General features: G+C 44.4%; 183 protein-coding genes, 1 tRNA gene and 4 pseudogenes. 108 read left to right on the top strand and 80 right to left on the bottom strand.

Features of this window, described 5'->3' with window-relative positions; genetic code table 11:
• Positions 1–571: 571 nt before the first annotated feature.
• From gltB to V7R55_RS00880, 12 genes are all read left to right on the top strand, one after another.
• On the top strand, positions 572–5,038 hold the full coding sequence (gene gltB, locus V7R55_RS00935; protein WP_334056560.1) for a glutamate synthase large subunit: 4,467 nt from the start codon (positions 572–574) through the stop codon (positions 5,036–5,038).
• 13 nt (positions 5,039–5,051) lie between these two features.
• On the top strand, positions 5,052–6,467 hold the full coding sequence (locus V7R55_RS00930; protein WP_334056559.1) for an FAD-dependent oxidoreductase: 1,416 nt from the start codon (positions 5,052–5,054) through the stop codon (positions 6,465–6,467).
• Between the two features lie 315 nt (positions 6,468–6,782).
• Positions 6,783–7,205: a hypothetical protein gene (locus V7R55_RS00925; RefSeq protein ID WP_334056557.1), complete on the top strand. Its 423-nt coding sequence runs from the start codon at positions 6,783–6,785 to the stop codon at positions 7,203–7,205.
• Between the two features lie 208 nt (positions 7,206–7,413).
• Positions 7,414–8,001 carry a DUF2726 domain-containing protein gene (locus V7R55_RS00920; RefSeq protein ID WP_334056555.1) on the top strand — a complete coding sequence of 196 codons (588 nt, stop codon included), beginning with the start codon at positions 7,414–7,416 and terminating at the stop codon, positions 7,999–8,001.
• 167 nt (positions 8,002–8,168) lie between these two features.
• On the top strand, positions 8,169–8,870 hold the full coding sequence (locus V7R55_RS00915; RefSeq protein ID WP_334056553.1) for a 5'-methylthioadenosine/adenosylhomocysteine nucleosidase: 702 nt from the start codon (positions 8,169–8,171) through the stop codon (positions 8,868–8,870).
• 1 nt (position 8,871) lies between these two features.
• Positions 8,872–9,819, top strand: a complete 948-nt coding sequence (locus V7R55_RS00910; RefSeq protein ID WP_334056551.1) for a cobalamin biosynthesis protein CobD/CbiB — start codon at positions 8,872–8,874, stop codon at positions 9,817–9,819.
• Positions 9,816–10,724 carry a cobalamin-binding protein gene (locus V7R55_RS00905; RefSeq protein ID WP_334056549.1) on the top strand — a complete coding sequence of 303 codons (909 nt, stop codon included), beginning with the start codon at positions 9,816–9,818 and terminating at the stop codon, positions 10,722–10,724. The genes V7R55_RS00910 and V7R55_RS00905 overlap by 4 nt, the downstream gene beginning before the upstream one ends.
• A 58-nt stretch (positions 10,725–10,782) precedes the next feature.
• Positions 10,783–11,187 carry a rhodanese-like domain-containing protein gene (locus V7R55_RS00900; RefSeq protein ID WP_334056548.1) on the top strand — a complete coding sequence of 135 codons (405 nt, stop codon included), beginning with the start codon at positions 10,783–10,785 and terminating at the stop codon, positions 11,185–11,187.
• Between the two features lie 120 nt (positions 11,188–11,307).
• The gene (locus V7R55_RS00895) at positions 11,308–11,709 is read left to right on the top strand and encodes a DUF2721 domain-containing protein (protein WP_334056546.1); all 402 of its coding nucleotides are present in this window, start codon (positions 11,308–11,310) and stop codon (positions 11,707–11,709) included.
• Positions 11,706–12,302, top strand: coding sequence for a GNAT family N-acetyltransferase (locus tag V7R55_RS00890; protein ID WP_334056544.1), 597 nt, complete (start codon positions 11,706–11,708; stop codon positions 12,300–12,302). Before V7R55_RS00895 ends, V7R55_RS00890 begins: the two co-directional genes overlap by 4 nt.
• 39 nt (positions 12,303–12,341) lie before the next feature.
• A complete protein-coding gene (locus V7R55_RS00885; RefSeq protein WP_334056543.1) occupies positions 12,342–13,700 on the top strand; it encodes an NAD(P)/FAD-dependent oxidoreductase in 1,359 nt (452 codons plus the stop codon).
• Between the two features lie 98 nt (positions 13,701–13,798).
• A complete protein-coding gene (locus tag V7R55_RS00880) occupies positions 13,799–14,152 on the top strand; it encodes a DUF1428 domain-containing protein (protein WP_334056541.1) in 354 nt (117 codons plus the stop codon).
• Positions 14,153–14,173: 21 nt separating this feature from the next.
• Here V7R55_RS00880 and V7R55_RS00875 read toward each other — a convergent pair whose 3' ends face one another.
• From V7R55_RS00875 to tyrS, 4 genes are all read right to left on the bottom strand, one after another.
• On the bottom strand, positions 14,174–14,737 hold the full coding sequence (locus V7R55_RS00875; RefSeq protein ID WP_334056539.1) for a hypothetical protein: 564 nt from the start codon (positions 14,735–14,737) through the stop codon (positions 14,174–14,176).
• Positions 14,738–14,810: 73 nt separating this feature from the next.
• The gene (locus tag V7R55_RS00870; protein ID WP_334056538.1) at positions 14,811–15,338 is read right to left on the bottom strand and encodes an RNA polymerase sigma factor; all 528 of its coding nucleotides are present in this window, start codon (positions 15,336–15,338) and stop codon (positions 14,811–14,813) included.
• Between the two features lie 69 nt (positions 15,339–15,407).
• Positions 15,408–16,115 (bottom strand): hypothetical protein, encoded by a 708-nt coding sequence (locus V7R55_RS00865; RefSeq protein WP_334056536.1) that lies wholly within the window; start codon positions 16,113–16,115, stop codon positions 15,408–15,410.
• Positions 16,116–16,476: 361 nt separating this feature from the next.
• Entirely contained in the window at positions 16,477–17,676 is a 1,200-nt protein-coding gene (gene tyrS / locus V7R55_RS00860; protein ID WP_334056535.1) for a tyrosine--tRNA ligase, read from the bottom strand.
• A gap of 293 nt (positions 17,677–17,969) precedes the next feature.
• Between tyrS and V7R55_RS00855 the strand changes: the two genes are divergently transcribed.
• Both V7R55_RS00855 and V7R55_RS00850 read left to right on the top strand, forming a co-directional pair.
• Complete coding sequence (locus V7R55_RS00855; RefSeq protein ID WP_334056533.1) at positions 17,970–19,295, top strand: OapA family protein; 1,326 nt, start codon at positions 17,970–17,972, stop codon at positions 19,293–19,295.
• Between the two features lie 7 nt (positions 19,296–19,302).
• Positions 19,303–20,505: an anhydro-N-acetylmuramic acid kinase gene (locus tag V7R55_RS00850; RefSeq protein WP_334056531.1), complete on the top strand. Its 1,203-nt coding sequence runs from the start codon at positions 19,303–19,305 to the stop codon at positions 20,503–20,505.
• Positions 20,506–20,558: 53 nt separating this feature from the next.
• On the opposite strand, the gene fucP is transcribed toward V7R55_RS00850, so the two are convergent.
• Positions 20,559–21,896, bottom strand: a complete 1,338-nt coding sequence (gene fucP, locus V7R55_RS00845) for an L-fucose:H+ symporter permease (protein WP_334056529.1) — start codon at positions 21,894–21,896, stop codon at positions 20,559–20,561.
• A 502-nt stretch (positions 21,897–22,398) separates the two neighbouring features.
• Between fucP and V7R55_RS00840 the strand changes: the two genes are divergently transcribed.
• Together V7R55_RS00840 and V7R55_RS00835 are read left to right on the top strand one after the other, a co-directional pair.
• Positions 22,399–23,718 carry a carbohydrate porin gene (locus V7R55_RS00840; RefSeq protein WP_334056527.1) on the top strand — a complete coding sequence of 440 codons (1,320 nt, stop codon included), beginning with the start codon at positions 22,399–22,401 and terminating at the stop codon, positions 23,716–23,718.
• 215 nt (positions 23,719–23,933) lie between these two features.
• Positions 23,934–25,055 carry an alkene reductase gene (locus tag V7R55_RS00835; RefSeq protein ID WP_334056525.1) on the top strand — a complete coding sequence of 374 codons (1,122 nt, stop codon included), beginning with the start codon at positions 23,934–23,936 and terminating at the stop codon, positions 25,053–25,055.
• Positions 25,056–25,192: 137 nt separating this feature from the next.
• Here the strand turns inward: V7R55_RS00835 and V7R55_RS00830 are convergent, their stop codons facing one another.
• Entirely contained in the window at positions 25,193–25,639 is a 447-nt protein-coding gene (locus V7R55_RS00830; RefSeq protein WP_334056523.1) for an SRPBCC family protein, read from the bottom strand.
• Between the two features lie 198 nt (positions 25,640–25,837).
• Positions 25,838–27,649 carry a trans-sulfuration enzyme family protein gene (locus tag V7R55_RS00825; protein ID WP_334056521.1) on the bottom strand — a complete coding sequence of 604 codons (1,812 nt, stop codon included), beginning with the start codon at positions 27,647–27,649 and terminating at the stop codon, positions 25,838–25,840.
• A gap of 155 nt (positions 27,650–27,804) precedes the next feature.
• Between V7R55_RS00825 and V7R55_RS00820 the strand changes: the two genes are divergently transcribed.
• Positions 27,805–28,797: a D-2-hydroxyacid dehydrogenase gene (locus V7R55_RS00820; protein WP_334056519.1), complete on the top strand. Its 993-nt coding sequence runs from the start codon at positions 27,805–27,807 to the stop codon at positions 28,795–28,797.
• A gap of 46 nt (positions 28,798–28,843) precedes the next feature.
• On the opposite strand, the gene V7R55_RS00815 is transcribed toward V7R55_RS00820, so the two are convergent.
• Entirely contained in the window at positions 28,844–29,416 is a 573-nt protein-coding gene (locus V7R55_RS00815; RefSeq protein WP_334056518.1) for a glutathione S-transferase family protein, read from the bottom strand.
• Positions 29,417–29,614: 198 nt separating this feature from the next.
• The gene (gene erpA / locus V7R55_RS00810; RefSeq protein ID WP_025256292.1) at positions 29,615–29,959 is read right to left on the bottom strand and encodes an iron-sulfur cluster insertion protein ErpA; all 345 of its coding nucleotides are present in this window, start codon (positions 29,957–29,959) and stop codon (positions 29,615–29,617) included.
• Positions 29,960–30,286: 327 nt separating this feature from the next.
• On the opposite strand from erpA, the gene V7R55_RS00805 reads away from it, so the two are divergent.
• Positions 30,287–31,120 (top strand): polyphosphate kinase 2 family protein, encoded by an 834-nt coding sequence (locus V7R55_RS00805; RefSeq protein ID WP_334056515.1) that lies wholly within the window; start codon positions 30,287–30,289, stop codon positions 31,118–31,120.
• A gap of 31 nt (positions 31,121–31,151) precedes the next feature.
• On the opposite strand, the gene minE is transcribed toward V7R55_RS00805, so the two are convergent.
• From minE to V7R55_RS00780, 5 genes are all read right to left on the bottom strand, one after another.
• Complete coding sequence (gene minE, locus V7R55_RS00800) at positions 31,152–31,406, bottom strand: cell division topological specificity factor MinE (RefSeq protein WP_118492536.1); 255 nt, start codon at positions 31,404–31,406, stop codon at positions 31,152–31,154.
• Positions 31,406–32,215 (bottom strand): septum site-determining protein MinD, encoded by an 810-nt coding sequence (gene minD / locus V7R55_RS00795; RefSeq protein WP_269916709.1) that lies wholly within the window; start codon positions 32,213–32,215, stop codon positions 31,406–31,408. The genes minE and minD overlap by 1 nt, the downstream gene beginning before the upstream one ends.
• A 30-nt stretch (positions 32,216–32,245) precedes the next feature.
• The gene (gene minC / locus V7R55_RS00790; RefSeq protein WP_334057127.1) at positions 32,246–33,040 is read right to left on the bottom strand and encodes a septum site-determining protein MinC; all 795 of its coding nucleotides are present in this window, start codon (positions 33,038–33,040) and stop codon (positions 32,246–32,248) included.
• A gap of 372 nt (positions 33,041–33,412) precedes the next feature.
• On the bottom strand, positions 33,413–34,780 hold the full coding sequence (locus V7R55_RS00785; protein WP_334056512.1) for a class II fumarate hydratase: 1,368 nt from the start codon (positions 34,778–34,780) through the stop codon (positions 33,413–33,415).
• A 124-nt stretch (positions 34,781–34,904) separates the two neighbouring features.
• Complete coding sequence (locus V7R55_RS00780; RefSeq protein ID WP_334056510.1) at positions 34,905–35,237, bottom strand: hypothetical protein; 333 nt, start codon at positions 35,235–35,237, stop codon at positions 34,905–34,907.
• Positions 35,238–35,439: 202 nt separating this feature from the next.
• On the opposite strand from V7R55_RS00780, the gene azu reads away from it, so the two are divergent.
• A complete protein-coding gene (gene azu, locus V7R55_RS00775) occupies positions 35,440–35,889 on the top strand; it encodes an azurin (RefSeq protein ID WP_334056508.1) in 450 nt (149 codons plus the stop codon).
• 91 nt (positions 35,890–35,980) lie between these two features.
• Positions 35,981–37,228 carry a putative manganese transporter gene (locus V7R55_RS00770; protein WP_334056506.1) on the top strand — a complete coding sequence of 416 codons (1,248 nt, stop codon included), beginning with the start codon at positions 35,981–35,983 and terminating at the stop codon, positions 37,226–37,228.
• Between the two features lie 72 nt (positions 37,229–37,300).
• Here the strand turns inward: V7R55_RS00770 and V7R55_RS00765 are convergent, their stop codons facing one another.
• On the bottom strand, positions 37,301–38,017 hold the full coding sequence (locus V7R55_RS00765; protein ID WP_334056505.1) for a DUF6776 family protein: 717 nt from the start codon (positions 38,015–38,017) through the stop codon (positions 37,301–37,303).
• A 104-nt stretch (positions 38,018–38,121) separates the two neighbouring features.
• On the opposite strand from V7R55_RS00765, the gene V7R55_RS00760 reads away from it, so the two are divergent.
• The 3 genes from V7R55_RS00760 to V7R55_RS00750 all read left to right on the top strand — a co-directional run bounded on the left by V7R55_RS00760 (position 38,122) and on the right by V7R55_RS00750 (position 40,602).
• Positions 38,122–39,798: a chloride channel protein gene (locus V7R55_RS00760; protein WP_334056503.1), complete on the top strand. Its 1,677-nt coding sequence runs from the start codon at positions 38,122–38,124 to the stop codon at positions 39,796–39,798.
• 1 nt (position 39,799) lies between these two features.
• Positions 39,800–40,228, top strand: coding sequence for a CopD family protein (locus tag V7R55_RS00755; protein WP_334056502.1), 429 nt, complete (start codon positions 39,800–39,802; stop codon positions 40,226–40,228).
• A gap of 182 nt (positions 40,229–40,410) precedes the next feature.
• On the top strand, positions 40,411–40,602 hold the full coding sequence (locus V7R55_RS00750; RefSeq protein WP_334056501.1) for a hypothetical protein: 192 nt from the start codon (positions 40,411–40,413) through the stop codon (positions 40,600–40,602).
• A 31-nt stretch (positions 40,603–40,633) separates the two neighbouring features.
• On the opposite strand, the gene V7R55_RS00745 is transcribed toward V7R55_RS00750, so the two are convergent.
• Positions 40,634–41,332, bottom strand: a complete 699-nt coding sequence (locus tag V7R55_RS00745) for a UPF0149 family protein (protein WP_334056499.1) — start codon at positions 41,330–41,332, stop codon at positions 40,634–40,636.
• A 252-nt stretch (positions 41,333–41,584) separates the two neighbouring features.
• Here V7R55_RS00745 and V7R55_RS00740 point away from each other — a divergent pair, with 252 nt between their 5' ends.
• A complete protein-coding gene (locus V7R55_RS00740) occupies positions 41,585–42,781 on the top strand; it encodes an Nramp family divalent metal transporter (RefSeq protein ID WP_334056497.1) in 1,197 nt (398 codons plus the stop codon).
• 39 nt (positions 42,782–42,820) lie between these two features.
• Here the strand turns inward: V7R55_RS00740 and V7R55_RS00735 are convergent, their stop codons facing one another.
• The 3 genes from V7R55_RS00735 to typA all read right to left on the bottom strand — a co-directional run bounded on the left by V7R55_RS00735 (position 42,821) and on the right by typA (position 46,665).
• Positions 42,821–43,996, bottom strand: a complete 1,176-nt coding sequence (locus V7R55_RS00735; protein ID WP_334056494.1) for a MalY/PatB family protein — start codon at positions 43,994–43,996, stop codon at positions 42,821–42,823.
• A gap of 161 nt (positions 43,997–44,157) precedes the next feature.
• The gene (locus V7R55_RS00730) at positions 44,158–44,535 is read right to left on the bottom strand and encodes a response regulator (RefSeq protein WP_334056493.1); all 378 of its coding nucleotides are present in this window, start codon (positions 44,533–44,535) and stop codon (positions 44,158–44,160) included.
• Positions 44,536–44,832: 297 nt separating this feature from the next.
• A complete protein-coding gene (gene typA / locus V7R55_RS00725; protein WP_118492505.1) occupies positions 44,833–46,665 on the bottom strand; it encodes a translational GTPase TypA in 1,833 nt (610 codons plus the stop codon).
• Between the two features lie 459 nt (positions 46,666–47,124).
• Between typA and glnA the strand changes: the two genes are divergently transcribed.
• The 4 genes from glnA to glnG all read left to right on the top strand — a co-directional run bounded on the left by glnA (position 47,125) and on the right by glnG (position 52,021).
• The gene (gene glnA / locus V7R55_RS00720) at positions 47,125–48,534 is read left to right on the top strand and encodes a glutamate--ammonia ligase (RefSeq protein ID WP_020746516.1); all 1,410 of its coding nucleotides are present in this window, start codon (positions 47,125–47,127) and stop codon (positions 48,532–48,534) included.
• A 248-nt stretch (positions 48,535–48,782) separates the two neighbouring features.
• The gene (locus tag V7R55_RS00715) at positions 48,783–49,406 is read left to right on the top strand and encodes a DUF4124 domain-containing protein (protein ID WP_438823566.1); all 624 of its coding nucleotides are present in this window, start codon (positions 48,783–48,785) and stop codon (positions 49,404–49,406) included.
• Between the two features lie 130 nt (positions 49,407–49,536).
• Positions 49,537–50,622, top strand: a complete 1,086-nt coding sequence (gene glnL, locus V7R55_RS00710; RefSeq protein ID WP_334056490.1) for a nitrogen regulation protein NR(II) — start codon at positions 49,537–49,539, stop codon at positions 50,620–50,622.
• Positions 50,612–52,021 (top strand): nitrogen regulation protein NR(I), encoded by a 1,410-nt coding sequence (gene glnG, locus V7R55_RS00705; RefSeq protein ID WP_269916696.1) that lies wholly within the window; start codon positions 50,612–50,614, stop codon positions 52,019–52,021. The genes glnL and glnG overlap by 11 nt, the downstream gene beginning before the upstream one ends.
• A 47-nt stretch (positions 52,022–52,068) precedes the next feature.
• Here the strand turns inward: glnG and V7R55_RS00700 are convergent, their stop codons facing one another.
• Both V7R55_RS00700 and V7R55_RS00695 read right to left on the bottom strand, forming a co-directional pair.
• On the bottom strand, positions 52,069–52,275 hold the full coding sequence (locus tag V7R55_RS00700) for a helix-turn-helix domain-containing protein (RefSeq protein ID WP_334057124.1): 207 nt from the start codon (positions 52,273–52,275) through the stop codon (positions 52,069–52,071).
• Positions 52,275–52,781, bottom strand: coding sequence for a hypothetical protein (locus tag V7R55_RS00695; protein ID WP_334056486.1), 507 nt, complete (start codon positions 52,779–52,781; stop codon positions 52,275–52,277). The genes V7R55_RS00700 and V7R55_RS00695 overlap by 1 nt, the downstream gene beginning before the upstream one ends.
• Before the next feature lie 162 nt (positions 52,782–52,943).
• Between V7R55_RS00695 and V7R55_RS00690 the strand changes: the two genes are divergently transcribed.
• Positions 52,944–54,263, top strand: coding sequence for a retroviral-like aspartic protease family protein (locus V7R55_RS00690; RefSeq protein ID WP_334056484.1), 1,320 nt, complete (start codon positions 52,944–52,946; stop codon positions 54,261–54,263).
• Between the two features lie 82 nt (positions 54,264–54,345).
• Here V7R55_RS00690 and V7R55_RS00685 read toward each other — a convergent pair whose 3' ends face one another.
• Positions 54,346–55,485: an HD-GYP domain-containing protein gene (locus V7R55_RS00685; RefSeq protein WP_334056483.1), complete on the bottom strand. Its 1,140-nt coding sequence runs from the start codon at positions 55,483–55,485 to the stop codon at positions 54,346–54,348.
• Positions 55,486–55,686: 201 nt separating this feature from the next.
• On the opposite strand from V7R55_RS00685, the gene V7R55_RS00680 reads away from it, so the two are divergent.
• The 5 genes from V7R55_RS00680 (at position 55,687) to V7R55_RS00660 (ending at position 62,007) form a co-directional block, all read left to right on the top strand.
• On the top strand, positions 55,687–56,412 hold the full coding sequence (locus V7R55_RS00680) for a 1-acylglycerol-3-phosphate O-acyltransferase (RefSeq protein WP_334056481.1): 726 nt from the start codon (positions 55,687–55,689) through the stop codon (positions 56,410–56,412).
• Positions 56,413–56,444: 32 nt separating this feature from the next.
• A complete protein-coding gene (rraB, locus tag V7R55_RS00675; protein WP_334056479.1) occupies positions 56,445–56,843 on the top strand; it encodes a ribonuclease E inhibitor RraB in 399 nt (132 codons plus the stop codon).
• Between the two features lie 111 nt (positions 56,844–56,954).
• Complete coding sequence (locus tag V7R55_RS00670) at positions 56,955–57,770, top strand: choice-of-anchor H family protein (RefSeq protein ID WP_334056477.1); 816 nt, start codon at positions 56,955–56,957, stop codon at positions 57,768–57,770.
• 226 nt (positions 57,771–57,996) lie between these two features.
• The gene (locus V7R55_RS00665; protein ID WP_334056475.1) at positions 57,997–59,280 is read left to right on the top strand and encodes an ABC transporter substrate-binding protein; all 1,284 of its coding nucleotides are present in this window, start codon (positions 57,997–57,999) and stop codon (positions 59,278–59,280) included.
• Between the two features lie 48 nt (positions 59,281–59,328).
• A complete protein-coding gene (locus V7R55_RS00660; RefSeq protein ID WP_334056473.1) occupies positions 59,329–62,007 on the top strand; it encodes an ATP-binding protein in 2,679 nt (892 codons plus the stop codon).
• 74 nt (positions 62,008–62,081) lie between these two features.
• Here the strand turns inward: V7R55_RS00660 and V7R55_RS00655 are convergent, their stop codons facing one another.
• Genes V7R55_RS00655 through pepA form a run of 3 tightly spaced genes read right to left on the bottom strand, consistent with a single transcriptional unit; the run spans position 62,082 to position 66,826 of the window.
• The gene (locus V7R55_RS00655) at positions 62,082–64,856 is read right to left on the bottom strand and encodes a valine--tRNA ligase (RefSeq protein ID WP_334056470.1); all 2,775 of its coding nucleotides are present in this window, start codon (positions 64,854–64,856) and stop codon (positions 62,082–62,084) included.
• A 35-nt stretch (positions 64,857–64,891) separates the two neighbouring features.
• Complete coding sequence (locus V7R55_RS00650) at positions 64,892–65,314, bottom strand: DNA polymerase III subunit chi (protein WP_334056468.1); 423 nt, start codon at positions 65,312–65,314, stop codon at positions 64,892–64,894.
• Between the two features lie 6 nt (positions 65,315–65,320).
• Entirely contained in the window at positions 65,321–66,826 is a 1,506-nt protein-coding gene (pepA, locus tag V7R55_RS00645) for a leucyl aminopeptidase (RefSeq protein ID WP_071817605.1), read from the bottom strand.
• 263 nt (positions 66,827–67,089) lie between these two features.
• Here pepA and lptF point away from each other — a divergent pair, with 263 nt between their 5' ends.
• On the top strand, positions 67,090–68,190 hold the full coding sequence (gene lptF, locus V7R55_RS00640) for an LPS export ABC transporter permease LptF (protein ID WP_334056464.1): 1,101 nt from the start codon (positions 67,090–67,092) through the stop codon (positions 68,188–68,190).
• Positions 68,191–69,252, top strand: coding sequence for an LPS export ABC transporter permease LptG (gene lptG / locus V7R55_RS00635; RefSeq protein ID WP_334056462.1), 1,062 nt, complete (start codon positions 68,191–68,193; stop codon positions 69,250–69,252).
• Positions 69,253–69,354: 102 nt separating this feature from the next.
• On the opposite strand, the gene V7R55_RS00630 is transcribed toward lptG, so the two are convergent.
• Entirely contained in the window at positions 69,355–69,939 is a 585-nt protein-coding gene (locus V7R55_RS00630; protein WP_334056461.1) for an RDD family protein, read from the bottom strand.
• Positions 69,940–70,124: 185 nt separating this feature from the next.
• Between V7R55_RS00630 and V7R55_RS00625 the strand changes: the two genes are divergently transcribed.
• The 8 genes from V7R55_RS00625 to V7R55_RS00590 all read left to right on the top strand — a co-directional run bounded on the left by V7R55_RS00625 (position 70,125) and on the right by V7R55_RS00590 (position 78,580).
• Complete coding sequence (locus V7R55_RS00625) at positions 70,125–72,200, top strand: TonB-dependent receptor (RefSeq protein WP_334057122.1); 2,076 nt, start codon at positions 70,125–70,127, stop codon at positions 72,198–72,200.
• A 139-nt stretch (positions 72,201–72,339) separates the two neighbouring features.
• On the top strand, positions 72,340–72,873 hold the full coding sequence (locus V7R55_RS00620; RefSeq protein WP_334056459.1) for an RNA polymerase sigma factor: 534 nt from the start codon (positions 72,340–72,342) through the stop codon (positions 72,871–72,873).
• On the top strand, positions 72,870–73,607 hold the full coding sequence (locus tag V7R55_RS00615; RefSeq protein WP_334056458.1) for an anti-sigma factor: 738 nt from the start codon (positions 72,870–72,872) through the stop codon (positions 73,605–73,607). Before V7R55_RS00620 ends, V7R55_RS00615 begins: the two co-directional genes overlap by 4 nt.
• Before the next feature lie 262 nt (positions 73,608–73,869).
• A complete protein-coding gene (locus V7R55_RS00610; protein WP_334056456.1) occupies positions 73,870–75,462 on the top strand; it encodes a DUF4331 domain-containing protein in 1,593 nt (530 codons plus the stop codon).
• An 11-nt stretch (positions 75,463–75,473) separates the two neighbouring features.
• Positions 75,474–76,052, top strand: a complete 579-nt coding sequence (locus tag V7R55_RS00605) for an Ig-like domain-containing protein (protein WP_334056454.1) — start codon at positions 75,474–75,476, stop codon at positions 76,050–76,052.
• A gap of 83 nt (positions 76,053–76,135) precedes the next feature.
• Entirely contained in the window at positions 76,136–77,206 is a 1,071-nt protein-coding gene (locus V7R55_RS00600) for a hypothetical protein (protein ID WP_334056452.1), read from the top strand.
• Positions 77,207–77,234: 28 nt separating this feature from the next.
• A complete protein-coding gene (locus tag V7R55_RS00595) occupies positions 77,235–78,332 on the top strand; it encodes a HupE/UreJ family protein (protein ID WP_334056450.1) in 1,098 nt (365 codons plus the stop codon).
• A gap of 161 nt (positions 78,333–78,493) precedes the next feature.
• Positions 78,494–78,580, top strand: a tRNA-Leu gene (locus V7R55_RS00590).
• Between the two features lie 60 nt (positions 78,581–78,640).
• Here the strand turns inward: V7R55_RS00590 and V7R55_RS00585 are convergent.
• Entirely contained in the window at positions 78,641–78,814 is a 174-nt protein-coding gene (locus V7R55_RS00585) for a hypothetical protein (RefSeq protein WP_334056449.1), read from the bottom strand.
• 603 nt (positions 78,815–79,417) lie between these two features.
• On the opposite strand from V7R55_RS00585, the gene V7R55_RS00580 reads away from it, so the two are divergent.
• The 3 genes from V7R55_RS00580 to V7R55_RS00570 are packed head-to-tail and all read left to right on the top strand — an operon-like array spanning position 79,418 to position 82,707.
• On the top strand, positions 79,418–80,395 hold the full coding sequence (locus tag V7R55_RS00580; RefSeq protein WP_334056447.1) for an HlyD family secretion protein: 978 nt from the start codon (positions 79,418–79,420) through the stop codon (positions 80,393–80,395).
• A 3-nt stretch (positions 80,396–80,398) separates the two neighbouring features.
• Positions 80,399–81,601, top strand: coding sequence for an ABC transporter permease (locus tag V7R55_RS00575; protein WP_334056445.1), 1,203 nt, complete (start codon positions 80,399–80,401; stop codon positions 81,599–81,601).
• Positions 81,598–82,707 (top strand): ABC transporter permease, encoded by a 1,110-nt coding sequence (locus tag V7R55_RS00570; RefSeq protein WP_334056443.1) that lies wholly within the window; start codon positions 81,598–81,600, stop codon positions 82,705–82,707. Before V7R55_RS00575 ends, V7R55_RS00570 begins: the two co-directional genes overlap by 4 nt.
• A 126-nt stretch (positions 82,708–82,833) precedes the next feature.
• Here the strand turns inward: V7R55_RS00570 and V7R55_RS00565 are convergent, their stop codons facing one another.
• Positions 82,834–83,751, bottom strand: coding sequence for a LysR family transcriptional regulator (locus V7R55_RS00565; RefSeq protein ID WP_334056441.1), 918 nt, complete (start codon positions 83,749–83,751; stop codon positions 82,834–82,836).
• Positions 83,752–83,822: 71 nt separating this feature from the next.
• On the opposite strand from V7R55_RS00565, the gene V7R55_RS00560 reads away from it, so the two are divergent.
• Genes V7R55_RS00560 through V7R55_RS00550 form a run of 3 tightly spaced genes read left to right on the top strand, consistent with a single transcriptional unit; the run spans position 83,823 to position 86,737 of the window.
• Positions 83,823–84,623 (top strand): CmcJ/NvfI family oxidoreductase, encoded by an 801-nt coding sequence (locus tag V7R55_RS00560; protein WP_334056439.1) that lies wholly within the window; start codon positions 83,823–83,825, stop codon positions 84,621–84,623.
• Positions 84,616–85,953 (top strand): aldehyde dehydrogenase family protein, encoded by a 1,338-nt coding sequence (locus V7R55_RS00555; protein ID WP_334056437.1) that lies wholly within the window; start codon positions 84,616–84,618, stop codon positions 85,951–85,953. Before V7R55_RS00560 ends, V7R55_RS00555 begins: the two co-directional genes overlap by 8 nt.
• 10 nt (positions 85,954–85,963) lie before the next feature.
• Positions 85,964–86,737, top strand: coding sequence for an oxidoreductase (locus tag V7R55_RS00550; RefSeq protein ID WP_334056435.1), 774 nt, complete (start codon positions 85,964–85,966; stop codon positions 86,735–86,737).
• Between the two features lie 168 nt (positions 86,738–86,905).
• Here the strand turns inward: V7R55_RS00550 and V7R55_RS00545 are convergent, their stop codons facing one another.
• The 5 genes from V7R55_RS00545 to V7R55_RS00525 form a co-directional block, all read right to left on the bottom strand.
• Positions 86,906–88,048, bottom strand: coding sequence for an acyl-CoA dehydrogenase family protein (locus V7R55_RS00545; RefSeq protein WP_071815872.1), 1,143 nt, complete (start codon positions 88,046–88,048; stop codon positions 86,906–86,908).
• 97 nt (positions 88,049–88,145) lie between these two features.
• Positions 88,146–89,147, bottom strand: coding sequence for a helix-turn-helix domain-containing protein (locus V7R55_RS00540; protein ID WP_334056432.1), 1,002 nt, complete (start codon positions 89,145–89,147; stop codon positions 88,146–88,148).
• Between the two features lie 79 nt (positions 89,148–89,226).
• A complete protein-coding gene (locus V7R55_RS00535) occupies positions 89,227–90,870 on the bottom strand; it encodes an AMP-binding protein (protein ID WP_334056430.1) in 1,644 nt (547 codons plus the stop codon).
• A 64-nt stretch (positions 90,871–90,934) separates the two neighbouring features.
• Positions 90,935–93,085, bottom strand: coding sequence for a 3-hydroxyacyl-CoA dehydrogenase NAD-binding domain-containing protein (locus V7R55_RS00530; RefSeq protein ID WP_334056428.1), 2,151 nt, complete (start codon positions 93,083–93,085; stop codon positions 90,935–90,937).
• 22 nt (positions 93,086–93,107) lie between these two features.
• Positions 93,108–94,316 carry an acetyl-CoA C-acetyltransferase gene (locus V7R55_RS00525; protein ID WP_334056426.1) on the bottom strand — a complete coding sequence of 403 codons (1,209 nt, stop codon included), beginning with the start codon at positions 94,314–94,316 and terminating at the stop codon, positions 93,108–93,110.
• 397 nt (positions 94,317–94,713) lie between these two features.
• Here V7R55_RS00525 and V7R55_RS00520 point away from each other — a divergent pair, with 397 nt between their 5' ends.
• Positions 94,714–95,802, top strand: a complete 1,089-nt coding sequence (locus tag V7R55_RS00520; RefSeq protein ID WP_334056424.1) for a CaiB/BaiF CoA transferase family protein — start codon at positions 94,714–94,716, stop codon at positions 95,800–95,802.
• A gap of 110 nt (positions 95,803–95,912) precedes the next feature.
• On the opposite strand, the pseudogene V7R55_RS00515 reads toward V7R55_RS00520, so the two are convergent.
• Positions 95,913–96,273: pseudogene (locus V7R55_RS00515) on the bottom strand (winged helix-turn-helix transcriptional regulator).
• A gap of 136 nt (positions 96,274–96,409) precedes the next feature.
• Between V7R55_RS00515 and V7R55_RS00510 the strand changes: the two are divergent.
• From V7R55_RS00510 to V7R55_RS00485, 6 genes are all read left to right on the top strand, one after another.
• Positions 96,410–97,006, top strand: a complete 597-nt coding sequence (locus V7R55_RS00510) for an NAD(P)H-dependent oxidoreductase (RefSeq protein ID WP_334056422.1) — start codon at positions 96,410–96,412, stop codon at positions 97,004–97,006.
• 9 nt (positions 97,007–97,015) lie between these two features.
• Entirely contained in the window at positions 97,016–97,558 is a 543-nt protein-coding gene (locus V7R55_RS00505; protein ID WP_334056420.1) for a redoxin domain-containing protein, read from the top strand.
• Between the two features lie 8 nt (positions 97,559–97,566).
• Positions 97,567–97,941: a hypothetical protein gene (locus V7R55_RS00500; RefSeq protein ID WP_156086905.1), complete on the top strand. Its 375-nt coding sequence runs from the start codon at positions 97,567–97,569 to the stop codon at positions 97,939–97,941.
• A 327-nt stretch (positions 97,942–98,268) separates the two neighbouring features.
• Positions 98,269–98,625, top strand: a complete 357-nt coding sequence (locus tag V7R55_RS00495) for a RidA family protein (protein WP_334056419.1) — start codon at positions 98,269–98,271, stop codon at positions 98,623–98,625.
• 197 nt (positions 98,626–98,822) lie between these two features.
• A complete protein-coding gene (locus tag V7R55_RS00490; protein WP_334056417.1) occupies positions 98,823–99,611 on the top strand; it encodes a lipase family protein in 789 nt (262 codons plus the stop codon).
• An 89-nt stretch (positions 99,612–99,700) separates the two neighbouring features.
• Entirely contained in the window at positions 99,701–100,774 is a 1,074-nt protein-coding gene (locus V7R55_RS00485) for an ADP-ribosylglycohydrolase family protein (RefSeq protein WP_334056415.1), read from the top strand.
• A 118-nt stretch (positions 100,775–100,892) separates the two neighbouring features.
• Here the strand turns inward: V7R55_RS00485 and V7R55_RS00480 are convergent, their stop codons facing one another.
• Together V7R55_RS00480 and V7R55_RS00475 are read right to left on the bottom strand one after the other, a co-directional pair.
• Complete coding sequence (locus V7R55_RS00480) at positions 100,893–101,981, bottom strand: Gfo/Idh/MocA family protein (protein ID WP_334056414.1); 1,089 nt, start codon at positions 101,979–101,981, stop codon at positions 100,893–100,895.
• Between the two features lie 630 nt (positions 101,982–102,611).
• A complete protein-coding gene (locus tag V7R55_RS00475) occupies positions 102,612–103,124 on the bottom strand; it encodes a hypothetical protein (protein ID WP_334056412.1) in 513 nt (170 codons plus the stop codon).
• A gap of 108 nt (positions 103,125–103,232) precedes the next feature.
• Here V7R55_RS00475 and V7R55_RS00470 point away from each other — a divergent pair, with 108 nt between their 5' ends.
• On the top strand, positions 103,233–104,102 hold the full coding sequence (locus tag V7R55_RS00470) for a LysR family transcriptional regulator (protein WP_334056410.1): 870 nt from the start codon (positions 103,233–103,235) through the stop codon (positions 104,100–104,102).
• Between the two features lie 161 nt (positions 104,103–104,263).
• On the opposite strand, the gene V7R55_RS00465 is transcribed toward V7R55_RS00470, so the two are convergent.
• The 6 genes from V7R55_RS00465 to V7R55_RS00440 form a co-directional block, all read right to left on the bottom strand.
• A complete protein-coding gene (locus V7R55_RS00465) occupies positions 104,264–104,995 on the bottom strand; it encodes a HugZ family pyridoxamine 5'-phosphate oxidase (protein ID WP_334056409.1) in 732 nt (243 codons plus the stop codon).
• Between the two features lie 37 nt (positions 104,996–105,032).
• On the bottom strand, positions 105,033–105,863 hold the full coding sequence (locus V7R55_RS00460) for an ABC transporter ATP-binding protein (protein WP_334056407.1): 831 nt from the start codon (positions 105,861–105,863) through the stop codon (positions 105,033–105,035).
• A gap of 5 nt (positions 105,864–105,868) precedes the next feature.
• Entirely contained in the window at positions 105,869–107,041 is a 1,173-nt protein-coding gene (locus tag V7R55_RS00455; RefSeq protein WP_334056405.1) for a FecCD family ABC transporter permease, read from the bottom strand.
• On the bottom strand, positions 107,041–108,000 hold the full coding sequence (locus V7R55_RS00450) for a heme/hemin ABC transporter substrate-binding protein (RefSeq protein WP_334056403.1): 960 nt from the start codon (positions 107,998–108,000) through the stop codon (positions 107,041–107,043). Before V7R55_RS00450 ends, V7R55_RS00455 begins: the two co-directional genes overlap by 1 nt.
• Entirely contained in the window at positions 108,001–109,143 is a 1,143-nt protein-coding gene (locus tag V7R55_RS00445; RefSeq protein WP_334056401.1) for an HmuY family protein, read from the bottom strand.
• Between the two features lie 132 nt (positions 109,144–109,275).
• Positions 109,276–111,219: a TonB-dependent receptor plug domain-containing protein gene (locus V7R55_RS00440; protein WP_334056400.1), complete on the bottom strand. Its 1,944-nt coding sequence runs from the start codon at positions 111,217–111,219 to the stop codon at positions 109,276–109,278.
• Positions 111,220–111,760: 541 nt separating this feature from the next.
• Between V7R55_RS00440 and V7R55_RS00435 the strand changes: the two genes are divergently transcribed.
• The 3 genes from V7R55_RS00435 to V7R55_RS00425 all read left to right on the top strand — a co-directional run bounded on the left by V7R55_RS00435 (position 111,761) and on the right by V7R55_RS00425 (position 114,053).
• Positions 111,761–111,952, top strand: a complete 192-nt coding sequence (locus V7R55_RS00435; RefSeq protein WP_039223445.1) for a hypothetical protein — start codon at positions 111,761–111,763, stop codon at positions 111,950–111,952.
• A gap of 296 nt (positions 111,953–112,248) precedes the next feature.
• Positions 112,249–113,118: an MIP/aquaporin family protein gene (locus tag V7R55_RS00430; RefSeq protein ID WP_334056398.1), complete on the top strand. Its 870-nt coding sequence runs from the start codon at positions 112,249–112,251 to the stop codon at positions 113,116–113,118.
• A 71-nt stretch (positions 113,119–113,189) separates the two neighbouring features.
• The gene (locus V7R55_RS00425; RefSeq protein WP_334056396.1) at positions 113,190–114,053 is read left to right on the top strand and encodes a DMT family transporter; all 864 of its coding nucleotides are present in this window, start codon (positions 113,190–113,192) and stop codon (positions 114,051–114,053) included.
• A gap of 18 nt (positions 114,054–114,071) precedes the next feature.
• Here V7R55_RS00425 and V7R55_RS00420 read toward each other — a convergent pair whose 3' ends face one another.
• Entirely contained in the window at positions 114,072–114,515 is a 444-nt protein-coding gene (locus V7R55_RS00420) for a DUF6314 family protein (protein WP_334056395.1), read from the bottom strand.
• Between the two features lie 10 nt (positions 114,516–114,525).
• Positions 114,526–116,407, bottom strand: a pseudogene (locus V7R55_RS00415) (TonB-dependent receptor domain-containing protein).
• Between the two features lie 297 nt (positions 116,408–116,704).
• Here V7R55_RS00415 and V7R55_RS00410 point away from each other — a divergent pair.
• Positions 116,705–118,827: pseudogene (locus tag V7R55_RS00410) on the top strand (TonB-dependent siderophore receptor).
• Between the two features lie 125 nt (positions 118,828–118,952).
• Here V7R55_RS00410 and V7R55_RS00405 read toward each other — a convergent pair.
• Positions 118,953–122,108, bottom strand: a complete 3,156-nt coding sequence (locus V7R55_RS00405) for a WD40/YVTN/BNR-like repeat-containing protein (protein ID WP_334056394.1) — start codon at positions 122,106–122,108, stop codon at positions 118,953–118,955.
• Positions 122,109–122,350: 242 nt separating this feature from the next.
• Between V7R55_RS00405 and V7R55_RS00400 the strand changes: the two genes are divergently transcribed.
• Positions 122,351–122,908, top strand: a complete 558-nt coding sequence (locus tag V7R55_RS00400; RefSeq protein ID WP_039223459.1) for a DUF1439 domain-containing protein — start codon at positions 122,351–122,353, stop codon at positions 122,906–122,908.
• Positions 122,909–122,934: 26 nt separating this feature from the next.
• Here the strand turns inward: V7R55_RS00400 and V7R55_RS00395 are convergent, their stop codons facing one another.
• Complete coding sequence (locus V7R55_RS00395) at positions 122,935–124,350, bottom strand: MBL fold metallo-hydrolase (RefSeq protein WP_334056393.1); 1,416 nt, start codon at positions 124,348–124,350, stop codon at positions 122,935–122,937.
• A gap of 1 nt (position 124,351) precedes the next feature.
• Positions 124,352–126,025: a Na/Pi cotransporter family protein gene (locus V7R55_RS00390; protein ID WP_334056392.1), complete on the bottom strand. Its 1,674-nt coding sequence runs from the start codon at positions 126,023–126,025 to the stop codon at positions 124,352–124,354.
• Positions 126,026–126,295: 270 nt separating this feature from the next.
• On the opposite strand from V7R55_RS00390, the gene V7R55_RS00385 reads away from it, so the two are divergent.
• Positions 126,296–128,005, top strand: coding sequence for a protein adenylyltransferase SelO (locus tag V7R55_RS00385; RefSeq protein WP_438823562.1), 1,710 nt, complete (start codon positions 126,296–126,298; stop codon positions 128,003–128,005).
• Positions 128,006–128,031: 26 nt separating this feature from the next.
• Here V7R55_RS00385 and V7R55_RS00380 read toward each other — a convergent pair whose 3' ends face one another.
• The 3 genes from V7R55_RS00380 to V7R55_RS00370 all read right to left on the bottom strand — a co-directional run bounded on the left by V7R55_RS00380 (position 128,032) and on the right by V7R55_RS00370 (position 132,397).
• Complete coding sequence (locus tag V7R55_RS00380; protein ID WP_334057120.1) at positions 128,032–129,237, bottom strand: M24 family metallopeptidase; 1,206 nt, start codon at positions 129,235–129,237, stop codon at positions 128,032–128,034.
• A gap of 166 nt (positions 129,238–129,403) precedes the next feature.
• The gene (locus tag V7R55_RS00375) at positions 129,404–130,522 is read right to left on the bottom strand and encodes an adenosylhomocysteinase (protein ID WP_334056390.1); all 1,119 of its coding nucleotides are present in this window, start codon (positions 130,520–130,522) and stop codon (positions 129,404–129,406) included.
• Positions 130,523–130,648: 126 nt separating this feature from the next.
• Positions 130,649–132,397 carry a sensor domain-containing diguanylate cyclase gene (locus tag V7R55_RS00370; protein ID WP_334056389.1) on the bottom strand — a complete coding sequence of 583 codons (1,749 nt, stop codon included), beginning with the start codon at positions 132,395–132,397 and terminating at the stop codon, positions 130,649–130,651.
• Positions 132,398–132,672: 275 nt separating this feature from the next.
• Between V7R55_RS00370 and V7R55_RS00365 the strand changes: the two genes are divergently transcribed.
• The 3 genes from V7R55_RS00365 to V7R55_RS00355 all read left to right on the top strand — a co-directional run bounded on the left by V7R55_RS00365 (position 132,673) and on the right by V7R55_RS00355 (position 139,684).
• Positions 132,673–133,605 (top strand): AEC family transporter, encoded by a 933-nt coding sequence (locus V7R55_RS00365; protein ID WP_334056388.1) that lies wholly within the window; start codon positions 132,673–132,675, stop codon positions 133,603–133,605.
• A 290-nt stretch (positions 133,606–133,895) separates the two neighbouring features.
• Positions 133,896–136,136, top strand: coding sequence for an alginate lyase family protein (locus V7R55_RS00360; protein WP_334056387.1), 2,241 nt, complete (start codon positions 133,896–133,898; stop codon positions 136,134–136,136).
• A 380-nt stretch (positions 136,137–136,516) separates the two neighbouring features.
• On the top strand, positions 136,517–139,684 hold the full coding sequence (locus V7R55_RS00355; protein WP_334056386.1) for a bifunctional diguanylate cyclase/phosphodiesterase: 3,168 nt from the start codon (positions 136,517–136,519) through the stop codon (positions 139,682–139,684).
• 1 nt (position 139,685) lies between these two features.
• Here the strand turns inward: V7R55_RS00355 and V7R55_RS00350 are convergent.
• From V7R55_RS00350 to V7R55_RS00330, 5 genes and pseudogenes are all read right to left on the bottom strand, one after another.
• A pseudogene (locus V7R55_RS00350) lies at positions 139,686–139,934 on the bottom strand (ATP-binding cassette domain-containing protein); the annotation flags it as partial.
• A gap of 51 nt (positions 139,935–139,985) precedes the next feature.
• Positions 139,986–140,483, bottom strand: a complete 498-nt coding sequence (gene pedF, locus V7R55_RS00345) for a cytochrome c-550 PedF (protein WP_334056385.1) — start codon at positions 140,481–140,483, stop codon at positions 139,986–139,988.
• Between the two features lie 61 nt (positions 140,484–140,544).
• Positions 140,545–140,757, bottom strand: coding sequence for a hypothetical protein (locus V7R55_RS00340; protein WP_334056384.1), 213 nt, complete (start codon positions 140,755–140,757; stop codon positions 140,545–140,547).
• Positions 140,758–140,777: 20 nt separating this feature from the next.
• On the bottom strand, positions 140,778–142,565 hold the full coding sequence (locus V7R55_RS00335; RefSeq protein WP_334056383.1) for a PQQ-dependent methanol/ethanol family dehydrogenase: 1,788 nt from the start codon (positions 142,563–142,565) through the stop codon (positions 140,778–140,780).
• Between the two features lie 294 nt (positions 142,566–142,859).
• Positions 142,860–143,768: a substrate-binding periplasmic protein gene (locus tag V7R55_RS00330; protein ID WP_334056382.1), complete on the bottom strand. Its 909-nt coding sequence runs from the start codon at positions 143,766–143,768 to the stop codon at positions 142,860–142,862.
• Between the two features lie 183 nt (positions 143,769–143,951).
• Here V7R55_RS00330 and V7R55_RS00325 point away from each other — a divergent pair, with 183 nt between their 5' ends.
• From V7R55_RS00325 to V7R55_RS00260, 15 genes are all read left to right on the top strand, one after another.
• A complete protein-coding gene (locus tag V7R55_RS00325; RefSeq protein WP_334056381.1) occupies positions 143,952–145,301 on the top strand; it encodes a hypothetical protein in 1,350 nt (449 codons plus the stop codon).
• Entirely contained in the window at positions 145,298–146,281 is a 984-nt protein-coding gene (locus V7R55_RS00320; protein WP_334056380.1) for a PQQ-dependent catabolism-associated beta-propeller protein, read from the top strand. Before V7R55_RS00325 ends, V7R55_RS00320 begins: the two co-directional genes overlap by 4 nt.
• Entirely contained in the window at positions 146,272–146,994 is a 723-nt protein-coding gene (locus V7R55_RS00315) for an ATP-binding cassette domain-containing protein (RefSeq protein ID WP_334056379.1), read from the top strand. Before V7R55_RS00320 ends, V7R55_RS00315 begins: the two co-directional genes overlap by 10 nt.
• Positions 146,994–147,776 (top strand): ABC transporter permease, encoded by a 783-nt coding sequence (locus tag V7R55_RS00310; protein ID WP_334057119.1) that lies wholly within the window; start codon positions 146,994–146,996, stop codon positions 147,774–147,776. Before V7R55_RS00315 ends, V7R55_RS00310 begins: the two co-directional genes overlap by 1 nt.
• Positions 147,773–149,632, top strand: a complete 1,860-nt coding sequence (locus V7R55_RS00305) for a leucyl aminopeptidase (RefSeq protein WP_334056378.1) — start codon at positions 147,773–147,775, stop codon at positions 149,630–149,632. The genes V7R55_RS00310 and V7R55_RS00305 overlap by 4 nt, the downstream gene beginning before the upstream one ends.
• A gap of 104 nt (positions 149,633–149,736) precedes the next feature.
• Positions 149,737–149,808, top strand: coding sequence for a pyrroloquinoline quinone precursor peptide PqqA (gene pqqA, locus V7R55_RS19510; RefSeq protein ID WP_071953288.1), 72 nt, complete (start codon positions 149,737–149,739; stop codon positions 149,806–149,808).
• A gap of 72 nt (positions 149,809–149,880) precedes the next feature.
• Positions 149,881–150,801, top strand: coding sequence for a pyrroloquinoline quinone biosynthesis protein PqqB (gene pqqB, locus V7R55_RS00300; protein WP_334056377.1), 921 nt, complete (start codon positions 149,881–149,883; stop codon positions 150,799–150,801).
• Between the two features lie 2 nt (positions 150,802–150,803).
• Positions 150,804–151,559, top strand: coding sequence for a pyrroloquinoline-quinone synthase PqqC (gene pqqC, locus V7R55_RS00295; protein ID WP_334056376.1), 756 nt, complete (start codon positions 150,804–150,806; stop codon positions 151,557–151,559).
• Positions 151,559–151,963 carry a pyrroloquinoline quinone biosynthesis peptide chaperone PqqD gene (gene pqqD / locus V7R55_RS00290; RefSeq protein WP_334056375.1) on the top strand — a complete coding sequence of 135 codons (405 nt, stop codon included), beginning with the start codon at positions 151,559–151,561 and terminating at the stop codon, positions 151,961–151,963. The genes pqqC and pqqD overlap by 1 nt, the downstream gene beginning before the upstream one ends.
• Positions 151,953–153,113, top strand: a complete 1,161-nt coding sequence (gene pqqE, locus V7R55_RS00285) for a pyrroloquinoline quinone biosynthesis protein PqqE (protein ID WP_334056373.1) — start codon at positions 151,953–151,955, stop codon at positions 153,111–153,113. The genes pqqD and pqqE overlap by 11 nt, the downstream gene beginning before the upstream one ends.
• A 116-nt stretch (positions 153,114–153,229) precedes the next feature.
• Entirely contained in the window at positions 153,230–155,050 is a 1,821-nt protein-coding gene (locus V7R55_RS00280; protein ID WP_334056372.1) for an insulinase family protein, read from the top strand.
• Positions 155,051–155,170: 120 nt separating this feature from the next.
• Positions 155,171–157,699: a TonB-dependent receptor gene (locus V7R55_RS00275; RefSeq protein ID WP_334056370.1), complete on the top strand. Its 2,529-nt coding sequence runs from the start codon at positions 155,171–155,173 to the stop codon at positions 157,697–157,699.
• Positions 157,700–157,979: 280 nt separating this feature from the next.
• Positions 157,980–159,209, top strand: a complete 1,230-nt coding sequence (locus V7R55_RS00270) for a porin (RefSeq protein WP_334056369.1) — start codon at positions 157,980–157,982, stop codon at positions 159,207–159,209.
• 199 nt (positions 159,210–159,408) lie between these two features.
• On the top strand, positions 159,409–160,269 hold the full coding sequence (locus V7R55_RS00265; RefSeq protein WP_015068014.1) for a hypothetical protein: 861 nt from the start codon (positions 159,409–159,411) through the stop codon (positions 160,267–160,269).
• Between the two features lie 272 nt (positions 160,270–160,541).
• Positions 160,542–161,201 (top strand): response regulator, encoded by a 660-nt coding sequence (locus V7R55_RS00260; protein WP_014950680.1) that lies wholly within the window; start codon positions 160,542–160,544, stop codon positions 161,199–161,201.
• Between the two features lie 56 nt (positions 161,202–161,257).
• Here the strand turns inward: V7R55_RS00260 and V7R55_RS00255 are convergent, their stop codons facing one another.
• The 8 genes from V7R55_RS00255 to V7R55_RS00220 all read right to left on the bottom strand — a co-directional run bounded on the left by V7R55_RS00255 (position 161,258) and on the right by V7R55_RS00220 (position 173,302).
• On the bottom strand, positions 161,258–163,771 hold the full coding sequence (locus V7R55_RS00255) for an ATP-binding protein (protein WP_334056368.1): 2,514 nt from the start codon (positions 163,769–163,771) through the stop codon (positions 161,258–161,260).
• Positions 163,758–164,948 carry a nitric oxide-sensing protein NosP gene (gene nosP, locus V7R55_RS00250; protein WP_334056366.1) on the bottom strand — a complete coding sequence of 397 codons (1,191 nt, stop codon included), beginning with the start codon at positions 164,946–164,948 and terminating at the stop codon, positions 163,758–163,760. The genes V7R55_RS00255 and nosP overlap by 14 nt, the downstream gene beginning before the upstream one ends.
• Entirely contained in the window at positions 164,917–167,013 is a 2,097-nt protein-coding gene (locus V7R55_RS00245; RefSeq protein WP_334056364.1) for a 4Fe-4S binding protein, read from the bottom strand. Before V7R55_RS00245 ends, nosP begins: the two co-directional genes overlap by 32 nt.
• A gap of 40 nt (positions 167,014–167,053) precedes the next feature.
• On the bottom strand, positions 167,054–168,571 hold the full coding sequence (gene exaC, locus V7R55_RS00240; RefSeq protein ID WP_334056362.1) for an acetaldehyde dehydrogenase ExaC: 1,518 nt from the start codon (positions 168,569–168,571) through the stop codon (positions 167,054–167,056).
• A gap of 142 nt (positions 168,572–168,713) precedes the next feature.
• On the bottom strand, positions 168,714–169,391 hold the full coding sequence (locus tag V7R55_RS00235; RefSeq protein WP_334056360.1) for a response regulator transcription factor: 678 nt from the start codon (positions 169,389–169,391) through the stop codon (positions 168,714–168,716).
• Positions 169,388–170,647: a sensor histidine kinase gene (locus tag V7R55_RS00230; protein ID WP_334056358.1), complete on the bottom strand. Its 1,260-nt coding sequence runs from the start codon at positions 170,645–170,647 to the stop codon at positions 169,388–169,390. Before V7R55_RS00230 ends, V7R55_RS00235 begins: the two co-directional genes overlap by 4 nt.
• A 180-nt stretch (positions 170,648–170,827) precedes the next feature.
• Positions 170,828–172,144, bottom strand: coding sequence for a methyl-accepting chemotaxis protein (locus V7R55_RS00225; RefSeq protein ID WP_334056356.1), 1,317 nt, complete (start codon positions 172,142–172,144; stop codon positions 170,828–170,830).
• A 273-nt stretch (positions 172,145–172,417) separates the two neighbouring features.
• Positions 172,418–173,302 carry a LysR family transcriptional regulator gene (locus V7R55_RS00220; RefSeq protein WP_334056355.1) on the bottom strand — a complete coding sequence of 295 codons (885 nt, stop codon included), beginning with the start codon at positions 173,300–173,302 and terminating at the stop codon, positions 172,418–172,420.
• A 98-nt stretch (positions 173,303–173,400) separates the two neighbouring features.
• Here V7R55_RS00220 and V7R55_RS00215 point away from each other — a divergent pair, with 98 nt between their 5' ends.
• The 4 genes from V7R55_RS00215 (at position 173,401) to V7R55_RS00200 (ending at position 177,878) form a co-directional block, all read left to right on the top strand.
• Positions 173,401–174,900 carry a CoA-acylating methylmalonate-semialdehyde dehydrogenase gene (locus V7R55_RS00215; RefSeq protein ID WP_334056353.1) on the top strand — a complete coding sequence of 500 codons (1,500 nt, stop codon included), beginning with the start codon at positions 173,401–173,403 and terminating at the stop codon, positions 174,898–174,900.
• 14 nt (positions 174,901–174,914) lie between these two features.
• On the top strand, positions 174,915–175,790 hold the full coding sequence (gene mmsB, locus V7R55_RS00210; protein ID WP_334056352.1) for a 3-hydroxyisobutyrate dehydrogenase: 876 nt from the start codon (positions 174,915–174,917) through the stop codon (positions 175,788–175,790).
• A gap of 530 nt (positions 175,791–176,320) precedes the next feature.
• Positions 176,321–177,043, top strand: coding sequence for a hypothetical protein (locus tag V7R55_RS00205; protein WP_334056350.1), 723 nt, complete (start codon positions 176,321–176,323; stop codon positions 177,041–177,043).
• A gap of 70 nt (positions 177,044–177,113) precedes the next feature.
• On the top strand, positions 177,114–177,878 hold the full coding sequence (locus tag V7R55_RS00200) for a zinc-dependent metalloprotease family protein (RefSeq protein ID WP_014950692.1): 765 nt from the start codon (positions 177,114–177,116) through the stop codon (positions 177,876–177,878).
• Positions 177,879–177,961: 83 nt separating this feature from the next.
• Here V7R55_RS00200 and V7R55_RS00195 read toward each other — a convergent pair whose 3' ends face one another.
• Complete coding sequence (locus tag V7R55_RS00195; protein ID WP_334056348.1) at positions 177,962–179,992, bottom strand: BCCT family transporter; 2,031 nt, start codon at positions 179,990–179,992, stop codon at positions 177,962–177,964.
• A gap of 245 nt (positions 179,993–180,237) precedes the next feature.
• Positions 180,238–181,971, bottom strand: a complete 1,734-nt coding sequence (dld, locus tag V7R55_RS00190) for a D-lactate dehydrogenase (protein ID WP_334056346.1) — start codon at positions 181,969–181,971, stop codon at positions 180,238–180,240.
• A 273-nt stretch (positions 181,972–182,244) separates the two neighbouring features.
• Here dld and V7R55_RS00185 point away from each other — a divergent pair, with 273 nt between their 5' ends.
• Complete coding sequence (locus tag V7R55_RS00185; protein ID WP_334056344.1) at positions 182,245–182,922, top strand: helix-turn-helix transcriptional regulator; 678 nt, start codon at positions 182,245–182,247, stop codon at positions 182,920–182,922.
• 37 nt (positions 182,923–182,959) lie between these two features.
• On the opposite strand, the gene V7R55_RS00180 is transcribed toward V7R55_RS00185, so the two are convergent.
• The 5 genes from V7R55_RS00180 to V7R55_RS00160 form a co-directional block, all read right to left on the bottom strand.
• Entirely contained in the window at positions 182,960–183,721 is a 762-nt protein-coding gene (locus V7R55_RS00180) for a CsgG/HfaB family protein (protein ID WP_334056342.1), read from the bottom strand.
• Positions 183,722–183,729: 8 nt separating this feature from the next.
• Positions 183,730–184,179 (bottom strand): curli assembly protein CsgF, encoded by a 450-nt coding sequence (locus V7R55_RS00175; protein WP_334056340.1) that lies wholly within the window; start codon positions 184,177–184,179, stop codon positions 183,730–183,732.
• The gene (locus tag V7R55_RS00170; protein WP_334056338.1) at positions 184,179–184,526 is read right to left on the bottom strand and encodes a CsgE family curli-type amyloid fiber assembly protein; all 348 of its coding nucleotides are present in this window, start codon (positions 184,524–184,526) and stop codon (positions 184,179–184,181) included. Before V7R55_RS00170 ends, V7R55_RS00175 begins: the two co-directional genes overlap by 1 nt.
• A gap of 100 nt (positions 184,527–184,626) precedes the next feature.
• On the bottom strand, positions 184,627–186,072 hold the full coding sequence (locus V7R55_RS00165; RefSeq protein ID WP_334056336.1) for a curlin: 1,446 nt from the start codon (positions 186,070–186,072) through the stop codon (positions 184,627–184,629).
• A 30-nt stretch (positions 186,073–186,102) separates the two neighbouring features.
• Positions 186,103–186,615, bottom strand: a complete 513-nt coding sequence (locus V7R55_RS00160; RefSeq protein ID WP_334056334.1) for a curlin subunit CsgB — start codon at positions 186,613–186,615, stop codon at positions 186,103–186,105.
• A 440-nt stretch (positions 186,616–187,055) separates the two neighbouring features.
• Between V7R55_RS00160 and V7R55_RS00155 the strand changes: the two genes are divergently transcribed.
• The 6 genes from V7R55_RS00155 (at position 187,056) to V7R55_RS00130 (ending at position 194,805) form a co-directional block, all read left to right on the top strand.
• Positions 187,056–189,575, top strand: a complete 2,520-nt coding sequence (locus V7R55_RS00155) for a S8 family serine peptidase (RefSeq protein WP_334056333.1) — start codon at positions 187,056–187,058, stop codon at positions 189,573–189,575.
• A gap of 203 nt (positions 189,576–189,778) precedes the next feature.
• Positions 189,779–190,435: a response regulator transcription factor gene (locus V7R55_RS00150; RefSeq protein ID WP_334056331.1), complete on the top strand. Its 657-nt coding sequence runs from the start codon at positions 189,779–189,781 to the stop codon at positions 190,433–190,435.
• The gene (locus V7R55_RS00145; RefSeq protein ID WP_334056329.1) at positions 190,435–192,006 is read left to right on the top strand and encodes a sensor histidine kinase; all 1,572 of its coding nucleotides are present in this window, start codon (positions 190,435–190,437) and stop codon (positions 192,004–192,006) included. The genes V7R55_RS00150 and V7R55_RS00145 overlap by 1 nt, the downstream gene beginning before the upstream one ends.
• Positions 192,007–192,296: 290 nt before the next feature.
• Entirely contained in the window at positions 192,297–193,052 is a 756-nt protein-coding gene (locus V7R55_RS00140) for an SDR family NAD(P)-dependent oxidoreductase (protein WP_334056327.1), read from the top strand.
• An 8-nt stretch (positions 193,053–193,060) separates the two neighbouring features.
• Positions 193,061–193,885, top strand: coding sequence for a 2-keto-4-pentenoate hydratase (locus tag V7R55_RS00135; RefSeq protein ID WP_334056325.1), 825 nt, complete (start codon positions 193,061–193,063; stop codon positions 193,883–193,885).
• Positions 193,886–193,986: 101 nt separating this feature from the next.
• Complete coding sequence (locus V7R55_RS00130) at positions 193,987–194,805, top strand: thioredoxin family protein (protein WP_334056323.1); 819 nt, start codon at positions 193,987–193,989, stop codon at positions 194,803–194,805.
• Positions 194,806–194,897: 92 nt separating this feature from the next.
• On the opposite strand, the gene V7R55_RS00125 is transcribed toward V7R55_RS00130, so the two are convergent.
• A complete protein-coding gene (locus V7R55_RS00125; protein WP_334056321.1) occupies positions 194,898–196,346 on the bottom strand; it encodes a DEAD/DEAH box helicase in 1,449 nt (482 codons plus the stop codon).
• Between the two features lie 339 nt (positions 196,347–196,685).
• Between V7R55_RS00125 and V7R55_RS00120 the strand changes: the two genes are divergently transcribed.
• Positions 196,686–198,842 (top strand): EAL domain-containing protein, encoded by a 2,157-nt coding sequence (locus V7R55_RS00120; RefSeq protein ID WP_334056320.1) that lies wholly within the window; start codon positions 196,686–196,688, stop codon positions 198,840–198,842.
• Positions 198,843–198,864: 22 nt separating this feature from the next.
• Here the strand turns inward: V7R55_RS00120 and V7R55_RS00115 are convergent, their stop codons facing one another.
• The 5 genes from V7R55_RS00115 to V7R55_RS00095 form a co-directional block, all read right to left on the bottom strand.
• Positions 198,865–199,281 carry a hypothetical protein gene (locus V7R55_RS00115; protein WP_334056318.1) on the bottom strand — a complete coding sequence of 139 codons (417 nt, stop codon included), beginning with the start codon at positions 199,279–199,281 and terminating at the stop codon, positions 198,865–198,867.
• Positions 199,281–200,537, bottom strand: a complete 1,257-nt coding sequence (locus V7R55_RS00110; protein WP_334056317.1) for a hypothetical protein — start codon at positions 200,535–200,537, stop codon at positions 199,281–199,283. The genes V7R55_RS00115 and V7R55_RS00110 overlap by 1 nt, the downstream gene beginning before the upstream one ends.
• 109 nt (positions 200,538–200,646) lie before the next feature.
• Positions 200,647–201,258 carry a bifunctional 4-hydroxy-2-oxoglutarate aldolase/2-dehydro-3-deoxy-phosphogluconate aldolase gene (gene eda / locus V7R55_RS00105; protein ID WP_334056316.1) on the bottom strand — a complete coding sequence of 204 codons (612 nt, stop codon included), beginning with the start codon at positions 201,256–201,258 and terminating at the stop codon, positions 200,647–200,649.
• A 90-nt stretch (positions 201,259–201,348) separates the two neighbouring features.
• Entirely contained in the window at positions 201,349–202,275 is a 927-nt protein-coding gene (locus V7R55_RS00100; RefSeq protein WP_334056314.1) for a sugar kinase, read from the bottom strand.
• A gap of 84 nt (positions 202,276–202,359) precedes the next feature.
• The gene (locus tag V7R55_RS00095; RefSeq protein ID WP_334056312.1) at positions 202,360–204,588 is read right to left on the bottom strand and encodes a polysaccharide lyase 6 family protein; all 2,229 of its coding nucleotides are present in this window, start codon (positions 204,586–204,588) and stop codon (positions 202,360–202,362) included.
• 370 nt (positions 204,589–204,958) lie between these two features.
• Between V7R55_RS00095 and V7R55_RS00090 the strand changes: the two genes are divergently transcribed.
• Both V7R55_RS00090 and V7R55_RS00085 read left to right on the top strand, forming a co-directional pair.
• Complete coding sequence (locus V7R55_RS00090) at positions 204,959–205,690, top strand: FadR/GntR family transcriptional regulator (RefSeq protein WP_334056310.1); 732 nt, start codon at positions 204,959–204,961, stop codon at positions 205,688–205,690.
• 642 nt (positions 205,691–206,332) lie between these two features.
• Entirely contained in the window at positions 206,333–207,658 is a 1,326-nt protein-coding gene (locus V7R55_RS00085; RefSeq protein ID WP_334056308.1) for a mechanosensitive ion channel family protein, read from the top strand.
• A 52-nt stretch (positions 207,659–207,710) separates the two neighbouring features.
• Here the strand turns inward: V7R55_RS00085 and V7R55_RS00080 are convergent, their stop codons facing one another.
• Together V7R55_RS00080 and katG are read right to left on the bottom strand one after the other, a co-directional pair.
• On the bottom strand, positions 207,711–208,277 hold the full coding sequence (locus V7R55_RS00080) for a hypothetical protein (protein ID WP_334056306.1): 567 nt from the start codon (positions 208,275–208,277) through the stop codon (positions 207,711–207,713).
• A gap of 128 nt (positions 208,278–208,405) precedes the next feature.
• Positions 208,406–210,706, bottom strand: coding sequence for a catalase/peroxidase HPI (gene katG / locus V7R55_RS00075; RefSeq protein WP_334056304.1), 2,301 nt, complete (start codon positions 210,704–210,706; stop codon positions 208,406–208,408).
• Between the two features lie 509 nt (positions 210,707–211,215).
• Here katG and V7R55_RS00070 point away from each other — a divergent pair.
• The 3 genes from V7R55_RS00070 to V7R55_RS00060 all read left to right on the top strand — a co-directional run bounded on the left by V7R55_RS00070 (position 211,216) and on the right by V7R55_RS00060 (position 215,166).
• The gene (locus V7R55_RS00070) at positions 211,216–211,812 is read left to right on the top strand and encodes a porin family protein (RefSeq protein WP_334056302.1); all 597 of its coding nucleotides are present in this window, start codon (positions 211,216–211,218) and stop codon (positions 211,810–211,812) included.
• 442 nt (positions 211,813–212,254) lie between these two features.
• Entirely contained in the window at positions 212,255–214,471 is a 2,217-nt protein-coding gene (locus V7R55_RS00065) for a VTT domain-containing protein (RefSeq protein WP_334056300.1), read from the top strand.
• On the top strand, positions 214,459–215,166 hold the full coding sequence (locus V7R55_RS00060) for an endonuclease/exonuclease/phosphatase family protein (protein WP_334056298.1): 708 nt from the start codon (positions 214,459–214,461) through the stop codon (positions 215,164–215,166). Before V7R55_RS00065 ends, V7R55_RS00060 begins: the two co-directional genes overlap by 13 nt.
• A gap of 44 nt (positions 215,167–215,210) precedes the next feature.
• On the opposite strand, the gene V7R55_RS00055 is transcribed toward V7R55_RS00060, so the two are convergent.
• Positions 215,211–216,191 carry a LysR family transcriptional regulator gene (locus tag V7R55_RS00055; RefSeq protein ID WP_334056296.1) on the bottom strand — a complete coding sequence of 327 codons (981 nt, stop codon included), beginning with the start codon at positions 216,189–216,191 and terminating at the stop codon, positions 215,211–215,213.
• Between the two features lie 397 nt (positions 216,192–216,588).
• Between V7R55_RS00055 and V7R55_RS00050 the strand changes: the two genes are divergently transcribed.
• From V7R55_RS00050 to V7R55_RS00025, 6 genes are all read left to right on the top strand, one after another.
• Positions 216,589–219,189: a TonB-dependent receptor plug domain-containing protein gene (locus V7R55_RS00050; protein WP_334056294.1), complete on the top strand. Its 2,601-nt coding sequence runs from the start codon at positions 216,589–216,591 to the stop codon at positions 219,187–219,189.
• 113 nt (positions 219,190–219,302) lie between these two features.
• Positions 219,303–220,124, top strand: a complete 822-nt coding sequence (locus tag V7R55_RS00045; protein ID WP_334056292.1) for a sulfite exporter TauE/SafE family protein — start codon at positions 219,303–219,305, stop codon at positions 220,122–220,124.
• A gap of 19 nt (positions 220,125–220,143) precedes the next feature.
• Positions 220,144–221,322, top strand: coding sequence for a pyridoxal phosphate-dependent aminotransferase (locus tag V7R55_RS00040; protein WP_334056290.1), 1,179 nt, complete (start codon positions 220,144–220,146; stop codon positions 221,320–221,322).
• A 249-nt stretch (positions 221,323–221,571) separates the two neighbouring features.
• Complete coding sequence (locus tag V7R55_RS00035) at positions 221,572–221,937, top strand: response regulator (RefSeq protein ID WP_179984543.1); 366 nt, start codon at positions 221,572–221,574, stop codon at positions 221,935–221,937.
• Positions 221,934–222,518 carry a chemotaxis protein CheX gene (locus V7R55_RS00030; RefSeq protein WP_334056286.1) on the top strand — a complete coding sequence of 195 codons (585 nt, stop codon included), beginning with the start codon at positions 221,934–221,936 and terminating at the stop codon, positions 222,516–222,518. The genes V7R55_RS00035 and V7R55_RS00030 overlap by 4 nt, the downstream gene beginning before the upstream one ends.
• Positions 222,518–223,828 carry a sensor histidine kinase gene (locus V7R55_RS00025; protein WP_334056284.1) on the top strand — a complete coding sequence of 437 codons (1,311 nt, stop codon included), beginning with the start codon at positions 222,518–222,520 and terminating at the stop codon, positions 223,826–223,828. Before V7R55_RS00030 ends, V7R55_RS00025 begins: the two co-directional genes overlap by 1 nt.
• A gap of 65 nt (positions 223,829–223,893) precedes the next feature.
• On the opposite strand, the gene V7R55_RS00020 is transcribed toward V7R55_RS00025, so the two are convergent.
• Complete coding sequence (locus V7R55_RS00020; RefSeq protein WP_334057117.1) at positions 223,894–224,925, bottom strand: MBL fold metallo-hydrolase; 1,032 nt, start codon at positions 224,923–224,925, stop codon at positions 223,894–223,896.
• 436 nt (positions 224,926–225,361) lie between these two features.
• Between V7R55_RS00020 and V7R55_RS00015 the strand changes: the two genes are divergently transcribed.
• The 3 genes from V7R55_RS00015 (at position 225,362) to V7R55_RS00005 (ending at position 230,660) form a co-directional block, all read left to right on the top strand.
• Complete coding sequence (locus V7R55_RS00015; protein WP_334056283.1) at positions 225,362–227,731, top strand: DNA polymerase II; 2,370 nt, start codon at positions 225,362–225,364, stop codon at positions 227,729–227,731.
• Between the two features lie 256 nt (positions 227,732–227,987).
• Positions 227,988–228,566, top strand: coding sequence for an EF-hand domain-containing protein (locus V7R55_RS00010; protein WP_334056281.1), 579 nt, complete (start codon positions 227,988–227,990; stop codon positions 228,564–228,566).
• Positions 228,567–228,923: 357 nt separating this feature from the next.
• Positions 228,924–230,660: an AMP-binding protein gene (locus V7R55_RS00005; RefSeq protein WP_334056280.1), complete on the top strand. Its 1,737-nt coding sequence runs from the start codon at positions 228,924–228,926 to the stop codon at positions 230,658–230,660.
• The last annotated feature ends 26 nt before the right edge of the window (positions 230,661–230,686 follow it).

The following is a 230,686-nucleotide window of genomic DNA, read 5'->3' as shown; positions in this document are numbered from 1 at the left end:
ATGTACTATCAAGTATCACAGCATAAAGCTCCAACCTTACATTCGGGTGATTTTTAACCAATACAGCAAACTACTTATATAAGTGGAACCATAGCTTTACATTTTCATAAAAATACAAACAAACAGCCATTGACAACATAAAACCGCAAGCATAAAGCATAATTATTCATTAGCAAAAAATAAATGAGAACCAATATCATTTAACGATTGAAAAGTATTCATTTTTATTAACTGATAACATTTTTGTTACAAACCTAAAATACAACCAACAAGCCCATGATTTTAAAAGATTTTATTGAAATTATACTAATTCACTATAAAGCTTACACTTTTAGCGTTTGATTTTAGTTTTTAATGTGGGTATTTTGTACGGCCCGCATCGCAATAATGCATAAAAATGCGGAAACGACTGGAATCCTCTAATAATAAAATAACGACAAGAAAGGCGCACGCCGTAAGCAATACCGCTCGCAGGCATAAAAGACGTCTAATAATGTTGTGATACGCAAACCTAGGCGCATCTACACGCAACGCATACCTTGCCCAGTCAAAAGGTTGAAGGAGTTAAGAGATGAGTTTATATAATCCCAATGATTCCCGGGACAACTGTGGGTTTGGCTTAATCGCTCACACTCATGGGGAAGCCAGTCATGAATTGGTAACTACTGCAATACACGGCCTTGACCGTATGCAGCATCGTGGCGGTATCGCCGCCGACGGGAAAACCGGTGACGGCTGTGGTTTATTACTACAGAAACCGGATGCGTTCTTCCATGCAATCGCCGAAGAAAATGGCTGGAAACTCAGCAAAAAATACGGCGTGGGCATGATTTTCTTAAGTCAGGACCCGGTACTTGCGCAAGCCGCGCGTGAAGTACTTAATGAAGAACTAGAAAAAGAAACACTTTCAGTAGTGGGTTGGCGCGAAGTGCCTGTCGACCACTCAGTACTGGGTGAATTAGCGCTTACGGGTGTTCCACAAATTGAACAGGTATTTGTGAACGCGCCAGCAGGTTGGAGAAAACGCGACCTTGAGCGTCGTTTGTATATGATCCGCCGCCGCGCTGAAAAACGCCTTGAAAAAGATCCTGATTTTTACGTAGCTTGTTTATCAGGCTTGGTAACGATCTACAAAGGCTTGGTAATGCCAAAAGATTTACCCGCCTTTTATCACGATCTTGCCGATGAGCGTATGCAAAGCGCTATCTGCGTTTTCCACCAACGCTTTTCAACAAATACGCTACCACGCTGGCCGCTTGCTCAGCCTTTCCGTTTCCTTGCGCATAATGGTGAAATTAACACCATTAAAGGAAACCGCGACTGGGCCATGGCACGTGCCGCTAAGTTTTCAACGCCACTTATCCCCGACCTTAAAGATGCTGCGCCTTTTGTAAATACTGAAGGTTCAGACTCATCGTCGCTGGATAACATGCTGGAGCTATTCCTAGCCGGTGGTATGGATTTATTCCGTGCCATGCGTTTGCTTGTTCCGCCTGCGTATCAAAATAATAAAACCATGGATGACGACCTTCGTGCATTTTACGAGTTTAACTCGATGCACATGGAACCATGGGATGGCCCTGCTGGCATCGTTTTAACAAACGGCCGCCATGTAGCCTGTAACCTAGATAGAAATGGTCTACGCCCAGCTCGCTATGTGATAACCAAAAATGGTTTTATTACTCTAGCCTCAGAAGTAGGTATTTGGGATTATGAGCAGGCTGACGTTATCGAAAAAGGCCGCGTAGGCCCAGGTGAAATGCTTGCTGTAGATACTTACACCGGCAAAATCTGGCGTTCTACGGAAATTGACGACGACTTAAAAGCGCGTCATCCATATAAAGAGTGGCTAGAAAAACATATTCGTCGTTTGACCCCTATCGAGCAGCTCGATGCCTCGCTTATTGGCAAACGCGTGTTTGACGATGATGCCATGGCGGTGTACCACAAGCTGCACGCCTACAGCTATGAAGAAATTCAACAAGTTGTAAAAGTACTTGCGAAAGACGGTCAAGAAGCCGTTGGTTCAATGGGTGATGACACGCCAATGGCGGTTATGTCATCGCGTCAGCGTACCGTTTACGATTACTTCCGCCAGCAGTTTGCACAAGTTACTAACCCGCCTATCGACCCGCTACGTGAAAACCACGTTATGTCGTTGGCAACCTGCATTGGCCGCGAGCAAAACGTATTTAGCGAAACCTCAGGTTACGCCGACCGCGTATTGTTCGACTCGCCTATATTGATGTATACCGACCTTAAACAACTGCGCGAGTTTAACCCTGACAACTATTATTCAGAAGTCGTCGAGCTTCAATATGCACCGCAAGAAGGTTTGAAAAAAGCCATCGAGCGCGTGTGTAACGAAGTAGAAATGCTGGTTAAGAACAAGCGCGCTGCATTTGTTATTCTGTCTGACAGAAACATTAAGCAAAACCGCTTGGTTATCCCTGCAGCAATGGCAGTTGGTGCGGTTCAGCGTCGACTGGTTGAGAAGTCATTGCGCTGTGACGCGAACGTTGTTGTTGAAACAGCAAGTGCCCGCGACCCGCATCACTTTGCCGTACTTATTGGCTTAGGTGCCACTGCGGTTTACCCATTCTTAGCATATGAAACTATCGAGCAGCTTTGTGAAAAAGGCGAGCTGGATATTTCTCCTATGCAGGCCACGTTGAACTACCGTAAGGGTATCAACAAAGGCTTGTATAAGATTATGTCTAAGATGGGTATTAGCACCGTTGCTAGCTACCGTAGCTCTAAACTGTTTGAAGCGGTTGGCGTTAACAACGAAGTGATGAAGTTATGCTTTAATGGTGTGACCTCACGCATACAAGGTGCGGGCTTCGATGATTTCCATCAAGATCTTATCAACCTAAACCGTATTGCTTGGCTTAAGCGTAAATCGGTCGACCACGGCGGCTTGCTTAAATACGTTCACGGTGGCGAATATCACGCCTATAACCCAGACGTAGTCAGTACGCTTCAAAAGGCTGTGGTGTCAGGTAATTACGACGACTACCAGCAATACGCCAAGCTTGTTAACGAACGTGCGCCATCGCATATTCGCGACTTGCTAGCTATAAATCCTGATTGCGACCCTATTGATATTGACGATGTTGAAGGGCCTGAAAATTTATTCCCGCGTTTCGATACGGCGGCTATGTCAATTGGTGCACTAAGCCCTGAAGCGCACGAAGCGCTGGCGATTGCCATGAACCGCTTAGGCGGTCAGTCTAATTCGGGTGAAGGTGGCGAACACCCTTCTCGCTTTGGTACTGAAAAGAACTCTAAAATTAAGCAGGTCGCGTCAGGTCGCTTTGGTGTCACACCTCACTATTTGGTTAACGCAAACGTTATTCAAATTAAAGTGGCGCAAGGTGCTAAGCCGGGTGAAGGTGGTCAGCTGCCTGGTGATAAAGTGAACAAGTACATTGCACAGCTTCGTTTCTCTGTGCCGGGTGTAACCCTTATTTCACCACCACCGCACCACGATATCTATTCAATTGAAGATTTGGCTCAGCTAATTTTTGATCTGAAGCAGGTTAACCCGACGGCACTTATATCCGTTAAGTTGGTATCTGAGCCGGGTGTAGGTACTATCGCAACAGGCGTAGCGAAAGCTTATGCCGACCTTATTACCGTCTCAGGTTACGACGGTGGTACAGGTGCAAGTCCATTAACGTCTGTTAAGTACGCGGGTAGTCCGTTCGAACTAGGCTTATCTGAAACACAACAAGCCCTAATTGAAAACGGCTTGCGTCATAAAGTACGCGTTCAAACCGACGGTGGTTTGAAAACAGGACTAGACGTAGTAAAAGCTGGTATTTTAGGTGCTGAAAGCTTTGGTTTTGGTACGGGCCCAATGGTTGCGTTAGGCTGTAAATACTTGCGTATTTGCCACCTAAACAACTGTGCGACCGGTGTTGCAACGCAGGATCAAAAGCTGCGTGACGATCACTTTATTGGCTTACCTGACATGGTGATGAACTACTTCAAGTTTATCGCTCAGGAAGTACGTGAAATCATGGCGTCTATGGGTGTTGCTAAGTTCGACGACCTTGTTGGCCGTACAGAGCTACTAAAAGTTTTAGATGGCATTACCGCTAAGCAAAACCGCTTAGATCTGTCGCCACTGTTAGCGCAGCCTAAAGCGGGCGATCACACTCGCCTATTCTGCTCACAAACCACTAACGCGCCTATCGATAAAGGCGAGTTAAATGCTCAGATGCTTAAAGATGCTCAGCAAGCTGTGGTAGATGGTGAGTCAATTACGCTTAAATACCCTGTACGCAACACAGACCGCTCTGTAGGCGCTTTGCTATCAGGTGAAATTGCTAAACATCACGGTAATCACGACTTTGAAGACACGCCTGTTAAAGTTGAACTTACCGGTACAGCAGGTCAGAGCTTCGGCGTTTGGAACGCTGGCGGCCTGCACATGCACCTTGAAGGCGATGCTAACGATTACGTGGGCAAAGGTATGACTGGCGGTAAGCTTGTTATTCACCCGCCGCGCAATATCTCATATGACGCCCACGATAGCGCCATTATGGGTAACACCTGCCTATACGGTGCGACAGGCGGCAAGCTATTTGCTGCTGGCCGCGCTGGCGAGCGCTTTGGCGTGCGTAACTCTGGTGCTATTGCGGTAGTTGAAGGCATTGGCGATAACGGCTGTGAATACATGACAGGCGGTATCGTGGCTGTACTTGGTCCGGTTGGCGTTAACTTCGGTGCCGGTATGACAGGTGGTTTTGCTTATCTTATGGATGACGGCGACGACCTTGATAACCGTGTAAATGCCGAACTGGTCGATGTAATGCCAATTGAAGATAAAGCGATTCTTGCTGAGCACTTACGTGGCTTAATTAATCAGCATTACGAAGAAACAGGAAGCGAGCACTCGTTGTCGTTGCTTACTGATTTCGCCGCAACGCTGAAACGCTTTAAGCTTATTAAGCCAAAGACCAGTGATGTGAAAAACTTGCTTGGTCACATCAGTCGCTCAAGTGCTGAATTACGCATTCAGGCTCAGTAGGAGGATTTAGTTTATGGCAAAGAACGTATATCAATTTGTCGATGTTGAACGTATCGATCCGCCGAAAAAGCCGATCATGGTACGTAAACAAGAGTTCGCGGAAATTTATCAACCGCTGAGCCAATCTCAAACCGAAGGCCAAGCAGATCGCTGCTTGGACTGCGGAAACCCATACTGTGAATGGAAGTGTCCTGTACACAACTATATTCCACAATGGTTAAGCTTGGCGAACGAAGGCCGTATTTTAGAAGCTGCGGAACTCTCTCATAAAACCAACAGCTTGCCGGAAGTATGTGGTCGCGTATGTCCACAGGACAGACTGTGCGAAGGTGCATGTACGCTGAATGACGATTTTGGTGCGGTAACTATTGGTAGTATTGAAAAGTACATTACCGATACGGCATTCAAAATGGGCTGGCGCCCAGATATGTCTGACGTTGTATGGACCGACAAAAAAGTGGCAATTGTAGGTGCAGGTCCTGCAGGTCTTGCATGTGCTGATATTCTAGTTCGTAACGGCGTTAAACCTGTTGTTTACGATAAATACGAAGAAATTGGTGGCCTGTTAACGTTTGGGATCCCGTCTTTCAAGTTAGAGAAAGATGTTATCAAGCTACGCCGCCAAATCTTTACCGAAATGGGTGTTGAGTTTGTACTTAACACTGAAATTGGTAAAGACATACAGTTCCAGGACTTAATCGATAAGTACGACGCAGTTTTCCTAGGCATGGGTACGTACAAGTCAATGCAAGGTGGCTTTGACAACGAACACGTCGAAGGCGTATATGATGCACTTCCTTTCCTTATAGCCAACACTAACCGCGTAATGGGTCTTGAAAAAGATCCTGCTGATTTTGTTGACATGAAAGGCAAGCGTGTTGTTGTGCTAGGTGGTGGTGATACCACCATGGACTGTGTACGCACCTCTATTCGTCAAGACGCTGCGCAAGTAACCTGTGCGTATCGTCGTGACGAAGAAAGTATGCCTGGTTCACGCCGCGAAGTGGTTAACGCTAAAGAAGAGGGTGTTGAGTTTAAATTCAACCTACAGCCTCTTGATATAGCCGTTGATGAAAACGGAAAAGCCTGTGGCGTGAAGTTCGTTAAAACCGAAATGGGGCCGCCAGATGTAAACGGTCGCCGCCGTCCTGTTGAAGTGGAAGGTTCTGAACACGTACTTGAAGCAGATGCAGTTATTATCGCATTTGGTTTCCAACCGAGTCCTGCACCATGGTTTGCCGATTTCGGCATTATGCTTGATGAGAAAGGTCGCGTGCGCGCGCCTTCGGCAGGTAAGTTTGCTTTCCAAACTTCACACCCACAAGTATTTGCTGGTGGTGATATGGTGCGTGGTAGTGACCTGGTTGTTACCGCTATCGATGAAGGCCGCAAAGCCGCAGAAGGAATTATGGACTACATCGGCGTGTAACCATCGCTAACAAGTCCTTTAACTAAAAGCTCGATAATTCTGCTATCGAGCTTTTTTTATTTAAAACTAAAAAGAAGCGATCACCGCAGAGAACATCATGAAATGGCGTATTAGCAACTTTTAACCGGCACACAGATTTGATACCAGCTGTCGACTACGCCTTATCTCAATTGAATACCGGTAGTAAAAGTTGTAAGCAACATACTAGAAACGTTGAAAGCATACGTTAATAGACCAAGGTTTAGTTGATGTACAAGAGCAACAGCTCTAGTATTTTAAACTCAAATAAAAACCAAATTGATCAAGAGCCTATATATGAAGAACTGGGATGTTAAAAGACTCGCTATGTATCTGACTTTATTTTCAGGCATCAGTGGCTTATCTCATGCTACCTATGCTGATAGCCTTTCGGTAGAGGCAACCTCAAAAGAAGGTCTTTCCGATAAACCCAGCATAGTGTCTTGCCCTTCAGAGTTTCAGCAGGTGAAAATTGCACAAGATGCCCGTCAATGCCAAGCCTTTGACGAACCATTAACGTCTGTCATGGTGTATCACTCACCCGCCACTCCCGAAGCCATGGTCAATCTCTATCAAGAGGCACACCCTGCGTTAAAAACCCACACACCGGTCAACGGTCGTACCCTATTGTCCTCTCAAGACAAAGCCGTAAGGGTTATCGTAAGCCCCGATAAGGCAGGTTCTCAAGTCGATATTTTGGTTACGTCAAACGCTAATTAAGCTCTATTTTTCAAAGCCAGTGTAAAACATACTCATGTTGGCATCTGGCTTGCAAATTCTTAGTAAACAACACGATGACAATGTCTGGCGTCATTTTTCTGACACCAACAAAGATATAGTTAGCAGGCTAGCTTACCTAAAACAAACTGGCACGACCTGATAACTCTACTGTCATTGGCTTTTATTTTTGATATTTGCGAGGGTTACGATGGAATTGGCAATTATTCTAATGATGTTACTTATTGTCGTTGCACTAGGTGCCATAAAATTGTCAGACGGTGGCGTCGCCTTTCCATTCAGGCGAAAGCCACAGTTATTTACGCCGGTGGAGCATACCTTTTTAAACCTTATCGAACAGGCCATGGGGCGTGAGTTTAGAATAGTGTGCCGCGTACGTCTTAATGACTTAGTATCAGTGCGTCAATCTGCCAAGAAAAAGACAGCGAGCCAAGCGCTTAGCAGAGCATCTAGCAGACAACTCGACTTTGTTCTGGTTGATAAACAAAATATGAGCCCTGTAATGGCTATCGATTTAGTTCACAGCCAAGGTAAAGAGGGATACAAAACACAAAAAGACTGGTTTGTTACGGGCGCCTTAGATGCTGCAGGACTTCCTCACGCTAGAATAAAAGTGAAATCTGGCTACACAGTTGATGATATCCGCGAGTGCTTGGAAAACAAACTTATTCCGTATCGCCGCTTACAGAATAAGATGGCACAATTACCAACGCACAACCCAGAGCCACCTAAGCGCCCTACTCGCCCGGTGCGTTCAAGCAGACCAGCGGCCGCCTGATAAGGTTAATACGAGCTTCCCCTAGCCTTTGTTACTTTGCTGTTTTCTTACTCTCAAATAGCAGTAACAAAGGCATTTTTCTGTCAGTTTCTCTATTTTCCTTATACAATTAGTGCATTCAACAGCGTATTCACGCGTTAAATTCCCTCAACACCGTCGGTAGAGTTATGAAAAAAATTGGTATTTTAGGTGCAATGGATGAAGAAGTTGCGCTACTTAAAGCATCGCTTTGGAACGTAAAAGAAACAAAGTGGAAACACCTTACTTTTTATGAAGGCACACTTAACGACATGGAAGTGGTGTTGGTTAAGTGCGGCATTGGTAAAGTGGCTGCTGCAATCGCTACGACTGTATTGATTGAGCAGTACGCTCCTGATGCAGTGGTCAATACGGGTTCTGCCGGTGGTTTCGATAAAAATCTGAATATTGGTGACTTAGTAATAGCAAGCCACGTTATTCACCACGATGCCGATCTAACCCATTTTGGTTACAAGCTTGGCCAATGTGCGGGGATGCCTGAAGATTTTCGCTGTGACACAACATTAATGGAAACAGCAAGCACCGCGGCGGCAGAAATTACCTCATTACAATCGACAACAGGTTTAATTTGCACTGGCGATGCATTTATCGGTAGCGATGAAGCGGTAGCGGAATTACGTGAAAACTTCCCAGACATGAAAGCAGTAGAAATGGAAGGTGCGGCTATTGGTCAAACCTGCCATATGCTCGACACACCGTTTCTAGTTATCCGCTCATTATCAGATATAGCGGGTAAGACATCATCAGTCAGCTTCAAAGAATATTTAGATACGGCTGCTAAGCATTCTGCACAGCTCGTTATGGCAATGATTCAGGCCCTCGCAAAATAAAATGACAGAGGTAATTAGCGACCCGCAATATCAGTCGCTATTGGTACTTTGGCTGGCTATTGCCGTAGATGCCTTGTGGCGCTGGCCCCAAAGTACTCACCCCCTAACACTTATGCGTTACCTTGTTTTGCAAATGGGGCGTAAAGTAGTGCCATCTCGCGATTTCGGTCCATCTCAGCACTACATTTCGGGTTCGTTAGCTGCATTGGTTCTACTTGCGCCTTTGGTAATTTGTGTTGCCATCTTAGTTTACATGGCGCAATACCCCGTTTTCTTTGAAGCGATTATTCTTGTCGCCCTGCTCGATTTTGGCTATCAGCGCCAGCAGTATAAAAAAGTGCTAGCAAGTGTAGGTAGAAACAAAAAGTCTCTTGCCCGAGAAATGGTCCAAACCATTACCGCAAGACAGTGTAACTCTCTGACAGACATTGGCATTGCTAAAGCTGCAATTGAGTCGCTTTGGCTTAAATTTCTTTACTTGTATTGCGGCGTTATTTTTTACTTTGTGGTGGCAGGGCCAATAGGCGCCTTAATCTACCGCTTACTTCTACTTACATCGTGGCAATGGCACTACCGTAACCCTTCTATGTCACTCTTTGCGAAGCCGGTTCGCAAATTGGTTTATTTGCTTACCCTTCCACCCGCTGCTATTGGCGGCCTTGTTACTTTGCTAGTTAGTCATCCTATAAAAGCGCTTCGTGCTATAAAACGTTCTCCTGAAAAAGATAAAACGTCGCTACTGCTAGCACTTTTGGGTGGTGTGTTAGATGTAAAGCTGGGGGGCCCAGCAATTTATGCAAACAGGAAAATTCGATATGCCCGCGTAGGAGGCGTAAATGAAGTCAAGTATTCCCACATGTTAAAAGCTAAAAGCACAGTTACTATGGCTATGGTGGCCACAAGCGCATTTGCATCATTAGCCTTGTTAATCATGGCCGTTGCTTTATGAGAGCATTACGCGTTCTAAGCGCTTTTTCTTTCATACTGCTTTGCTCAACATCGCTTTTTACACATGCTAATTTGGAGGGAGACGACACGGCCGGATTAAGGCTAATTACCAACGAAAATAAGCTTCCTTCTGCTGGTTTACCTGCGCAATCGGTGGCGGGCTCTTCTGGACTAAAAATAGTAAGCCTAGCACCACACCTTACAGAGTGGGCATTTAGTTTAGGCTTGGGTTCAAACCTTGTTGGTGTAAGCGACTACAGTGACTATCCAAAAGCTGCCAAGAATATTCAACGTATAGCCGACTTTCAAGGTGCTGACATTGCCGCCATAGTGGCGTTAGAACCTGATTTAATACTCGCTTGGGATGGAGGCAACAAACCTCAGGATATACATAAACTTTCTTCAATGGGGCTTGATGTATTTACCAGTAGGGTTGCAAATATCACAGATATTGCTAGTGAAATAAAAAGACTTGGTGCACTCACGAACACACAAAAAAAAGCCACTCAACTCACTAATAACTTTCTCGACGAGCTGAAGACGCTAAGATATAAATACGATAGTGAGCCTCGTAAACCGGTTTTTTACTATTCATGGACGGCGCCACTTATGACTATTGGCCCCAATGCATGGGGAAATCAACTATTAAATGTTTGTGGGGCGCAAACGCTATTTTACGATAGTCCGGTAGACTATCCTCAAGTTGCCGTTAAAGACGTGCTAGTTCGACAACCCCATGCACTCATTGCCGCCTCTAAGAGTTCACATGAAGAACTAGAAGTATTCTGGCGCACTCATCGCAGGTTTATTGATGCACCACTTATTGTTGTCGACCCAGATGTCACTAGCCGTTTTTCACTGCGATTAATAAATGAACTAAAATCGCTATGTGAAGGTATTAAATAAAACGCATAAGCGTTATACTTAAGTCTAAATATCAGTAAGAAGGTAAGAGCATCTATTCATGCGGATTGTTGTTGCAGGTTTTCTAGTTGTTGTTAGCGTTGCATTATTTGTGTCGCTTCAGTGCACAGCGAAAGCGACTGCACAAGCCTCCGTTGCCGCTTCACCTTATCTAATTGAACGTGTCGCTAATAACGATTGGTTGCTTATTGATGTTCGCTCTCCTGAAGAGTTTGCCGATGGTCACATTCCAGGCGCAGTGAATATGCCCCATGAAAATATCAACGATTATCTCAGCGAATTAGAAGGCCATAAAAACAAGCCTATTATCATTTATTGCCGTTCAGGCAGAAGAGCGCAACTCGCCATGAAAGTGTTGGAAGAACTGGATTTTTCTGAAGTCATGCATTTAGAGGGCGACATGCTAGGTTGGAGCGCTGCAGGCATGACAGTAGACAGAATGTAGTCTAGTTGTTAGGCAACTATGACGGTCTTATATTGTTATAAATCCTTCCAAGCTGATGAATGTGTTTAAGCGATCCCCCTGTGATACACTCTTTTTATTCGATGAAAGCATGAAACTACTATGAAAATAGATATTGCTACTCCGGCTATGTTGTTTCCAGCAATTTCTTTATTGCTTCTAGCCTATACCAATCGCTTTCTAACCCTTGCGACCATCATCCGAAACTTTTCAAACGAAGAGAGAGATGACAATACCCAAGCGCAAATAAAAAACCTTAGATTGCGCATTCAGCTTATAAAGCGTATGCAAATAGCAGGGGTAGGAAGCTTTTTTCTATGCGTGGTGTCCATGTTGGCCATTTACCTTACCTATCAACAAATAGGAAACTGGGTTTTTGCCGCTAGTCTAGTGTCATTGCTTTATTCACTGTGGATGTCAGTCAGAGAAATTTTGATTTCCGTAGAAGCATTGGATGTACACCTTGATGGGATGAAAAATGGCCCAAGCAAAAAGAACGTATGACGCCAACCAGTTACATGCAACACATAGCTCAAAAAAATATAAGCTACGAGCAGTTAGCCCCTGAGTTTTTTGCGGGCGTGATTTCTCTTGGTAATGACGTACATGGTGACAACTACCTCACTAACAAGTTGCTAGCTGACTACTATGCTAAAAGTTTTATTGGCGACCTTAATGCTAGCTGGGTAGCGCTATATAAAGATAAGGTAGTGGGTTTCAGGCTGACCTTCGCACATACTCAATGGAAAGCAGATGAATGGTGCAGCCCTTCCCTGTGGCCGGTAGATTCAAACACGGTGTGCTATTTCAAATGCAATACTGTAGACCCCGCTATGCAGGGCTGTGGAATTGGCAGTACGCTATTAAGCAAGTCAATAGAATGTGCGAGAGCGCAAGGTGCAGAAGCGGGTTTAGCACATATTTGGTTGGCAAGCCCGGGCAATAGTGCATTTAAGTACTTCACCAAAAATGGTGGCCAATTGATAAAAAAACACGCTAACAAATGGCGCTATGCATCTATTCACGAGGGCTATGACTGCCCTGTTTGCGAGGGCTACTGTGAATGTGAAGGTGCAGAAATGCTACTACAATTCTAATACCCAACATGACGTAAACGCTCACAGCCATTTTATTCTATGACCTACGACCCTCTTATCTCCCGCGGCGTTTCATCAATGCTTCCCGCGCCTAAAAGCTACTGGCATGCTACACATAAAGTGCCATCAGTGCCGCCTTTGAACAAGAAGATAAATACCGAGTATCTCGTTATCGGTGGTGGCTATACGGGTCTGTCCGCTGCCATTACGCTTGCTCAAGCTAAGCAGGACGTTACGCTACTTGATGCAAACTCACTTGGATTTGGCTGTGCAGGTCGCAATGGAGGCTTTATCCTCTCTGGAAGCGGTAGACTGTCGTTAAGCGCCATAGAAGAAAAGTGGAGTCATAAAGTCGCTATGGGCATGCAGGGCGAATTTGACGGTGCCGTGGATTTGCTTAAAAAGCGTATTACAGACTTTAATATGCAAGTCGATTTAGTAGACGGGCCTTATTTAAAACTGGCCCATAACGTCAAGCAAGCCGAGCAACTATGCGCCAGTGCTAATCGTCTTGCATCAAATTTCAATGTACCAAGCACTCCCCTCTCTTCAAAAGACCTCACTACCCGTTTTGGTATAAAAGGGGTTTATGGTGGCGTTGAGCTTGAAGGCGCATGTTTACATCCTTTAAAACTGGCAAGCGAATATGCAAGAGCGGCTAAAGAACTCGGTGCCGCGCTTTTCTACGACTCGCCAGCCATTTGCATTGAAAAGCAAAAATCAGGGTTCCTTGTCACCACCCCAAACGGCTCAGTATCCGCTAAGCATATACTCGTTGCCACTAACGCCTATACCCCTAAACGCTTTCACGACAGTGTAGATAATAAGCAATTCCCCGTACAGTCGAGTATCTTTGTTACCGCCCCTTTAAATGACGAACAACGCGCTTTGACCGGGTTAACCACACCTGTGAGTTTTATGGATACGCGGATGATGAAATATTACTATAGAGTATTACCAGACGGTCGATTGTTATTTGGTGGTCGTGGGGCAGTAAAAGGCAAAGATGCGAATAACGCTACAGAAAAGCAGCGACTTTATAACGCCATGATAAAAAGCTTTCCAGCACTTAAAGGTATCGCCATGGACTATTTCTGGAGTGGTTGGGTGAGCGTGTCGCTAGATAGCATGCCACGTATTTTTGTCGAGAGTGAGACTAGCGGGAACAGCGTAAAGCGTGATGCGAATTCTATCGGTTATGCTATGGGCTATTGCGGTTCAGGGGTTTCCTTTGCTGCTTTTGCTGGGCAACGCCTCGCACAACGAATGATGGGCACAAGCGAGGTCGATTTATCTCTTCCTATTTATCAATCGCCACTTAAAACATACCCGTTTTCCAAGGCAAGAAGACTAGCGCTGCACGGTTTATATCAGTGGGCGAAAATTGCTGAGCGTTAGTTTTAGTAAGTTTTTACGGTAAGTCTGCCGTATTCACCATTGAGCACTGTACATTATTTAGGCTATGTTAGTATTCTAATCACTGACGGAGCCACCTCATGTCATATATCGATGCCTTCGCTGTAGCTGTGCCCACAGAAAATAAAGCCTTATACATTGAACACGCCAAACTCGCTGGCGATATTTTTAAAGAGTATGGTGCCACTAAAATTCTTGAAGCTTGGGGTGATGATGTACCCGATGGTGAGATAACGTCTTTCCCTTTAGCGGTAAAAGCTAAAGAAAATGAAACCGTGGTATTTTCTATTGCGTTCTGGCCATCAAAAGAAGTGCGTGACACCGCATGGAAAAAAGTGATGGAAGACCCCAGAATGCAGGAAAGCGAAAACCCCATGCCCTTCGACGGAAAGCGTCTTATTTATGGGGGCTTCGTTCCTATGTTGGAGTTGTAAGGCTGTAATCAAAGGTTTTAGCTACTTCATATTGTCAATTTCAGCGAGCGCCGATGGCAAATCGGCGGCTAGCTTTTTGTATCGACGGTATACGACAAAAACGACTACGCTGTTTATAAGTAACTGTATTATCCATAGCGTATAGGCGCTGAACATCAGTACGTTGAAAACAGCGAGTACCAGCAATCCACACCAGAGTGTTACGCATCCATACAGACTAACTTTCCAATAGTGTAATTGCTGCTTTAGCTGAGTTTGTTTAAAAGACAGCATCGACTGCACATCTAAAGCTTGGGTTTGCCACTGCTTTTGTCTTACCCAATATCCCCAAGCTCCGAAAGCAACAGGGATAGGCGTCAGTATTGAAAAAAGTAAAAATTGATACGTAGTCAGCGGCTCGAATATCACCAAGGTTAAACACCACACTGAAACCGCTAGTCCGAGAACTAAATCGAGAGCCCCTTTAGCTTTCAGCTTAAATCTAGCCTTCTTGGTTTCTTTTATCAGTGCGTTTGTATCTACTGATGGCGTTGCCTCTTGATACGCACTTTGCCACTGTGCGAGCTGCTTATCGAATTCATTCATATTACTGTACTCTCGGGTGACTTGTTATCGCTCACGGCTGATTTTTTGTCGCTCACGGCTGAGTTTTTGTCGCTCACGGCTGCTGCTCCATTATCTGGGTTAACTGCTGGCGGGCGCGACTGATACGCTTGGCGACAGCGTTCTCTTTGATTCCTAACATGTCGGCTATTTCGAGCTGGCTGAACCCCTCAAGAAGCAGAGCCAGTACTTGTCTGTATTTTACTTCAAGCTGACGCAACCCTGTCATAAGATCCATTGCACGCTCTTGTGACATTGCATCTTGCGATGAATGGGCATTTAATCTGTTAGGAGGATCGGGTTCTTCATCGTGGGTAAATTCTTGACGCCGTTGTTCTTTAATCACGTGGTCAACCGCTTTGTTATGCGCCACTTTTGCAACAAAGGTTTTAATGCTGGCATCACCGCGAAATCCGCTACCACTATCTTTTGAGGATCCTTCAAAAGCGCGCCAAACGGCCAGAGACATTTCTTGTATCAGTTCGTCTTGAAGTGCTTTATTGGCTTCAAACGTTGCAGCAATACGCGCCATAAGGGGCGCGTATTCGCTTAGCAGTTTTTCTACTTGAATGGTTTCTTTCACTGCAATTCCATTTTTATTATTCTTAATTCCACGCTTCAAACGTGTAGCTAACGTCTTCTAAATTAATAATTATTGAAACAAACGCTGGTACGCGGCGAAGCAAGCACATGAAACTATAGGGCCAAGCACCAATCCCGACAGCGCAAATGTGTAGGGTGCAAGTGCAACCGTTAAGAATATGATGGCACCTATTATGAGCATCGGCTTATAAGCACCCACTACTGCAGCAATACTATTTGTAAAAGACGCTGAAATTGAGCGCCCCTTTAATATAAGCAACATAGGTACAAATAATAGCAACAGGTTGATGGGGGTTGCCGAGCCCATCATTAAGCCAACTTTCCACGCCGGGACATCTACTATATGGCCACTCGCTAACGCCGCTATTGGCTCCGCTCCCATTAACATAGCGCCAATTTGAAATTGAATCCACGCAATGAGCGGCCCAGTTAAACTCCACAGCGCAATATTTACCCATCCGCGCGTTGTGCTACCAGAAAAGGTTACTTTGCCGTTCATCGCTAAGTTTGCTATGGCCAACCACATCAAGGTCGCAAGAAGTGGACTTATCCATTTTGATATACCCATGCCTACAGGGCCTGCCAACGCTTGGATAAGAGCAGCGGTGAATAGCGTCACAAAAGAAAGCCCAAGCAGTTTGAACGGCGCTCTTTTAAAGAGCTGCCAACCTTCTTTAAGCCATGTGAACGCTTCCTTTGCCGGAAGACTTTTATCAGCCTGTTGGTACATTGCGCGAGTTGAAGTTACGGTTGTCATTACATTATCCCTTTTCATTGCGTAAGCGTTAATATGAAGTACTACTGGTTTTCCCCAGGCTGCAACGCGTAAACTGCTTATCGTACAGTCGGGTTTGTTGTTTAACTTTTCCCCTATAGACGATGGCGATGATTAAAACCTGACAAACTTTTTTCAAAAAAATAAAAAAAGATACAATTTAATTTAATATCAGTTAGTTAGAACTTTAAATAATGAAGTCTGCTTGTATTTAGCTGTGAACCAGTGGTGTATGGGCGCTATAAAAGAGAAATGGACACGAATTTAATCTTCAACACTGACTTTTAGGCAAAAAAAAGCCCGCTTAAAAAAGCGGGCTTTCAAACACTAGTTAAGTGAAGCTTTAAGCTAGCGTGATCCGGGCAAATTTGCGTTTACCTACCTGATAAACGTTTTCCCCTTTTTCGGTAATCACTAAACGAGTGTCTTCTACCTTCTCGCCGTTAATTTTAACTGCGCCTTGTTTGATCATACGCATGGCATCTGACGTTGAACCAACAAGTTTCGCTTCTTTTAACAAATTACCAATAGCGATACCTTCTTCGCCTAGCGCTATTTCAAGCTCTGGCATGTCATCAGGGATAGCATTTTTCTGGAAGCGTTGAATGAAGTCTTGGTGTGCGCCTTCAGCAGCAGCATCGTCATGGAAACGAGCGATGATTTCTTTTGCCAGCATGATTTTTATATCACGTGGGTTTTCACCGCCTTCAACGCGGGCCTTAAGCTCTGCAATCTCTTCTAACGGACGGAAGCTAATGAGGTCATAGTAACGCCACATCAAGTCATCAGAAATAGACATAACTTTACCAAACATATCGTTTGGCGCGTCTGTGATACCAATGTAGTTGTTCAAAGACTTTGACATCTTTTGAACGCCGTCTAAACCTTCAAGTAGCGGAACCATTACAATTGACTGCTGCTTTTGTCCCTGCTCTTTTTGAAGTTCACGGCCCATTAGCAAGTTGAAACGCTGGTCGGTACCGCCTAGTTCAACGTCTGACTCAAGGGCTACCGAGTCCCAACCTTGTACCAACGGATATAAAAATTCGTGAATAGCGATAGGCTGCCCGTTGTTATAGCGCTTTTTAAAATCATCACGCTCTAGCATACGAGCCACGGTTTGGCTTGCAGCTAGTTTAATCATGCCCGCCGCACCAAGCCCGTCCATCCATTCAGAGTTAAAACGAATTTCCGTTTTATCTTCATCTAGGATCTTGAACACTTGTTCTTGATACGTTTTAGCGTTTTCTAATACCTGCTCTTTACTTAAAGGCTTGCGTGTGACATTTTTACCTGTAGGATCGCCAATTAGGCCAGTAAAATCACCAATAAGAAAAACAACTTTGTGGCCTAGTTGCTGGAATGTACGCAACTTGTTGATCAATACAGTATGACCAAGATGTAGATCAGGCGCAGTTGGATCAAAACCCGCTTTAATAGTTAAGGTTTTGCCGGATTTTAGTTTTTCAATTAAATCCTCTTCGGGGAGTATTTCATCAACGCCCCGTTTAATCTCAGCTAGCGCTGTTTGCCAATCTTTCATTTGTTAATCACACTCTACATAACTGTATATTCAATATTGGCGGGCATTTTACGCGTACAACGGAACCATTAAAAGGTTTGCGCGTCAAAAAACGGATTACAAACAGTCATGTTGTTAAACCCAACAGCTTTGAACGCGAAATTAGCGTATTAAATAACGCACAATATAATCGCGAGTTTAAGAGCTATTGGGTGTAACAATTTGCGCTAACAAAAAAATGAGAAAAGTTGCATTTTTAAGCAACGTATGTGAAATAGTGCTGTGCACATAACATTTCTCAGGTGGGCTGTAGTATGAGAAAGAAATTAGACGCTTCTAAAGCGCTACATTTATATAAAAATTTACCTAAGCAACATAGAACCGGTATTGCTATCGCAAGCTTGTTTCTTGGTGGGCTTATCCTTTTGCCGTCGGAGCCTGTGGAGGCTAGCCGTCATCAAGAGGCACATATTTTAGATGCAGGCGTTCGCTACCCTGTAGATCTTAACATCACACCGTCAACCGACGTTTTTTCGAATGAAGAAGAGTCTACTTGGCAAGCTTACAAGGTTCGCAGCGGCGATACCCTAGCAAAGCTATTTAAGCGTGCAGGGTTTACAGCACGCGACGTATACAATGTGACCCAGGCAGGTGAACTGACAAAAACGCTCGTCACTTTGTTACCTGGCGATGAACTATCGTTTAAAGCGAACAAAGATGGTAGCTTTGGCGAGCTGAAGTACAAGCTATCTTCAACGGAAACTCTCTTCGTGCGCCCGGATTCGACTGAAGAGAACAGCAGTCTTGTCGCTGAATTAGAAAAGCGCGATGTAGATATTCGCTACAACTTTGCGCAAGGTGAAATCCACTCAAGCTTTTGGAATGCAGCGAGAGATGCAGGGCTTACCAGTAACCAAATTATGAATTTGGCAGGTATTTTCGGCTGGGATATTGATTTCGCGATGGAGATTCGTTCAGGCGATACGTTCAATGTTGTTTTTGAAGAGCAATATATTGACGGCGAGTTTGTTGGCTACGGCGATATTGTCGCGGCTGAGTTTACCAACCAAGGCGAACAGTTTAGCGCGATCCTTCACGAGGACGGCACATACTACACTCCGGAAGGGCGTAGCATGCGTAAAAGTTTTTTACGTGCGCCAGTTAATTTCAGATACGTCAGCTCTAACTTCACCAAAGCGCGCTTCCACCCGGTCCAAAAACGCTGGAAAGCACACCGCGGTACCGATTATGTAGCAGCCGTTGGCACGCCCATCATGGCTGCAGGCGATGGAAAAGTTATCAAAGCAAGCTACGATAAATACAACGGCCATCATGTATTTATTCAGCACGGCGAGAAATACACCACTAAGTACCTGCACTTTAAAAAGCGTGCAGTGAAAGTTGGAGATACGGTTAAGCAAGGACAAACCGTGGGTTACTTGGGTAGTTCAGGTATGGTTACTGGCGCGCATCTTCATTATGAATTCTTAGTAGATGGTGTGCATAGAAACCCACGCACCGTAGAGCTGCCAAAAGCTTTACCCATAGCAAAGGAAGAGCGAGAAAGATTTATGGAAATAGCAAAACTTCGTCAACAGCAACTCAATAATAACAAACGTATTATGCTCGCGATGAAATAGTTACGCTATGGCAAAATATATTGGCTTGATGTCAGGCACAAGCATGGACGGCGTTGACGCCGTCCTATGCGACATCACAGCAACGACGTGCAAAACGCTTTCAGCACATACAATCCCCTATCCTAGCGAACTACTCCACGCTCTTAACGATTTGTGTAATGAAGGCCCTGACGAGCTCAACACGCTTGGCATTGCAGATAGACTCGTTGCAGAAGCCTTTTCACAAGTTACTCTAGCGTTACTTGATAAAAACAATCTTAAAGCGTCAGATATCACTGCCATTGGCTCCCATGGTCAAACAGTGCGTCACTACCCCAACTCTGATGTGATGTCCGCCCATTTTTCTAGCCCTTCTATTCGGGGCTTCACTTGTCAGATTGGCGACCCTAACACTATCGCTGTGCTAACTGGCATTAATGTAATCGCCGATTTTAGGCGTAAAGATATTGCGCTTGGCGGACAAGGTGCGCCGCTGGTACCCGCTTTTCACAATACGGTCTTCGCCAGTGAAAATAAATATCGAGCGCTGGTAAATATTGGCGGCATCGCAAACATTTCACTACTTGCGCCAAAGCGAGATAACACACCGCCAAAAGGGTTTGATACTGGGCCAGGTAACACTTTAATGGACCAATGGATAAGCCTTCATTTAAACGAAAGTTTTGATAAAGACGGTGCATGGGCTGCGTCAGGGCAATGCCATACCAGCTTATTAGACAGGCTTTTATTAGATGATTACTTCACTTTATCTGCGCCTAAAAGCACAGGCAGAGAGCATTTTAATATTGATTGGTTAAGCAACGCCCTTGCTGATTACTTTCCCTCCAGTGCAGACCTGCAAAGCGAAGAAGAAAACAACAATCTAGCCCCAAAAGATGTGCAAGCCACTTTGCTTGCACTTACCGGCAGCACAATCGCTCAGGAGATCATTAAACATCTACCTAAAGCAAGTAATGCGAACATGCAAAGCGAAGTAATTGTGTGCGGCGGTGGCGCATTTAATAAAGCGTTAATGTCTTATTTGAACAACGCTTTGAGCGATTATGCCGTAGCAGACAGTTATGTGCTGGGAATTCATCCACAGCATGTAGAGGGTGCCGCGTTTGCTTGGTTAGCGCATGCATTTATAAATGATATTCCGAGTAATGTGCCTGAGGTTACGGGTGCAGCCAGATCTACAGTACTTGGGGCGCTATTTAAAAAAGCATGAAACAGGGCCACTGATGCAATCAAGGGCCCTCTAATATCGTTTCCTCAGAAGTATTACTTAGCGATTTCCATTTCCATATCTTTTAATGCACTTGCATCAATATCGTCCTGAGGTTTAACACTGCGCTTTTTAGCGCGCATGTCGAAATAACCATACCCCCCCACAAGCAGGAAGCAAATAGCTGGAACAACATAAGATACAACCACTCCTGCGCTATCAATAATGGCGGCTTGGAAAAGTGGCATAATGGCTCCACCAAGGATAGCCATCACAAGGCCTGCTGCGCCTAGCTTGGTGTCTTCCCCCAATCCTTCGAGCGCAATACCATAAATAGTCGGGAACATTAGCGACAAACACGCAGAAATTGAAACCAGTGCAATTGCGCCTGCTAAATTAGGAGACTGCGTCATGAAGATACAAAGTGCCATGGCAATCAACGACATAACCATTAATAGCTTAGCAGGATAGAGATACTGCATTGCCCAGGTCATCACAAAGCGAGAAATTAAGAATACGATCATGCTGTATTGTAATATTTCACCACCACTTACTTCGTTGCCACCCGTCGCTTTCATTGCATATTGGATAGTAAAGGTCCACACACAAGTTTGTGCGCCAACATTGAAAAACTGAGCCAATACACCAAAACGGTAGTGTCTGTTGGCCACTAAGCGCTTCAGCGATGCGCCCAATTTGACGTCTTCCACACTAGATTCAACCGATTCTTGAACTGGCGTCTTAATTAGGAAAATAGCGACCCAAACCAACACTAATACACATGCCATACCTACGTAAGGAAGCATTACAGCATCAAGTTCAGCCCCTATTACGCTTTTAAGTTCGCTTACCGACATGGCTGCACGCTCTTGCGCAGATGCTTGATTCAAGTTTGGCAATATAAGCGTTGCAGCTAAAAACACACCTAAATTAGTACCAACGGGGTTAAATGCTTGAGCTAAATTTAAACGGCGTGTCGCACTCTTTTGATGTCCCATCGCCATAACGTACGGGTTAGCTGACGTTTCTAGAATAGATAATCCTCCCGCCAGTACAAAAAGTGCGGCTAAGAAAAACCCGTAAGTCATGGTTTGGCTAGCAGGATAGAAGAGGAATGCCCCAGCAGCGGCACACCCCAAACCAGTCAATACACCTGTTTTATAAGAGAAGCGCTTGTTAATAAAAGCAGCAGGAATGGCTAAGCAAAAATAAGCTCCATAATAGGCAAATTGAACCAATGCCGATTGCAAAGACGACATAGTGAATATTTTACTAAATACCTTTACCAAAGGGTCTGTCATATTCGCAGCCACACCCCATGAAGCAAAGCAAATCGTTAACAATACAAAGGGAATTAATGTGTCTTTGGAAACCAAAGGGGCGTTGTTTTTCATAAGAACAGCCTTTCGCTTGTAAAATATTAGTTAACCAATTTAAGCATTGCTATTAGAACCTGTCAATAAATCAATTTAATTTACTTATTTGAAATTGCGTCAATAATTAGACTTTATGTGTAGAAGCCCGTTAACAACCGCTGCGAGGCTATTTTTAAGATGACTAAACGCAACCAAAAAAAGATATATAAATCAAAACACTAAAAAAAACCCCAAGCCATCGCAAAAGATTACTGCACGCTTTGAAATACTACAGTTCCACCTTCCTTACATTAACAAAAAATACACACACTTTAAAAACCACATAAATAAACAAGGTTGATTTAATTGAAAAACTTAGTTAAGTTTCTTTAAAAATAAACATATGTTAACGCGGTGTAACGTCATTTACGTCCGATTTATCTAACGCTGACAATGAGTTACCAAATAATGCGTAGATATCATCAGTCACACATTCGTAACAAGCTGCGGTTGATAAACATTTTTAACTGAGAGAATAACGATGAAAAAACCTACAGCTACCCGTCGCCTTACCGGATATATGACAGGTTTGCATACTGCCCTCTTCGCAAGCGCTGCCATTGTTAACGCCACTGCGACAGCATCACCAAGTAAACTTGAAGACGCGTTTGAATTCCAAGCAAGTTATACGGGTGAGTCAGCCACCAATATTGACGGTGGTGAACGCAGAGGCAGCGCCTATGCTGGTCAGCTTTTTGTAGGTGGAGAATTAGACTTAAATACATTAGCAGGCTGGGAAGACACTAAAATCCACGTTGCCATAACGAACCGACACGGCAAAAACTTAGCCGAGCACTACATTGGAAACAGCACGTCTGTGCAAGAAATCTTTGGCGGTCAAAACACCCGACTTGCACGGTTTACTATTTCTTCCACATTCTTAGATGGCGATTTAGAACTAGAAGGTGGCCGTACAGTAGCGAATATTAGCTTTTTAGGCTCTGAACTTTGTCAGTATTTTCAAACCAATGCAGCTTGTGGGAACCCAACCTTTGTATTTAGAACCAGTAATTTTACATGGTGGCCGGTTTCAAGTTGGGGTGGCCATGCGAAATACTGGCTTACGCCAAAAACATACTTTCATACCGGCATCTACGAAGATAATACCAGTCATCAAGATTTAGGTGATCACGGCTTCGATTGGGCGACTAATGAGGCTACTGGCGTTGTCGTCCCCTTTACGCTGGGATATCAAACCACGTGGGACAATGACGAACTACCAAGACGCTATGAAATTGGGGGTTGGTACGATGGCGCAGACTATACCGACCCTGTCTTTGATGAAGAGGGCAACTATGCGGCGCAGTCAGGCAATGATTACGCTGTTAGAAACGGTCGCTCGGGTATATTCGCACGTTTTGAACAAACCGTTTCTCGTCCTAACCCACTAACGAAAGAAGGGTTAACCTTTTTCGGAGCAGTGCTAACCGGTACATCGGGCGAACTAATTGAGGACTACTTTATAAAAGCGGGCTTTGTAATAAGAGGCACCCTCGCCACACGCCCTGATGATACCATTGGCTTCGTATTTACTCGTCAACAGTACAGTGACGAAGCGCTAGAGGATCAGCGTATATTAAGAAGCATAAACGGCGGGGTTGGTACACCAGCAAGCAGCCAAACCATGGTAGAGCTCAGCTATGGTTATCAACTCAACGATCACGTAAGAATTCAGCCGAACGTTCACTACATCATCAACCCTGACCAATTCGCGGAGCGTGACAGAGTTATGGCACTTGATGATGCGATTGTCTTGGGCTTAAGGTTCGACGTAAACCTAGCGGCTTTGATGCTTAACTAAAGGTTTTCTCTTGTTATACACTTCACAGCGCCTTCGGGCGCTTTTTTTCAAATCGATGCTATTCCCTGGCATTGCGCTTAATTAGTTTCAAGGGCAACCTTCTACAAATCCAACTTCTCGTTATTCCTGTATTCACTACTATCTTACGGCGTTAATAGCGCTAATAAGCGTAACGCTTCATCAACAAACTCTTCTTCGTTAAATAAGGAATACGAATGACAGACTCAGTACTTTTCAGCTCGTTCGATTGGGCGGGTGACACATTGCAAAATCGAATGGTATTGGCACCAATGACAAGAGGTCGAGCGGGCGCCGATCGCATACCGAATAAAATTATGGGCGATCACTATGTTCAGCGTGCCGATGCAGGACTCATTATTACTGAAGCAACCACCATTTCAGAAGAAGGCATTGGTTGGGTTGACACGCCTGGAATTTATACTGAAGAGATGGTTGAGGGCTGGCGCTCTATTGTAAACCGCGTTCATGAAGCAGGTGGAAAGATTGTACTTCAACTTTGGCACACTGGGCGCGCATCTCACAGCGACTTTCACAACGGTAATTTGCCTCTTTCTGCATCCGCTATCAAAATTGAAGGCGATGAGATTCACACGCCTAAGGGCAAAAAGCCTTACGAAGTACCGAAAGCCATGACCTTTGACGATATTAAGCGCACCGTAGAGGACTTCAAAAAAGCCGCGATAAACGCTAAGGCAGCAGGTTTTGACGGTGTGGAAGTACATGCGGCAAACGGCTACCTTATCAACCAATTCTTAGATAGCCGTAGCAACCAGCGTGACGATAATTACGGTGGTAGTGTGAACAACCGGTACCGCTTCTTAAGCGAGGTGATGGACGCAGTATTAAGCGTATGGGAAAAAGAGCATGTTGGTGTAAGACTTTCCCCAAACGGCGCATTCAACGACATGGGGGCCGATGATTTTCGTGAAACCTTTACCTATGTAGCCCAACAGCTAAATAAACTGGAGATAGGCTACTTACACGTAATGGACGGCTTAGCATTCGGGTTTCATGAGCGTGGTGAAGCCATGACGTTAGCGGAATTTAGGGCCCTTTTTGACGGTATGCTGATGGGCAACTGCGGCTATACGAAAGAAGAAGCGGAAAAGCGCTTATCTGACGGTGATGGTGACATGATTGCGTTCGGAAGACCTTGGATCACAAACCCAGATCTACCTACTCGCTTCAAGCACGGCTATCCATTGGCATCATTTGACGATCCATCTTCATGGTACGGAGGCAGCGAGGAAGGCTATAACGACTTTGACACGTACCGAGAAAAAACCGGAAAAGACGCGATGACATCGTTGACCTAATTTGCTCTGGGCAGAGCAAACCACTCTGCCCCTACCTGACGCCTTGTCACTTGGTGTCAAACCCTGTAACTCTTGTATGGGCGTTGCGCTTAGCACTTTGCATCACAGTCGGACGCTGTTGAAGACAAAAAACGAGTTTAATTAAAGGATTTTGTCCTAGTTGCTAAAACAGCAAGTTTTTCCAAGCACGACATCCACGCAAAGTTGTGCTGATCGCATTCTTGCTTGTTTAAAAAGCCCTGTTGCATAAGAACTAGCCTTACATTGTCGTCTTCAGTTTCTTCAAAGTGTATGTCTACGGATGTCATCACCGACTCTTCCATGTCATCTTCCCATGCCCAAGAAAACGACAATTGTTCGTTGGCTAAAATCTTCACGTATTCACCGGTTAATGACATTTCTACGCCACTTGGATCCGCCATTTTTATGCGATAACGCCCGCCCTCCCTGAAGTCACTCATGATTTGTGTAACTGAACAATCACCAGGCGCAAACCACTCACTGAGATATTCAGGCTCGTGAAATGCTGCAAAAACAAAGGGCAATGATGCATCTAGCGTTACATCAATTTTAAACTCGTGCATAAAGCCGCCTTAGTTGTTTTATAAAGATAAGAGTCTTAATGTTTTTACTTTATACCAAAGAAAAGCGCTTATTATCGCTAATAATCTTTGCCACAAATAAAAAATCCCGAGCCCGCGTAAGGAAAGGCCCGGGAGAAGGAGAACATCCTCATTTGTTGTATCGACAGCTCAAGGCAACTCCTTGAACTAAAAATTCACCTATGACCCTTTCATCAGTGAGTCCATACTGGCCTTGCTGCCAAAATGCTGTGAGCTTACTCTCTCACTTACTGATAAATACAAGTTATCTATGTCGGCGTTTGCCATAAACTTCTCGCAAAAACCAGGCGCATGGGGCTCTATAAAATGCTTGGCGGCCAGCATAAAGTGAGCGATAAGCTGCTTAACGTTATCTGTACCCATTGCAATACGCATGGTCGTCAACTCTATTCCGGCTTTTTTCTGTTCGTCGCTACTGAGTTCTGAATGAGACGTCAATGCGGGGCACAAAATTATCGTATTATTCTGCCCTATACTTACTTGGTGGCTAAATGCTGGCTCTAGGGCGTCAAAGAAGCGCACAAACACGTCGCGAGGTAAGTTTGCCGGTGCTATATCAACGGTGAATAAGGTGCAAGGCCAGCCGTGCGTATGCTGCTTTTCTCGTAAACCTGCATTACTGTGTTCAGCCAACGCATGGCAGTTAACGCGAATTTGTTCGTGGGCATTTAGAAATGAGGTGAAGACTTCCGTGTTGATCACCTTTGTCATCATGCGTTGCTCAAGAGTTTTCATGCCGTTAAGCACGTCAAACGCCTTTTCAGAATCTAGGAATGCACCTTTAATGTAATACACATCCCAGAACATGGTTTCGGACCAGTCCACGCCGTTTGCTGAGCTGCCTTTTGGCTGGAACATACGGTGCCCCTCCCCTATCACAACACCTGCTGTGGTTGCACCACTACCACACAAGTCTTTGGTGTAGCTGTGGATCACGTAGTCAGGTCGTGCAGCTTTGTTTTTGTGCTGCAGCGGTTGATGCAACACGGGCGTGGCAAGCGTAGAGTCCAACATTACTAACGCATTTTGTGCGTGTGCTAACTCACATATTCCGGGTACATCCAATACATAACCATGTGGGTTGCATGGCGATTCCAAATACACATGCATTTTTGCGCCATCGCTTAAGCGTGAGGCATGTTCAGCCTTTGTTTGTTGCATAAACGTAGCAAAGCTTTCTGCGTCGTAACCATCAAACCATGCAATTTGAATATCCATACGGTTGCTGCGGGCGAAATAATCATGAAGCAGTTGATATACCCCGCCGTATACATTTCTAGAAACAATGAGCACATCGCCATGACTTAGAACATTTGATAAACAGGCATCAATAGCCGCCATACCCGAATTAAAATTCCAGGCTAGATATTCGGCAGCATAAGGTCCCGCTTCCATGTCTACAATGGCGTTAGCAAGGGAGATATTGGTCGGGTTTAATAATCGCGAGTAAATTTGGTGGGTAAACTCTTTACCTTGGAAAGCATCGTCAACCCACTCAGTACAGGCGTACACATAAGTCGCGGTTCTTACGACCACGGGCGTTGCGGAAAAGAGTGCAGTTACATTGTCGAATAACGGATAATGCCCTTGTGAACCATTGCCGCTCGACAAGCTCTGGTATGTAGCTCGAAACGGGTTTTGCAGTGTGTCTAATATTTTCGCAATTTGAAAAGACAAAAACTTTTTAACATTGAAATACGCTAACCTGTCTTCTTTATCAAGTCCTTGTAACGTATTGTTGGTAATATCCCAAAGCTGCATAACGCTAGCCTGAGCCCCATATAAGTGATGAGCCGTATTAGCGAGTGCCTTGCCATAGTCGCTTTGTGCACTTATACCGAAATGTGAAAGTTGCTCCTCAACTAAAGCCTGCGTTGTTTCCGCTTGGGTCGTGTTACGCTTAGGAGATAGCACTTTCGCGTGCGTTACATCAACATCTATTGAATTTTGGAAATTATTTTCTGACTGCATAGCGATTCCGTTGCAATTTAACTTCAGGTGCAAATACATTACACCGACACTGTTTACAAAAATGTAAAACTTAAATCACATTTTTAGAACAACCCGCTTTACGATAGTGCGTTCATGCAGAGGAAAGAAAAGTTTACTTTAGGAGTGTTAGGCCAATGACAGCAAGAAGTTCGAAGGTGATTGAACTTACTATTTTAAGCGATGAAGCGAATGATATTGCAGATGCACTTCAAGAAAAAATAGCAGAAAACGATAGCTTTATCGGGGCGGATGGTCGCCCACTTATAACGCTTAAGCAAATAAGTACGCGACTAGAAGATGTTAATGCCCAGGCTGTTACTGTAATGCTTGCAGACCCTGATCTCGCTTCTCGTATTATCAACAACTGTACTGCGCTTACTTGGTGTCAATCGACGTGGGCAGGTAACGCACCACTGCTTAGCGAGAACAAAAATGACTACACACTTACTGGCTTAAAAGGAATTTTCGGTAAGTTAATGCGGGAATACGTTTTTGCCTACTTACTTGGGCACGCCAGAAATACAAGAGCATTCGAAAAAAATCAGCGAGCCGCTCAGCCAAAGTGGGAGGCATCAAAACGGGTACCGTTAAACGGCCAAACGCTCGGCATTGCCGGACTTGGCAGTATCGGGCAAGCACTTATTCCAGTTGCGCACGCCTTCGGTATGCAGGTTGTGGGTTTAACGAAAAATGGGAAAGAAGTAGAAGGGGCTAATGCTGTTTATACTCCTGACAATATCGAAGGGTTTGCCAGTGCATGTGACCACGTAGTGAATTTAATGCCAGATACCCCCACAACACAAAACATGCTGTCTCATCGCTTTTTCAACGCACTTAAACCTCATAGTGTATTCATTAACGCCGGTCGAGGTAGTGCTGTTGACGATGATGCTCTTTTACAGGCTTTAAACAGCGGTGAATTGGCTCATGCGGTTTTAGATGTATTTCGACACGAGCCACTCGACCCCGATCACCCGTTTTGGAAGCATCCCAATATTTCAGTGACAGCTCACACAGCGGCAGAATCTCAACCAAGCGATGTAGCAGATGTGTTTTTAGAAAATGCGCTACGCTACATAAAAGGTGAGCCGCTCAAATATCAGTTTGATTTTGAAAAGGGCTACTAATTGTTTAATAGCTTTTTATATAGCGCGTTCTGGAAATTGACTGGATCTAACCGCGCGGGTCTGTTGCGGTTACTTCAATTCTGTCATGGTGCTTTTCATGAAACGCTAACAATTGAGGGTAGTCTTTCATACTGTGTAATTCGCGGAAAAGCACCCAATCAATCATGCTATATAAACAGATTTCTGGGTATGTCCATCCACTAAACCCACCCGCGTCAAGTTGCCCCGATAACGCGTCTAATACAGCTTCAATCCGCTCATTTTGAAGTCGGTAATACATTTTATCTTCGCTGATATCAAAATCTGAACGCTTTAGAAGCATAAGCTGAACAAATGAATCATTGGCTGCGTCAATTAACGTTAGCTGGTTCTCTTCTTCCCAGCTTAAGCCATCGTGATCAAGCTTGTCGGCAAGGTAGTTATAGATAATGCGAGAATCGAAAACCATTTGTCCCTCGTCTTCAAGGCAAGGTACTTTTAATGTTGGGTTACGAGAAGCAAGCAGTTCGCGATCTTCACCTGAAAAGATCTGAAGATTTAAAAACTCGTGTTCTGTAGACGCTAATACGATGCGAATACGGCGTACATAGGGAGAAGTGGTTGAGCCATATAATTTCATAAACGCTGTCCTTAACTATGGTCGTTTAATGAAATCAGTGTAGCCAGAATTTGAAAAGAAAAGGAGATATTGTGAAAAAACAACCGACAGGCATACAAAAGAATGCGATGTATGCCTATCGCTTTAACTACAAATAATTACAGATAAAGGGGTTTGCGTTTAAAGCGCACAGCGTGTGCTGCCCCTAAAAGAATTCATTTAAACGCTAAAGCTTGCGCCACAGCCACAAGTAGTGGTGGCGTTAGGATTTTGAACTAAAAACCTTGAGCCTTCTAAGCCATCAACGTAATCAACAATTCCACCTACTAAATACTGTAGGCTCATTGGGTCAACGACCATGGTTACTGTGTCTTTTTCAATAGTCATATCGCCTTCGTTCACCTTCTCATCGAATGTGAAACCATATTGAAAGCCCGAACAACCACCACCTGTTACGTAGACACGTAATTTTAAATCAGGATTTTCTTCTTCTGAAACAAGGGCTTTCACTTTCGCTGCTGCAGCGTCTGAAAACTCAATTGGCAACGCCGTTTCTACAGACATACCCACCTCTACAATAATCTCGTGCTAACGCACTTTCTGCTTGAACGCAATTATCTAATACTTGCGGATAGTTAGCAATTATTGGGGCAAAACTTAACGAATCAACCACAAATGTGAAGACCGTTTTCACCCCACGTTACACAACGGGTATTAAAAGGAAGGTTGCCCTCATGACCACGAACGAATAAACGTTGAACTGCAAGCTCATATCCTGTTAGCGTAATTCGCTAGTTAAGTGTTGACGCTTTTTTAATTCTGCATGTGATTTATTTAAAATTCACAAATTTTAGGTAACACTCTGATATATATGAAATATAGGTTATTTATATGAGCTCTTCGCATAAAAGAACTAACGTTGCCTTGTTCGACGATTTCGGTCTTTCTCGATTTGATAACAAGGAGGAATACAAAAAGCAGATGAGCGCATGCCAAGAATCTCTTTTTCACGTTCAGCAGTCCTACTATCACCAGAAAAGACGCGCGCTTATCATTTTTGAGGGTTGGGACGCATCAGGCAAAGGTGGAGCCATACGACGTATCACAGAGAAATTAGATCCCCGCTCTGTGAACGTGTTTCCAGTGGCAGCGCCGACAAAAGAAGAACGTGAGAAACACTTTCTTTATCGTTTTTGGAAACAGATCCCTTCACCTGGTAAGCTCACAATTTTTGACCGCTCCCACTATGGACGGGTGCTGGTTGAGCGGGTTGACGGACTGACCCCAGCCACAGACTGGCAGCGTAGTTATAAAGAGATAAACGAATTTGAAAAAACGCTTAACGATAATGGCGTCCGCATCATAAAGTTGTTTATGCATATCTCTGCCGACGAGCAGCGCGAAAGGTTTGAAGAGCGCTTACACAACCCTTTTAAGCGTTGGAAGCTCACCGAAGAGGATTTACACAATCGTCGCATGCGCGAACATTACGTTGAAGCTATCAATGATATGTTCGAGAAGACTCATACCGATTACGCCCCATGGCATATTATAAATGGAGAGTACAAGTGGCAGGCGAGAGTTGACGTACTTGAGACCCTCGTTCAAGCATTAAGTGAAGGGGTAGATATTACCCCTCCCCCTTTAGATGAGAAGCTCATTGCTATGGCTTCAAAACAACTAGACGTTAATGAGGAAAAACTTAGAAACACTGATAAAAAATAATGTGTCACTATTTTTTATCGGCAATTACCAACTAGTTTTCCGGAAGCGTTACGTTTAGTTCTAGTACGCTGCATTCGTCATTATTATCAAGCTGAACTGACACTTGATCATCCGCGATAGAAACGTACTTTCTAATCACTTGAATGATTTCTTGTTGCATCATTGGCAAGTAATCAGGCTCGGTACGCTTTTTACGTTCATGCGCAACAATAATTTGTAACCGCTCTTTAGCTACAGCGGCAGTGCTCGGCTTTTGCTTCTTTTTGAGCAGGTCGAAAATTCCCATCACTTCCCTCCTAGAAGACGCTTAAAGAACCCTTTCTTTTCTGCTTCAAGGAAACGATGTGGAACAGTTTCGCCTAGCAGACGTTTGACAGCATCAGCATAAGCTTGTCCTGCATTTGCCTCTTCGTCAAGAATAACTGGCTGGCCTTGGTTCGACGCTTTAAGCACTGATTCTGATTCTGGTATTACCCCTAAAAGTGGAATCGCCAAAATTTCTTCCACATCGGCAACACTCAACATTTCCGCACTTTCTACACGCATCGGGTTGTAGCGGGTAAGAAGCAGGTGCTCTTTAACTGGCTCGCCTTTTTCTGCGCGCATCGATTTGCTTTGTAGGATACCTAAAATACGATCTGAGTCACGTACCGACGACACTTCCGGGTTGGTTACTACAATGGCTTCATCAGCAAAATAAAGCGCCATTTGAGCACCTTGTTCGATACCTGCTGGTGAATCACAAATGATGTACTCGAAGTCTTTCTTAAGCTCGTCCAATACTGCTTGCACGCCCTCTACAGTGAGTGCATCTTTATCGCGGGTTTGAGAAGCTGGAAGAATGAAAAGATTTTCCGTTCTCTTATCTTTAATTAGCGCTTGTTTTAGTGACGCTTCCTTGTTGATAACGTTAACAAAATCGTAAACAACGCGGCGCTCACAACCCATGATAAGGTCAAGGTTTCGCAAGCCTACATCGAAATCTATCACTACCGTTTTATGACCTGCCAACGCAAGCCCCGTACTTATTGCTGCACTCGATGTAGTTTTACCTACACCACCTTTTCCTGAGGTTACTACGATAATCTTTGCCATCTATTCTTTCCTATTAGTGCGTACAAAGCATTAAGCTAACGGCTCTATACGCAATGTTTCTTCTTCTAAATACACGTGTGCTGGCTTCTTCCAGCATTCACCCTTTACGGTGTCGTGCATAATGAATTGCCCAGCAATTGAAATGAGTTCTGCGTCTAATGACTGACAAAATACACGAGCGCCGGTATTGCCTTTAACGCCAGCTAACGCGCGCCCGCGCAACGTACCGTAAACATGAATGTTGCCATCAGCCAAAAGCTCAGCACCTTCGCTCACTGACGCGGTTACTACTAAGTCACTGCCTTCAGCATAAACTTGCTGACCTGAACGTACAGGGCGATTGATGACTTTAGCTGGCTTAAGTGCAGGGGCTGCTGTAGGGGCAGGCTCGGTTTTGGGAGGCTCAGCAACCGTTGGCTGTTGTGCTATCTGCGCGCGCTCGCTGCCATCGATTTTGTTGATGCCGCATCCAGTGCCGTTATTAGCGCTCTCTTTTTGTGAACGAAGCGCGCTATCTGTAAATTTACTTTGGCTGACATCAGCTAGTCCCAAGTCATTGATGGTGGGTTTTAGCTCTGCCACTTCACCTTTTACCGCCATAGGCTGCAACTGCAACCGACGGCAAAGTGCCACCAGCAATTCAAACTCGGTAGCAGATAAGGGCTTAATCAAATGCAAAATCAGTGAGGAACGGGTAAAGAACTGCGGCGCGCTCGCAACTTTCTTAGATAATTGGGCTTCGAAGTTATCTGGCTCAAAATCTATTACTTCTAACACAATACTGGTGAGCGTAGTGCCCTTCATGCGAAAGCAAGTTTCTGTCATTTTTTCATCCCGAAAAGGCGTTACTTTTTTCATAGCGATTCGCTATCAAAATAAGCAAAACCTATTAGCGCTAATGCTTGACGCTGTCTTACGCAGCGATACAAATAATTTATATCATTACTGTACCAAAATTCCTGTTCACATACAGCAACTGTATATCGGTTAAAAGAGGCTTCACTCTACTTATTAGCCAAGAATGTAGCTAGGAACGTGCCAACCATCGAATAGTTTTTAGACAAGCAGGTGCTCTGCGATTTTTTTCACCCAGTTTCATTACAACTAACTATCACTTCCGCCACAAAAAAGTGCGATGTTAAATCGCACTTCTTTCACTCCACATCTGTTTCTAGACTTTGTTTAAGCGTTTTACAGCTAAGTGAGTTTTCTGGGGTCTAGTAGGGCTTCCAGCTCATTCCGAGAGATATCTGTCATTGCTTCAGCCACATCGATAACAGGCTTATTCTCCTTATACGCTGCTTTGGCAATTTCCGCGGCTTTTGCATAGCCAATGACAGGGTTAAGCGCGGTGACGAGAACAGGGTTTCTGTAAAGTGGCGCTTCAATGTTATCTTGGTTGACCGTGAATCCTTCAATTGCTTGTTCGCCAATAAGCGTCGCACTGTTGGTCATTAGCGACAAGCTTGATAACAAATTGCTGGCAATCATAGGCAGCATGACGTTGAGCTCAAAGTTTCCAGACTGCCCGCCTACGGTAATTGCCGCATCGTTACCTATCACCTGTGCACAAGCCATTGCCACCGCTTCAGGAATAACTGGGTTAACCTTACCTGGCATTATCGACGAGCCGGGCTGTAATGCTGGCAAAGCTATTTCTCCCAAGCCTGCTAGCGGGCCGGAATTCATCCAGCGCAGGTCGTTGGCAATTTTCATTAAGGTTACTGCCAAGCTTTTCGTCACACCTGAAAGTGTTACTGCGGTGTCCTGAGAGCCAATGAGCGCAAAGAAATTATCTGCGGGTTTAAACGCGATATCGGTCAGTTCTCCTAGCGTATCTGAAAACGTTGTTGCGAAGTCAGCATGGGCGTTTACGCCCGTACCCACTGCCGTACCTCCCTGAGCAAGGGTTTGGATAGCAGGTTGCACAGCACGAAGGTTTTTTAACTGCTGCTTAAGCTGAGATGCCCAAGCTAGTAGGCTTTGATCCATTCTTACTGGCATCGCATCCATTAGGTGTGTGCGCCCCGTTTTACAGTATTGCGAAACAGACTTTGCTTTTGCTTCAATAAGGCTAACCAGACCTTCCACAGCAGGCAATAGCTCATTTGACAAGGTATTAGCTGCACTTACGTGAATAGTTGTTGGTATCACATCATTTGAACTTTGCCCGTAATTTACATGGTCGTTCGGGTGAACCTTTTCACTTGAATAACGAGACGCCAAACGGGCTACTACTTCGTTGGCATTCATGTTTGTACTGGTACCGGACCCCGTCTGAAAGACATCTACCGGAAAGTGCTGCATAACATCGTCAAGGGCCAATAGCTCATCGCAGGCTTTAACTATCGCCAACCCCCGGTCGCTATCTAGTGTTTTCAGCTTCATATTTGCCTGCGCTGCGGCTTTTTTTACAGTGAGCAACGCGCGTATAAAAGCTTCGGGCATGCGCTGCCCACTGACCGGAAAATTTTGAATAGCACGTTGAGTTTGTGCGCCGTAAAGTGCATTTTCAGGCACTTCTAACTCACCCATGCTGTCGCGTTCTGTGCGTGTTGCTGTCATAACTCGTATCCTTGTGTTGATGTAACTGGCTTTTTGGCGTGTTTATCACGCTGTCATCAAAGCTCTACTCGGGCTACTAAGTGCAAACTAAGAGTACTCAGTAGGTATTCCCCTCGTTAGCCGCTCATAAAAAATGTGGGACTAGCACATGCATATCTATTTTTAATCTTGCAAGCGTAATTCGATCACTCTCGGAACAGGCATAGCGCTCAGCGTTAAGTAAAGGCTTGTATAAGTGGTCTAAACAGGTATAGCGCCACTGTCTGCTAACTAGCGGGTCGCAAATAACTTCATACAGCAATTCAACTGCATTGTTATAAATCGCAAACTTGTCGCTTTTTTGTGGTAGTAAATTAGCGATGCAGGTAACGCCATCTAAATAGTTAACCAATACATCCAGTTCACCACCGTTGTGCTCAAAACGAATTTGTTTACGTGTATTTCGCATCGATGACATTAGCTTTGTTCGTTTATCAAGAGTGCATCAAAAAATAGTGCAGTGAATAGGCAAGAACTATTGATAGCAAACTCACCACAAAAACTCAAATGATAATTATTAGCATTTGATTTGATCCAGTGCTATGCTTTTTCGTATTGAAAATGGAATCTTCTAATTCCACCGAAAGGTGCGATTAATCTATATTCAAAGGACATTATTCATGATCAAGAAACTACTTGGCGGCACAGCCCTTTTCTTTTTAGCTTCCAGCGCATTCGCTAACGAATGTGAGACAACTGTGGAATCAAATGACGCTATGCAGTTCAACACAAAAAACGTAACGATTCCTGCAAGTTGCAGCGAATTTACCGTTACGCTTAAGCATACTGGTCAACTACCAAAGCAATCTATGGGTCATAACTGGGTTATGACAACCAAAACCAATGGGCAAGCGGTAGCAACAGATGGCATGAGTGCTGGGCTCGATAATGACTACATTAAGCCTGATGATGAGCGTGTAATTGGTGCTACAGAGATAATCGGTGGTGGTGAACAAACCTCTACTACATTTTCTGTTGAAGGTCTAAGTAAAGACGAAGAATACATGTTCTTCTGCTCATTCCCTGGCCATATCGGAATCATGCAAGGAACCGTTACCCTTTCTAGCTAAGCGTACGCAATTTTCCGATAGGAATACGGAAGGCGCACTTTTAATTGTGCGCCTTCATAACAGTGTTCAGTAATTTGAGAGTGAAGTTGTAATGGATACGGCGTCCCACACATCGAGAAGTGCAAAAGCGTTGGAGCACGATAAGTATCGCCCACGTATTCTTGGTGGATCTCCTCTAAGTTCCATTCGAAACCCTCTTTACCAGCTGTTAGCTAACAAGCGACTGCTGATGCCACTCTTAATTGTAGCCCTACTCGCTTATAGCAGTACCCGCTCTGTTACACTCTCAGTTTTATCAGACGCATACTTCCAAGTAGCTGCATTTGTTTATGCATCGCTTGCACTTTATTACTTGGCCACATTGCGGATCTCAGCCGATACTATTGGCAATTACATGAAAGCGCACCCCGTTCACGAGGTAGGCCTTTCGGCGCTGCTTGGTGCTTTACCCGGCTGTGGTGGTGCAATTATTGTGGTGACACAGTACACCCGAGGTGTCACCAGTTTTGGCGCTGTGGTAGCGGTATTAACCAGCACCATGGGAGATGCAGCCTTTTTGTTGCTAGCTCAGGCGCCATTGGATGCGTTAACCGTTATGATAGTCAGTGTCACGGTAGGCGCCGCGACGGGCTTAGTAGTCAATAAATTCCATAATTATCGAGCACCGCAAACCCTTGATTCGAATGAAAATCACCAGAACATTGATAAACCGAAAGCGCTAAACCATAAAGCCGTGTCACTATCTAAAGTATTCTGGATGATTGTGAGCTTACCGTCGCTAGTAATTGCCCTCGCTCTGGCGTTTCAACTCCCCGCTCACAGTTACTTGGCTATTAGTGAGAATACACTAACACTAATTGGCGCCTCTTTGTGTATAGCAAGTTTAGTGCTTTGGTCACTATGCGGTTCGGGAAGCGGATATGCCTCAGTCGCCAAAGAAGACGTCATTCCGCCCCCGTCGAAGTGGCAGGAAAAAGCCGCGTTAGATACACAATTTGTATTGGCATGGGTGATACTCGCATTCTTGATTTTCGAGCTTTCTGTTGTCTTTTTTGGGCTAGACGTAGCTGGAATGCTTGAGGCTATGGGCCCCGGCTTGGTCGGCTTGGCTATTGTTGTTGGTTTTTTACCAGGGTGCGGCCCTCAGATATTGGTCACCAGTTTGTATTTAAATGGCGCAGTTCCTTTTTCAGCGCAGTTAGGCAACGCGATTAGCAACGATGGAGATGCTTTATTTCCCGCTATCGCACTGTCACCAAAGGCAGCACTAATCGCCACTGTGTACTCTGCCATTCCAGCCTTTCTTGTGGGCTATGGCTACTGGTATTTGTTTGAATGAGATAATAAAACTATGCTATAAAAATTAGTAAGGTTTTACTTAGCAAAACCATGGGTGTGGCTAAGCCACATTTTAAGGAGATTGTTCTACGTCGACAGAAAGCGCTTCGCTCCACGGAACGCTGATCTCATACTTGCCTTTGGAGGTTTTATATTGATAGACCCGTGTAGTAAAAGCGATAGACTCTACATCTATGTCTTCTTCGATAGTAAGCATTACGTTAACCGCTTGGAAAAAACGAAAACGATACTTAACGTCTTCAGCAAGTAAGCTTGAATTGCCAGATTCTAGCCTAATAGGCTTTCCATCTCTCTTACCCACAATGGCAATATCTAAGTTGCCATTTAATACAGCTTTTCTCTGTTTTGACTGCAGTAAAACTAGCCTAAGCTGATACGATGTATTGCTTAATTGAAAGACCTCTACCCCTTCAATAGCAAAGCCGTCATCAGTTTTCTCGGGTGCCATAACACGTTCATAAAAGCTTAGCTGCTCTTGTTGTGCTTCTAGCGCTTTCTTCTGCTCACTTAACGTTTTTGCGATATTTTCTGACTCGAGTGTGGCAAGCTCCAAAGCAACTTCAAGCTGGTTAACTTTGGTCGTTAGCGTGTTGTTTTCTTCAGACAAAATGGCAATAGTTTCTTTTTGAGCCTTTACTTTTTTTGCGTCACCTTCGTCGATGATTCGCGCCAGCTTATAGCCAAACCCGACCATGACCAACATGATGAACGCTACCATCAAGGTCCACTTATAGCTGCCTAATATTTCTTTTAATTGGTCTGTCGTCATAATTTCTTCATTAAAAAACTGCAAAACGCTAACGCGCTCTAAACATTATGAATTTTAAGTGTTTATGGTAAGCTGCTAACTACGTTAATCTACTGTACCACAACATGCGCTTGCAGGCTTTAAGAGAGGAAGTAGCTCATCCACGCACTACCATTCAGTTGTGCATGCTGGGCATTGTAGGGGGAACCTGCGCGGCGCTTATTATCATACTGTTTCGGCTATGCGTTGAATGGCTTCAAGAAACAGGGGTATCGTCGCTTAAGTCAGTCCTTGCTTACGACTGGTTAGTATGGCTAATCATGCCGCTTATAAGTGTTGGCCTAATACTATTCATTGCTTTTCTCACTGGCTTCAAACATTACCGCTTGGGTATTCCTTTTGTTATTCACCGAGTAAAATACTATTACGGCTACGTGCCTTTCAGGACAACCATAAACCAATTTTTTGGTGGCATGCTCGCGTTAGCAGGCGGTTTTGTCGTAGGACGTGAAGGCCCTTCTGTGCATATGGGAGCATCGGGCAGTAGTTTTATTGGGCAATGGCTTCGCTTGCCCTACAACAGCATTCGAATTCTCGCTGGCTGTGGCATTGCTGCGGGTATTTCTGCATCGTTTAATACCCCGTTCGCTGCCGTCATATTCGTAATGGAAGTGGTGCTGCGAGAATATAAAATCCATATATTTGTTCCTATCATGCTGGCCGCTGCCTGTGGCTCTGTGCTCACTCGTATTGTATTTGGAGAGGTCAATGAACTTTCCTTCTTATCGTTTAATGCGTTTAGCCAGTGGATGTATTTCTATCTAGTGCTATTAGGCATTTTACTAGGTATGTTGGCCGTGCTTTTTAATAGCCAGCTAATGCGTGTTATGACTTGGTTCCGGCCGGTTTCTATGGTGTGGCGCTTAATACTTGCGGCGCTGATTACCGGTACTATAGGTATGTTTATACCTGAGGCACTTGGGGCGAACTTTATTGATGTAGAGCATTTATTCGATAGTTCACCTGGCGCCCTTTTGCTGGTATCTACTCTTGTGTTTAAGGTTATCTTGGCGGTATTTGCAATTGGTCTTGGTATTCCTGGAGGGATTATAGGCCCGGTGATGGTTATCGGTATGCTTGCGGGTGCAGTGCTTTTATTGCCCTTGTCATATTTCATCAACGTGCCTGAATTTACTAACAGCTTTGCACTGCTAGGTATTGCGGGAATGCTGACGGCGGTGTTACACGCACCTCTTGCTGCACTTTCTGCGGTTATGGAGCTTTCTTATAGCCCTCAAATTATTCTGCCAGCCATGCTGGTGATAGTGCCTGCTTACGTAACTTCAACGCAGTTTTTCGGCAACCGCTCTATTTTTATACGTCAGCTTGACTATCAAAATCTTCCATACGCTATTTCATCTATCCGAGAAGCCCTTGAAAAGACCGGTGTACTGGCAGCGATGAATAGAGATTATAAGCTTTTTCACGATGCCCCAGAGCAGGCGTTAATTAACTATCTAGAAGGCAATCCGACAAAAATTGTCATTCAGAAATCAAAATTTGAAATAGATGTGCAGTATAAGCTGGTCCAATACAATGTAAGTTTAGAACACGATGCAGCAGCATTAAACTATTACGAAATGGAAGGCATCAGCGCGCAGTCTACGCTGCACGAAGTATACGAACATCTTAAAAATTCGCGCTCTGGCGCAGTTTATATTTACGATCAGGAGCTTAACGATATTATTGGCGTAGTTACGTGGAATATCTTACAAAGCTTCTTACAGAAGGCACACTACTAATATGTACATTTTATGGTTTAAAGCACTGCACATCTTTTTCATGCTGGCGTGGATGGCAGGCCTTTTCTATTTACCGCGACTTTTCGTTTATCACGCTTCGACTAAGTCTCAAATAGTCAAAGATGAATTTAAGGTTATGGAGCGCCGATTGTGGTTCTTCGTTACTCCATTCGCCTTATTAACTCTGGTGTTCGGCGTAGCGCTTATTGTCAGCTATGGTGGTACATGGTTTAAAATGTCAGGGTGGCTTCACATAAAATTTCTGCTGTTGCTTGCTATTTACGGTTACCACTTCTATTTGTTTAAGTTAATGAAGCAGTTCGCACGAGATGAAAATAGGCACACTCCCCGCTTCTATCGCTTTTTGAATGAGGCGCCAGTGTTAATTATTCTCGCCATTGTATGTTTGGCTGTGGTTAAACCCTTCTAGGGCTTGGCCACACGCAGACATTCAAAGGCAGCAAGGAAGTCAGTACTCAAGGAATCAGTACTAATGTGTGATGTAAAAGGTTTTTGAAACTTAAAGTAGAGCGTGTTGTAGACATCACACACGGCCGCCCGAAGCGAGTCTTGTATCGGGTTTATTGAATTGTTTTTATCGGAATGTTTACCATGGATGATAGTAATCAACACCTCAAACACCTACTAACAAAAACAGATGTGGCGTTTAAAGCACTGATGAGGGAACCTGCCTCAAGGCTTCTAAATGAACAATATGAGAAAGCGAAGCTTGAACTAGATAGCTACACGGCTTCACTTAAACATACGTTGAACCAACGTCACCAACAGCAAAGACAGCGCTAGTGAGAGGCCTTTAATTCTATTAATTAAAGGCCTAAGTAATCTGGCTAAAGGTCTCGAATTGATTGGGTAACGCTTGTGCGAGCTCTCCGGATAATCTTGTGTAATCTGCAAGTACAGACGGTAACTGCTTAACAAGCATGCGTATATTACTTTCAAGCTGGGCAACTTGCGTATCGTTTCTGTAGGACAAAGCCAATTCTATATTGGCAAGCGTTGAAAAAAGTTTTAAACAACGTGACAACCTCGCCTCGGCGGGTTCTGTAACTTTGTCCTCATCTAGTTTATTCTCGCCGTCACTTTTATTCTTTGCTGAGCGCTTCTCAAGATGGTTCCAAGCATTTTGCCACACTGGCTCTAATTGCTTATGTACTTGTAAAAGCCCGTTCAGCCAGCTTTCTAATTCCTTTGAAGGTCTCATCACTCCTTTTACTTCTATCGCTTCAGTGAGTTGACTAGACAATGGTGATTTACTCTTGCGCATAAAGTCTAAATGAGCGCGCAAGCCGTTCATCAAGGTGTCTGCCAGCTCATCGACATCTTTGTCTACTAGCTTGCTGTCACTTGATTGAATAAGCCAAGGCATCCACTGCTCGGGCATGGGGATTTCTGGTGCGGCAGCAACCGCGAAAATCATCCCATCAACGTGATAGGCATTCGGAAGTACGTTTTTGAAATTGGGATGCGAAACAATATCGCTGATGATGTTTACTGGAAACCCGTCTTTCACCATTACTTTCCTTTTTTAATTTGCGTTCTCTTTCTCGAAACGGTAGTCTGCGCGGCCACTTTGCAGAGGGCGTGTTTTCTGACGTCAAATCTATTCCAAAAAAATTGGGATTAGAGACACAGAAAAACGAAAGCTTTGCACTGGGTACGCGACAATAGGTTCAAAACCAATCTGTTACTGTATTGGTTTAGCGGTACTGTTGCGTGCTCGCCTACCTATTGTCATGATAGCAAAACTTAACTAAGAGTCGTTGCAATGGCAAAAGATAAATCAGGATATATCATCGCGGCCGCCTTCATTGGCCCAGGAACAGTAACTACAGCAAGTCTGGCAGGTGCAAACTTTGGTTTTCATTTGGTATGGGCGCTACTTTTTTCCATATTCGCAACCATAGTCTTGCAAGATATGGCAGCGCGCCTTGGTGTGGCCAGCGGCCAAGGCCTTGCCAGTGCCATGAAAAATATGGCTTACAAGCCATGGCTAAAGAATCTTTTTATCGTGCTTATCGTCAGTGCTATCGGCATTGGTAACGCAGCCTATGAGTCGGGCAACCTAACCGGCGCAGCAATTGGCCTAGACGCGTTTATCAACATAGGCATTGGCCCGTGGGCCAGCATATTAGGTACCATCGCAATTGTTTTGCTATGGTCAGGCAGCTACAAGTGGATAGAGACAGTATTGGTTTACCTTGTCTTTATCATGGCGGGTGTATTTTTAGTGACGTTGCTCGTAGCCAAGCCTGATATTGCTGCTATGTTTAGCCAGTTTACTTCACCGCGACTAGACGCAGATGCTATTACCACTGTGCTAGCCCTTATAGGTACAACCATTGTGCCATACAACTTATTCCTTCACGCCAGCCTAGTTGCCAAATCGTCAAAAGGACAGGATAAAAACGACGCCGTAATAGCCTGTCGAAACCAGTCGGCTAGAGCAATTAGCATGGGTGGACTTATTACGCTAATTGTTATGGCCACAGCTATGATGGCGTTTTTCAACCAAGCAGCCACTATGGACGCGTCTAATATGGGCGAGCAGCTTAAACCGGTTTTAGGTGACAAAGCGCAGTGGTTCTTTGCATTAGGATTGTTCGCAGCCGGTTTAACCAGCGCCATTACCGCGCCTTTAGCAGCCGCTTATGCTGTAACTGGGGCGCTTGGGCTACCTGATGATATGCAAAGTAAAAGTTTTAAAGCTGTGTGGTTCATTATCATTGTTGTTGGTGTAAGTGTTGCGGCACTTGGCTTTAAGCCCCTACCCGCTATTTTGTTTGCCCAAGCAACTAATGCCCTACTGCTACCTATTATCGCGATATTTTTACTGGTCGTTATGAACAAAAGCACAGCGCTAGGTGAGTTTAGAAACACATGGAAAAGTAACCTAGCAGGCTTTTTAGTAGTGGGCACTGTAATTGGACTTGGTTTGTATAAACTAATCGGCGTATTTAGCTAGCTTCAAAAATGGGGCTGAAAAATACTCTGCCCCCAATTTTTAGCTGGCGAGACGCTGGAGTATGTCTTGAAGCATGGACTTACTGCAGCCAAAGTTGATTCTGAAATGATCCGCCTTGTGGAAATCTATACCCGGAGATGGGCCTACGCCCTTCTCTTCCGCCCATTGTTGAACGTTTTCTACGCCTAGCCCGCTAGCATCCACCCATGCAAGAAAAGTCGCATCGGCTTTTAGCATCTTAAGACCGTCAATACTGTTGATAGTGTTAAACACCATGTCTCTGTTCTCATGTAAGTAGCTAAGCTGCTGCTGATGCCAATCGTCACACTGAGTGAATGCTGCTTCTGTAGCCGCTAAACCTAGTACGGTTACCCACGGCACTATGCCCGCTGCGGCATTGGTAAATGCCTGACGCAGTTTACGATTAGGAATAATGGCAAAAGACGTACCTAAACCAGCAATATTGAACGTTTTGCTGGCAGCCATAAGTGTTACGCTATTTTCAGCAAGATTAGCCTCGCGACCCGCCGGGATGTGCTGTTTGCCTTCCTCAAGAATAAGGTCGCAGTGAATTTCATCAGAGCAAAGCTTAACGTTGTTCGCGTTACAGATTTCAGCAATGCGATCCAGCTCCGCTTTAGAAAGTACCGAACCTACCGGGTTCATGGGGTTACAAAGAATAAACAGTTTACATTTAGGGTCGGCGGCTTCTCTTTCTAACGCCTCAAAATCTAGCGTGTAGCGCGCACCTTCGACATCTGAAATATTATCAGAACTCGTGCCGTCAGCATTTTGCACTACCGTACCTATGTCTACTCGCTCTAGGCCATTAAGCTTTGGGGCTGCTAGCAATGGCGGGTAATTAGGCGTTTGAATAAGCACTTTATCGCCAGGTTCACAGTATGCTTTGCATGCTACGTTAAACGCAGGTACAACGCCTGGCGTCCACACTAGCCATTCGGGCTGAATTTCCCAATTGTGCTTATCTTTAAGCCATCGCACTACGGCCTGAATAGCGCCGTCGTGATGGGCAGGCAGTATATACCCCATATTTCCATGTTCAACCTGGCTAGAAATGGCATCTAAGATTGGCTGAGCACAACGAAACTCGGTATCAGCCACCCACGCAGGAATGATGTCTCTTCCTTTGTATTTTTGCCATTTGAACGAAAACGTATCTTTTCTAGAAGGGGTATTATCGAATAAGGCGCTCACATTACATCCTGTTGCATAAAAACTTATACCAACAGTGTAGAATTTTAGCGCCTCTTAAACTAGGGGCGTAAGATGAATTAACCCGAATTTGCTATATCGAAATGTACTTTTATAGAGATAAAGCAAAGGCGTTATAAACGCCTAGGTCTGACCTTTAAGGCTTAATTAGCGTTTGTGACCGCTTCTTTAGATTTTTGAACCAGCTCTTCCATACTAAGCGGTTTAGCTAGGAAACCAGTGACTTGAAGCTTTCGCGCTTCAATAACGAGTTCTTTATTGGGGTCAGCTGTTATGAGCAAAAAAGGAACGTCTAAACCCGATGACTGACAGGTTTTTAAAAGACTAAGCCCGTCATAATCGGGCATGACTTGGTCACTAATGATTAAGCTTAACGAATCAGAACTTTGTTGCAGCAAAAAATCTCTAGCAAACTTACTACGCGTAAATGGAAAAACGGTAGCGTCTAACTGCGTTTCTAACGCGTCAGTAATTAGGTCTAACGTGATGGGATCATCTTCAACTACGGCTACAGAAAACACTACCCTTCCCCTTTCATAGGTTCATTAGCCGCTGATATTACAACGACTTAGCTTACGAATTAAAGCGTAAGCCCACTTATCTACAAGCATAGAATCTCAAAACCCATTTGACCACTAACCTTTGGTCGATATTTACGCTTTTTTCAACATAAGACTGTTTGTTTGAAACAACTAATTTTTCACACAAGAACGTAAGTGTGAGTTGGTGAAAAAAGGCAGGCTTGAAAATATCAATTGAGAAAATAAAAAATGCCAGCAAAAGCTGGCATTTTTAAACTGATGTAGTCTTAGAAGCTATTAAGACTTCGGTGCACGCGATGCGCGCTTACGCTCGTTTTCAGTAAGAAGCTTCTTACGAATACGGATAGACTCTGGCGTTACTTCTACTAGTTCATCATCATCGATAAACTCAAGCGCTTGCTCAAGAGACATTTTGATTGGTGGAACTAGGGTTTGCGCTTCGTCAGTACCAGAGGCACGTACGTTTGTAAGCTGCTTACCTTTAAGCGCGTTTACTGTTAGGTCGTTGTCACGGCTGTGAATACCAATAACCATCCCTTCGTAAACTTCAACACCGTGACCGATAAATAGGCGGCCACGCTCTTGTAGGTTAAACAGGGCGTTAGTTAGTGCTTTACCGTTTGCGTTCGCAATTAGTACACCGTTTTTACGCTTACCGATAATTCCGCCTTTGTAAGGGCCGTAGTGATCGAACGTATGATACAGAAGACCAGAACCCGACGTCATTGTCATGAAGTCTGTTTGGAAACCAATTAGACCGCGGCTTGGAATAACGAAATCGATACGTACACGACCTTTGCCATCTGGAGACATATCAGTCATTTCGGCTTTACGAAGACCTAGCTGCTCCATAATAGAGCCTTGGTGTTGCTCTTCACAGTCGATAGTTAGCGTTTCGTAAGGTTCTTGTGTTTCGCCATCTACTTCTTTCAGAATTACTTCTGGACGAGATACAGCAAGCTCGTAACCTTCACGACGCATGTTTTCAATAAGAATGCCTAGGTGAAGTTCACCACGACCTGATACGCGGAACTTATCAGGGTCTTGAGTTTCTTCAACGCGAAGCGCCACGTTGTGTACTAGTTCGTCGTTAAGACGCTCTAGGATGTTACGTGACGTTACGTACTTACCTTCTTTACCCGCAAACGGAGACGTGTTTACCTGGAAGGTCATAGTTACAGTAGGCTCATCAACCGTAAGCGGAGGAAGCGCTTCAACTGTATTTTGGTCACAGATTGTGTCAGAGATCTTAAGTTCGCCAAGACCAGTGATAGCAATGATGTCGCCAGCATGCGCTGATTCAACTTCATGACGTGCAAGACCAAGATAGCCGTAGACTAAGCCAACTTTACCGTTGCGCTTTTCGCCATCAGCAGTAACAACCGTCACTTGTTGGTTTGGCTTAACCGAACCGCGCTTAACACGACCCACACCAATTACGCCCACGTATGAGTTGTAATCAAGCTGAGAGATCTGCATTTGGAAAGGACCGTCTACGTCTGCATCAGGTGCAGAAACTTGCTCAACGATAGTTTCAAACAGCGCATTCATGTCTTCTTGCGGCTCGTCAGCGTCGTGTGATGCCCAGCCATTTAGTGCAGAAGCGTAAACAACTTGGAAATCAAGCTGCTCATCAGTTGCACCTAAGTTGTCGAAAAGGTCAAACACTTGGTCCATTACCCAATCTGGGCGTGCGCCAGGCTTGTCGATTTTATTGATAACAACAATTGGCTTAAGGCCTTGGGCAAATGCTTTTTGCGTTACAAAACGCGTTTGTGGCATTGGACCTTCCTGTGCATCTACAAGTAGAAGTACAGAGTCAGCCATTGACATTACACGTTCTACTTCACCACCGAAGTCAGCGTGTCCTGGAGTGTCTACGATATTGATTCGGTAGTCGTTCCAGTTGATCGCTGTGTTTTTAGCTAGGATGGTAATGCCACGTTCTTTCTCGATGTCGTTCGAGTCCATTACGCGTTCTTCTTGCTCGCCTCGAGATTCAAGGGTGCCAGACTGCTGTAACAGTTTGTCTACCAGGGTGGTTTTACCGTGGTCAACGTGGGCGATGATTGCGATATTACGCAATTTACTAATATCAGTGGTATTCATGCTTAATATAGAGCCTGTGTAAATCGATGCCAACTTAATTCGGGAATCGAATAAGTCTGCATTAGATTTGTTGCAAAAAAATGCAGATAGAGAAATTTGCGCGGATTGTACAGAAAAACCACGACGTTTGCGCACCTTTTTTTGCTTAGAAGTCACTTTTATTAGAATTCCCTCTTTAGTTCAAAAAACAACCATCCCAATTGCACCGAATTGAACATATACAGTGGTGATGTGATACAAAGTGATCTAGGCTAGATGACATAAAAGTAAGAATTAAGCACCACAATAGAGCACTGTCGCACATTTATGGTGCAAACCTATTCAAATGGAAGTGATAGATGCCTGTCTATGCCGCAAAAATCGGCATGCTTGTAAATGGCATGATAATCGCTTTCACTTTTGCCACTGTTGGGGTGAAGCTGATCATTCCGCATTTTTACATTAAACCTGGAGGACACGATGTCAGTAGATAAGGCATTAGAGCTGATTAAAGAAAGTGAAGCGAAGTTTGTAGATTTACGTTTTACCGACACCAAAGGTAAAGAACAACACGTATCAATTCCTGCAAGTGTTGTTGATGAAGAATTCTTCGAAGAAGGTAAAATGTTCGACGGTTCTTCAATTGCTGGTTGGAAAGGCATCAACGAATCAGATATGGTTCTTCTTCCAGACGCAGACAGCTGCGTAGTAGACCCTTTCGCAGAAGAAACACAAGTAAACATCCGTTGTGACATTGTTGAGCCTTCAACAATGGAAGGTTACGAGCGTGACCCACGTTCTGTTGCACGTCGCGCAGAAGAGTACTTGAAATCTACAGGTATCGGCGACACATGTTTCTTCGGCCCAGAGCCAGAGTTCTTCCTTTTCGACGACGTGCGTTTCCACACAGATATGGCAGGCTCGTTCTACAAAATTGATTCTTCAGAAGCAAAGTGGAACTCAGGTGAAGAATTCGAAGGCGGCAACATGGCTCACCGCCCTGGTGTTAAAGGCGGCTACTTCCCAGTACCTCCGGTAGATTCTGCTCACGACATTCGTGCTGCTATGTGTATGGTTATGGAAGAAATGGGCCTTGTTATTGAAGCTCACCACCACGAAGTAGCGACAGCGGGTCAAAACGAGATCGCTTGTGAATTCAACACGCTAGTTAAGAAAGCGGATGAAATTCAAGTTTACAAGTATGTGGTACACAACGTTGCACATGCATACGGTCAAACTGCTACCTTTATGCCTAAGCCACTTGTTGGCGATAACGGTTCTGGTATGCACTGTCACCAGTCTATCTCTAAAGACGGCGTTAACATCTTCGCAGGTGACAAATACGCAGGTCTGTCTGAAGAAGCACTTTACTACATTGGTGGTATCATTAAGCACGCGCGTGCAATCAACGCTTTCGCCAACGCTTCTACAAACTCTTACAAGCGTCTAGTTCCTGGCTTCGAAGCGCCGGTAATGCTTGCATACTCTGCGCGTAACCGTTCTGCATCAATTCGTATTCCGCACGTAACCAGCGATAAAGCGCGTCGTATTGAAGTACGTTTCCCTGACCCAACAGCTAACCCTTACCTTGCATTCTCTGCAATGCTAATGGCTGGCCTTGACGGTATCAAAAACAAGATCCACCCTGGCGATGCTATGGATAAAGACTTGTACGATCTACCTGCAGAAGAAGCGGCTGAAATTCCAACTGTTGCAAGCTCGCTTGAAATGGCACTTGAAGCACTTGATAACGACCGTGACTTCCTTAAAGCAGGTGGCGTTATGACTGACGACATGATTGATGCATACATCGACCTTAAGTCAGAAGAAGTAACTAAACTTAACATGACAACTCACCCAGTTGAGTTCGACATGTACTACAGCGTGTAATAACACTCTGTATAGCGATATATACTAAAGCCCGCTCTGCGGGCTTTTTTTATGGGTGCTAATTAACTACTATGTCATTAGGGTGACGTTAAAAAATAATATCTATGTTTGCGGCATTAGAGCAGCCAGCCAAACGCAAACCTTTTTTAACTATCACTTGATAGACTCAAAGACAGAGCCAGTCTAACAATGTAGTAAGCTAGCATTTTCAAAATATATAGATTAGGTAACGACACGTGCGAAACAAAATGCGATACATTTGCTTATTCACACTACTATTGAGTAGCAGTAATGGATTGTTACCTCTGCAAGCCGCTACGCTGAGCGAAGTGCAAGGCAATAATTTGCAGCAAGAAGCACAAACAAACGAGACAGAGCAAGGCGCCGAGGCATCGACTGCTCCATCATCTTCGACTACAACAATCTATAAGGTGGTAGGAAAAGACGGCTCTATTACTTTCACCGATAAGCCTCAACAAAATGCTGAGCCACTGGCATTCGATGATAAAACCCAAAATGTCGTCACAGCTACTAAAGTGCCTCCCCCACCACCGCTTAAGCCTGATGCCCCAAAACCAAGTTATCGCGTAGTTATTAAATCTCCTGCACCAGAAGCAACAATCCGAAATAACCTAGGTGAGCTTACCATTTCTGCGGCACAAACTGGTGCCCCCAAAGCCCCCATCTATCGTTTAATTTTCGATAACGCCCCATTTGCAAGCAATAGTTCGGGCGTATTTAAACTGTCAGGTGTCCATCGTGGAGCACATACTTACAAAGTTGAGCTAACAAACAATACGGGCAAGACTCTTGCATCGTCTCCAGAACAAACGCTTTACCTACATCAGGCATCGGCGTTAATTAATAACTAAAAGCGTGCAACCATTGTTCTGTAAGCGCACCACCGAGGTTCAGTCAGCTATGTTTGCTTAGCCTCTTATTCGCGCATCGCATTATTGCAAGCTACAATGCACAATTATGGTGCAAAGGAGACGGGCTCGGATGCATTCCACCGAGTTAGAAACACAACAGCTTATAAATAGCTTAAACACTGCATTGGTGATGGTAGATAACAGACTGACCATTGTTTACGCCAACCATGCAGGCGAAGCTTTGTTCGAGACGGGTCTAAAGCAACTTACCGGCCACCCGCTTCAAGACTTTTTCTTACCGGGCACAATTGAGACAACCCGACTTAAAGCGGCGATTAGAAAAGGTGAAGACTTTACCGAGAACGAAATTAAGTTAGCGTTCAGAGATAATCGCTATGTTTCTGCGGATTTAACCGTTACTAATTTACACTTTGAAGATGGCCCTAGGCTGTTGTTCGAAGTAAAAAAGATTGACCAGCAAAAGCGTATTTCTCGAGAGAATTTACAAAATGCACAGCATTATGCGGCTCGAGAGCTAGTACGTGGTCTGGCGCACGAAATAAAAAACCCGCTAGGTGGCATTCGAGGCGCAGCGCAGCTTTTAGAAAAAGAGCTGTTGGAAGAGCACAAAGAATTCACCCGTATGATCATTGAGCAATCTGATCGTCTGCGCAACCTGGTGGATCGTTTGCTAGGCCCTAACTCACTGCCTCGATTCGAAGAAAGTAATGTGCATCAGGCTCTTGAAAAAATACGTAGCCTTATGCGTTTTGATTCAGATAATCCTATAGCTATAGTCCGCGATTATGACCCCAGTATACCGCCGCTTTTATTAGATCCTGATATGATTCAGCAAGCGGTGCTTAATATAGTCAGAAATAGCATTCAGGCCTTAACCGAAAGCCAAACTCCTAACCCTGAAATTAGGTTGGTGACGCGAATTGAGCGCCAAATGACGATTCAAACGAAGCGTCATGCACTGGTTGCCAAAATAAAGATTATAGATAACGGCCCGGGTATTCCTCCTGAAATTAAAGACACACTTTTCTATCCCATGGTCACAAGCAAAAAGAATGGCTCTGGGCTGGGTTTATCCATTTCGCAAACCCTTATTAACCACCACGGCGGCAAAATAGATGTAGACAGCTACCCTGGTCACACTGAGTTCGTAATTTATCTACCAATAGATCGTAAGGAGACAGACGATGACGAATGAGTCTGTGTGGATTGTCGACGATGACAGTTCTATTCGTTGGGTGCTGCAAAAGGCCTTACAAGCCGCTGATATCAGCTGTTTAAGTTTTGAAAACCCTGAAGATTTATTGCTTCAACTTCAAAGCGGCCAAGCCCCCGAAGTCATCATTTCAGATATAAGAATGCCACAAATGGACGGCATGACATTACTGAACGAAGTACACGCTTCCCATCCATTGCTTCCCGTTATCATTATGACGGCGCATTCGGATTTAGACAGCGCGGTAAACGCTTATCAAAAAGGGGCATTTGAATACTTGCCAAAACCTTTTGATATCGACGAAGCGGTAACCTTAACCCAACGCGCCCTTGCTCATGCAAGAGAGCAGTCGACGGTGTCCAAGTCACAAGTTGAAGACGTTGTGACTGAGATAATTGGTGAAGCACCTGCAATGCAGGAAGTCTTCCGTGCTATAGGTCGACTTTCACGTTCTTCGATTAGCGTGCTCATTAACGGCCAATCGGGTACGGGTAAAGAGCTGGTGGCGCACGCACTTCATAGACACAGCCCCAGAGCGAGCAAGCCTTTTATTGCGCTTAATATGGCTGCAATCCCCGCTGACTTGGTTGAGTCTGAGCTATTTGGTCATGAAAAAGGCGCCTTTACTGGTGCACAAGCAGCACGCCAAGGGCGTTTTGAACAAGCTGACGGCGGCACACTTTTCTTAGATGAAATAGGCGATATGCCGTTAGACGTGCAAACCCGCCTTTTACGAGTACTCGCAGACGGTCAGTTTTATCGCGTAGGTGGCCATCAATCGGTAAGCGTTGATGTACGCATTATCGCAGCCACCCACCAAAACCTAGAGCAGCGCGTCGCTGAAGGAAAATTCAGGGAAGATTTATTTCACCGCTTGAACGTTATTCGTGTGCACCTTCCATCGCTGAATGAACGCCGCGAAGATATTCCATTGTTAACGCGCCATTTCCTTCGCCGAGCAGCAAAAGAGCTGGATGTAGAGGCTAAGAGTATTTCTAAAGAAGCTGAACGCGTTATGTCTCAGCTGCCCTGGCCCGGTAATGTAAGGCAGTTAGAAAACGTATGCCGCTGGCTAACTGTCATGGCAAGTGGGCAAGAAGTCTTACCGAGCGATCTGCCGCCAGAAATTCACAGCGATAGCAGTATTGAAAAGCCTAGTGCCGAATCGGGTGATTGGCCAGATTTACTAGCCAGCTGGACCGACAAACAACTACGCGATGGTCATCATAATATCCTTAACGACGCTATGCTGACTTTCGAGCGCGTTATGCTCGAACGGGCACTTCAGCACACCCACGGCCACAAGCAAGATGCGGCTAAACGTTTGGGTTGGGGTAGAAACACGCTTACCCGTAAGCTGAAAGAACTCGGTGTGAATTAACGCAAAAATTGCAAAAAAGGGCATGTGCGTGCCCTTTTTAATTTTCTTTACTCATCTTCATACACCAATATATCGCCAGGTTGGCACTGTAGATGGTGACAAATTGCTTCTAATGTTGTGAATCGAATACCTTTAACTTTGCCGCTTTTCAATAGCGACAAATTTGCCTCAGTTATTCCAATCTTTTGTGCCAGATCTTTAGAGCGAATTTTGCGCTTCGCCATCATAACGTCAAGGTTAACAAGAACAGGCATCACACAATCTCTTTGTTTTCTTTGTCTAATTCTGCAGCAGCGCTAAATAAGTGAACTAGCACAGGTAAGCACAATACTATAATTAAAGTCATCGGGTTGAGACTTATATCAATTGAACTATTAGGCACTACTAGATAAGTCGCAAAGGGCGTCATTAACATTTTATAACCAACATAAAAAACCGTGATCCAAGATACGTATTTCAAGTGACGTAAAGTGGTTTTGCCATAAAATAGTCCTCTACTTAGTGCAAGTAGCAAATGCTGAAGGAAATAGAAGCCAAGCAACCAGCAACCAATTAAAGGAGAGAAAATGGTTGCTAATAAAAACCGCGACTCTCTGTACTGAAGCCACAAGGCGTTAAACTGGCTGCCTCCAAAAGTCACCCACCACTGCCCTTGAAATACGAAGCCGTAGAAAGCAATACTTAAAAAAATGCCCACAACAGCAAACAGCACCATTCGAGTGAAGTGACTTACCCGTTTTAAATTTTCTATAGATTGCATTGCGCGCTCTTCTTTTCCCTTTTCGGACAGTGTACGCCACCGCACTAGACAACTCAAAAAGTCATTGCATAACAGAAACATTTTATTACAAAGCATATATTAATTATTGCAAAACAATAATTATTTTCCCTTACACTTAATTAAAATAATAAGGGAATTGTTATGACAAATCACACCAAAAAAGCTACATGTATTCGCTGTAAATGTAATTGTCTGCGTTGGGTACTAGTTACGACTGTACTCATTGGCCTGTCAGGATGTCGTATTTGGGACATGGCCGCCTTTCAGTGGAAAAATGAGAATGCAAAAATCGCTTGGCAGAGCGAAGACAAAAACGTTGACAAAGCATTCGTAGATGAAGCCATTACTCGAACCGTGGTGCCTTTTACTATGCTCAATGACCACATTTTGGTGAATGTGACCGTTAATAAAACCATGCCCCTCACTTTCGTACTAGACTCGGGCGCAGCAGCCACCGTTTTAACCGAAACTAATAAAACCAATGCACTTAAGTTACCTACGAACAAGCCAATTGCGATAGGGGGATCAGGAGGCGGAAAGACGCCAACGGCTTACATCGTGCATGACACCCATATTCAATTAGGCGATTTTTCTATATCTGACTTATCGGTCATTTATGCACCAACATCTGCGATGCCGTTTCGCAGTGTAGATGAAACCTATTTCGACGGTGTACTTGGCGCTGATTTTTTTAATTGTTGTCTTGTAGAGATAAACCAGGACGCTAAGGTACTGATAATTACCAAACCAGATGATAGCAGCAGAGAGCACTATGGCATTGAACAGTGGCAAGAAATTGCGATGACCGTAAAGAGCAATACGCCCTACTTCACCACAACACTTCACGATGGAAAGAGCTCAAAAACGGTAAAACTCATGCTGGATACCGGTTCGACAGGAACATTAAGCTTATTCGCTCAAAATGAACGTTTTGCGTTGCCAGATAAAACCTTTGCAGCAACCAGCACTGGAATTAAAGGGGATTCGGCCAACCTTGTGGGATCACTTTCCCACTTCTCTTTTGGCGACGTCACGTTTGAACATCTACCTACATACTTCAGGTTTGAGGGGAGTAATTCGCAGGACGGAAGCGACGGGGTACTTGGCAATCAAGTTTTAAAACGTTTTAACACTGTGTTTGATTTCTCTGAAGAGCGCATGTGGTATCAACCCAGCAAGCGATTTAGTTCCTTTATTGGCGCAGATCGTTCTGGCCTTCGCCTGCTCCCTCATTCCCAAGGTGCCATTGTCTTAGATGTTGCTAAAGATACCGGCGCTTATGCTGCCAAAATTTTAGTCAACAGTATCATCACGGACTTTGAGGGAGAGCCTGTTACCTATGCAAACTTCGATAAACTGAAAATGGCGCTGAGTCATCCCAAAAGAGAAACAGTGCCACTTTGTTGGGAATTTAAAAACCAGAAGTTCTGCAACGAAATACAGCTTGATTCGAGAATTTGATTTGGCAGCAATTGAAGACAGCCAACTAGTCAATTGGCACCTAATTCAACTAATAGCTAATTTAACAAACAAAGGGCAGCGTTTACTGCCCTTTAGTTAAAAGCGCTGTCATCGCCTGATTAAACAGTCTCACCCACTTCATACTGAACTGGCCTTTGGCACTGCGGTTGATCTCTATCACCGCTTCTTTTTTGGAAAGCACATTATCTTCATTGTGCGCTCTGGGGTGCGTCATTGCGTCGTAGGTATCGACAATGGCAAGTAGCTTCGCGCCTTCACAGATATCGTCTTCTTTTATGCCTAGCGGATAACCGGTCCCATCGGTGCGCTCATGGTGTTGCATCACTATTTTACGTGCCATGTCCCATTGGTCTAGGTGCTCTAACAAACGGGCGCTTTTGTAAACATGAGATCGCATCAGATTAAACTCGATATCCGTCAATTCATCGCCTTTATGCAGCAGCTTTAAAGGCATAAACGCCATGCCAAAATCATGAACGTAACTGGCTACCGCCAGCTGATCTTCGTCAATTGGATTTTCAGCAACATCGTTAATATACATGGCTAATTTAGCAATACGATCACCCCTTCCCCCCCAATAGTTAGAGCGACGTTCGATGGTTTGCATTAGGTCACGGAAAAATAAAATATCTTGCTTCTTTTCACTGCTAATGTCTTTTGGTATGCCCGTTGCTGCTAATGTAGGTGGTTTTATCTGCACGTTTTCAGGGTCGCCGCTGTCAGCAACAATATCTAACGCTGGATTTAACAGTAACACAGCTTCAGTGAGGCGCTTTTCGTGCTCAGCCGTGTTCTCTGGTGTAACACGACCAATTGCTAACACCAGTTGGTTGTGAAGGTTGTCATCATACTCAGCCTTACCGTCAGCCATTACAGCTTCTACAAAGGCCTTCACCCTATCCATCGTCAGTAGCACCAAGTCGCTCATGGTACTGGTATACGCTACCTGCCCTTTACGTAAGTAATCGAGTAAATCTTCGACATGCTGTAAAAGGGGTATCATCGGCGAGAAATTAACTAAGCCTAAATCGCCCTTAATGGTGTGGATTGAACGAAACAGAGCACGCTGTAACTCGTTATCTTCTGGACGAAGCTCTAACTCAATCAAGGTTTGTTCGCTTGATTCATAGAGTTCGTTTATTTCCTCCATAAGGTCAGCAAGAATATCTTCTTCTAGGTCGTCTGGAGTAAATGTCTGCATGTAATGAATACCGAGTTAAATTCGATTAGCCTTGTATTATTGTAATTCGGTATCGGCAAAATTTCCTCATACTAAAGGTGATAAAAAACAACTTTCACAAATGATAACCCTATTAAATCTTGAAGCTGTAAAAACTCATCGGACAAGTGTACGCTGAAACTTCATCTATACTGCGCGCGTTAATTGTATCTAGGAGTTGTTTTGATCGCTTTATTTCGCATACCGGCACTATTTATTGCCTTTTTACTAATCAACATTATTTTGCTGATCATTTGTATCGTACGCCCTTTTCACAAGGATAACGTGCATGCAGCCGGTAGTTTGTATTCGCTTATGGCCAAAATAGTGGGTCTTAAAATTGTTATTCAAAAAGACCCCGCTGTAAAAATAAACGAGCCTTACATTTTCATCGCAAATCACCAAAACAGCTTTGACGTTATAACAATTTGTAAGGCTGCACTTCCTGGCGTAGTCACAATCGGAAAAAAGAGTTTGAAGTGGATCCCTATTTTTGGCCAAATTTATTGGCTGTCGGGGAATATCATGATCGATAGAAAAAATTCAGGAAAAGCGCGAAACACCCTAGATATCGCCGCTAACCGCATAGCCAAAAAGAAAACATCTGTATGGCTATTCCCTGAAGGTACGAGAAGTTACGGCAGAGGCATTTTGCCGTTTAAGCAAGGCGCTTTTCGTTTAGCCAAAACCACTCATGAGCCGATTGTCATGGTAACGGCCAGTAATCTACACAATAAAGTGAAATGGAACCGCTGGGACAATGGAATTGTGCTTATTGATATTTCTGCTCCTGAGGCATTAACAGAAGAGCGTTCAATCAAAGAGTGGATGGCGCATTTCAACGATGAAATGAAACAAAAATTTGATACGCTTAATACACAGGTCGATGAACTGGAAAAAAGCAGGTAAACTTGCGCCTAAATTGCTAACGAGTGTTTATTATGACCCAGTTCGATGAAAGAGAAGAGTGGTACGAGTTTAACCAAGAGACCATTGATGCCCTTCTAGAAGATGGCAGTCAAGCTGATGCCGACTATACCATTGAGCACCATTTCGCCAGCACCGACTTCGACGTATTGGAAAAAGCGGCTGTCGATGCCTTCAAAGCTGGTTTTGAAGTGACTGACGCCGAAGAGTTAATTCTTGACGACGGCGAAACCATTTTTTGCTTCGACGCCGTGGTAGAAAGAAAATTAGATATTGAAAAGCTAAATGCTGATTCCGATGCACTGTTAAAAATCGCCGACAAACACGATGTAACTTACGATGGATGGGGCACATATTTCGAACCACGTGAAGAAGGCGAGTACGAAGAAGAAGACCACCACTTCGACGACTAATTCTTTATAGCCCCTACAAAGCTGAAGACCCATTAAGTTACACTTCAGCTTTTGTTCATCTTTTTTCGTCAACAATGGCTCTGTCATTATCGATTGGAAAAGGATGGACAGATGAAACATTTAGTATCAACACTCACAGCATATTCTGCTATCGCCGCATTACAGCTTGTGTTTTTGTCACCTGTACATGCAAAAACCGATAGAAGTGCAAAAGAAAAACAAGTTACCTCAAGCGAATTCCGTTACGACAAACCATTTGTAGCCGCAAAATCCCTACTGCCAAAAACCACAAGTGAATTGACTAATAACAGTGTTGTCGAGCAGTCTACCGATAAGGTCAAGGCACAACAAAGCACACTCAATAAAACCAATAAGCATCAACAACACCTAGGTGTAAATAAGTCATCAAGCGATATTGTGGTCAGTAGCGTTAATGAATTTTGGATTTATGAAAGCTGGGTGACGCTACAGCAAGATATTGACTACGACGGATATCACTCTGCATTTTCTATTGAGTTTGACGCCGACACGATTTTCACACGAGCGCCCGTATACGCTGTTCTGTATCTAGGTAGAGACGGTGTTTATGACGCTATACATGTTTCTTCGGAGTTCTATATTTATTCAGAAGATTCGACCGATACATTCACCATTGAAAGTACACTAGTATCTGGTTTCTCACCTAGCGATTACGATATCCTGCTAGAACTTTACGATGCGGATACCGAAGAGCTAGTGGCATTTACCGATGCTTATGACGACAACGAACTTGCCTACCTTCCTCTTGAGAGTGAGAACAATGAGTACGTTGTAGAAGATACGGTAGTTATCGTAGAAGAGCATGGCGGTGCCTGGTCGCTACTTCCATTGTTTCTGCTTGGAGGCATTGTACTTAAGAGACGCTCAATCAAACTCTTTCGTCGCTAATTTAATCTTCCACTAACCTTTCACATTCATTCTTGCCAAAAGCTGTTTCAAACACTGCTTTTGGCTATTTTTTAAATTCCCCTTTTAAAAAGTCATCATTCTTTGTCGGTTGAGTTCCCTCAACTTCCACCATCACTTTTTCAAAAATCTGCTTACATTTTTTTGGTAACACTATGAAATAAGTGCCAGAATGTAGCAAAGGACCTTCTTTATACGGACTGCCACAATGTCTACTAAGCCTTTAAAGAAAAATATTTCTTCTGCATCACGTCGAACTCTGCTGAAGGCAGGTCTAGCGTTTGGATTGACGGCGGGCATAACACCTTTTGCTATTGGCAAAACTAAGCCAACGCTTCGGGTTATGGGTACGCACGTTACTTTACAGGAAGCTATTCGTCAGCGTGCAATCGAAGACTTAGGTATTAACATAGAGTTTGAACCCGGCGGAAGTGCCGCTGTTTTGCAAAAAGCCTCTATGAACCCCCACTCTTTTGATTTATACGAACAATGGTCAAATAGCATTAACGTTCTGTGGCGCGCAAAAGCTATTCAACCTATACAAAAAAAGCGACTTCAATACTGGGGTGAAATAAACAATTTAAGTAAAACCGGTAAGCTCACTGAAAATGCTCGCATGGGCGCGGGTGATGCCCCCCATAAGATTCTTAATGTACAGGGCGATGGCTCTTTAGGTGAAAAGCATACCGACGGCATCAGCTTTTTACCCTATGTACATAATGTGGACTCATTTGGTTACGACACTACAAAGCTACCTACCGAACTGCAGGGACAAGAAGAAAGCTGGGGCTGGCTGCTAGACCGTCACTTTTCTGGAAAAGTGGGTATTGTAAACGACCCCACTATCGGGCTATTCGATCTAGCGTTAGCCGCGCAAGCAAAAGGGTTCATCACTTTTAACGATATAGGTGCAATCACCGAATACGAGTTGGACGATCTGTTCAACCTGCTAATTGAGTTAACGCAGTTGAATCACTTTAACGGCTTTTGGACATCGGTACCGGAATCTGTTGAGTTTATGAAAAGCGGCCGAGTCGCTATTGAAAGTATGTTTTCACCAGCTGTTTCAGCGCTAAATGGCCAAAATATTCCCGTTACATTTGCAGCTCCGAAAGAAGGTTATAGAGGATGGCATGGCGTAATGTGCCTTTCTTCAGCTACCCAAGGAAGAATGAAAGATGTAGCTTACGAATATATGAATTGGTGGCTATCAGGTTGGCCCGGTGCATTTATAGCAAGGCAAGGCTATTACATTTCAAATCCTCAACGTTCTGCCGATTATTTATCGCAGGCTGAGTGGGATTATTGGTATAAGGGTAAAGTTGCTTCTGAACCACTAAAGGGCCCAGATGGCAAAGTTAGTGTACAAAAAGGAGCACAGCGAACCGGCGGTAGTTATGAAGAGCGCTTTAGTAACGTTGCAGTTTGGAATACGGTCATGCCAAGCTATGAATATAGCTTACAAAAGTGGTATGAATTTATCACTGCATAATACAATTTAATACCACATCTTAAATGGAATAAGGTCTCCAAAACTCATATGTTATCGTCAATAAGGATACAGCTCATAACAGTGTTAGTTGCTTTAATTGCGCTGATACTGGCTCAAGGTTTTGTGGCGAGAAAAAACCAAGAGGTTTTAAACGACGGGGTTGCGTCTGCGGCGAAAGCCGTTATTGATGTTGGTATAGTTAAAGAGCTAGAACGGGACGTTGTCGACCTTCAGCGCAATGTTTTAATCTTTAAAGAAAATGCAAGTAAGTCGGCCATTACGCGTTTTAGTCGCCTAATGGTAACTATCAACAGTAAACTCGATAAACTTGCGGAGGTGAGCGAAGGTGCTGAACAAAAAGGTAACAGCAATCAAATTCTCAATAGAATGAGAGAGCATTTGCTCGCTTATCAAGAAAACTTTTCTCAGGTTGTTGAGGCTCGCTCAGAAAGAGACAACCTTATCGATCAGGGCACCATGTCCGACATTACATTGCTAGGAAGTGAGCTTGATAAGGCTTTAGAAAAAGGGCAGATTTCCGCTGCTTTCGTAGATGATGCTAAGGTCATTCTTATACGTACAGAAAATGCGATGCTAAAATACTTGATGAAGCCTGACATGAAATTCATCCAGTCTTTTAATGATGCCATAGACGCTTTGAAACGCTTACCTTCCTCTGCCCCTCCTAAACTGCAACAACGCATCGAACGCGTTATGGATAGAATTAAAAACGACTTTTTTAAGCTGACGCAAATCACTCAAGGCAACCTTTTTCTGGTTAACGTTGTTATGGCAGGCTCTGCCAACGAATTTTTGTATTTGAGCGGAGAACTGGCGAAAAAGGTAAGTACCGACTCTGAGGTTATAACGCAGCGCACCTACCAAATAGCCGAAAGTACGCAACGCAATGGCGAGCTATTCTCTCTGTTTGCTATTTTACTTGCTTTGTCGGCGGCACTGTTTTCTACCTTGCGAATTCTTGGCCCTATCCGATCTATCACGGAAGTCTTCAACAAGCTCGCTCAGGGCATACAAATATCTAAAATTCCAGGCAGTAATCGAAAAGATGAAATTGGTAAGCTAGCGAAAGCCGCTCTCGTGTTTAGCGACAAAAACCGTGAGACAGAAAAGCTGCTCAATGAAGCGAGAACAATGAACTCTCAGTTGGAAAACTTAAATAAAGTTATCACTGAATCTAAAGTTAAAGCCGAGCAAGCTACCGCATCGAAAAGTATGTTTTTGGCTAATATGAGCCACGAAATTCGCACGCCTATGAATGGCATTATCGGGTTGATAGAACTAGCACAGCAGCAAGAGCTTTCCTCCACGGTAAGAGGTTATTTAGACAAAGCGGCGTACTCTGGGCAGATACTGTTAAGCGTAATTAACGACATCCTCGACTTTTCAAAAATTGAAGCGGGCAAACTTAAAATAGAAGAAGTGAGCTTTTCATTACACTCTCTTTTTGACAACTTGATTGCTGTAATTGCGTTACGAGCAAAAGAGAAGAATTTGTCGGTTCATTTTACGGTAAACCCTAAGATACCGCCTCAGGTTATTGGCGACCCTCTTCGTATAGCGCAAATTATCATGAACATTGGCAACAACGCTGTAAAATTCACCGAACAGGGCCGTATAGAAATTGAGTTTGACGGTAGCCTCAATGAGAAAGGAAACTTACTTAATCTCTCCATGAGAATAACCGACTCTGGCATCGGTATGAGCCCAGCGCAGCTAGATAGAATATTTAAGCCCTTTACTCAAGCTGACGGTTCAACCAATAGAAAGTACGGTGGTACGGGTTTAGGGCTTGCTATCGTAAGTCAGCTTACCGAACTCATGAACGGACGACTGGATGCAACGTCTACTATAGGTAAAGGAAGTACATTTGCAGTTGAGCTTCCCCTCCGAGCATTTAAAAACCAGCCTGGGGTATTACAAAACTCGCCTCAGCTTCCTAGTAACAGCCTGTATATTACTGAGTCACCATTACTTCCAGAGACTTACTGCACCCAAATTCAGCTCTCGACTATGTCATGCAAGCCAATAGATGAGGCTAAAAATGCCGCATCGCTCCCTGAACACATCATTGTCGATGTTCATGAGTTTAGCTTTTTTAGACAGAATATTAACTGGCTAAACAGTTTATTAGAAAGCGGAAAATCCGTGGGCTTGGTGATGGAAAGCGCAGGCAGTGCTCTGCAATCTAAATATGATTCACTTTGGAAGGGTCCCTTGATTATGCACCCCTTTACCCCGGCCCAATTCGAGCGTTTTGTTATTCAGGTTATATCGAAAGACGTTAGCTTTGAAGGCCAGCACTTTAAAGACGAGTCACTAATTACTTCACTTGAGGGGCACGTGCTGCTAGTTGAAGACAATAATATAAATCAGCTTGTCACTGGCGAGATGCTTACTAACCTTGGGCTAACCTTTGACATAGCAGAAGATGGCAAACAGGCCGTACAAAAAATAGAGAACTCGCCTCAATACGACCTCGTACTAATGGACGTACAAATGCCAGTTATGGACGGGTATGAAGCCACAACCGAGCTTCGAGAAAAGGGGTTTACAGCCTTACCCATTATCGGCCTTTCCGCTAACGCGATGAAAGAAGACAAGCAAAGCGCAATAAAGTCTGGCATGAACGACTATTTAACCAAACCTATAAAGCAAAAGTCCTTGATAGGCATGCTAAGGCAATATTTGGTTAAGATAGGCCATTAAATTGTCAACAAAAAAGGGCTACCTTTCGGTAGCCCTTTAATTTATATCGCTAAGTCCCGCTTAAGAGGCGACAATTAAAGCGCTTTGATTGTCTCGAACTGCTCTTTAAGTTTGGCTAGGGCTTTTTCACCTTCTTCCAACTTACCGCGTTCTTTTTCAATTACCGCTTCTGGCGCATTACTTACGAACTTCTCGTTACCTAACTTACCACGAGTGCGAGATACATCTTTCTCGATTTTCTCCATGGCTTTAGTAATACGCGCAAGCTCTGCGTCTTTGTCGATAAGCCCTGCCATAGGGATAAGAATTTCCATCTCACCCACAAGCGCTGTGGCACTCGCTGGCGCTTCTTCACCGTCTTTTAATATAGTTACGGTTTCAAGCTTAGAAAGCTTATCTAGGAACGCCTTAGCCGCATCAAGACGGCGAGCGTCTTCGTCGCTTACGTTCTTAAGCAGTGCGTTAAGCGGCTTGTTTGGCGAAATATCCATCTCACCACGGATATTACGAATACCCACGATAAACTTCTTCACCCACTCGATATCAGCAAGTACTTTGTCGTCTTGTTTAGCCGCATCAACTTCAGGGAATGCCTGAACCATAATGCTTGCTCCCTCTTCCACTTTAAGTGCACTTAGTGGCACAACGCGCTGCCAGATAGTGTCGGTGATAAACGGCATAAGCGGGTGCAATAAGCGAAGAAGGCTTTCAAGCACGTTGATAAGCGTATGACGGGTACCGCGCTTTTCAGCTTCGGTGCTGGCGTCATTGCTAAGCACAGGCTTAGTAAGCTCTAGATACCAGTCACAGAACTGGTTCCAAGTGAACTCGTAAACGGTTTGCGCAGCAATGTCGAAACGGTAGTCTTCAAGGGCCTTTTCAAACTCAACCAGGGTTTGTTGGAACTTAGCCCAAATCCAGCGATCGGCCATGCTAAGTACCATTTCGCCACCGTCACGACCTGTATCGTGCTCTTCTGTGTTCATCAATACAAAACGCGATGCATTCCAAATTTTATTACAGAAGTTGCGGTATCCTTCAACACGGGCCATATCAAAGTTGATATCGCGGCTGGTTGAGGCCATGGCTGCAAACGTAAAGCGTAGTGCATCTGTACCGTAGGCCTGAATACCATCAGGGAATTGCTTTCGAGTACGCTTAGCAATCTTCTCAGCAAGCTGAGGCTGCATCATGCCAGCAGTGCGTTTAGTGACTAGCGACTCAATATCAATACCGTCAATCAAATCGATTGGGTCAAGCACGTTGCCCTTCGACTTTGACATTTTATCGCCGTTCTCATCGCGGATAAGACCAGTAATGTAGATGTCTTTAAACGGAATTTTGCCAGTGAATTTCTTGGTCATCATGATCATTCTGGCCACCCAGAAGAAAATGATGTCAAAGCCGGTTACTAGCACTGAAGACGGTACAAAGGTTTCTAGATCTGGCGTTTCTTCTGGCCAGCCCATGGTCGCGAACGGCCATAGTGCGCTTGAGAACCAAGTATCTAATACATCGTCGTCTTGTGAAAGCGTTACGTCACTGCCAAGGCCGTGCTTTTCACGCACTTCTTCTTCAGTACGGCCAACAAAAACCTTGCCGTTTTCGTCGTACCACGCCGGAATGCGGTGTCCCCACCACAGCTGACGTGAAATACACCAGTCTTGAATGTTGTGCATCCACTGGTAGTAAGTCTTGTTCCAGTTCTCTGGCACAAAACGAATTTCGCCGCTTTCAACCGCTTCAATAGCAGGCTTAGCAAGAGACTCAACCGCTACATACCACTGGTCAGTAAGGTATGGCTCGATAACCGCGTTGGTTCTATCGCCACGCGGTACTTTAAGCTTATGCGGCTCAATCTTAACCAATGCGCCTTGTGCATCTAAATCAGCAACAATTTGCTTGCGGGCGTCGAAGCGATCTAAACCGCGATACGCTTCTGGCGCATCATCATTAATTTTCGCATCGTCGGTAAGAATGTTGATCATAGGTAGGTTATGACGCTTACCCATATCGTAGTCGTTGAAGTCGTGAGCAGGCGTAATTTTAACGCAACCTGTACCGAATTCTTGATCGACATAGTCATCGGCGATAACCGGAATTAAACGGCCAGTAATCGGCAGCTTAATTTCTTTGCCGATAAAATCTTGATAACGCTCGTCATCTGGGTGTACTGCAACCGCTGTGTCACCTAGCATGGTTTCAGGGCGCGTGGTTGCAACCACTAGCTCACCGCTACCATCCGCTAGCGGATAGCGCATGTGCCACATGTGGCCGTCTTCTTCTTCGTTTAGCACTTCAAGATCAGATACTGCAGTGTGAAGCACTGGATCCCAGTTAACCAAACGCTTACCGCGGTAAATAAGGCCTTCTTCGTGTAGTTTCACGAACACTTCAGTTACGGCTTTAGACAGGTCTTCGTCCATGGTGAACACTTCACGAGACCAGTCAGGAGACGTACCTAAACGGCGCATTTGACCAGTAATAGTACCACCGCTGTGCTCTTTCCATTCCCACACTTTTTTGATGAAGTCTTCGCGACCTAAATCGTGGCGAGTCTTGCCTTCAGCGTTAAGCTTACGCTCTACCACCATTTGGGTAGCAATACCGGCGTGGTCAGTACCCACTTGCCATAGCGTATTATCGCCCTTCATGCGGTGATAGCGAGTTAGGGCATCCATAATGGTTTGCTGGAAACCATGGCCCATGTGAAGGCTACCGGTAACGTTCGGCGGCGGAAGCAGAATACAATATGGGTCGCCGCTGCCTGAAGCTTTAAATAAACCCGCCTCTTCCCATGACTTATAGCATTGCTGCTCGATGGACTGCGGTTCGAAGGTTTTATCCATTACACACTCTCAAATTGAAGCTAAACGCGAATGACTTATGCAGATTTAAACTGCATGTTGCATCCAGCTTGCTGATAGTTTTTGTATCTTACCCGCGCAGCCTGTTTGGCGTTCTCGTTCACGGGTACAAAATCGATGATTTGACGATGCTGATTGGGTGAAGGCACCATACCGGAACCCACATTAACCACCATTTGTCGTCTGGCTACCTGCTCTGGCTGCCAACAAATTTCCACCGGCGTTCCCGACTGCGGCCCTTCACCATAAAGGTTATGGGGCACAAAGCGGTCTGCCGGCAGTTGCCATAACAATTCATCAACTTCTTCAGCTTGTGTCTGTGTATCACACAGCACGCTAATTTTTTGCTTATTAGCAAACGCTGAAGCAATGACTTCACTGGCGCGGCCTGCCACGCCATTGTCACTGCTGGTAAGTTGATAAAAAATCACTTGTGGCATAAATGATTAGTCCTCTAACTTGATATCAGCGCGGTTCATTAAGAACTGAGACAGCATAGGCACTGGACGGCCTGTTGCACCTTTGTTCTTACCACTGCGCCATGCCGTACCGGCAATATCAAGGTGAGCCCAGTTGTACTTCTTAGTGAAGCGAGACAAGAAACAACCCGCGGTGATAGATCCAGCTGGGCGTCCACCAAGGTTTGTCATATCTGCAAACGGGCTTTCAAGCTGCTCTTGGTAATCGTCCCATAGCGGTAAACGCCATGCGCGATCTGAACTTTGCTCTGATGCATTAAGTAGCTCGTGAGCTAGTGGGTTATGCGTGCTCATTACTGCTGTTGCGTGATGACCAAGCGCGATGATAGCCGCCCCCGTTAGGGTAGCTACATCAATCACTAACTCAGGCTCATAACGTTCAACGTAGGTTAGCGCGTCGCACAATACTAAACGCCCTTCAGCATCAGTATTAAGCACTTCTACGGTTTGGCCCGACATGGTCGTAAGAATGTCACCCGGACGGTAAGCTTTACCATCTGGCATGTTTTCACAGCCTGCAAGTACACCAATAACGTTAATGGGCAGGTTAAGCGCCGCGATAGTGTGCATAGTACCCAGTACGCCGGCAGCACCACCCATGTCGTACTTCATTTCATCCATGGCTTCGCCTGGCTTAATTGAAATACCGCCTGAATCGAAAGTAAGGCCTTTACCTACAAGCACAATTGGGGCTTGATCAGCTGGACCACCGCGATGATGCATAATACTCATCATGCTTTCATTTGCAGAACCACGGCCAACGGCAAGGTAAGACTGCATACCCAACTCTGCCATTTGAGTTTCATCTACCACTTCAGCGGTTACGCTGTCGTACTGGCTTGCTAATTCTTGTGCTTGCTGCCATAAATACGCTGGGTTACAGATGTTTGGCGGCATGTTAGCTACGTCTTTGGTTACTTTCGAACCACGAGCTACAGCTAAACCATGCTCAACCGCGCGCTCACCAACAGTAAGCTCGCGACGAGTAGGTACGTTGAATACAATTTTACGTAACGGGCGGCGAGGCTCGCCTTTCTTAGTTTTAAGCTGCATGAAGGTGTAAAGTGTATCTTCTGTCGCTTCTACAGCCTGACGCACTTTCCAATAGGTATCACGACCTTTAACGTGAAGCTCGGTTAAGAAACACACCGCTTCCATTGAGCCGGTTTCATTCAACGTTTGAATGGTTTTGGCGATTATATTTTTGTACTGGCGCTCGTCTAATTCGCGCTCTTTACCACAACCGACAAGAAGCACGCGCTCGCTTAGTACGTTTGGCACGTTGTGTAGCAACAACATTTGGCCCGCTTTACCTTCAAGGTCTCCACGGCGCAACAAGTTGCTGATATAACCTTCACTGATTTCGTCTAGTTGTTCAGCCACTGCCGTTAGGCGGCGCGGCTCGAAGACACCCACAACAATACATGCGCTGCGTTGTTTTTCAGGACTGCCACTTTTTACACTAAACTCCACGATATCACCTCGCTTTTCGTCGTTTATGGTTTGCACGATGACTAAAATCACGTAACGTTTCGCGCTGCTTTATGTTTTAATACGCAGCATAACTTTTTAGTTCGCTGCAATTCACGCTTAAAGACCTATTGAATATAGGTCAAATTTGCGTCAAAACACCATGCAAACGGTTTATGATTGCAGGCAAAACTTGTAAAAACGGTAAGTTTAAACAAAATTGTGCTTTCTTTCACTATAATTCCTAATTTTCCGGAAGGGCTGAGATGCTGATATTCCGCTATTTACTTAAGGAAACGCTGAAATCTCAGTTAGCGATTTTCTTTATCCTAATGGCAATTTTTGTCACCCTTCGATTTGTGCGCGTATTGGGCGACGCATCAGACGGTGATATCCCTGCTGGGCTAGTGCTTGGCTTCTTGGGTTTATACGCCCCTATTCTCTCTTCATTGGTGCTGCCCATAAGTGCTTATCTGGGTATTATGCTGGCACACGGCAGGCTGTATGTAGACAGTGAAATGACCGTTATGCGGGCTTGTGGTATCAGTGAATGGTACGTTACGCGGGTAATGCTGTTCTTGTCTGTACTTATCATGATAGTCACAGGCGCAATTACCCTTTATTTCGCGCCATTAGCTGCAGAGAACGAATACCAATTGCGGGAAAAAGCCCGCAATGAAGCTGGGCTTTCTGCCCTTATGCCAGGTAGATTCCAGCAAACCGGTAACGAGAAAGCGGTTATTTTTGTGCACGATGTAGATAGCAACGATAAGCTACAACGTGTGTTTTTATCGCAAAATCAAACGGATGACAGCGAAGGCGACGTGCGCGTTGTTTATGCGCAAACTGGTGAAGTGGCCAATAACCCTGACGGCACGCGAAACCTTGTATTAAAAGAAGGGGTACAGTACGAAGGTAAGCAATCGGAAAAGGCTTTCCGCAAAGTAGAGTTTGACGAATATCAAATTCAGATTGCCGATAAACCCGCCGACGAAACCCGTCGCAAGGTAAGCGTATTGCCCACCAGCGAGCTTTGGGAAGACGACAGTATTGAGGCCAGAGCCGAGCTTCAGTGGCGTATTGCCATACCGCTATCGATACCCTTTTTGGTGCTGATTGCTGTGCCGCTAAGCGCCGTAGATCCGCGCCAGGGTCGCTTTGGTAAAATGTTCCCGGCTATTCTGCTTTACTTAGGCTACTTCTTGCTACTACTTGCAAGTAGACGCGTACTAGAAGATGGAAAAATGCCGCCACAATTAGGCTTGTGGTGGGTACATACCATCATGTTGATCATTGGTGTCATGTTAATCGTGCGGGACAGAAAGACCGGCACAGAGCTGCGCGCTTGGATATTGGGGAAGAAGTAGATGTTTAAGATCCTCGATTTATATATCGCCCGTACGCTGTTAGGTACCATTACCGTTACGCTCAGTGTACTTATTGGCTTAAGTGCACTCATAAAGTTTGTAGAACAGCTACGTAAAATTGGCGAAGGCGACTACGACATGATGGTCGCCTTTATCTACGTTTTACTGAGTTTACCTCGCGACTTAGAGCAGTTTTTCCCTATGGCTACCCTGCTTGGGGGACTTATAGGCATGGGCGTACTGGCGAGTAACAGCGAACTGGTAGTAATGCAGGCCGCGGGCATGAGCCGCTGGAACATCATCAACTCAGCCATGAAATCCACCCTTGTAATGATTTTATTGGTAATGGCCGTTGGTGAATGGGTTACTCCCTACAGTGAAACCAAGGCAAAGCAAATAAGAACCGAAGCCATTTCAGGCGGTAGTTTATTTTCTTCCGATAAACTGGTGTGGGCAAAAGATGGCGACCGATTTGTAAGCATTGGTCAGGTACTAAGCCAAGACTCACTTAAAGACGTAAGCATTTTTAGCTTCAACCCTGACTTGTCTCTTGAAAGTATTACCTACGCGAAAAACAGTACCTTCGATGGCGATGGCTGGTGGTTGAGCGATGTTGAAGTGACCGAGTTTACTGAAACCAAAGTGTCGGCAGAAGAAAACGAGCGTATGCGATGGAATTCTACGCTAACCCCCGATAAGTTGGGAATTGTAGCGGTTAAGCCAGAAGCTTTATCTATTACTGGGCTGCTAGATTACGTAAATTATTTAGAAAACAACGACCAAGACCCCGCGCGCTACGAACTAGCGCTGTGGCGAAAAATCTTTCAGCCTGTATCAGTAGGTGTCATGCTTTTAATGGCACTGTCGTTCATCTTCGGCCCGCTACGTAGCGTTACTATGGGCGCAAGAGTGATTATGGGCGTGCTTACAGGCTTTGGCTTTTTCATACTTAATGAGGTATTCGGGCCAGTCAGTTTGGTATATCAGCTGCCGCCGTTTCTGTGCGCTTTACTGCCTAGTCTGCTGTTTGCTGCTGTCGCAGGTGTAATGCTTAAACGTTGATAAAACTATCTGTATTCGACTAATTTAACGTTCAAAGCTTATAAAAAAGAGGCATCTTGCAGCCTCTTTTTTAATACTTTTTTAGCGCCCTACTCGCTGTGTTTACCAACTTTTATGGTCGTTCGCTTCTTTGCTCAGCTTCAACACTTCTGTTTGTGCTAAGCGGTCTTGTAGTGATTGTTTATTTTTAAAATCAAACAAAACAAGCAAGGTCCCTAGACCGCCCAACGATGCGACAAGTCGAATAAACAAGCGTGGCCATGTCATAGGCTCTTCAACTGTACTGTAAATTCGTAACCGCCAAGCACGCATACCAAGCGTTTGCCCGCCCCTGCGCCAAAACCACAAGAAGAACCCAGCTATCCACAAGCCTACCCAAGTCTGAATCAGCAGTTTATAGCCAAAAGATGCCTGGATAAGATCTGCAGGTTCGGCATAACCTTGTAAATCAAGGGCACCGTTTTTCAACATAACCACCAGCGTTACGATCATCACCATGGCCGCACACATGCCTACAGCAGTAGCCACTAGCGTATCGTAAATCATTGCCAATAAACGTCTAACGAATCCAGCTCGCTGAAGCTCCGAACTATCAGATTCTGTGTTATTTGTGCTTAACTCATCCTTACTATTTAAGCGGTTAGGTGATGAGGGCTTCTTCTTAGCTTTTTTATCGTGACGCGCCACAAGTTTCTCTTTGCTTCAATAAATAACAATGCGTATTTTGACACAAGCCGCAGATAGCTTAAACAATATAAGTGACACTTACTGGCTTTTAATAAAGTTGTAACTACCCTATTTGTTCTAAAAAAATTTCCTGCCTTTTGCATCTAAGTGCCATAGTTAAGCGTTATTACAATTACAAACGGATGATGGAAGCAATTACGGTGACAAAAGTAACTTTAGTAAAAACACTTATAGCAAGTTCAATTGCGTTTAGCATTTCACCTGCGTTGGCATTAGACGACCCAGAGGGTGACGTAGAGCACATTCGGGTACGTGGTGATTCGTCGGTTAAAGACGGTGAATTTATCTCGGCCTCTCAGGGGTGGGTGTCGGGTGACACGCTAATTGAGCGCCCAATGTTACGAGCTGGTGAAATACTTGAATTTATCCCGGGCATGATGGTGACCCAGCACAGCGGTTCGGGTAAAGCTAACCAGTACTTTCTACGCGGGTTTAACCTTGACCATGGTACTGACTTCACGGTGAGTGTCGACGGCATGCCGGTAAACATGCGAAGTCATGGACACGGCCAAGGCTACAGTGATCTTAACTTCATCATTCCCGAATTTATCGACAACCTTAGCTATTTTAAAGGTACTTATTACGCCAACATTGGCGATTTTTCGAGTGCTGGTGGTGCGTTCTTCAACTTGCGAGACTCCCTTGAACAGAACCAATTGTTCCTAGGCCTAGGTGAATATGGATTCAAGCGCGCTGTGGCACTAAACCATTTTGAGGCAGGAGAAAGCCGTGTCGTTACCGGGCTAGAATATCAAACTTATGACGGCCCGTGGACTGACGTAGACGAAGACGTAAAAAAGAAAAACGCACATATCCGTTATATTACGCCCTTGCTAGACGGCCAACTTACTGTAACTGGAATGGCTTACGACAACAGCTGGAATGGCGCTGATCAAGTTCCAGAGCGCGCTATTCAAAGCGGCTTAATAGACCGTCTTGGCTCTATCGATACTCAAGTTGGCGGTGAATCCTCTCGGTATAGTTTATCTGCAAACTACACCAGTGATACATGGAATGCTTCGCTTTATGTCATAGATACCGAACTTAGTTTGTTCTCTAATTTTACCTATTTCCTTGATAACCCTGTTCGAGGCGATCAGTTCGAACAAGCTGACGACAGAAAAATATACGGTGGCGAAATATTCACTACCCTGCCTTTAGCCATTACCGATGGAAGCAGTATTACCCTTGGCGGCCAGTGGCGTTTTGATGATATCGATAATGTAGGCTTGTATCGCACCCAAAACTTAGCCCGCTTTGGCACTGTCCGAGAAGACGAGATAGACAGCAATAGCTATGCACTTTTTGCTCAGTCAAACATTGTATTAAGTGATGCACTTAGTTTGTCATTAGGTGGTCGATACGATTATTTAGACGTTGATGTAACCAGTAATCTGGATGCAAATTCAGGTAATGAAAGCGATGGCTTGTTTACATTAAAGGCGGGCTTGAAATACAGCTTATCCGAACAACTCACCACGTTTGCCAATATTGGTCAGGGCTTTCACTCTAACGATGCTCGAGGAGCAACCATTAGCATAGACCCGGTAAGCGGTGATGCTACCGAACCAGCGCCTTTACTAGTAAAAAGCCTTGGCTATGAGGCGGGTGTTAATTATACCGATAATAAGACGTACAACGTATCCGCTGCCTTATGGCGCTTAGAGCTTGATAGCGAACTGGTTTACGTGGGCGACGCCGGTTTTACCGAGGCCAGCCGCCCCTCTGAACGACATGGCATTGAAGTGAGTGCCTACTATTGGATTAGCCACCACCTTACAACTGACATAGAAGCTGCATGGACAAAAGCGAGATTCAGCGACCGTGTTGAAGGCGAAGGCCGTCACATTGATGGCACAGTGCCTGGAGTAGTGAGCGCAGGCTTAACCTATTACCAGCAGAGTAATCAATTGGGGTTCAGTTACACATTGAGAGGTCGCTATTTAAGCTCTAGAACCGTTGAAAGCTTCGATGAAATTTCACCACCTTCAACATTTTTGTTGAATGCGCAGGTTGCTTATCGCCAGCCCTCATGGGACGTAACGCTGGAAGTATTAAACGTGCTGGATAGTGACGATCACGATATTGATTATTTCTATGCATCGCGTTTACCGGATGAACCTGAAGAAGGCATTGAAGATTTGCATTACCACCCAGTTGAACCAAGAAACGTGCGCCTTACACTCTCGTTGAAGTACTAATAATGTACGTGGCCCTTTAGCCTAAAGCTTTGAAGCGTTTGCTCAGAAAGCGTGCTACTTTAATAAAGCAGATAAATGGTAAGTTTCTAACAAAAAAAAAGAATATGGCACTGCCAACATTCAAGATGTAGGAGCATCTATGGAACATGAAACCCTGTTCCCTCTGCTGTGTAAAACAGCAGAGGGAAATAAAGAAGCTTTCGCAAAGCTTTACGAACTAACAAGTGGTCAGCTCTACGCCGTTGCTTTAAAACTTTTAAAACGACCTGAGCTTGCTGACGAAGCCACCCAAGATGCTTACATAAAAATTTGGCATAACGCCGGCAACTATCAAAGAGGGAAAGGCACCGTCCTTACTTGGATGGTAAGCATAGCTCGCTATCGCGCACTCGATTTGATTCGCTACCACAATGTACGAAATGAAGTAGAACTAAACGATGACGCGCCAGCAGGGGAAGAAAGCCCCCAAACGATAAAACTAGGGGCCGAACAGGCAAAATTGGCCGCGTGCTTAGATGAGTTAGACGGACCTCAGCGCCAAGCTATTCATCTTGCCTATGTCAACGGTATGTCGCATCAAGAGGTTGTTACTCATTTGGCATCACCACTTGGAACCATAAAAAGCTGGATAAGACGAGGCTTGCAAAGTTTGCAGAGGTGCCTATCACTATGAATTATTTAAAAGAAGAGCGCTTAAACGCACTTGCTGCCGAGTATGTTGTTGGAACGCTTCGAGGCAAAGCACGTACCCGCTATCAAAAGTTAATGATGCAGTACCAAGCTGTGAGCGACGCAACCGCCCAGTGGGAGCAATACCTAACGGGGTTTGCAGAAACCTTGCCTCCAGTAGCACCGCCCGAGGACGTATGGGAAAATATTCAAGTAAAACTAGGTCACAAGGCGGCCAACGATACTGCATTCGCAAATAATGTTACCGATACTGCGCCAGCTCGCGGAAATATCGTCGATTTTGAACATGAGAAACAGAAACGCTGGAAGAGCTTGTCATTCATATCCACTGCTGCTGCAATGGTGTTAGCCGTATTACTCTTTGTTATGCAACCTGTGCCTGCGCCAGACGTTTCGCGTATCGCCGTCGTTAACAATGCTGACAATGCGCCGTTGTGGGTAATTGAGGTTTCTGATACAACCATGGATGTAAAGGTAACCGATGTATTTGTGGCCTTAGCCGATAAGGATTACGAGCTTTGGATGGTACCCGCTAATGGCGAAGCACCCATCTCTCTCGGTTTAATGCCAGAAGCCAACGGCGATACAAGAGCAACACCGGATATATTGCTTGACCAAAGCATCATGGCTTTGGCAGTGAGTTTAGAAGCGCCTGGTGGCTCGGTAACGGGTGCACCGACCGAAGTACTTTACATAGCCCCCATTGTGTCTGTGTAGTTTTAAACGCTAAATTTTCTGTCAAAAGGCCACAATCTGTGGCCTTTTATTTTTCTATCGCTGCTTTCTTAGTTTTCACCAGTAGTCTCTCAGGGCTCTCTTGCTCTTCTAACTGCTAACGCTTTTTCGTTATTCCTTTTCCACCTCTACCTGTTTTTACACTTAACTAAAAAATTATTTTAATTTTTTTAAAAACTTTTGCATCCAACAAGAATTCTCAGTCGTTTAACTTATGAACTCATAAAAAACAGAGAGACTCGACATGATCCAATTCAAACGCAAAACTTTGTCACTGGCAATTGCCGTGACATGTGCAGCCTTAACCGCAGGCGCAATCGCATCAAGCCACCGAGAAGCACCGAACATTACTCGCCACCCAGCCTTAGATAGCACAGACTTTTACGCTTTTAACAGTTATGAAGAAGGCCGAGAAGACTATGTGACTTTCATCGCAAACTACATTCCATTGCAGGATGCGTACGGTGGCCCTAACTACTTTGCAATGGATCCGAACGCGCACTATGCCATTCATATCGACAGCGACGGCGACGCGGTTGAAGACTTAAGCTTTGTTTTCCAATTTAACAATATGCTTGCTGCCGATAACGAAGGCATTGCTTTGCCAATTGGCCCTGAAGGCGAGCAAAAAATGGTGAAAGTGCCGCTTAAAAATGTAGGCGGAATTAGCGCAGATGATTCAAGCGCAGCAAACTTCTCTGAAATGTACAGCCTTACTATGGTAAGTGGCGACATGCAAACGGGCACGCGCACTACGCTTACCCCGGCAATGGGCGATATGTTCAAAAAGCCCCTTGATTACATTGGTAATAAAACTTTTACCAGTGAAACAGAATACGCGCGTTATGCTGAAAGCTTCATTTACTCATTTAGCATCCCTGGCTGCGATGATATGGCCAAAGTATTTGTTGGCCAGCGAAAAGACCCCTTCGTTGTTAACCTAGGCAAAACATTTGACCTAGTAAACTATGTACCTGTCGAAGGCGACAGCGCACCGGGTGCAGGGGATGGCGAGGGCTTCCCTGGCGGCATTACGCAAAGCGCGATGAATGATGACTTAGTCGACAAAAACGTCACTGCCCTATCTATTGAAGTACCCAAGGCGTGCGTTACGGGTGAAGGCAATGGCGTAATTGGTAGCTGGACGACGGCAAGTTTACCTCAGGCTCGCATTCTTAACCCAGATGCCACCTTTGCTAAACCTGAAACTAACGGCGGTGCAATGACGCAAGTATCTCGTTTAGGTAGCCCGCTAGTTAACGAGCTTGTTATCGGTATTGGCGATAAAGACAAATTCTCTAGTTCTCATCCAAGTGCAGACGGTCAATTCGCTGATTATGTAACCCACCCTTCTTTGCCAGAACTACTAAACATTCTGTTTAAAGATGCAGTGAATACTACACTGGGTACGGATATTGAGACCCTAGCGCCGACTAATTTCCCGCGTATGGACTTGGTGACAGCCTTCCTTACTGGTTTCCCAGGCGTTAACCAGCAAGCAACGGTTACAGCGTCTGAAATGCTGCGCCTAAATACTGGGATCCCAGCAACACCAGCAGAATCGCAGTCAGCTTTTGGTGTGGCAGGCGATGACTTAGCGGGTTTCCCTAACGGTCGCCGCCCTGGTGATGATGTGGTTGATATTGCCCTTCGCGTAGTGATGGGCCGTTTGTGCTACCCCATTCCAGTTGCGGGTGAAGATACAGACCTTGGCCTTTGTACTCCAGAGGACGCGAGTGTAGGTAATGTACCATTCACTGACGGCGCGCCTGTAGATGCAAGCATGATTGATTCATCATTTCCGTACCTAAAAACACCACTTGCTGGCTCTGAATAAGGAGACCCATCATGTCTACGAAGATTAGGTTATTAAATAAGCGCAGTGATACCACTGCGCCTAAAAAGCAAACGTCAGTGAAACGTCAACAGCACCGTATGTGGATTGCTTCAGGGTTGGTGTTAGCACTTTCAGGTTGTTTCGATAGTGACGACGATAATGACTATCAAGCCCCAGAAGAAAATGCTGCACCGGTAGCCGTTGATGAAATGTTGACGACGCAAGCGGATATTGCGATTGATGGCACCTTGTCAGCTACCGATGCCGATGGTGATGCGCTTACGTTCGGGCTTGATGAAAATGGTACGTTAGGTAATGCAGAAGTTAATACTGATGGCAGCTTTACCTACACACCTAACGCTCAGGTAACAGGAAGCGATAGCTTTACTTTTACTGTTTCTGACGGTGTCAACCCAGAGGTTACGGCCACCATTAGCGTTACGATTGAGGCACAGCAGGTATCGTTCTCTAGCTATACCCGCGACGCCTTCAATCAAGCGCCAACGGATGAACCGTTACCAATTAATGGACGAGAGTTCACTCAAGATGCTGACGACTCTACATTTGATGACTTGTTAATAGACCAATAATAAACATCAAATGACAGAGACTTGTTAGTACATAACCAGTGTCAACCGTAAAGCCAGGGACGGCTTTTTTTAAGGAAGTAGCAATGAACTTTGTAAAGTACTCTGCTCTGAAGTTCTTTTTAGCGAGTACATCACTTACCCTTTCGACTTTTTCAATATACGCTCAACAACAAATCCCTGATATCAATACTGTCATAGCAAGCTGGGAGCCTGAACAGTTATCAATAACAAGCTTGAATGAAGCAGAAAAAGTGCTTTCATCAAGTCGCTATATTTTCGCAAAAGGAAACGAAAGAGAGCGGGTGGCTCGCTTCGCCAACTCTATGCGAGCAAACTTCACATCGTTAAATACTGGGCAACAAGAACGCCTAGTAATCTTAGAGGCTCGCTTATTACAAGGCACTCATAGGTTCGAAGAAGCCAAGCAACATTTAAAACAAATCTCCCACTTTCACTCGCCGGCCGCTTACTTACTTATGGCTGACATCGCCACGCAACAAGGCGACGTTAAAAACGCAAAGGAAAACTGCGAGAGACTGGTAGGGAAAACGAGTTTTCTGATTGCCTTTACTTGCATGGTAAACGCTGAATTTCCCCAGAACCCTCAGGTGAAGTTGCTTCAAAAACTCAAGGCCTTTGAAACTTATACCAGTAATGCTCGGCCTTCTGAGCGCCAGTGGTTTTACGAAGTACTTGCGGATATGTCACTGCAGCTTGGCTACCCTGAAGCAGCGCTTGAGTATCTATCACAAACAGAGTTTGAAAAACTTCCGATAAGTGCGTTGTTAGTATGGTCAGACGCTAATTTTCAATTAAAAAATTATGAGGCTGTTACCACCACGCTCGCCCGCAATGTACCCGACATCAAAAAAGCAGATGACGGCTTGCTTTTGAAATGGGCTATCGCAGAACGTGCACAGGGTGTCACGTCCTCAACGGTGCAATCTCAACTGTCAAAAAATATGGAAATTAGAGTGTGGCGGGAGGATAGCTCGCACGCGGCACAAGTTGCCATGTACTTTTTAGAGATAGAACAAAATTCCCCGCTGGCCCTCAAATTTGCTGAGATTAATTGGCAGTACGCCCAAGCATTAAGTGACAAAAAGCTTCTAGAGCGTGCCCGCAAAGCTAATGGTGAATCAACCAATGCTTAGGCCTTCCAAACTTTTCAGCGAACGAACCATGATAAGATTTATTGTATTTTTCATAATAGCGGCTTTCAGTTTTACAGCCCTTTCTCACGAGCTAAGCAACGGTTATTTAACCCTTAAAAATGATTCTGGCGAAACACTTTCAGGCGAGCTTTTGCTAAAACCGAAAGACATAGGGCAAGCTGCCGGGCTCGATACCAATAATGACGGCAATCTGACATGGGGTGAAGTTAGAAGAAACCATAATCTAGCGAATGATTACATTCAAAATCACCTGATAATTCGTGGTAGCGAAACACGATGTACAGTAAGTCTTGCACCACCATCCATACGTGACATATCTGCTGAGTCATTATTGGTATATCCACTTTCGGTGAATTGCGCTTTTTTAAACGAAGTGTCTGTACGTTACTCAGGTTTAGTGAGCGATTTTCCTACACATAAATTGCTTACTTCCATCACCCTTAATGAACAAACAAGTGTGCATGTACTAGATAGTGAGCAAACCTTCCTATCTGTATCTCCTAAAAATAGTCACTGGATATCGCAATTTAGCGAAATGGTTTATCAGGGTATCTGGCACATCTTTATTGGGTTAGATCACATACTGTTTTTAGTCGCCACATTACTGACCGTAAATTTACTTAGGAAAAGTAAACGTTGGGTAAAAGAAAAAAGTATTAAACGGATTGTAAAAAGCACGGTGATTTTAGTAAGCACCTTTACTTTAGCGCACTCAATTACGTTGACCCTTACAGCTCTTGATTTTATAACGCTCAATAGTCGTATTGTTGAGCTAGGCATTGCGATTTCGGTGGCCATTACTGCGCTAAATAACGTGTACCCCGTCATCATGCGCTTGGGATTTGTTACTTTTGGATTCGGCCTACTTCACGGGATGGGATTCGCAAGCGTGTTTGGCGATCTCAATGCTCAGTCAGGCAGTTTGGTGATGAACGTGCTTGCATTTAATTTAGGCGTAGAAATAGGTCAACTTGCCATAGTTGCGCTGCTACTACCCATCCTAATTCTACTTAGAAACGTAAGGTTATATTCGAAAGCCATTATGCCAATTGCGTCTTCTATTATTGCGGTTATAGCACTTAATTGGACACTGCAACGGTGGTAAACGTCATTGCATTGTTGATTAATAAAGAAATAGATTTGACTGTACGTGCTTTTGGACAATCTTTCGGCACTTAATCATAAAAAGCGTAAAAAGTTGTTGTATAGGCGCGCCGCATCGCTATAATGCCAAGCATCAACACCACGTTGATATCTATACACAATGCCAGTGTGATGGAATTGGTAGACATGGCGGATTCAAAATCCGCTGCTAGCGATAGCGTGGCGGTTCAAGTCCGCCCACTGGTACCATCTCTTCTTTTAGAAGTAGATACTGAAACCGACCTTTGAGTCGGTTTTTTTGTGCCTGAATTACAGCAAATCGCCACGCAAGCGTGTCGGCCGAAGGTCGGTCCCATCAAGCCCGCCCACTGGTACCATCTCTTCTTTTAGAAGCAGATACAGAAACCGACCTTTGAGTCGGTTTTTTTGTGTCTTAATTTCAGCAAATCGCCACGCAAGCGTGGCGGCCGAGTGTCGGTCCATCGCATGGCGACCAGTCTCTTATAAATAAAGCTCCTCAAATCGATTTAGACGAATCATGTACGTGCGAGAGTTCGTGGTATGCAACTTAATTTATGGCTTGCGATTTAAATTCTACGGTAAATCGTTGAAGTATTTCTTCTCTTTGAAATGGATAGCTATCAAGCAGTTAAATACCTAGAAAATCCAAATTGGATCCATTCATGACACTAAGTCACTAAAAGTAAACTAATTGAAATAGTTTTACAGGTAACTAAAATAAACCACAAGGACTTTAAACTATATATTTATATTGTCTACTGTCTTTCACACTGCTTAGAAGAATGAAAAAGACTTGAGCTTATATGACTAGTGTAGTTTAGGCGTTACTCACCTAATGACGATTCACTAATCAAAGTTATTTTATCCGACAACATTACCATAACTCATTTCATTGTTTTGGTAGGCTTTTCTCGCGAAGAATGCCCCTCGGTTCATCAAGGTGGAAAGTACCGCCTTTAGGCTCGCTCATAAGGTCTTCTAAGGTAGAAATAGTAATTTCTGCATATTCTGAATTAATGCATTTATACCTAGATTTAATGAGTTGTCCGTGAAGGGGAAGAGTCAATGCCAACGCGTAAATTAATAGCAATTAGTGTGATTATTGCAGCAGCTGTGGTTGGCTTTGCTATAAAAACCATGACAAATTCAGACACCCTACTGATTCAAGGAGAAGTTGAGGCAACTAGGATAGATCTCACTCCCCGCGTTTCTGGAAGAGTCTCCGAAGTACTTGTTGATTTTGGTGACAAAGTTGAAAAAGCTCAAGTTGTGGTGCGCTTAGAAAGCCCACAGCTTTCCTCTGCTCTCTCTGCTGCGAAAGCGGCACTAAGCGTCGCAGAAGCCAATAGAGATTTAACTTATTCAACTCGCCCTGAGACAATAGCTGCAAGAAAGGCTCAATTGGAAAAGGCCAATACAGATGTATTGCTTGCCCAAAAAGTTTACGACCGAGTTGCCAACCTGCGTGACTCAGCAATTACCTCTGCTCAAAATCTCGATGAAGCATCTAATTCACTCGACTCAGCTTTAAGGACTAAAGAAGCTGCTGAGGCCAACTTATTGCTAGCCGAGAATGGAAGTAGTAAAGAACAAAAAGCCGTAGCACAGGCTCAAGTTGAGCAAGCAGTAGCTACTGTGAAACAAATTGAAGCAGATATTGCTGAATTAACAATTGAATCGCCGATTGACGGTGAAGTAACTGCTCGAATGGCTGAATTGGGGAAAAATTTCTCAGCAGGATCGCCACTCATTTCAGTAGTCGACGTTAATAATGCCTGGTTTACATTCCATATTAGAGAAGATTATTTAAGTGGTTTGAAGGTTGACGATCAGTTGAATGTTCGGGTTCCAGCATTGAGGGATAAAACGTTTAAAGCAAAAGTTACAGCTATTAATGCACTTGGTAGTTATGCAAATTGGCGAGCAACCAAAGCTACTGGTGATTTCGACTTAAGAACGTTTTCAATTCGACTAACGCCTTTAGAAAGCGATCCTCAGCTAAGACCCGGAATGAGTGCATTGATCAACTTAGAACGGGACTAAGCTATGTTTGGTCACCTCGAACCGGGTTTCTGGCGTATTTTTCGTCGTGAACTTCGCCAAATAAAGAAGCGACCAAGATTGGCGTTCATGTTGCTGCCCTACCCTCTTTTATTGTTCGCGCTGCTGTGCTCGATTTTTTATGAGGGTTTGCCAACAGCTCTCCCAGTAGCGATTGTTGATCAAGACGATAGCAATGTTTCAAGACAAATATCTAGAATGGTTGATGAGACCCCTGAACTGGAGATAGTTGCTCGTTTATCAAATTTAACCGAGGCTAAAAGGGCAATATCTAAAGGACAAGTCTATGGCGTTGTTCTCATTCCCAATCATACAGAACGCGATTTACTATCTGGGCAACGACCAGAGATTGTAACATTTTACAACAATCAAGTGCTTACTATAGGCGGCATTGTTTCACGCGCTGCAAATGCTGCTGTTGGTACATTTTCGGTAGGTGTTTCAATTCAAGTTCGCAAGTCTAAAGGGCAAATTGCTTACGAAGCTATGGCAGCAAAAAACACAATTCCATTGCAGCGCAGTCCTCTTTTCAACCCTGCACTTGACTATACCCAGTTTCTTTTATCTGCTGTTATGCCAGCAGTATTGCAAATCTTTATTTGTGCCAGTGCTGTAATGGCATTTGCTCGTGATCGTCATAGCAAGGGACATATGTCGAGATTGGTGCGCTTAGGGCAAACTCCAATTAAGTCAATGCTAGGAAAGCTCGCGCCATATGCACTGGCTTATTTAACAACATTGCTTTTAGCCGATTCAATTTTATTTGTATTTTTTGAAATTCCTTTTAAAGGAAGTTTACTTTTGCATGTGGGATACACTGTGCTGTTTGTATTTTCTTGCTTATCACTAGGTACCTTTTTAGCACTTTTAGCTAAAGACACGCTTGGTAGCCTTGGACTGGTAGGAATTCTGACGGCACCGGCTTTTGCATTTGCCGGAATTAGTTTTCCAAGAATGATGATGAACGACTTTTCTTTTGTATGGGGAGGCGCCATTCCTCTCACTCCATACCTTCAACTTCGAACCGATCAAGTCGTGCGTGGCGCAGAAACATGGGTATCACTGCCTACTTTAGGTTGGCTATTGCTGTTGCTTTGTCTATTTTGTGGAATGTCATTATTGCTACTTACCAAACAAGCTAAAACAAAGGATGTATCCGATCCAAGTTCTTTGGAGAGAAATTTATGAAAGGCTTGATTAGCAGTATGGCTACGTCAATAAGGCGATTGATTACCGACCCTGCTGCCCGTGCAACCATGATTGTATCGATCATTATCTATGCGGTTATTTATCCTCAACCGTATAAATCTGAAGTAACTCGCGATGTTCCAATTGTCGTTGTTGATCAAGATGGTTCAACTGCAAGTCGCGAGCTTATTAGACGCGTCAACTCTTCTGACAAGGTTCAAATTGTATCTATTGTAAACAACTTTCTAGAAGCAAAAACGTTGTTCTTTGAACGCGATGTTGTTGGGGTGTTGATGATCCCTACACATTTCGAAAGGGACCTAATCGATGGTAAGCCATCACCAGTCGCAGCGTACGGTGATGCAGGTTATTTCTTACTTTATAACGCTATGATGGGAGCAGTAGTTCAAGCAACACGCAGTATTGGCGCAGATGTGGAATATGTGCGATTAACATCATCTGGGATAAATCCAGAAATAGCCAATACAGTGATTAGTCCGATTACGAACACTTCAATAGCATTGTATAACCCGTCGGGCGGGTACGCTACTTATGTTATACCTGCGGCATTTGTGTTGATTGTACAGCAATCATTTTTAATGGGGATTGGGATCTTACATGCTGGTCGCAAGCCTCTTAAAGGGGTCGAATTATTGGCGGCTCCTCTTGCGTACATAGCAATCTACTGTCTATGGATTGCTGTTACCCAGATTCTATTGCCGTTTTTGTATGGTATTCCACGCCTCGGAACTTGGTTAAATCTCTATTGTGTAGCCATACCATTTTTGCTTGCTGTCACCGCATTGGGGTTTGCAATCTCACAAGTGTTTAAAGAACGAGAAGGTGTTGTATTCTTTTTAGTTGTTATGGGGTTACCGCTATTTTTTCTATCTGGCATCTCTTGGCCAATGGAAAGTATTCCTGAACCTATTAGATTGATAGCGCTACTCATTCCTTCGACAACGGCTATATCCGCTTTCGTGCAAGTCGACCAAATGGGGGCTGGGTTCAATGAAGTGGCTGACAAAATTCTCATTGAGCTAGCACTAGCTGTAGGATATACAATTCTCGCATTAATCCTAATGAAATTCGGACAGAAAAAGTAGCTGGCTGTTGAGATTATTAATACCGGCCAGTTTTGGTAATTTCTACCAATAGTCTCAATTTGTGCTTTGCTGACGGGACTTCGATAACCATCGCGGTCATAAATCCTTCATCCGATATTTTACTTGCTAGCCCGGCGTAGAACGGCCCTCAATAGTATTAATCAACAGCTTTCTTATCCATAGAGTAAGTGGATCATTTGATAATCGATGATGCCATGTGCTGATAACATCAAATCCTGGCGGCGTTTCATTTAACTCGATAACACGTAACTTTCTGTTAGGTATAAGCGCACTTGGTACGAAACCACACAAGTCGGTGCTGTGTATTGTTTCAATAGCTGCAGAGAAAGTGGGAAAAGACATAAAAACTTCTCTAGGATGGCCTTTCGCTTCAAACCAATGATGAATAGCCCCACTGAAATCGCCTCGAGAGGGCGAAACCACAACCTGAGGTATTTTTGATATTTGAGCCACCGTCATTTCATTTTTGCTTAGCTTACTTTGCGATGACACAACACATTTATAGCGTTCGCGATAGAACGTTTCACTGGGATAAGTGGAAGGTGCTAACGACGGATTTGTGATAGCTAGATCTACTTCACCGTTTTTAAGGTCATTCGCCAAGCTATCTAGTTCTAACTTTTTTATCGCTATTTTTAACTTCGGCGCAAGTTGTCGAATGTCGGCAAGCGCTCTCGGCAGCAGTGACACTTGCTCGAAGTCAGTGCATGCCAACGTGAAAGTCGTCGATGTCGTTGAAGGTGAGAACGTTTCCGGTGTCAAAAGCGAATCAAAAGCTTCCAGCGTAGCCGTAACTTTGGGCTGTAAAGCGACGGCGAGCGCGGTGGGCTGTACACCATTTCCACTTCGAACAAACAGCCTGTCATTAAACACATTGCGCATTTTTTTTAAATGCTCACTCACGGCCTGTTGCGAAACACCTAACTGCTCCGCCACTCTCGACAAGTTTCTCACTTTTATAAGCGCAACAAACGTGCGCAACTGCTTAATGTCTAGCTGACTTACCATTTTTTCTTGTATCACATACATTATCCACTTGATTTTATTGTAATGGATAAAGGCGTAGGATCAAATCACAAGCTAAGGAACAGGATATGATTATGTTTTCAGTAAACTACGTTTCACCCGACGCCCCTTTGGTTTACGACCAAACGTATAAGGGCCCTGGCGCTTCAGAACTTACATCGTCAGTAGATAAACGAACTATTAGTGTTAGCGATATGCGCGCTGAAAAAAGCACGTTTGCACTGGAAAAAAATGGCTTTGAAGTTGTGTCGTTTTCACCCGACTTTGAAGCGTTTGAAGATGACGAGGCAATACAAAAGCAACTATATCCATATGTAATCGATATGTTAAAGCGCAGAATGAACAGTGATGACGTGATCATTTTTGATCATACTTATCGCTCGACAACCCGTGCGGATAAGTCTATTCATAATAGAGCCCCGGTAAGAACAGTGCACAACGACTACACTGATGTATCGGCTAATCACCGCATGATGGAAGAGACTAAAGGTCAAGAGCATTTACGAAACCGCGATTATACCTTGGTGAACCTGTGGCTTCCTGTAAGAAATAAAGTGGAGTCATCTCCGCTAGCCATGGTCGATATATCTACCGTGCAGCCAACTGATTTTCAGCGACTCAAACTTATCTATCCCGATCGTATCGGTGAACTTGCTGCCATCACTTATAACCCTAATCACAAATGGTTTTATCAGTCGGAAATGACGCCGGGTGAAGGGCTATTGTTCAAAGTGTATGACTCTACATTTGAACAAGGAATGTTTGGGGTACCACACTCAGCTGTGGATGTTTTAAACGATGAAGCTAAAAAACCGCGTACAAGCCTAGAAATACGCGCAATCGTGTTTGGTGGTGAAAGCAATGAATAACATTTTAATATCTCGAAACCCGCTTGATGAACAGGAAGTGGGAAGCGTAAAGGTCGCAAGTAATAACGATGTAGTTACTGCTGTAAATGACGCAAAACAAGCTCAAATTGCATGGGGCAAGCTAACATCAGAGCAGCGAGCACAACTAATTATTGAAGCATTCTCGCGCCTAAACCGTGTTCAAGAGCAGTTAGTAAACCTTATTTCTAAAGAAATGGGTAAGGATCATCGTCGAGCTACCTATGAGGTGATGGGGGTCATACAAAGTGCGTCTTATCTTTGCCGAGAGATCATGCAAGCTATTGCACCAGTAAAGAAGCCAAGCGGCACAAAAATCTACTACCGTCCACTGGGTGTGGTGGGCGTGATTTCGCCGTGGAACTACCCTTTGGCTATGGCAAATAATTTACTGCTACCAGCACTTGTAGCAGGAAATACCGTAGTACTGAAACCCTCAGAAATCACTCCCTTGGTTGCTGACATGTTCGTAAGAACACTCAATGAAGTTTTACCTAATGGCGTGTTGTCAGTTGTTCATGGCGACGGAGAAGTGGGCAAAGCACTTGTTGCCAGCAATATTAATATGGTCGCATTTACTGGTTCAGCGGCAGCCGGAAAACATATTATGGCGAATTCGGCCAACAAACTTCATCGACTTGTGATGGAGTTAGGTGGCAACGACCCTATGATCGTTCTTGCAGACGCTGATATCAATAAGGCTGCTCGCTTTGCCGTGGCGAGTAGTTTCGAAAATGCTGGTCAAATGTGTACATCAACGGAGCGTATCTACGTTGATGAGCGTATTCACAACACGTTTGTAGAACGCGTGGTGGAGATTGCAAAGCAATATATCGTTGGGCCGTGGGACCAACCCAGAGTAAATATTGGACCCATCGTTAATAAAAAGCAGCACCAACAGATAATTCATCATTTAAAAGACGCGAAAGAAAAAGGCGCGCGTTTTTTACTTGGCAGCGATGATTACCTCCCCCCTTATATTCACCCCACCGTTATCGACGGTTTAACAGATGAGATGTTGATGGCAAAAGAAGAAACGTTTGGCCCGGTCGTCGCTATTGATAGTTTTAGCAATATCGATGAAGCCATCATGCGTGCGAACAACGCTCCCCTTGGTCTTGGTGCAGTCGTTTTTGGCGAGAGTAACGCTGCCTACGTAGCAGAAAATATGGAAGCTGGCATGGTGGGTATTAACGGTGGCCCAGGCGCAGGTGATGGTCCATGGGTGGGCGCGAAAGAAAGCGGCTTTGGTTATCACGGTTCACTTGAAGGGCATCGCCAGTTTACACAAGTACAAGTAATTAGTGCATGAGGGAAGTATCATGAAAGACAACTTTTTCGTTATAGCGCGTGAACCTGGCGCACAAAACCCAGCTATTCCTACATGGGCTGCCCATACAGATAACGCCTTTGCGCTTGATAGTTCATCAGCGCAAACTCAGCAACAAACGGTTCGCCGTGAAATAAGTGATGTGCCTGGCGCCTACCAACTTCTAAATGTTTTTAGTGAACAAGAGTGTAGAAAACTACTGAAAACGTCGGAAGAGCTTGGCTACTTAAAAGATGCGGCAGTGTCACTACCCCGTGAAATTCGGCATAACGACAATGTAACTATCGTTGTAGATGATGCTACGGAGCGCTTGATATGGCAACGCATTGAGGCATTGACTCAGCAAAACCTTACCATATTCGACGGTAAGAAACCGCTGGGTATTAATACTCGCTTTCGGTTTTACCGATATCAAGAGGGTGATTATTTCAAATATCATATTGATGGGGACTGGCCTGGCTCTAAAGTGGAAGGAGACAAGTTGATTCATAACGCCTATTCGGACAGGTATAGCAAAATGACGTTTCTTATTTTGCTTAACGACAATTTCGAAGGAGGAGATACACAGTTTTTGGTTAATGCTGACCAGCCGGGAAAACCAGCGAAACGAGGCGACAGGCAAGCACAAGTAAATGTGCGAACGCCTGCTGGCGGTGTGCTCTTATTTCCACATGGACATCATTCATTGCACTGTTTACACAGTTCAACACCAATAACGAAGGGCGTTAAATACATTATTCGCACAGATATGCTGTTTGAAATCTGACGGTAACTTAGAGCGTAGACGAACAGGGTATACTTGGCATCATGAGTAACACGATGCCTCGGCTTCCTTAACGCTAACGGCTTGAGGGTCGACCACATACAGCATAAGCCGTCTATAGCGGTTGTTTCCGTCAAGCCAACGGTAAAGGCTGATTAGCGTACTAGGTAGCTATTTTAGCAGCTGCCTAGCAACGATAAGTTTCATAATTTCACTTGTACCGCCATAAATTCGCATAACGCGCGCGTCTGCGTATGCCCTTGCAACGGGGTACTCCAGCATGTAACCGTATCCACCGTAAAGCTGTAGGCACTTATCAACCACTTTTCCGAGTAGTTCAGTCACCAATAATTTAGCTTTTGATGCAAGTTCTGTAGTGAGGTCTTTCGTCAAATGTAATTCAATACAGCGATCTGTAAAAGCGCGCGCCGCATCAATTTCAGTGTCTAAATCTGCTAAAACGAACTGAGTGTTTTGGAATGCCCCTATATTTTGGCCAAACGCTTTTCGCTCTTTAACATACTCAACGGTTTGCGCTAAAACAGATTCACACATTGCCATACAATGCACAGCGATTGTTAAGCGCTCCTGCGGTAACTCTGCCATTAATTGCGCGAAGCCACTTCCTTCGGGCCCGAGCAGATTAGATTGAGGTACTCTCACATCGTTGAAAAACAGTTCCGAAGTATCCTGAGACTTCATACCAATTTTCGCTAAGTTTGAACCTCGCTCAAAGCCAGGTGTATTTGCCTCAACAAGTATTAAACTTAAACCTTTTGCGCCAGCGGTTGGGTCGGTTACTGCGACAACAATAACTAAGTCGGCTAATTGACCGTTCGTAATAAACGTTTTGCTTCCGTTGATAATAAAATCATCACCCTCTTTTTTTGCTGTGGTCTTGATTCCTTGTAAGTCAGACCCTGTTCCTGGTTCTGTCATGGCGATAGCAGTCACTATTTCGCCGGAAACGCATGCGGGAAGGTATTTTTGTTTTTGCTCTTCAGTGCCTAGTCTCGATAGATAAGGAACGACAATGTCAGAGTGTAATGGGAAACCTATTCCGTTTAGTCCAAGTCTGCCGATTTCTTCTGTAAGGATAACGTTGTATAGAAAGTCTAGACCCAGCCCGCCATACTCCTCAGAAACGAGCGGTGCTAAGTAGCCCTGCTCGCCCGCCGCTTTCCAAATTGACTTATCAACCTGCCCAATCTTTTCCCATTTTTCGTAATGTGGAACGGCTTCAGTTTGTAAGAATTTTCGAAAACTATCACGCAGCATCTCGTGCTCAGAACTAAATAAGGTTCTCGGTAACATGGTCCTACTCCAACGTTCAATGTAAGTTTCACAACATGTTAACAACCTAATTAGTGCTTACCGATGACCGAAAGCGCCAGAGAATAGACCAAAACGATCATTGACGTTCGCGCCATTCCCCAGGAGTGAGGCCAGTCCATTTCTTAAATGCGCGTATAAAGGCACTGGGTTCTGAAAAACCGACCAGATAGGCAATATTTTTAATGGAGGTGTCTTTTTGCGTAAGGTGGTAGGTTGCAATATCTTTCCTAACGCTTTCTTTTAATGCCGCAAAACTTGTATTTTCTTGGGCAAGATAGCGACGAACAGTTTGCGGGCTTTTATTCAGATCATCAGCCACTTTTTTGAGTGGCAAATTTTCTAAATTGTCGCACTCTCTTAGCATGCGTTTAATTTGCGCAGTAATACTAGCGTCAGACATGCGGTTAATAAGTAAGTTGGAAAGGGAATTTATAAACTGAGTAACACTTTCTTCTTTTTGAGTAACAGGTAATTCTAGGTCGCTTCGATAAATACTTAGTTCCGTCTGCGGCCTTTCGTAGTAATGACGACAGGGAAAGGCAGAGTCTAAATCGTGTGAGTAAGTCGACTTTTTACCACTGAAATTCAGGCGATTAAGCGATATTCGATGATTTGTTACCCAAGACGACCATCTAAATACAAACAACATAAGCGTTATATAAACCAGCATGTCTGCATCCGACTCTTCTCGCTTTATGTTAATAACAATATTCGCTTCTTCACCACTCTCAACAAGTTTTATATCTAAATCGTCATGCAACAGCATTAGATATTTAAATAGTCTGAAATACGCATCTCGCAGTGTTTTACCACGTAACGCATACAACACACCTACCTTCACGCCACCTAGTTTTGTGGGCCGTTCAAAAAAGCCTATAGTTTCATCGTTGAGTTTGATTGCCGCAAGTCGAACCAGTTTTCCCAACTTTTCTGACGGCAACCTAAAACTGGCTTCTTCAAAATCTTCCGCGTCATAACCCAGCTCGGTAAATAACGCTTTAATCGAGAGCCCATGTTTTTCATAGCCGGCAAACAGATGTTGTAAGGCTGCTTTTTGTAACGATTGCTTTTTCTTCATTGGCTTAAAGTTAGAACACTCTCATACATTGTTCCCATCAATACCGTATCGAATACATGTAATACAAGGGGTCTCGATATTAAACAAAGACAACCTCTTCCTTGTTTTCACAACATTTTAGGGCATCTGGCTTGAAGCAGCTTTCAATGGTTTTTCGATGGTATTTCAAGGTCGGGGTTAACATACCGTTATCAATTGTCCACGCAGCCCGAGTAATTAAAATATGCGAAATGCGCTCGTAAGGGGCAAGTGTGGTGTTTATTTTCGACAAATAATGCTTCAGCTTATCGCGCAACTCACTGTTTGTTAATAAACAAGCAGATTCAGAGCGTGTCGCTAACAAAATTGGTTGATTAAGCCCTTGCCCTACGACGATAAATTGCTCTATCTCCGGTACACCGCTAAAGCATTTTTCTAACGGCACCGGATGGATAAATTTTCCTTTGGCTGTTTTGAATTCATCTCCTTTACGCCCGGTTACCACTAGGTTGCCACTCTCGTCATAAGTGCCACAATCTCCCGTGTGAAACCACCCATCTTTAAGCACGCTCAGCGTTTTTTCTTCGGCTCTGTAATAGCCAAACATCATGCCCTCAGATCGCATCAGTATTTCGTTTTCATCGGAAAGCTTTACCTCTACGATATCACCAAGGGGCTTTCCTACTGTTCCCGACGCAGGTATATCGTCAAAGCATCCCGTTCCTGTCGCAAAAGTCTCGGTCATTCCGTAAACTTCTCTTACTTTAATTCCCATATTTAAGTACCACTGGTGGACTTTTGGCTGCAGCGGCGCTGAACTGCTCAGGATCATATCAGCTCTAGAGAGGCCCAACATATATCGTATTTTATGCTTATCCTCTTCACTCAATGCAGCCTGTGCCTCAGGGGGAATTTTGCTATCTATCGACATTTTAAACTTGTCCCACAGCCTTGGAACCGCAAAGAAAAATGTAGGCTGCACGCTAACGATTTCGTCACTAAAATCGTCGAGACCCGCAGAAAATGAAATACAAGCATTACTATAAAGGCCCGTAAATTCGACAAGGGCACGCTCTGCCATATGAGCCAGTGGCAAAAAAGAGAAAAGTGAGGCTCTATACCCATCTTCTCGTGAAATTTTGAACTCCTTGGCGATAGAGGGCGTTACCTTTGCCGGCGCAGAATACAAGTGTATAACGCCTTTGGGCATACTCGTTGTGCCGGATGAATACACTATCGTCATTAGACTATCGAGCTCTGCTTTTGGGTTGCTTAACACAAGACCAAACGTCTGCTGAATTTGCGCTAAATTGTGGTCTACCGCTATCGAACAGCCGTGCATGCCAACTAGGGTGACGTTTGCCGTATTCCATTCTGCAAACTTTTGCTCTTGCCCACACTCACCAACAAACATTAGCGACACATCACATTCTTTTAGTACATGATTAGCGGCCTTAACTGATTGATTGGGGAATAAGGGCACGCTGATATGCCCACTTAGCATGATAGCCAAATCTACCATGATCCAATCAGCTGAATTTGCTGACCAAAGCGCTATTTTGCTTTGAGGAGGAAGGTTACGAGAATGGATAAAGCTAGCTATTTTTCTAACTCTCTCTCCGACTTCTGACCATGAGTACTCCCTCCACTGCCCATTGCCAAAGGACTGCCTCAGAAATATGTCGGTAGGTGTTTTTTCTTCCCAATAATAGAAATAGTCTAACGGTGTTTTTAACTGGCTCATGCTACACGCCCCTTCAGTCTAAAAATGTAAAGCGATATTGTCCGAAGAAATAGGTGAAGTATTTCTAAAGAAATAATTCACCTGCTGCTATTTTCTTTCCTACAATGGCGGGGGCTTTAAATCGCTCACCATATTTTTCAGCAAGCTCTTCACACCTGGCTTGGAAGCGCTCAAGCCCATAGCTATTAACAAATTGAATGTATCCGCCTGTCCAAATGGGCGCACCTATCCCAAAGATACTGCCAATATTGGCATCGGCCACTGATTCCAACACTCCCTGCTCCAAACACAGCAAGCTTTCTATTACGTTTATAAACAAAAGCCTGTCTTTGATGTCACTATCGGAAATGTCGACGGTTGGGTCGTAATACATATCAAGTAATTGAGGCCAAATTGCCTTGTCACCATCAACATAATTAAAATACCCGCCCTCACCGTGATAGCGACCACCGCGATTATGTTCCCTCACAAGTTTTTCGATGAGTTTGTTCCCTTTAGGCCAGCGATCATCCTCAGCCTTTATCAAGCCGGCAGCTACTTGCGATTGTCGTACTTTAATACCAATCGTTAAGCTTACTTCGTCATTTACCGTTAGCGGGCCTACGGGCATCCCAATAGCTTTACCTAAGTTATCAACTCTGACTGGATGAATACCCTCACTGACCATAGTGGCGGCCTCTTGTAATTGCGAAGCAAAGGTTCTGGAAGTAAAAAAGCCAACACTGTCATTAACGACGATGGGGGTTTTCTTTATCTGCTGGACGAAATCGAACGCTTTTGCGAGGGTAGCGTCACTCGTTTTTTCGCCACAAATTATTTCCACCAGCGGCATTTTGTCGACGGGAGAGAAGAAATGCAGCCCAATGAAATTTTCAGGCTTGTGACTAGGTTCAGCCAGATGAGTGATAGGAAGTGTTGAGGTATTAGAAGCCCAAATTCCATCTTCGGTTAGAAATTGCTCTGAGCCTTTAAGCACCTTGTGCTTCAGCGACATATCTTCGAAAACAGCCTCTACAACAAGTTCACAACCTTTCAAGTCTTCATCATTATCAGTAGCAATGATAAGTGAGAGAGCTTGCTCTTTATCTTGCTCAGTTGCTCGGCCTCTTGCTATTTTCTTGTCGTAAACTTTGGCTGTATAAGCTTTACCTTTCTCAGCTGCGTCAATTGACACGTCCTTTAACACGACCTGAATACCTAAACCTGCCGCCACTGCAGCAATGCCTTGCCCCATCATGCCAGCACCAATCACCCCAACTTTATTGAATGTGAACTTTGTTTTCACGTCAGGGCGGCTTCCACCACCATTAATCTGATTCAATTGGAAGAAAAAAGCTGACATCATATTCTTTGCTTCAGGCGTAACTGGCAAAGAGGCAAATTTTCTGGACTCTATTCTAAGTGCCGTATCAAAATTAACGGTAACCGCTTGTACTGCTGTTTCTAAAATCGCTTCTGGCGCGGGTAACAAGCCCCTGGTTTTCTTAAGAAGCATATGTGGCGCCATTGCTACAGTTTGCGCTATGGATGGCCTGTTAATATTTCCGCCGGGTATTTTAAAACCTTTTTTATCCCAAGGCTGAATAGCAACCTCACCGTTACCTTTGTTGTTAACAAGCCAGGCTTTGCAATGTGAAATAAGCTCATCTTTGCTCTTTACAGTGGCATCAACTAACCCGGTTTTTAAAGCTTGTTGCGGTCTAACTTTTTTACCTTCAAGCAGCAGGGGAAGCGCTGCCTCTAACCCAATTAGGTTTGTAAGCCTAACAACACCTCCCGCTCCAGGTAATAACCCCAACGACACTTCAGGTAATCCAATTTCAATGCGGGGGTTATCTACACAAACTCGATAATTACTCGCTAAGCACAGCTCATAACCACCTCCTAACGCCGCACCGTTTATCGCAGCGACTACGGGAACCGGTAACTTCTCTAATCGACGGAACAACGACTTATTCGCCTCCACCGTATCAAAAATTTTTCGCTCATCTCCTGGCTCCATCGCCATGAGCATATTTAAATCACCGCCAGCAAAAAACGCATCTTTAGCTGAAGTGAACACGACACCTGAAAGATCCGTTTCTTTTTCCAAAGTGTCTAGTGCTTCCGACATTTCGCGATAAAACTCGTCATTAATGGCGTTTACCGGTCCATTCATGTCCATGGTAATAACTACAATGCCGTTATCGTCTTTTTGGTATTTAAAAGTATTCATGCTTTCCTCCATTATCCTTCGGCTACAGTCTTTCGATAATGGTGGAAATGCCCATGCCACCACCTACACAAAGTGAAATCATTGCGCGTTTTAATCCACGGCGTTCCAACTCATCTAACACGGTACTGACGAGCATTCCGCCGGTCGCACCTAACGGATGTCCCATGGCAATTGCACCACCGTTAACGTTGGTCACCTCCTCACTAATACCTAATTCACGCATGTACCTAAGCGCCACAGAAGCAAAAGCTTCGTTAATTTCCCAGAGGTCGATATCTTCTTTGCGAAGCCCCGCAATTTTTAAGCATTTTTCTGCAGCAGGCGCTGGCCCGATTAGCATAATAGAAGGTTCGGTAGAGGTAACCGCTCCGGCAACAATTCTTGCGCGAGGATATAACCCCAAATCTTTTCCTGCTTGCTCGCTACCAATAAGCACGGCACTTGCACCATCTACAATCCCAGAAGAATTCCCAGGAGTGTGCACATGCTCAATTCGCTCTACATGCGGATACTTTGACAATAGTGTGGCGTCCATTCCCATTTCGCCCATTTTTTTAAATGAAGGTTTTAAACTGGCGAGTCCGTCTAACGTGGCATTGCCCCTAATGAAATCGTCTTTAGCTAATATCATTAAGCCGTTTGTATCTCGCACAGGTACTACTGAGCGGTCGAAATACCCATTATCCCGGGCATAAGCTGCGCGTTTTTGTGAAAGAAGCGCATAGTTATCTACATCATTTCGAGACCAGCCGCCCAAGGTTGCAATTAAGTCTGCGCCAATACCTTGGGGTGGTGTTTTTTGCGTCATTACAAACTCAGGGTCAAACATCATCGAAGCACCTGCGGCTCCCATAGGGACCCTAGACATAGACTCCACACCACCAGCTACGATTAATTGATTCCAACCCGACATAATGTTTTGAGCCGCGGAATTGACCGCTTCTAAGCCTGAAGCGCAAAACCTGTCCATTTGTACGCCTGCCACACTCTCGTCCCACCCAGCAAACTGCACAATTGACTTGGCAATATCGCCACCTTGCTCTTTGATGGGGCCGGTACAACCCAGCATTACATCGTCGACATAGGACGTATCTAGGTCGTAGCGTTTTTGCAATTCACGTAATAATACCGCACCCAGCTCTATAGATTTCACTTCATGAAGCGAACCATCAGACTTTCCCTTACTGCGTGGCGTTCTCACCGCATCAAAAATATAAGCTTGTGTTGCCATAACACCATTCCCCTTTGCTGTATCAGCAACGCCACAGTGCATGGTGAAACCTTTACCGTTTCACTGAGACCACGGCCTTGTTAAAAAAATGTTGCTTAAAACTATAGAGAGAATGGGCAAAAAAACGATGACTAAAGACACCATATAAATTGACTAAAAGTGACAAATAATTCGAATACATGCCTAACAAGAATGGTATTGCAGTAACTTGTTGGATTTTGTCAATCACACTGAGCTTTCTGGTCATTAATAATTGCGCTGTAAAAACATAGATTGTTAAACCAAAGTAAATTTTGGCCACAAATTACAGATTGGCAACGGTAAATAAAGTGCAGTGCTGTTACATGAACGACAACCGAATGTATGTGACCAAAAGCTTCAGAGAAGGCGATAAAACATGTTAGATGGCTTAAAAGTTATAGAAATCGAAGGGATTGGTCCGGGACCTTTTGCGGCAATGATGCTTGCAGACCTAGGGGCGAATGTAACAGTGGTTCACCGGGAAGACGTTCCCATAGAGGGGATGACTGAAAAAAGCCTACTCGATAGAGGAAAGAAGTCTGTCTTATTGAACTTAAAAACAGACGAAGGCAAAGCGTGTGTTCGCGAACTAATTAAAACTGCTGATGTACTTATTGAAGGGTTGCGGCCTGGTGCTATGGAAAAACTCGGCCTTGGACCCGTCGATCTTCATGAAATTAATCCTGCATTAGTTTACGGAAGAGTGACCGGCTGGGGACAAAGCGGGCCTCGCGCCCAGCAAGCGGGCCATGATTTAAACTACATTGCATTGTCTGGAGCGCTTTGGTATGCATCGCCCCCCAAGCAAGCCCCGTTCACGCCGCCCACGCTAGTAGGAGACATTGCAGGCGGGGCGCTTTATCTTGTCGCAGGAGTGCTATCAACTCTCTACAGAGTAGGAAAATCAGGCAAAGGCGCTGTTGTTGATGCTGCTATCGTAGACGGCTCAGCCCATATGATGAACCTAATTATGTACATGAAAGGCCTTGGCGTATTCTCTGATACACGCGGGCACAGTATGTTAGATGGCCCACATTGGAGCCGCTGCTACCAGTGCGCTGATGGTCAATGGATGTCTGTTCAATGCCTTGAGCCACAATTTTACAGGACTTTTTTAATGAAATTAGGGTTGGAACAAGACCCTGAATTCCGTAAGCAAAAAGATTCTACCCTTTGGAAAAAGCTGGGCGAAAAGCTGGAAATATTATTTGCTGAACACGCTCAACAGCATTGGATACAGCTTTTTGAAAATAGTGACGCTTGCGTTTCTCCCGTGCTTAGCCCTGAACATTCGCAGCAAGACCCGCATATGAAAGCAAGAAACATATGGTCTACCTCTGAAGGTTTTATGCAGGCAGCGCCCGCACCACGATTTGGCGGTAGCCCTAGCGCTCATAAACAAAGCGCGCGAATACCAAGGCGAGGTCAGCATACCGATGAAATATTGAAGGGATTAGAAAAATAAGAGACACGAGGCTGCAACCTACAGTAGATAGGTTGATTACGTAATAAAGCGGGTCAGTGGGCTTTACGTAAAGCTCATAACAGACCCGATTAGACTTACATGGGCCATGTTCATATTTGAACATCATTATTTTCTGACCATATTCTTAGCTTTTCTAAAATGTGTAGTGCCGTTCTGCCAAACTCAGTTAGCTCGTATGTAACAGCGATCGGCCTTTCGCTAACTACTTTTCGCAAAACGATTCCTTCGTTTTCCAGTTCTTTAAGCCTTTGATCGACAATTTTTTTACTGGCACCGCCAAGCATCCTTGCTAGATCATTAAATCTAACAGGCTCATCTTTGAGGTGATAGATAATTGAAGCTTTCCATTTTCCACCAATCAAACGCATTCCACTTTCGATAGCGCAAGGCTTATCATTAATGCTCTTAATTTTTTCTCTTTTTACCATTTGTTTTTACTAAGTTTTCCAAAATTTAACTCATATTCCATATAGGTTACCAAAATACTACTGGTTGATTATTGTATACAGGTTACTATTATATACCACATATGATTAAGCGAGAAAACATATCGCTATTTCAGACATAACCAATTAGGAGTATTTGAATGAGCAACACAAGTAAAAACAATGTACTAATTATTAATGCACACCAGTATTACCCTTTCTCGGAAGGCAAGCTAAACGCATCTTTCGTCGATAAAGCAGTAACGCTGCTTGAAGCTAAAGGCTACAACACTCGTGTAGTTACAATGGCCGAAGAGCACAACGTTGAAGAACAGTTGGCCCATCATCAGTGGGCTGACATTGTCCTTCTACAGGCACCAATTAACTGGATGGGTGTGCCATGGTCATTCAAGAAGTATATGGATGAAATCTACACTGCAGGTATGGGTGGAGCCCTATGTGCCGGCGATGGTCGCGTTGAAGAAGCACCGAAGAAAAACTACGGCACAGGCGGTACCCTTACCGACGTTAAATATATGATGTCTTTAACCTTCAATGCTCCAGAAGAGTCATTTAACGACAGCGAAGAGTTTTTCGAAGGTAAATCTGTAGACGATTTACTATTTCCAATGCATATGAACTTTAAGTTCTTTGGCATGAAGCCAATGGAAACTTTCGCCAGCTTTGACGTGATGAAAAACGCCGATGTGGAAAACGAGTTTAAACGTTTTGAAGCTCATATAAACAAGCATTTTTAAGGAATTCTCATGAGTACTGAATACACCAATAAGTTACATGCAGGTTCTGCCTTTCCAGATATTTCAGCAAAGCTGTTAAATGGCGACACTAAAAAGTTAGCGACACCTGAGAACGGTCTTGATTGGAAAATGGTAGTAGTTTACCGAGGGCAACATTGCCCACTTTGCACTCGATACCTCAATCAACTTGAGAGTGTTAGAGGTTATCTTGCCGAAACTGGCGTAGACCTTATTGCAGTGTCTGGCGACAGTAAAGCGCAGCTTGAAAGTCACCTTCCTAGGTTGGACATTAACTTTCCAATTGCGTACGGCTTAACGGTGGAGCAAATGGAAGAATTAGGCGTTTATATCTCTGATCCAAGATCTCCTCAAGAAACTGATCACCCGTTTTCTGAGCCAGCGCTGTTTGTTGTTAACAATGAAGGTAATGTGCACGTCGCTGATATTTCTAACAACCCATTTGTTAGACCTGAGTTAGAGACATTAGTAAGTGGTTTGGGCTGGATCCGTAATCCTGATAACAACTACCCTATTCGCGGTATGCACAAATAGGAGCTTCTATGAAAAAAGTGGCTAATTTCGTAGCAGCCCTTTTGGCAACGGGTGCTATGTTATCTGGGTGTGCTATGGCGAACGATGACAATACAGGACACGCTCATATTGTATCGCCAAAGCACTACACTCTTCTTTTAGAAAACGAAAACGTGCTCGTTTTAAAGATGACGCTTCAGCCCGGCGAGGAAGACACTTGGCACAAACACAATGCTGAAACCGTTTATTTTGAAGATGGCGGAAAAGCCATCATCAAAACAGCTGACAAAGCAATGACTTTGGAAATCCCTGATGGTTATGTCATGTGGCATGACGAATGGGAGCACCAAGTTAAAAATATTGGTGACTCAACGATTACTGCAATAATTGTAGAAGCTAAATAACCAAGCCTTCAATTATAGTAAGTGATAGGAACGCGTTTAAAGTTAGTGTCAGGGCTACTTGGCACTAACTTCAACACCTCAACACATACCCTTGGCTATACCTACGTTTCCTGATAGCAGCCCATGACGGAAACAATCGTCTTATGGCTCTTTCCTTGAAACCAATATGATTTTGAAATTATCGCGTTAGATTTTGACTTGCGGTACCTAGGATCCAAGTGCCTCGGGATAACATTGTCTAACATGGAGTAACAATTGAAGTAGCCCAACAAACCAATTAAAGTCGCTCAATGCACACTCTTCTCACTTTCTGAAAGGCTTTAATTAATGAACATTGAACGAATGGAAACCAAGCAGCGCATGAGTCGCATTGTGAAGCACAATGGCGTTATCTACTTATGCGGGCAAGTATGCGCAGATGCCACGCAAGATATTACTCACCAAACTCAAACCATGCTTGATAAAGTAGATAGCTTACTTGTTCAAGCGGGAAGCGATAGAAAGCATATGCTTTCAGCGACCATTTATCTTAAAACCATGGATGATTTTGCGAAGATGAATGAGGTATGGGATAACTGGGTACCAGAAGGATATGCTCCAGCGCGAGCTTGCGTTACAGCCGATATGGCACGCGACGCTCTGCTTGTAGAAATATCTGTTGTTGCTGCTGAGATTACAGAATAAGTATAGAAAACAAGAACTGATTTTAGGCTCTGTGATTATTGGTACTGCGCCATTCATAGAGCCCTTCCATGCTAAATTTATCCTAATTTTCCTCGCCGTCATATCTCTGAAATAAATATCCTATAGCGTATAAGATTCTTTTAAAGTGCCGTCAAAGGCACTATTTCAAAATGCACATTGCTCCGATATGAGTTTTCATGAAGAAATTGAAACGCTATCAATACGAACGATATGCCATCCTCTGTCAACTCGCCTACCCCGACGCCGACGCGCAATATCAGAAAATACTAGACCCTTTTCATGAACGCCATCTTGTCGATAAGTACGGCAGAATGAGCGTAAGAATATTGTGGGTTGAGAAAAAAAAAGAAGTCATCATCGTTTTTCGTGGTTCGTTGGGCTTCAAAGATTGGTTCGCTAATTTATTTTTCATACCCTATCGGCTGCGTCAGCTGAATCGCAGTTTCTTTGTTCATTGGGGGTTTGCGAGATTACTTGCGCAGCCGATGTATTCAAGTACGAAAACCTCTGATGACGCGTTACCTCTTAGAGAATTACTCGTCAAAGTACTAGAACCACTTCGCGCCCAAGGTAAACGGTTCTCGTTTATCGGTCATTCATCCGGTGGTGCGGTCGCTGTGTTAATGGCCGATTATTTCGAAAGGCGATTCCCGAAGTCAGTAAAAAGAGTGGTTACTTTTGGGCAGCCAGCCGTTGGCACGCGTTCTTGGTATAAGCATTATTTGTTGCACCATCGAACATATCGCATTTGCTGCGACTTAGACGTAATTACCTTCATGCCGCCCTTCCCTTTTTACTTCTGGCACGTAGGTAAAATGCTATGGTTACACGACGACAAAATATATGAAAACACACCTACGCATAAGCGCTTTTTCATGTCCCTTCAAAGTTGGTTGTTGCGTCCTATAACCTACCACTACATGCGAAAATACATCCGCAACAAGTCGTTATTTGACGAGCATTAAAGCGATCATTTTTGGCCATTTGCGCGTAATTTAAATAAGTTAATACACGCATTCCCCCCAAATGAAATAGTTGGCAGGCGAGAGGAAAGATGGCTTCATCAATCACAAAGCGCGCAAGAGCAGCACTTAAAAACGCATTTATCGGCGACGCACTTGCGATGCCGGTACACTGGTTTTACAACCCAGCTGATATCTACAAAGCGTTTCCGTTAGGAATAGAGCAGTTTGAGGATGCGCCATCCTTTCATCCCTCTTCAATAATGTCGCTACACTCTACTCAGCAAGGCGGGCGAGCAAACAAAGCTTTAGCTAGCCAAAAAGAAATCGTGGGTGAGGTCATTCTCAAAGGGAAAAGGCAGTACTGGGGTAAAGACAATGTGCATTATCATCAGGGTATGAAGGCCGGTGAAAATACGCTTAATGCCCACTGCGCCCGTATTGTTTTGACCTGCGCACTTAAAGGTTATGATGAAAATGAGTTTTTAAACCAATACATTAGCTTTATGCGCGCCGATGCTCCTAAACACCCTGACACATATGCCGAATCCTATCACAGAGGTTTTTTCGCAAATCTTGAGCAAGGCTTCTCTGCGGATAAGTGTGGAGCAGTTACCCACGATACAGCTTCTATAGGGGCTTTCGTATCGGTGACACCTTTAGCACTGGTAGAAGCCGCTAAGAATACTGCACTTAACGACATTAAATACCTGTGTCGTAAGCACTTGTTTTTAACTCATCCCGACGAATCGTTAGCTTCAGTGTGCGATTACTATGTTGAGCTGATATACAAATTAGCGCACCGCCAAGATGAATCACCCAAAAACATTTTAGAAGATATTGCGAGTAAGTCAGCAGGGCTGAACTTGGCGTCCCTTACGGCAAAGAACAAAAGCGATATTGAAGTTGTCGGGCGCATGTATTCGCCGGCATGTTATATCTCAGACGCCTGGCCCGCCGTTTTGTATTTCGCATACCGCTACGCAGATAATCCGAAAAGAGCGCTTATAGCAAACACTAATGTGGGCGGTGACAACGTGCATCGTGGGTTTGTTTTAGGGGCCATACTAGGTTTAATGCACGGGGCCGAGATATCTCTATGGTTTGATAAATTAACTGATACGAAAAAGCTAAACTCGCTAATCGATTCTCTAGGCGTTGAATGACTCAAGGAAAAAGCTTCGTAACTTGAAGCGTTTTACATTCAAAGCGACGCAGATGCCAAACTTAGCATTATATGAACAACAATTTATCGATGCTTTGCTTAAGCTCAGTCACAAAGCCTTATAACGTTACCGTTTGACCCGTTTTCGCCGCTTTAAATATGGCGTTAACAATCTTAATATCAGCAAGCCCTTCACTACCGGTTACCATTGGCTGGCGCCCAGTCAATATGGCTAAAGCGTCGTTATCCATTTGAAGCGTTTGCTGCATACCGTCAATAGGTGGCAGCGTTTTCCCGTCTGACGTTGTCCCCGTTACGCCGTTGTAGCTCTGCATAGGTTTCAGCTGATACCAACCGTCTTCACAGTCAGCTTTGAAATGATTAAACCCTTTTACTACGCTAGTGCCGCAATTAGCCACTAGCCCGTCACCAAAGTCCATGGTGAATAGGGTAGTTTCATCAACTTCAGTGAATTTTTCTGGGAAACGTTGTGGTGGGTGGCTGCCAGTTACAGACAAAGGCTCTTGCCCCGTTAAAAAGCGCGCACTGTTTATCGCATAAACGCCCATGTCATAGAGTGCGCCGCCACCCATATGCTTTTTCATGCGCCAGTTGTCTGCCGCTCTACCCTGCCCGGCATAACCCGCAAAGCTCGATACTGCGGTTATATCTCCATAGGGTTTAGTTTCAAGGTATTGATGAAAAGTGCGTGTATTAGGCTCGTGCTGCATGCGATAGCCGATAGACAAAGTCACATTATTTTTATTACAGGCATCTATGATAGCTTGGCACTCCTCACTATCCATCGCCATTGGCTTTTCACACCACACGTGCTTTCCAGTATTTGCAGCCTGCACTGCAAAGTTTTTGTGCGTACCTGTGGGCGTTACAACATAGATAACGTCAATATCATCGTTATCCGCAATTTCAGCCATAGTGCGGTATGTGTATACGTTGCTATCCTTAATTCCATGCTTTCTTTGCCACTTAGGAATTTTTTCTTCGCTACCTGTGATGATGCCTCGCAATTCACAATGCTCGGTGTGCTGTAGCGCAGGTGCTAATAAATTTGTGCTGTAGTTGCCTAAGCCAAGCAAGGCTACGCCAAGTTTCTTTTTAGGTGGCTGAGCTAACAAATAAGGGCTGTGGGCAACGAGCAAGCCTGAACCCGCTATTTGAAGAAAATGACGACGAGTAATACGAGGCATTGGCCTTCTCCATAAGAAAAGTATCCATGTGTGGTTTTAGTAGTGTTTTACTTGTCTAAATAGATCACACACAAATTGCCCAATAGGATAAGAAATCTCATGATTGCGGCTAATATTATTTAAAAAGTTATTGGCTCTTAACTATTTTTTAAAATCTTATCTATTGAAGTTTATGCTCTCGTTTCATTAATCTCAGCAATGAACTTTAATTATGAAATTTTCGTAATATTCATACTGGAATCACACCTACTTATGCGCGAAAAACGCTTCTCACCAAAGGCTAAGACATGGATAACGCTGGCTCTATCAATGAAAAACAAAAAAAGAACCTAACTGGTGCATACCCTAAAATAGCTAAGCAAACTAAATTGCTGAATACCTTAGTAATCTTCGCTTTTATTTACACTATGTACTTGGCGAAATCTTTACTTATTCCGCTGTTCTTTTCTGCCTTTATTGCCTTACTATTAAGCCCACTTGTTGCCATTGCTCGAAAAGTTTACGTGCCACGGACGATGTCGGCTGGAGCATTAATTGCGTTATTGGTGGCGCCTTTCACTCTACTCACCGTTCAACTTGCTGAGCCCGCAGAGCGTTGGCTACATTCACTCCCTAAAATAGCTTCTGAGATCACTGAAGAAATAGAAGAAAGTTGTTGGGTGCTTTTGGATTCACCCATGCCAATGAAACTGAATATATCTTGGCTGTCGAAAATGTCAGCGTGGTAGGCTTAGTTACCTCATAGTCATAAAGCTTTAATGCTTCCCATGCTTCTCTTCTTAACGCCTTTATTTCGCTAAAAAGTGGTAGCGATTGAAATGATTTTTGCGCGTTAAGTGAAGGCCACTGACTTACCACAAATACATTAGGACTAAATGCTCCTATTAGCGTTTTTTCAACTACAAGCACCCCATTTTGGGTATATCCATATTCGCGTGCTGTTGGAGCTCCTAATTCAAAATACTTATCACGCAGCGGCCGTTTTTCCGCTTCGGTCACAGGTGCGATAAGCTGCATCACCGCCCCCGGATTAAAATGCACCGACAACACTTCACCTTCTTCATCAGCAATTACGGGCGACGCAAACAAAACTCCCACCCCCAAAAACCTCAAGCCCATGAATTTTATTAACTTACCCAACATTTCAACATCCTCTTTAATAGTTAACTTTGTAGTTATGCGGATACATTAGCAACTGAAGCAACCCAAAACACGGTTTGTTTTTTATTCACAATGGTGCATTATTGTTCCATGAAAGATTGGAACGATTACGCATTAATTCTTGCCCTTCACAGGTCGATAACCTTAAGAGCGGCCGCTGTAGCTTTGGGAACCACTCATACCACGGTGGCAAGACGCTTGGCATTATTGGAAAAGCAATATAGCGCCAGTATTTTCGAGCGTATTCCAGGCGGGTACCGCGCTACCCCTTTTGGCGAGCAGCTTGTCGCTACCGCTATGCAGGTTGAAAATGTTGTTCGCGAATCAGAAAGGCTTTACTGCACAAGCAATGAAAAGCTCGCAGGCCCGATAACGCTCTCACTGGGCGAGCCCATGTCGCAGTTTTTGTTAGCCAAAGAACTCGGTGAGTTCACTCGGCTTTATCCGTCTATTCAATTAAAAGTGAAAAGCTCTACAATATTCGCCGATTTAGACAAAGGTGAAGCGGATGTCGTAATACGGGGAGCACCTAAATTACCGGAACACTTAATTGGAAGGCGACTTTACAAGCTAGGCTTGTGCTTTTATGCACACAAAGATTACTGTGAAAATACACCCCGTAAAGACTGGCGATGGATTACGCCGTTAGAGAATGAAGTTTGGCCCCAATGGCTAGCACAATCGCCTTACCCAGAGGTACCAATTGGAATAGCAATCGATGACATCATCTCTCGATATCACGCTATATTAAACGGCGTGGGTATGGGAAGAGCAGCATGTTTCATGGGCGACCCACACCCCGACCTAGTACGTCTACCGGGCAGCGCGCCCGTTTTGAAATACGATATTTGGCTTCTCACCCACCCTGATTTGTATGAACAGCCTAAAGTAAAATTGCTGATGCAGTTTTTAACCGATGCGTTAATGACTAAAAAAACGCTCGTTGAAGGAGAGGCATAAGTTTATTTACGGTAAACCATTTAGATGGCTTACTGCTGCAGAACAACGCCTTGTTTATAACAAGCGGACCATGTTGACAGCTGCAAACCTATACCTTTTTTTACAAGAACGCTCCACACGATAAGCCGCCCGTATGGATGTCGCATTATGCAGTGAAAAGGCTACGACACCGCTTTGGGTACGTTAAGCGTATTCCGTGCGTCATTGGTCAGTTTCACTAACGCTTTTCGTACGTCTGTTGACGACGCGCATGGCGCTTCAAAAGGGATAAACCAAGTCTGCTTTTCTGTACCGCAGTGCATGCCTTCTGGAAATACGCTGTGCATTATCGGCGCTTCAGTGTTAACGCCTACTTTGTGCTGCAAGATAAGCTGCATCGCGTCCTGATGGTCTTCATTCATATGGGTAATCATGCCCTCTGGTGCGCTATGCCACTCTTGGGCTTCAACGCGCCAATAGTTTTTATCAACCCAATGGATTTTTCCGAACCCACCAATAAAACGTACTCGCTCAGTACGAATAACGTAAAAATTGAAATCGTGGGTTTGCTCGTATTTTTTAGCTTGAGGGAATAAACGAAGATACTGTGCTTTCACGTCATCTTGGTTCGCTAGCTCCGCACTCCCCATAATAGTCACCCGGCCATTCGCCTGAGAGTCATCTTCACCGGCATCAAAAATGGTTAAGCTAACTTTGTCGTTCGCTTTAATATTGCGCGTATGCAGTGCGATATCGCTGATGTAGATAACTGCGTCACCACCAGACGTTAAATAATAAGGTACAACCGAACCAAAAGGGTAGCCGGGCATTGATGTTGAATGCGTACCCAATACACCGCTGTGATGGGTGCGGCTTAGCTGTTTTGCTTGAAATGCAATAACTTGCATACTCATGGTTAACTCCGTTCTTGTTTATCGGTTTTCGTAAAAGTTAATGTGTCACGAAAACGTGTTTTTGTTCGTTTTTAATTAGGTTTAACTGGGTGTGATAGCACCGAGAAAGCATATCGGTAGTAAGTACTTGCGCTGGTGGTCCGTCGGCTAAACACTGCTTTTCCCCCAATAAAATGAGTCTATCGCAATAAGGGGAAATTAAATTGAGGTCGTGACTTACGCAAATAATGCACAGCCCTTTTTCTCGTAGGGCGACCAATTGTTCCATTACTAGTTTCTGGTGGCGCAAATCTAGGGCTGAGGTGGGTTCATCTAACAGCAACAGCTTGCCTTCCAAACTCTCGTTTTGATCGCCCGGTATTATTTGAAGAATAGATTTAGCTAAAAATATTCTCTGCCTTTCCCCGCCAGATAAGGTTTGAATATTGCGAGCTAGTAAATGCGTAATGTCAAACTGCTTGGCAATACCATGAATCAACCGACTCTTTTGTTCCAATGACTCAACGTACTGATACCGCGCCAAATGGAGTAACTCGTCGGCGATAAATCCAAATGACGTTGACGCGCTTTGCGCCATTACCGCACGCTGCATTGCTAACTGATTTGCGCTTAGCGAACTAATTTTTTTCCCGCCAAGCGTTAGCGTTCCATGAGATGGCGTTTCTACACCACTGAGCATACTTAATAGCGTAGATTTACCGCATCCGTTTTCACCCGCTATCGCGGTAAACTCACCAGTGTTAAATGACATAGATATTTGCTCAAGCAAACGCGTGTTACCTCTGGCTATCACAACATCTTTCAATGTAAGTAACACCGTATTTAACCGCTTACCACTCTCGCTTTGCTCTAGGATTTCCACTTTCATTTTAGCTACACTCCACCACCAAATATGCGGCGTTGTTGCCACAGTAAGTAAAGGAAAAATGGCGCCCCTACTGCTGATGTAACAATACCAATAGGTATTTCCATAGGCACAAATAAGGTACGAGCCAATGTATCGGCAACCATTAATAGCAAAGCGCCCATTAGTGCGCTGGCAGGTATTAGCACCTGGTGGTTTACACCAAATATGGCCCTGCACATGTGGGGCACCACCAAACCTACAAAGCCAATAATGCCGCACAGCGCCGTCGCTAGTGCCACAGAGAACGCCACCAGCCATAAAACCCAGTGTTTGTATCGGGTAACATTAAGCCCCATATAAGCCGCCTCTTTTTCACCAAGCGCGAGTAAATTTAGCGCATTACGTGACTTCATGAGACCAGTAAAAGCAACAAGCCCAGCTAGCGCAATAAGACCACAAAGCGTCCAGCTTGCTCCGGCAAGACTACCCATGGTCCAGTAGCTTATTTGGCGAAGTGCATCATCGCTTGCTACATAACTAATAGCCCCTATCACGGTTCCGGTTAAGGCGTTGATGGCAACCCCAGCCAAAATAAGCGCGGCTACTGAAACGCCTTGCGGCCCACTTGAAAAGCGAAGCACTGTCCATACAGAAAGTAATGCACCACCAAAGGCCCACATGGCTACCCATATAGACTCAAGCGCAGGGATGAGCGGTGGTACTATGGTCATACTAAGGGCAGCTGCTGCGGCTGCGCCACCGGCAATACCGATTAAGCCAGGGTCGGCGAGCGGATTGCGCACTAGCCCCTGCATGGCACAACCGGATACGGCTAGAAGCGCGCCAATCAGCATCGTCATGATCACCCTTGGTAGCCTAATTTCAGACAACACATACCAGTGGGTTGTATTTGCTCCCGTATTTTCTACCGTGTTTTTTACCGTAATTGCGCCGCTAATGAAGTACCTAAGTTGTTGTTCAATATCAATGGGTAAACTGCCGCGGGTTAGCCCTACATAAGCAAACATCAACAACAATACAACCAATATTCCCATGCCTATACGTTTTCGCTGCGCGCGGGCATTGATAAGCTGAAGGACTACAGGCGTCAGTCGGTAATCACTTGAATAATCGCGTGGGTTATCACTTGGGTTATCGCCTAAATTATCACTATGCTTAGCTGCGGAAGAAAACTGCATTATTGACTCGTTCTTTTGTTAGCAGCATTTTGCGTTTGTTTAATTTCAATGGCCTTTCCTGCGTGCTCTGCAACACGCTGAAGCGCCACATCAAAGCGCGGAGAAAGACCCAAACTTATGCTGCTATCCATGGCTTCAACTAGGCAATGAATACCAGCAAAGGTGGCTGCCAACGCATGGTGCGTACAAAGTGCGTCCTTTGCACTTTTTCCACGCAGCATGTGCCCAGCGGCAATCACGATATCAGGGTCTTGCATCAGCACAGACTCGGCACTCAACACTTTGTAGCCTTCCACTGCTGCACCTATATTAACGATACCCAGCGTATCGAATAGCGCTTGGGGCACGGTATTTTTACCCGCAACCGTTATTCCTCTGTCATTATTCGCCACCACAAAAAGCGCTTTAATTGGCGTATTGAACGCTAAGGTTTTATCTGCGTACCGCGCTTTTTGTTGCTCTACCTTCTTTTCAATATCGTGAACAAGGGTAACGGCGTTATCACTTGCCGATAGTTTTTCGCCAATATCCAGTACTAGGCGCTTTAGACCACTTAAGTTTTTGTCTACGTTAAAGGCAGTAACCTCTACGCCAGCATGGGCTATTTGTTCAAGCGCAACACTTGGGCCTGTCGCCTCTGCTCCTAGCAGCATTGTGGGCTGTTGGGCCAATACTCCTTCAGTGCTGAGCTGACGAAAGTACCCAAGCTTAGTTAAACTTGCCGCTTCTTTTGGGTACATACTGGTACTGTCAGTTGCAACTACCCAATCGCCTCGTCCTAACGCGAAAACAATTTCGGTGATACTGCCGCCAGCGGTAACAATTCTAGGAGATGCAGTTTGCGTTTCATCTAAAGGGGCGCTAAACGCCCCTACTGCAAACAAACTCCACCCTACCATCGCAGTACACAACGCTTTTACGGCAATAGATGAAAGTGAATGAGCCTTTTGCAACATCATTTACTCTCCACTTACCGGGTCGGCGCGGAAACTATACGCACCTGATGTTCCCTCTTCATCGTAGTAGCTAGTAATTTGAAGCTTGTAAGTCGTATCGCCTGCTTGAATTAAATAAACCCCAAACTGTGAGTAGAGTAAGTGGCTGGTGCTGTCGTAGAAATACCAATTGTTCGAACTCATCGCGTACTCGCTAACGGTCTCTTCACTGAAGCCATAAAACTGTGCCGCTTCGGTATCCACGCCATCGTACGTTTCAGCGTCGGTGCGAAGTACGGTCGCATCATCAGCAATAGAAAGGGTAAATTCCCCCGCTCCGTCCGCACATGGAATAGATAAGTCCCAACCGTCTGCTTGTGTAACTACTTGCTGAATATCGAAGTCAATATAAACCGAGCCGCTACAACCCACCGCATCAACAGTCAGTGCGACTTCTTCAGCAAACGTGGTTTGCCCGTCAAGAACGCTTTGATGCATAACGCCAAGGGTTATTTCACCGATACCTCGCCCTTCAGTAACAATATCGGTAACGTGAAATTTTGTGTAGTTGCTGTCAGAGAACACGATGTAATAGGTTTCTTCATTTGGCGTTACTACGTGAGTGGTAAAGTCGTAGTTGTAAAAGGTATCGCCGATCACTTGGGTTTCTGTATCTGTACTGAACGCTTCAGCTTCTGGTATATCGCTTTGAGTAACAGCCAAGTAATCGTCTAGTTCGCTGTCAGCACTGGCATTTAGAAACAAGTCAGACACTGGCGCGCCCGTATCATCGTAAAAGTCGCTATTATTTCCGGTAAAATAAAGGCTAACAGCGGTTTCCTGATTTGTATTTAAAAACACATTGGTACGCTTAAAGCCAATATCCCATGTGGTATCCGTGGCGGCTTCTTCTTCAGTAAGCGTAAGTTGCGTTTGTGTATCTAAGTCAAAGTACACGGCCACAGGCTCTGATGTAGACCCTGTACTAAAAGGCCCGTAAATGGTTCCCTCTTCGTTTTCGCCGTCACTGCTTCCGGCATCTGAATCTCCGCTACCATCGGTCACTTCATCAGGCGTTTCGACTGAGGTGTCATCGCTACTTGAGCTGCCACAAGCAGTTAGTCCGAATGTCATGGCAAGGAGTAACGCTAAATAAGTTTTGTTCATGTGTTTTCCTTTTTAAAATTCGCCGAATTAACCAGCGGTTTTTAGTTGTTGGTTTGGGATCTGCCGTTAGGTGTTTTCTGTTTTGATTTAAAACGCTGTTTTCTGTGTCGGTGCTTTCGTTATTTGGTTATTTCAATACTGGTAACTCACACCCAGATACAATCGCCTGGCAGCAATGGGCCTTGCATCAAAAGCGCCCGCCACAAGAGCGTCGGATGAGCGATGTTCATCAGTGAGGTTTTCAAGTCCGAGGCGCGCTTGCCACTTAGGCATGAACTGGTGCTGCACGACGGCGTTTAGCGTGGTAAAGCTGTCTTTGGCAATTGTGATATAGCCACTGGAAGGCGACACATTTCCCTCATGCACTCCGTAAAGCTGTAGGCTGGTGTCGGTTTGGCTAAACTGATAGGTAACGGATGCTTTAACTAAATGAGTAGGGCGTTCAGGCAAGCGCTGTGAATTGCCATCTTCAGCAATTAAATAACTGTAATTCAGTTGCCACTGCCAATTATCATTCTGCGCGCTGGCGCTTAAATCAGCGCCGTAAAGAGTGGCTTCATCGAGGTTTTGATAAACTGAAATATCTAAACCCGCCTCTTGCGATGCGTCCACGTCTACCGCCGTGGTGATGAAGTCATCAGCTTTAGTGTAATGAAGGTTAATATCAAGGTGATATAACCAGTCACTTTGGGTCGGTTCTACTCGGAGGTTAGCGCCTAAGTTGGCATTCAGCGCGGTTTCAGGGGTAAGTGCGTCGTTGCCAAGCACCATATAACCTAAGTTACTATGGTCGAAGATGTAATAGCGTTCCTTGAGGTTAGGCACGCGATAACTACTGCCAGCCCCTGCGCGAAGTTGCCATGAAGTGCTGTCAGCACTAAATGACTGGCTTGCACTTGCTTTAAATGCAGTATGCCAACCAAAATCAGAATCGTTTTGTATTCTTGCGCCAGCTAAAAGCTGGGTGTCGTTTTTCTGCCAGTTTCCTTGTAAATAAAGCTCGGCACTTTCTCTACTTACGTCGTCAACTTCAACTGTGCCCGTGCTGAGGTTTTGCTGGTCCAACGTGTCGCCATGTAAAACAAGGCCGCCTACCCACTCAATATCTTTGGTGGAATAAATCTTTTGCGCTTCTAATTCCGCAAGCTGAATATCGGTTTGACGTAACCCATTGTTGTTCCCGCTTTCTTCATTATGTGAAAGATAGCGTGTGTTGATATGCCAATCGTATTGTTGCTCAACGCGAACATCGTGCTGCCACTGGGTAACATTGGAAAGGTAACTAATAATGGTGGCTTGACCGGGTATTGATGACTGAGGTTTGTTTTTTTGCTCATCCAGCCATTGCCCTTTGTATTGCATGCTAATGTTATTTATCAACGTCGATAAAGACACTTGCACAAAAGATTTGTCTACCGCGCCACCATCTTGTGACGTGGTTTCGTTGTCGTAATCAAAACCCGGGTTAGTAATATTTTGGGCCGTTATGCCAAGCTGCCAATTGCTTACTGCTTTCGCTGCAGTGACCCTAGACGTATGCCCGAATTCATCACCGTCAATTGCATCATCGGTGAAGTATGATGCCTCGTAGTCAGCTGAAAACTGCGATCCTTCTACTTTCTCGGTAATGATATTAATAACGCCGCCCATGGCAGAGCTGCCGTAAAGCACAGAAGCTGCACCTCGCACAATTTCAATTTGCTTAATATTGGCAACGCTAATTTGGTCAAGGTCGACAGAAGAGCCTGTGGGTGAAATGATGGGCTGGCCGTTAATCAATACCAATACGTGATCGCCATTGAACCCGTTTAGCTGAACGTTGTACCCGTCTTTTTGACTGCGTCTAACCACAACGCCCGGCATCACTTCAAGCACTTGGCGTAAGGTTCCTTTGCTTAATCGAGCAATGTCCTCTTTATCTACCACGTCAACTTTTACAGGTGAGGATGCCAATAACTTTGGTGTTCTAGTGCCTGTAACAACAACGCGTTCAAGATCACCCTCTGCTAAAGCTGAAAAAGCCAAAGGAAAGCTAGCGGCTATGACAAGTGAAGGTAAAAAGTGAACTCGTTTCATTTATTTTTCTTTTAACGCAAATGATAATGATTTGCGTTTGATCTTATTTATTTAGAAACGTTTTGCAAGAAGAAATGTAGAAATTCGTTAGAAATACTCTGCTACAGCATTGGGTTTAATGTATATTTTGCATTAAAAACAGACCGATAGGACGTTAAAAAATTTTTGATGTTTTGCGAGAAAAGAACAGCATCACGTTGGATTGGCAACACGGCATAGTGGAATAAAAAAGAGATAGAAAGAAAAAAGCACTTTCCTTCTACTCTTAGTAATGCGGCTTCCCTTACAACAAAAAAATTAGTAGTGGGAAGACCGCTACACAAATGGTGTAGCGGTATGCAATTTGTAGCTAGTTAGTCGAGTCACTTACGTAAAACACATTGTCTGGTATTTCATTTCCAATGCCTGTGTTGTTACGAATAACATCGGCTAGAGTCGTCAGAAAAATGTTGGCAAGTTTTTTGATGGCCTTACAAAGAAACATGACTTTATGTTTTGAATTTAGGTTTTTCACGCTATAAAACAACGAGATTTTGACACTATGCGCCTACCAACTAAACAGCTTATTAATAAAATAGAAAACTTATCTAATGGCCTAACGCCTGAGCAGTTATCAAGCTTTCTCGATATTATTGACGCCATGACGGCATTGGTTGAGGAAGCTGGAGAGTTAAAATCTGATAGCGACACCAAAAATAATATCCCCAATACAGAGCTGTCCGTACTCCACTAGAACAAGCTTTACAGTGTTCACTGCCTTCAAATAGGAGCGCTACAGGAAACCAATAACGACGAATATTCGTTTTTGCTCATTTGCAGTTCGTTTATGTTCGGTTTATGATACCCCCAATTAAATGTACATGGGTAGCTGCGTCAGAATAAGAACTAAACGGCCTGTTAGTTAAATGAACAGTGAATACAATATTGCGCAAAACAAAACGGTTTCTGCCTTCATTTTCCCTAACATAACTCTGTCGTTTCTTTTTCTGCACAACGTGTTGTACTGGTTAAAGATTTAAAGGATGAATTATGTTACCTCTCAAGGAACCAACGCTTTTCCGTCAGTGTATTGCTGAATTCATAGGCACTGCAATTCTTATTTTCTTTGGTGTTGGTGCAGTCGCAGCATTGGTATTAACCGGTGCTTCTTTCGGTCAATGGGAAATAAGTATTGTCTGGGGATTTGGCGTAGCTGTTGCCATTTATTGTACTGCTGGGGTTTCAGGTGCACATATCAATCCTGCAGTAACCATTGCGCTTGCGCTTTTTCATGGTTTTGAAAAATACAAAGTAGCTCCCTTCATTCTTTCTCAGTTTCTGGGAGCATTCGCTGCTGCCGCACTTATCTACGGGTTGTATCACCAACTTTTCATAGACTATGAACTCACTCAAAACCTTTCACGCAATAGTGTAAAGGCTTTAGCAACAGCCAGCATTTTCTCTACTTTTCCTCACGAAGCCCTTTCATTCTGGGGGGCCTTTGGCGTTGAGTTCGTTATCACTGCAGTGTTGATGTTCGCAATCCTGGCACTGGGAGATGAAAATAACGGCGCATCTCGTGGAGCCATGAATCCGCTACTAATTGGTATTGTCATTGCTGTCATTGGCTCTTCTTTAGGGCCGTTGACCGGTTTTGCTATGAACCCTGCTCGCGATTTTGGTCCAAAGCTATTTTCCTATATTGCAGGATGGGAGTATGCGCTTGATGGGGCGAAAGACATCCCTTACTTTATTGTGCCTATTGTAGCGCCTATATGTGGAGCATGCTTTGGCGCTTGGCTGTACCCTGTATTAATAGGTCATTCCCTTTCGCCAGAAAGTCGCGCCTGCACTATTCCAAACGATTGCGAAACTTCCGCTGTTACACAAACTTCTGAAGCGAGTTTTGATAGAGGGTAAGCTAACTATTGATATACGAGCGGCGATAGCCTATTTTACGCCGCGGTTGAACTTACAAAGAAGCATAGCGTGTGTTTTATTTAATAGCAGTTACTGTCCTGTGGGCATTTTCCTTTTCGCTCATAGGCGAGTTTTTGGCTGGCTCAGTAGACAGTTATTTTGCTGTTTTGACACGCATTGTGCTCGCCACACTTGTTTTCCTCCCCTTTCTTAAGCCGGCATTATTAAACCCTAAACAAAAGGCAGTCCTGGCGAGTTTAGGTGCTGTCCAATTAGGGCTGATGTACATCTTCTTCTATCACGCATTTTTGTTTTTAAGCGTGCCAGAAGTGTTGCTTTTCACCATTTTTACGCCGCTTTATGTCGCCATTTTAAATGACGCTCTCTTTAAGCGATTTACTCCGTTTTACTTGTTATGTGCACTTGTCGCTACCGCAGGGGCAGCCATAATTCGCTTTGATGGCGTGACTGATAACTACTGGTTTGGTTTTGCCATTGTTCAGGGTGCAAATCTTTCCTTTGCACTAGGACAAGTGGGTTATAAAAAGCTGACCTCGACTTTTACAGCTCAAGTACCCTATCACAACGTATTCGCGTGGTTTTATTTAGGCGCGTTAGTTGTAGCCTTGCCCGCATTTTTCCTATTCGGCAACCCAAGTCAGCTACCAAAAAATATCGAGCAATGGGGAGTGCTATTGTGGTTGGGTATTGTTGCATCGGGGCTTGGGTATTACTTTTGGAATCAAGGTGCGCTTAAGGTTTCTGGTGGTACGCTAGCCATTATGAATAATGCACTTATTCCGGCAGGGCTTGTGGTTAACTTACTGCTTTGGCAAAAAGACACCGATTTTACTCGCTTGTTTTTTGGTGGTGCCATCATCGCTGTTGCGCTTTGGATGTCCCATCAACACGCTAAGAAGCGGAAACAGTTATAAGCCTCAAAAAGGCCAAAACTACGCAGGGCTATACTCACTCACCATGGTGTAGTCTTTGCGCGGGCCTTTGACCTGCCATGTTGAGCGCCACACTGGCCACCTTGTAAAGTCATAGCGCACCACGTAATTATCATCGCCGCACAAGTGCTCAGCGTTTGGGTTGGTCGCACTGAAAGAATGAAAATAACGTTCATCGTCGAACAACACTTCAAATAAACCGGTTTTAGGCTGCTGCCAGAAATACCGACGTTCGGCTGGCATTGTAGTGCCGTTAGGCGCAGTAACCTCGCCTTTTTCGTAATACGCCAAGCCGCTTTTTTCTTTTTGTACGCTGCCTTCCAGCCAGCTGAATTCAGCCCCTCCCATAAAGGTGAATACATCGCCACTTCGCTGGAAGATTTTGCGCGATAGCGTCCATCGTCCAGCAAAATCGTCCAAGGTATGAGGAGAATTAACTGTCATTGCGCCGTCCTTACCAAAAATAGGTAACAGTGGCAGAATATTGGTCGCCGCGACCCGGCGTTCCTGGGATTTCTTCAAAGCGCTCATCCCACAAGTTATCGACTGCCAATACCAGACTTAACCCTTCAATCTGAGCAGGTGAATATGTGAAAGTGACATGTGAGAAAAACGCAGAGTCATCGCCATTTCTAAGCGCATTGGTTTCTTGTTTCCGCCACTCGTTGTCAATGCGCACTTCAACCGTATCGGTTGCAAACCACACCACCCCAAGGGTGGCGCGATGCGGCGGATAGTTAAGCGCGTAAAAGCTAGCGTCTACTTCATCAATTCGATAGTCTTCAGACTTGTCTAAATAGGTATAGCTAGCAACCACATCTGCGCGCTCAAAGCGTTTAATGGCAATCACCTCAACACCTAAGGTTTCGATATCAACCGGGTTTGCACTGCGAGCTGAAGTAGCGTCGAAGCTATACGTCCAATCTGTCAGCTCGTTATCCCAGCGATAGAATACGGCGGTATCAACTTTGAAAGACGTTTTATCAAATGACGCCCCAAACTCTAGGTTTTTGCTGACTTCTCGCTGTAACTGGTTGTTACTTCTAAATAGACCGCTTGTGGTGCTGCCGCCTACAGCAGTATAGCCAGCCACCTGCGTCGCTTCTGCATACGAAACATAGAGTGTACGCGAGGCATTGTTGCCCGTTTGGGCAAGCCAGCTAATATCGCCCACAAAAGTCAATCGGTCGTCGTCGCGATTCGTATCGTCAAACGCCCCACCTAAACGAACGGTAAGCGATTCATTGCTGTTCAACTGCACTCGGTACTCGGGCACTACGCTTATTTTATAGTAGTCGCGAGAGGTGAAATTGTTCTCTAACGTGGTTGATGTGATCTCGTCTGCGGTAAACTGTGCGGCGTAGTTGATACCAAAACTTTGTGATACATTATGGGTGCCAGAAAACGCCAATGACTCCACTTGGGTTTCGTGAAACGCCTGAAACGCTTCAGGGTTTTCACGTGAGAATACGTAATGGTCGTCATTTTCTCTATAGTAAGCTGAAACCTCAAAGGTATTTTCCATACCCTTTTCGCCGTAGCGCTGTTTATGATTTAGCATGACCAAACGAGTTTGAATATCTTCCGTTTCGTTTACGTTGAAAGGTGTGTACAAGTTAGGCCAGCCAAAGAACTTTTGCTGGAAGCCATAAAACAAATCAGTTTGTGAATCGTCACTTGCTAGTTGAATACGCCCTGACGCACGTTCGAAGTCATGATCGCCATTGGCAATAGTGCCATCACTTTCAGAGCGAGAATACTCCCCTTCAACCCCAACAGACCAACCGGGTAAATCACTAAGCGCGTGCTTTACTGCACCGTGTACACGCTGCAAATTGAAGTTTACCTACTCCCACTGACACACTGCCTGCTGTTTGAATGGGACGCCAGCCGTAAGACACGGTACCTACAGAGCTATTTACGCCGTAAAGCGCGTTATCCACGCCCGTGAAAATACTCGGTTTCGTCAGCATTTCTGGCGTAATCGGAATTTCAGCGAAATAGTGCCCCGTTTGCGGGTCAATAGGCGTTGCGCTTCCTATGCGAAACCCCGTGTTTTCGAATATACCGCCGCGAATAGTCACGTCAGCCTGCGCTTCTGCCATGTTCCTTGATTGCAAATCGACTCGCGGGTCGTACTCTAAGTTAGATATAGGTGAATTAAACGTCCCTACCGGCTTGTTGTTCGCCGTCGCCGCACCTTCAATTGTAATTTTCTCTACATCTTTTTCGTTGCTGTTCACACCAGAGTTAATGTTTGATGAATCAACATTTTCAGCGGCCATCGCGGCAAAAGGTAAAGTGCAGAAGAGTAAAGATAGGGTTGTGTGACGCATTCAGTGTCCTAGTTAAAAATTTAGGTTCAGCCTGCAGGCAAGAGTAATAAAAACGCGAAGTGTATAGCATTAGTAGACCGAGGAAAACGCTGCGAAGGTGAGTTTAGACCAGTAAGTTTATTTCTACTCACAGCCATGCACATTTCCACTTACCAATATAAACAGCCTGTATGCACTTACTCCTACACTAAAACCAGTTCGCTCATTTCCCCCCTTATTGCTCTTGCCAAAAGAAATGAGATAACATAACATTTGCAACCTTTACAAAAACTGCCAAAGATACGTCATCCCTTGCTTATGCTTGACCTTAAAACTCCGTTTATATTTTCTTTAGTTGCATTATCAGTAAGCGCTGCTGCGCAAACAGATGAAAGCCCCCTTCAAGGTGATCATGATGAACTTGAACACATTGAAGTAAAAAGACACTTTCAGCCATATCGTGGTAACGTACCGCTAATCGACACCCCACAAGCAATCGACCGAATTACCGCGGATACGTTAGCGAATGAAGGGATCACGCGCTTCATCGATGCGTTAGATTTTGCGCCCACCGTTGTTAGACAAAACAACTCTGGCGGCATGTTCGATAGCTTTGCGATCCGAGGTTTTTCTGGCGATGAAAATAATCCATCGGGTTATTTAATAAACGGCTTCAACGTACGTGGCTATAGCGGCAATAGAAGCACCGTTAACGTTCAAACCATAGAAGTAATGAAGGGCCCAGGCTCTGCCTTATATGGTCAAGGGGAGCCTGGCGGTACCATAAACATAATTACCAAAAAACCTCAGTTTGAAGAGCAAGGCTACATCCAAGGTACCGTAGGTAACTTTGATAAAAAGCAAGTGAGTTCGATTACACGAACGGCATTAATTCAGACATGGCGTATCGCGTTAATGGTTCATACGAAGACTCTGATACTTATCGCGATAACGTGTTTTTCAAAAATTTGAATCTTAACCCTTCATTCATTTGGAACATTTCTGATCACACCAGCTTAAGCTATCAGATGGAAATATTGGATCAGGAAAAGCCGCTTGATCGCGGTGTGTTCATATTAAATAACGACTTTGACGCTGTAGAAGCCGAAGACTTTTATGGTGATGTGAGAGACGGAGCACATGAGGTTAAAGCCTTCGGACATCAGCTAGTGTTAAATCACGAGTTGAGTCACAACTGGCATTTACTCAGTGGCTTCGCCTACAGAGACTCTTCTTTTGAAGGGCAGTCTTCAGATACTGAACTGTCAGAAGGCCGTCAGCTTTTGTATACCGATCCATCTATCCTCTCACGGCAACGTAGAACCCGCGACTATCAAGCGCAAGACTTATCACTACGCTTTGAATTAAGTGGCGTGGTAGACGTGGCAGGCTTCGTAAATAACGTCTTATTTGGTTTAGACTATTACAACTACCACATCGATACAGACTATCGTCGTTGGCGCACTGCATGGGGTGCAGGTGATACCACTTATAGCATCGACCCTGAAAATCCAGACTACACTATTTTCAGACCTGACGTTACGCCCACTACACTTACCGCTGAAAAGCAAAAAGGGTTAGGTTTCTACGCACAAGATGTTATAGAACTTAGTGAAGCGACCAAGCTTTTAGTTGGCTTTCGCGTGGACAAGTTCGAGCAAGACATTTTTAATAAGTTAAGTAATGAAGGGCAAGAACAAGACCAAACGGAAGTGACGCCACGCTTTGGATTCGTGTATGAAATCAATGATTCCGTAAGCCTTTACACTAGCTATGCAGAAGGTTTCAGACCCAACCCAGGACTTGATTCTGACCGCAACGCATTTGCCCCTGAAGAGACCACCTCTTTTGAGGTAGGTGCTAAGTGGGAAAACATTGCTGATATGTTTTCTGGTAGCGTCGCTATTTTTGATGCTGAAAAGACCAACATGCTTACCGCTGAACCTAACACTGGCTTTTCAGCTACGCTCGGTGAAGTTGAAAGCCAAGGGCTAGAATTTCAGTTAACGACTGACCTTACTTCAGACATTCGCCTTGATATGGCCTACGCGTACATAGATGCTAAAACCGCGAACGAAGTTAACAACTTGGATTGGGGCGTTCCTATTCCTAAAGGGTCGCGCTTAATCAATATTGCCAAGCATTCGGGGTATATCTCGCTTAATCATTTCACCAGCATATTTGAAAAAGAAGCGTTCTTTGGTGTGACCATGCGTTACGTGGGCGATCGCTTAGGGCAAACCACCGATCCAACATTCATTTTGCCGTCTTATACCCTTTTGAACTTAGCAGGGTCGGTGAATATCAGCGATGCACTTTCTATGAGATTTGACGTGAATAACCTGTTCGACAGAGATTATTTTGAGAACTCATACCATCAGCTTTGGACCATGCCGGGCTCACCGACTAACTATACGGTGAGCGTTAAGTACCAGTTCTAATGCGCAGCTGAAAGCGCGTTGCACGCGCTATGATACGAGTGCTCGTATACAAAAAAGGCCAGAAAGATTATATCTTTTGGCCTTTTTTATTTACATCTTTTAGCTAAAAATTGTAGACCTATAGCCTACAAACTCTCTAAATCAAACGCGCCTTGCTTTGAGAGCTTTTCGTTCAATGGCTTCACTTCTTCACCAAACAAGGTTTCTAGCTGCACTTTATACTGCTGCCACTTTGACTCTAAGTCTTCTAACCGTTTTAGTGCACCAGCTTGTGCAGGCGCGCCCGTTCTGTCGAAGTTATCCATCAAGAAACGCACTTGTCTGTCGAGCATATTCGGCCAGTTAATGTCATCCTCAAAAGTTTGATGTTTTGGCTGAATAACCAAAGCTTCCCAGTCGTCAATTGCACTTACAATGCGCTCGATTGAAGCCGATACATCGCTTGCCAGCATTACGTTATCTTCAGAAACGCCGTTTAATTGCGCTCGCACATCACGGGCTTTTTGCAGGTGAGCAAACAAATCATTCAGTAAGGTTTCTGTAGCCTGAATGCTCTTTTCAACCACTTGAAGCTGCGCTTTATCAGCTTCTTCCCTTGGGTCTGGAAGCACTTTAAACGCACGGGTTTGCGCCTGTTCACCTACTGTGATTTTCGCTTTGTAGTCTCCAGGCATAACACGGGCGCCATTCCAGCCGCCAAACAGTTTTACATTCTCGATGCAGTTCAACGGCTCACGTCGAAGATCCCATACAAATTCGTTGTAACCCGCTTTTGTTGAAGGGTGTTTAAATTTAACAGGGCTGCGAACGTCTTCGTTCCCCTTAGCGCACTTCTCAAATGCACTAGGCGCAGATGACAGTGTGCGAACAAGCTCGTTATCGGCATTAAATATGTCAATGCGCAGCGTTTGCTCTTCTTCTAATGCGTCTTTCAGGTAATAGCGGAAGGTAGCGCCACGTGTCGGGTTTTTCGCTTGAGGCTGGTCAGTCATGCCACCACCAGATAGCAAGCGAATACCATCTACGGGTTCGAACTGAAACATCGCTTCGTTATCTAGCGACTTGTGCACTTCGCGTAACGGGCTTATGTCGTCTAAAATCCAAAAGCCTCGACCTTGGGTTGCAACAACTAGGTCATCACCTTTTACCTGCATATCGGTGATCGCCACAGGCGGCAGGTTTAAGTCTAGCTCTTGCCAATGTTTACCGTCATCAAAGCTAATAAACATGCCGCTTTCAGTACCCGCGAACAACATACCTTCGCGCTCTGTATCTTCGCGCACTACGCGAACAAAGGCGTTGTCTGGTAGGCCTTCGTCAATACGCTTCCAGCGCTTGCCATAGCTGTCGGTTTTGTAAATGTAAGGCGTGTAGTCATTTAACTTATAGCCTGCTACCGCAACGTAAGCTCTACCTTGTGCATGAGGGCTAAGTTCTATGGCATTGACCTGCGCTTCTTTTTTATGAGGCGTAACATCTTTCCAGTTTTTGCCCTCATCACGGGTTATATGCAGCTTACCGTCATCGGCTCCAACCCAAAGCTCGCCTTTGTTAACTGCCGATTCGGCAATATAGAAAACCGTGTTGTAGTATTCGGCCCCGGCCTGTTCATTGGTAATCGGACCGCCATTCAGCCCCTGCTTTTCTGGCTCGTTACGGGTTAAGTCTGGGCTAATTTCCTGCCAGTTCACACCGCGATCTGTGGTTTTTAAGATCATCTGCGTGCCATAGTACACGGTGTCAGGATCATGCTTTGACACTACCACTGGGGCATTCCAGTTGGTGCGGTACTTTTGATCCCGTGCGTTTCGGCCAAACACATATTCAGGGTAAGGCATAATGGGCCGCGTTAGCCCAGTATCGCGGTGATATTCGGTTAATGTACCGTTGATTGTAGTAGCGTAGATCAGTGTTGGATCGTCAGGGTTAAACGCAATATGCGCGCTTTCGCCACCACCCACGGCAAACTGGTCTTCTATTCCCATGCCGTCACCCCAAGTTTGAGAGGGCGTTGCCATGGTTGAGTTATCTTGCTGCCCGCCATAAACGTAGTAAGGGTTTAAATTGTCGGTAATAACGCGATAAAACTGCGCCGTTGGCTGGTTGTAAATGCTTGACCAGGATTCACCGCCGTCGAAAGTAACGGTTGCGCCACCGTCATTAGCGTTGATCATGTTTAAGCTATTTTCAGGGTTTATCCACATATCGTGGGTATCGCCATGGGGTAACGAAACCGTCTCGAAGGTTTTGCCGCCATCAATAGATTTGTGCAGCTGCACATTCATCACATACAGAGTATTTTCGTCATTAGGGTCAACTTTGATGTGGTTGTAGTACCACGCGCGGGCTTTAAGAATGTTGTCGCCGTTCATTAACGACCACGACTTACCCGCATCGTCACTGCGATATACACCGCCTTCTTCAGCCTCGACAATAGCATACAGGCGCTTCGGGTTAGACGCGGCAATATCTACACCGACTTTACCGATAAGCGTAGGCAGTCCTTTTTCTAATTTGTCCCAGCTTTCACCGCCATCTGTTGACTTATAAAGGCCACCGCCCTCACCGCCTGATTTAATAAACCAAGGTGTTCTGCCGTGATGCCACATGCTGGCATAAAGAATTCTGGGGTTAGATGGGTCTATTGCTAAGTCAGCGGCGCCGGTATCGGCGTTCACTTTTAACACATGCTGCCATGTTTTACCGCCGTCTATCGTTTTGAATATACCGCGCGCTTCATTAGGCCCCCAAATATTGCCCTGTACTGCAGCCCAAGCTATATCAGGGTTGGTGGGATGTATGCGAATTTTGGGGATTTGACCGCGTTTATCTAAACCCACCAGCTTCCAGGTTTCACCGCCGTCTGTAGATTTATAAACACCTTTTCCGTGACTAGTGGTTACGCCTCGAATAGGGCCTTCACCAGTACCTACGTAAATAACATTAGGATCTGAAGGAGCAACGGCGATTGCGCCAATACTACCTACCTTAAATGTTTTATCGGATATGGCTGTCCACGATAAACCCGCGTTTTCGGTTTTCCAAACACCGCCACCTGCGGTGCCCATAAAATAAAGATTGCTATTACCTTCAACCCCGGTAACCGCTACCGAGCGCCCACCGCGGTAAGGCCCAATAAATCGATACTCCATTTTATCGAAAAGCTCAGGGTTAACGGTATCTTCAAGTGCGAATGCAGAATGCGAGAAACTAGAAAGTGTGCTTACGCAAATAGCAAGCGCAGCCACCATTTTCCCAGAAATCAGTCTCTGTGAAACCATACTAAATGCCTTGTCGTGTATTTATTTTTAATAAGAAGAACTTCTTATACTGCTTTGTTGAGGGCGTTATGGCAAAAGTTTTTGTTAATGATGCCCGAACACATTTTTCCCAGTAGTACTTTAACGATTTCGTTGTTCATCTGTTGCCTCAGCCCTTACAATGAATACATTCTGTTGTTACAGCGGTAGCATTAGTAGCTCACACTGTGTAATTCGACACCTAATTACTAAAGAGACTTTTTATGAGGATTCTACTTTCCGTTGCCTTCGCTGCCATGCTTGCGGGCTGCGCTACTATTTCTCAATTGGCGGTTTACACTGTATCCAATGCCGAGTTAGAACAAGTGCTTGATAGCCAGGTGAGTAAGCTGCAAAAGCAAACCTCACTTGCTGGTATCCCTCTTTATCTAGATGTGGAAGATATGACGGCGACCATTGGCCCAGATGGCAGAGACGTGGTTCAGCTAGGCGCTATTGCCACTGCGCGTATTAGTGCATTTGGGTTGAACTACCCTGCGAAAGTAAGTCTTGCTTTAGAAGGCACGCCTTATTACGACAATGAAGAAAAAGCGATTTTTGTGCGCTCATTGTCTCTACTTGATAGCACCATTGATGCAGGCGGTTTTAAAGGTAATTTGGCACCTGTGAGCGGTGAATTTATGCAGCTCATCAACGGTTATTTGGCCACTAATCCTGTATATCGCTTAGACCTTGCGAACAAAGCAGTAAGCATGCTTTCAACCGTGCCTTTACAGCTCACGGTTGAGCAAGGCCAACTGGCGCTTAGGCCGAAGCAATAACACAGTGGCTGTTACTTCCAAGCCGGTTAAAAGCGTATCGTGTCGTTTAGTTGTGGAATAGTAACATTCCACCCTTTTTCTCTTATGGCGCTTTGCAATTCTTGTTTAGCGCCGTCCTCACCGTGAACTAGGTAAACTTTCGGTTGCTTAGTAAAATGCGATAGCCAGCCGATGAGCTGCTCTTGACTTGCGTGTGCCGAGAACCCACCTAGCGTATGAATTTGAGCGCGAACTACAATGTCCTCGCCAGCCATTTTAATATGTGTCGCCCCGTCGATAATTTTTCGTCCCGGCGTACCCATTGCTTGAAAGCCTACGAATACCACGTGAGATTGTTTGCGCCATAGGTTCTGTTTTAAGTGATGCCGAATTCTTCCTCCGTTACACATGCCACTACCAGCAATAATAATGGCGCCGCTAACAACTTTATTTAGGGCAATAGACTCTTCAGTTGACGTTGTGAAGCTTAAAATGGGCAGTAAGGAATGTAAGCTTTGGTTGTGGCTATGCGCACGCTCAGCACTATCTTCAATAGCGTCTAAATCTTCTTCATTATAAACATCTTGGTAACGGTGATATATCTCGGTAACCGCGATGGCCATCGGGCTATCTAGAAATACTTTTTGATGACGCAATTTCCCCTGTTGATAGAGCTCACCTAAACGAAAAATGATTTCTTGGGTTCGCCCAACCGCAAATGACGGAATGAGGATGTTTCCGCCATTCTCACTGGCCTGCAAAATCACCTCTTCAAACTCATCAAGGGTGTCTTTCATTGAGCGGTGGTTGCGATCGCCATAGGTCGACTCTAAAAGCACGATATCAGCATCAGTGACTATGTCTGGGTCGCGGAGCAATGCAGCCTGCGAATTACCAAGATCGCCAGAAAAGACCAGCTTTTTAGTCTGACCGTTTTCAGTAATAAATATTTCCACTATTGCTGAACCAAGAATGTGCCCAGCATCAGCGAAGTTAATTTCCACGTCTTGCGTGATTTTACGCTTGGTGTGGTAGCGAGTTGGTATGCATAGTTTCATCACACCGTCCACTTCCTCTTGGCGATACAGGGGTTCGATGAGCGGCTTGCCCGAACGCTGCCGCCGCTTGTTCTCCCACTCAGCATCCCGCTCCTGCAAAGAAGCGGCATCTTTTAGCAACACTTCAATGAGATCAACCGTTGGCCGTGTCATATAAATAGGCCCGCTATAGCCCTCTCTCAACAATATAGGTAATCGCCCGGAATGGTCTAAGTGGGCGTGTGACAGAATAACCGCATCAAGTTGACTGACATCCACTGGCAAGGGTTTATGGTTTTTCGCCTCTTCATCACGCCTACCTTGATATAGGCCGCAATCTAACAACAAGGTGCTATGTTCAGTTTTGAGTAGATGCATAGACCCTGTTACACCTTCCACTGCGCCTAAAAAAGTAAGTGATGCCATATCAGACTCCTTCAATTGTTTTCGAGTTATTCTGACTGTCGCCGTGTATTAAGTTTGCTGTTGTTATACTGTCTTCAACTTGTTGAATACGCACAAAGACTTTGACCCACATTTGTACTATCTGCAGCAGGCACTCCATGCACTCAGTGGCATCTGTCATTTGGGTAACAGCAATGTCACCTTGTGTTGCCCCCATCACAAGTGCTGATTTAACTTTGTGGTGTTCTTTGTCGAGTAAGTCAAACTGAAGACTTAGCGCATCGCTACTATCAAATTGTCTCCAACGCACCATACGCATGAACTCGTTAGTTACCGATAGATAGTTAAGCAGTTGACCTTCCAGCTCAGCCTTAGTGAGGACATCCCGACGCCTGCTCACTGCAGAAATAGCGAGTGCCTTTTGCGCGCTAGATAGCATGTAGTGCTCTACTCGCATGAGCGAGGCCAATGCTTTTGTGGTTTCTTCACTTAAAGCTGCACGCTCTACGTCTACAATAAATTGCGATATGTGTTGGCATAGCGCCTCAACGCCATGTATGTCGTTTTCAACAGCAGTTATTTCACTACTTTGTTGAGAAAATAGTTTGGGGTAAACATGTAAAAAGCGGTCAGATACTGACAACAATTCTAAGATGAGCGCGTTTACTGCCAGGTCAGGGGTTTGAGCAATATTTTTGTCCAAATGCTTAGGTTTTGAGGCCTCTTCTTCAAGAGACACAAACCGCTGCTCAAGAAAGCTTGCAAGCTTGTCGTTCAGAGGAAAGATAAGTGCCACACCCAGCAAATTAAACAGTGTATGGAAAATGGCTAAGGTGATTCCTGGGTCAGCGTCTATTTCTGCAACCGCCGTTACCCAATGAATTAGCCCAAACAATAGCGGTAAAATAAGCGCAGCCACAACGGCGGTCGCTACGTTAAACACAACTTGTGCAGCGGCAACGCGCTTCGCGCTAGAGGTAGCGCCAATTGACGCGAACATAGCCGTAGAGGTTGTGCCTATATTTGCACCAATAACCATTGCGCCGGCGGCATAAATACCCACCATGCCTGAAGTTGCCGCGGTGATGGTAAGCGCGATAGATGCACTAGATGACTGGGTTAGCACAGTCATTACAAAGCCAATCACTAGGTACATAAGAAAACCTTCAACGCCTTCAGCTTTAAACTGACTAAGATCAAAGGTACTTACTATTCCTTCAAAGGCTGTTTTTAAACTGTCTATCCCTACAAAGAAAAGGCCAAAGCCGGCGATGGCGATACCGACTGACGCTAAACGGCTATTGGGCTTTAATAACTTCAGGATCATGCCTACGCCTATCATAGGCAAAGCAACGGCCTGAATATTTAATTTAAAGCCTACCATTGCGACAAGCCAGCCTGTCATGGTGGTGCCGATGTTGGCGCCGTACACTATACCTAAGGCATGGCGCATACTCAGTAAACCGGCGTTAACAAAGCCTAAAGATGCCACGGTGACTGCACTTGAGGACTGCACCAAAGCGGTCATTGCCGCACCCGACACCACGCCTCTAAATGGCGTTTTGCTCCATTTAGCGAGCAATGTGCGCAGCGCATTACCTGCTGCCAATTTGAGCCCGTCAGTCATCATTCCGATGGCAAGTAAGAACAGACCTAACCCACCAATTATACTACCCAGCAGTACGACACTTTCCATCTACCAGCCTCTTTGCTTTATTCATCGCCGACCATTCGCTATTTCTGATCATTTCTCCTGAGCACTTCGCCAATAAATAAAAGTCGCGGTTGGCGCTTCATACCTTCATAAAAGTATAGATAAGAGTACAATGCGCGTAAGTCTCATTGTTTGTTCTTGGTCAAACAATGAAGAAATATAGCAACGCAATGCACAGCCGTTCAGGGGCTCAACTTGATGATTGAGCACTCGGCAAATGAGTAATAAACCACGGCTACGCAACAAAAGGTGATGGAAGTGACAGAACGTATCAAAACGCTAGATGAATTCGCAAAGCATGTAGATTACTCTTTGCTCGACACGCTCAGTCCAGATCCACAAGCAACCCTTGATGGTAACGACCATGACCCGCGCCAAGTGTTCTCTGGTCACTATGTGCCGGTTACTCCGACCCCATTAACTGCACCGACATACATTGCGCACAGCAAAACGCTGTTTGCCGAATTAGGCTTAGACGACAGCTTGGCTACATCAAAAGATTTCACCCAGCTTTTTTCAGGTGATATGTCGGATGTACCTGCACCAATGAACCCCTTCGGTTGGGCAACTGGCTACGCACTTTCTATTTACGGTACGGAGTACACACAGCAGTGCCCGTTTAGAACAGGTAACGGCTACGGCGACGGCAGAGCAATCTCTATTGTTGAAGCAGTATTAAACGGCAAGCGTTGGGAAATGCAGTTAAAAGGTGCGGGTCGCACGCCTTATTGTCGCGGCGCAGACGGGCGCGCCGTATTGCGCTCAAGCGTGCGCGAATTTTTAGTGCAAGAACACATGCACGCCCTTGGCATTCCGACCTCACGTTCGCTGAGCTTGTTTATGTCTGAATCAGACACAGTAGACAGACCCTGGTATCGCGAAGGCTCTCATTCCTATGAACCTGAAGTGATGGTCGAAAATATCACGGCCATATCCACCCGCGTCGCCCCTTCCTTCTTGCGCGTTGGGCAAATTGAGCTTTTTGCTAGGCGTGCTCGCTGCAACGAACACAGCGAAGCGCTAAACGAACTAAAAGCCATTGTTAAGCACCTTATCAAGCGAGAGTACTCAAGTGAAATAGACACAACTGCGCCGTTTGAAGAGCAAGTGGTGACGCTGGCTAAGCTATTTAGAGGCCGATTAACTCACCTTGTATCTGAGTGGGTTCGCGTGGGTTACTGTCAGGGCAATTTTAATAGCGACAACTGCGCCGCAGGAGGATTTACTCTCGACTATGGGCCATTCGGCTTTTGTGAGTTTTTTGAAGCAGACTACCAACCTTGGACAGGCGGCGGTCGTCACTTCTCGTTTTTAAACCAGCCTATTGCTGCGCAAAAGAACTTTGATATGTTCTGTCGCTCACTGATGCCGCTACTTGAAGGCAACAGTGAACAGCTCTCTAAGCTTAACGATATTAACGACGGTTTTTCTGGCGTGATGGAACGCGCTATGGAGAGTATGTGGGCAACAAAGCTTGGCCTTGCGAGCTACGACCACGACTTGCTAATTAAGCTGCTGCAATTAATGCTGCGCACAGGCGTGGACTACAATCTGTTTTTCCGAGAGCTATCGTCAATGCCTGAAGATATGGCGAGCTTGACGAAAAGCTTTTACTACCCGCCTAAAGCAGAGGTTATGACAGAGTGGGAAGCATGGCTACAAACGTGGCGTGAGCGCATTGAAAAGGACGCCGAAGCACAAGGTAATGTAGCAAACGCTATTGCTGCTACTGCAGAGAATATGCGCAAAGCAAACCCTAAATTCACATGGCGCGAATGGCTTATTGTTCCTGCCTATAAAGCCGCCGAGAAAGGTGACTTTACCCAAATTCATGAACTACAGAAGATACTTACCGCGCCTTATGATGAGCAATCAAAAGAGGTAGAGAATAAGTACTACCAGCTGCGCCCACTTGAATTTTTCAGTGCTGGCGGTGTTGCACACTACAGCTGCTCTTCGTAACAAAGAGCAGCTTTATTTTAGTTTACTTACAAAGAGTCGATAGATTCACTAGGCTCAGTAAACCACACCGGGCCCTCGTCGGTCATATAAAAGTGATCTTCTAAGCGAATACCGAACTCGTTTGGTACTACGATCATAGGTTCGTTACTAAAACACATGCCAGATGCCAGCGGATGAGGATTGTCTTTGACTAAATACGGCCATTCGTGAATATCCATACCGATGCCGTGCCCGGTTCGATGGGGCAAGCCTGGTAAGTTATAATCTGGCCCTAAGCCGTCTTTTGCTAAGCTGTCTCGCGCGGCTTTATCAACATCGCCACAGGAAACACCAACTTTTGCAGCGTTAAATGCGGCAAGCTGCGCGCGCTTTTCGCTTTCCCATAATGCTCGTTGTTTATCGGTTGGCTCACCAAAACAATAGGTTCTCGTGATATCAGAGAGGTAGCCGTGCACCTTACAGCCAGTATCAATCAATACTAAGTCGTTTTTCTTTAATACCTGCGGGTCTTTAACGCCGTGGGGAAACGAGGTGGCTTTCCCAAAAAGCACAATGCAAAAATAGTTACCAGTGGCACCCACTTTCTTATGCGCATCGTTGATAAATGCTTCAACTTCAGTAGTAGTAATACCTTCATAAAGCATACTAGCAGTCGCTTTGTGCACAGCTAGGGTCATGTCCATAGCGCGTTGAATAAGCGCGAGTTCACTTTCAGATTTGTGCATGCGACAGTGTGCGGTTACCTCTGCACCATTGATAATTTGCCAAGATTGGCCAAGCATCTTGTTCAAACCATCTACGATAAAAAACTGGGTCGACTCATCCACACCCAGTTTATCGCCACCAGCGGTATTTAGTTTATCTAGCATAGCGATGACAAGCGCATATGGGCTCTCGTGCTCTTGCCAGCCAATTATATCGCCTCCCACTAATTTACGTTCGTTTAAAGAGTCGATTTCAAAGGTAGGAGCTAGATATACAAGGTCACCTTTTGCAGGCAAGAGCGCACCGACTAAACGCTCACTGGCGTACCACTGCATTCCGGTAAAATACGCTAAGTTAGTTCCAGCGTTTAAGTAAAGCGCACCAATGCCATTTTCCTGCATATAATGCTGCGCCTTGGCAATTCGGGCTTTGTATTCAGAGAGCTCTATGGGGCGCAGATCGCCTGTCATGTTTTGAAGGCTATCTAAAGCCTGCTGTGGTGTTTTTGTACCTATCATTTTGCCCATTTTTTTCGTCCCTACACTGGCATAAGGCTGATTGTCTATTGGAATGATCATCAGCCCGCCTTAAATATGAATTTATTAAAACGGGCTCACTGTACAACATTCAAAAGGAATGTCGAGATAACCAGAGCTGGCTAAACCTTTTGCACAGCGTACCTAAAGCTTTACTTTACAGAGCACTTTTCCACGCAGCTTCTGGAAGTAAGTACAAACCTTTCTCGCTTGATGCACCTTCATGCACAATATAGCCAATGCCCGCAGCCATCACGGCTAGGGTTACGTCAAAGGCATTAATACTGTCACCATAGCCCGCAGTTAAGTTAAACATAGAGCCGTCGGCTAGAAGATACAGTGTTTTATCGCCCAGTTTATAGGCATTTACATAAGGCATAGGCTCACTGTGAGTAGCGTTGTTTTTAAGGTAAGGCACATCAATTTCTTGGGCTACATGGCCTACATTTAGAATAAACGTTCCGTCTTTCATGTTGTCTAGGTGACTCGAATTCACCACGCCATACGCGCCAGTTGCTGTGGCAACAACGTCAGCTTGACTAGCCGCTTCATTTAAATCAACCACCGGCCAGCCGTCGTATTTCGCCTGAAGTGCTCTTGCTGGATCAAGTTCTGCAACTTGAACCTGTGCCCCGAACGCCTTAGCCGAGGCAGCAACGCCCTGCCCTACCAAACCATAACCAATAACAACCACTACTTTTTCGTGCAGAGTTAAATGTGTGGTTTGGAAAAAGGTTTGCCATGCGCTTAAGCCCACCATGTGCCTGTTGTGAAGCCCTTCTTTTACTGGTAAATCATCCCAGTTAAATATCGGGTAGTTTGGCGCCATACCATTTAAGCGGTTGATGCCAGAACCCGTTGCTTCTAGGCCCGATACAATACTCGGAACTCGCTTGTTTGCTTTTATATTTTCATGCAGTCGAGTAGTTAGGTCCGCCCCCATTTCACACAAATGGGTAGGCTGCCACGCCAGCGCTTTATCGAATGACTCAGACCAGTCAGCTTCGCTCATATCACGCCATGCATGGGCCGTTGCGCCTTTATCAACAAGGTAAGACACCACGTCATCTTGCACTGTAGTGGGGTTACACGTGGTAAGAAAAATGTCGCACCCTCGTGAAAGTAGCCCTTCAACCAAAGGCGCCATTTTCAAATCTAAATGCATGTTGCAAGCAAGTTTAACGTTCGACAGATCGGGAAGTGATGCAATGGCATTACGAGTGCGCGGCATATGAAGGCTAGCCCACGCCAACTCTGCTTGAAAATCTTGGTACATGAAAAGGATACTCTGAGAAGACAAAAACAGAATAATACGTGAGAATGTTGTATTTATAAATCAGCGAGGTACTTACTCTTATTTCCAACTACTTTTTTTATTTTCTTTGGTTCTTGGCCTTTTTCTTTATTGAACTCCTTCATTCCACAGCACCACCTTGTTTCGCCCGTTAGCTTTCGCTAAATACAAGGCTTGGTCTGATTCTTTAATCAATACATTGATATCCTCTTCGCCCGGAGAGGTGCCTGCCACGCCAATACTAACTGTCACTCGAAGCAATTTATTGATGTCGTGGGTAAACAGGTGCATGCGTAGGTTCTCTGCTATTTGCTTAGCGTACTGAGCGCGAGTATTAGGTAAGAATACTAAAAACTCTTCGCCGCCCCAGCGAAAGGTAATGTCAGAGCCCCTAACTTGTCCTTTAATTTCTTCAGCGACTTTTTTCAGCACCTTGTCACCCATGTCATGACCATATTTATCGTTGATACCTTTAAACCAATCAATATCAATAAGCATAACTGACATAACCTTATTGCTGCGCTTTCCCAGCTCCCAAATTGGGTATACCAAATCTTCAAAAGCACGCCGGTTATACAGCGAGGTAAGAGGGTCGAGCCTTGCATCGCGCTCTGCGTTTCTGCGTGCTTGCTGCACTTGTTTGTAGTTAAATGCCAGTGAGATAGATAGCAAAGACATTTCCAACACCATACCAATTTCAATGCCTCTGAATGCCCATTTCGAGTATGGAATAAGTCCCCACGTGGCCAAACTCGACACTGTTGCGCCACCCGTTCCGCACAAAATAGCGGGGAGGAAAAACTTAGCTAGGGTGTCGCCATTGCGATAGGCGAGTATTCCAATACACAGCATCCAAATAGCAATTGACGTGAGTACTACCAACTGTGACATCACCGCAAAAGAGCGATCTCCAATCAGAACAATGATTACCGCAAGCCCAACTAATACACCGTAAATGTACTTCCTAGACCGATAAAGCCTAGGCAAATAAACCTGGGTATTGAGAAACTCGATAGTGAATCTTACCGCGCTGAATAGATAAAAGAACATAAGCACTGGCATTAGCCATTGTTGGATGGATACCAACTCTGACCATACCCACCAAAAACCGTGACCGGTGTAGGTGAAGTTAAACACTAGAAACGACAAAAGATATAGTGAATAAAGCAGGTAACGCTGCTCTCTGAGATAAGAATATAAGACGAGGTTATATAGCAGCAGAATAATAAGCGAACCATATAACGCGCCATAAAAATACGCATTTTCCGTCGACTTACCTTTTGCCGCTCTGGGAGGTCCAACATAAATAGGGATAGTCATCGGGTCCTGAGACGCAAACCGGAAAATTACTAGCGTTTTGGGATGAGTAAACCGATAGAAAAGTAATGGCATCCGGGCATCTTCAAGACGAGCAGTATGGGCTTGGTTATCACCAAGTTTAACATGATGCTTTCTTTGGCCGTTTTCGAAAAAATAGACGTCGATATTGTCGAGCCACGCGTTATCTATTTCTATTTTGAGAGGAAGAAACGGAACCAATGTATGGCTTTGCTCAGCTATGCTATTAGCAAAACCTCTATAGTTATTTTTATCAATTTCTAGCACGCCCCAAACGGTGTTACTTGTAAACCCATAACTGACCTGCCTTCCAGTATTTTTAACTAAACTATTCTGCTGATATTTAGCAAAGATGGCTTCGGCAGATAGTGCACTACCATCCTCGTAATGCATCCAGAGCTTGTGATTAACTAGCTGCATCTTATTTTCAAATGCCGCTTCGTGCCCGTGAGCACCAGAAAACCCGCCCCATAGGCTGTGTGCTATTACCAAGCCAACAAAGAAAAGAAATGCTCTCATACATCAGTTCTTTCTAATAGGGGGTTCAGAGACAGGGCCGGCGATACAAAAGATCCACCCTTGCTAATATAAATATTAAATTACGCTTATTAACAAGGATTGTGAATAGGTTTATTGGCTAGAACACAATGTAACCGCTTTTTCTTTGGGTAATTACACATTTACTTTATGCATAGAAACAGAAGCTTGGCATACTATGGCTCTTTCTGCCTATTCACAAAGCAGCAATTTACTGTTCTATTTCGCAATTATACTTAAAGGCGTTCGTTCTTTTTATGCTTAGCTTTATTACCAGTACGCTTATTCCTGTATTGATCCTTCTTTTAATGGGTTGGCTTTTTTTCCGAATTAAGTGGCTTAATGAAGGGTTTATTGAAGCTGGCTCTAAGCTCGTATTTAACGTTGCGCTTCCTGCTCTACTGTTCTTATCAATTGCAAGAGCTGACTTTTCTAAAGCCGCCAACCTATCGCTTATAAGTGTGGGTGTGATGGGAACACTTTTTGTTTTTGCCGCGCTTATGATTGTTACGCATTTAACCGTGCATCCGTATAAAGCCAGAGGTGTAGTTGTACAAGGCGGTTTCAGAGCCAATATGGGCATTATTGGCTTAGCTTATTGTGCCAATACCTATGGGCAAGAAGGGCTCGCTGTAGCCTCGGTCTATATGGGATGTATTACCATCTTATTTAATATACTTTCGGTTTTTGTTCTGAACTTTTATCAAGGTACGTCACGGTCATTAATGGGCCAAATTACCGGCATGGCGAAAAACCCGTTGATCTTATCGATTGCCGCCGCCCTACCCTTCTCCTATTTCGAATGGCAGCTTCCAGATACCCTAGTTAAAACAGGGGAATATTTCGCTCAACTGACACTGCCACTTGCACTGATATGTACCGGTGCCTCACTGCAGTTCCGATCTTTTTCCAGTGACTGGTTTAATATCGTGCTTAGCACAACCAGTAAATGTGTGATTTACCCTACTATATTGGTTGCTCTCGCCTATGCTTTTGGTTTTAAAGGAATGGAGCTAGGCATTGTTCTACTTCTCGCCATTTCACCAACGGCTGCGGCAAGTTATGTCATGGTTAGGAACTTAGGTGGTGATTACCGTTTAGCGGCAAGCATTATCGCAGTCAGCACATTAGCATCTTTACCTATTACCGCTCTAGCCTTTGGGATACTGAGCAAGTTACATCTGGTGTAATACATAATCTCTTTTACTGTTTCCGCGACACTACTTTGCCAGAGCTTTTTTCGTCGCCTTTAAGGTGTCCAGACATAGAGCTGCTCGTTTAAAGTAATGACACTCAAAATCTATCTTACCAATTAATTTTATAAATTTACCAAAACGATGAATTGGTCCGCTCCATTCTTCTTTAACTTCTGTTATTGTGTTTATTACAAATTGTCATTTTTAAATAACAATATTTTTCCCCTACATCCGTTGTTGCCTGTTTTCATCAATGGCTATTTGACAACAAGGAAATAAATACAATGAACATTAAGAAATTTAGCCTTACCATGCTAGCTGTTAGTATCAGCCTGTCGTCTTTTGCTAGCGAAGCAAAAGCTCATCCTAACCTTATTCTTACCGAGCCTGGCGTAAAAAGAATGAGAGACAACTTGGGTGAAGTTCCTCTGTTTGATAAAAGCTTGGAAACCGTTAAGCAAGAAGTAGATGCCGAAATTGCTATGGGTATCGATACGCCCATTCCAAAAGACTTTTCAGGTGGCTACACCCACCAGCGCCATAAACAAAACTTCTTTATTGCGCAAAAAGCTGGCGTTCTTTATCAAGTGTTACAAGATGAAAAGTACGCCAAATATATTCGTGACATGTTGTTTCAATATGAAGCCATGTACAAAGACTCACCCCTTCACCCGCAAGAGCGCTCATATTCGCGGGGTAAATTATTCTGGCAATGCCTAAACGACAGCAATTGGCTGGTTTACATGAGCCAAGCTTATGATGCCATCTATGATTATTTGTCTGCTGATGAACGCAGAACGCTTGAGGACAATTTATTCCGTCCGTTTGCTGATTTCATTTCATTAGAAAACCCTCAATTTTTTAACCGCGTACATAATCACAGTACCTGGGGCATTGCTGCCGTTGGCATGATTGGCCTTGTTATGAACGATGAAGAGCTTATTCAACGCGCGCTTTATGGTATTGAGGACGATGGCTTAGAAGTGGGCGGTAAAGACAACGATGGCGGCACTATTAAAGTAGAGGGTCAGCGTAAGGGCTTTTTCGCTAATTTAGAAGAGCCCTTTTCTCCTGATGGCTACTATACCGAAGGCCCTTACTATCAGCGCTATGCAATGTATCCTTTCCTAATACTTGCACTGGCGATGGAGAACAATCGTCCAGACTTAAAAGTGCTACAGCATAAAGACAATGTGTTGTTAAAAGGCATCGATGCACTACTTAATTTGTCTGACGCAGACGGCGAATTCTTCCCACTTAACGATGCTCAAAAGGGCATGTCTTACAAGAAAGCCTCTTTGGTAACTGCAGTTGACCTCGCCTACTTTTATGGAGAGAAAGATCCTCGCTTGCTAAGCGTGGTAGAGAAACAAGGACAAGTGCTTCTTCAAGAGTCGGGGCTTGAAGCCGCTATTGATATTCGAGATGGCAAAGCAGTTCCCTTTGTAAAGTCTTCCGTGAATTTAAGTGATGGCCCGAACGGTGACCAAGGCGGCGTAGGGATTTTGCGATATGGCAATGAAGATCTAACGCTGGTGTTTAAGTATGCCGCGCAGGGTTTGAGTCATGGTCACTACGATAAGTTGTCGTTCTCTTTATACGAAAAAGGTGAGGAAGTTCTGCAAGATTATGGCCTAGCTCGCTTTGTAAATATTGGCCAAAAAGGCGGTGGTAACTATTTAAAAGAAAACTCCACGTGGGCTAAAACAACAATTGCGCATAATACCCTATCAATAAATGGCAAAAAGCATTTTGATGGGAAGTACGAGATTGCCAGCCAACATCACTCTGAGCTTTTCACTTTTAACGCAGAAGATGACAACGTAAAGGTGGTTAGTGCAACAGAAGAAAATGCCTACCCAGGTACGTTAATGCACCGCACTATGGCTGTGATTAAAGACGAAAACTTTGAAAAGCCGTTTGTACTAGACATTTTACGCGTTGATTCTGATAAGAAAAATCAATATGACCTGCCTTTCTATTACATGGGTCAGATAATTGATAAGAGCTTTACTCACGAGTCACCTACCACGTTATCACCATTTGGTGAAGACAATGGCTATCAACATTTATTTGTAGAGGGCAAAGGTAACGCGAGTAAAGGCAACACTAAGTTTCAGTGGCTCCAGCATGGCAAGTACTACACGCTGACTACGGTTACCAACGCTAAAGACGAGGTGTATTTGACTCGCATTGGCGCAAACGATCCCGACTTCAATCTACGTCGCGACGCAGCTATTACGCTAAGACGCAATGATACCCAAGACACTTTTTTTGTCTCTGTAGTAGAACCTCATGGTTCATACAGCCCAGTGAGTGAATCGTCGATTAACTCAAGAAGCAGTATTAAAAGCATTGAGGTTGTCTTTGATAACGATGCTTACACAGGTGTACGTATTACCGACGTGAAAGGCGGTACACAGCTATTTATCATCGCTAATCGCGATAATGATAGCAGTGCAAAGCACAAAGTTGAGATTGACGGTGAAAGCTATAGTTGGGTTGGCCCCTTTTACTATATGTAAATGCCGCTTCACACTAATATTAACGTAACCTGAAACAAAGCCTCGCACGAGGCTTTGCTTGTTTTAAATCCTGAACTTCAACTTTTAGATGTTTTTTTAACCATTAATATTGACCCCATGCCCCTAATCGTCAACACTCGATAGACAGTGTAAAGTTCATGGCGTTATGTTGAGTAGATGCCATTACCTACATGTGCTGTATGTCATTTTACCCAGACTGATCATTTTATCTTTAGCGACAGTTCTATAATATTTTTACTATACTGACTCCAGCCGTTGATTATTAATTGCACGTATAGTTTTTTTCGGAAAGTTGTGAATGTCTAAAACCACTGATGTTCGCAAAACTTCTCAAGCTTAAATGGATTTTAGAGAATTACATGTCGCAATTTTTTCAAACACTTCAGGCAAGAGTCATTATTCTCATTCTAATGATCGCTATCCCTGGCTTCATTGGCATCTCTTACGACGCATACGTGGAAAGAGAGCAGGCAATAAAGACTGCTGTTAGCCAAGCCGTAAATACGGCGAAAACTCACTCCAAAATACAAGCCAACCTCATTGAGGAGACGCGACATTTTCTAAAAAATTTAGCCCAATTCGACGCAGTGCAACAACCTAGTTCACCGCGGTGCAGTCGGTTCCTTGCTAACGTACTCAAAGTAAACAGTAATTATGTCAACCTCGGTGTACCAAGCGCAGATGGTGAATTATTATGTAATGCACGAGAGTTAAAACGTTCGGTAAATGTTTACGACCGCCCTTATATACAACAAGCTATCGCTACCCGTAAATTTTCAATCAGTGAATTTCAAGTAGACCGGGCGACGAATTTAACCAGTGTTAACTTTGCCTACCCCGTCATCAATCTAGATCAGGGGAGTTTAGTAGGCGTAGCCGTAGCTGTTATTTCCCTCGACTGGTGGAGTGAAATACTCTCTGAATCCTATCTGCCTGAAAATACGGTGGCCTATATAACCGATAGCGATAACAAAATTGTGGCAGCATTCCCCGCTAGGCAAGAACTGATAGGGACGCAACTAGAGATAGAGGGAAAGGGAAAATTAAATAAGAGCGAATATACGAACACAACATTAGATAGTACTGCTTTTCTGAGTGAAGACACTTATCAACGCGTTTATGTAACACACCCGCTATTTGATGATGGGCAGCACATCAGCATTACCATTGGTATTCCACTGAAACACACGTTCGAAGCTATTGATGCTAGGTTAACGACAACTACTCTTATACTGACGTTCATCGTCTTGTTCTTCATCGGTGTTTCAGTATGGCTAATACGAAGAAATGTTTTGCTACCCATAAAAAACCTTTTGCAGTCAACCAAAGCACTTGCCGAAGGTAAGGAAGTCAATGATTCATCAATGAAGGGCAGTATTGAACTCAAAAAGTTGCAGCAGCGCTTTTTACAGATGGCAAGAACGCGACTGGATGCAGAAAAAAAACTTATAGATAGTCAAATTTCGTTGCAGGAAAGTCGAGACATCTTAGCCAGTCACATAGAAAACACACCTTTGGGTTGTGTAACTTGGAACACTGACTTTATTTGCACCGATTGGAATAAGTCGGCTGAGACAATTTTTGGGTACAGTAAAGACGAAGCTATTGGCAAGCATGCATCTGAACTAGTTGTCCCTCTAGAATTGCGGCACGAAATAGACAGTGTCTTCGAATTGCTTGTTGAAGGCAAAAAGACTGTCCGTAAGGTGAACAACAACATTACTCGCCTTCTTGAAACCGTCACCTGCGAATGGTACAGCACACCTATTTTAGACTTCACTGGCAAAGTAATTAGCGTTGTATCTTTGGTTCAAGACGTTACAGTCAACAAACGTTTAGAAGATAAATTAAAACTTTCAGCGAGCGTCTTTTTTCACGCCAGAGAAGGCATTTTCATTACAGATGAAGACGCAAAAATTATCGACGTAAACAAAACCTTTGAAGAGATAACCGGCTACTCGCGAAGCGAAGTACTGGGCAATAAGCCCAGCATGTTTAAATCTGGAAAGCAGTCTTCGGAATTTTACAGAAACCTCTGGAAGTCAATTATCAATGAAGGTTATTGGGCTGGGGAGATCTGGAACAGACGAAAAAACCATGAAATATACGCTCAATTGTTAACCGTCAGTGCAGTAAGAGATGACAACGGCACCATCAAAAACTATATCGCGATTTTTAGCGATATTTCCGAAACAAAAGAACAGCAATATCGTCTCGAGCAGATGGCTCACTACGATGTCTTAACAAATCTGCCTAACCGCACGCTACTCGCTGAACGTCTAGATAGCGCCCTTACGCAATGTAAGACAAATAAGAATTATGCCGCGGTGGTAATGCTTGATTTAGACGGGTTCAAGAATATAAACGATAGTTTCGGACACAGTGTGGGGGACGAATTGCTTATTACTTTGGCTCATCGCTTAAAAAACAAACTAAACGCGGGAGACACCGTTTCCCGTTTTGGAGGAGATGAATTTGTAGCTGTACTTACTAACTTAAAACAAGCTCAAGATTTTGTTCCTATTGTAAAGAGCATGCTTGAAGCAGCCTCAACACCAGTTAAGTATGGTGAAAACGAACTTAAAGTCTCAGCAAGCATTGGGGTAACGGTTTACCCTAATGACGATACAGACGCTGAACAGCTGATTCGACATGCAGACCAAGCCATGTACTTGGCAAAACAGAAAGGTAAAAACTGTTTTCACCTTTTTGATATTGAATCAGAGGATGCTATCAAAACCCGTCATGAAGTGATTAAGAGTATAGGCAACGCGCTTAAAAACGATGAGTTTGAACTATACTACCAACCCAAAGTAAATATGCGCACCGGAGCAATCGTTGGCGTAGAAGCGTTGATACGCTGGGAACACCCAATACGCGGGCTTCTTTCACCGGCAGAGTTTTTACCCTTTATCGAAAATCACCCGCTTAGTATTGACGTTGGAGAATGGGTTATCGAAGAGTCATTGCGGCAGCATTATCAATGGAAACAATTAGGCATAGACATAAAAATTAGTGTGAATATCTCTGCATTGCAGATACAACAAAGAAACTTTCCAGTTCGTTTAGAACATTTACTTTCAAAAGTACCCGAAACACCATCTACAGCAATCCAGTTAGAAGTACTTGAAACCAGCAAACTATCTAATATTAAAAAAGTGTCTGAGATCATGGAGGACTGTGTAAAGCTTGGCGTTACTTTTGCCATTGATGATTTTGGAACGGGTTACTCCTCTTTAACTTACTTACGACGTCTGCCCGCCGAAGTGATTAAAATTGATCAGTCATTCGTTCGGGATATGTTAGAAGACTTAGAAGATAAAACGATTGTTACTGGTGTGATTGCGCTGGCTAATTCATTCAACCGCAGTGTTATCGCTGAAGGTGTGGAAAGTATTGCTCACGGAACATCACTGTTAGCATTGAATTGTGAGCTCGCACAAGGGTTTGGCATAGCCCGCCCCATGCACGCCGATTCCCTGCCAAGCTGGATGAAGCGATGGAAAACAAGCGAAGAGTGGATATAAGCGTTTGAAACACCATAGCCAAACCGCGCTGTGCTGGTGGCAGGCCTGTCGCATCTTGATTATCGATTTCGATAGTACCACTTGTTCTGTCTTCAAGGCTGGCAATCATGCGTAGTGAGGTTGACTTGCCGCAACCCGACGGCCCAACAAACACGATGAATTCACCATCTCAAATTTCTAAGGTCAACGATCTAATCATGTTAACGTCGCCGAAGCTCTTTGTAACTTGCCATAAGGTAATACTTCCCATTTTAAAGTTCTCCTACTTAACGGTGCCGAACCTTAAGTAACAGACGTCGCCCTAATCTGCTTCTATCTCACCCTCTTCAATGGCCACAACGCGACGTGCTTCAACGTAGGTTTTAATAGCCCAAAGTGTCTCTTGGTCTAAGATAGGATCGGTTTGACCTTCAGGAATACCGCCAAGTGCAGGCATGCCTTTCGCCGAGCCAAAACGCAAGCGCTCAACGAACCATTCGTCGTCTTCAAAGTTTTCTGGGTCGAGCTCACGAAGGTCTGGGTTTATTCCGCCAGACTGCGCGTGCAAGCCGTGACAACCTGCACAGTTATTTGCATAAGCTGATTCACCAAACTTGATGATCTTCGTTTTGGTTTCCTCATCAAGGCTTCGATATGGGTTTTCAAACACCCAGCCATTTTCAGACTCATCGCCATCAGTGATTGGCGGCATAGCTGAGCTATCTGCTCCTTGAGGGATAACATTTCCATGTGCAAGCACGTGGCCAGACAAGCCAGTTACCACGAGCGCAGCAAACAACATCGATATTTTTGTTTTCATAATTCATACATCCTCAAAAGACTATGAATTAAGTATACGTACGAGGAAATAAGGGGTAACTCTACTTTGGTTTTGAAAGGCTCCTCCTTTGGTAGGAGGCCACAATGATAGCCACTGAAAGCGCAAGCTTTACAACTGCTGCTTCAGCGTTAGTGCTAAAGTCAGAGTCGAAATAACGCCCATAAGAATGATGAAGACTTACCTTGCCAACAGGTAAATGAATAGGTGAAGAAAAATGGCCAGCGCACGCAGGCGCTGGCCATGTATTAATCACTATTTACTGCTCAGCAGTGATTAGTTTTTTGCCACCTGCTGATAGCGCTTGGGCAATTTAAACGTCCACACGGTGCCGCCTTGGTTGAAGTGCTTCACGCGTTTTGCAACTTCACCGCCCCATAATGGCACTGCGCCGCCCCATCCAGATAGTACAGAGATGTACTGCTCACCATCCATTTCCCATGTCACTGGAGAGCCAACAATACCTGAGCCAGTTTGGAACTTGTAAACCATTTCGCCAGTTTTGTCGTCAAAGGCCATAAGATAACCTTCAGGGTTACCGGTCCAAACCAAACCCCCACCTGTAGTTAACACGCCGCCCCAAAGTGGAGAGAAGTTGTTATAGCGCCATACGGTTTTACCTGTTTTGGGGTCAATCGCTTTAAGTACGCCGATAAAGTCCTCATTCACTGATTTAATGGTGAAACCAGCACCTAGGTACGCTGCACCTTTCTTGTAAGAGGTAGGCTCGTTCCAGATATCCATTTCCCATTCGTTTGAAGGCACATAAAAGAGTTCAGTATCCTTTGAATAGGCCATTGGCATCCAGTTTTTACCACCTAAGAACGCAGGACGCGCTACGACCTGTGCACCTTGTTTACCATCAGCTGATTGCGCTGGGCTTCCTGGGCGATTTTCTTCAATGTAGATAGGTCGACCTTTTTCATCCAGTCCCTTTGCCCAGTTTAATTTATCAACAAACGGGAAGCCGCGGATAAAGTCACCGTTTTCACGGTTAAGGACGTAGAAAAAGCCGTTTCTGTCGGCAGTTGCCGCCGCTTTCACTGTCTTGCCGTTTTCCTGGTAGTCAAACGAGATAAGCTCGTTTACGCCATCGAAGTCCCAGCCATCGTGTGGTGTGGTTTGGAAGTGCCACACAATTTTTCCGGTATTAGGGTCGATAGCTAAGCGCGACGACGAGAAGTAGTTATCGCCCGGACGTAGGTGAGAGTTCCACGGTGCAGGGTTACCCGTACCGAAGAATAGCAAGCCTGTATCTGAGTCGTAAGTACCACCTAGCCACGTTGCTGCGCCGCCGGTTTTCCATAAATCAGCAGGCCATGTTTTACCTGGCGCGCCGCCTGAAATACCATTCTCGGTTTTCTTACCGTCTTTCCATAAGTACCCCATGTGCCCTTCAACGGTGGGTCTAACCCATAGCTGTTTGCCAGACTTCGCGTCGTAAGCATACACTTTACCGACGATACCGAACTCACCACCGGAAATCCCTGTAATGACTTTTCCGTCAACAACGATAGGCGCCGCAGTAATGGCGTAGCCCGCTCGGTAGTCTTCAACTTTTTTCTTCCAAACGGTTTTGCCCGTGTCTTTATCCAGTGCTACTAGCTTGGCATCCAAGGTGCCAAATATGACCAGGTTATCGTAAAGCGCAACGCCACGGTTTATCACGTCACAGCAAGGCATAATGCCGTCTGGCAAACGCGCTTCATATTGCCATAGCTCTTCACCAGTTCTCGCATCAATGGCCCACACTCGAGAGTAAGATCCGGTTACATACATCACGCCATCTTTTACCAGAGGCTGCGATTCTTGACCCCGCTGCTTTTCACCACCTAATGAGAACGCCCACACAGGACGTACTTCTTCTACTGTATCGCGGTTAATGGCAGTTAGCGGGCTATAGCGCTGAGCTTTCAAGCCCATTCCATACGTTACTATGTCATCAGTGGTAACGTGGTCATTTTGAATATCTTTATCGGTGACAACAGCATGGACAGGAGTTAACGCACTTGCACAAACCAGCATAGATAGGGCAAGTTTTTTAATTGGCATATTATTATTCATAACGGTTCCTAGTTGCATGTAGGCCATAAATGGTCTGTTTCAGACTATTCGTTAGGATTAGCATAGCTAGGGGGGATGTCGATGCCTATGCAACAGCGGAGTGATTTGACTCCTCCTTTAGGAGGAGGAATGAAGGGCTATTTTCCCTTTTGATTAACGCCTTTACGCTTTCACGTCTTTTTAAAGAAATGCGTTCTTCCAATACTGATAGCAGTGCTTAAGATAATAAAGCTGATGGCCACAGAAGTATTGCCTAAAGTGCTTTCGTTCTGAACGCTATCGTTCAGAGTGCGCTTATTCTGAAAGCTCTTGCCCCGCAAAATAGGGCGGCATCTCATAAATGGTTTTGTATTTCTCAAATAACCGTTGCATATCACCCTCTACCACCATTCGCGTAATTACATCACCAATTTCATAGCCTAGTGCGCGATAATTAGTATGAACAGCAAGTCCTATATCCCACTTTTGCTTTCCAATAAGCGGAAACGCGTTGCTTGCAAGGCGATATTGCTCATTATCAACAAACTGACTGAGGTAGGATATTTGCGAGCGCAATCCCATTACTGCTCCGACGGTTCCCGCTTTCATCGCGTCAAACGCTTCTGCGTTTGAGCTATAGTGCGATGTTTTTTCTCGCAATCGGCCGCCAAACGCTGACGTTAAGTAAAAGTGGGGAATGCTGTCTATTTCCGCACCAATCGTGTGATATTGAAACATGCCCATGGTTTCCACTTCGGGCAAGGTGTGCGTGTTGTGAATGATTTGCCAGCTTTCACGCTGATAGGGGGCAAACATATGAACAAGCTCATTAACCAACAAGCCCACGTCGTCACGTTTTTGAGAAAAGCTTGGGTCGTAAGGCGCGCGCATCATCACATCAGCCTTAATGCGATGAATTATATGGCCCTTCCATAGGTAATTTCTGAAATCGTCCTCTGTCGTTTCACCTGGTGTCATCCATATCAGTTCTAGATCAACATCAAGGGCGCTCGCGATTTCACGGGCGATATCAATATCAATACCTGTGGGGCCGTCGTTTTCAATAAATGAAAATGGAGGATAGTCGGTGTACACCGCAATTCTAATTAAACCGCTGTCTTTAATATCGTCTAACGATCTTGCTTCCCCGAACGCAGAAAGCGCAGAAACCGTTATCAGGCAGAGTAAAATGAAAATAACTCGAAAAGGTTTAACTAACTGCACAGCTTACCCACTTATTCAATCGAACTTCTTAAGCATACTAAGGGGTTAGCGTGATTTTACTAATGCTACTTTAGCGCCATAGCATTCCTCCTTTAGGAGGATGTTCTTCGGGAAAATTGCCATATACCCTTATGTCAGACAAACAGATATCAGCAAAAGCATCAGCTGAACTCGGGGTGGTATATGGCAAAGGGTGTAAAAAGCACGGTTGAAAGACGATTAACCGGTAAGCGCTATCAAAAGTGTGTAGCGTCACTTTTTTGCTGCGTTCTGTTGTCGTTTTTAAACAGCGCGCTCGCGTTTAATGAAGCGCAACTTTCACAGGCTCAACAAGCTACACCACAGGCCTCTTTTGCCACTGTCCCGGTTATTTACGTAAAAGTTGCAGGCAGATCTCCACCAGGCACACCAGACTATTTAAAGTCCCCCAGCAATGAGGGGACAGCTGGCGCAAGTGTGGCGATAAAAGATGTCAATATCACGGGAAAATTTCTTGGTTATCAGTTTGAGTTAACTGAAATCAGTGTGCCTTCTATCAGCGAACTGCAAGCTTCTTTAGCTAAAACACGCCAGCACTCTGCTTCAGGTGCTAACGCAAATCACGAAGAAATAAGCAGCAATCAGCAAGGCAACATTGCACCCGTTGTACTACTGGACATGCGAAGCAGTGATAAGGTAAAGGCTACCTCAATTGAGCAGTTGATTGCCACTATTCAAAGCACGCTTCCTAAAGCCGTATTTTTTAACGTAGCTAATAGCGATGATTTGCTGAGACAAAATTCATGTCGCCTGCCCTTGTTTCATACAATCCCCAGTTATCAGATGAAAGCCGACGCGCTAGCCCAGTGGTTTCGCACTAAGCGTATTGACGAGATATTTGCAGTTTACGGAAAAACCGCTGACGATGCTGCATACCTAGCCGCGTTCAAACGCAGCGCTAAGAAATTCAAGCTTTCACTTGTTGAAACTAAACAGTGGCAGGACAGTTTTGATTTACGCAGGGCTGCCTTTGCTGAAATTCCTCAATTTACGCGAACAACCGAAACCTATCAGGCTGTTTTTACCGCCGATAGCGCGGCGCAATTCGCGTATAGCCTACCCTTTAACACCTATTATCCCGTACCTGTGGTAGGCGCTGCCGGCCTAAAAGCACTAGGTTGGCACTTTACCCACGAACAATGGGGCGCCCGTCAGCTTCAAAGCCGTTTTAACGATACGTTTAACAGACACATGAGTGAAGTCGACTTCGCCGCGTATCTTGCAGTAACTGCGGTGGCAAATGCTGCGCAGCAAGGAAGCGATTTAACGCAGCAGGGAATACTTAAAACCTTGCTTAGCGACCACTACACGCTGGGTGCCTATAAAGGTCGCCCTCTTTCTATTCGCCCCTACACCCACCAATTTCGTCAGCTTATTGCGCTGGCCCACGAAGACGCACTGGTGACTCATGCGCCCCTTGAAGGCTTTCTGCACCAAACCAACGAACTGGACACATTAGGCGCAACACACACTACCTGTAAGGACAAGTTATGAGCTATCGCTTTGCACTCTTGCTTGGCAGTTTAATGGCAGCCTTTGCCTTTGCACTTCCTCAAGCCTTTGCACTTCCTCAAGCGTATGTCACTAACGAAAAAGACAACACGCTATCTGTCATTGATATGACGACATTTGATGTGGTTGAAACTATCGAGGTTGGAGAGCGCCCCCGAGGGTTTATTTTAAGTGCAGACCAGTCCCACGCGTATATCTGTGCCTCTGATGCTGATCGCATTCAAATTATGGATTTGTCTACCCATTCCATAGTCGGCGATCTTCCCTCAGGTGCAGATCCTGAAACCATAGCATTACATCCTAACGGCACCACTATTTACACAGCTAATGAAGACGATGCCCTTCTTACCGTTATCGACATTCCAACGGCTCAGGTCATTTCTCAGATAGATGTAGGCGTAGAGCCTGAGGGGCTAGCTGTGAGTCACGATGGCAGCATGATGGTAGTTACATCAGAAACCACTAACATGGTGCATTGGATAGATACCAAAACGCACGAAAATATTGCAAATAGCTTGGTTGATGCAAGACCCAGAGATGCTCACTTTACTAAAGATGACAAGTACCTTTGGGTAAGCTCGGAAATAGGTGGCACCGTCAGTATTTTCGATACTGCTACCAAGCAAAAAGTGAAGACCCTTTCCTTTGCCATTAAAGGCGTTTATCGCGACAAGGTTCAGCCAGTGGGTATTGTGCTTATGAAAGATAAGCCCTACGCCTTCGTGGCGCTTGGCCCAGCGAACCGCATAGCGGTCATCAATACCGATACCTTTGAAGTGGAAGACTACATTTTAGTTGGGCGACGAGTGTGGCAATTAGCGTTTAATCAAGATCAGTCTTTATTGCTGACCACTAACGGTGTGAGCGGTGATGTTTCTGTCATCAATACCCACACGTTAAACGTAGAGCATACGGTAAAAGTGGGGCGTTACCCTTGGGGCGTGGCGGTTAAATGGAAATAGCGGTTCAGGCGGTTTCACATCAGTACGGCGGCCATCACGCGCTGGACAATGTAAGCCTTTGCCTAAAACCAGGCTTAACCATGCTACTTGGACCAAATGGCGCAGGCAAAAGTACCTTATTTGCGCTTATTACGGGCCTTCAAAAACTCACGCAAGGTAGTATTACCTTTGATGGTGCTACCCTGTCTCAATCTCGCACAAGTATTATGGCGAAAATGGGCGTGGTATTTCAGCAAAGTACCTTAGATATCGACTTATCAGTAAAACAAAATTTGTCCTACTTTGCTTCGCTCCACGGCATAACTACCGCTAGCGCGCTATCTCATATTCAAGGCCTGCTCGACGAGCTCGATCTTACGAGTAAGCTCAACACAAAAATTAGAAACTTAAATGGCGGGCACAGACGTCGGGTCGAGTTAGCTCGCTGCCTTATTCACAAGCCATCCTTGCTGCTATTAGACGAGCCTACCGTTGGCTTAGACATAGAATCCCGTCATCTTATTTTGCGGGTAGTACAAGCACTCGCTCATTCCCAAAACGTAAGTGTACTGTGGGCCACGCATTTATTTGAAGAAGTGAAGCACAACAACAACTTGATAGTCTTATCAAAAGGACGAGTGTTAGCCCACGACCAATGTGAAGCCTTGTTAGCCAAGTATCATCAACAGGATATTGAGCAGCTTTGGCAGCATTTGATGCAGGAAGGCTCCTGATGTATTGGCGCTGTTTTGTGGGCGTACTTACCCGAGAGATGCTGAAGTTCTGGCAGCAACGTACACGCCTGTTAAGTGCATTGGTGCGCCCGCTGCTTTGGCTATTTGTTTTTGCCGCAGGGTTTCGTTCGGCCCTGGGTCTTTCAATGACCGAGCCTTACGAGAGTTACATTTTATACGAAGAGTATATTGTACCCGGGCTTGCCGCCATGATTGTGCTTTTTAATAGTATGCAAAGTTCATTGTCCATGGTGTACGACAGAGAAATGGGCAGCATGAAAGTACTGCTGTTAAGCCCGGTTCCCCGTCCTTTTCTGCTAGCCAGCAAGCTTATAGCCAACACCTTGGTAAGCGCTATTCAGGTGTACATCTTCTTTGCCTTTGCGCTTTTACTGGATGTACGCCTATCTGCGTTGGGATACGTTTATGCGTTGCCTGTTATTGCGCTACTGTCATTGTTTTTAGGTTCGTTAGGATTATTACTGGCAAACTATATTAAGCAGCTAGAGAACTTTGCCGGGGTCATGAACTTTGTCATTTTCCCATTGTTCTTTCTATCAAGCGCCCTATACCCGCTTTGGAAAATGCGTGAGGCTAGCGAATGGCTGTATCAGATTTGCGCCTTTAACCCCTTTAGTAGCGGCGTAGAATTACTGCGATTTGCGCTCTATGAAAAACTCGAACACAACGCGCTAGCCGTTGTACTTTGTCTTACGGCTATCACTTTTATTTTCGCTGTGAGAAGCTTTCGCCCCAAAGCCTCAAAAGGGCGCTTCTTGTGATAAAAGCAAACCTAATCTGGGCTAATGAAAGCAATAAAGTTGAAGCGTTAGACGACAGTGACTGCTTACTTATTTTAACTACGCCCGAGTTATTAGCGAGCCAACTATTTCACTTTTCAACACCCGCTAAGACATACATTGAGCAGGTTTTTGACGATGAAGGCTTTGCAGGAAATAAAGGCGAATGCGTATTCGTACAAGGCCTTAAGGCGTTTAAAACAAGTTACATCCCAGACACTGAAAACAGCGGAAAAAACAAAATTAGCCAACAATTAGCTGAAGTAAAACGGGTGCTGTTTTATGGTGTCGATTTTGCGCTTTTTGAAGCGTCAGATGCACCCAACATCTCTAGCCGTGCCTCGACTTTATCTAAAACTAATGCCCCCTCCATCGTTAACCGCTCAAGCTACGCTAGCGATTCAAATTCTGCGTTTAATTCAAAAAGCAGCAGTGACTTGAGCCAAAATGACGCGCCAGCATTTCGCTACCTAGAACAGCAGTTCGATGCATTATTTAACAAGCTTAAAAGCGTGTCGGTAACCTTGGAAAAACTGTCGTTTATGGCGCTTTCTAGCACTGAAACAGTAAGCAGCGACCCTGTTAACACCATTGCGAGCCACTCACAGTTTCTGAGTGCACTACTTAGAAGCTATTTCAAGCACGGCTATCACTTTAAGGGCTATAAGACGAATAATCGTTCGGTTTCTAGCAGTCGAGCCCGCGATGGCAACAACAACGCAAATAGTGTTGAAAAAAACGCCGCAACTAATGAAGCAATTAACCAAGCAATTGATATTAGGGGCACGCTGTCTCTTGCATTAGATGCCAAACACTTTACTAACGCGCAAAAGCGTCTCGTTTCACACACTATGCGCTATGAATCAGCCCTTAATGACGCGATGACCTGGGCTAAAGATCTCGCCCACATGCCAGCCAACTTATGTACGCCAGATTATCTGGCCGAACAAGCTCAGAATCTGGCGCAAACCTTTAATACGGTGTCTTGCGATATCCTCAATGAAAGTACGCTAAAGCAGTTAGGCATGAACGGGTATTTAGCGGTAAATGCAGGTTCACAGTTTGCTGCCACCATGCCCATTCTTCGCTACACAGCCAAAGGTTTAGAGAATTCACCGCCAGTAGTGTTAATTGGCAAAGGTGTAACCTTTGACAGCGGCGGCATAACGTTAAAACGCAGCCCTGATATGCGCCATATGATTTACGACATGGCAGGCGCTGGCTGTGTATTGGGCGTCATTCAGGCGGTTGCCACACTGGGGTTAAATATAAATATTATTGGTATTGTGGCGAGCGCTGATAATGCGATTGATGGCAAAGCCTATCGCCCGGGTGACATCATTACTATGCACTCAGGGAAAACCGTGGAAGTCATGAGCACCGATGCAGAAGGGCGTATGCTTATGGCCGATGCAATCAGCTACGCGAAGCAGTTCTCCCCCTCGGTTATTATTGATATTGCAACCCTAACCGGCGCGACCATTAGCGCACTGGGGCACGAAGCCACTGCACTTTTTAGCAACGCTCCAGCGCTTGAAAGTGCGTTAGTTGAAGCGGGTGAACTGGCTAACGACAGGTGCTGGCCTTTCCCACTTTGGCCAGAATATCAAGACGCCATTACCTCTCAGCACGCGGATATGATGAATACGGGTATAAACTCTCCCGGTGCTATTTCGGCAGGCTGCTTTCTCTCTCGCTTTGCTGACGGCACGCCGTGGGCTCACCTCGATGTAGCAGGAACCGCTTTTACCTACACCAAATCGTTATCGGCGACCGGCCGCCCTATTCCTTTGCTGTTATCTTACTTAAGCAGCTGCGCAATCAAAAATAATCAATAAATCATCAAAATTCATGACAGTTCTCCTCCCTTAGGAGGATATCTGTTAACACATATTCAACATATACTCAGTCATGCGTTTAATCATAAAGAAGAGGAACAATTATGTGGACTAAACCCCAATACACAGAAATGCGCCTTGGTTTTGAAGTAACTCTTTACATCAATAACCGCTAGGCAACGCCCTCTGGGATGATGAACAAAAAGGCTGCCGACGCAGCCTTTTTTTACTTGTAGTATGGAGTTGTTATGCACGTATTGATTCTTGGTGCTGCCGCCGGGGGTGGATTTCCGCAATGGAACTGCCACTGCCCAAATTGTAAGGGTTTACGCGAAGGTAAAATAAAGGCGAAAGGCAGAACACAGTCGAGCATTGCTGTCAGTAGCGATGGTAAAAATTGGGTTCTCATTAATGCCTCCCCCGATTTACGGGAGCAGATAAATAGCCACCCGCAGCTGTGGCCCGACGCCCATGTGTCTCGCGGCACACGAATAAGCGCAATTGTGCTTACCGACAGTCAAATAGACCATACGACAGGCCTGCTAACATTGCGCGAAGGCTTACCCCTTCCCGTTTATTGTACCGATGTTGTGGCCGAAGACCTAACCACCAGCTTCCCGCTTTTTACCGTATTAAAACACTGGCACGGCGGACTACAGCAGCATTCAATTAATACCGATTATCATCAACGCTTTGTACCAAAAGGGGCAGAAGGCCTGACTTTCCAACCCGTGGTATTAGAGTCTAATGCGCCCCCTTACTCGACGTATCGCGACAACATTGTGCCGGGTAATAATATCGGCCTGAAGATAACTGACGACACCACGGGCAAGGTGCTTTTTTACGCGCCGGGATGTATGCAGGCAAACGACACAGTAAAACAGGTGATGCGCGAATCTCACTGCGTGCTATTTGACGGTACGCTGTGGGCCAATGAAGAAATGATAGATCACGGCTTTAGCAACAAGCTGGGCACTGATATGGGACACATGCCGGTTAATGGAAAAGGCGGAGCCATTGCGCTGCTAAATGAATTTAACGTTGAGCGTAAAGTGCTTATTCATATCAACAACACAAATCGCGTGCTTGACGAAGACTCCAGTGCTTATCACAGCCTGTGTGAGCAAGGTATTGAATTGGCTTACGACGGTATGGAAATTGAGGTGTAGTAATGACAGAACACGCATGGTCTAGACAAGAGTTCGAACAAAAACTGAGAGAAAAAGGCGCTTACTACCATATTCATCACCCCTTCCATAAACGTATGAATGAAGGACACTGCAGCGTTGATGAAATTCAGGGCTGGGTGGCCAACCGACTGTATTATCAAATGGCGATACCGGTTAAAGATGCGGCAATTTTAGCCAATTGCGAAGAGCAATCGGTACGCAGAACCTGGATCCAACGAATTATCGATCACGATGGACGGGAAGGTGAAGACGGACTGGGCGGCATAGAAGCCTGGTTGCGGTTAGGCGAAGCGGTAGGTTTGAACCGCAGCGAATTACTTGATGAAACCCACCTGTTGCCAGCGGTTAAGTTTGCAGTAAATGCCTATGTGAATTTTGCCCGCCGTGCGTCGTGGGAAGAGGCTGCCTGCTCATCGTTAACTGAAATGTTCGCCCCTGAAATACATCAAAGCCGATTAGATACCTGGCCTGGGCACTATACATGGATTGATAGTGAAGGCTTTACCTACTTTCAAATGCGGTTAAGTCAGGCGCGCCGTGATGTAGAGCATGGCCTGCAGATTACCCTTGACCACTTTGTTACCCGACAACAGCAAGAACATGCGCTCAATATACTGCAGTTCAAAATTGATATTTTGTGGAGCATTGCTGATGCCATTTGCTTTGCCTATGAATATAAGAGAAAGCCGTTTGATGGTATTGCCGACCAGCGGGTGTGTCATAAAGGGAGGTTTTAATGATGTCGAATTTACAATCACAAACCGAACACCACTTAGATGCTGATAGCGTCGGTGCTGATGACATTGGTTCAAATAATCTGGAAAATAACATTGAAAATAGCAGCAGTCACAACAACGAGGGCTGCGGCACAAGAGACAAAGCAGCTTCTTTAAATCCGCTTTTTCGCATGCAGTACGAGAAAGCTCAAGGCTGCCATGTTTTGTTATTCCCCGAAGGAATGACCAAACTTAACCCTTCTGCGGCAGAAATTCTTAAGCGCGTGGATGGCAGCAATACGGAAAATGCCATTTGTGCTGAACTTCGCCAGGCGTTCCCTGATGCACCTGAAGATTTAGAAGAAGATGTTCATGCATTTCTGGTTCATGCCGAGCAAAAGAAGTGGATCCGCTATGACGAATAATACAGACGTTGATTTACAAACCGACGTACCAAATACCATAACGCCACCGCTGTGGCTCCTAGCCGAAATTACTTATCAGTGCCCGTTGCATTGCCCCTATTGCTCAAACCCAGTAAACATGGAAGAAACATTTAATGAGCTCTCTACTGAGCATTGGGAGCGTGTGCTGCGTGAAGCGCGGGAAATGGGCGCCGTGCAATTGGGCTTTTCTGGCGGAGAGCCATTGCTTCGAAAAGACTTGGAGCACTTAGTCGCTTATGCGCGGGCTTTGGGTTTTTACACCAACTTGATCACCTCTGGCATTGGCATGACAGAAAAACGTATTGCCAAACTCAAAGAAGCCGGCCTTGACCACATTCAGCTGAGCTTTCAGGCAGCCAATGCTGAAGTCAACGACTTAATAGGCAACAAGCGTCACTCATTTGAACAAAAACTTAAAATTGCGAAGCTGGTAAAACAATACAACTACCCTATGGTGCTTAACTTCTGTATTACCGCGCAGAACATTCACGAAATAGAAGACGTGATGGCGCTCAGCGAGCAGCTGAACGCTGATTTTGTCGAGCTAGCTACCGTACAGTATTACGGCTGGGCCTATGAAAATAGAGACCATTTGCTGCCTACGTCACAGCAGCTACAGGAAGCTGAGGCCGCAGTGAACCGCTACCGCGCGCAGCAAAACGGTAAAGGCCCAACCTTCATATTTGTGTCGCCCGACTACTATGAATCTCGCCCTAAGGCGTGCATGAATGGCTGGGGCACAACGTTTTTGACCGTAACGCCAGATGGCAGTGCCCTTCCGTGTCACAGCGCAAAGATATTGCCCCTTCGTTTTCCTAATGTGAAAGAACGCTCGTTGCACGATATTTGGCACCAAGACTTTAGCTTTAATCATTTCCGTGGCGATAGTTGGATGCCGTCGCCCTGCAGGGACTGCGATGAAAAAGATAAAGACTTTGGCGGCTGCCGATGTCAGGCCTACCTGCTAACAGGTGATATGTATAAGACGGATCCGGTTTGCAGCAAGTCGCCCGATCACCATTTGATGAAAGGCATTACCGATAAAGCAGGTACTGAACCGTCGAAGGCACTACAGTATCGGAAGGTGGAAAAGCCGATTCCCATCCTAGAAGTAAGTGCTGCGAGGTAAGCGCTACGAGACAAGTAATACGAGATGAGTGCGCTGCGATAGGTACGAGAAGGTAAGTGCGCTGCAATAAGTACAACACAAAAAGAGATACCGTTAAACCGCAATGATAAAAGTGTATGTCTGAATTTCATTTCATTGATGCCGGCTCTGGGTCAAAAGAGCATAGCGTTGTTTTTGCGCTAAAAACCCCAGCAGCAGGCCACTCTGGGTTGTCTCATTTAGCTGAGCACATGAGCTTTCGACGCTCTCACTCATACCCTGCTGCCCATGAGCTTTTTACGGCCAATACACTTCTGCCTGTCACTATTAACGCTACCACACTCGCCGAGTACACCTTCTTTTTCGCTTCGTCTGAAAAAGCGAACGTGCTGCTTGATGCTGTAAATTACCTGTACTGTGGCCTGCTTAACCGGGATTACGGTAACGATGAGATTACCTTAGAGCGTGACGGGGTTATTTTTAACGAGCTCGCCATGCTAGAGACAAACAGCGACTATGCATTAAACGCCGCTATTCGATTAACCGATACCAATAAAAATGCCTATCAACACGCGGGTGGTTTTACACAAACCATAGGCAGCAACAGCATTCAAGCGCTTCAAGACTACAAACGCCAGTGGTATCAGCCAAGCAATATCACCACGCTGGTTTACAGTGATTCAGCCCAATTTTTTGAGCAGTGCAAGGAGGTTGTTACAGCCCTGAGCGAAGAAATAGCCCTGAGCGCAATGAAAGCTCTGAGCGCAGAAACAGCCTTGAGCGAAAAAACAGCCTTGAGCGAGAGAGCGGCTTTGAGCGAAGAATCAACTCTGAATAGAGACGCCCCCCTGAGTCAGCACGCATCTCAACGCGAACAATCATATTTAGACAAAGAAGCCTCTCTTGACGCACAAACAATAAAAGGCAAAAACGAATCAATAAAGCATGTATTAACTTGGTGGTTTCCTCAGTGCTTTCTAAAGGGTTTACAACAGCAAGAAGCAATACTTAGCACCGCAGCAGGCCTTGAAAACACCTTATTTATCGACCCCGAAATCAATCAACAAGGCAATTTTGCAATTCGCCTCGTCACAAACGAAGCGATGAAGGAAGCAGCAAGCGAGATTTCGATAGAAGCACTTCCAAAACTTTCACAAAAACTGACACACAAGCTCGTGAACGATGATAATGATAAAAGACTGCGACAACTAAAACATGTGGTATCCGCGTGTCTTGCCTCATTTGATATTAGGCCTTCAAAGCCGATGCCAGACACTGATAAACACGCAGAAGGTGTGGGGGCGGCCATTCGTTATTATGCGCAACTAACAGATGCGTTGGGTTCGAACGAGGGTGCCGCCAAAGATTGTGCCACCAAAAGCGCTTATTTGACGAGTGCTAATAAGGTATCGCTCTCCTATTTGGGGGCTCTACCTTCACCTGAAAAGTCAGTCGCTCTCGAGCGGATTAGAAAGGCACGTAAGGGCTTTTCCGCGCAAGCCAGCGCCTCCAATAGCGAGCAGTCACGTTTAATACCGCGTCTTACCTCTAAATACCGACACTTTGTTGCGTTAGAGCACTTGCCAGCACTTCCACGTTTATTGCACCCTCTCGCCAACAATACCACCAATTTAAAACGCTTTAACGCTGAACACATTGCTTCGCACTTAACGCCGTTTTCCATTCCATCGCCCTCAACAACTCTAGAGCCGGCTTCTTCAAATTCAGCTTCTGGTTATGTGGCCTCACACTGGGTGTATCGCATCGCGTTCTATCAACAGTCAAGACTACAAGCGGTGCTGGCACACCACCTTTTCTGGCAACCAAGAACCTCGGGAGAATGCTACGCACTAGGCGCTGCAACCTATGAAAATAATCTTTTTCTGTTTGGTGCCAGCGATACAAATATCAAAGAGCGTGAAAACTGGTGCCATAAGGTTTTATCAATTGTCTCGTAGGGAATTCGGGAAAAAACACTGCTACCAATTTATGACACTTCCTCCCCCTTAAGGAGGATATTTTTAGGGAATGGTTAGGGCAATACTTGAAACATAAATAATAACTACACAGCCAAGACCATGCCTACACGTAAATCTTTGCAATGCCCAATAGAAAAGCCTGCTGACAACTCCTCGAAAAGCGAGTCACAATTTGAAGCTACGCCTTCTTTTACAACTAGAACGCCTTTGGTATTTACTGTAATTGCCAGCGCGGTAGCCGCTGTATGTAACACCGTTGCAGAAGCGAATGATGCATTCGAGCACTACGAGGTCATAGAGGTACAAGGAGTCACCTCCCTTAATGCCAATGGCAATAACTCTGCCGTATTTGGTAACGTTCAGACACTCACTCAAGACGACATTGAAGGGAGCGTCAACCGTTCACTACCGGAGCTACTCAAAACTCAGCTAGCAAGCGTGAACCTAAACGATGTTCAAAACAATCCGTTCCAACCCGACCTGCAGTACCGTGGATTTACTGCCTCTCCGCTGCTTGGTCTACCTCAGGGTATTTCGGTGTACTTAAACGGCGGCCGAGTTAATGAAGCGTTTGGCGATACTGTACATTGGGACCTAATGCCTTTAGACGCTATAGATACCGTTTCTTTGTACTCAGGCTCAAACCCGCTGTTTGGCCAGAACACACTAGGCGGCGCCCTTGCGCTTAGAACGAAAACAGGGTTTAGCTTCAACGCCAATGAAATAGATTTACAGGCTGGACAATTTGGCCAGAAAGCCGCGTCGGTGGAATCAGGTGGTCATAACGAGCACTGGGCGTATTACGTGAACCTGAATCACTATGAGGAAGATGGCTGGCGCGACTATTCGCCATCTGAAGTGCAGCAGGTCTTTACATCGCTTGCCTATAAAAGTGACAAAATGTATCTCGACATGAACCTGTTTATGGCCGATAACGAGTTACTCGGGAATGGTGCGTCACCTATTGAACTACTGGATATTGAAGGAAGAGAAGCGGTCTACACCCACCCCGACCAGACTAACAACGAACTTACACACGTTAATATAACCGGTGATTTCGTTTTAACTGACACCTTATCTTTAACCGCCAATATATTTTATCGCGACACACAAACTCAATCAATCAACGGCGATGACAGTGATTTTGGTGCCTGCCAGTTCGCTGATGGACGCGTAACACTGTGTGAATTCGAAGATGATGACGACGATGATGATGCTCCGCGTGATGGTGATGGTGATGGTGATGGCGACGACGATGATGACGATGATTTGCCTGTTGTAGGAGAAGGCGACGATATAGAAGCGGTTGAATTTATCGGCTTTGATGATGACACCTCGCTTGGTGAAATATCAGATGTGGACGCAGATGAACTTGATGGTACATACAATACGGGCCGCACAGACGCCAAAGCTACTGGGTTGTCTTTTCAGCTAGCAAAACAATATGCCTTAAGCGGCTTCAGTTCAGAGTTAATTGTTGGTGCCAGCTACACCAAGGGAGATGTTAACTACGCCGCTGATACTACATTTGGTATTTTGGAAAACGAATCTGCACAAGACTCACGCACTGTTTTACCCATCGACGGGCTCATGGCACAAGAAGCCAGAGTTAGATTAGATGTAGACACCACCGCATGGTCGCTATTTTTCATGAATAGTACACAGCTCTCTTCAGCCGTATCACTCAATCTTGGTGGACGTTTTAACCGAGACCATATTGTTATGGAAGACCTGATTGATGACGGTGAAGGTTCATTGGACGGCAATCACCGTTTTACCCAATTCAACCCAGCAGTAGGGGTAGACATTACTATTGATGAGCAAAGCCAGTTGAATCTTGCAATCAGCCAGTCTTCAAGAACGCCAAGCCCAGCAGAGTTAAGCTGTGCGGATGAAGACGACCCGTGTCGGTTACCGAATGGATTTGTGGCCGATCCTCCTCTTGATCAGGTGGTCACCCAAACTATTGAAGCGAACTACACCACACGCATTGATAACATCGACCTGATGCTAAATGTTTTTCATAGTAGGAGTAAGGACGACATTATCTTCCAACAAGCAGGCGCTGTTGCCTCTCGCGGATACTTTATTAACGTTGATGAAACCCAGCGTCAGGGCGTTGAATTCAGCGTAGGCTCAACGTGGGAAAAACTAACCTACCGGTTAAACTACAACTATCTTAACGCAACCTATGAATCAACATTCACGTCGTTTAGCCCCTTTAACCCTCAGGGTCCAGACAGACTCGTAACACCAGGTGACAAAATTCCAGGCCAGCCAGAGCATTTAGTCAAGCTCTACGCAGATTACGCCTTAACGGATAAAGCGCGTTTAGGCGCAGAAGTTATTTCAGCATCTAGTCAGTACTTTAGGGGCGATGAGGCTAACGAAAACGAAAAGATTGACGGATACGTTATTGCAAACATTTATGCATCGTACCGGTTCAACGACACATTTACCGCATCGCTACGTGTGAACAATGTGTTCGACAAAGACTATGAAACCTTTGGCACGTATGGCGAGGCTGATGAGGTATTAGAAGACATTTATCCCGACGTAGACGGTGCAGAGTTCGTGGGCCCCGCACAACCGCGAATGGTCAGTGTAAATCTAAAAGCGAGATTCTAATCAGATAGCAGTTGTTACCACACGCGCTTTTATCCACACAAAAGCTGCAAAAAAATCAAAAAACGCGACTTACTTTTTCACAGTAGTCGCGTTTTTTATCATTTATACATTTAATTTTCCCGCTACTAAAGAAGGAGATTAACACGCCTTACGGCCGATGGTTCAAAATTCAATAGAACCTATTATCAATTTACTGGACACCGAAAGCATTAAAACCAGTCAAAAATAAAAATAAAAAGCCACTGTAATTAATCAACACTACCAATATTGGGACAGTAAAATGAAAAAGAATACATTTACAAAAACCTGTTTATCTATTGCCATTTTAAGCACAGTCAGTAGCCATAGTTTTGCCCAGGACGAGCCCTATTCATGGAATATCTCTGGATGGATAAATGAAGGCTTAACCTATTACGACGACGGTGTGGGTAGTGATGTGGCACAACTTTCAGATAACGGTACAACGCTAGGCAGCCGTATTACGCTTTCAGGGAATTATAAACTGGAAGAACAAGGCATGGACGTGGGCTTTGAGGTCATTATTGAACCTCTTTCAGGCGCACCGAACTACGCCGGTGGTGGCCATCAAACCCCGCTTTTATTTGCCAATCAGGATAACTTAGACACCTTCAATGGCGGCGACATAGGCCTGTTGGGTAGTAGCCTCTACTTTGGTGGCGACTGGGGTAAAATCACCATTGGTTTACAAAGCCTTCCCACCGATAACATTGCCGTTCTAGCCGATCCTTCTGGCACAATCTGGTCGGGAATTTCTCCATTATTTAGAGCAAATGGCTTCTTTATTCGAGGCGTAGAAGAAGGTTCAACCAATGTCGCATGGGGTCAATTTGCTCAGTGCTTGGCTACGCCTGGCTTGGGTATTGGTATCGACTGTAACGGCATATATCGCAACGGCGTGCGCTACGATCTCCCTCAAATGGGTAACGTGAGTATTGCGGTCGGTTATGCAAACGACGAAATTTACGATATTGCGGTTAAGTATGCGGCTGAGCACGAAGGCTTTAAAACTAACCTTCACGCAGGTTACTCTGTGAATAAAGATGGCGGTAGCAATGTGGGTGGCAACAGTTCAACTACGCTACAACTTCAAGCAGGGCTCATGCATATTGAGTCAGGAGTATTTGGGGTAGCCACTTATCAGATGGAAGAAGCTGACGACGCGATTGTTGGCTCGGGTGACGATACGGATGCCTATTACTTTAAAGCAGGCATTAGAAAACAGTTTAATCGCTTTGGTGATTCTGCTTTCTATGCTGAATATGCCAGTTATAACGACCAATACGGCATGGCTCATTTAGATGGCGTTACCGGCTCAGAGCTTAGTCAGTGGGGTGTTGCAGCAGAACAATATTTTGGATCGCGCTTCTTGGTGTACGCGAAATACGAAAACCTAAGTTTAGATATTGACGGTTCAGAATCTGCACAAGGAATTTATAACAGTGCAGAAGACTTAACCCTAATTCAACTTGGTAGCACTGTTTTCTTTTAATTGAGAATTAAAAATCAGTCATATTTTAACATTGAACTTATATCTAGTTATTCTTAAATTTAAAAATTACTCGGCTCATTTAATTAATGATAAAAAACGATTAATTTTAAGCATAAATCAGAAATTAAAATTAGGCTCAAATATATGACATAAAAAAGCGAGATTCACTCTCGCTTTTCCTATTGAAAAAGGAAAGATCATGAAAAATACATCTCTATTTTCATTACGTTCAGCTCAACCCATTTTGTTAGCCCTACTCTTCATAACGACAGTACATATCGCAGACGCACAGGTCATATTTCAGGAGGACAAAAACAATTTCATTCGTCTTGTTCAAAAGCCAAGCGAAGCAGACAGTGACATGCGTGCCAACCAACACCCCTTTACGCTGCACGAGCAGGATGTATCCGCCATACTTAGCGCTATTCAGGTGGTTAAGAACAAAAATACGTCAACACCGCTTTTTTCCAACGATCAAGTTGCGTTACTTGCCGCTTATCTGCCTGAGGCGCTGCGAACAGCGACTGCTCAGCAAGACGTAATTTTTGCCCTTAGTAAAGAGAAGCGCTATTTGGCAGGCCTTAAAACCCAAACGTATTACGTTGCAGGCAGTATTTTCGTTGCAGACGACCAGCTCAATATTCTTATTGGCGAGTTCGATAAAGTAGCCAATAAAGCCTACGAAATGGCTTATGATCCTACTTCTCAGGGCTTGGTAAAATACGACTTTGATTTCGGTAATCGCAAACAAGCAAAGTTCTCATTCGATTCCCCACTCTCTTTTTCCGCACCTGGTATAGAACTGAAAACGAAAAATCGCTTCGATTGGGTGGTCGCACCGACTCAGCTGGCATTTGAAGCACCTGTAGAAAAGGAAACACTTTCCCCAGCGAATAGAGAAAACACACCCAGTAAGAAAGACGTAGCTGGCTCGGCCCCCTTACCAGCAGAAAACGATATCGTTGCTCGTTTTAAACGGTTAGACGCGCTAAAAAAGGCGAAACTAATTAGCGAAACAGAATACGCCGAAAAAAGAAGGCAGTTACTTGACGAGTTATAGAACGAAAGTCCCGTCAGTACTGGTCTTACGTGCTTTTTTATTATAAGCCATTGGTCTTATTAGGCCTGATTTAATGTTATATTAATGTTAACATTGTAAACACGTGAAGTGACTGTTTAGCTTTTAATATTTCGGGGAATTTGGTCACTTTGAAGCGTTTCATTTACGCCATAATTTTGTCTTACTAAAAGGCTTATGTGTGAATAAAACGCCAGCCCAAATAAGTCACAAGGCCAGCGGCAAATGTCGCTTTTTTAGCTGAGGGAAAGACCATGCACCGTATCTTGATAATTGACGACCACCCTATTTTTCGTCACGCAATGATTACTATCTTAGGGAAAAAGTTTCCCGACTCAGAAACCCTCGAAGCCAATTCAATTTCTGAAGCGTTAACGTTACTAGAGCAAGACGCGAAGTTCGACTTAATCATGCTCGATTTAAATATGCCTGAAACCTGTGGCCTAAACGGACTTTTAGAAATTCGAAACCAACACCCTAACGTACCTGTAGTGATTATTTCCGCTGAAACGGAAAAGCAAAATATACTGCAAACCATTTCTTATGGTGCCGTTGGCTTTATTTCTAAAAGCAGCAAAATTGAAGAAATAGCCACATCTATCGAGAGTATTTTTGAAGGTAACGTGTGTTTACCATCAGAGATATTAAGAACGCCGTCTACCAGAACACGCATGACCAATGACAACGGTATTTCGCCGGAGCAAATTCGTTCATTAACACGAAAAGAGCTGACCGTACTGAAATATTTAACTCAAGGGTTAGCCAATAAAGTGATTGCCTACGAGCTTAATATTTCTGAAACCACGGTTAAGTCTCACGTCTCATCTATTCTTAAAAAATTAGGCGCCAGCAACCGAGTAAAGGTTGTGGCCAGTGCCGCGAATATCGACTTTAACCAATACGTATTTAATTAAGTCCTGTTGATCTTTGCTGTGCACCGAAGCTCAACAGGCCCCATGTTCCTATACTTTTAGCCATTCAAGCTTGAGACTAGCGCCGCCTTCAGCACCGCGGAGTTAACAGGTTTGTGCAGCAGCTGAATGTCGGTGCCTTCAAGTTCATTCGCTAACGCTTTTGAGTGATTAGCGGTGCAAATCATAATGGGCATTGAAGGCGCGATTTTTCTTACGCGTTTCGCAATGTCTAAACCGGTTTCTTCTTCATCTAAGTGGTAATCGACAATAAGCATGTCGCACTCGTCAAAACTGCCATTATTTACAACAGTGCATTGTTCAAAACCTGAGAAAGTGTCTACTTCCATATCCCAGTTTGCGAACAACGTTTGCATAGCAATGCGCATATTCGCATCGTTATCAATGTGCCATATATGCTTATCCAAAACGTAATCTGGTAACGATGGCTCCAAAGTATAAAGATAGTCTTGCTCCTGGCTCGTATCACCCACTTCGGTAATAGGAATGGTCACCGTGAAGCACGCGCCTACGCCCTCTTTCGAGCGCACTCGAATATCGTGCTCTAGCAACTTACTCATTTTATCTACAATGTATAGTCCCAGACCCAAACTGTAAGAGTAGTTAAAATCGTTTTCTAATCTCGAAAACTCTTTAAAAATAACTTTTTGATCGTCTTCGCTTATACCCACACCTTGATCATAGATGCTAATTTCCAGGTTCTCATTCACCTTTCGTGCTGCCAGTAACACCTTGCCGTTGGCACCGTATTTCATTGCATTTATTAATAAATTTCGCAATATTCGAGAAAGTAAGTTCACGTCTGTCACCACGAAGGCTTCTTTCAAGCGATAGCGAAAATCTACGCTGTAGTCTTTACTGATATGCGTAAACTCTTCGGCTAACTGCTTAAGTAACGGCAATACATTTTCTTGCTGTTTATCGGGCTGTAACACCCCAGCGTCCAGTTTGGATGTTTCAATAAGCGTGCGAATAAGGCCATGTAAATCAGACAGTGAATTATCGAGGGCGGCAACAATGGGGCTGGATGAACTATCCACTTGATCTTTCAATGTTTCGTTGAACAAGATGGCAGCGCTAAGGGGCTGCATAAGATCGTGGCTAATAGCAGCCAAAAATTTACTCTTTGAATCAATCGCTTCTTGAAGGGCGATATTGGCGTGGTTGAGTTCACGGGTACGCTTTTCTACATTCGATTCTAATTGGTCTTTAGCCGCTTTAAGCTGGAGCTGGCTTTCTACCTGCTGCGACACGTCTGTTGCCAAGACAAAGTGCCCGGTGATATCGCCAGACTCATTGAAATGAGGCAAATAAACTTTCTGTAAAAAGCCAACGTCGCCATGAGCATTTTTCTCTTTGCTTTGAAAGCTCACCACTTCGCCTTGGTTAACACGGCGCAAGTACTGAATAAGATTGGGGTAAACCTCTTTCAGATGGCTTCGATCCATAGGCATATCATTAATGTCTTGCTCACTAACGCCATACCAATCGCGATAACCTTTATTAGTGTATTGAAACTTTTTATCGGTACCAATGTAAGCAATAAGCGCCGGTACATTATCGGTTATCATGCGGATCCAGCTTTCGTTTTGCTTTAGCGTTTCCGCATAGTGATGCTGCGATGTAACATTGGTAAACGTGCACAGCGTATTGCCGTCGGGCAATGTGGTGATGTTGCGTTCAACCACCAGTTGCTCGTGGATAATCTGGGTACTTAGCCCCACTGGGCTTAAGTTGAGTCCGCTCCAGTGACGGTTATTTTGAAGGGCATAAATATTCTTACTGTTTACCAGTACGTGCTGGGGCACGTTTGACTGGGTCAAAAACGTGTTATTCCAAAACGCAATGCCACCTTCTTTATCAATGAGCAATATTCCAACATCAATATTATCGATAAGGCTTTGCAACAGCTTGTTTTTCTCTTTAATGACTTGCTCGTAACGATTCGATTCAAGCAGTTTTACTTCAGTGATGTCGTTAAACAGAATAACGTTCCCGCCTTCTTGCGTGGGTCGATTGGTCAGCTGGTACCATCGCCGGTTCGACAACTGATAGATCATCCTGCCTTCGACATCAGCAGGCAGGGCGCGGCGAATAACCCCGGAATGCTTGGCAGCTTGGGTGATATCGTAATAGTTATCGCCAATTTTAGGGGTAATGGAAAGGTCATCCCAAACAGTTTCAAAGTGCCGATTAAAGAAAATGATCCCGCCCAGTCTATCTAGCAACACCATCGCCTGATTAGTGCTTTCAATGGCGTCGTGTAAACGCTGTTTAACCTGATGGGTTTCTTCGTGAGCCCGCACCAGTTCGGCGTTTGACTGCTCCAGCTTTTGCAGTACTGACTGTAGTTCTTCGGTTTTCTGGCTCACTTTTTCAGAAAGTTGAACCGAATGTTCGAAGGCGCGATAACTGTGATGATTAAAACCGCCCTCTTCCATGCGATACATCAGTGCTGCGTTTATTTTCTCAAGCTTTTCGTTTTCACGCCGTTGTTCATAAAGGGCCTTTTGGAGCGCTTGCACGTCGGCAAATTGATTATTGGGCTGCAAAATACACCCCCGTAAACGTTTGGTTCAAGTGAACCGAATGAATATGCTCGCCATAGGCATTGAAGCCCGCAACGTTATACATTTGCTGTAGCCGTCTTATTTCGTGGTCGTTTTTGCCCTGTTGAATTTCGAGCCTTCGCAAAAAGCAATCGCAAGCATAGACAAATTCGGGCTCGCCAAGCTGAGCGCGCAGTTTGTCTAGTTTACTTTCTAATGCTTCAATGCAGTCACCCATCTGAACAAATGTAAGAATAATGCCAATATCTACCGCGCAGTAGAAGGTAATGGCGTTAGTGGCCAAATCTACTTTTTGAATAGAGCGGATGAAATATTTGCCCCCTACCATCACTGCAAGGGGAAACATGGAAAACACATCCGGCGTTAAGTCTTCAGCTTTCATTCCCAATAAACTGGCGTAATACTGCGCAGCAGGTTCACCGTTTATTTCATACACGGTTCGCGACTCAGGATCGGCGTGGGTGACCACCAGCTTCGATACGGGAGAGTTAATGTGATCAATGGAGAATACGGTGAAGGGCTTTCCCGTGCCAACAAGCAGCAGTACTGCTGCGTCTCGATGAAATTCACCGTTGTAAAACACATAGGTAGCTTCAAGTTTTAAATCGTCGCCGGCGCTACCGCCTAAGTGCGGGATATTGCCAAATGCAGTCGCAAAGGTTTCTAGAAAATGTTCCTCATGGCGGGTAAGTCCATCGAGCACAGAAATAACGAAGTGCTGCTCTGTATCGTAACGACGCTCCCTCCCCTGTAAGGCTCGGCGCAAACCACTAGCAATATCGTGGGCTTCATCAAAGTTTACTTCGCCTAAATTAGGCACCAATGCTGTGGCAATAGAAAATTCGTTTTTCAAAAACGCGACGGCCAAGAGTTTTTCTGTTCCGTACCCATTTTTATTAAATTCTCCAGCACTGGTGCAGCCAACAATATTCACGTGCGGAAAACGTGCGGAGATTTCCTTTGCTACGGTGTCTAAGTCAAACAGCGTGCTGGTATGAAAAAGTAATAGCTCTATTTCATCGCACTTAACGTTGGCTAAAATCTCATTGGCCACATCGCGGCAGGCTTCTTTTGCACCGTATAAACTAGCTTGGTTATCATCGTTAACCTTGCTATTAGCTGGTTGACTAAGTGCGGACAGGATTGAGGTTTTTGACACGCGTTGGCACCTTTTTCTTTTTATATTTATCGATTTTGCACAAGTCAGGGTTATCTAACGTAACCACACACTCAAGGCACTGAATACATTCAGCATAGTCAATGCTGCCGTCTTGTTCTATAGCATCAATACCACATTTCTTTTGTTTGCACAGCTGGCATGGATTACCACAGGCGTCTTTACGTGTGAGCAATTTAACTAAAGGGAAACGCCCCAGAATGGCGAGCCCTGCTCCCAGTGGACACAAATAGCGGCAGTACACTTTATGAATTTTTAAGCTAAGTAGCAGCAATAAAACCGAATACAGCACAAAGGGCCAATATCGAACAAAGTGTAGGGTTATGGACGTTTTAAACGGCTCTATCTCAGCGAGCTTCTCCGCAAGGTTTAGCGAATAGAATGAGCACGCAACTAGGCCTATAAGCAACACATATTTAATTTTTTGCGCCCGTTTGTGGTGCTGAGGCTTAATTCTAATTTGTTTTATCCTGAGCTTTTCTGCCAGTATTCCCATCATTTCCTGGAGTGCTCCGAAGGGGCAAAGCCAGCCACAAAATAGTCCCCGCCCAACAATAAACAGCGAGACAAATACAAAGCTCCACAAAATAAAAATGACCGGGTCGAGAAGATATACCTCTAAGGAAAACCCATCGACAATATCCAGTAGCAGCGTGTATATGTTGACAACAGACAGTTGCCCTTGGGCGTAAAAGCCAATAAAAAACAGCACGAACACAAGGGAAAATGCCCGCACTGTATGCACAAACTTGGTGTAAGGCGTTAGCCTTTGCTGGAATGCAAAAAACAAGGACAGCGCTACAAGATAAACAACGGTGATGCTTATCGTTAAGGTTCTGTCCCTCCAAATTTTCTGCCACAACGGAATGGGCTTGGCTAACTGAGCCTCAGGATTTTCCATAAATAGTTCACTAGGCAGTGTCACTTTCAAAGGGAACAGATGCTCATCTTGCTCGAAGAAACTTGGCTTAAACGGCACACTAATCGCTATTTCCATTTCTTGGTCAAGTGACAGCCCACCTTTCGATTTTACTCGAAGTACTTTGATCTCGTTGTAGTCGGGCAATGCTTGTGAAAATGCGGGGTCATAGAAGCTATAAAAATCGATATCGCGAATAGCTGTGGGAAAGCCGCCTTGAGACACCCGTAAATGCTCAGGTGTGGTTTGGGGAATAAACTCATCGCTGATAAAACTGAAACCTTTCGTATTCAGTACCATCAGTGCCATTTCACCCGGATTCAGATTCTCCTGTAACCGAGCAAATTCCTCTTCATCCAGCAGGTTTTTCCCCACAATAGGAAGACTTAAAAATGCATAGTAGTGTTCGGCAATGATGTCACCATCAAGAGTAAACTCGCTTTGAATATCGTCAACCGCCCGAACCACTTCTTTCGAAAGTCCTTCGGTATTTTTCTGAGTAATCTGGTGCTTTTGAATGTAGCCCTTGTCCACCAATTCGCTAAAAGTAAGAGGTTCGTAAAAGTCTGGATTGATAATATTGTTGCTAGGCGCAACAAAGCCATCGAGCTTGGCTCTGGCAACGGCTAATGCAGATGTCACGATGGTATCGTTGATAACCAGCACCGAAACGGTGGCTTTGGTAACCCCATCAAAGTAGGTAGCGTCTTTTCCTACATTGCTTTTTCCACCAATAATAAAACGTTCTTTGACACTGTGCCCTTGATATTGAGCAACGAAATCAAACATGGATTTCTCGCCAAGCCCGTGCAAAAAAATCGGCTCGCTATGCTGCTTGACGAAAAGATCGACCACATTGCCTTGTGTATCTAGCCCAATCACCACATTAACCGGTTTGCCTGAAAAGCCTATGAAGTCGACAAAGTCATTCGACTCAAAAACATATCCGAGTAGTTGCTGAAGCTGATAGACCGGGGTTACCTTGATGTCAGTGTGCATTTCTCCCACACGTGTAGCGTTAGGAAATATCTTGTAAATGTCTTGTGGAATGTCTGTTGCGTCAGACTGCGCCAACACATTGGTGCTGAGAAACAGCAAGAAAATGATTAAGGAAAATGCGATGCGCATAAAAATAGCGGGCGGCGGTAGGCGCCGCCCTCAGGTTTACTTAGAAGAAACCAAGTGGGTTGATGTCGTAGCTTACCAATAGATTTTTTGTCTGCTGGTAGTGATCTAGCATCATCTTGTGGGTTTCGCGGCCAATGCCCGATTTCTTGTAGCCGCCAAACGCAGCGTGAGCTGGATACAAGTGATAACAGTTCGTCCATACGCGACCTGCTTCAATCGCTCGACCTACGCGGAATGCTACATTCGCATCGCGGCTCCATACACCAGCGCCAAGTCCGAAGCTTGTATTATTGGCAATCTCAATCGCCTCTTCTTCGGTTTTGAAGGTTTGAACAGCGATTACCGGACCAAAAATCTCTTCCTGGAACACACGCATGTGGTTTTCACCCTTCAATATAGTCGGCTGAATGTAGTAACCTTCATCAAAGCCTGGCAGCTGCTCTTTCTCACCACCAGTGACGACCTGAGCCCCTTCTGACTTACCGATATCGATGTATTTAAGAATCTTTTCGAACTGCTCGCTAGATGCCTGTGCACCTACCATGGTGTCTGTGTCTAGTGGGTTGCCACGTTTGATCTTCTGAATTTTTTCCAACACTTTTTCCATGAATGCATCATAGATGTCTTCGTGAATAATCGCTCGAGAAGGACACGTACAGACTTCACCTTGGTTGAAGTAACCAAGCACTAAACCTTCCGCACACTTATCAATAAATTCAGGCTCGTGATTCATGATGTCAGGGAAGAATAAGTTTGGCGACTTGCCGCCAAGCTCAACGGTAGATGGAATAAGGTTTTCAGCAGCACAGCGAAGGATATGTCCGCCCACAGGTGTAGAGCCAGTAAATGCAATTTTTGCGATTCTTGTGCTTGTTGCAAGGGCCTGTCCAGCTTCTGCGCCGAACCCGTTAACAATGTTTAGTACACCCGGTGGTAGTAGGTCTTGGATTAGTTCGGCGAACAATAAGATAGATACTGGCGTTTGTTCTGCTGGCTTTAGCACCACTACGTTACCGGTAACAAGTGCGGGCGCAAGTTTCCATGCAGCCATAAGTAGCGGGAAGTTCCACGGGATAATTTGCCCAACTACACCATAAGGTTCATGGAAGTGATACGCCACTGTGTTTTTATCAATTTCACCGATGGTGCCTTCTTGGCTTCGAATACACCCTGCGTAATAACGGTAGTGGTCTGCGCACAGCGGGATGTCTGCATTAAGCGTTTCGCGAACGGCTTTACCATTGTCCCAGGTTTCCGCAACGGCTAGTAGCTCTAGGTTTTCTTCAATGCGATCGGCAATTTTCAGAAGAATGTTGGAACGCTCAGCTACTGACGTATCTGCCCAGCCCTTTTTCGCAGCGTGAGCGGCATCTAACGCAAGCTCAATGTCTTCAGATGTTGAGCGTGGGATTTGTGCGATGTCGCTACCATCTACTGGAGATGTTGCGGTGAAGTACTCACCTTTAACCGGTGCTATCCATTCGCCATTGATAAAATTACCGTAGCTTTCTTTGAAGCTTACGACCGAACCTTCACTACCTGGCTTTGCATAAATCATAAGAAGTACCTTTTGATAACTTTGCGCGTACCACGCGCACTAACTTGGTTTGTTGTGTAGTTTGATAATGGTACTTTTACGTTGTACCTACCATGATGCGATAGACCGATTTGACTCCTACTTTAGGAGGGGAAACCTATGGCTACTTCTCACTCTTCTCGACAAAAGACACCGATTGAGACGCTGAAAGCTCTGCATCACCGATATAACCGTGTTTAGCCGCAATGGCTGAAAACTGGGAGGGCACCGCGTCAAGCTTTCGCTTGATGACGGTAAGTGCGTTGGAGACAGTCTTAGCCGATAGGCCCAACTCATCAGCAATATCGAAGCGCGATTTATTCATCGCTATCGCAATAAATATCTCGAACTCACGTTTTGTTAATTTGGCAGCAATGTCCACATTAGTATCGAGAAGTTGATTGGCTAAATTTACCGCCAGGCCTCGCTCAATATACTTTTGCCCTTTTGCGACGACCTTAATTGCCGAGATCAATATTTCAGGCGAACTACTTTTACTGATGTAACCCATAGCACCGGTTTGCATAGCGCGGTGCAATATGACGCTGTCTTCGAACATACTGAAAAAAATAATTTTTAAATCTGGATGTCGCTTTAAAAAAATCTTGGCTAAAACAAGGCCACTCTCATTTGAAAGGTTTATGTCTAGGATTAAGATTTCAATGTTACTACTGGCCAATAAGCGATGGGTTTGCGCACCATTTTCAGCATCAAAAATACGGCAATCCGGCATCATTGCATTAAGTAATGCTTTGTAACCTTCACGCACCACAGCGTGGTCGTCTACGATAAGAATATTCATGCGACGTTAGCACCCATAAAAGGAGGCATTTTTTTAAGGGTAAGCGACAGCGATACAGCAACGCCGCCATCATCGGGTGACGTCACACTGCAACTTGCTCCTATACAACGTGCTCGGCTGCGCATGGAAGACATGCCAATATTTTCTACAATGTGGTTCCCCAATCCCCGGCCGTTGTCTTTAACCATTACAGAGACCCGGTGAGTATCGCCATAAATTTGAATGCTAACTTTGGTGGCTTTCGCATGCTTAATCACGTTGTTAATGGCTTCTTGAGCAAATCGGTAAAGATGAATATCTCGTTCATTATCTTCTTGATAGCGCTTTAGATTAATTGACACGTCCCACTGTGTATCGGGCTGCGCCACTTCTTGTTCGTACACCAGTCTCTCAAGGGACGATTGCAAAGGTACTTTGTCTAGTATCAGGGGATGAAGGTGAACTGTAAGCTTTCTAATTGCATCGCTTATTTGATGTGACATGACCTGAACTTTTTGCGCCGACAGTTCAACAACTGAGCGCTCTTTTGCGTTAACCAAAATATAGGCGTGGGCTTTTATCGTGGTCAGCAGCTGCCCCACATTATCGTGAAGCTCTCTGGCAAGGTAATTACGCTCTTGCTCTTGAAGAAGAGCTAATTGTTTATCTACTTTTATGAGCTGCTTTTCTTTTGATTTAAGCGCATTTTGCAGGTGCTTAAATTGGTCTAATACCCTGTTCATTTCGTTGATATCTGAATGTGACAGGGGCTGTGACTCCTTGCCTTCTCGTAGCTCAGATAAAGCCTCAGCGAGCTGATTTAGCGGCACTAACCTCTGCTTAACCGCCACTTTTAACGTAAACAGCAACAGCACAAAGGTTGCGAAAAACAGTCCCGCCACCAAGGCAAAAAAAGTAAGATTCTGGGTGAGTTCTGTGGCATCAAAAGGCGTAACAATAAGATACTGATTTTCCTGAATTGGGATGATAACGGGTGTAAGTGCAGTGCGTTCAGTTGTCGGCATCACTGAAGTCTGCTCTGCCTGAAGGCGACCCGTGAAATAATGGGCGGATAAGTGAGGGCTAGGCTCTACAATCGCTTCGATATCAGCAACAGGGATATTGAAGTTGACCATTTCTCGCACTTGATTAAGCGCGCCTGTCATCTCTTCCTCAATGTTATCTTGTATATGGAAGTAGACCAGACAGGTAAAAACCAAAAAGCAGCCAATGAATACGGCTACTATAGCTGTAGATATTTTCGTAAAACCTGACATAACCGCCCCTGCAAGCCTTCTATTACAAGGTTATGCTATACAGGCTGCGTTAAAAAACACATCCTGCTATAGGGGCGAATTCATCCTACCAAGGTAGGATGAACTCTATTTTGAGCGATGTTTTATTTGGAAAGAACTTAGACTGTTTACATTTATCGGTAAGCCCGTTTCTCGGTGCTACTAGCTTCCCAGTCGACTGCTGAATTGGCCAACTGCATCAACGACTTCTTTTGCACCATCTTGTATTTGTTCGATAACTTCACCCGCCTCTCTAGCGTAATTGAGCCCTGATTGCGCCTTTTCATCACCTTCATTAACCAAGTTCACTGCGTCGGTGGCCAATGTCTGGTTGTGTTTAACCACATTGATGATTTCTTCCGTGGCTTCGGTTGTACGCGATGCTAACTGACGCACTTCGTCAGCAACTACAGCGAAACCTCGCCCCTGATCGCCAGCACGTGCCGCCTCAATCGCAGCATTTAGAGCAAGTAAATTGGTTTGTTCGGCAATCGCACTGATACTTCCGATAATCGTGGCAATTTGTTGAGACTGAGCGTCCAACGCGTTAATCCCTTCTTTTGCCCTATCCATTTGCTGCGACAGTGAAGACATTTCAGAAAGCAGCTCGCTAATAACGTCTTTGCCTCGGGACGCGATTTGATCTGTGGTGTTTGAAGAACGGTAGGCAATATCTGCGGCACTGGATACCGCACTTTCTCGTGCCACCTGCTCAGTAATATCAGTAGCCAGCTTAACCACTTTATACATGCGCCCGTGGGAATCACAAATAGGGTTATATGTGGCTTCAAGCCAAATAGAATTGCCGTGAGCGTCGAAACGTTCGAATCGTCCTGCTACAAACTCGCCTTGAGCAAGTCGCTCCCAAAACAATTTATATTCTCGTGAGTTCGCATATTCGGTATCACAAAAAATTCTATGATGCTTACCTTTAATTTCATTCAGACTGTACTTAACGGTTTTTAAGAAAGCTTCGTTTGCGTCCTGAATATTTCCGTTTAAATCGAATTCTATCGCTGCATTTGACTTATGTAGCGCGGCCACCAAATCTTCGTGTTCTTTCGACTTAGCAATGGTTCGTGTAAGGTCATTCAGGTTTACCGAGAATTTATGTATATTGCCATTAATATCAAAAATCGGTTCAACTACACCCCTTAGCCACGCTTCCTCGCCGTTTTCACGGACAAATTCAATTGCTCCCCAGTAATGAACGCGCGTCTCAATTGAATTTTTAAGCTTTTTATAGTGTGGCGTATTCCTCGCAATTTCGGGAACAAATTCAAAGAAGCGTTGCCCTTTAACTTGAGACAGTGAGTAACCAAGCTCTTTTTGAAACATCTCATTGACATCGTCAATTTCGCCGCGCTCGTTGAGGCGAAGAAAGATCATATCTTCACGCAAGCCATCTCGCACTTGCTTGAGTATATGTAGTTCCTCTTTAAGTGCTTCGTTTTCTTTAACTAGGTGTTTGTTAAACATAAACGCTTCCCTGACAAAATTTTGCGGTAATAAGACGTATATCGACTAAACTGCCGTTTTTCTTAGTAAATTTACAATTCTGTTTGAAAGATTACTTAGATATAAACTTAGCTTCGTTTGCTTTACTGACTTAAGCATTTTGCTAGAGGATGATGTTACGAATAAACGGCTTTTGAATGCAGTAAACTTTTGTCTGTACTACTCCAACTCAGTATTAGGCCTTACAGTTCAATAGCTTCAAACAGAATGGGATTTTTACTATATCGATCATTACTAGTCAGTAAAACTTGTTTGATAACGCGCTACGTTTTCAATTAGCCAGTGTGTAAATGCTTGGAAACGAGCTTGAGAATGCGTTTCTTTGTGCGTAGCCAACCAGAACGTGCGTTTGATGTGAATCTCGTTTTCAATTAGCCGAACCAAGCCTGGTTGCTTCTCAGCCATAAACTTGGGCAAAATCCCTACGCCAGCCCCATTGATAAGCATCTGATATTGCGCATTAATGCTCGTACTGCGAAGTGCACTTAACTGTGAAAGTGCAGTCTCTTCAATGAACTTTAGCTGTGGCGCATACACCAGATCGGGTACATAGCTCACTAAATTGAATGCAGTGAGGTCGTGTAGAGTTTGTGGTTTATTCTCATTAATAAGAGACTTATGGGTATAGAGATAAAGGTTATAATCAGTCAGTTTTTGGGTAACCAGTAAGCCTTTGCTAGGCTTTTCCAGCAAGATCGCCATATCGGCTTCCCGCTTATTTAGGTTCAGGAAACCGCTGGTCGCCACTAGTTCAATACTTATCCCTGGATACTGCTTTTTAAAATCGGGGAGCAATGGTGCTAAAAACCAGCTTCCAAAACCTTCCGAAACGCTTACCCTAATCGTGCCCGCTAAATGTGAACGTTCATCGCCAAGCTCATTTTGCGCTTCTAAAAAATAATGCTCTGCTTTTTCGATGTAAGAAACAAGCTCGCTACCGTGCGTAGTAAGCACATACCCTCTTTTAGTTAGCTCAAACAATTTACAATTTAGTGAGTCTTCCAGTTTTTTTACACGACGTATCAAGGTCGTAGGATCTACCTTTAAGCCTTTAGCTGCAATAGCTACACGACCATTCCTTGCCAAACCAAGAAACAAACGCATGTCGTCCCAATTCACATCAACACCTGCATTTTTACAGCACCATACTGCAAGTATATGTATTGCCTTTGCAAACACAAGGTTTCAATATTGTTAAAAATTACAGGAGCTATGTCATGAGAAAAATTGTTCACTTTATTGCAGGTAAAGATTTTGAAGATAGCAGTGAAAATACCGCGTCGGTATTTGCACCTAACACAGGTGAAGTACAGGCTGAAGTAAGCTTGGCTAGTACTTCAACCCTAGCCTATGCAATTGAGACAGCCCAAGCTGCACAGGTTGAGTGGGCAGCAACAAACCCTCAACGACGCGCTCGTGTTATGTTCAAGTTTAAAGAATTAGTCGAAGCAAACCGCGACCGCTTAGCGGCACTATTATCAAGCGAGCACGGTAAAGTGTTGGTTGATGCCCAGGGTGATATTCAGCGCGGCCTTGAAGTGATTGAGTTTGCCTGCGGTATTCCTCATGCGCAAAAAGGTGAATATACCGAAGGCGCAGGCCCAGGAATCGATGTGTACTCCATGCGCCAAGCACTTGGTGTAGTGGCAGGTATTACACCATTTAACTTCCCGGCCATGATCCCAATGTGGATGTTCGGTGTGGCAATTGCCTGCGGTAACGCGTTCATTTTAAAGCCATCAGAGCGCGATCCATCAGTACCTGTTGAACTGGCAAAGCTTATGATTGAAGCAGGTCTTCCAGCAGGCGTGCTTAACGTTGTACACGGTAACAAAGAAGTGGTTGATGGTATTTTAGATCATCAAACTATTAAGGCGGTGAGCTTTGTAGGCTCTTCAGATATCGCTAACTATGTTTACGAGCGTGGCGCTCGTGCTGGTAAGCGCGTTCAGGCTATGGGCGGCGCGAAAAACCACGGCATCGTAATGCCTGATGCTGATCTGGATCAGGTAGTAACTGACTTAGTTGGTGCTGCATACGGCAGTGCTGGCGAACGCTGTATGGCGTTACCGGTAGTCGTTCCGGTGGGCGATGAAACCGCTGAAAAACTGAAAGCTAAGCTTATTCCGGCTATTAAGGACATTATGGTGAGTCATAGTGAAGATCCTAACGCCCATTATGGCCCAGTGGTTACTGCTGCGCACAAAGAGCGCGTTGAAGGCTATATCGATCTTTGCATAGAAGAAGGTGCTGAACTTGTTTACGACGGCAGAACCAGTCAGATCCCGGACGACAGTCAGGGCTACTTCATCGGCCCAACGTTCTTCGACCACGTGACTAAAGACATGCGCTCATACCAAGAAGAAATTTTTGGTCCAGTGCTGCAAATGGTGCGCGCTAAAGACTTCAACGAAGCGGTCAACTTAGCAAGTGAGCATCAATACGGTAATGGTGTTGCTATGTACACTCGTAACGGCCATGCGGCGCGTGAATTTGCGCAACGTGTAAACGTGGGCATGGTTGGAATTAACGTACCTATTCCTGTGCCGGTTGCTTACCACACATTTGGGGGCTGGAAGCGCTCTGCGTTTGGTGATACCAATCAGCATGGTATGGAAGGGGTTAAATTCTGGACCAAGGTTAAGACAATTACGCAGCGCTGGCCTGATGGCTCAGATACGAACGACAACGCTTTTGTTATTCCAACCATGGGCTAAGCGAGGAGACTATTATGACCACAGTTGCATTTATTGGCCTAGGTAATATGGGCTCAGGGATGGCAGATAATCTGGTTAAGAACGATTACAAAGTAATGGCCTTTGACTTAAGCGAAGCGGCACTGGCCAAAGCCAAAGAAGCAGGCTGTACTATTGCGCAAAGTACCGAGCAAGCTGCTGCTGAGGCAGACATTGTTATTACAATGCTGCCTGCAGGCAAGCACGTACAAGATATCTATTCAAATCAGATCCTGGCTTCTGTACGTCAAGGCACCTTGCTTATTGACTGCTCCACCATTGACGTCGAAACAGCGAAGAGTGTGTCGGAACTAGCAGAGAAAAAAGGCCTTAAAATGCTGGATGCGCCAGTTTCTGGTGGTGTTGCAGCTGCAGCTGGCGGCACCCTCACGTTTATGGTCGGTGGCGATGCTGACGCATTCGATAAAGCGCAAGGCGTACTCGGAGCAATGGGTAAGAAAATTGTTCATGCGGGCGGCCATGGCGCGGGTCAAGCTGCGAAGATTTGCAACAATATGCTGCTTGGGGCAACTATGATTGCGACTTGCGAGAGTTTCCAACTTGCTCAAAAGCTCGGGCTAGACGCGCAAGTATTTTTCGATATTGCGTCCAATGCCTCGGGACAGACATGGTCAATGACCACCTACTGCCCTGTTAAGGGTGTAGGGCCGCAAAGCCCTGCTGATAACGATTTTGCCGGCGGTTTCGCTTCTGCGCTTATGCTCAAAGACTTAGGTCTTGCCATGCAGGGCGCGAAGGGCGTCAACGCGCAAGTGCCTATGGGTGAGCTTGCTGCAAAATGGTTTGAAATGCATTGCGAAGAAGGCAATGCAGGGATGGATTTTTCTTCAATAATTAGGCGATTAGCGTAAGAAAGCCCCTTTTTCTCCGTCGGTCACTTTCCCTCAGAAGAGGTGACCTTCTTGCTTAGCGAGTAAAGGATTTTACTCGCTCTTTTTTTATTTTTTACCTACCTGTCCCGCTTTTTTTGCGCTGTTGTTACCTCGCTATTTTCTTTATCAAGTGAAATTATTCCTTCGTTATTTTTAATATTCTCTTTTCATCATCCAGAAGCCATTTTCAGGTGGCTTATTCGTTCTCACTCTCGTAGCTAAAACGAGGCAGTTCTGAGTTCGGTCTACATCTTGCAGTCCCGTCTATAGCCTAAGAAATTTACACTGCATTAAAGGGCTAAATTTTATACCCCCTTATGCAAAGTGATACTTTTATAACCGTGAAAATATTATACGTTTTAATGACTTACTTAATTCACTAAGCAATTTCACTAAACACATTGGTTCTCTATATCGCTCACTTAGAGCGCGTTTTGAGAAACAGAGTGTCGCTAATTTCTAACGTTCAATTTCCTAAATTCAGTAAGTAAAAATAAAAGGAACACACTATGAAAAAGCGCATTGTTGCCGCTTCGACGGCAATTGTAGCTATTGGTTGTATTTTCGCCTTTATCGATACTACCCCCTCGGGCAAAAAAGAGGTAGCAGCGACGAATGCTGAGACAAAATCTGTTGGTAAAAAAGGCGCTGTTGAAAGGCAACGAAACGGCAAAGTGTTATCGACAGGTGTCGATAACTTCAAACCCAAAAATGAAGCCGAGCTAAAAGCTCAGGCTACAACTGCTACTAACGGTAAATCAGAGAAAGACACCATCGTCTGGACAACATCAGAAGATGGCAAAAAGGTACTTGAAGCAGAAGGCTATATTCCCGCTGACGTAACCGATGAAGCTTACATTGAGCTTGATCGTGAAGAATTAATGACGGTAGAAGTTGGCGAGTATCTCGATTTATACATCCCGCAGTTCGGTGGCAGTTACACCGGTGAAGTTGACCACGTTGTCACTCATCCAAACGGCGATCGTACCGTAGAGGCCCACATCCCAGGTGCGGGCTCTCTTTACGCCGCCGTTATAACGCTTGGCGAAAATGCCACCTACGGAAACTTAGCCACGCCTCGCGACGTGTTTGTGCTTGAAGGCAATGATAAATACGCGTGGATCGCACCAAAGTCTTCAATGATGCAAAACCACATCGAACGTGAACCCGACAGCGAACGCCCGCTTAGCGACGACAACGCCGAAGAAGTCTTCGATCTCGGTCAAAACTAATCCCCTAGTGCCTGTTGAGCTTCACAGGAAATTCAACAAGCTCAAATAAAACAACAAGAAGGAAATAAAAATGAAACACACATTTAAGTGTTTAACGGCAATGGCAGTTTCACTGCTTTGTGCAACATCAGTAACAGCAGCCACCATCGATGTAATGGTGCTTTACACCCAACCTGCTGCAAACAATGTGTCTAATATCGACACTAAAATTAACCAATACATCTCACACGCCAACCGTGTTTATCAAAATAATGCGGTAGATCTACAGTTGCGTTTAGTGGGCGCTCAGTCTTCTGCTGCTACATCTAGCGACCTACAACCCACTGAAAGTGCATTAGATTTGTTAACTGATAGCAGTGGTGTACAAAACGCACGATCTTCAAACGGCGCAGACATGGTTGTGCTTTTAGGTAATCGTGAAAACATTTATGAAGGCGGTCAGCTAGTGGGTTACGTGTGCGGCATTGGCTGGGTAGGCCAAGGCAACAACGGTACACTGTACTCTAGCTCGCAAAGCCGCATGTACAGCATCAGCGCCGTTGACTGCGGTCTGTCTACATTTGTTCATGAACTCGGTCACAACATGGGCTTAGGCCACTCTGTTCGCCAAGGTTCAGTAGGCGGTGTATATAATGATGGTATTGGTCACGGCGTTGATAATAACTTCTCGACTATCATGGCCTATCCTCAAGCGTTCGGTAGTGCCACCCAGCTAGACTATTTCTCTGACCCTTACTGGTCAGGCTGTAATGGCCAAGCCTGTGGCGTTGAAAACGAATCTAATGCTTACCGCGCAGTAAATGCGGTTATTAACCAAATTGCTAACTACTTCTAAGTAAGTAATTAATTAGGGGATAAATAAGGGAAAGCAGCCTTGCTTTCCCTTTAACCTTAACCTCTTAGAACCCTGCGGATTGTTTACTCTTTAGGCTGCGTCAACATGTCATCAAACGCATCCATTTCCCAAGGTAGTTCACCTGGACTGGTATCAAGGAAGTGCAGGTAGCTTTCAAACTGATCTAAGATATCCCTAGCGATACCCTCCTTATCGTAGCCATATATATCGTAGGCTTGACCGCCGCGACGGAGGAACACTTCAGCGCGAAAATACTTTTCCGACTCGTCATCTTCTGAGCGCAGCTCTGCGTAGCTGAACCCTGGTACTAAATATTCAGTCATACGAATATCGTAAATAAAGTCCATGTGATCGTGACGCTCAACAGTGAAGGTGGCCCTTCCCGTTTCCTCATCAAGCTTAACAAACGCCTCCCACTCTCGCGCTTTCAAAGCAGCTTGTACGTCTTTCATCGCTGCAATCACAGTTTTATCAATAAACTCATGCACCTCATTTCGGCTGGGGTAATCGACCATTGCAGCAAATCTACCTTTGAGGCTAGTTGTCCGGCCGTGATTTCTATTAAGCGTATTCGCCGTCAAACTATTATTTCGATAGCCCTCAATGACAAGTGCTCGCCACAGACCTGCTGCAGACGCTAGCATAATGAAGGCGAATGGTAATGCGCTTGCTATGGTCATCGTTTGCAGGGCATTCAATCCACCAGCCAACAGCAACACAGCTGCAACGGTTCCTTCTAAACACGCCCAGAATATACGCTGCCAAACCGGGCTTTCTTCTTTACCACCAGAAGCAAGAGAATCGATAACCAGCGACCCTGAATCTGATGACGTCACGAAAAACGTAATGATCAATAATACGGTCAGGCCTGACATTATTGATGCGCCTGGTAGCAAGTCATAAAGCTTAAACAAGGCTACGGCTTCATTCTCCTGTACATCACTAATGAGCGTTGTTACCCCTTGATTCATAATGGCGTTTAACGCTGTGTCACCAAACACGGAAAACCAAAGGAAGGTGAACATGGTTGGCACAAGCATTACTCCAAAAACAAACTGTCTAATGGTTCTGCCGCGACTTATTTTGGCGATAAACATGCCCACAAACGGCGCCCACGCTATGGTCCAGCCAAAAATAAACAGTGTCCAGTTACCAATCCAATCGCTGCGACTATATGCCTGAAGGTTAAAAGTGCGCTCGATAATACCGTTGACATAACTCCCCGTGTTTTGCAGGAAGGTCTCTAAAATATGAACCGTTTCTCCCATAATAAAGACGGTACTCATAAGCGATACAGCCAGAACCATATTCAGAATTGATAGCCTTTTAATGCCTTTATCCATGCCCGCGATAACTGATATTGTCGCGGCTATCGTCACTATAGCAATGGTGCCTACCTGCACCATAATATCAATGGGGATGTCGCCGGAAAGATAGTTGAGCCCCGCATTGATCTGTGTAACGGATAGCCCAAGGGTAGTGGCGATACCAAAAAGAGTACCTAGAATGGCGAATACATCTACTGCATGACCTATTGGGCCATAAATTTTATCCCCTATCAGCGGATACAAAGCTGAACGAATGGATAACGGCAAGCCATGTCGAAAAGCAAAATAGGCAAGAACCAAACCGACTAGCCCATAAATGGCCCAGATGTGAAAACCCCAGTGGAAAAATGCGATTTGCATAGCCTGCTTTGCGGCATCGACAGTTTCAGCGGCTCCTGCAGGCGGCGATGAATAGTGTAAAACAGGCTCTGCCACGCCAAAGTAGAGCAGTGCTACGCCGTAGCCTGCTGAGAACAACATAGAAAACCATTCAGGAAAGCTATATTGAGGCTCTGCATGATCGGGCCCTAGCTTAATATTCCCCCAGCTAGATGACGCTACCGATACAATGAACACCAAAAAGATAGCGACCGACAACATGTAGAACCATCCAAAACTTTCAGTGATCCACGCAAGGGTACTATTAAAAGCCTCGGCAGCAAGTTCGGGGTTACTAATTGTTCCGATGACCAGAAGCAAAATAATGGCGACGGCAGGAATAAATACAGGAAGAAGAATGGTGGAGTTGTTTACTTGGCCTTTCATAGCAAATCCCTTTTCACCTACAGATAAGTTAATAACCTGCGAAAGTTTAAACACTTTCTTTTGTTACTAGCGGGGATAGGGTTTGGTTCAGGTTGGGCCAGATTAGATAACGTGGTGGTTATATCAGGAATTGTTTTAAGAGCTAACGGCCAAAAGTAAGTTGGAAAGAATAAGGGTTCTGCATGGCTTCAATTAAGAAAATGACAAGCAGAACCTTTTGAGGTGCATTTTATTCAATCAGGCTTTTAGTGATGCCCACCACAGCAACCACCTTCATGCTCAGCCCAGTTTTTAAGCTTTGTGGTTTTGCCTATACCTGGGTTAAAACTGTTAGTTGGATCAAGTTCGCGATAGAAGCTCTTAAGCGCGTCTTTGGCAAAGTACTCATGACCCACATTATGCTCTGCAGGATACTCAGCGCTTCTCGCATCGAAGGTTTCAAGGATTTTACCTTTTAGCAATTTCGCATCGGCGCCCTTCTTCAACACATAGTTTTGATGCATAACGTGGCAAAACAGGTGACCGTAATACAGTTTGGTATCTATCTGGTCGTCTATTTCTTTAGGTAACACTTCAAACCAATCAGGATCGTTTCGGCGAAGCGCAACGTCTATAGTCATCATAGCGCCCACTTCTTTGCTGTGCATTACGTGATAGCGACCTATTGCTCCACCGGCAACAAAGCGGTGTAAAATCGCTTTATCAGCTTCTTCTTCTGTACACTCAAAGTAGCCACCTTCATTGGTTTTAAAAAACTCATCTAGATAAGATTTGGCTTCATCTACCCCGTCGTTGCTCATTTCCAAAATCCAGTGGTGCTGGTATTTATCTCTGTATTCTTCCATGCGCTTGGGTAAGTGGTTCGGAAAAATATAGCTCATGTACTGCATAACGCGGTCTGACATTTTGTTGGGTAAAAAGCCTAATTTGTCGGTAAATGCATCGAACTTTCGTTTAAACGCAAACAGCTTTGGAATGAACTTCGCCCCAAGCTTACTGATAACGATAAACATATCTTTGCCGTACTTTTTCGACACGTCATAGCAATCGCGGTGAAGGTATTCACCCGAGTCAGGCAAATTCTTGAAGGTTGAAAGAATGTCGCGACGCACTTTTGTAAATACTGCAGCGTCGTTTGAGCCTACATAAAATACTTGTTTCTTTTCGGGAATTGGAAAGGTGTCTAGCCTCACTGCGAACACGGCAAGCTTACCCGCACAGCCTGAAGCTTCATGAAGTCTTCTGCCGTCATTGTTGAAGCGCGAAGGTGTGTCTGAATCAACGTCTCGAACTCGTTCATCATACTCGTTGTCTGATGCACGAGCGTCAGGGTGCTGAACGTCAGCTTCTTTGTAACGTTTGTTCTCCAGATTATTCAGAATTTCTTCTGGCTCACTACCTAGGTTAATCCCCAGGTTGTTTACCAAAGATAGATTCCCATTAGCGTCGATTTGGGCAAAAAGCGCTAATTCAGTATAGGCCGGGCCTCTTTTTACTAATGCGCCGCCTGAGTTGTTGCATATACCACCCACGATGGATGCACCAATGCACGATGAACCGATAACCGAATGTGGCTCTCGGCCATACGGCGCAAGTGTTTCTTCCAAACCAAATAAGGTACTGCCGGCTAAACCTACAATTTGTTTACCATTATCCACCAGCTGAATTTCATCAATTCGCATTGTGCTTATAATAACAAGAGGTCTATCGTAATCTTTACCGTCGGGTGTAGAGCCCCCCGTTAACCCTGTATTTGCCGCCTGCATAATTACCGCAACATCAGCTTCTACACAAAGTTTCAAAACGCGCCAAATTTCAACCAATGTACCGGGCCTTACAACCGCGAGCGCCTCACCTGCGCCAAAGCGAAAGCCTTTTGTATATGGCTGCTTCTTCGCTTTATCAGTTAACAAATAGGCTTGCCCTACTACATCGCGCATAGATGCAATCAAAGACTGAGTGTCAACGTTTACGGTCATGGTTCTCTCTGTGTGTTGAAGTTTTGCGAGGATTAGCTTGGTGATGAACTATACACTAAAGGTATTTTTAACAAAGGGGGCAAACGTTTTTTATAGAGATAATTTACTTATATTTAATTCACCGAGTGCTTAAAAAAGCCATTTTTAAGCAAAGTTAATACAAAGTTTTAGCTGTTACATTTTGTTACGCTTTGGCGCTGCAAGTAAGACCACAGGAGTATTGTAAAGATTGTGTATAGTTCGTAAGGTTGAGGCACACGAAAAGGAGCTTTCATGTCACACCAAGCGTTCGTTTTAACAAGAAATAGTTTCTCAGAGAGTACTAAAAAGGATGAAGCTTATGAACGATTCCTTAGTATTTTGCCATCCTGTGGGTTCAACGTTACAACCGGCGCTATCCACCCGCCTAGAAGCGTACTCAACAACACTTATACCTTCTTCATTGATTCACAGTATTGCGACCCTGCCGCCATGTTCAGCTTGCCAGTCGTTAGAGATTATCCTGAATTAAATAAGGTAATTTTCAATGTGCCAGAAAGTAACATCGACTTTCATTACGCGGCACTTCAACACGGTATCAATGGGGTGTTTCATATCGAAGATAGTCTGGAGTTGTTAGTTAGAGGTGTTCAGCAGGTTCAGGCAGGTAATAAGTGGTTTAGTCGCGAAATTATGAGCCGCTATATTGATGCCAATCTAGTGTCGAAAACTAAGCCTGTTGCTGCGCTTCAATCGTCAACGACAGTCCTAACCAAACGAGAGTTAGCCATTACGCGAAAAATTGCCGATGGCGCACAGAACCAAGAAATTGCAGATTGCTTGCATATCAGTGTGAATACGGTGAAAACACACGTATACAGTATATTTAGGAAAACAGAATGCAGAAATAGGGTTGAGCTCATAAATTGGTTTGATCATCAGTTTAGTCAGCCCCAAAAGGTGAATTACTAAACCGATAATCAATTGAAATATGAATGATGTATGGCGCTTACGCTTTAGCGCGCCATACACCTTTTTCCATTCCTTGTACTACTAATTCTGTCACAGCTTTCTCTATGCTCTGCTTTACGCATTCGAACATGGGTTCGTTAGTGGTATACCCTGTCTCAGCTTCAAGCAAGCGCTTAAGCGAAACATACCTAAACAATCCAGCTCTTACTTCTTGGCTTAGCACTTTCTTAGATGTTGAAACGGATACCAAAACCTGTCCTGTTCTCACATCAACCGCGCGCATATAGATAGAAATTTGATCCTCTCTAAACAGCTCACTTGCGCCAATACCAAAGTACTCAACGCCAGCTCCACCAGTACGAATATTAGTATCGTAGCTAATTATGCCACCTTCTATGATAATTCTTGCCGTTGTCAGTGGTGGTAGATCGCCCCCGCTTTTCTCGTCTGCCCGAATAATTTTTCTTTCAGTAAGAATATTTTGTAGTCCTTCACGTTCAACAGGTAAGAACCACGATGTTTCGCTTAGGGTTTGAACAAGAATGGAAGTTGCACCTTGTGTCACGGCGGTTGAAAAAGAACTCGCTCCTGTACTCGGTTTATATTGCCCTGTTTGATCCCTAAACGCGTATACGGAAACCGGAATTTGCCCCATAGGTGCCGGTAAACTTTTCACTTCAGAAAGAGTGGCGCTGTCTTTGATAACATCCGCTGCCGTGGTATCAGGCGGAAGTGTATTTGTGATGGATTGGCAACCTGTTAGAACCAGTGCCAATAATAAAAAAACGGTACTTCTCATGTGTTTCCCTACCCAAACCGTGGAATTTCTACGACAGTAACCTCACCTGTCAATAAATTAGTAATGTTGACGACTATACTGTCAGGGTTACTCGTTATAAGCTCCACCTGAAAGTCACCGCTAACAAAAATACTGTCTTGGTTAAAAATACTGTCTATCGGGTTGCCGTCTTCGTCATACTCTTGTTCGCCAAAGGCAATGTCTGTAATTTCACGAACGATGCGATTGATATAGGCTCGTTCTAGTGACTCTTGAAGTCGCTCATCGTATGAGCGTTCGCTTAGTGGCGCACTGTGCGCATTTTGCGAATTTGCTTTACTCAATAAAAACGAGCCATTGAGTGGGTTCCCACCAAAAGACGGATTTATTGGCTCATAGACTAATTCAGTTGCCTGCGTTATTGCAGGTGCTACTAACGTCGCTACTGCTAGCGCAGCCATTAACATTTTCTTCTTCATTACCATTCGTCCCCTGCTAAATCTGGGCTTCTACTGTCTATACTCGCATTGGCTACCGCGTCTAATACCAAAAAGATAGCTTGCTGTACTTTCTCATCTATCGGAACTTGCCTACGTCCCATATAGGTTTGGTAAACCACTTTATTGTCGTAAATTACTGAAAGTAGCGTTCCGGCTTGAGGCACTATAATTTCTTTAACTACTAGGTTTTTACCTGAACTGTCGGGAACTTCCCGCCAATATTGACTAATTCGCGAAGCGAATTCATGCCCTTGGCGACTTATACTGTTATCGAGCAGTAACCCGCCTAAGCGAATTTCTTCCGCGTGAATAGGAGAAAAGAGCACACCTAAAACTAGTGTGAGAAAAAAGAGATGATGCAAATACTTCATTTTATCGAATTGAGCCGGGCTAGCGCCCGGCTATTCACTTTGCACTTTAGTACATTTACATCTGAACAACGGTAGCTACGTTGTAGTCACCAACCTGCGTTACACTTACTGTGCCGCCATTGCCAGTGATGCTACCTGTAACTAAATTGTCGTTACCCATTTGCGTAACTTCAAAGGTATTCATATCGCCCGAAATAACGAACTGCCCACCCGTTTCGTCTGTTACCCAGTTACCAACACCTTCTTGCATGACGCTAACAACATTTTCGTTACCATTAACAAGCAAGTCGAGTAAGTTGAGCTCACCTGTTTGCGAAACCATAATTTCGTTGAAACTTGATGAGACATTGCTTGCCAATTCAACTGACGCGTCATTTTCAACGCCTTCTTGGGACATTTCGATAATGTTGCCATCTGCGAAATAAGTTGCGTCTCCAATACCGGCTTGCGCTAACGCTAAGTTCGCATCACCATCTTGCTCAATTTCTACGGTGTTAAGAATACCATCGAAATTAACTGTGCTGATTTCGTTGGCATCGCCTACCTGCGTTAAGTCGAACTCGTTTAATAAGCCAATCACGCCAGCGTAAGCCGTATTTCCTTCGCCCACCTGGTTAATTTCGAACGTATTAGATGCGCCGCCGATAGTTTCAACGGTAGCAAGGTTTACATCACCGATTTGATCGATATTTACTTCATTACCCGAACCTTCAAAAGCGCCAGTGGCAATTTCATTACCGTCACCATCTTGTTCAAATTCAAGCACATTACCATCGCCAATCATGGTCCAGCCGATAACGTTTTGGTCGCCATCTTGATCAATTTCAACTTCATTGTCAGAGCCAATAACGGTTAAATCTGAAATGTTGTAGTAACCATCTTGGATAACATCAATTACGTTAGCATCGCCACTTAGTTCGCGAACATAGGATTCGTGCCAGTCACCGCTTTGATCTACAAAAACCGTATTGTCATTACCAGAAATAGCATTGTTAGCCCAGTTGCCACCATCGCCTTGGTACACAGATAGTGAGTTGCCGCTACCCGCGATGCTATTTATCGAGCGGTTAAAGACAAAGCCAATGGGACCGCCATCACCCAATTGAACAAGTGAAATCGTGTTGTCGTCACCCTCAACTACGAAATCTGCCGTGCTGTTTAAGCTATCTTGCTCTGATTCTAAAAAATTACCATTACCAGTCACGCTTGCAAAAAAGGTGTTACCCGATTGCATTTGCGATGCAAGTACTTCGTTAGCGTCACCGGTTACCTCTACAACGATAGCGTTAAGGTCACCTTCTTGGCTTAATACTGATTCATTACCTACTTCGTTTCCCTCTGGTGCCGTTTGGGTTAGCGTAATTTCATTGCCTTCTGCCGCTGCTACAAAATCTGCTGTAGCGTTAAACTCGACAGTTTTAGTAGCAGGAACTTCCTGAGCTGACGCCCACCCTGACGCTGCTACTAGAAGCAATGCACTCGCTATTTTTGTTTTTTTCATTTTCACTTTTGTCTCCCTATGGCAATCACATCATTCTTGATATTGTGTGATGTTAATTACCATTTCGTTCCCTATCTGATAAACAGTGAAAGACTGCTCACCTAATTGATTGACATTGGCAACATTGTCGAACCCGTCTTGGATAATTTCGAAATAGTTGTTGTTGTTTTGCTGCAGCAAATTCACAACGTTACCCTCACCAAGTTGAGTGATGATAGCTTCGTTATTACTGCCGTTTTGAACAACGTTAGATAGGTTGGCGCCGTTGCCGCTTTGGATAATGTTAGTTATGTTATTCAGCCCAAACTGACTGACAGCAATGAAGACCGTTTCATCGTCTATCGTAATAGCTTGAGCATTCAGACTCATTGAAAGAGAAGATTCCACCATGTCGGAGCTTGTTGATAAATCAGACTGTTGGGCATAGACAGGAGAATTGACGGTTAGAAGACCACATACCGTTAACGCTAAGAACGCTTTGGCTTTTATTGCTCCTACATGTGTAGCGCATTGGTAATTTTTAACTTTTAACTTCTTGTCCATGTGAACGACTGCTTCCTTGATTAACAACAAAGGTGACCCTTCTATAAAACGCCTTAAAAGCGCGAGAATCCATCACGATTAAGTTGTATTTATTACAATCGAAATTACATCATTATCGGTTTCACGGGTAATCTTGCGGTTCAAGCTCGTACCTTAGTGCTAGTTTTGTTCACAAATCACACACAAAAAGATTTATTGGTTAGACCTCTTAAAAAGTTTGAACACAACACCTCACGTAAGACGCCAGTCTAGTAATTAAGTACCACTCGACCATTAATTTATCTTCGAATCCTAGTGGTTAAGTTGTATTTTTATACTAATTTTTGCGTAAAGGGTGGCAGCTTTTCAAAATTGAGTTATAAGTTTTAACCGTTAGTTATATCAGACCGAACGAGAAGGTTTCGTGATTAAAGCATTATTGCTAATTATGGAATCTAACTATGAAAACAACGCCTTTTAAAACAGGCCTCTCAGCACTGTCCTTAGCTCTACTTCCGCTAATGGCTTCTAGCCACGCACATGCCGCGAAAGCCGAAATCTTCGATGACAGCGTTATTGTTGTGTACAAAGAAAATGTAAGCAAAGCGGAAAAAATGCGTGCTCGTTCATCAGTGGGCGCAAGAATCAGCGACGCTAATCGCGATGAAGTTGATGATCGCTTCGCGAACCTTTTAAATGGCCGCATTGCCAAACTTCAACTTCGTGGCAAGTCTGTTAAAGATGCCATTGAAACCTTAAAGAAAAACCCAGCAGTTAAAATTGCCGAGCCAAACTTTTTATATCGCAAAGCATTAGTTCCTAACGACCCGTCTTACGGTGACCTATGGGGTTTGAATAACACAGGTCAAGCCGGCGGCTCTGCTGATGTAGATATCGATGCACCAGAAGCATGGGATATTACAACAGGCGATAGTGATGTCGTAATTGGCGTAATCGATACCGGCGTTGACTACAACCATGAAGACCTAGCAGATAATGCGTGGGTAAATCCTGGTGAAATTGCTGGTAACGGTATTGATGATGATGGCAACGGCTATATTGACGATGTTTACGGTATCGATGCCTTTAATGGCGATTCTGATCCTATGGACGATGATTCTCACGGTACGCATGTCGCCGGGACAATTGGCGCTGTCGGCGGAAACGGAATTGGCGTAGTCGGTGTAAACCATGACGTGTCAATCGCTGCATGTAAATTCTTAGGTCCTGACGGCGGTTCAACCGCTGGCGCTATTGAATGTATCGATTACTTCACAGACCTTAAAGCGAACCGCGGCATCAATATTAAAGCTACCAACAACAGCTGGGGTGGCGGCGGCTACAGTGAAGCGCTAGAAACCGCTATTGAAGAAGCTGGCCAAGCGGGTATTTTGTTTGTTGCTGCGGCAGGTAACTCTGGTTCAGACAATGACAATGTCGACAACTATCCGTCTAACTATGTCACTACAACAAACAGTTTGATGGCAGTTGCAAGCCATACTCGAACTGACGGCGATAGCGGCTATTCATACGGTATTGAAACTGTAGATATTGCCGCTCCAGGTTCTGCAATCTTATCAACCATACCAGGTGACAGCTATGCCACCTACTCTGGTACATCAATGGCAACACCACATGTTGCAGGTGCAGCAGCCCTTGTATGGTCGTTAAATCCAGAACTGACGCCATCAGAAATGAAAGAGCTGTTAATGTCTACTGGTGAGACTAGCCTTTGGGCAGACGGCCGCACTGTTTCAGGCAACCGTCTAAATGTGCTAAATGCGTTAGAAGAAGCCGATCCAACACCTGGCTTTAAATTGGGAATCACACCAGGCTCAGCAGAAATTGAAGCAGGTGAAGCTTATACTTTCACTATTGAAGTTGGCTCAATTGCTGGCTACGAAGAAGAAGTACAGCTTTCTCTTGCCGAAGAAAGTGACATTGCTTATTTAAGTGCTAGCGCGGCAATGCCTGGCGACACCGTTACGCTAACGGTAGAAACCTCTGAGGAGACACCTTGGGGCGCTTATAGCTTTACTGTTAATGGTGTAAGTGGTGATATTGAGAAGTCTAAGTCTGCAAGCCTTTACGTTTACCCGCAAGGACTAAATGAATTCCCTTACGCGTATTCAGGCGATGCCGTACCTACATTACCGAACGAAGAAGACCCAGATGATGTAGGCGTTGATCTCGTGATCAATGTACCGGATGACTTAACCGTATTTGGTATGCAAGCGTCGGTAGACATCACGCATACATATAGTGGTGACCTAGTGCTATCACTCACTTCGCCTCAAGGGACAACTACCGTTCTGCGTCAAAACCAAGGTGGCGGTACAGATGATATCGTCGAGAGCTATAACACTGATGCCTTTAACGGCGAAGTGGCTACCGGAGATTGGACCTTAAACGTGCTTGATACCTTTAACGGAGATAACGGTACCGTTAACACATGGAGCTTAGTAGTTACCGGTATAGGTGAAGTAGGACCAACACCGCCAAACTCCGCATTTACTTTTGATGCTTCAGGTCTATCAGTGAGCTTTACTAACAATAGTAATGACGTCAATGACGACATTGTTAGCTACAGTTGGGACTTCGGTGATGGTGCGACTTCAACGGAAGAAAGCCCAACTCATGTGTATGCAAGCACAGGTGCTTATGATGTAACCCTTACGGTTACTGACTCGGAAGGCCAAACTGGCGTTTCAACAGAAACAGTGTCGGTTTCAGACAGCAATATTGTTGCCGAAATTGATCGCGCTATGCTTTCTCGCTTCGGCTCACTACGTGTAGATTTATCTTACAGCGGCTCAATGGCTGATACTGTGATGATTTATCGCAATGGTGAACTACTTGAGGAAGTAAGTAATACTGGTCGTTATCGCGATAGAAGCCGTGGCGTTCAGCCTGGCGAATACACCTATATGGTGTGTGATGAAACGTCTGCATGTTCAGCGCCAGTGACGGTAAACCTTTAATACCGCGTTTGGTATTTTACGCAAAGTGATTCTTAGCATTTAGATAGCTAAACACTTTAGCTTATGTAATTGCCGGCCATGGATAGGCCGGCTTTTTTTATGATAAAAATAAAATACTCCGCCAATCTAAGCCATCGGCTTATTCCCTATAAGCCAAATAAAACGTAAACTTTATCCATTAAGATAAAAATAAGATTTTTGTCATGCACATACTCCTCATTGATGACCATGAGATTGTAAGGGACGGCATTAAAACTCTAATAGAACAAGAGTATGGCTGGCACGTCGCTTACGCTGTAAGTTCATTAAGCGAACTCCCCTCTTTCGCGTCTTTAGAAGATATAGATGTGGCAGTTCTAGACATTTCCTTAGCTCAAGAAAGTGGCTTCGACACGCTTATCAAAATTAAGAACGAGGCTCCCTTTGTAAAGTGCTTAATGCTAAGCATGTACGATCATGTGGGTTATATAAGTAAAGCACTTGAGCTTGGTGCCGATGGCTACGTTACAAAAAGTGCAGCAACAAAAGAGTTAATGGACGCCCTTGAGTCGCTAGAAAAAGACGAAAACTACCTGAGTTCAGATATCAGTAAAAAATTAGCCTTTGGCGATAAGCGTTTAACCACCATTCTTACAGAAAGAGAAAGGGAAGTTTTTTTATTGCTAGCTAAAGGTTTCCAACCCAAGCAAATTGCCTACTACATAGACACAGCGCCAAAGACAGTCATGGTTCACAGAACTAACATTTACAAAAAATTGAATGTTAAGTCTCAATTTGGCTTGCTTCGCATAGCATTAGAAACCGGATACTTAGATGTATCTGACGTTATCTATGACGATACCCTGGTCAAAGCGGATTAATGAATATCACTCGGTATATCAACACTACCTATTTGGTGATGGGTTTGATATATACCGTTCTATTTCATGGCGTATGGCTATTTAGCACCCAGTTTGAAATTATATCAGGGACTGTGAGTTGGTATTTACCCGCCGGTGTTCGCTTGGCCGCCTTTTTGTTATTACCGTTAGCAAGCTGGCCTTTGTTACTTTTTTCAGAAAAATTAACCCACTTCATTTTATTCCACCCAGGGGGCGTTCTTGATAACACCGCCTTTTTAAGCGGAAGTGTCGGCTGGTATTTAGTTCACTTGTTCATATCACCAGCGGTAGTTTGTGGATGTGCTTATATCTTTAGACGCCGGTTTGCAGCACCTTATATCGATAATGTCCGCAGTACGCTTTCCACCTTGGCATTCGGCGTGCTCATAAGCGTAGCACTAGGCGCTGTATTTCTAGGCAGAAGGGCTATTGAATTACAAACTGACGTAGCGGCTTTTCTTTCTATTTTGTTCGATTTCTCTCTTGGTGACTTTGTAGGAATTATCGTTCTTTGCCCCCTTCTATTTGCGCTATACACTCGTCAGTACATTGATAAAAATGAATCAACACTGTTTATAACGGTGGGAACATGGTCACTTACTTTAGTTTTCAGTAGTTATCTCTACTCTCAAAATATTAATATAAGCTACCAAATTAAGTACCTTGCAGTATTTCCAGCCCTCTTCTTATCGTATCGCTATGCTGTGTTTGGTAGTGCGCTATCTTGCTCGCTTATTGGTATTACAGCGTTTGTAGTAGCGAGTCAGAGCTCTTTACCTCCTATTGAACATCAATTTTATATTTTAGCGCTATGCGTAAGTTGTCTCATCCTAGGGTCCTCTATCAACCAGTCGAGTAAGTTGAATAAAAAACTCGCCCGAAACAACGAACACCTTGAAATTGCAGTGCAAAACGCACAAGCCCTCGCTGCAAAGCTAGTGGTAGTACAAGAGGATGAAAGAAAGCGTTTATCTCGCGATCTGCACGACGATTTTGGTCACCGCATCGTCGATTTAAAACTTCAGTTATCACTGGTTAACTCAAGCAAAGACCACGACTTATTAATCAGCAAAATAGACGCTCTGTACCAAGCAATGAAAAAGAGTATTGGCGGATTACGCCCGTCTGGCATCGACACGCTTCCCATCGAGAGCGTGATCGAACGATCCGACATCATTACTACGCTTAAGCGCGCAAATATAGATTTTTCTCTCAATCTTATCGGCACACCTATTAATTTTAAGCCCGATCAGAAAATACATATTTATCGGATAGTTCAGGAGGCGGTAACTAATAGCATCAAGTACGCTAACGCAAAAACACTGTCTATTGATATTTCCTATAAGTCGCAAAGTGCTACCTTCGCTGTGACGGATGATGGTGAAGGCATACCCGAAACCACTGAGGATTCAGGTAAATTTAAGCCCACACTCGGCCTGCTTTCCATGAAAGAGCGCGCTAAGTTGATGGATGGAACGCTTAATATAAGCCACAATTACCCAATGGGGACTGTGATACGCCTTTCTATTTCAGCCAACAATATCCAATAACATTGTCTACAGATCAAACCTAAACACGAAATTGGACTTACCAATAAACGCGATAAAGCTGAGATTTTTTCGTTTTACTGATTCTTATCAACGCTGTCCCCTCTTACAAAAAATATGAATACTCTCTTAATTTCATAAAGATAGATTTATTAAAAGCGCAAAAAACCTATACAGTTAAAAAAGAAACTCTTAAAACAATGACAAAAAACACACAAAACAGGTAGACCAATAAATTTTATTAACCTAATATTGGCTTTACACAATGTAATACAACACAAAGAGTTATTGTTATGACGAAGAAAGTAGCACTGGTAACTGGAGCAACAGGCGGCATCGGATTTGAAGTTGCTAAAAGACTTGGCCAAGACGGTTTCATTGTTGTTTTAAATGGCATTGAAGACGATAAGGGCGCAGAGCGTGTAAAAGAGCTTAGCGACTTAGGTATTGAAGCAGAATACTATGGTTTTGACGTAACAAGCGATGAAGCAGTTGATAACAACGTAAAAGCGATTGGCGATAAATACGGTAAGATCGACGCCGTTATTAATAACGCAGGCGGCCTTGGCGGTCGCAGCCCAATGGAAGAAATGACAACAGAGTTTTACCGCTTTGTTATGGCACTGAACCTTGATAGTGCGTTCTTCGTTTCTCGTGCAGCTATTCCTTACTTAAAGAAATCTGACAATGGCTCTATCGTAAATTACACATCTAATGCTGGTTGGAACGCTGGTGGCCCTGGTGCGGGTATCTATGGTGTTTCAAAAGGTGCGGTACATACGTTGACCCGTGCACTTGCTAAAGAACTTGCACCAGCAGGTATTCGTGTAAATGCTGTTTCTCCTGGCACCATTGATACGCCTTTCCATGCGCAAATTAAAGCGACTAAGCCAGAAGTATTTGCTTCTTGGAAAGATAACATCATGCTTGGTCGCCTAGGACAGCCTGAAGAGGTTGCGTCTGTAGTGTCTTTCTTGGCAAGTGAAGACGCGTCATTTATTACTGCTGAAACCGTTCAAATTGGTGGCGGTCAGGCACTAGGGATTTAATCGTCACGATGTTTCCTGATAAACCACTTACAGAAGACGACCTGAAAACGCTTTCGAATACCCTGGTTAACGCACGCAAGCAAGCCACTGTATTAGAAACTTTTCCAGGTGATGTTCCGACAACTTTGGACGCGGCCTACCGCGTTCAAGACATGTCGCTTGAACAGTGGAACGACGAGATCACCGGCTGGAAAGTAGGCATGGTGATCCCCGAACTTCGCGATCAGATGGGCGCAGAGCGCTTAATGGGCCCAATCTTTAAAAAGGTTACCCATTTCATTGGCCGCCCCCATGCAGATGATGAATTCGTTGAACTAGAAGTTTACGCAGGCGGTATGGTTGCTGTTGAAGCCGAACTGGTATTCGAACTGGGAGAAGAAATTACGCCCGGCTCAATTGATACCAAGGGTCCATTAAAGCACCTAATCAAAGCTGTGTATGCTGGTGTCGAGATAGCCAGTAGCCCTGTTATTGATTTAAATAGCTATGGCCCCACTGCCATCATCAGTGACTTTGGCGTAAACCAAGGTATGGTAATTGGCGCCCGTATAGCGTCGTGGGATACAGTGATTGAGAATATGCAGACATCTGTGTTCATTAATAAAGATCACATTAATACTGCACCATCAAACAACGTATTACGCGGGCCTATGGCGGCTGTTGCTTATTTAATTGACCAAGCTGCAGCGCGCAATATTACTCTTCCAAAAGGCTGTATGATTTGCTCAGGCGCTATTACTGGCGTACATGACACAGTGGCTGGTGCCACATCCACAGTCACTTTCGAGGGTGTTGGGAATATCAACATGAAGCTGATTCCTGTATCAGCTTAAACCGACCTGCTAAAGCGGTAGTTTACTACGGTCAATTACCGCTTTTCTCTGTACTTTTTATGCTACATTGTTGTTGATTTAACTACTATTTTGACCATTGTATGCAGAACACCTTCTTTAAACGTCAAGCCCAGTTGATTAAGCGCTGCTTAACCATAGTTACTTTTATAGCCGCTTTCTCTGTCCTAAATGGCTGTGTCAGCACCCAGAATGAAAGCCCTTATACTTACACCCCTTCTTCGTCACCTTATCAAGACGTGGTTAACGCGCAGCAACGAGCTGTGGAGGAAAGCAAGCTGCTTCTGGTTGTCCTAGGAGCACAGTGGTGCCACGACAGCACTGGCTTAGCTGAGCGCTTTGCAACCAAGGAAATGGATCTTATTCTACGTGCCCATTATGAAACAGTATTTGTTGACGTAGGAACGCTTGAAGACAGAAGAAATATTACCGAGAGATTTAACTATCCGATTTACTACGCAACGCCAACTGTGATGGTGGTTGAACCTAAAACCAGTGCTTTGTTAAACAGAACGACGATGGACATTTGGGGTCGGGCCGATAGCATCCCTTTATCAGAGTACATAACGTACTTTTCCCGTTTTCCCGCTATGACTACTGCGCAAAAAGCCCCATTCATTAATTGGAAAGCAACAAATGAAGAAGCCGCCTATAACAAAAAACAGGCAATTAGGCTTCAAAGCGCGTATGACAAGCTTGGGCCCCTGCTTGCGCAAGATTTACAAGGTGATTCTCCAGAGGGGCTTAATCAGCTATGGAAAGAAACCAAAGGTTTTCGTACTGAGCTACAACAGACACTCATTAAACGTGCTGAGCTCACGCTAGACGCTGAGAATAGCAACGGAGTAAACACCAGGCCGGCGCTGCGCCATTACAACCCGTTTTCATGGGAACATAACTAAAACATTAGTTTTTAGGGAACATCAAAAAAGGGCCTTTTATACAAAGGCCCTTTATCAATCAACTATCATTTTACTGATAATAATATAACGATTTACGCTTTAGCGCTGTTTTCAGTCCTATTACCCGTCGAACTGTTAGACGGACTGTTTCTACGCTTAGCAGGTCGCCTGGCGGAGTTACCTTCGCTTCCTGAATGTCTTTGACCAGCAGGTTTGCCGCCGCCACTGTTGCGGGAATTTGGCTTACCTCCGTGAGAGCTGCCATTTCCACTACGGTTGCCCTGTCGTTGTCCCGCTTTCTTATTACCGCCAGTTGACTTGCCTGCACCGCTGTCGCCTTGTTGAGCTTTTGGTTTTTTCGGTTTTTTGGGCTTTTTCGGCTTAGAAAGCGTGGTAACAGGTACGGCTTGCTGAGGCTCAAAACCTTCGAGGGTTTTGCGAGGGAGCAGCTTTTGGATGAGTGTTTCAATATCTTTTAGGTTCTGTAATTCTTCGGCAGAAGCGAAAGACCAAGCTTGTCCGCTCGCACCAGCGCGCCCGGTACGACCAATTCTGTGAACGTAGTCAGCCGCTGTGTTCGGCAAATCCAGGTTAACCACTATCGGCAGTTCGCTGATATCTATGCCGCGTGCTGCGATATCGGTCGCCACCAGAACTCTAATCTCGCCACTTTTAAAATCAGCAAGGGCTTTGGTTCTTGCCCCCTGACTTTTGTTTCCGTGAATGGCGGCACTTGGAATTTTTGAGCGTGTCAGTTTTTCAGCAATTCGGTTAGCGCCATGCTTAGTACGGCTGAAAACTAATACTTGTTGCCACTTTTGCTGTTTAATCAAACAAATCAGCGCGGTGGTTTTTTTAGACTTATCAATGGTCACCAAGTGCTGTTCAACAGCGTCCACCGTCGTGTTGGCAGGGGCGGTAGAAATACTTACAGGGTCACGAGTTATCGTTTTCGCCAGTGCCGTAATCTCATCAGAAAACGTAGCTGAGAAAAGGAGGCTCTGACGCTCCTGAGGCAATAGCTTCAACACCTTTTTAATGTCGTGAATAAAGCCCATATCAAGCATTCTATCGGCTTCATCTAATACCAATACCTCAAGCTGTGAAAACTTCACAGCGTTTTGCTGATACAAATCGAGTAATCGTCCAGGGGTAGCAATTAGTACGTCCACGCCCTTACGAAGTTTCATCATTTGAGGGTTTATGCCCACCCCGCCGAATACCACAGCAGTCTTTAGTGGTAAAAACTCACTAAACGCTCGAATACTTTCTTCTACCTGAGCAGCAAGCTCACGAGTAGGTGTTAGGATAAGCGCTCGAACATTATTGCCAGATACTGGCTTGCCAGACATCAGTCTTTGTAAAATAGGAAGTCCAAATCCCGCGGTTTTCCCTGTTCCCGTTTGCGCAGCCGCCAGCACATCCTTTCCTTGCAATACTTCTGGTATTGCCTTTTCCTGGATTGGTGATGGCGTACTAAACCCTCGTTTTTCAATAGCTTTTAACAAGGGTTCAGCGAGCCCTAATTGGGTAAATGACATTAATAAACTCCTGTCATAGGTATTTATAAAAAATTGCATACCGCAAAGGTATAAGCGTTAGTGCTTTATTGCTAACCGTGGGGGTTATAGATTACTGGGAAAACCTAAAGAGATACGCCATTGCCAACTTGGCTTATTGGTATTTGACATCAAGAAAAGAATGTAGGTGTTTACTCTTACAAATTGCGGGCAAAGTCTATCACTAAACCCTCTAAGCCACCAGCGCATTTTTTGTTCGAAAAACGCTTCAGTTATGCATGGCACTGACTCTGCACACAATTTCGACCTAATTACTAATTAAGAAGTGATACAAACCGTCTATACTATAAAGGTAGTTAAGTGACGGCCCTTTCCTACATTTTGTTCAAAGCCGTTATTGCCGGTCCATACAACTTAAAAGAGCGTTTTTTGAAAAGTCTCAGGTCAGAAATTTCGTTCAATACACTTGCGTCTGTCTCAATAGTTAGTGCCTTGATCATAGGTTTATCTATTTATGTCTACGAGAAGCTTTATATTGAGTTCGTGTCAGAGGAAGTTAATGCAATAGGCGTGAACATGGCTGTTGATCTTATTGACTATATTGAAGAACCTGCTGGCAGCCTGAATCAAACAGAAGTTTTGCTCCGCTTAGACGAATATGAATATGCGGAAGCGGCTTATATTTTCAGTAGTGACGATACGCTTTTAAATATATATGTAGGCCCCTCAGGCTTAAAAGACAGCGCTGAAAGTATCCAAACGGAAGGCCATCTGCCCCCCGAACATGCTAATTTTTACCGTAACATAGCCACTCTCCCTTTAGGTTTACATCGCACTTCAAATAAAGTGATTATAGTAAAAACCATAGGCGAAGACGTTTACCCAATGGGAAAGCTTGCGCTGCTGTTCAACCTTGAGGCGGCATTAAAAGCAAGCCGGCAAAGATATATAATTTTGGTTACTCCTTCGGTAGCTTTTCTTATAGCAATCTCGCTTATTATTTCTGCGCGAGCACAACGTAAAGCATTGCGCCCACTTAATACGCTGATCGAAACCATGGATAGCGTGGTAGATGACAAAACTTATGATGTCAAAGTAGAGGAAGGAAATAAGAAAGAGATGCTAGCTTTGTCTCGTGCTTTCAATAATATGATGACAAACATCAAAGCGCAGTCTGAAGCTAATCGGCAAAAAACTGAAATGCTACAAAAGCAGCAGTCCCAGATGGAGCGACTTGCTAACTTTGATGCGTTAACAGGGCTTCCCAACCGTCAGTGCTTAATGAAGCTTTTATCAGATGAGCTTATCAAAGCGCAGAGAAATAATTGTGAACTTGGTTTACTGTTCATTGATTTAGATGGTTTTAAATCTATTAACGATTCTTTTGGTCACGATACTGGGGATAGGTTTCTTCTACATATTAGTTCACTAATGGAAAACGCACTCAGTGAAAGATCAACTCTGGGGCGTTTAGGTGGCGATGAGTTTGTCGTTATCGTTCCGGAACTTACTTCATACACATACCTTGAAGATACGGCCCGAAAGATTTTGAATATCGTATCTAAGTCCCACACTGTCAACCAACTAAGACTAGATTCAAGTGTGAGTATAGGGCTAGCGTTAGCGCGTGATTGTGATTATTCCGCGACCAACCTAATTACCAACGCTGATGTTGCAATGTACAAAGCTAAATACAGCGGTAAAGCAAGATATGTCTGGTTTACCGATGAAATGTTGGCCCATACTAAACGCAAAGTGCTTATTTCCTCCCGAATTACTGATGCACTTGAAAACGATGCTTTCTACCTCAGCTATCAAGCTAAGGTAGATACAGACAAAAATGTCATTGGCTTCGAGACTCTACTTCGCTGGCAAGATGAGGTGTTAGGTCAAGTATCACCCGCAGAGTTCATCCCTATTGCCGAACAAACAGATAAGATATCAATAATAACCCTTTGGGTATTAAAGCAGCTTAGTCATGAATCTCCCATGCTGCTTAAAGCCTTTGGCAGCCATATAACGCTATCAGTTAACTTAAGCACACACGATTTGAATAATCATAATGTTATCGACTTTCTACTTAATGAGTTAGATACCGGAAGACTGCCTGCATCAAACTTAGAGTTTGAAATTACTGAAACTGCTTATATGAACAATTTCAATGTGGCCACCCCGTTTTTCACAGCACTTAAAAAGTTTGGGTGCAAGATTGCTCTTGATGACTTTGGTACAGGTTACTCATCCCTAAGCTATTTAACGCAGTTTGATATAGACACACTAAAAATAGATAAAAGTTTTGTAAGTAAAATAAGTGAATCTAAGCAGTCAGAAATGATTACCAAGACCATTATTGAAATGGCGAAGAGCTTGAACTTTGCTGTTTGCGCCGAAGGTGTAGAAACCCATGAGCAGGCGCATTTTTTAATTAATCAAGGATGCAGTATGCTACAAGGGTTTCTTTATTATAAGCCGCTTCCACTAAAAGAGTTAGTCGATAACGTTACGGTGTATTCTTAACATACCTACGCTTACTGACTGTTTAGAAGCTTCGATAAACCACACTTACGTTTTTGGGTAATACTGTGTTTGCTGGGACATAACCAACGGCACCTTCGTGGTTACTTACGTAATTTATCATTTCCTCTAGATTATCGTATTCAACTGGCCGAGTTTGACGCCCACTAAAGCGCATTTGCGCCCAATAAGATTGAATGCGAGATTCGGGTAAAGCGATAACTTTTGCGTTAAAAATTGAGCGTATTCTATTACCCGGGCTCATAGCAACAGGCTCTAACTCGTAAGTAGTTGTTCCACTTTTCATGTAGAGATTGCGTATTTCAGCTTTTGTGAGCGAAAAGCCTTGGTTATCAACGTTAGCAACGACCCACACACCTTCGTTTGCAGCAGCTATTCGAATGCTTAACAAAAAGAGAAAAAAGACCGTATATCTTCGCATTAAAATATCCACTCTACTGCCACTTGATACAGGGTCGCGTTTCTATCGAAGTTGTCGTTTTTTACCTCATAGAATGATGTTCTGCCCTCTTCCCCATCTAGCAAAGATAACTCTGCCTTAAGTGCAATGTTCGTCTTCACATCCCATCTAGCGCCAAAGGTCCACGTATCTAGGTCATCTGTAGGAAAAAAGTTATTTAACTGCTCTACAGCGAAATATAGTTGGTCGAGTTCAGGCGATACACCTACAGGAATAACATTATCAATGGTATTGAGTGATTGCCTAGATGAAGCATAAGTTAAGTGTAAAAGAACTTCATCAAGGTAGTAGCCATATGAAACATAGAAACTTTCCAAATTAGCAAGTACATCGATATCAGAAGTGACCTTCATCCATTCGCCGCTTACATACCAGTTAAGCGTGTCATAGCTGACTCCTAGTAAAAAAGATCCTGCACGATCATTGATATCAAACTTTTCCGCTATGGCGTCAAACCCAGCAGCTCTGAGTCCCTGTACGAGGGGCGCAATTTCGTCGATAGTTGTTTCAACTTTAGGCGCATTAACAGTGGCAGCTCTTAGCTGCAAACCACCATAGTTGACTTCAATAACGCCACCGAACAAGTTATCTACTTCAACATCTACATTGATACCGCTTGAAACTAGCTCATCCTCATACGCTCCATAGTAAGCCTCAAAATCCACTACAACATCGCCAAACGACCTTCTCAACCTTGCATTGCCGCCTTCATACTGAGAGAACAAGTAGCTACTATAGAGTTGCTGTGGTGCATTTATCCATGGGTAAGCAAACCCTACATCGATAACATCAGAGTACTTTAAAAAAGGGGTGCGCAACCGACCAACGTTAATTTGAAAATTTTCACTGGGTGAATAGGTCAAATACAGCCACTCTATCCCTGACTCTCTATCGTCGTCAGAATGTAAAAGAAGTTGAGCCGATCCGGAGAACGATGATGAGTAAGTATAATCAGCCTGCATGGCTATGAGGGATTTTTCAGAAAAGCTTATGCTGTCATCATACCCTTCATAGGTTGCTTTTTTGGTATCAAGTTGGCCTGCAACCGCCCTTGCAAAACCTGAAAACTCAAGTTCATCTGCACGGCTGTCGGCAGCAAACAAAAATACGGCGGCAGCAATGGTGAAATGCAACGCTATCAATTTGATCATAGTCACTTTTTCATTCGGGTTGTATAAAGCTAGCGCAACTATGCTGTATGCGCGAAGCAACTTCATTAATGATAGCTCGATAAAGCTATAACACCAATTAATATGCAGAAAAATCAAAAAGCTGGCGAGTGTGCCAGCTTTCTAAGAAATGAAAGTTAGGAAGGTGACGTGTTCGTTAAACTTGCGAACATGCCTCTGTGATGAGGTTCCACTGTTTATCTGCTACCCATTGAGGTTTCGCCACCCAAGTGCCGCCTGCTGCAAATACATTACCTAGTGACAGATAGTCGTTAAAATTATCTGGCGACACGCCACCTGTTGGGCAGAACTTTGTATCTTTGAATAAACCACCTACCGCTTTCAGGAAAGACGCACCACCTGACAACGATGCTGGAAACAGCTTCATTTCTCTGAATCCGTGTTCCCGTGCTAACACGATATCTGATACATTCGACACACCTGGAAGTACAGGTAAACCTGAGTCTACTAGCATAGTCAGCAAGCGCTCTGTTACCGCAGGCGTCACGATAAAGTCTGCTCCTGCATTTATAGCGGCATCTAAAGATGCTTTATCGATTACGGTACCAGCGCTAACAATCATCTCTGGCAATGCCTCTTTGATAGCGGTTATGCATTTAGCTGAATTCTCTGAACGCAACACAACTTCAACAGTGCTAAGGCCCGCTGCTGACATTGCTTTAGCAATGGCCACACCGTCTTCTACATTATCGGCTTGAATGATTGGGAGCAGGGTTTGACCGCCCATAATGTCTGATATTTTTCTCATGGTTTGTCTCTTCGTAATACGAGGGGCGGATGCCCTTATAAGTTCGATGTAGTGTTTTATTTTGTATTCGAATACTTCGCTTTTACTTACTTAAGCGAATGATGTTGCTAGGTCGGCATAGGCCGTTTTATCTACGATGGCGCCAGGATGCTGAATTACAAAACCTGCACATTTAGCGGCTTTGTTTACGCAGTCTTCAGGGCTCTCGCCCGTTAGGTAAGCGCCTAGAAAAACACCGTTAAAAGCATCGCCAGCAGATGTAGTGTCAACAACGTTAGTGACAGGGGTTAGCCCTACTTCTGAAACTTCTCCCTTTTCGTCAACTAATGTCACAGCGCTGCTGCCATTTTTAATGACGAGTTGCTTAAATGAGAAAGGCGCTAAAAAGTTTGTGATCTCTTCCACCGTTTCAAACCCATACAAGAAGTTAAAGTCTTCTACCCCAGGTAGCGCGATGTCTGCAATTTCAAACGCTTTTTCGTACAGTGCAGTGGCATCATTTCTACCTTTCCACAGAGCTGGACGGTGATTCATATCAAAAACAATTTTGGTCCCACTTTCTTTGAGCGTTGCAAGTAAACGCCAAAACTTCGGTAAGTCTTCAGTATTTAAAATAGCGAGCGAAATACCCGAAAATAACACCAAGTCTAACGCTGTCATCGACGCTTTATCGTCATCGGTAAGCAGGGGCATTAAGCACTTCGCTGCAGAATCATTTCGCCAATATGTAAAAGAGCGCTCGCCTTCTGTATCGGTATAAATTCTATAAAGCCCAATGTGCTTGTCTGGATGGGTGAACAAGAAGCGTGTATTAATTGACTCGCCTTGCGTAAAGTCGAGCATCTCTTTTGATAGCGCATCGCTGCCTACTGCACTGACAAAATAGCTATCTAATTGTGGAAACGTGCGCTTAAGATAAACGGCAGAATTGAAAGTATCGCCAGCAAACCCTTCTTCTAATAAACCGTTCACTTTTTTAAGCTCGGCCATGCACTCACCAATAAAACCAACTCTCATATCATCCACCCTACGAACTCGTAGTCTTTAATTTTTACTGTAATTACTTTTCGTTGCATAAGTTGCGCGCTAGTTTGAGCATCTTTACTCAGGGCGGCGACATTCGTCTTTCGCTTTTAAGAAATCGACAATGTCGATGCCTTTTGTATTTTTAAATGTATTGCCGCTATGCGATGTTTGCGGCTCTCCAACAGTATGTTCAATTTTGACCGGCGCACTTGCGTTGAACTCGTTATTTCGAATCTGTGTTTTTTGTACGCCGTGAAGAAAGATGCTTGCTTTACGCTTGTTTCTTTTACCCAAACCTACATTTGTTAACACGTTCTTAGCTATCGTTACCTTGGGCCCAAAAGTGCTCTCGTCGGTGCCACCGCGATAGATAAGTGCTAGTGCCCCTTGAACATCGCTAAATGTGTTGTTTTCTAAATTCAATACTTCAACGTTGTAGATACCTAAATCATCTTTTTCTTTATTTAACGCCAGTACGTGACCTGAGACAGTGTCAAATTGGCTATTAGTGATAGATAACAAAGTCGCAAAGCTTCGGGCGCCAGCGGAAAAGAAGTGATAGCTATGGTTTACGTCTAGGTCAGTTACTTTCACCTTATCCATAGTGAATCGGTAATTAGTTAACATGCACCACTTTTTAGTGCGGATGAATGTATTTCCAGCCGCATCTGGCGCATCACTACCTGAAAGCGTTACGCCTTCAATTTCCAGTGAACCATTATCACTTATTTCAAAAAGTGCAGAGCGCTGGGGGCGGATTATGACTTTTGCGTTTTCGCTTGCTTTTACAGAGAGAGTTTTAGTTATCTCAACAATTTTTTGCTCGCTGTAGACGCCATCACTAAGTGTTAGAACATCCCCATCTTTCGCTTTCGCGACCGCTCTAAAAAGCGTATTTACACCTGGCTGTACGGTAATTTCACTCCCCGAACTAAACGGCGTTTCGTATTCTTTTTTCTGATACCAGCTTGGCCCAACGTCTGCTTTATTAAGTGGTTTAACACTGTCGTCAGCGCCTACTTTCATCTCATCCAGAAAAATACTGTTCGATGAAGATAGCTGTATATCGCTTCGTTTCGTAAAGCCTTTTTCAATTTGACTTTCTACACTGTAGTTAGCCACATTGTTGGTAAATGCTATACCGCTAATGTCGTCAAAAAAGCTAAATGTAGTAGGTACTGTATTAGAGATAACAAGGTTATTAGAGAAAACACTATCCACAGGTGGCGCTGAACGCTCTTCATCTGCACCAGCGGCCAATTGAATGTGCGATACATCAATAAAAGTATTGTGATGTATATTCGCATTCTTTACTTGATGGTAGCGATTTTGTGGTGAATTAGGCACACCATTCATTACTGTAAAACCACTTCCAAAGCGATAGCCAGTAAGCCCTTCAAACACGTTATTTGCTACTTCTTGATCAGCGTTAATTACGCGTACCCCACCTGTGTTGGGAACGCCATTTCCTAAAAACACATTATTTGTAAGTGTATTGCCGTTTCCATGCCTTAGCGTTAGCGTACCGCGAGATTCAATGAAAGTATTACCGTGTAGAACATTGCCACCTGATTTAACGCTGATAATTTCCACTTCGCCATTACATTGGTCAAATACATTGTTTTCAACTCGAGTGAAAGAGTTTTCCAGCGAATAATGACTGGTACCGATTCTTAAGGTCTCGCCACCATTTGAGCCTAATTCAGGTCTGTAGCCAAAATAGTTTTTGTCTATTTTGTGATAGTTTTCAATACTATCCTTTGTATCTAATCTTACAGCAACCGTTACTCCTCGGTTTCGTTTTCCCGCCAGGTACGAACTATCTAACCGATTGTGCTTTCCATAAAACGCTACCCAGTAATCATTTTCAAACTTGTCTGGCTTTGAATAGTCTTCAATAACGACTTCGGTGACGCGAGTGTGATTGGCAACTTCGTTCTTACTTGTTCTGTAACTAATTACCGAACCTGATGGTGAATAACCGTCTTTAAATACAAGCCCAGATACGATCAAGTGGCTACCAGCAATCGAGAGATTTGACTGCCCAGAGAGAATAACACCACCTTTACTTTCTGCTCTTAGTGTAATTGGCTCTTGTTCACTACCTTGCGCTTTAAACTCAATCTCAAAATCACGGTAATTACCATTTTTCAGTACGATATCGTCGCCAGGAGCAACTTTCGCCAACGCATTGAGGTAGCTTTTCTTAGAGTCAACTACGTAGTCTTCGGCGTATGCCGCGGTATTAAACGCCAATAGAGTAATCACCCCTAATGCTGACTTACAGACATTTGCTACTTTCATACATTCCCCACTTCGCTGGCAAAAACGGTGTTGATATCCACCGTGATAATGCTACTGACATTACTCAAATCGTATAAATCGCACATAAATTGCCAATCTTCTTTTGCAAAAACGCAATTATGCTGTTATTTATTTGTTACTGACCGACTAAGAATCTAACCAATAAAAAGACCAAAAACAACCAATTTATTTTACCAATAAAAACCAAATGTATTACCAATCAGGAAGAATTGTATGTTTACAAAGAGCTTGAGGGCAGAGTGTTCGGGGCTTTGCGCTTTATGCTAATTTCGATATACAATGGTCAGATAGAATAAATTTACCAATTGTCTCTTTTTAGGTAAGCAACAGGCAAACAAGGGCTGTAAATATGAAGACTCGTCGTCTCTTCTGGAGCATAGTTGAAAAACTTGAAGCGCTAATCGATCAAGGAATTTACCCTGAAGGTAGTCGCTTACCCGCAGAAAGGGAACTCGCGGAGACCTATAACGTCAGTCGCCCTACTATCCGCGAAGCCATTATCGCATTGGAAGTACGAGAGCGAGTAGAGGTAAAAACCGGTTCTGGTGTGTATGTGTTGCATCAGAAAAAACAAGGTCAGACAGCCAAACCTATAAGTGCGTTCGAGCTTACTCAGGCGCGTGCGCTTGTGGAAGGTGAAGCTGCCGCACTTGCTGCCGCAACTATCTCAGATGAAGAATTAGAAGCATTAAAGCAAACCTTAGTTGAGATGCAGACCCCTCAAAAAGCCGACGAGGCGGATCAACGCTTCCATCAGATAATTTCTCAAGCGACACGCAATAACGCCATAATGCTTTCGGTTGAAAATTTGTGGGAATTGAGAAGAACTGTTCCCCAAGTTATATCTGCCTATAGTGATGTGTGCTCACAAGGCGAAGAGCAGAGGCTGCAAGAGCACACACTTATCTACGATGCTATTGCTAGCAAAGATACAGCCGGTGCAAGGCGGGCAATGCATCAGCACTTTAATCGCCTTATCAACGCGCTTTTTGATGCGAGCGAAGCAAAAGCATTAGAAGAAATAAAGCGTAAGACTGATGAAACGCGCGGTCTCTACTCAATTGCTCATCTTAGACAGTAGTTGCGGCTACGCACTTTTCTTATTACAAAATAAAACAGGCTTCTTATTTCTAAGAAGCCTGTTTGCTTTGTAGGGTACTCTTGAGAGTAACTGTTTTTATTATTTTTGCTTTAAAGCGCAAAACAAAAACTACGGTTTGCTATTGAGTTTACACTCTTCAACGTGCCGTTCTTCGTATAAGCGCATAGATAAGCTAGTCCACACTCTGCTTAAACAAGCAGCAGAAAACAAATCCATATTACAATTCGGCCTTACCAGATGTCAACCAATTATTATTACCAATATTTGAGCGCTTTAATTTTTTCTATCTAGTCGACAAAAAATCATTCAGTAATAATATTTTCGCTTTGTGCCCTCTTTACTGCCATCCAAATAAAAAACCTTTTATCTCATAGTTATAAACACATCATCTGTCGTTCACTCCATATCTGAAAGATTATTTCGGGCGAAAGCTATCGTGTATTAGCTGTAAAAATCGCCAAAACCTGTATGACCAGTGATAGATAATCAAACGATATATGTTGATTGGATGAAAAAAGCTTTACCCTATCTTTTATTAAAGATAAAAAGCGCGCAAGGATTCCACGCTCTAATAGCAACATCCGCATTTACGTTGTGCGGTAAACAAATGAAGTAGAACATATGAATGTTGATAGTTTAACTCAGCACTTAGAAGAGAAGTTAGCCATAGTCAAAGCATCGGTAATGTCTGATAGCTTCATTATTCAGCTTACAACCATTGTTGTGATTTATTGCTGCGCTTATCTACTTGCTAAACAATTAAAAAAGCCGTTTAAGCTTATGCGAGAAAAGCCACAGAATGGTGCACATACCATGAGTGGCCTTTTGTACAACCTTGGTGAGGCACTGTTTCCGCTTATCACTATTAGCACACTGAAGATTACTACCGTATTAGGTGCACAATTTCAGTTTGATGCATGGCTATTAGAAATAGCTGTTGTCGTCGCATTGATGCTATTTGTAAGCTCATTAATTAAAGGCTTTGTTGAAAACAACACGATAGCGGCCTTCATGCGCTGGGTAGGTCTTCCTATCTTGTTTTTACATCTTATCGGCTTACTTCCGTTAATTACTTCAGCACTAGAGTCCATAGCTATATCTGTAGGCAATGTTGAAGTTTCTGCTTACGGCGTTACTCGAGTACTCCTGTTCGGCGCTTTGTTATTTTGGCTAGGGCGAAGCTCTAATGCTATTGGGCAAGATATCATTAGAAATCAAAAGTCTCTTGATGTGTCTACGAAGGAAGTGTTCGCAAAGCTATTTGAAGTGGCGCTTTTCTGTATTGTGTTTCTTCTATTGCTTAACGTTATGGGGATCAATCTTACAGCGCTAGCTGTGTTCGGCGGGGCTTTGGGTGTGGGCTTGGGTCTGGGGCTTCAATCTATCGCCTCAAACTTTATATCGGGTATTATTATTCTGCTGGACAAATCGTTAACTGTTGGCGATTACGTTGAATTGGAAGACGGACAGAAAGGTATTGTTAGAGAGTTTAAGATGCGCTACGCCGTATTAGAGACTTTTGATGGCAAAGATATTCTGGTACCGAACGAAAAATTTATTAGCTCTTTGCTGATAAACTGGACGCATAAAAATCAAAAGCAGCGTTATCGTATTGATTTTTCAGTTGCCTATAAAACCGATATACGCGCGATGGTAGAAATCATCAAAGAAGCGGTATCCGAGCACCCGCAAGTGATCAGTGGCGACAATATCCCTTTTGAAGAACTACCAGACTGTGAAATAGACAGTTTTGGCGACTCTGGCGTAAACATGTTTGTCGAGTTTTGGATGGAGGGTGTAGACGATGGCAAGAATCGTGTGGGAGGTGATTTGTTGCTTACTGTCTTTGAAACACTACGTGAGCACGATATTGAGATCCCTTTCCCTCAACGCGAAGTTCGGGTTATCAACGAGCAAAGTATTGGTATCCGAAATACCACACCATAGTGTTTAAAGGGATTATTACGGTGTACTCACTATAGCCTTCTCTTCGCGCTGGTTAGAACCTGGCGCGGAGGGTATCCCACTGCCACTCTTGGGCAAACAGACCTAACGTGTGAATGAACTTTTTATAGTCTTCTTTGCCCATTGCCGAGGCTACCGTTTTCAATTGAGATTTCGCTTTTATCGCTTTAACCTGAAGCAACTCTAACCGCTTATCCGCACTTGAATCGAAGTTCTCGCTAATGATGGCATTCGCTTTATCGGTAGCCTCCCATGCGGTGATCACATATCCCACCAGCTTAATGTAAACCCCGACCATTCCTTTTCTTTCGAAAATATTCTCGAACATAGAGCCAGATAACAATTTATGAAAGCTTGCTTCTGTCTCGAAGGCAACGAATGACTCTGCGTTTTTGAGTTCTTCTAACACATTGTGCAGAAGTTTTATGTGAGCGGCAGAATTAATAGCATTGTCATTTAATGCATTAATATCCTCACTTAGCATTTCTAAGTTTACCAAGGTACGTTGAAGGCTAGCCATCGCGATATTTGTCTGTTGAGGCAAAAAGTAAAGATTCAGTGTATCGAAATAAAGAAAGCTTTGCGACGCTCCCAAGGCCATTTTAGCTACATTAACAATTTATAAAGTAACTGTGAGTTCAGCGTAGAAAAAGGGCGCCGAAGCGCCCTTTTAAACTTTGATACTATCGCTAAGAAATTCGCGATAGCAGACTCGCTCTATCTATTTACCTATTTACCTAGGCTGGCATTTAGGTCGTGACGTAAGTCGAAGCGGTCTAGCGTCATCACTTTAGTCCATGCATCCACAAAGTCTTCAACAAAACGTTTCTTCGCATTGTCGTAAGCATAAACTTCGGCTACAGCACGTAACTCGCTGTTTGAACCAAAGATGAGGTCTACAGGTGTACCTGTGTACATAACTTCACCTGTGCTTCTGTTGACGCCTTCATATACCGATGGGTTATCAGTTTTTCTCCACTTAACACCCATATCAAGTAGGGTTACGAAGAAATCGTTATTAAGCGTGCCTACTTTGTCAGTGAATACACCGTGTTTGGCATCACCTACGTTAGCCCCTAGTGAACGTAACCCACCTAATAATACGGTCATTTCAGGTACAGTCAGGTTCAGTTGATCTGCCTTGTCTACCAACATGTCAGTAGGCGAACGATAGCTGGCTTCAGCGTTGTAGTAGTTTCTAAACGCATCAGCTGTCGGCTCTAGCAAAGAGAAAGAGTTAACGTCTGTCTGCTCTTGAGTTGCATCTGTACGACCTGGTACTACAGGTACAGTTACTTCAACACCCGCGTCAGCCGCAGCTTTTTCGATAGCTGCTGCACCACCAATAACAATCAAATCGGCAAGTGACACTTTCTTCTTAGAGAACATGCGCGAGTTGTAGTCTTCCTGTAGCTCTTTAAGCTTAGACACTACAGCTTTTACTGTCTCTGGCTCATTAGCTTCCCAGCTCATTTGCGGCTCTAGGGCAATACGTGCACCATTTGCACCACCACGTAAATCAGAAGCACGGAAACTTGCAGCTGCTGCCCACGCTGTTTTTACTAGCTGCTGAACCGTAAGGCCACTATCCAAGATGTCTGCTTTAAGCTTTTTAACGTCTTTATCAGAGATCATTTTGTAATCAGCTTTAGGCACAGGATCTTGCCAAATAAAGTTTTCTTCTGGGATGTCGTTACCTAGGTAACGTGCCTTTGGCCCCATATCGCGGTGTGTTAGCTTAAACCATGCTTTAGCGAATGCCGTTTGATACTCTTTTGGGTCAGCCAAGAAGCGTTCGGCAATTTTGCGATACTCAGGGTCGTACTTAAGCGCTAAGTCTGCTGTAGTCATTACAGGTGGGTTTTTCTTACCTTCAACGTGTGCATCTGGCACTGATTTGTGAAGCGATTCATCAGTAGGGATCCACTGAATAGCACCGGCTGGACTGCGCGTTTGCTTCCACTCAAAACCAAGTAGGTTTTGAAGGTATAAGCTTGTCCATTTAGTCGGCAACTGTGTCCACGCCCCCTCTAAACCACTGGTGACTGTGTCTTCAGCATTGCCTTTTCCACAGTTATTTTTCCAGCCTAGTCCCTGCTCTTCTAAGCCTGCGCCACCCGGCTCAGCCTCTAAACAATCAGCAGGTTTGTGTGCGCCGTGCATTTTACCGAATGTATGACCACCAGCAATTAGCGCTACAGTCTCTTCATCGTTCATCGCCATGCGTCCAAATGCAGTGCGGATATTTTTCGCAGATCCCATTGGATCAGGCACACCTTTAGGGCCTTCAGGGTTAACGTATATTAGGCCCATGTGCGTAGCCCCCAATGGACGCTGAAGCTTACCGTCGCGCTCTTCACGGTCGCTAGCTAGCATTTCTACTTCCGGACCCCAATACACCATATCAGGTTCCCAATCGTCGGTTCGACCACCGGCGAAGCCATAAGTATCAAAGCCCATGTTTTCCATGCCCACGGTACCGGCAAGGATCATTAAGTCGCCCCAAGATAGACTTTCACCGTATTTTTGTTTAATTGGCCAAAGCAAGCGACGGGCTTTATCTAGGTTGCCGTTGTCAGGCCAGCTGTTTAGTGGGTCAAAACGCATTTGACCGCCATCACCACCACCGCGACCATCTAATGTACGGTAGGTACCTGCGCTGTGCCATGAAAGACGGATAAAGAAAGGGCCATAATTACCAAAGTCTGCAGGCCACCAGTCTTGAGATGTGGTAAGTAGTTCGTTGATGTCTTTTTTTACTTCATCAAGGTCGAGCTTGGCGAAAGCTTCAGCGTAACTAAAATCCTCACCTAGCGGGTTAGAACGGTTGTCGTGATCTCGAAGCGCAGAAAGATCAAGTTGATCAGGCCACCAAAACTGATTCGTCTTCGCTTGGAAAGCTTTAGTCATCCCTGTGCCTTTAGCACCAGCGGGCTTACTGATCTGATCATTAGCAATAGCACCTGATGCGCCTAGCGAAAGCGCCACTAGTGCCGATAACGTAGTTTTTTTGAACCTATTTAAAGTCATGGTCTTTTCCCATCTGAGTTTGTTTTAGTTATCAAGCGATAAGCACTTAAAGTGCAGCCACCTGTTAACATTTTGTTTACCTCATAAGCTGTTAAAAGATAGTCACGCTCTTGCAATATTTACAGTTGATAAAATGAATTCAAGTGATTGGAAAATCCAATTAAAATAAATCCAATAAATTTCAGTAACTTAAGAACCTCTTCTATTGGTAGCGCTATTAGTGATTAAAATATAGTCGAAGTATTTCTAGTCGCAACGCGTATTTATGAATTTCTTTCAGACTCTAGGAAAAATTTTCTTATGGTGTTTGGCAGCGGTTTTTACTACAAACCGAAAATGCCTAAATAACAAACAATTATGCGAACACGTCTGTAAATTTTGCTTTATTTTGAAATGAATACTGAAATTTCTACCATGGCACAACAGTTGAAACAGGAAGTGTGTAATCAGGACACATCAGCTTCAAGTGAGAAGTCGATGAATTATTAAGAAGTAATGAGGATGAACTTATGAAAAACACACTTAAGACACTTACTGGAATTGCTACTGTTGCCTCTATCAGCGCGATGGCATCGTTCGGCGCATACGCTCAATCAAATCAAATTGAAGCAAAAGACAGTGGTTTTTATATAGGTGGTAATTACGGTTACCTGCGAGTTGAAGGCGAAGATGATTTCGATGATGACAAAGACGTATGGCAAGGTCTTGTAGGCTACAAGTTTAACGAATGGGTCGCTATTGAAGGTGGCTATATCGATTTTGGTGACTACGGTAACGATATTGCAGGTGCTGAGACAGATGGTTATACAGCCGCTATTAAAGGTATCCTACCGCTAACCGAACGCTTCTCTCTTTATGCTAAAGCAGGTCAGCTATGGTCTGAAACAGAATACAACTTTGCGGGTGTTTCACGTGACAATGATGACGAAAGCCTTTTCGTGGGTGCTGGTCTAAGCTATGCAGTTACTAGCAACTTCCTAGTGAACGCCGAGTACACGGTATACGACACAGAACTCGACGCAGACGAAGCGTTTGATGACATCGACGACACGGACTTTGAAACCGATCTTAAACAAGCAAGTATTGGTGTAGAATATCGTTTTTAAGGTTAAAAAACCGCTTCTAAATAGAAGACCTACCCGAATTTAAATTTCGATATTAATAAGCAGAGCCTGCGTTTTTCACGCGGGCTTTCTTTTACCTCAATATCAACTCTCTGCCTTTGTTAGAAATTGGTTACTGTTAATACTTTAAATGGAACATTTTCTGATGTTCTGCTTCGCGCAACGTAAGGCGATACTAGCAAGCAAACAGTTTGTTAATGCAATATACGTTGGAATTTCTAAGCTCAGTTTAACGATAACGATGAAACTTCCTAAGTTGTGAAAATCTTACACTTTACTACTCACCTCTAATTATACCCTCCGCCCAAAAAATAAATATCTCCTTTTAAATCAATATATTGAAATCATTAGAAAGTAACCACTAGCAGGTATGAATTCTGCAACCTCACTTTTAGATTAATAAAATGAATAGCAGGTACAAAACATGCAATCAGGCAAAAGTATATTCCAACCAGGTCAAAACTGTTGGGTAGAGAACAAAGCTCGCTTCTCTACTCCTTTGATAGATTGCGGAAACTATTACAAAGCCTTGCATAGCTCAATTGTTAAAGCCAAACACAGTATTTTTATTGTCGGTTGGGATATAGACAGTCGCATTCGGTTGTTACGTGGTGACGATGAAGCTAACAGCGAAGCACCGAGTGTTATCAGTGACCTGCTCAAATGGAAAGCAGAGCAAAACCCAGACATCAAAATTTACTTACTGCGCTGGGATTCTTCCTTGGCCTTCTTCGCTCAACGTGAAATGTGGGCAAAAGAAGTGTGGGAAGAGAAAACGCCTGACAATGTTCAAACAGAGCTTGACGATACCATTCCAATGGGCGGCAGCCAGCATCAAAAAATTGTAGTTATTGATGACGAACTTGTTTTTTCAGGCGGTATGGATGTTTCGACTAACCGTTGGGATACCCGAGACCACCCCGTGGTATCCGAGGAAAGAGATGGTCCCGACGGCGAGTACGGTCCGTTACACGATGTTCAAATGGTTTCAAGCGGGCCTGTCGTCGCCGACTTTGCACAACTTGTTAGATGGAGATGGCAGCGAGTAGCTGAAGACACCCCTATTAATATTCGTGAAGATGCGCGTATTGATGAAAATGCGCCTTTGCCTGAAGCATGGCCAGAAGATTACCCGCCTCTTTTTGAAAACGTAGAGTGTGCCCTTGCCCGCACCATTCCGTTTATGGACGAAGTAGAGCCAGCACAAGAAGTACGTCATATGTTGCTTGATCTTATTGGTGAGGCTGAATCGGTCATTTATATCGAAAATCAGTTTACGACTCGCCAAGAAATTGCTGAAGCGCTAAACAGACAGCTGAAATTAAAGCCAGACCTTTCGGTTATCATTGTTAGTTCTTACGAGCCAAAAGGTAAGTTCGAATGTGAAGCATTTTGGGCAAGCCGTATCGAATTTAAAGCGATTCTGGAAAAAGGCATAGATCCTAAACGAGTAAAATTGACTTACTCTTCAATCGAAGACATGCAGGGGCGAAAAGCATACAAACGCATTCACTCTAAGGTGATGACCATTGATAACAAGTACCTTGTTATTGGGTCTTCAAACCTAAGTAACCGTTCAATGACCCTCGACACTGAAATTGATACGGTTTTGTTCGGCAATAGTAAAGACAACCAAGCGTGTATAGAGCAAGTGAGAAACGACCTACTTGCTGAGCATACAGGTCGTGATATAGATGCGATGCCGGAGATATTTAACAGCCAGTACCCTGTTGAAGCATTGATGCAAGATCAAATAGCACATGGTTATGTGCTTACCGAAGTTCGCGACGAAGTATTTACAGAGCACTCGGTTAAAAATGTATTTCGCGCCTTATCAGACCCAGAAGAACCGCTTATTTCAGTACCTACATTTGATGGTGACGCGCTACCTGCTCGCAACCCCAAGCGTCGCAGCATAATGATCTTAATTGGCATTGCCATTATTGCGGTACTTGGCGGGCTGATGTTTTGGGCCAGCCAGTCAATTCCGTGGTTAAGCTCAGACAGCATCAACGCCTTTTTAGAAAAAAGTAGAGGCACTTATTTTGCCCTTCCAACTGTTTTGCTCGTGTATGTAGTCGGCGGCGTTTTGTTCTTCCCGGTAACCGTACTATCTCTAGCAGTAGCCGCTATTTTTGGTCCAATTTGGGGGCCTATTTACGGCATTATGGGCGCGCTAATGAGTTCAGCAATTATGTTTGGTATCGGCAAGCTATCGGGTAACGCTGGGCTTAGAAAGATTGGTGGGCCAAAGGTTGCCGCAGTGGATGAAAAGTTGAAACGCAGTGGTGTAGTTGGCGTAGCAGCCATTCGAATGTTGCCGGTTGCACCATTTAGTTTGGTAAATTTGGTCGCGGGCATTTCATCTATAGGTATTTTTCAATTCTTGGTAGGTACGTTTTTAGGCATGTTCCCTCCAATGATAGCCAAAGGCCTTGTTGGCGATTCCATTGCGCAAATTTGGCAGAATCCATCTGTAAAAACTATTAGCTACCTAGTGGGAGGCATTATTTTATGGGGCTTAATGATTTGGGGGTCGCAAAAATTTGCGCGCTACTACCAAGCTCGAAAAGAGGCTAATACCGACACGGAAGAAGGCAGTAACAACTGTAAGGATGAGTCTGAAAAATGTGCCGCATAGTTACCTACAATATCCATAGCGGAGTTGGCAGGGATAAGATGCACGACTATAAGCGTATTGGACAGTTCCTTGCGAACAGCGGTGCTGACGTAGTTTTGCTTCAAGAAATGGATACGCGCCCTCCCGAACGAGATACAGCGCAAGATGTAAAAGACATCTGCGCTGGCAATACGTTTAAATTGATTCCCTCCCCAGCAATTAGAGAATCTGATGGGTGGTATGGCAATGCAATTTTGACCCGTTTTGATGTGTTGGAACACGACACCATAGATGTGAGTCAAACAGGTCGACAGCCAAGAAACGTGCAGATTGTTGAATTAAAGACTGAGAAAACGCCTCTGACGGTGGTGAATACTCACAAAGGGCTTAAGAAACTTGAGCGTCGTTCGCAGTTTTCTCTGCTCCACGAGCACTTGTCGCGGCGTTTAAAAGAAAAACAAACGCCGCTATTTCTAGCAGGTGATTTTAACGAATGGCAGTTTTTTTCAAAGGCCTTTAAAGCATTAAATGATTTACTATTACAACAGAAAATTGGTGCCACGTTTCCTAGCAACTTCCCTGTATTTTCTCTCGATCGCGTCTGGGTAACTGAAGATATTAAGGTAAAGTCATGTAGGAAACTAAAGAACGAAAAAACTAAGGTGTTATCCGATCATTTACCCGTATTGGTAGATATTGTTCTACCTGAAGCGTAAGCGAAAATGCTATTTTCAATAAATGAAAAGTGGGATTTTCTCGATTATGCCGATTTCGCTACAAAGGATGACGCCGCAAACTCTAGGGTACCGCACCAATGTTTGAGCGCATTCTCCTTTGCTACCACTTTTCGAATGATATCGATAATTTGCTGATATTCGTGCGTAGCTTTTCTCTGTTTGTTTGTAGCAGCTAGCACAGTTCGATGCATTTCAGGCTGGGTAATTTTTAGGGTAGAAACCAGCCCTGATTCTCTTAGATGAAAAATAGCTGAAGTGGGTAATATCATTACCCCTTCCCCTTGCATTACTTGCCTTAACCCTGTCATTAACTGCCCAGAATATGCAAGATCATGCTTAAGGCTTACTCCTGTAGCTTTCTCGTAATCAGCAATAAGCTGACCAAGTGCATCTTTATTTCCGGGCGATAAAAGAGGTAGTTCACTTATTTCCCAGAATTTTATCATTGATTTATCTTTAAGCTTGGCGTACTCGGGATAAGCTGGGGAACCAGTAAAAACGAGATGTAGCTCTTCTTGAATAAGAGGGGTCACGCTCATAAATTTAGGTTCTATCGCCTGCTGGTAGGTTAAAGCAATATCTACCTGTTTTGATTCGAGCCAATCGTTGATGGTGTATGAAGGCCCAGTGCTGATCTCTACTTTCAACGCTTTATGATTACTCGTTATTTCAGTTAATAACGGCAGGGAAAGTACGTTACCAATTGACGGAAGCATTCCTATTTTTATTACTTTTTGCTGTTCTCCCTGAAATGCTTGCAACGCTGATTTCACGTTGTCAATTTCACCCATTATTTTCTCTGCGTGTTTGTAAAATACTTCTCCAGCGGGCGTTAAGCTTATACCCGAAAAACTTCGTTCTAGCAGCGTTGCTTTGACTTCTCGCTCCAAGCTTGCAAGTTGCTGACTAATAGCAGGCTGAGCAATATCTAAGGCTCTTGCTGCTGCAGCAATACTGCCGCGCTGTACTGTGGTTATAAAGTAATGTAGCTGTTTAGAGTGCACTTAACCCCCTTTGGAAGGCAATAGAGAATAGCCCGGCGTAACTGCATTTGAAGTTAGCAAGGTATATGCCATTCCAATAGGTTATATGAAGCAAAAATGTAAATAAAAGCGCCCACAGATGGGTCTAAAAAATCTCACATTAGATACTACTTAAGTCTAATATCAAGAAAACCGTGAGTTTCCGAAGGGGTCAATATTTTTCTTATACCCCTGAATATTCTTCTTTCTTCCACCAGCGGCAAAGAGTTTTTAGCCTAGTCCCTGTACACGAGTTACACAATAACAATTACAAGATGTGTATGCATCAATGTGGTGCTCGTGCGTGCCTAGAAAGAGTGCAGATCCAATTAATTCGCATTCATAAATTAAGTAGCAATAAGCACGATTGGGAACACTAATGAATCAAAAGAAACTCCACACTGCAGTACGTTACGCACTTACCGGATTAACCCTTTTCACTACCTCAATGCTCGTACAGGCACAAGAAGCCAGCGAGGAAACTACAGAAGCTAAAGACTTAGAGCGTATAGCCGTTGTTGGCGCTCGTGGTGCGCCGCGCTCAGTAACAAGTTCGCCCGTTCCCGTTGACGTGTTAACCGCAGAAGACGTTGAAGCCGTCGCGTTTACCGATATGAACAACGTTCTAATGACCCTTGTACCTTCCTACTCTGTTGGCAGACAGCCTATCTCAGACGGCGGAACCTTTATTCGTCCAGCGACGCTTCGAGGCATGCCCACAGACAAAACCTTGGTTTTGGTGAACTCTAAACGCCGTCACAGAGCAGCGCTTGTTTCAATTGGTGGCTCTGGTACTCAGGGCCCAGATATCGCAACTATTCCTACAGCAGCAATCCAAAGTGTTGAGGTGTTGCGAGACGGTGCGGCAGCTCAGTATGGTTCGGATGCCATCGCAGGGGTAATTAACTTCCAGCTTAAAAACAATACTGAGGGCGGCTCTTTCACCATTGATTATGGTAGCTACTATGAAGGTGATGGCGACCAGATTACTGTTACAGGAAACAAAGGTTTCGCCCTTGGTGACGATGGATTCTTCAGCATTTCAGCCGAATACTCAGATAGTGAAGCGACCTATAGAGGCGAACAATATTGTGAACCATGGTTCTGTGTAGACGAGCAATCAGCCGAGTACATCGCTGATGCTACCGCTATGGCCAACAGTGTGCATGGTTCAGACGTAGTACAACCATGGGGGCAACCTAATACCAGCGGAAAACGCGTCTTTTTCAACACGGGTTACGCGCTAAGCGCTGAAGCTGAACTCTATGCCTTTGGTAACTATTCTGAAAGCGAAGGTGACGGGTCTTTCTACTATCGCTACCCTGGCAACGGGACTATTGAAGATATCCGTCTTGAAGACGGTTCTATTTGGAATCCTACAGAGTTTTTCCCTGGCGGGTTTACACCGCGTTTCTTTGGTGATGTCACTGATTATTCAATGGTGGGTGGCATAAAGGGCATGTCGGGTGATCTTACTTACGATATCAGTGGTCGTTACGGCAACAACGAAATTTCTTACACGCTAGCAAATACCATTAACCCTTCTATGGGCAGTGAGTCGCCTACATCGTTTGAGCCCGGCGATTTAACTAACGAAGAAACACAAATTCAAGCTGATTTCACCTACGACCTGAGTGAGTACGTACTCGCTTTTGGGGCTAGCTATCTAGACGAATCTTATGAAATTTCTGAAGGTGAGGTAAGCTCATATTTTGCAGGTCCTTACGCTACCTCTGATCCATATGGCTTTTGTGACGGAACTACCGCTACTACCGCAGGTTTAGCCGTTATCGCAAACGGCTCAACATTGGACTGTGCTGACCCAGATGATGCTGTCTATACCGTAGTTGGAGTAGGCTCTAACGGTTTCCCGGGTTATTCACCGGACTACTCCGGTTCATACGAACGCGATTCTTATGCTGTGTACACAGATATTTCAGGTGACATTACTGACGAGCTATTTGCCCAAGCAGCGTTACGCTATGAAGACTACTCAGATTTTGGCTCTGAGGTAGTTTACAAAGTCGCGGCATTTTATCAATTAAGCGACGATGTAGGCTTTAGATCTTCATTTGGTACAGGCTTCCGCGCCCCCACTCCTGGTCAGCAGGGTACAACTAACGTATCGACTCGCTTACCTAATGGTTTCCCTGTAGCAACGGGCTTATTCCCTGCTGGCGGTGATGTAGCACAAGCACTGGGAGCAAGGGAACTTTCGCCTGAAAAGTCGACGAACTTTACATTAGGTATGACGGCTAACTATGGTGACTTAACCCTTACCGTAGATTACTACAATATCAAATTAGAGGACCGCCTTTACTCTGTATCAACGCGCGATGTATCTACAACTGTTGTCACAGACCCAAATACTGAAGGTTACGATGCTTACCAAAATTACCTCGCCCTTGCTGGAGCTAACGTGTCCGGTGCTGAGTCAATCGGTGGTGTGTTCTTCTTCCAAAACGCATTCGATACTGTTACCGAAGGTTTGGACGTCGTAGGTACATACAAGATGGAAACTAAGTATGGCTCAACCGTTTTAACTGGCTCTGTAAATTACAATAAAACAGAGTTTGATTCAGACGCCAGCGAGTTCCTAGATCCTGAAGATCGGTTCGATTTTGAGAATAGTACACCCGAAATGCGCGGAGTTTTCTCAGTCACTCATAGCTATGACGTATGGTCAGCGGTTGCTCGCCTTAGCTACTTCGGCGAGTACGAAAACGCGGGGAGTGATGACGGAGAGAATGTAAACTTAGACAGTATTCAAACCTTCGGCGACGAGTTTATGTTTGATATCGAAGGCTCTTACCTAATTAGTGAAAACCTTACTCTTTCAGTAGGTATCAGAAATCTGTTCGACAACTACCCAGATGTAAGTACTAACGGCGATGCCTGTTGTGGTGAAGTTTACGACTCGGGTTCCATCGTCGACTGGCAGGGTGGGTACTATTACACACGCCTAGCTGCTCGTTTTTAACAGAGTAAAAACACCGGCGCAAGCCGGTGTTTACGTTTTTAAATAATTGTACATAAGAAAAAATTAATAGGTTACTCAATGTTCAAAACTGTATTACGTGGGGTGAAAAACTGATGGAAATAGAGCTACTGTGGTTTGTAGTTACTTTGTGTATAACCGGTGCTATTGCTGGTATTACCGCAGGTCTATTCGGCAATGGTGGAGGCTTTGTTGTTGTTCCTGCTCTCCTCGCTGTTTTTCCTTTCTTTACCCCTCCTTCTGAATCTCTCGTGAAAGTTGCGATAGGCACATCATTGGCATCAATTGTGGTTTCTAGCGCGCGTTCTGTTATGGCGCATAGAGCCAAAGGCGCCGTAGATTTTGACATCCTTAAGTCTTGGAGTATTTGGCTTATTCTTGGCGTTGGCGGAGGCTTACTAATAGCGAATAACTCTAGCGCTAATGGCTTAACCGTAGTATTCGCTGCAGGTGTACTGCTTTACTCTGTATATTTTCTTTTCCCTGAATTTGTTGTGCGTCCCGGTCTTGTGTTCGATATGCCTAAAGGCATAGGCAAAGCAGTGCTGGCATTTGTATTGGGCGGTTTCTCTGCGTTACTGGGCATTGGGGGCGGCACGCCAACCGTCATAACTATGGTGATGTGCCAACGTACTATTCAGCAAGCTGTTGCTACCGCTGCCGGCGTTGGCTTCCTGATAGGCTTACCAGGTGCCATCGGTTTTCTATTTATGAAGCATCCAGAAACGGCCTCTCTACCTGTTGGCACTATCGGATACATCAACATTCCAGCGCTCATTGCTATCAGCATAGGCGCAATCTTTACTGCACCTATCGGTGCGAAGATGGCACATAACTTTAGCGAAAAAAAGCTAAAGCGATTGTTTGGCATTTATCTCGTCATTGTTTCAAGCGCAATGTTCTATAAAGCCATTTAAAATAAAAAGGAGAATATCTGTGAGTTATAACCGTTCTAGGCGTTTATTTTTAGGTGGCTCGGCAGCAGCATCAGCCATAGGAGCAACTGGTTTTAGCAATTTGGTTAACGCCCAATCTACAAGTGCTGCGACAAGTGAAGCGTCATCTGTCATTTATGGTCCAAAACCTGGCGTAGCGAAACTAAACGCTAACGAAAACCCATTCGGACCTAGCCCAAAGGCGCTGGATGCCATTGCTCAAGCCTCTGCTCAAGGTGGTGCTTATTACGCTTATCCAGCAGCTATGACCCTGTTAGATATGATAGCCGAGCGTCATGGCATTACCCGCAAGAATATTTCACTAAGCGCAGGGTCTAGCCCAATTCTTTCCTACGCAGCCGTTGCTGCCAGTAAAAACGGTAAGATTCTTGGTCCGGATCTTTTTTGGGACACCACTTCAAAAGCACCTGAGAAACAAGGCGCGCCTGAAATTGTAAGAATTGCTAATACGGCAGATCTAGACATCGACCTTGACGCTCTATACGCCGCTATCAATGACTCTATCGGTATGGTACATATCTGTAACCCTAACAACCCCACGGGTAAAGTGCTTGATCCAGATAAACTTCGCGAATTTTGTATCAAAGCCTCTAAAAAGACACTTGTTTTAGTTGATGAGGCCTACAACGAACTCATCGAGGAGCCACCAAAGCATTCTATGATCCCACTTGTTAAAGCTGGCCACAATGTCATCGTAGCGAGAACCTTCTCAAAGATTTATGGTTTAGCGGGTATGCGAGTAGGCTATCTTATTGCTTCTGAAGAAAATACTGAATGGATTAATCGCTATGGTATGGGTGGCTACACATTGAACCAAGCGGGCCTAGCAGCCGCAATAGCGAGCTATAATGACGACGCCTTTTTAACGTTTTCTAAAGAAAAAATTTATGAAGGTAAATCTATGGTTATGGACGCCGTTAAGGCTAACGGTTTGACAGCTCTGCCCTCTAGTACTAACTTTATTTTTGTTAATCTTGGTGATGGCAATGCCGAGTATTTTCGACAAGCTATGGCTGAAAAAGACGTACTTATCCGAGGCATTTATCGTACTTACAATAATTGGTCTCGTGTAAGCATGGGCAAAATAGCTGACGTTAAACGTTATGTCGATGCAATGCCAGCTGCGTTAGAAAAAATGCAGGCAATGCAAAAAGGCTAAAAACATAGGGGCATGTGTCAGCTCAGATACATGCCTAGCGCTCTTCATTCCCCCCTAAGCACCACCCTTCTAATTCAACTAAAAGTCTAATACGCACAAAAGTCACCTTTGTCATATACTCAATTCTGTAAGTTCTCATGTAGAGCATGACTGCAATAATATTTTCAAAGGTATTGTTGCAGTAACGCAAAAGTTGCACATACTCTACTAAAAAGGCATCACGTTAAATGCCATTCAAGGAGGCTGTAAATGTCACTTTCTGTACTAGTTGCTGATGATTCCAAGTTGTCGAGGCGTAGTGTTATACGCTCGCTTCCCCAAGATTTAGAATACGAGATAACTGAAGCAACAAACGGACAAGAGGCAATAAATGCTCTCTGCGAAAACGAATTTGCGCTCATTCTTTTAGATCTTACCATGCCAGAAGTGGATGGCGTCGGCGTGTTAGAGCATCTACATGAAAAGTCTAACATGCCAAACGTTATTGTAATAAGTGCTGATTTTCAGCCGGAAAAGCAAAAAATTGTGATGTCTTTAGGCGCTAAGCGTTTTCTTCGCAAACCCTTAGATAAAGAAGAGTTGGCCATGGCACTGTTTGAGCTGGGGTATCTATGAGTATCGTACTACCACTGGATGAAGAGCAAAGAGATGCCCTTCAAGAACTTCTAAATATTTCGATGGGGCAAGCCGCGAACTCGCTCGCTCAACTTATTGAAACGAAAATCGACATTTCTATACCTAAAATCTCAGCCGTCACGCCAACTCAGCTCTACAGCCTTTTATTTGAAACCGAAGATGCCTTTTATACCCGTCAGTCTTTCTTAGGCGATGTGCACGGTGAAGTCATGTCCGTGCTGTCACAAGAAGGTTTGAGTGAAGTTGCTACTTTAATGGATTACGACGAACCGTTAAGTAAGGAAGATATTCAAGAAATCATTCTGGAGCTTTGCAATATCTTAGCGGGCGCATGTTTAGCTGGCCTTTCTGATCAGTTAGAGCTTACCACCAACTTGAACATGCCTACGTTGTTTTTACCCGATAAAGCGAACTTTGATGAGCTCCAGTGGCAGCATAGCTTGGTGATGGAAGTTCAGTTCGTTATCGCAATTTCCTCATTTAGCATGCGCGTTGTGTTTTGTTTGGACGATGAATCTCTTGCTCGCATGAAAAACACATTGGATGAGTTACTCGCATAATGTTTGAACAGCTGGTAGGTAAGTTACCTGTCGGAATTGGTGTAGTCGATGAAAGCTTTAACGTCGTTTATCTCAACGACTTCTTTTTAGATCGTCTCCCTCACAAAATGCGCGACTGTTATAAAGACACGCCTGTGGTTGAGTTGTTTCAAGGGCAAGGTAAGTTCCTTAAGCGTAGGCTAAAGTCGGTATTCGTATTACAGCACCCAAGCTTTAGCTATTGGGAGCAAAGACCGCATATATTTCCATTCAAAAGCTCTCGGCCTATTACGGGCGAAGAGACGCAGATGTACCAAAATATGGAAATTTTGCCTATTAAAGATAAAAAAACCGGGCAGCGTTTAGCCTGTATATTCTTGCAAAATGTAACCGCTCAAGCGAGCTATTTCAGAGCCCAGCAAAAACTTTCCGAAGCCCTAAAAAAAGAGCACGAAGCGCAGCGAAAGCTCATTCGCAAACTCGATACCGCCCAAAGCCAGCTTATACAAGCTGAAAAGATGGCCTCTACGGGGCAACTTGCAGCTGGTATAGCTCATGAAATTAACAATCCAATTGGCTTTGTAAATGCTAACCTCAATACGCTAGATCAATACGCATCGCACCTTCTTGCGATTTGTGACGGTGTTAAAGGGCAAATTGAGCTCTTTAATGACGAGCTTAAGGAACAAATAGATGCCTTATTTGAGTCGAATCACTATGACCTACTGAAAGACGATATTACTGAGCTAATTGCAGAGTCTACTGAAGGCCTTACACGGGTAAAAGATATTGTCGAGAACCTTAAAAACTTCTCACTAGAAACTGCCGAAGGTATGCAGACTGTAGATATTTGCGCCATATGTAATCAGCTCATCACGCTCATTTCAGCCCAATACAGCGCCCCCCAATATAAAATCGACTGTGAGAAAGAAAAGGTGGAGGTTATGGGAAATCCAGGACCATTAAAACAGGCGCTGATGAACGTAATGATTAACGCTGCACAAGCGGTAGACGGTAAGGGCTTCATAAAGCTCACTGTAATTGATGCTGCTCAATCAGTAACGATTAAAATACTGGACTCAGGTTGCGGTATCCCAGCCAAACACTTAAAACGCATTTTCGAGCCTTTTTTCACCACTAAACCCGAGGGGCAAGGTCAAGGACTGGGCCTTTCCGTAGCTTACACAGCCATAGAACAACACCATGGTAAAATATCTGTTAGCAGTAAAGAAGCAAAAGGAACTGTCGTAGAAATTACGATACCTAAAGCCCCAGCCGCGCCAGCGCCTTCAAGCGAAGAAAATGAAACGGAAGACTCTCAGACAGTTTAGACACTCATTGTTATAAAATGACAAAAAACTATTAACGCCTTAAGATATCGGGCTATCAGGCTTATTTAGCTCGCTAGCTTACTCGCTTCACACACTTTAAATATATACACACCTTCCTCATTAAGTGTTCGCGAAATACACCCTTCATTTAACAGGTAATTAAGGTGAGACAAACACTCGGCCACCGCGAACACCATGTTACGGCTTGAAAGCTTGCGCTTAAACATAACTGGTAATAGTTCCACTACCGTTCGAGGCTTCTCACAAGCATCTAATAATGCTCTAAGGTGCTCGTGGTGATGTGCAATGAGCGTGTCTACTCGCTCGTGAAGACCAATAAAGGGAAGCTTATGTGCGGGTAATACTGTTGTATTTTGCGGCAAACTTTTAAATTGGGGCAACGTATCTAGGTAATCAGCTAAAGTATTAGCGTCAGGCTCCGTTGAATAGGCGCCAATATTGGGTGTAATGATGGGTAGAATGTGATCGCCAGAAATAAGAATATTTTTCTTTTCATTGTAAAGGCAGGCGTGTTCAGGAGAATGGCCGCGACCAACCATAACTTTCCATTCATTGTCGCCAAGCGATAACGTCATACCATGTTTTAAACGGGTGTAACTTATAGGAATTGGCGACACAACACTGCTGTACCCGTTACCCTCGCCTGACGTCAGCTTTGTAATCATTGATTCATCAAGCCCTACCCGTCGATAATATAGTACATCCCTCTCATTAGTAGCACCGTTTCTACCTGCTGCGAAGGCTCGCGCAGTGAAATATTCAGTTTGGGTCATATAAAAGGGTACGTCACACTTATCAGCAATCCAACCTGCTAACCCTACATGATCAGGGTGTAAGTGCGTAACAATAACGCCAACGATCGGCTCGTCTAGTTGCTTAAATATACACTTCCAAAGGGATTTGGTGGTGGACGTTCCGATGCCAGTATCAATTACTACCCAGCCGTTTTCACCTCGAATCAAATACAGATTAATATGATCAAGCTCAAAGGGAAGAGGCATGGTTAGCCAAAGTACGCCTTCGGCTACTTCAATTACCTCGCCCGGTTCTACCTGTTTGTTGAATAGATACTCCATATCGCCCTCACTTTTTATAACCTGCATCTTTTCATATTCGCTGAGTCGTTCCACTGTTCCCAATGGCTGTTGAAATAGCTTTCGTACGACTGGCTTGTATCGATAAAGATTTACTCGATAATGCTTATGCGTAAGCTCAGAACTATGTTGTTCGTTTGATACCTTGGTTTTAATGCAAGATAATTAGAACAAGTCTCGTTCTAACTCGCTCTGCTTACAAAAACAAACATATCTGTCGAATAGAGATCTATAGGAGCCGGTGATAACAAACGTTATACTATGGTCTTCGGTCCTTATAGCACACGTACCTTGTTAACTTTTGTGCTTTGCACTGAATACGGAAGTTTGTGGTTATTAAAATTTAAGTAGTGTCGACGCCCGTAGGACTTTCCTAATAAATTGACACTTTAAAAAAGCGGTTAGTAAAAACAAATTCATGTCAGCCCCAGTAATACAGCAAGGGTTCATACTCAACAAAAGTACATTTACCCAGCGAGGTAAAGTATATGTTGAACTGTGGGTCAAAACCGCCAACAACACCGCTAGATTAATATCGTCCCCTCAAAACCCCACTTGCTTCGTGTCCCTTGACCAATCTGCAGCATTGAACGACATTGCAGCTCGCATTCCAGCTAAGATCAGCATTTCAGAAGATGGTTTTTACACACTAGAACAAGTTCCTGTGGCTACCGTCAAGACCGCCACCGAATCGCACATGCATCAGCTTCGTCAACGCGCCCAAGAGCACAGTATTGTATTGTATGAAGCCGATATTCGCGTAGCCGATCGCTATTTGATGGAGCGCTTTGTATATGGCGCAGTGGAGTTTGTTGCTCCACAAGTTGTTGATGATACGTCACAAATTGTTATAGAGAATGCGCAGATCAGGCCCTGCCATTTCAGAACTTCTTTTACATCGTTAAGTATAGATATTGAGTGTAATGAACACGAGGAGCTGTTCAGCATTGCACTCGCAGGTGAAGGAAAAAGTGTAGTGCTGCTTGTTTGCCCACCGAGTTTTATTGGGCAGACATTACAGGAGCAAGAAGACAGTCCATACACGCTCATTACGGTTGGGTCTGAGAAAGAACTGCTAGAAGCCTTTTTTTCACACCTTACCTCCTACGACCCAGACATTATTTTGGGTTGGAATGTTAAGCAATTTGATATGGCTGTGTTGGGCCGCCGTGCTAAGGCAAATTCGCTCAATTATGCTATTGGCCGCCATGGCCGAGAGGCTTCAGTAAGACAGTGGGAAGATCAGACACTCGTTGATGTGCCGGGACGATGCGTGATTGATGGTATCGAAGCACTTAAAACCATGACTTATCAGTTTGAGTCCTTTTCTCTTGACCACGTATCCGAAGAACTGCTCAGCGAAAATAAGCTTATTCAAGCGACCGACAAGCTTGAAGCCATTAAGCGTCTTTATCACGACGACCCTGTTGCACTTGCTAACTACAACTTTAAAGACACCGAACTGGTAAACCGCATTCAGGACAAAACCCAGTTTATTGATTTTTTAGCATTACGCAGCATACTTACGGGTTTAGATATGAGTCGCCCCGGTGGTTCGGTAGCGGCGTTTTTAAATGTTTATTTACCTAAGCTACACCGCAAGTATTATGTTGCTGGAGTAAGACCTGAAAATGGCGGTTTAGCTAGTCCGGGTGGTTATGTCATGCGCTCCCAACCTGGTCTGTACAAAGATGTTTTAGTACTCGACTTTAAAAGCCTATATCCTTCTATTATTCGCACTTTCAAAATTGACCCGTTAGGGCTTGCAGAAGGCCTCAAGTCTCCTGGCACCGCTATAGAAGGCTTTAAGGGTGCAGTATTTAGCCGTGAATCACATTTTCTACCTTCTATTATTGAAAACCTATGGCTTCAGCGCGACGAAGCCAAAAAACAAAAAGATGCGCCACGCTCTCAAGCGATTAAGATATTGATGAACTCCTTCTATGGAGTACTTGGTAGCGGAGGCTGTCCTTTCTACGACCCTCGTCTAGCGAGTTCAATTACTTTGCGTGGGCATGAGATCATGCAAACTACCGCGAGTTGGATTGAGGGACTAGGCTATACAGTCATTTACGGTGATACCGATTCAACCTTTGTGCATGTTGAAGGAAATACTGCTCTCGGTACGCCTTCTGAAACAGGTCGCGAGCTTGCAAAAATTATTAATCAGAAGTGGGCTGAGTTACTTAAACGTCAGTTCGACATTGACTGCCATTTGGAGATTGAGTTTGAATCTCATTTTTCTACCTTCTTTATGCCAACAATTCGTGGCTCTTCTGAAGGCAGTAAGAAGCGCTACGCAGGGATGAAAGACGGTGAGCTTGTCTTTAAGGGCCTAGAGAACGTGCGTTCAGATTGGACAGTGCTTGCTAAAGAGTTCCAATACGAATTATACAAAAGAGTCTTTACCAATGAACCTGTAAAGCAGTACATCAATAAAGCCCTAAACGCGGTAAAAGCGGGAAATATGGATGACAAGTTGATCTATAAAAAGCGACTTAGAAAACCACTTTCTTCGTATGTAAAATCTCTTCCTCCTCACGTAAAAGCGGCGAGACGGGCCGACAAGTTATTTGAAGAAAAGGGATTGCCACTTCGCTACCAATCTAATACTTCCATAGCCTATGTAATTACTGTTCAAGGGCCACAAACAGTAGAAACTATCTCTGCGCCGCTTGACTATGACCATTATATCGAGAAACAGATAAAACCCATTGCTGATAGTATTTTGCCAATGATATCCCTTAGTTTTGAACGCATAGCTAACACCCAACTTTCCTTATTTTAATTACGTTTATCTGTATGAAGATCTTTCAGGCTTCGTTACAAATTAACAAAAGCGTTCCAGCCTCAATCTTTTCTCCTATTAAGTTATTGTTTTTATTTTCAATACCTTACCTCTTTGGCACGACAAGTGAATAAAGTATCTGTGAGTAACTAAATAGGTTTGTGCGAAGGTTTAACTTCAATCAACATGCGTTCAATTTAGTGATTAGGGCAATTGATAGCCCGTGTTCGCAAACAGAAACAGAAGGAATTTGATTATGAAGATCACAAAGTTAAGTATGATTACTAGTGCCGTTGTTGCCGCTACACTTTCTGCATCAGCACTCGCAGGTCACCATGAAGAAAAAATTTCTAAGAGCTTTAATGCGCTCGACCAAGACGGTAATGGCTACATCGTAGGCTCAGAGTCATCAGGTATTATCGACAGCATGTTAGTATCAAAGATGGATACCGACGGTGACAGCATGGTTAGCCGCGCAGAGTTCAACACATTTGTTGATGAAAAACCATCTATGTTCAGTGATGAGGTTATCACTCAAGTTCAAACAGAAGGCACTACAGACGCTGTGCTAACTGAAGAAGGTAATCCAGCACTTTTTTCTAAAGCTGATAATGAAATGATTTCAGAAAAAAATAAGGAGTTGCGTACTGAGATGTCTGCAACAGCCAATACTCAGTTCACTAAAATCGATATGGATAGCGATGGTAAGATTAGTGAGAAGGAACTAGTAATGGCCGACGTTGAAGGCGACTTTGATTCAATGGATGAAGATGGTGATTCGTACATAACCCGTATGGAATACCGTACCTATTTTGAAGAGATTGAATCAGAATAGTTAAACTAAGTAATTCATAATATTCCCAACTATGTAGCCCCGCTTAAAGTGCGGGGCTTTTTTATTTTCTTTCTCGACATAAAGCCCACGAAACTCCTTAACTAGCCCCATTTAGAAAACGTCCTGCGACGAAACGTTAATATTACTCGTTGAACAACACCATATACGACTAACATCTTGTCGACAAAACTCATTTGCAACAATATTGTTAATAATGATTAAACATTTTGTAATGTAATTACGTGATATGTAATCAGCGCAATATTCGTAATTGTGTATTTCACTTAAGAATACTTAATAGTGGCTATCATAAATTACATTTAAATCAGATGCGTACGCGCATGGAGGCAAGAGACAATGGAATCAAAGTTACAGCTAAACACAGTACTTCCACTTCAAAAAAGTGAGTTTAGAGGTCCTAGTAATGCCGATCTCACATCACTCACAATTGGTCAATATTTCAAAAAGGTTGTCGACAATTATGGTGATAACCCTGCAATCATCGTAAAACATCAAGATGTTCACTGGACCTATCTGCAATACTGGCGTGAAGTAGAACGCGTGGCTTGTGGTTTAATTGCCAATGGTGTGGAGCCAGGTGATCGAGTTGGGATATGGTCCCCCAATAACATCGAATGGTCACTGGTACAAATGGCCACGGCCCGGATTGGCGCGATTATGGTGTGTCTCAACCCCGCTTATCGTCCTGATGAATTGGCCTTTGCTATCAACAATGTTGGGGTAAAGCATTTAGTGATGGCGCAGTCTTTTAAGCAATCAAATTACGTCGCCATGCTGAAAGAGCTTGCACCTGAAATAGACAGCCAAGATAAGAACACACCAAAGCGTCCTCTAACGCTTGCTAAGCTGCCTTCACTTAAATATGTATACACGATTGGCGATATGACTGTAAAAGGATTAGAGGCTTTTTCTGCATTGCAAATAGAACCAACAGCAGCGCTTCAATCTAAATTGGAGGCCGTTGAATCGAAACTTAGCGCAGACGACAACATCAATATCCAGTTTACTTCCGGCACGACGGGAAACCCGAAAGGCGCAACGCTAACGCACGGAAACATTCTAAATAATGGGTTATTAGTATCACAAGCAATGAGGTTCACACACAAAGACAAACTTTGTATTCCAGTACCGCTCTACCACTGCTTTGGAATGGTATTAGGCAACTTAGTTTGCTTAGCATCAGGAGCATGCGCAGTATTCCCTGGAGAGTCTTTCGACCCTGAGACAACGCTGCGTACGGTAGCAGAAGAAAAGTGTACGGGATTACATGGCGTACCAACCATGTTCATCGCCGAGCTCGAACTTTCCAATTTCAAGAGCTTTGACCTGTCAACATTAAGGACGGGCGTTATGGCAGGAAGTACTTGCCCTGAGGAACTAATGCGTAAAGTGCATAGTGAATTTCATATGACCGAAGTCGTTATAGGTTATGGTCAGACAGAGTGTAGCCCTATCAATCATATTACTGACATTGACTCGCCATTTGAAAAGCAAGTAAAAACAGTAGGACGCGCTATGCCCCATACAGAAGTGAAGATCATAGATCCCCAAGACAATACGGTGCCTATTGGAGAACCTGGCGAAATCTGCGCGAGAGGCTACTGTGTGATGAAAGGTTATTGGGGCGATGAGGTTAAGACGAAAGCCACCATAGACGATGAAGGTTGGCTTCATTCAGGCGATATTGGAGAAATGGATGAAGAAGGCTACGTCACTATTGTTGGTAGAATAAAGGACATGATAATTCGTGGTGGCGAAAACATTTATCCAAGAGAAATTGAAGAAGTCTTATATCAACATGCGGATGTGTCAGACGCCGCTGTCTTTGGTATTCCTGACAACAAATATGGCGAGCAAGTCTGCCTATGGATTAAGGCAAAGGAAAATCGACATATAGACGAAGATCAGATACGCGACTACCTTAAATCCAAACTAGCCTACTTTAAAGTCCCCAAATACATCAGCGTAGTGAAAGAGTACCCCATGACAGTAACAGGAAAGCTTCAGAAGTTTAAAATGCGCGAATACATGATAGAAACACTGAAGAAACAAGCCCTACAAACCGAAGCATAACCCCATTATTTTTGTTTCTTCCAAAC

It is taken from the genome of Alteromonas sp. S005 (assembly GCF_036864475.1).
In the GTDB taxonomy this organism is placed as follows: domain Bacteria; phylum Pseudomonadota; class Gammaproteobacteria; order Enterobacterales; family Alteromonadaceae; genus Alteromonas.
This window is presented reverse-complemented; position numbering and strand designations above follow the sequence as displayed.

Excerpts from the sequence above, each read along its gene's own strand:
- gltB (WP_334056560.1), top strand. The coding sequence starts at position 572 with ATGAGTTTATATAATCCCAATGATTCCCGGGACAACTGTGGGTTTGGC.
- V7R55_RS00930 (WP_334056559.1), top strand. The coding sequence starts at position 5,052 with ATGGCAAAGAACGTATATCAATTTGTCGATGTTGAACGTATCGATCCG.
- V7R55_RS00925 (WP_334056557.1), top strand. The coding sequence starts at position 6,783 with ATGAAGAACTGGGATGTTAAAAGACTCGCTATGTATCTGACTTTATTT.
- V7R55_RS00920 (WP_334056555.1), top strand. The coding sequence starts at position 7,414 with ATGGAATTGGCAATTATTCTAATGATGTTACTTATTGTCGTTGCACTA.
- V7R55_RS00915 (WP_334056553.1), top strand. The coding sequence starts at position 8,169 with ATGAAAAAAATTGGTATTTTAGGTGCAATGGATGAAGAAGTTGCGCTA.
- V7R55_RS00910 (WP_334056551.1), top strand. The coding sequence starts at position 8,872 with ATGACAGAGGTAATTAGCGACCCGCAATATCAGTCGCTATTGGTACTT.
- V7R55_RS00905 (WP_334056549.1), top strand. The coding sequence starts at position 9,816 with ATGAGAGCATTACGCGTTCTAAGCGCTTTTTCTTTCATACTGCTTTGC.
- V7R55_RS00900 (WP_334056548.1), top strand. The coding sequence starts at position 10,783 with ATGCGGATTGTTGTTGCAGGTTTTCTAGTTGTTGTTAGCGTTGCATTA.
- V7R55_RS00895 (WP_334056546.1), top strand. The coding sequence starts at position 11,308 with ATGAAAATAGATATTGCTACTCCGGCTATGTTGTTTCCAGCAATTTCT.
- V7R55_RS00890 (WP_334056544.1), top strand. The coding sequence starts at position 11,706 with ATGACGCCAACCAGTTACATGCAACACATAGCTCAAAAAAATATAAGC.
- V7R55_RS00885 (WP_334056543.1), top strand. The coding sequence starts at position 12,342 with ATGACCTACGACCCTCTTATCTCCCGCGGCGTTTCATCAATGCTTCCC.
- V7R55_RS00880 (WP_334056541.1), top strand. The coding sequence starts at position 13,799 with ATGTCATATATCGATGCCTTCGCTGTAGCTGTGCCCACAGAAAATAAA.
- V7R55_RS00875 (WP_334056539.1), bottom strand. The coding sequence starts at position 14,737 with ATGAATGAATTCGATAAGCAGCTCGCACAGTGGCAAAGTGCGTATCAA.
- V7R55_RS00865 (WP_334056536.1), bottom strand. The coding sequence starts at position 16,115 with ATGACAACCGTAACTTCAACTCGCGCAATGTACCAACAGGCTGATAAA.
- tyrS (WP_334056535.1), bottom strand. The coding sequence starts at position 17,676 with ATGAAAGATTGGCAAACAGCGCTAGCTGAGATTAAACGGGGCGTTGAT.
- V7R55_RS00855 (WP_334056533.1), top strand. The coding sequence starts at position 17,970 with ATGAGAAAGAAATTAGACGCTTCTAAAGCGCTACATTTATATAAAAAT.
- V7R55_RS00850 (WP_334056531.1), top strand. The coding sequence starts at position 19,303 with ATGGCAAAATATATTGGCTTGATGTCAGGCACAAGCATGGACGGCGTT.
- fucP (WP_334056529.1), bottom strand. The coding sequence starts at position 21,896 with ATGAAAAACAACGCCCCTTTGGTTTCCAAAGACACATTAATTCCCTTT.
- V7R55_RS00840 (WP_334056527.1), top strand. The coding sequence starts at position 22,399 with ATGAAAAAACCTACAGCTACCCGTCGCCTTACCGGATATATGACAGGT.
- V7R55_RS00835 (WP_334056525.1), top strand. The coding sequence starts at position 23,934 with ATGACAGACTCAGTACTTTTCAGCTCGTTCGATTGGGCGGGTGACACA.
- V7R55_RS00830 (WP_334056523.1), bottom strand. The coding sequence starts at position 25,639 with ATGCACGAGTTTAAAATTGATGTAACGCTAGATGCATCATTGCCCTTT.
- V7R55_RS00825 (WP_334056521.1), bottom strand. The coding sequence starts at position 27,649 with ATGCAGTCAGAAAATAATTTCCAAAATTCAATAGATGTTGATGTAACG.
- V7R55_RS00820 (WP_334056519.1), top strand. The coding sequence starts at position 27,805 with ATGACAGCAAGAAGTTCGAAGGTGATTGAACTTACTATTTTAAGCGAT.
- V7R55_RS00815 (WP_334056518.1), bottom strand. The coding sequence starts at position 29,416 with ATGAAATTATATGGCTCAACCACTTCTCCCTATGTACGCCGTATTCGC.
- erpA (WP_025256292.1), bottom strand. The coding sequence starts at position 29,959 with ATGTCTGTAGAAACGGCGTTGCCAATTGAGTTTTCAGACGCTGCAGCA.
- V7R55_RS00805 (WP_334056515.1), top strand. The coding sequence starts at position 30,287 with ATGAGCTCTTCGCATAAAAGAACTAACGTTGCCTTGTTCGACGATTTC.
- minE (WP_118492536.1), bottom strand. The coding sequence starts at position 31,406 with ATGGGAATTTTCGACCTGCTCAAAAAGAAGCAAAAGCCGAGCACTGCC.
- minD (WP_269916709.1), bottom strand. The coding sequence starts at position 32,215 with ATGGCAAAGATTATCGTAGTAACCTCAGGAAAAGGTGGTGTAGGTAAA.
- minC (WP_334057127.1), bottom strand. The coding sequence starts at position 33,040 with ATGACAGAAACTTGCTTTCGCATGAAGGGCACTACGCTCACCAGTATT.
- V7R55_RS00785 (WP_334056512.1), bottom strand. The coding sequence starts at position 34,780 with ATGACAGCAACACGCACAGAACGCGACAGCATGGGTGAGTTAGAAGTG.
- V7R55_RS00780 (WP_334056510.1), bottom strand. The coding sequence starts at position 35,237 with ATGTCATCGATGCGAAATACACGTAAACAAATTCGTTTTGAGCACAAC.
- azu (WP_334056508.1), top strand. The coding sequence starts at position 35,440 with ATGATCAAGAAACTACTTGGCGGCACAGCCCTTTTCTTTTTAGCTTCC.
- V7R55_RS00770 (WP_334056506.1), top strand. The coding sequence starts at position 35,981 with ATGGATACGGCGTCCCACACATCGAGAAGTGCAAAAGCGTTGGAGCAC.
- V7R55_RS00765 (WP_334056505.1), bottom strand. The coding sequence starts at position 38,017 with ATGACGACAGACCAATTAAAAGAAATATTAGGCAGCTATAAGTGGACC.
- V7R55_RS00760 (WP_334056503.1), top strand. The coding sequence starts at position 38,122 with ATGCGCTTGCAGGCTTTAAGAGAGGAAGTAGCTCATCCACGCACTACC.
- V7R55_RS00755 (WP_334056502.1), top strand. The coding sequence starts at position 39,800 with ATGTACATTTTATGGTTTAAAGCACTGCACATCTTTTTCATGCTGGCG.
- V7R55_RS00750 (WP_334056501.1), top strand. The coding sequence starts at position 40,411 with ATGGATGATAGTAATCAACACCTCAAACACCTACTAACAAAAACAGAT.
- V7R55_RS00745 (WP_334056499.1), bottom strand. The coding sequence starts at position 41,332 with ATGGTGAAAGACGGGTTTCCAGTAAACATCATCAGCGATATTGTTTCG.
- V7R55_RS00740 (WP_334056497.1), top strand. The coding sequence starts at position 41,585 with ATGGCAAAAGATAAATCAGGATATATCATCGCGGCCGCCTTCATTGGC.
- typA (WP_118492505.1), bottom strand. The coding sequence starts at position 46,665 with ATGAATACCACTGATATTAGTAAATTGCGTAATATCGCAATCATCGCC.
- glnA (WP_020746516.1), top strand. The coding sequence starts at position 47,125 with ATGTCAGTAGATAAGGCATTAGAGCTGATTAAAGAAAGTGAAGCGAAG.
- V7R55_RS00715 (WP_438823566.1), top strand. The coding sequence starts at position 48,783 with ATGCGATACATTTGCTTATTCACACTACTATTGAGTAGCAGTAATGGA.
- glnL (WP_334056490.1), top strand. The coding sequence starts at position 49,537 with ATGCATTCCACCGAGTTAGAAACACAACAGCTTATAAATAGCTTAAAC.
- glnG (WP_269916696.1), top strand. The coding sequence starts at position 50,612 with ATGACGAATGAGTCTGTGTGGATTGTCGACGATGACAGTTCTATTCGT.
- V7R55_RS00700 (WP_334057124.1), bottom strand. The coding sequence starts at position 52,275 with ATGCCTGTTCTTGTTAACCTTGACGTTATGATGGCGAAGCGCAAAATT.
- V7R55_RS00695 (WP_334056486.1), bottom strand. The coding sequence starts at position 52,781 with ATGCAATCTATAGAAAATTTAAAACGGGTAAGTCACTTCACTCGAATG.
- V7R55_RS00690 (WP_334056484.1), top strand. The coding sequence starts at position 52,944 with ATGACAAATCACACCAAAAAAGCTACATGTATTCGCTGTAAATGTAAT.
- V7R55_RS00685 (WP_334056483.1), bottom strand. The coding sequence starts at position 55,485 with ATGCAGACATTTACTCCAGACGACCTAGAAGAAGATATTCTTGCTGAC.
- rraB (WP_334056479.1), top strand. The coding sequence starts at position 56,445 with ATGACCCAGTTCGATGAAAGAGAAGAGTGGTACGAGTTTAACCAAGAG.
- V7R55_RS00670 (WP_334056477.1), top strand. The coding sequence starts at position 56,955 with ATGAAACATTTAGTATCAACACTCACAGCATATTCTGCTATCGCCGCA.
- V7R55_RS00665 (WP_334056475.1), top strand. The coding sequence starts at position 57,997 with ATGTCTACTAAGCCTTTAAAGAAAAATATTTCTTCTGCATCACGTCGA.
- V7R55_RS00660 (WP_334056473.1), top strand. The coding sequence starts at position 59,329 with ATGTTATCGTCAATAAGGATACAGCTCATAACAGTGTTAGTTGCTTTA.
- V7R55_RS00655 (WP_334056470.1), bottom strand. The coding sequence starts at position 64,856 with ATGGATAAAACCTTCGAACCGCAGTCCATCGAGCAGCAATGCTATAAG.
- V7R55_RS00650 (WP_334056468.1), bottom strand. The coding sequence starts at position 65,314 with ATGCCACAAGTGATTTTTTATCAACTTACCAGCAGTGACAATGGCGTG.
- lptF (WP_334056464.1), top strand. The coding sequence starts at position 67,090 with ATGCTGATATTCCGCTATTTACTTAAGGAAACGCTGAAATCTCAGTTA.
- lptG (WP_334056462.1), top strand. The coding sequence starts at position 68,191 with ATGTTTAAGATCCTCGATTTATATATCGCCCGTACGCTGTTAGGTACC.
- V7R55_RS00625 (WP_334057122.1), top strand. The coding sequence starts at position 70,125 with ATGGAAGCAATTACGGTGACAAAAGTAACTTTAGTAAAAACACTTATA.
- V7R55_RS00620 (WP_334056459.1), top strand. The coding sequence starts at position 72,340 with ATGGAACATGAAACCCTGTTCCCTCTGCTGTGTAAAACAGCAGAGGGA.
- V7R55_RS00615 (WP_334056458.1), top strand. The coding sequence starts at position 72,870 with ATGAATTATTTAAAAGAAGAGCGCTTAAACGCACTTGCTGCCGAGTAT.
- V7R55_RS00610 (WP_334056456.1), top strand. The coding sequence starts at position 73,870 with ATGATCCAATTCAAACGCAAAACTTTGTCACTGGCAATTGCCGTGACA.
- V7R55_RS00605 (WP_334056454.1), top strand. The coding sequence starts at position 75,474 with ATGTCTACGAAGATTAGGTTATTAAATAAGCGCAGTGATACCACTGCG.
- V7R55_RS00600 (WP_334056452.1), top strand. The coding sequence starts at position 76,136 with ATGAACTTTGTAAAGTACTCTGCTCTGAAGTTCTTTTTAGCGAGTACA.
- V7R55_RS00595 (WP_334056450.1), top strand. The coding sequence starts at position 77,235 with ATGATAAGATTTATTGTATTTTTCATAATAGCGGCTTTCAGTTTTACA.
- V7R55_RS00585 (WP_334056449.1), bottom strand. The coding sequence starts at position 78,814 with ATGGACCGACACTCGGCCGCCACGCTTGCGTGGCGATTTGCTGAAATT.
- V7R55_RS00580 (WP_334056447.1), top strand. The coding sequence starts at position 79,418 with ATGCCAACGCGTAAATTAATAGCAATTAGTGTGATTATTGCAGCAGCT.
- V7R55_RS00575 (WP_334056445.1), top strand. The coding sequence starts at position 80,399 with ATGTTTGGTCACCTCGAACCGGGTTTCTGGCGTATTTTTCGTCGTGAA.
- V7R55_RS00570 (WP_334056443.1), top strand. The coding sequence starts at position 81,598 with ATGAAAGGCTTGATTAGCAGTATGGCTACGTCAATAAGGCGATTGATT.
- V7R55_RS00560 (WP_334056439.1), top strand. The coding sequence starts at position 83,823 with ATGATTATGTTTTCAGTAAACTACGTTTCACCCGACGCCCCTTTGGTT.
- V7R55_RS00555 (WP_334056437.1), top strand. The coding sequence starts at position 84,616 with ATGAATAACATTTTAATATCTCGAAACCCGCTTGATGAACAGGAAGTG.
- V7R55_RS00550 (WP_334056435.1), top strand. The coding sequence starts at position 85,964 with ATGAAAGACAACTTTTTCGTTATAGCGCGTGAACCTGGCGCACAAAAC.
- V7R55_RS00545 (WP_071815872.1), bottom strand. The coding sequence starts at position 88,048 with ATGTTACCGAGAACCTTATTTAGTTCTGAGCACGAGATGCTGCGTGAT.
- V7R55_RS00540 (WP_334056432.1), bottom strand. The coding sequence starts at position 89,147 with ATGAAGAAAAAGCAATCGTTACAAAAAGCAGCCTTACAACATCTGTTT.
- V7R55_RS00535 (WP_334056430.1), bottom strand. The coding sequence starts at position 90,870 with ATGAGCCAGTTAAAAACACCGTTAGACTATTTCTATTATTGGGAAGAA.
- V7R55_RS00530 (WP_334056428.1), bottom strand. The coding sequence starts at position 93,085 with ATGAATACTTTTAAATACCAAAAAGACGATAACGGCATTGTAGTTATT.
- V7R55_RS00525 (WP_334056426.1), bottom strand. The coding sequence starts at position 94,316 with ATGGCAACACAAGCTTATATTTTTGATGCGGTGAGAACGCCACGCAGT.
- V7R55_RS00520 (WP_334056424.1), top strand. The coding sequence starts at position 94,714 with ATGTTAGATGGCTTAAAAGTTATAGAAATCGAAGGGATTGGTCCGGGA.
- V7R55_RS00510 (WP_334056422.1), top strand. The coding sequence starts at position 96,410 with ATGAGCAACACAAGTAAAAACAATGTACTAATTATTAATGCACACCAG.
- V7R55_RS00505 (WP_334056420.1), top strand. The coding sequence starts at position 97,016 with ATGAGTACTGAATACACCAATAAGTTACATGCAGGTTCTGCCTTTCCA.
- V7R55_RS00500 (WP_156086905.1), top strand. The coding sequence starts at position 97,567 with ATGAAAAAAGTGGCTAATTTCGTAGCAGCCCTTTTGGCAACGGGTGCT.
- V7R55_RS00495 (WP_334056419.1), top strand. The coding sequence starts at position 98,269 with ATGAACATTGAACGAATGGAAACCAAGCAGCGCATGAGTCGCATTGTG.
- V7R55_RS00490 (WP_334056417.1), top strand. The coding sequence starts at position 98,823 with ATGAAGAAATTGAAACGCTATCAATACGAACGATATGCCATCCTCTGT.
- V7R55_RS00485 (WP_334056415.1), top strand. The coding sequence starts at position 99,701 with ATGGCTTCATCAATCACAAAGCGCGCAAGAGCAGCACTTAAAAACGCA.
- V7R55_RS00480 (WP_334056414.1), bottom strand. The coding sequence starts at position 101,981 with ATGCCTCGTATTACTCGTCGTCATTTTCTTCAAATAGCGGGTTCAGGC.
- V7R55_RS00475 (WP_334056412.1), bottom strand. The coding sequence starts at position 103,124 with ATGTTGGGTAAGTTAATAAAATTCATGGGCTTGAGGTTTTTGGGGGTG.
- V7R55_RS00470 (WP_334056410.1), top strand. The coding sequence starts at position 103,233 with ATGAAAGATTGGAACGATTACGCATTAATTCTTGCCCTTCACAGGTCG.
- V7R55_RS00465 (WP_334056409.1), bottom strand. The coding sequence starts at position 104,995 with ATGAGTATGCAAGTTATTGCATTTCAAGCAAAACAGCTAAGCCGCACC.
- V7R55_RS00460 (WP_334056407.1), bottom strand. The coding sequence starts at position 105,863 with ATGAAAGTGGAAATCCTAGAGCAAAGCGAGAGTGGTAAGCGGTTAAAT.
- V7R55_RS00455 (WP_334056405.1), bottom strand. The coding sequence starts at position 107,041 with ATGCAGTTTTCTTCCGCAGCTAAGCATAGTGATAATTTAGGCGATAAC.
- V7R55_RS00450 (WP_334056403.1), bottom strand. The coding sequence starts at position 108,000 with ATGATGTTGCAAAAGGCTCATTCACTTTCATCTATTGCCGTAAAAGCG.
- V7R55_RS00445 (WP_334056401.1), bottom strand. The coding sequence starts at position 109,143 with ATGAACAAAACTTATTTAGCGTTACTCCTTGCCATGACATTCGGACTA.
- V7R55_RS00440 (WP_334056400.1), bottom strand. The coding sequence starts at position 111,219 with ATGAAACGAGTTCACTTTTTACCTTCACTTGTCATAGCCGCTAGCTTT.
- V7R55_RS00435 (WP_039223445.1), top strand. The coding sequence starts at position 111,761 with ATGCGCCTACCAACTAAACAGCTTATTAATAAAATAGAAAACTTATCT.
- V7R55_RS00430 (WP_334056398.1), top strand. The coding sequence starts at position 112,249 with ATGTTACCTCTCAAGGAACCAACGCTTTTCCGTCAGTGTATTGCTGAA.
- V7R55_RS00420 (WP_334056395.1), bottom strand. The coding sequence starts at position 114,515 with ATGACAGTTAATTCTCCTCATACCTTGGACGATTTTGCTGGACGATGG.
- V7R55_RS00405 (WP_334056394.1), bottom strand. The coding sequence starts at position 122,108 with ATGGTTTCACAGAGACTGATTTCTGGGAAAATGGTGGCTGCGCTTGCT.
- V7R55_RS00400 (WP_039223459.1), top strand. The coding sequence starts at position 122,351 with ATGAGGATTCTACTTTCCGTTGCCTTCGCTGCCATGCTTGCGGGCTGC.
- V7R55_RS00395 (WP_334056393.1), bottom strand. The coding sequence starts at position 124,350 with ATGGCATCACTTACTTTTTTAGGCGCAGTGGAAGGTGTAACAGGGTCT.
- V7R55_RS00390 (WP_334056392.1), bottom strand. The coding sequence starts at position 126,025 with ATGGAAAGTGTCGTACTGCTGGGTAGTATAATTGGTGGGTTAGGTCTG.
- V7R55_RS00385 (WP_438823562.1), top strand. The coding sequence starts at position 126,296 with ATGGAAGTGACAGAACGTATCAAAACGCTAGATGAATTCGCAAAGCAT.
- V7R55_RS00380 (WP_334057120.1), bottom strand. The coding sequence starts at position 129,237 with ATGGGCAAAATGATAGGTACAAAAACACCACAGCAGGCTTTAGATAGC.
- V7R55_RS00375 (WP_334056390.1), bottom strand. The coding sequence starts at position 130,522 with ATGTACCAAGATTTTCAAGCAGAGTTGGCGTGGGCTAGCCTTCATATG.
- V7R55_RS00370 (WP_334056389.1), bottom strand. The coding sequence starts at position 132,397 with ATGAGAGCATTTCTTTTCTTTGTTGGCTTGGTAATAGCACACAGCCTA.
- V7R55_RS00365 (WP_334056388.1), top strand. The coding sequence starts at position 132,673 with ATGCTTAGCTTTATTACCAGTACGCTTATTCCTGTATTGATCCTTCTT.
- V7R55_RS00360 (WP_334056387.1), top strand. The coding sequence starts at position 133,896 with ATGAACATTAAGAAATTTAGCCTTACCATGCTAGCTGTTAGTATCAGC.
- V7R55_RS00355 (WP_334056386.1), top strand. The coding sequence starts at position 136,517 with ATGTCGCAATTTTTTCAAACACTTCAGGCAAGAGTCATTATTCTCATT.
- pedF (WP_334056385.1), bottom strand. The coding sequence starts at position 140,483 with ATGAAAACAAAAATATCGATGTTGTTTGCTGCGCTCGTGGTAACTGGC.
- V7R55_RS00335 (WP_334056383.1), bottom strand. The coding sequence starts at position 142,565 with ATGAATAATAATATGCCAATTAAAAAACTTGCCCTATCTATGCTGGTT.
- V7R55_RS00325 (WP_334056381.1), top strand. The coding sequence starts at position 143,952 with ATGGCAAAGGGTGTAAAAAGCACGGTTGAAAGACGATTAACCGGTAAG.
- V7R55_RS00320 (WP_334056380.1), top strand. The coding sequence starts at position 145,298 with ATGAGCTATCGCTTTGCACTCTTGCTTGGCAGTTTAATGGCAGCCTTT.
- V7R55_RS00315 (WP_334056379.1), top strand. The coding sequence starts at position 146,272 with ATGGAAATAGCGGTTCAGGCGGTTTCACATCAGTACGGCGGCCATCAC.
- V7R55_RS00310 (WP_334057119.1), top strand. The coding sequence starts at position 146,994 with ATGTATTGGCGCTGTTTTGTGGGCGTACTTACCCGAGAGATGCTGAAG.
- pqqB (WP_334056377.1), top strand. The coding sequence starts at position 149,881 with ATGCACGTATTGATTCTTGGTGCTGCCGCCGGGGGTGGATTTCCGCAA.
- pqqC (WP_334056376.1), top strand. The coding sequence starts at position 150,804 with ATGACAGAACACGCATGGTCTAGACAAGAGTTCGAACAAAAACTGAGA.
- pqqD (WP_334056375.1), top strand. The coding sequence starts at position 151,559 with ATGATGTCGAATTTACAATCACAAACCGAACACCACTTAGATGCTGAT.
- pqqE (WP_334056373.1), top strand. The coding sequence starts at position 151,953 with ATGACGAATAATACAGACGTTGATTTACAAACCGACGTACCAAATACC.
- V7R55_RS00280 (WP_334056372.1), top strand. The coding sequence starts at position 153,230 with ATGTCTGAATTTCATTTCATTGATGCCGGCTCTGGGTCAAAAGAGCAT.
- V7R55_RS00275 (WP_334056370.1), top strand. The coding sequence starts at position 155,171 with ATGCCTACACGTAAATCTTTGCAATGCCCAATAGAAAAGCCTGCTGAC.
- V7R55_RS00270 (WP_334056369.1), top strand. The coding sequence starts at position 157,980 with ATGAAAAAGAATACATTTACAAAAACCTGTTTATCTATTGCCATTTTA.
- V7R55_RS00265 (WP_015068014.1), top strand. The coding sequence starts at position 159,409 with ATGAAAAATACATCTCTATTTTCATTACGTTCAGCTCAACCCATTTTG.
- V7R55_RS00260 (WP_014950680.1), top strand. The coding sequence starts at position 160,542 with ATGCACCGTATCTTGATAATTGACGACCACCCTATTTTTCGTCACGCA.
- V7R55_RS00245 (WP_334056364.1), bottom strand. The coding sequence starts at position 167,013 with ATGCGCATCGCATTTTCCTTAATCATTTTCTTGCTGTTTCTCAGCACC.
- exaC (WP_334056362.1), bottom strand. The coding sequence starts at position 168,571 with ATGATTTATGCAAAGCCAGGTAGTGAAGGTTCGGTCGTAAGCTTCAAA.
- V7R55_RS00235 (WP_334056360.1), bottom strand. The coding sequence starts at position 169,391 with ATGAATATTCTTATCGTAGACGACCACGCTGTGGTGCGTGAAGGTTAC.
- V7R55_RS00230 (WP_334056358.1), bottom strand. The coding sequence starts at position 170,647 with ATGTCAGGTTTTACGAAAATATCTACAGCTATAGTAGCCGTATTCATT.
- V7R55_RS00225 (WP_334056356.1), bottom strand. The coding sequence starts at position 172,144 with ATGTTTAACAAACACCTAGTTAAAGAAAACGAAGCACTTAAAGAGGAA.
- V7R55_RS00215 (WP_334056353.1), top strand. The coding sequence starts at position 173,401 with ATGAGAAAAATTGTTCACTTTATTGCAGGTAAAGATTTTGAAGATAGC.
- mmsB (WP_334056352.1), top strand. The coding sequence starts at position 174,915 with ATGACCACAGTTGCATTTATTGGCCTAGGTAATATGGGCTCAGGGATG.
- V7R55_RS00205 (WP_334056350.1), top strand. The coding sequence starts at position 176,321 with ATGAAAAAGCGCATTGTTGCCGCTTCGACGGCAATTGTAGCTATTGGT.
- V7R55_RS00200 (WP_014950692.1), top strand. The coding sequence starts at position 177,114 with ATGAAACACACATTTAAGTGTTTAACGGCAATGGCAGTTTCACTGCTT.
- V7R55_RS00195 (WP_334056348.1), bottom strand. The coding sequence starts at position 179,992 with ATGAAAGGCCAAGTAAACAACTCCACCATTCTTCTTCCTGTATTTATT.
- dld (WP_334056346.1), bottom strand. The coding sequence starts at position 181,971 with ATGACCGTAAACGTTGACACTCAGTCTTTGATTGCATCTATGCGCGAT.
- V7R55_RS00185 (WP_334056344.1), top strand. The coding sequence starts at position 182,245 with ATGTCACACCAAGCGTTCGTTTTAACAAGAAATAGTTTCTCAGAGAGT.
- V7R55_RS00180 (WP_334056342.1), bottom strand. The coding sequence starts at position 183,721 with ATGAGAAGTACCGTTTTTTTATTATTGGCACTGGTTCTAACAGGTTGC.
- V7R55_RS00175 (WP_334056340.1), bottom strand. The coding sequence starts at position 184,179 with ATGAAGAAGAAAATGTTAATGGCTGCGCTAGCAGTAGCGACGTTAGTA.
- V7R55_RS00165 (WP_334056336.1), bottom strand. The coding sequence starts at position 186,072 with ATGAAAAAAACAAAAATAGCGAGTGCATTGCTTCTAGTAGCAGCGTCA.
- V7R55_RS00160 (WP_334056334.1), bottom strand. The coding sequence starts at position 186,615 with ATGGACAAGAAGTTAAAAGTTAAAAATTACCAATGCGCTACACATGTA.
- V7R55_RS00155 (WP_334056333.1), top strand. The coding sequence starts at position 187,056 with ATGAAAACAACGCCTTTTAAAACAGGCCTCTCAGCACTGTCCTTAGCT.
- V7R55_RS00150 (WP_334056331.1), top strand. The coding sequence starts at position 189,779 with ATGCACATACTCCTCATTGATGACCATGAGATTGTAAGGGACGGCATT.
- V7R55_RS00145 (WP_334056329.1), top strand. The coding sequence starts at position 190,435 with ATGAATATCACTCGGTATATCAACACTACCTATTTGGTGATGGGTTTG.
- V7R55_RS00140 (WP_334056327.1), top strand. The coding sequence starts at position 192,297 with ATGACGAAGAAAGTAGCACTGGTAACTGGAGCAACAGGCGGCATCGGA.
- V7R55_RS00135 (WP_334056325.1), top strand. The coding sequence starts at position 193,061 with ATGTTTCCTGATAAACCACTTACAGAAGACGACCTGAAAACGCTTTCG.
- V7R55_RS00130 (WP_334056323.1), top strand. The coding sequence starts at position 193,987 with ATGCAGAACACCTTCTTTAAACGTCAAGCCCAGTTGATTAAGCGCTGC.
- V7R55_RS00125 (WP_334056321.1), bottom strand. The coding sequence starts at position 196,346 with ATGTCATTTACCCAATTAGGGCTCGCTGAACCCTTGTTAAAAGCTATT.
- V7R55_RS00115 (WP_334056318.1), bottom strand. The coding sequence starts at position 199,281 with ATGCGAAGATATACGGTCTTTTTTCTCTTTTTGTTAAGCATTCGAATA.
- V7R55_RS00110 (WP_334056317.1), bottom strand. The coding sequence starts at position 200,537 with ATGAAGTTGCTTCGCGCATACAGCATAGTTGCGCTAGCTTTATACAAC.
- eda (WP_334056316.1), bottom strand. The coding sequence starts at position 201,258 with ATGAGAAAAATATCAGACATTATGGGCGGTCAAACCCTGCTCCCAATC.
- V7R55_RS00100 (WP_334056314.1), bottom strand. The coding sequence starts at position 202,275 with ATGAGAGTTGGTTTTATTGGTGAGTGCATGGCCGAGCTTAAAAAAGTG.
- V7R55_RS00095 (WP_334056312.1), bottom strand. The coding sequence starts at position 204,588 with ATGAAAGTAGCAAATGTCTGTAAGTCAGCATTAGGGGTGATTACTCTA.
- V7R55_RS00090 (WP_334056310.1), top strand. The coding sequence starts at position 204,959 with ATGAAGACTCGTCGTCTCTTCTGGAGCATAGTTGAAAAACTTGAAGCG.
- V7R55_RS00085 (WP_334056308.1), top strand. The coding sequence starts at position 206,333 with ATGAATGTTGATAGTTTAACTCAGCACTTAGAAGAGAAGTTAGCCATA.
- V7R55_RS00080 (WP_334056306.1), bottom strand. The coding sequence starts at position 208,277 with ATGGCCTTGGGAGCGTCGCAAAGCTTTCTTTATTTCGATACACTGAAT.
- katG (WP_334056304.1), bottom strand. The coding sequence starts at position 210,706 with ATGACTTTAAATAGGTTCAAAAAAACTACGTTATCGGCACTAGTGGCG.
- V7R55_RS00070 (WP_334056302.1), top strand. The coding sequence starts at position 211,216 with ATGAAAAACACACTTAAGACACTTACTGGAATTGCTACTGTTGCCTCT.
- V7R55_RS00065 (WP_334056300.1), top strand. The coding sequence starts at position 212,255 with ATGCAATCAGGCAAAAGTATATTCCAACCAGGTCAAAACTGTTGGGTA.
- V7R55_RS00060 (WP_334056298.1), top strand. The coding sequence starts at position 214,459 with ATGTGCCGCATAGTTACCTACAATATCCATAGCGGAGTTGGCAGGGAT.
- V7R55_RS00050 (WP_334056294.1), top strand. The coding sequence starts at position 216,589 with ATGAATCAAAAGAAACTCCACACTGCAGTACGTTACGCACTTACCGGA.
- V7R55_RS00045 (WP_334056292.1), top strand. The coding sequence starts at position 219,303 with ATGGAAATAGAGCTACTGTGGTTTGTAGTTACTTTGTGTATAACCGGT.
- V7R55_RS00035 (WP_179984543.1), top strand. The coding sequence starts at position 221,572 with ATGTCACTTTCTGTACTAGTTGCTGATGATTCCAAGTTGTCGAGGCGT.
- V7R55_RS00030 (WP_334056286.1), top strand. The coding sequence starts at position 221,934 with ATGAGTATCGTACTACCACTGGATGAAGAGCAAAGAGATGCCCTTCAA.
- V7R55_RS00025 (WP_334056284.1), top strand. The coding sequence starts at position 222,518 with ATGTTTGAACAGCTGGTAGGTAAGTTACCTGTCGGAATTGGTGTAGTC.
- V7R55_RS00020 (WP_334057117.1), bottom strand. The coding sequence starts at position 224,925 with ATGGAGTATCTATTCAACAAACAGGTAGAACCGGGCGAGGTAATTGAA.
- V7R55_RS00015 (WP_334056283.1), top strand. The coding sequence starts at position 225,362 with ATGTCAGCCCCAGTAATACAGCAAGGGTTCATACTCAACAAAAGTACA.
- V7R55_RS00010 (WP_334056281.1), top strand. The coding sequence starts at position 227,988 with ATGAAGATCACAAAGTTAAGTATGATTACTAGTGCCGTTGTTGCCGCT.
- V7R55_RS00005 (WP_334056280.1), top strand. The coding sequence starts at position 228,924 with ATGGAATCAAAGTTACAGCTAAACACAGTACTTCCACTTCAAAAAAGT.